Origin of the sequence: Aeromonas dhakensis, from assembly GCF_000820305.1 — a bacterium.
GTDB classification, from domain to species: Bacteria; Pseudomonadota; Gammaproteobacteria; order Enterobacterales; family Aeromonadaceae; genus Aeromonas; species Aeromonas dhakensis.
The window spans coordinates 1-216,754 of record NZ_CDBH01000069.1 but is presented as its reverse complement, the minus strand read 5'-3'; the positions used below and the strand labels follow the sequence as shown (position 1 = coordinate 216,754).

Here is a 216,754-nt window from a genome sequence, read left to right as displayed (position 1 = left end):
GGCTGTAGCCGATGCTGCCCGCCCCGTCGGCCCCGAAGGCCGGGTTGAACTGAGCCTGCACGTCGGCCGCGCTCAGGCTGGCACTGGCCACCCCGTCGCCGCCCACCCCGCCCAGGCTGACCAGGCTTTCGTCGACGGAGACAGTCCCCAGCCCTTGCGTATTGGAAGTCAGGGTGACACTGGGAACATCATCCAGAATGACAACATCCAGACTGCCATTGGCCGTGTCACCATCCGGATCGACCAGCACAACATTGAAACTCTCCACCAGTGATGCATCGTTAGCTGGCTGAGTGTGTGTCTCGCTGTCATTCAGGGTATAGCTGTAACTCACGCTCCCCGTTCCAGTTACAGGGTTGTAATTGATGCCGGTAACAGTCAACTGATTGCCCAACGGGCTGACGATGGTTTGCGGGAATGAAGTGATGGTTTGTCCATTGGTAATCAATGCAACACCACCCAGGGTCAAGCTCTGGACACCATCGGCTGCACTGAAGGTAAAAATACCGCTCTGGGTCAAGGCTGCCGCATTGGGATTACTGCCATCTGCCAAAGAGGCTTCATTGAGCGTCAGCTCTCCCCCTTCCACCTGCAAACCAGCAAGTTCGGCCGGTTCATCAACCGGCGTGATGGCGATAGTCAACGTGGATTGGACGGTAGCTACACCATCGGTGACGGTGTAGCTGACGGCGGGAACGGGACCATCATAATTGGGAGCCGGCGTGAACTGATAGCTACCATCCGCATTGATCAGCAGAGTACCGATCCCTGCCAGGCTGACAGGTGTACCCAAGGTGGCATTGGCAACCCCACCCCAGCTAAATCCAGACACGGAAGCCGCCTGCGGACCATCATTGTCGATGGTGTTGGCAAGCAGATTGCCCGATACGGCTACATCTTCCGTCACCACCACACTCTCTCCCTCATCGGCGAGATCATTGATGGGGGTGATCGTCAACTCCAAGGTGGATTGCACCGTGTCGGTGCCATCAGTCACGGTATATATCACTGGTGGAACGGCGCCATCGTAGTTGGGAGCCGGTGTGAATGTGAAACTGCCATCCGTATTGACGATGAGTGTGCCTACCCCATCGATGGTCACGCTGGTACCGGCAGCTATATTGGCATTGTCCCCCCAGGTGAAGATCAGTACTGACGCAGCCTGCGGCCCATCGGTATTCACCGTGTTATCCAGCAGATTACCACTCAGAGATCCGTCTTCAGCAACGGTCAGTTGCTCTCCCTGATCCGTCAGCTCATTGACCAGCAAGGGCTCCGCTATCTGCTGGGTATCCACCACCGGCTCAGCTTGGTAGGTAGTGTCAAACCCGGCGGCGGCGATAGTGGCATCGCCAATCCTGTCGATGGTTATAAAACCACCGTTACCGCTGGCTCCAGCAACCCCACCGATCCCACCGCCACCACCTGCAGCCGGAGCACCACCCGCAGCTGACGCTTCAAAGTTTTGCGTCGGGTCAACCCCTTGCAAAATCGACTTTTGCAAGGCGGCTATATCAGGAGAGGCCGCATTTCCGGCATCCGGAGCCGGTGGCTGGCCGGTAGCTGGCGCATCATGGGCAGGAGCATCCGGTGTGGCAGCCGCCGGTGAATCATCGTAGGGCGCCAATAACAATTTGGCATCATCTGCAATGTTGAGCTTTGCCCCGGGTTGCAGGATCTCTCCTTTTTGCAGAGGGCGGCTGCTTCCATCAGCCAGCACGATTTGCACATTGCCTTCAACTGCAGAAACCACAACGGTTTTGTCGATGATTTGGGTACGCATGTCCATTGCTCCAACGTGACGGATCTCGATGTCTACACCATAGATGTCCGTGCTTCTTGCATCCGTTGCAAAAATGTATGGGATTCGTGTCAAAACTGGGGAGAGGAAATATACGAAATCGAATGTTCTTTTTTATATCGTCAAATCAATCAGTTGCACGACACCAAATGAAGCTATCTAGTCTAATTAAACTGAGAATAAGCATGCTTATTAATTTTTCGAATAAAAAAGGGGCCCTTGTGGGCCCCTGAAATACTTGGTCATGCTCACGGCAACGGAAATGCCGGGTGTACAAAGCCTTGGTAACCATCGATATGAAGCTTTGAAAGCAACTCGACCTGGTGTTGATCTTCCACTCTGGTCGCAATGGTTGTAACGCCGGCATTGTGGGCAGCACGACATACCGCAGCCAGGAAGGAAGTATCAGCCCCAGGCTCCATAACCTGGCTGGTATAGCCGTGGTCAACCTTGACATAGGAAGGCGCAAGCTCCTCCAGATACCCCAGTGACTGGAAGTGGCGTCCATAGTGATCCACCCCCCACTGAAAGTCATGCTCTTGCAGAACATTAACCAGAGCGGTCACATGCTCCTTGTGCTTCATGATGGCGGCTTCAGGGATCTCGAACAGCAAGCGCTCTTTCAATCCGGCATTGTCGCTCAGATAACCGGTCAACCAAGTACGGAATTCATCTGAGCACAGCGAGCCAGCCGTAATATTGACCGCCAGGACCAGATCAGGTTGCTGCTGCAGTAATGGAACTGACGCATCCAGTATTGCCTGGTCAAACTCACCACCCAGCTTGAACTGCTCGATGGCAGGCAGGAACTGGCCTGCGAAATAATCGGTACCATCGCGAGAGATAGAGGCAAACAGTTCTGCATGCATACGTAGACCATTATCAAATCGGCAGGCTGGCTGCGCCTTGAAACGCCACAAATGCCGTGCAATCGCATCCTGAACCAGATCACGCCAAGCCAAGCGTCCCATCAACCCCTGATCTGTGCCCCCTTCCATGACCACGGCACCACGACGTTCATTGCGGGCCCTGCCCAGCGCATTGTCAGCCTTGGTCAGCAGTGCCGACAAATCATCGTTGCCATCTCGGCCAGCAATACCAATGACGGACAAGGCGCCCCCCTCACCCATGGGATTTACCACCAGATCGGCGATGCGACTGTTGATCACTTCAGCCAAATCCTTCAATTGGGAAAGGTCATCTGTCGGGCACAACAGGGCATATTCCGTTGCCGAGATCCGCGCCACAGCAGAGCCATCCCACCCTTTCAATTGTTCTTTCAAAGCCTGGGCTATCGATTTGACCATGTTGTCACGCGCAGCAAATCCCTCTTCGCGGTACAGCTCGTCCAGCATGTCGACGGCAACCAGCATGACCCCCCCTTGACCAGCCTCTGCAATCCAGGCGTTGACCTGACCCACGAAATAAGCCCGGTTGCCCAAGCCGGAGACGGCGTCGACGTAGACCCGCTCCCGCAGTTTTTCAGCCTCGTCGGCCTGCTCTTTGAATTGCACGGCCAACTTGCTGGAGAGGGTGTTGATGGCCTGAACCACCTGTTTCAATTCATGGGTCTTGGGTTCGGGAATGGCATGACCAAAGTGATGCAGCTCTATCTCGACGGCCTGCTCACAAATCTGCTTGAGCGGCTTAAGCAGGTAGTTGAGTGCCCGCATGAGCAAGATGGTGGTGATCAGAAAACCTATCAGGAACCAGCTGGCAAGCTCACTCATTCCGCGCCACAACTCGTAATAGGCCTGGCCGGGATGACCAACGACCTTCAATTTACCCAGTTGCAGCCAGCCCGACGTCAGGATCGACTCATTGGATACCTCGGGAAACAACCCAAGATTGATGAACCATTGGGGAACACCTTGAATGTTATTGGTATTTTCCTGCTCGATGACATCCTTGGAAGCCAGCAAGTCCAGACGGACCAGACGATAATATCCCCCGTCAAATATCGCCTGAATGACGGACTCAGCCCCCACCTTGTCACCATTTTCCAAATAAGGGGTCAGTGCCAGCCCCAGAGATGTGGCTGTATTGATGACGGTGGTTTCCTGCTGTTGGGCCAGATAGGTACGAGTCGAGTTGAATTGCACCCAATAGGTAGCTGCAAACAACAACCCGAACAGGATCAACATGGTTGCCAATAATTGTCTGTAGAGCGTCATAGGTTAATCATCCAAATTCAACACAGGCTGAGCCAATCGCCCCGACGTCATGCGATTGCGTAAATCATTCCATAATCCCAAGCGTGAGGACTGTCCAGCCAGTTCCCCTTGACCACGCGCCTTCATCAACCACAAGTGACTACCGTTAAAGCTGTATATCGGCACCAGATCCCTACGTTGACTGGCAGGCCGGATCGACCCTATCAAATTATCCAAAATGACGGGCACCGCAGACGGTGTTTCATAGTAAGCGACGACCATATGAAACTGGTTGTAATCCAATGCCTTGACATAGACCATCCGCATCTTTTCATCCGGAACACCCAGCTCCAGCAGGGTAAAGTATTTTGAAATGCTGAAGTCTTCACAATCGCCACCAGCCGCTCCCAAAAACTCCAGCGGGGTTGCCCAGTAGTCTTTTTTTCGCCACAACTTGATGTCGTCGATAAACCGCATCTGGTTGAAAAACTGGTTAACCTTCTCCAGTTTCTGACGGTCGGTCAGGCCGGCAGCGCGGTTTTGCATTACCAGTGTGCGCCAGGTGGTGACCCGTTTGCCGGCTCTGACGCCGTAGGTCTCCTGAGCCCGTTGTACCAGTTTGAGATCTTCAGGGGTAAGAGGCTGGCTGGCGGAGAGCAGTAACGGCAGAGATATCAGCAGCAGCCAAAGTGACCAGCGTAACCAGCGAGCGCGCAGCAGCTGGGTCAAACCGGAGGTTGACGCCATGCCGATACTGCTTGCTCTATCCCATCCGGTCACATGCATCTTCGACAGATCCAATGGTACTCACTGCATTGGCCAGAGATGGCCGTCAGAGACAAGGGATGGCGGCAGTCCGGCTGCAACCATCCCTTTCACTCGCATCAAACCTGATGCGCACTCCATTACTGTTTGGCTTGCCAATCGGCCGGCTGCTTCACATTGAATGCGTTGAGCAGGCTGCCAGTGGCATTGAGGATCCGATAATCCGCCAGCAGGGAGTCATACTCGGCTGTAATGTAGCTGCGGCGCGCTTCAAACAATTCGTTTTCGGTGTTCAATACGTCCAACAAGGTACGTTGACCGAGACCAAACTGCTTCTTGTACGCCTGCACAGTGTCATAGCTTGCATCCACGTGTTCTTTCAGGAAGGTCTTCTGTTTAGCCAAAGACTCTTTTGCGTTCCAGGCCAGGCGGGTTCCTTCCTCTACCTGACGGAAGGCATTCATGTGAATGTCCTTGGCCTGGGAATAGAGTGCGGAAGTGGCCTTGCTCTGGGCCAGATCGGAACCACCGCGGAACAAGTTGTAGCGCATCCGTACCATGGCGGTCAGGTCATCGTTGCGCCCCTTGACGGCATCGATATCTTCATTCCAGTTTTGATCCACTTCAAAGGTGACGTTGGGATAAAAACCGGATTTGGAACCTTCATGCTGGTATTTGGCGGCTTCGATATCCTGCAGGGAGGAGAGCAGCGTCGGGTGAACTTCGGTTGCCGTCTTCAGTGCAGCATCCAGGCTGCTAGGAATGAGCTGAGCATCCGGAACCGGCTGTACCAGATCTTTTGGCATCTCGTTGACCACCCGGATGAACTCACTTTCGGCATCGCGATAGTTGTTCTCGGCGGCAGCCTGGTTAGCGTAGGCTCTGGCTACCCGACCATCGATCTGGGTCTGGTCAGCAGTCGACCCCAACCCCGAATCGGTCCGTTTGCTGATGTCGCTGCGGATCTGCTCGTGGGTTTCCAGGTTCTGCTTGGACAGTTCCAGGATCTCCTGCTGGCGCAGCATGTTGAGGTAGACCTCGGCCACCCGCAGTGCCGTGTTCTCCGCCTCGGAGATCATGGCCAGGCGCTGGGCATTGGCTTCGGCATCGGTACGCGCCACGTTGCTGCTGACGTTGAAGCCGTCGAACAACATCTGGCGCAGGCTGATACCGGCCTCTTTACGGGTCATCGAATCGTCACTATTGGGGTTAAGACGAGTTGATGGACTATCAGTCTTCTCGTAGCCGACACCGCCACGCAGATCGATGGTGGGGTAGTAACCCCCTTTGGCCCCGTCATGCTGATACAGTCGCGCCTGATAGAGATCAAAAGCTTCCTTGATTTTGGGATGGGTAGCCAATGACTGTGCCACTGACTCCTCCAGTGTTTGTGCCTGGCTTAGGCCCGGGAACAGCACGACGCCACTTACTAACATGGCAACAATCGTCTTCTTCATGGTATCTCCAGTCATGTTGTTTTTAGATTGTTGGCTTATCGTTCTCTCAGTGCCGACTGCTTTGCCCGTAATATCGGCTTAAGCAAATAGTCTAGGACACTTTTTTTACCAGTAATAATATCTGTACTGGCTAACATACCGGGGATGATGGGAAGTGCGTTAAGCTCATCGCCCAAGTAACTCTTCTCGGTGCGTACCCGAACCAGGTAGAAGGAATTGCCATCTTCATCCTGAATTGAGTCGGCACTTATCTGCTCAACCTTGCCATGCAATCCACCATAAATGGTGAAGTCATAGGCAGTGATCTTGACCACGGCTTCCAGCCCCGGTCGCAGGAATGCGATATCTTTCGGCGACACTTTGGCTTCGACCAGCAGGGTGTCTTCCAGCGGTACTATCTCCATCAGATCCATGCCGGGCTGGACGACGCCACCCAAGGTATTGATCTTGAGCTTCTTGATGGTCCCTTTGAGCGGAGCGATGACGCTGGTGCGATCCACCCGGTCACGCAATCCTACCTGCCCCTCGGACAACTGGCTCAGTTTGCCCTGCCGCTCGTTGAGTTCGGTTTGCGAATCGGCCCGAAACTTCAGCGCAATATCGTTGCGCTTGGAAATGGTTTCCCGCAACACGGAGTCAAGCTTGGGGATCAGCAGCCTATTGCTTTCAAGCTCCCCCTGCATCTCGTTGACCTGGCGCTCCAGCTTGATCAACTCAACCTGGGGCACGATCCCCTCTTTGGCCAAGGGACGGCTGATATTGAGCTCCTGGCGCGCCAGATCCACACTGCGTGCCACCGTCCTTATCTTGGCATTGAGCTCTATGGTCTCCTGCTCTTTCTGCTCGATCTGCTGACCCAGAATATAGAGCTGGTTGCTCAGGTTGTTGAGGCGCTCATTCTGCACCGACTTTTCCCGTGTCGCATATTCGGCAAACACGTTCTCATAACCGTCCGGAAAAACGATGGGCTGCTTTTCAACCACCACCTGTTCACGCCAACCCAGATTGGGGCCGGTCTTGACCACCACGCTCTGGATCTCCGCCCGCAATCTGGCGATGTCCCCCTTGAGGGTCACCAGCTCCTGCTCCCGCTCCCGAAAGTCGGAACGGAAACGGGTATCATCGATGCGCAGCAGTGGCTGCCCTTTCTCGACGATGTCCCCTTCCTTAACGAAGATCTCCTTGACGATCCCCCCCTCCAGGTTCTGGATCACCTGCAATTGACGTGACGGGATCACCTTGCCCTGGCCGACGGTCACCTCATCGAGCTCGGCCCAGGCCGCCCAGATGATGGCACTCATGAAAAACAGGAAGCAGGCCCACAGCAGGGCACGTGCCCGCGTCGGGGTACTCAGCAGGACGGCGGCCGCTCCGTCATCCACAAACTCAAGGTGTTCCGGAGCCGGCAGCACAGTATCGGATGGCGCCTTCTTGAACAGGCCAGACTTAGCCATTGGAGGCCTCCTGTACGCGTACCTTGCCCTCTTTCAGCTGTTGCAACACCATTTCCTTGGGACCATCGGCCACCACCTGGCCCTGCTCGATCACGATGACCCGTGAGGCTACGTCAAGCATGGTGGTTTTGTGGGTGATGACGATCAGGGTCGTTTCCGGCCCAAGTCTGGCCAGCTCATGCTTGACCTGCATCTCCGACTGGTTATCCATGTTGGAGGTCGGTTCGTCCATCACCAGTATGGGGGGATCATTGAGCAAGGCCCGGGCCAGCAAGATGGCCTGACGCTGGCCACCGGAGAGCTGGCGGCCCCCTTCCCCTATCTGTCTATCCAGCCCATTGGGATCCCGGTTGGTGAAATTGGTCACACCGGCCCGCTTGGCAGCCCGCATGACCCGCACATCATCCACCAGCGGATTGCCCAGCATGATGTTATCGCGTACCGAGCCAAAAAACAGGGTCACATCCTGTGGCACACAGCCTATATTGCGGCGGATCACCGAGGCCGGCAGCTGATCGAGTTCAAAACCATCAAGCCGTACCGAGCCGTCGGTGGGCCGATAGAGGCCCATCAAAATCTTCTCGAGCGTCGTCTTGCCCGCCCCGATCCGGCCAATGATGGCCACCTTCTCACCCGGCTCGATGCGCAGGTTGATATTGTGCAGGGTGCTGGTTTCCATCCCGGGATACTTGAACGACACCTTGTCAAACTCGATCCGACCGGAGATCACGGGATGGTGTATGTACTGCTTGCCCTCCTCCTGCTCGCCCGGCGTGATCATGATCTTCTCCAGGATTTCCAATGCGGACTTGGCCTGGTTGTAGCGGGTCGAGAGAACCGACAGCTGTACCATGGGCGCGATGGCGCGGCTCGACAGCATGACGGCGGCAATCATGCCCCCCATGGTGACCAGTCCTTCCGAGATCTGGTAAACCCCGACAATCACCAGTGCCACCGTCACCACCTGCTGGATGTAGCTGGCCAGCGATGACATGGAGTTGGTGATGCGGCGGGTCTGTACGCCCCAGGTCGAAATGTGGGATACGGCCTGCTCCCAGCGGTGCTGGAACATGCTCTCGGCACCAAAGATCTTCACGGTTTCGAGGCCCGAGATGCTCTCGATCAGGTTGGCGTTCTTCTGGGAAGCCAGCCGTGAGCCCTCTTCGATGGACTGCTTGAGCGGCGCCTGGATATAGAAGCTGTAAATGATGAGGATCACCATGGCCACGATGGGCACCACCACCATGACACCGGCAAAGATCCAGATGATGAACAGGAAGAAGATGGCAAAGGGCAGATCGATGAGGGTAGATACCGTCGCGGAAGTGAAAAACTCCCGCACCGATTCAAACTCCTGCAGATGCTTGGCAAAGGCGCCGGTCGACGCAGGACGCGACTCCATCCGCATCCCCATCACCTTGGCAAAGATCTTGGCAGACAGCAGCACATCGGACTTTTTGCCAGCGATGTCGATGAAGTAGCTGCGCAACTGGCGCATCACGAAGTCAAAAGTGAATACCACCATGGCGCCGACCGCCAGCACCCAGAGCGAATCAAACGCCAGATTGGGCACTATCTTGTCGTAGACGTTCATGGTGAACAGAGGGCTTGCGACGGCAAACAGGTTGATGAGGATGGAGGCGACCAGCACATCCCGATAGATGCCGCGGGATTCGAGCAGGGTGCTCCAGAACCAGTGACCATCGCGGGTCTCCAGCACCTTGGGTGAACGCTCATCGAACTTGAACTGCTTTTTGACAAAAAATAGCCGCCCCAGATACTCATCACCCAGTTGAGATGCACTCAGCCACTGGGCCGCATCCCCCGCCTGAGGAAAGATCACCTTGCCCTGGGTTCTGTCTTCGTTCCACTCCAGCAGGATGCAGGCGCCGCCGTTGCGCATCTGCAGCACGCAGGGCAGCAACAAGGGGGAGATCTCGTCGAGAGACTGGATGACTTCCCGGGCGGACAAGCCACCCCGCTCGGCGGCACGGCCGAACAGATTGGGTGTCAGCAGACCGGATACCAGCGGCAGGCCGGTGGTGAGAGCGTCCTTGCTGTTGGGTACCCCATAAAAGCGGGTCAGAAAGACCAGGCACTCCAACAACTCGTCAATACGGTTAGTTTCTGCTTGCATAGCATCCTGTCACTACATGATTGGGCCGGCTGTCTCGCCATACCGATATTCAAGCCTCACGGGCATCGTTGGCGTAGACATGCCCGTGACATAAAGAACAGCGCTCCCCAAATAAAGGAGCTACAGCCTGATACACACTAAAAGCACAGGTACCTGACACTGGATGTCATCGACAGACCTGAACGGCATTATGCCCAAAGCGGGGACGGCAGGTCAGGCTGTTGATCGCGACACAGGGTGGCGCCATGCCCGATATATCCCGTCCAAATTGGAAATAATACAAGCTTATTGATAATGATATCTTTTTCAAGCCAAGTACTATATCAAGACAATTTTACCGAAACTATACCGCAAAGACTGAATTTCATCTAATAACCCACTGTTTTTTTAATGAAATCTGACGACCTAATCAATATTGCCCACAAGGGAAAACGGGCGCCCCAACGCCTGACCCTGAGGACCGGTGCGGGCCAGCGCACTAGCAATATCGGCCATCGCTGTCCAGCGATTCTCGCACCAGGCAGGAGCCAACAGGGTTGGCCGGCGCGCTGAAGCCGAGATGCGGTGATACACCACTTCGGGGGGGGTGTGCTGGATCATGGCGACTGCCGCCTCGACATACTGCTCCAGACTCAAGACATCGAGCCTCCCCGCCTGCCAGGCCTTGCCGAGAGTACTGCCCTCCACCACGTGCAGCGGGTGAAGCTTGATCCCCTCCACGCCGGTATCCACGATACGGTGCAGGGTATCCAGGCTGTCCATCGGCACCTCGCCGGGCAAACCTACGATGAGGTGGGCACACACCTTGATGCCCCGCTGATGGGCCCGGGTCACCGCATCCACATAGGCGGCATAGCCGTGGCCCCGGTTGATGCGCTGCAGCGTCTTGTCGTTGGCGCTCTGCAGCCCCAGTTCCAGCCACACCTCGTAACCCCGGGCCTGATAACCGGCCAGCAGGTCCAGCACCGCATCCGGCACGCAATCTGGGCGCGTCCCCACACACAAGCCCACCATGTCGCTCACCGACAACGCCTCTTCATACATGCGCTGCAGGTACTCCACTTCGGCATAGGTGCTGGTATAGGCCTGAAAATAGGCGAGATAGCGCTTGGCGCGGGTCACTTCGTCCCGACGGGCCAGCAGTTGCTGCACCACGGAGAGCTGCTGGGCCGATTCGTCGGCAAAGGAGGAGACATTGCAGAAGGTGCAGCCACCACGCCCCAGGGTGCCATCACGATTGGGGCAGGTGAAGGCGCCGTGAATGGAGAGCTTGTGGATCTTCTGGCCATGGCGCTGCTTGAGATCCTGGCCGAATGTATTGACGAGTTCGTGTAACTGCATGACACCTCCAGTAAAGGAGCGTCATTGTACGAGCTTGCCCGTACGGGGCGCTGCGCTGGATCAAGGGAGACGAGAGTCAGAAAACATATAAATATTCACCAATAACAGGATAAATATCAGTTAACCGGACATTCTCGACGCTTTCGAGACCCATCCCCCTTCTGACCAGCCTTCAGCATGGCTGCATAATTGCTAGCTAACATTCTGTTGAATAATGAAAATTTTTCTTTAGACGGGGATTTGGCAAATGCAAGACATTCACATCAGTAATGTGATCTCAACCAGCCACTCCGGCAGTGAATTGGTAAATTTACTACAAACACCCACACCCACCGAGTCAACCAACAAAACCCGACACATCAGGATTTAATCTCGCAAAAATAAAAAATTCCAGAGCAATAGCCAATTAACACCCCATTTATCCTCGCGCATCGAGATTTTGTTATGACATTGTAATAATGAAAACAGCCGGGATGTCCAATTGACCTTGCCGAAAAATCCCATTAGTTTGGAGATTCGCCACCTCAGGCGGACGGAACCACAAGAGCCAATCGCAATTTATGCAGTCTGTTAACGACAGCGCGATGCAAGGCCGAGCAAGGGAGAAATGCAATGTCACTATATGATCCAAAGCTGGAGAGGGATAACTGTGGCTTCGGCCTGTTGGCCCACATGGAAGGTGAAGCCAGCCACAAGCTTGTCCGTCTCGCGATGTCAGCATTGGCTCGCATGCAGCACCGCGGCGGTATCTCCGCCGATGGCAAGACCGGCGACGGCTGCGGTCTGTTGCTGCAGAAACCCGACAGCTTCTTTAGAGCGGTCGCCGAAGAGAAGGGATGGCACCTGGGCCGCAACTACGCGGTCGGCATGCTGTTCCTCAACCCCGATCCCATCCTGGCCCAGGCCACGCGCGACATCATCGACGAGGAGCTGGAAAAGGAGACCCTGAGTCTGGTCGGCTGGCGCAAGGTGCCCATCGATACCAACGTACTCGGCTCCATCGCCAAGGCTTCCCTGCCCAGCATCGAGCAGGTCTTTGTCAACGCCCCTCCTGGCTGGGTCGACAAGGATCTCGAGCGCCGCCTCTACATCGTGCGCCGCCGCATCGAGAAGCGCATCAGCGACGACTACTTCTATGTGGTCAGCCTCTCCAACCTGGTCACCGTCTACAAAGGGCTGTGCATGCCGGTGGACCTGCCGCGCTTCTATCTGGATCTCGCCGACATCCGCATGCAGGCGGCCATCTGCGTGTTCCACCAGCGCTTCTCCACCAACACCAGCCCGCGCTGGCCGCTGGCACAGCCGTTCCGCTATCTGGCCCACAACGGCGAGATCAACACCATCGCCGGCAACCGCCAGTGGGCCAAAGCGCGCAGCTACAAGTTCGCCACCCCGCTCATTCCGGACCTGCCAGAGGCAGCCCCCTTCGTCAACACCACGGGGTCGGACTCCTCCAGCCTCGACAACATGCTGGATCTGTTCCTGGCCGGCGGCATGGACCTGTTCCGTGCCATGCGCCTGTTGATCCCGCCTGCGTGGCAGAAGCACCCGAACATGGATGACGACCTGCGCGCTTTCTACGACTTTAACTCCATGCACATGGAGCCCTGGGATGGCCCGGCCGGCATCGTCATGACCGACGGCCGCTACGCCACCTGTGCGCTCGACAGAAACGGCCTGCGTCCGGCCCGCTATGTCATCACCAAGGACAAGTTCATCACGCTGGCCTCCGAAGTGGGCACCTGGGACTACACCCCGGACGAGGTGCTGGAGAAGGGCCGGGTCGGCCCGGGCGAGCTGTTCGTGGTGGATACCAGCAATGGCAAGATCTGGACCAGCTTCGAGATCGACGACGACCTCAAGAGCCGTCACACCTACAAGCAGTGGATGGACAAACACTGCAAGCGACTGGTGCCGTTCGAGCAGATGGATGACGCCAGCACCGGTGCCCGCGAGTTCTCCGACGATCAGCTGAAAACCTATCAGAAGCTGTTCGGCTACTCCTATGAGGAGCTGGATCAGATAATCCGGGTACTGGGTGAAAACGGCCAGGAAGCGGTGGGCTCCATGGGGGATGACACCCCGATGGCGGTGCTCTCCTCCAGCCAGCGCACCCTGTACGACTACTTCCGCCAGATGTTCGCCCAGGTCACCAACCCGCCCATCGATCCGCTGCGGGAGAACCACGTCATGTCGCTGGCCACCTGTATCGGCCGCGAGCAGAACGTGTTCAACGAGACCTTCGGCCACGCCCACCGGGTGCTGTTCCAGTCGCCGATCCTGCTCTACTCCGACTTCCACCAGCTGCTGGCCCTGGAAGGGGAGCACTATCGCCATCAGGTGATCAGCCTCAACTTCAGACCCGAAGAGGGGTTGGAAGCAGCCATCCTGCGCGTCTGTGAAGAGGCCAAGGCGGCCGCCAAGGCCGGCACCGTGCTGCTGGTGCTCTCGGATCGGGACGTCAGCGCCGACACCCTGCCCATCCCGGCCGCCATGGCGGTAGGGGCAGTGCAGCGTACCCTGGTGGACAACAACCTGCGCTGCGACGCCAACATCCTGGTGGAGACCGCGAGCGTGCGCGACCCGCACCACTTCTCGGTGCTGCTGGGCTTTGGCGCCACCGCCATCTACCCCTACCTCGCTTACGAGACCCTCGCCAAGCAGGTAGAAGAGGGTGTGCTCAAGATGAGCCTGCGCCAGGCCATGCTCAACTACCGTAACGGCATCAACAAGGGGCTCTACAAGGTGATGTCCAAGATGGGCATCAGCACGGTGGCCAGCTACCGCTGCTCCCAGCTGTTCGAAGCTGTGGGCCTCTCCAAAGCCGTGGTCGAGATGTGTTTTCGCGGCGTATCGAGCCGCATTCAGGGTGCCGATTTTGCCGACATCCAGCAGGATCAGTTCAATCTGGCCCGTCAGGCCTGGCTGGCCCGCAAGGCCCTCACTCAGGGCGGCCTGCTCAAATTCGTCCACGGCGGCGAGTACCACACCTACAACCCGGACGTGGTGCAGACCCTGCAGACCGCGGTGCGCTCCGGCAACTATGCCGATTACAAGGAGTACGCCCGTCTGGTGAACGAGCGGCCGATCGCTACCCTGCGCGATCTGCTTACTCTGAAGAAGGTCGACAATCCGGTGGCGCTGGAGCAGGTGGAGCCGGCTGACAAGCTGTTCCCTCGCTTCGACTCCGCCGCCATGTCCATCGGCGCGCTGGGCCCGGAAGCCCACGAGGCGCTGGCGGTGGCCATGAACCGCCTCGGCGGCCAGAGCAACTCGGGTGAAGGCGGTGAAGATCCCAAGCGCTTCGGTACCGAGAAGAATTCGCGCATCAAGCAGGTGGCCTCGGGGCGCTTTGGCGTCACCCCCCACTACCTGATGAACGCCGACGTGGTGCAGATCAAGGTGGCTCAGGGCGCCAAGCCCGGCGAAGGGGGCCAGCTGCCCGGTGACAAGGTGACGGCCCAGATCGCCAAGCTGCGTTACTCGGTGCCCGGCGTGACCCTGATCTCGCCGCCGCCCCACCACGACATCTACTCCATCGAGGATCTGGCCCAGCTCATCTTCGACATCAAGCAGATCAACCCGAACTGCCTGGTGTCGGTGAAACTGGTCTCCGAGCCCGGCGTCGGCACCATCGCCTGCGGCGTGGCCAAGGCCTATGCGGACTTCATCACCGTCTCCGGCTACGACGGCGGCACAGGTGCGAGCCCTCTCACCTCGGTCAAGTACGCCGGCTCCCCCTGGGAGTTGGGGCTGGCCGAAACCCAGCAGGCCCTGGTCGCCAACGGCCTGCGCCACAAGGTGCGCCTGCAGGTAGACGGCGGTCTCAAGACAGGTCTGGACATCATCAAGGCGGCCATCCTCGGCGCCGAGAGCTTCGGCTTCGGCACCGGCCCCATGGTGGCGCTCGGCTGCAAATACCTGCGCATCTGCCACCTGAACAACTGCGCCACCGGCGTCGCCACCCAGGATGAGAAGCTGCGCCGCGAGCACTTCACCGGTCTGCCGGAGATGGTGATGAACTACTTCAAGTTCATCGCCGAGGAGACCCGCGAGCTGATGGCCCAACTTGGCGTCACCCAGCTGACCGACCTCATCGGTCGCACCGACTTGTTGGAGGCCCTGCCCGGCCTCACCGCCCGTCAGGCCAAGCTGGACTTGTCCGGCATCCTGGCCCGTCCGGTAGCACCGGAAGGCTCCAGCCTGTTCAGCCAGCAGCACAACCCCACCTTCGACAAGGGGCCGCTCAACCTCAAGATGGTGGAAGACCTGCTGGAGGCCGTCGAGAACATGAGCGGCGGCGAGTTCCGCTACGACATCCGCAACACCGACCGCTCGGTGGGGGCGCGTCTGTCCGGCGAGGTCGTCAAGCGCCACGGCAACCAGGGGATGGCGGCCGATCCGGTCAAGGTACACTTCAACGGTACCGCCGGCCAAAGCTTCGGCGTCTGGAACGCGGGTGGCCTTGAGATGATCCTCACCGGGGATGCCAACGACTACGTGGGCAAGGGGATGACCGGCGGCAAGCTGGTGATCAAACCCCACGTCGGCGTGGCGTTCAAGTCCCACGAGGCGGCCATCATCGGCAACACCTGCCTCTACGGCGCCACCGGCGGCAAGCTCTATGCCGCAGGTACCGCCGGCGAGCGCTTCGCGGTGCGCAACTCAGGGGCACTGGCGGTCGTCGAGGGGATTGGTGACAACGGCTGTGAATACATGACAGGCGGCATCGTCACCGTGCTCGGCGAGACCGGCGTCAACTTCGCGGCGGGCATGACCGGCGGCTTTGCCTACGTGCTCGACGAGTGCGGCAGCTTCGCCAAGCGCACCAACCCCGAGCTGGTTGAACTGCTGGATGTGGCGGATCTTGCCATCCATCAGGAACACCTGCGCGGCATCATCACGGCGCACCTCAACGAAACCGGCAGCTCGCGCGCCGAGGAGATCCTGGCCAATTTCGACTCCTATGTGCCCAAGTTCAGGCTGATCAAACCCAAGTCCAGCGACGTCAAGTCCCTGTTGGGTCACACCAGCCGTTCCAGTGCAGAACTCAGAATCCAGGCGCAATAAGGAGGGAACCCTATGAGCCAGAACGTATTCCAGTTTATCGACGTCCAGCGGGTCGACCCGCCGAAGAAGCCGCTCAAGATCCGCAAGATCCAGTTTGTGGAGATCTACGAGTCCTTCAACCAGGCCCAGGTCGGCATGCAGGCGGATCGCTGCCTCGACTGCGGCAACCCCTATTGCGAGTGGAAGTGCCCGGTGCACAACTACATCCCCAACTGGCTGAAACTGGCCAACGAGGGGCGCATCCTAGAGGCGGTGGAGCTCTCCCACCAGACCAACAGCCTGCCGGAGGTGTGCGGCCGCGTCTGCCCGCAGGATCGTCTGTGCGAGGGTGCCTGCACCCTCAACGATCGCTTCGGCGCCGTGACCATAGGCAACATCGAAAAATACATCACCGACAAGGCGTTCGAGATGGGCTGGCGCCCTGATCTCTCCAAGGTGGTGAAGACCGGCAAGCGGGTCGCCGTCATCGGCGCCGGTCCCGCGGGCCTCGCCTGTGCCGACGTGCTGGCACGCAACGGCGTGACCCCGGTGGTGTTCGACAAGTATCCGGAGATAGGTGGCCTGCTCACCTTCGGCATCCCCTCCTTCAAGCTGGAGAAAGAGGTGATGCAGCGCCGGCGCGAGATCTTCGAGGGGATGGGCGTGGAATTCCGCCTCGAGACCGAAGTGGGCCGTGACGTCACCTTCGCCGACCTGCTGGGCGAGTTCGATGCGGTCTTCCTCGGGGTCGGTACCTACAAGTATATGAAGGGCGGTTTCGAGAACGAGTCTGCGCCGGGGGTCTACGACGCCCTGCCCTACCTCATCTCCAACGCGAACCGCTTGCTGGGCTTCGAGAAGGCGCAAGCCGATTACATCGACTTCGCCGGCAAGCAGGTGGTGGTGCTGGGCGGTGGTGACACCGCCATGGACTGCGTGCGCACCGCCATCCGCCAGGGGGCCGATCGGGTGATCTGTGCCTACCGCCGCGATGCCGAGAACATGCCGGGCTCCAAGCGGGAGGTGAAGAACGCCCAGGAGGAAGGGGTGGAATTCATGTTCAACCTCCAGCCCATCGGCGTGGAGCTGGACGCCCACGGCCGTACCTGCGGCATCAAGGTGGTGAGCACAGAGCTTGGCGCCCCCGATGCCAACGGCCGCCGCAATCCTGTCGTGATCGAAGGCTCCGAGCAGGTGCTGGCTGCCGATGCGGTGGTGATGGCGTTCGGCTTCCAGCCCAACCCCCAGCCCTGGATGGCGGAGTACGGCATCGAGCTCGACAACCGGGATCGCATCAAGGCACCGGAGCAGGCCGAGTATGCCTTCCAGACCAGCAACCCCAAGGTGTTCGCCGGTGGTGACGCGGTGCGCGGCTCGGATCTGGTGGTGACAGCCATCTACGAGGGTCGCAAGGCCGCCGAAGGGATCATGGACTATCTGGCCGTGTAAGCGGCCATCCCAAGACCAACCCAAGCAAACAGCCCCGCTTATGCGGGGCTGTTGTTTTATGTTTGTCGCAAACCGTGATGCAATACCGGGAACACCCTAGCCAGGTCATGTCCGGGAGGCGCTTGGAGATCATGAAAAAGGGGACATGAGGCAGGCGGCGGGATGGTCACGGCACATAATGAACGACTCCGCTGGCGGTAGCGCGCCAGCGGAGGGGATCAGGCGGGTTGCGGCTCCCGCGGAATGGTGGTGACCCAGTAACGACGCCAGTGCGGCGCCTCGTAGAGATCGGGCCAGAACTCGGTCTGGTGCCAGATGGCATTGCCGCGCACCGTGTGAAAGGTGATGGCACGGGCCTCCACCTCGCCATCGGTGATCAGCACTTCGGTCACCACTTCCCGCCCCTGCTCCAGCAGGCGGACGACGTCGAAATTCCAGGGGCCGGCCGCCGGATAGCGCCGGTTGATCTCGACGAAGTTGCTGCGCCCTTCTATTCGCTCCCCTGACTGGGGCCAGTCGCAGATGAAATCTTCGCACAGCCAGCGGGCAGCCTTGGCAAAATCATTGCTCTGCATGGCTTGCCAGTAGGCCTCCACCACCGCTCTTGGTTCCATGGTCTTGTTTTCCATCCCAGCCCTCCTACAGACGCACCACCAGCCACTCCCCCTTGCCCACCGGCACCAGCGAGGTCGCGAAGGCCGGATCCTGCTCCACCTCTGCCATCCACTCGGCCAGCTCCTCGCGATGGGAGACGGCATTGTCCACCACCAGCAGGCCGCGGGGGGCCAGCAGGCGCTGGATCTCGGGCCACCAGGCCTGGTAGTGGCGGCGATCGGAGTCGAGGAAGATGAGCTGATAAGCGGCCTTCGGCAGGGTGGGCAGCAGGGTGCCTGCGTCCCCTGCCAGCTGCTCAATCCAGGCGTCGAGCCCGGCGCGCTCAAAGTTGGCGGCCGCCATGGCCCGTTTGCCCTCGTCCAGCTCTATGGTGGTGACCCGCCCCCCCAGCCGTTTCGCCGCTTCAGCCAACCAGAGGGTGGAGTAGCCGTTGGAGGTGCCTATCTCCAGCACCGCCTGTGCCCCTCTCGTCTGGACCAGCACCGCCAGCAGTTCGCCGGTATCGCGGGTAATGTTGAGCATCTTGCTGCCACGGGAGTGTTGTGCGCCGTCGTGCCGCTCGCCAAACAGCTCCAGCTCCCGTTTCAGTTGTTCCAGTGCCATGTCTCCTCCTTGACGGTGTAAACGAGTCGGCCCGGTGCATGGCATGGCTGGGCCGACCCCGATGTTCATCATGTGGCTGCCTGTTCGTCATCCGGGGGCGTATCCCCCAGCAGGTAGCGAGGGCCGCTGCCAAGGGCGGCGGCCTGATCATCCGGATTGTAAAGTGCGCAGTGCTCGAGGGAGAGGCAGCCACAGCCGACACAGGCGCCGAGCTTCTCCTTGAGCTGCTGCAGGGCCGCGATGCGCCGATCGAGCAGCCCCTGCCACTGACCGGCAATCCCGACCCAGTCGCTGCGATCCGGGGTGCGCCCCTCGGGCAGGCCGGCCAGGGCCTCGCCTATCTCGCCAAGGCTCAGCCCCATGCCCTGCGCCACCCGGATGAAGGCGATGCGGCGCAGCACATCCTGCGGATAGAGCCGCTGTCCCCCGTCGCTGCGCACGCTGCGGATCAGTCCCTTCTGCTCGTAAAAGCGCAGGGCGCTGGCCTTGACGCCGGAGCGTTTGGCTATCTGGCCGATGGCCAGCCATTTGCGTTCCATCGCCACGCTTGACCTCAAGTTAGCTTTAACTTGCACAATCCTGTCTCCCCTCATGAAAGGAGTCAAATGATTATGCATTATCTTCATCAACTGCTCGATGCCAACCAGGCATTTGCCCTCAATGGTCGCGGCACCACCAACCACTGCCCGATGGCGCTGCACGCCCTGCATGAGATGAGCGCCAGCCCAGCGCGGCTGCAGCGTTTCTTTGCCCACTGGCAGGCCAACCATGCCCTGCCGGGGGGTGAACAACAACAGGGGGATGAAAAGGAGATGCAGTTTTTCCGGCTGCGTCAGCAGTTGGCAGCACGGCTGGCTGACGAGGGTTGGCTGCCCGCCTTTGGCGACCTGCTGGAGCAGGGGCTCTCTCCGGCCAGCGGCGCCTTTCATCCGCTGATCCGCCTGGCCTGCGCGCTGGAAAATGGTCACCAGGGAGAGCAGGCCGCCGCCCTGGCTGCCTGGCAATGCGACCCCTTGCGGGTGCCGGCCGGGCAGGGAGCACCGGTGCAGGATATCGACGGCCTGCTGAGAGTACTGGCGCAGCAGTGGGAAGGGTCGCACTGGCAGGGCGAGTGGATCACCGAGCGACTGCGGCAGGTGACGGATGCGCCGACCTGGGCGGCGGGATTGCCGGGCGGGCTCCCGTCATCCTCGGATCTGCTGGTGCAGCTGGCCGACGCGGCCCTCGCCCTCTACTGGCAGACCGGCAACTTTACCGTGCTGCACATGGTGACCGGCAGTCGCGCCGCCGCCATCGTCGCCCGCCACTTGCCTGCGTCATGGCAAGGGCGCTGGCAGATCCTGATGTGGCAGGCGGTGGCGGCCGCCTATGTCACGGTCGGCGCACCGTCACTGCAAAGGCCGGTCTGGCCCGATACCGGCAAGCTGGCGTGGCAACACGTGCTGGCCAGCGCGGTGGAGAGCCTCGACGATCATGTGATCAAGCTGGTGCACTGCTGCTGGCGGGAAGGGCTCGCCAGGCCTTTGCTGGCGGAGCGTTATCTGGCGATAGCTGCCCGCGCAACGGGTCTGCTGGCGCCCCTTAGCAGGCCGGATGCCATCTAAGGGCTGGGCTCCACAGGATGGGACCGCCCCTAGGAGGCGGGCAGCCGGGTGAAATGAATGACGGGGCAGCGGGGGGCCACGCCCCGGGTCAGGGTCAGCGGCTGGGCACGGTAACTCAGCCGGTAGCTGCCGGGCCGGGAGAGATCGTAGACCAGGGTCAGATCCGCGTCGGCCTGACTCTGCTGACCAGCCCCCAGCAGGAAGAAATCCTCGGCGCCCGGGTTGCCCCGCTTGGCCAGCGGGCCCTTGTAGGGCAGCGGCTGTTCATCGAGGGTGAGATCGATGGCATCGGCAAACCAGCCTTCGAACGGCGTGAACCAGCTCAGCACCTCGAGCGGCCCCTCCCCCCGGTTGGTCAGGGTCATCACCAGCGGCAGCGGCTCGTTGACCCGGCTTTGTGCCTTGACCGACAGCTCACACTGCAGGGGGGCCAGCGCCAGGGTGGTGAGCAAGAGTGTCATCATGGTCGCTCCTTCCTGTGACAAACGACATGGACAAAAAGGGGCCTTGCGGCCCCCGGTCGGCAAATCAGTTTTCGCTCGGCGTGTTCTCGGCGAAGTACTCGTGGTTGTCGGCGTTGTTGAGCGCCTTGACCGGATCCGTCTTCGCCAGGTTGCGGGCATTGGCCTGACCGTAACCCAGATCGTCGGTGCCCGCCACCACATTGAAGTGGCTCAGCTCGTGAACAATGGTGCCGGCACGGGAGTCAGTCCCGCTGACCGGTGCGGTCCAGAAGCTCTTGCACAGGTAGACCTTGTAAGGCTGATCCGGATAGACATAAGCAAAGTAGCTCTGCTTGCAACCACAGTCGAAGGTGAGCGGCTTGTTGTCGATGGCATCCTTGATCTTGCTGAAGTGGGTCTCGGCCTGATCCCAGCGCGACGCATCATAGGCGCCAAACCAGCTGCGGTAACGCTGGCCATCCGGCTTGTCCACCGCCAGGTAGCTGCTGGAGTTGTTGGTGATGCCGCTGGCGGCATCCAGCGCCGCCAGGATGTCGCTCTTCTGGGTGTTGGTGCAGCGGCCACTGAAACTGACCGAGGCGGTCACCGCCTGCGGCTCGACCAGGGGAGCCGCCTTGGCCAGCACCCGTTCGTCGCTCACCCCTTCTACCCACAGGGTCACGGCATTGGATTCGCTCGCCTGGGCCTGCTTGGCCTTGGCGGCTTTCGCCTCTTGTGGCAGCGTCGGCAGCAGGTAGCGGATGCTGTACTGGCCCTGGGCGCTCATGTCGTAGAGACCGGAGACTTCAGCCTGCACCGTCAGGCTCTGGCCGGCCTTGAGCAGCTGGAAGTCCTTGTCGGTCGGGGCAGCCCGCTTGATCAGGGCCCCCTCATAGCTGACCTGCTGGCCGTCCCGCTCCACCAGGAACAGGGGGGCATCCTCGCTGCCCGGCAGTTGCCATTTGAGCAGGCGAACCGGCTTATCCCCGGTGTTGGTCAGGGTCAGGTTGACGCGCACGTCGTCGCTGCTGCCATCCACCAAGGTGAGCTTGGCATCGAGCCCGGCGGCGCAGAGCGGAGAGGCCAGCACGCCGGCCAGCAACAGGGCAATGGGAGTCGCTTTCATCATGTTTCCTCATTCATTGAGTGTCGCCTTGTCAGGCGGTTTGCTTCCTTCAAGGCCCTCTTTGGGGCTCAACCACCCTAGAGCAGTTTTTTTCTGCGACCATCCCACCATATGGGTGACGCCCCCCAGGATAGGGGGAACGCCAGGTATCCCTCGCTGCTGCGACAACAATCGCGGCCCCTCCCCCTTGCCTCTTGTCTGCGGCGGATTACGCCCATAAAAAACCCCGGCACCGGGCCGGGGTCTCAGACAAATGGCACTCACTCTTTGCAGGGGCCCACCAGCAGGGCCAGCGCTGGCAGCGCATTGCCCGGCACCAGCCGGTAGGCCTTGTGGTGCTTGACCAGGGTGGTCTTCTTGTTGCCCTGGCTCAGCAGCAGGCCGTGGGTGAAGGCGCCTTGCGCCAGTCGGGCCTCGTCGCCGCGCACATAGAGGGTGAGCGGCTTGACCAGCTCACCCGCCTCGATATGGCCCTGATATTCGCTGGCACTGATGATGAGGCTAGGCTGACCGCCCGACTGCAGGCGCAGCTTGGCGCTCACCTCGCTGTCGGTGATCACTAACCAACCCTCGGCCGCGAGCTCGGCCAGCAGGGCCGCCAGCTTGCTCCCCAGCTGCAGCGGTTCGCATGTGGCCCGCTCATACTGGCGAATGATCCGCTCAAGCAGCCCCTTGAGATCGGCGCCGGCCCCCAGGGTGCGGCCCAGCTGCACCCACTCTTTCAAATCTTCCATCACCAGGCGGGAGAAGCGCTTCGCCTTGAGGGATTCCGCCATCCAGCTGCAGAGAAAGTGGCTCTCTTGCGCCGGGGTGCGCTTGCCAGCCTTCTGCTCGGCGGTACGGGCCAGTTCGGCCAGGCTCTGGCCGGCCATCTCGAGCAGGGCCTGATTGTAGGTGGGAGAGGTCATAAGCAATCCTTCAGTTGACCGCGACGAGTCAACACCGATGACAGAGAAGGCAAAGGCGCCAGTGGCGCCTTTGCGGTTCAATAGAGCGTGCGCCCTTATTTAGGCTGACGCGGCTTCTTGGCGGCCGCCAGGCGCTTGAGGCGCTGGCCCTGCAGCTTGGACTCCGCCATGGCCTGGGCGGCGGCGTTGTCTTCACGCTGGGGGCGCTTGCCGAAGCGGCGGCGCTCCTGCAGCTGCTTGATCAGCTCGTCGCGGCTGCTCACCTCGTAGCCCGGCACCATGATGCGGCGGATCTTCTGGCCGATCAGCGCCTCGATCTCCAGCAGGGTGCGCTCTTCTTCACGGCTGACGAAGGAGATGGCCATGCCGCTCTTGCCGGCGCGACCGGTACGGCCGATGCGGTGCACATAGTCTTCGGCGAGGAACGGCAGATCATAGTTGACCACGTATTCGAGGTTCGGGATGTCCAGCCCGCGCGCGGCCACTTCGGTGGCCACCAGCACCCGCAGCTTGCCTTCGCTGAACTCGCGCAGGGCGCGGCGACGGCTGCCCTGGGCCTTGTCGCCGTGCACCACGGCGGACTTGATGCCATCGAGGTTCAGCTCCTCCACCAGCTCGTCGCAGCTCTCGCGGGTGCTGGCGAACACCAGTACCTGCTGCCAGTTCTGCTTGCCGATGAGCTCGGAGAGCAGCTCGCGCTTGCGCTTCTGCTCCACCGGGTAGACGGTGTGGCTGACGGTGTCGGCAGTGGAGTTCTGCTTGTTGACGGCCACCACCTGCGGCTTGTCCAACATCAGGTTGGCCAGCTTCTTCACCGCCTCTGAGAAGGTGGCGGAGAACAGCAGGTTCTGACGGGTCTTGTTGACCGCCTGCAGGATCTTCTGCACATCGGCGCTAAAGCCCATGTCGAGGATGCGGTCCGCTTCGTCCAGCACCAGGGTCTCGACCCCGGAGAGGCTCAGGTTGCAGGCGGTGAGGTGTTCGAGCAGACGGCCCGGGGTCGCCACGATAATGTGAGCGCCCGCTTTCAACCGCTTGGCCTGCACGTCCTGCTTGCCGCCACCAACGATGGTGAGGGTGGTGATATCCAGATACTTGGCGAAGTCATTGATGTTGCTCGCCACCTGGGCCGCCAGCTCGCGGGTCGGGGTCAGGATCAGCACCCGGGCGTTGGAAGGCTGCACCGGCGCCGGATTGTCCACCAGTCGCTGCAGGATCGGCAGGGCGAAGGCGGCGGTCTTGCCGGTGCCGGTCTGGGCGCTGGCCAGCAGGTCACGGCCACGGCGAACGGCCGGGATGGCCTGGCTCTGCACAGGGGTCATCTCCTGATAACCGCACTCTGAGATGGCGCGCAAAATCTCGGGGGCAAAATCGAACGATTCAAATCTCATAATGGGTTCCTGTGTTCCAGCGGGACTGTGGCTGGCCTGGTTGGCTCGGCATGAGCAAGAAGTCGGCTATGACCACCGACGGCTGTGCCTGACATCAAGTCAGAGAGTGGCCGGAAAATGGCGGGCGCGAAGTGTAACAGATAGGCGGCGCAAATTCTGCCTCAAAAACGTTCCTTTTCACGGCGTCCCGGATCGCCCCCCATGGGCCGGTCCGGGCTGGCTCCAGCTTAGCCTCCCCGCCCGTTTCTGACCTGGAAATCGCGCTGGAACAGGCACATGCGGATGGCGGTGCGGTAGTGGCCATCGATGAAAAACTCCTCTTTGAGCTCCCCTTCCGGCTCGAATCCCAGCGCCTGATAGATGTGGATGGCCCGGGCGTTGTCCCGATCGACGATGAGATAGAGCTTGTGCAGGTTGAGCACATTGAAGGCGTACGTCATCGCCTTGAGGGTTGCGCTCCTGGCATACCCCTTCCCCTGATGGGCGGGGGCGATGATGATCTGGAATTCGGCACGGCGATGGATGCTGCGAATGTCCACCAGCTCCACCAGCCCCACCTGGCTGCCCGCCACCTCGAGGATGAAGCGGCGCTCATGCTGGTCGTGGATGTGCTTGTCATAGAGCTGGGCCAGCTCCATGTAAGCCTCGTAAGGCTCCTCGAACCAGTAGCGCATGATGCTGGCATTGTTGTTGAGCTGATGAACGAACTTGAGATCCTCGCGCTCGAGAGGACGAAGGGTCAGGGTGTCGGGGGATGACATAAGGTACCTGCTTGCAGATTGGAAGGGCGCCGGCCAGCCAAAGGGGGCGGCGCCATGACATGAAAAGGGGGAGAAACGGGGGCAAGGCCCCTGCCCTCTTAGCGGATGCGGTTGGTCGGTCGCTTGAGCAGACGGATGGCGATGGCCGCCATGGCGATAACGAAGAGGCCGAGCGAGGTCACCAGCAGACACTTGGTCAGCAGCTCGTGGTGCTGGGCGAACACCGGGGTCGCCATCACGAACTTGCCCACCAGGCTCAATACCAGGGCCCAGAGGAAGGCGCTGGCGAAGCTGGCGATCATCACCCGTGGCAGATGCAGGCGCGAGACCCCCATCAGCATGGGCGTCAACACCCGCACGAACGGCACGAAGCGGGAGGAGAACATGGCCCAGAAGCCGTAGTTGTGCAGCAGGCGCGAGGCCCGCGGCAGGCTGCCATCCGGTATCATCCGCTCCACGTGGCCCATGAAGGAGGTGCCGTGCAGCGCCTGGCCCTGCACGTAGGCGATGAGGCTGCCAAGCCCGGCGGCAAGCGGCATGTAGAGCAGCGTCACCTCGGGGCCGAGCACTCCCATGCCCACCAGGCCGCCGGCCAGCAGCACCAGGCTATCGCCGGGCAGGGGCAGGAACACGAAACTCGATTCGAGAAACAGGATCACCACCAGGCAGGTGACGAGCAGACCCACGGCCTGCATCTGGATCAATTGGTCAAAGTCCTGTTGCCATATGGCAAGCAGCATCTCCTGCATCTGGTGACTCCCATCAACTTCATGAGGTGGCCCGACGGCCTCCGGTGCGGCAGACCCTCCCCTGTCGCCAACCCCTCTCTTCCCTGAGGGTGGCCCGTTATACACCCGGCCAAGTGAACAAGAAATTAATACAGGTCACGGATAGACGAGATAATCGGCTGCGGGCCCTAAAAAAATGAGGCCCGCATCTGTCGTGCGGGCCCCGGCCATCCAGGTACTCAGCTGTATTTGAGCCGCTGCAGCTTGGTGAGGGTGAGCAGGGTCTGGGCCGAGAGATCGCACACCGACAGCACGAAGGCGAGCTCGTCCGGGTGCCAGACCTCCTCCAGCCTAGCCCGCTCGGCGATGATGAAACCGAGCAGCTCATCCCCGTGCTTGAGGGGCGCCATCAGGATGGTGCCGGAGAGCCCCTCCAGCCCGAGCTGGGCCAGCATGGCGCCAAAGCGGGTCAGATCGTAGGGCTCGCGCAGGATGAGGCAGGGCTCGTGCTCGGGCTTGGAGGATTCGTAGCGCCCCTGGATCAGCGCATAGGGCAGGTGAAACCCCTGCTGATGGTGGAGCTTGGGCAGGAAGAAGAGATCCTGGCAGTACATGGATTGCCTGTCTTCGGCGCTGAACCAGACGCTGGCCCGCACCGCCCCGGTGCCGGCGCAGATCGCCTCGTTGATGTGACGGGCGGCCTGGCCCGGATCCTCGCCGGTCAGCAGATCGCTCTTGGCCAGGTGAATGAGGGCGCCGTGCTGCAGCTTCTGGCGGGCTTCGCTGTCGGCCTGCTGCTGGCGCAGGCTGTCGAGATGATCGAGCATCCGGTTGCAGTCGACGGCCACCTGGGAGATCTCGTCACTGCCCTCCACCAGCAGGCGGCGCACCGCGCCGTCCTCGCCGATGAGCCGCAGATTGGCACTCAACCGCTGCAGGCGGGCGGCGATATAGCCGTTGAGGATCAGCAGCACCAGGCCGCCAAACAGCAGTACCCCCAGGCTCAGCAGCCAGAAGATGCGCCGCTCGACAGCCTTGCCCTCCAGCATCAGATCCCGCGGCAGGGTGAAGCGAAAGATCAGGGGGTCTTCCTCTCGCAGGGTATCGATCTGGGCCAGGGTGAGCAGCCGCTCCTCCTGCGGCAGGATCAGGCTGTCATTGGCCCTGAGCCTGGCCAGGGTGGTGACCCCCAGGCTGGTGGCCAGCTGCTGCGGACTGAGAAACGAGAGCGACAGATTAGTGCGCTTTTGCAGCTGATGAACCAGTCGGGTGTTGAAAGCCTTGAGCAGCAGCAGGGTGCCGCGGCTCGGCCCCTCCCCCTCGCTGGTCAGGATCTGGGTGGCGGCCAGCAGGTAGTAGCGCTCCCCGTCAAACCAGATGCCGCCATTGGGCTTGAGGCTGCCGTAGCGCACCAGATAGTCGGTGAGCGGCGCGAGCTCGTCCGGTGTCTGCGCCAGCAGCTTGCCGCCGTGATAGGCAAAGGCCACCTGCGGCTGCTTGTCGGCGTCATAAAGAGCCACCAGATCCACCGCCAGGGTCTCGAAGGTGCGGGCGTTGAGGTTGGCCGCCAGATAGGCGGGATCACGGCTCGCCATGTAGGCGTAGGTGTCATCCCACTCGGACCAGTCCTGCCCCAGTATGGTGAGCTGATCCAGTTCGGCCTGCACCACGGCCCTGACCCGCTCGCGGTTGCGCTCCACACTCAGGCGCTCCAGCTCGCCAAACTTGTTGCCTACCACATAATGAAGGCCGACATAGCCGACCCCCAGCAACAGCAGCAGCGTCAGCACTATGGTCAGCGTAATCTTGCGGCTGATCTTCATCTTTACCCACACTCCCGAACAGGTGACCCATTGAGTTTAATGGATTTTGCCTCGCCATCCGCCTTGTGTGCGAAAAACCTCGCCAGGGCGCTCAGCCCTTCGCCGCGGGGAGAAAACATCGCCTGAAAAGGTTCATTCGACTCGGTATATGAGCTGCCAAGCCAGCCAAAAATCGCTACAGTGTAACCGTGCCTCAGCGCAAGAGGCGTCACGGAGCCCGTCATGCTCATACCACTCGTTCACCCGCTGCGCAGCGCCCTGCTGCTCACCCCGCTGCTTGGCCTCGGCCAGCCGGCCATGGCCGAGGAGGAGTCGCGGGTGCAACAACGCGCCAATGCGGTGGTCTCCCTGATGACCTTTACCGTGGTGCCCGACATCACCGCCAGCAACATCAACATCGGCAGCGGCACCAATCAATCCTCGGCCCTCAACATGACCCAGGTCGGCGGCGGCGCCACCATGAGCGAGAGCGTGCCGGTTTATCTGGAAGGGACCCTGGGATTCAGCCGCTACGATCCCCAGTTCGTGATCAGCAACGGCAGCGAGAGCCGCACCCTCCCCACCAAGTGGAACAGCCTGACGGCCACCGGCGGGATCGGCTGGGACATAGGGCTGCACCGGGACAGACACGGCGGCAACCTGGTGCTGCGCCCCATCGGCAACATCACCCTTGGCACGGTGGCGAGCGATCTGCGCATCGGCAACTGGCTGCTGGGTCAGTACACCGGCAAGAACCTCGACTTTCTCGATGGCGGCCGGCTCGACGTCTATGGCCTCGGCGGCGCCATGATGCTGGACTACGAGCTCTTCTCCCCCGCTCAGGACATCGACGCCGAGCTGCGCTACTCCTATCAGCACCTGCAGAGTTTTGGTGGCACCGCCGCCAGCGTGACCGGCCAGGCCAACGCCGAAAACCTCGGCCTCTATCTGCGCCGCCGCGCCCCCATCGGCAGTCTGACGCTGCTGGGCAAACCCGTGCGCTACGTGCTGGAGGGGGCCCGCACCGAATACCTGGGCGAGCAGCGCGGCCTGCTCGGCTTCAACTCCCTCAACTCACTCGGCCTCGGGCTGGAGCTCGACAGCAGCAAGTACGATATCTTCGTCACCCGCACCCGGCTGGTGGCCCGCTATATGTTCAGCCACAACACCAGCGGCTACGGTGTCGGGCTGGCGATGAGCTTCTAGGCCAACCCTTCATTTATTTGCCTGCGCCGCTAGCTCCGCAATGGGTCCAGCCTCCACGGCGACAGCATCGGGCTGGCGATGCACCGCCAGGCCAACCCCTGCACTTATTTGCCTGCGCTGCTGACTCAGGGCGTTGTGCCGCCTTCCTCGTCAAAGGTGGCGGCCAGGGACACCAAATAGACCGTCATGCCCCGCTGGCTATCAGACACACCGCCTATCACTTTTGCCGGCCCCGGAGAGAGGAAGACCTGGTTGCTGAGCTCGCGCCGCTCGCCACTCTTGCCCAGCTGCAAGATGGTGATGTGGTAGACACCCGCGTCCTGGCTGTCGCGTGTCACCTTCACCCGCTCCCCCTCTCTTTCGAACTGCCACACGGGGCCACCCTGGGCAGGGATCTCGATGTAACGGCTTTGCGCTGACAGTGGCTGCACGGTCAATTCCGTCGCACTCGCGGCAGAGCCAGCGAGCAGCAGGCTAAAGAGTATGGCGTTTGTCATGATGACTTCCTTCCCGGTTCATATGGTATTGCCGTGGTACAAGGTAAACGGGTTGCCAGCAGGCAACCCTCACTTGCTTTACAAAAAGGTGGCAATCCTAACCAGTTTTCATCGCATAGCACAGGGGGCCTCCCTCAACGCGACTCCCTACGCCAGGCTGTCACTACCAACCGCTTGATCCCGCTCGCACTTTTTCATCATTGAGTGATTTAACATTGCCAGATGACCCTGTATAAAAAGAGAACGCCCTTGTCTGCTGCACCAACCATGGGTATCAGGGGCTTCCCAGACGGAAGAGATCGACAAGGACATCACCATGGCCAAGTTCCTCAATACCAGTGCAACCAATTACTTTCTTGAAGAACTGATCAAGGACGCCAAGGAGCGACTGATCCTGATCAGCCCCTTCCTCAAGCTCAATGCACGGAATGCAGATCTGGCGCCGGCTTGCCACAACACGGTACTGATGACCAGCAAATGGGGAGATACCAGGGACAACAGCTTCTGGGGCTGCCCCAGCTATCCCATATGCCGCAGCATCATCCCCATCGAGACACATCCTTGACCCGGGTCTGTGAAGGCTAAATCACATGGATATCACTGCTGCCACAGCCCCGCTGCTGACTCAGTTCTGGTTTCTTCTGCCACTGCTGTTGATTGCCACCCTGATCAAAACACCCTGGTTCAAGGGGAGGGTCGAGGAGTGGTTTATCAATCTCAGCCTCCGTCTCTTTCTCGACAAGCAGGAATATCACCTGCTCAAGGACGTGACCCTGCCTACCCCGCAGGGCACGACCCAGATAGACCATGTGCTGTTATCACGCTTAGGTAGTGGTTCTCATATCTATGAGAACATGCTCGATCAAGAGTAAAAAATATTTTTTCATATATATGGAGAAGGTAATAAATATGAAATGGCAAGAGCTTGAAAAAATCGTAAAGATAGTATCTGAAGCAAAATTTGGTGGTACAGCAAGAGCAGAAAACATTGCAGGTGTTAAATGTGACTGTGTTATTAACCTTAATGAAGGACGAGCGGTCATCATAGAAATAAGCAAGCAAAACAACATTAATAAACTTAGAACCGACTTGGCAAAGTTCAACACAATAAGACCGCATTTTTTTCAAAAAATATTTTCCCTGACTGCTATTTTATCACCGAGGAAGACCCTACATCAGCATTAATTGATGCAGGGAGAGCTCAATTTGTTAAAGTTTTTTCAGCAAGACAATATTTCGATAGTATATTAGGTATATTTAAATATTCTTCCGTGAGAAAAAAGGCAGCTTTTGGCTCTGCAGTAGATATATACTCCAGAGAACCTGACAACTATAAATACGTTCCAGTGACATATTACAGCGACAATGGTGATAAATACTCCATAGAGAGAATTGCATCCGAACTAGTGAAGGGTAGAACCATTGTTTTAATAGGCGATTATGGTTCAGGTAAAAGTCGATGTACTAAGGAGGTATTTGAGCAGATTATAGATTCCCATCCCCATCACTTAAAAAACCCAATCTCCATCAATCTTCGTGATAATTGGGGTTTAAACAGAGCACAAGAGATACTAACGCGTCATTTCACCGATCTAGGAATGAATGACATCATAAATGACGTCATGAAGGTTGCATATACTTCGAGCATTATATATTTATTGGATGGCTTTGACGAAATCGGTGCGCAGACATGGAGCGACGACCCAACAAAATTAGTATCAATACGCCAGCGATCTCTCGTGGGCGTAAAAGAGCTTATAGCAGATAGTAAAGGTGGAATACTTATAACTGGTAGGGAACACTATTTCAATAATGATGCAGAATTAATCACATGCTTGGGTCTAGACAAAAAAAGCCCTATATTTATTAGATGCAATCAGGAGTTATCTGGAGAGCAATTTTCAAACATGCTTGGTTCTACGTTTTCATCCATTCCTCTATGGATGCCAAAGAAGCCACTAATTGCTGCAATTATGCGAAGCATTGAACCGACAGTACTTAAACAGCTATTTTCATCCAGCCAAGGAGAATTTGACTTTTGGAATATGCTGATTGACGCATTCTGCATACGCGAGGCTAATATAAATAAAATATTAGACCAAGAAATAATAAGAAGCTTATATACAAAGATTGCTCGCTTAGCACGTCAAACAAAGACACCACTGGGACCTATATCAATAAAACAAATTAATGATGCTTTTGAGCAAACAACTGGGCGCCCTCCTACAGATGAATCTGCAATTGTCTTGCAACGACTTCCCGGTTTGAGTCGGATAGGAGCGGAAAGTTTAGACAGGCAATTTATTGATACTTACATTCTGGATGGTCTTAAAGCAGAAGATGTTATAGATATATATTCCACAGGCAACAGCAACATTATGAAAAGTACTTGGATAAACCCATTAGATGATTTTGGATATCGAATGATTTCTTCAAGAGTCGTCGATTCAAATCAAGCTGGCCTTATTCTTTCATTTATAAAGAGGCATATCAATGAAGACAATAAAATACTACTTTCAGATCTTATATCATCATTATTCCTGATTGATGAGAGCCCTATAGATTTTAATGGCTGCGTTATTGAAAGAGGAAAGTTTAGTGCTATTAACCTCTCCAACGAAAGCATAAGAAATATTATTTTCTCAGATTGTTACTTTTAATCCGTTGACATAACGGATTCATCACCAAACAATATATCAATTACTGACTCTATCATTTTAAAAATGTCGGGAATTACTGGCATTGAACACATGCCATTATGGATTAAAAAAACCCATGTTGATTCTTATCAAAATCTTAAAACTCTCTCAGCTATACGTGAAGCGGGCCTAAGCGTAGCACAAACCTTCTTGTTATCAAGTCTTAGAAAACTATTTCTTCAACCTGGAGGTGGTAGAAAAGAAAGTAGTATGTATAAAGGATATGGAGATTCATCAACAAAGAAAACATGTGAAAAGGTAATTCATTTGTTAGTAAGTGATGGATTCTGCCAAAAATATAAAGGAAACTCTGAGTTCCTCTATATTCCTGACCGAGCTTATACATCCCGAGTCAATATGATCATGAGCCAGCTAACAACTTCAGATGATGAAATTTGGAAACAAGTGTCAAGGATGAGGTAACTGAAATAAACTCTACTACTGGCTAATATCGTTATAAATTCCTTAACAAAGGCGGCCAATTGACCGCCTTTGTTACTTTTAGCAATCAGCGGATCGTCGCCATCTTCTGCACGCAGCGCTGTTCGCGTTCATCCACCCGCTTGGCAAACCAGGCGGTGGTGAGGTTGCGGGTGATCTTGGGGCTTTTCAGCTGGATGCCGGGCAGGATGGCGCGCGGCAGCCGTTTGCCCGCCTGCTTGTCGGCCAGGGTGAAGACCCTGTGGTAGAGATCACTCTGGGCAAACTCGCTGCTGTCGCCGAGTTTGAGGCTCTGGTGGATGGCCTGCTTGCTCATGCTGAGCTGGCCGGCGATGGCATGAACCGCGAGCTCGGTCTTGCCCGGCAGATCGGAGTCGTAGCGAATAAGATCCCCGTCCAGCGCCAGGTTCTTGCCACTCAGCCGGCTCACTGCGGCCTGGAAGGCGGCATTGCGGCTCGCATACCAGCCCGCATTGAAGTCGGCGAAGCGGTAGAGGGTATCGGGGTAGTCAGCCGGGTAGCCGAAGATATGTTTGGTACCAAACCAGATGCCACCGCGGCGGGTGAACACCTCGTGGCGAATGGAATCCTTGACCGGATAGGGGTAGCCGCGGGTGTTGGCCTCGGCAAAGGCGACGCTCACCTGCATGGGGCCGCCGGTACGCACCGGGTTCATGTTGCCAAAGAGCTGCTTGCCCATCGGCACCTCCCCGATCATGTCTTCAAAGATCTCGCTCATCTCCCGCTCGGTACGCAACTTGTCGATGCGCTCGGCGTAGGTTTTGCCGGTGGGGGATTTGATGGAGAGCGCGGTGCGCACCATGAATTCGGGAATGAGCAGCTTGCCGGCGCGGGCATTGATCTCCTTCCAGGCTATCTTGCCAAGACCCGGCACCACGGGGTCGGCCTGGTAGGTGGCCTCCTGCTCGGCCACCGCCAGCACGGTACAGACGTTGTGATCGCTCACCGTCAGCCCCTGACTGGTGAGCGCCGTCACCACGTCGTTGGCCCAGCCCGGCTTGTCCACCACGTTGCGCGGCAAGAAGGTGACGATGCGGCTCTTCATGTCGGCCGGCTTTTGCGGCTGCATCGCCTTGGGAATGGGGCGCCCCGCCGGGGTCCCCGAGGTCGACGGCGTGGCCGGTGCGGGCGGCTCGCTGGCACAACCGGCGAGCAGCAAGGTGACGAGCAGCGGCAACCCGCGCACGACCACAGAAGGAGAGAATAGAGACATGATCATCAAGGCATCCGGTACAGAGACTGTGCCCGACCTGTATCAGGCGAGCAAATGGTCGCTCATTGTAGAGGATTGATCCACAAGGCTAAAGCCTGATGGCCGCGGCGTTCTATTGTGCCTGACAGCCCCTGCCGTCATCCCCTCGCAAACCAGGATGACAAAGGCCCATTGATAAGCTTTTATCGAGAGTGATTTACATTTAGAATGCCGCCGCCCGGACGCTCACGGTATGGACCCCATGGACAGACTGACCCTTCTCTTTGACCCCGTGCAGCGGTGGCTGATCACGCCGCTCTGGCACTGCCTCACCGGATTGCTCGATTTCAATGGGCGCCTGGGTGTCCCCTTCTTGCTGATCTCGGGCACGATCGCCTACCTGCTCTATCGCTATCGACGCCGCCAGGGAGATCCCGGCGCCCGCAGCTTTAGCAGTTTCCTCGGGGGCCGGGCCGTCTGGCTGCACCCCTCGGCTCTGCTCGACTACCAATACTATCTGGTGCGGGCGCTGCTCCATGTGGCGCTGATCCTGCCGATCCTGGCCCTGCTCCACCCCTGGCTGCTGCAGGCTGAGGATGTCCAGTCTGCCCTGACCCGGCTGTGGGGGGAGCGTCCCCGGCTGGCCGAGGCGAGCTGGCTGATGATGCTCTACGGTCTGGGCGTCTTTCTCATCAGCGATCTGGTGCATTACTGGCTGCACCGCGCCTTCCACAGTCGCTGGCTCTGGGAGTTTCACAAGGTACACCACAGCGCGACCGTCATGGTGCCGCCGACAGCGAGCCGCATCCATCTGGTGGAGAAGCTGTGCGAGATGCTGGCCAAGGGGAGCTGTCTTGCCCTCTACGCCGGCGCCTTCCACTGGCTGTGTGGCGGCACAGTGCGCCCCTACACCCTGTTCGGGGTGAGCTACCTGGTGCTGCTGTTTAACTCCCTGGCTGCCAACCTGCGCCACACCCATGTCTGGCTCTCGTTTGGCCCGCGGCTCGAACATGTCTTCAACAGCCCGGCCCAGCACCAGATCCACCACAGCCGTGATCCCCGCCACTTCAACCACAACTTCGGCACCAACCTCTCGCTCTGGGACTGGTGGTTCGGCACCCTCTATGTGACCAACAGCCAACCCGAGCCACTCTCTTTCGGGGTCGGTCCCAGGGACAACGAGCGCTACAGCCACCTGAGCGCGCTCATCCTGCGCCCCTTCCTAGTCACCGCACTCAAGCTGTGGCGCACCCTGCCGCGCCCGCGCGGGCGTAATGCGATGGCCGATTGAGCCTGGCAGCCATAAAAAACGCCACCTTGCAGTGGCGTTTTTTATTGGCGAAGAAGCGTGCTGGCTCAGGCGCTCTGGCGCAGCGCCTCTATCTGGGCGGCGCCATTGATCACCGCCTGCAGGGAGGCGCTGACCACGTCGCGGCCGATGGCCACCCCGCAGGTGCGGGTCCCGTCCACGCTCAGCAGCACATAGGCCGCCGCGCGGGACTCGGTACCGGCGGTGAGGGCGTGCTCGGAGTAGTCGAGCACGTCGATGTGCATCCCGGTCTGGCGCTGCCAGCCGTTGACCAGCGCCGTGATGGCCCCCTCCCCCTCGCCACTGAGCTGCAGCGAGCCGGTCGGGGTCTGCAGCTCGAGGCGCAAACTCTCCTGGCTGTCGCGACCAAGCTGGAAGCGGCCGATGCGATAGCCGTGGGCAGGCTCGAGGTAGTGGCGCTCGAACAGGGTGCGGATCTGCTCCGGGCTGATTTCGCTGCTGCTGGCTTCGGCCTCGGCCTGTACCCGGCGGCTGAAGTCAATTTGCAGCCAGCGCGGCAACTGCAGGCCGAGGTCGCGCTCCAGCAGATAGGTAACCCCGCCCTTGCCGGACTGGCTGTTGATGCGGATCACCGCCTCGTAGCTGCGCCCCAAGTCTGCGGGGTCTATGGGCAGGTAAGCCACGTCCCAGTAGTGGTCCGGTTTTTCTGCCGCGAGAGACTTGCGGATGGCATCCTGGTGGCTGCCGGAAAACGCGGTGTAGACCAGCTCGCCGGCATAGGGGTGGCGCGGGTGCAGGGCAATCTGGGTGCAGGCCCCTACGGTGGCGACGATGGCATCCATGTCGGAGAGGTTGAGCTCGGGGTCGATCCCCTGGCTGTAGAGGTTCATGGCCATGGTGACGATGTCCATGTTGCCGGTGCGCTCGCCGTTGCCGAGCAGGGTGCCCTCGATGCGATCCGCCCCCGCCAGCACCGCCAGCTCGGCAGCGGCCACCCCACAGCCCCGATCGTTGTGGGTGTGAATGGAGATGCTCACCTCGGGGCGCGCCTTGAGATTTCGGCAGAACCACTCCACCTGATCCGCAAACACGTTGGGGGTGCTCACCTCCACCGTGGCCGGCAGGTTCAGGATCATGGGGCGAGCCGCCGGGCGCCACTCGTCGATGACGGCGTCACACACCTCGACGGCAAACTCCACCTCGGTGCTGCTGAAACTCTCCGGCGAGTACTGAAAGCTCCACTCGGTGCCCGGATTGCGGGCCGCATACTCGCGCACCCAGCGCGCCCCCTGCACGGCGATGGCCTTGACCCCTTCTCGCCCTGAGTTGAACACATAGTTGCGCTGGGTCGGGTTGACCGAGTTGTAGACGTGGACGATGGCCCGCTTCGCCCCTTTGAGGGCCTCGAAGGTGCGGGCGATGAGATCTTCGCGCGCCTGCACCAGCACCTGGATGGTGACATCGTCCGGAATCAGGTTGCGGTCAATAAGTTCGCGCACGAAGTCGAAATCGGGCTGAGAAGCCGCCGGGAAGCCCACCTCGATGTGCTTGAAGCCGATGTGCACCATCAGCGCCCACATCTGCAGCTTCTGGGCCACCGTCATGGGCTCGACCAGCGCCTGGTTGCCGTCGCGCAGATCCACGGCGCACCAGAGCGGCGCCCGCTCCAGCACCCGGTTGGGCCACTGGCGATCCGCCAGATTGATGACGGGGGCACGGCGGTATTTGCGATGATCGAAGCTCATATTCTGATTCCCTTGGCTGATAGACGAACGGCTGACTGGCGGCTGACAGAGGGACGAAGAGAGGGAAGCGGGGCGGCGCGGTAACGCCGGCCCTGACGAGTCGCGAGGCGGTAACCCCACGCCCGGTATCCTGCGGCCCTTCCCGGTAAGAAAGGCCGGCCGCACAACCCGATAAGGCTGCGGGCCCGATCTGTTCGCCCCTGCATCGGCAGGCGCAGACGACCTGATCCGTTGACTCCTGTGACGAGAACCCAGTATAGAGAGGCGACGCGGGTGAGAGATTGCAAAGAGCGCTGTGAAATAGATCTATTGCACAATCATTGTGATGTTTTATCTGATTATTGAGTGACTCTCTCCCTCAGGTTCCCTGACCAGGCATTTTCCCCTCTGTCCCGCAGCCTTCGGCCAATAAAAAACCCCGCCATCGCTGGCGGGGTTTTATCGGGTCACGAAGGAGGCGTTCCTCCTTCATCACACGGTCTTAGCGGCTTTTCAGCTGGCTCTCGACCTTCTGGTGCAGCTCCTGCACCGAGCTCACGTTGGCGGTAGCATCGACTGTGATGGCCATGCAGGTGGCGAACGCCGCGTGCAGCGTGGTGGTGTACGCCACCTTGTGCTGCAGGGCGCCACGGCGCAGCTGCTTGGAGTCCTCGATGGCACGGCGGCCCTCGGCGGTGTTCACGATGTAGGTGTACTCGCCATTCTTGATGCGGTCCAGAATGTGCGGACGGCCCTCGTGTACCTTGTTGACCAGGCGCGGGTTGATGCTCGCCTCACCCAGGGTCACCGCAGTGCCGTGAGTAGCGTCGAGGTCATAGCCCAGCTCCAGCAGCTTGGCGGCCAGGTTCACCACCCGCTCCTTGTCGCTGTGGCGCACGGAGAGCAGGGCGCGACCTTCGCGCGGCACCTGGTGACCGGCGCCCAGCTGCGCCTTGGCATAGGCCTCGGCAAAGCTGCTGCCCACCCCCATCACTTCACCTGTACTGCGCATCTCCGGGCCCAGCAGAGGGTCGACCCCTGGGAACTTGGCAAACGGCAGCACTACCTCTTTCACCGAGTAGTAGGGCGGGATGATCTCGCTGGTGAAGCCCTGTTCTTGCAGCGATTGGCCGGCCATGACGCGGGCGGCAATCTTGGCCAGCGGCGCGCCGGTGGCCTTGGAGACGAACGGCACGGTACGGGCGGCACGGGGGTTCACCTCGATGAGGTAGATCTCATTGTCTTTCACCGCGAACTGCACGTTCATCAGGCCCACTACGCCAAGCTCCAGCGCCAGTTTGCGCACCTGCTCGCGCATCTCGTCCTGGATGGCCTTGGACAAGGTGTAGGGCGGCAGGGAGCAGGCGGAGTCACCGGAGTGGATGCCAGCCTGTTCGATGTGCTCCATGATGCCGCCGATGACCACATCCACGCCGTCGCAGATGGCGTCCACGTCCACCTCGGTGGCGTCGTCCAGGAAGCGGTCCAGCAGCACCGGCGATTCGTTGGAGACGCTCACCGCCTCGGCGAAGTAGCGACGCAGGTCCTGCTCGTCATAGACGATCTCCATGGCACGGCCACCCAGCACGTAGGAGGGGCGAACCACCAGCGGGTAGGTGATGCGTTCGGCCAGCAGAACGGCCTGCTCCAGGGCGGTGACGGTGCCGTTTTCCGGCTGCTTGAGACCCAGACGCTCGACGGCAGACTGGAAGCGCTCGCGGTCTTCGGCGCGGTCGATAGCATCGGGGCTCGTGCCAATCACCGGCACGCCGTTGGCCTCCAGGGCACGAGCCAGTTTCAGCGGAGTCTGGCCGCCGTACTGGACGATGACGCCCTTGGGCTGCTCGACCCGCACGATTTCCAGCACGTCTTCCAGGGTGACCGGTTCGAAGTAGAGACGGTCCGAGGTATCGTAGTCGGTGGAGACGGTTTCCGGGTTGCAGTTGACCATGATGGTCTCGTAACCGTCTTCGCGCAGGGCCAGCGCCGCGTGTACGCAGCAGTAGTCAAACTCGATACCCTGGCCGATACGGTTCGGGCCGCCACCGATGACCATGATCTTGTCACGGTTGGTGGGGTTGGCCTCGCACTCCTCGTCATAGCTCGAATACATGTAGGCGGTGTTGGTGGCGAACTCGGCGGCGCAGGTATCGACCCGCTTGTAGACCGGGAAGATGTTGTGGCGGGCGCGCAATTTACGCACTTCACCTTCGGCCACGCCGAGGATCTTGGCAAGACGGGCATCGGCGAAGCCCTTGCGCTTGAGGCTGCGCAGGAAGTCGGCATCAAGGCCAGCCATGCCGCGCTCTTTCACCTGCTCTTCGAGTTTCACCAGCTCTTCAATCTGCACCAGGAACCAGGGGTCAATCTTGGTCAGGCGGAATACGCCGTCCATGGAGAGACCGGCCCGGAAGGCGTCGGCGATGTAGAAGATGCGATCGCTGCCGGCATCCTGCAGCTCGTGGCGGATGCGGGTCAGGGCGTCAGGGGCGTTGAGATCCAGCATGGGGTCGAAGCCGGTCTTGCCGGTCTCGAGGCCACGCAGGGCCTTGTGCAGGGACTCCTGGAAGTTGCGGCCGATGGCCATCACTTCGCCGACGGACTTCATCTGGGTGGTCAGACGGTCGTTGGCGCCGGCGAACTTCTCGAAGTTGAAACGCGGCACCTTGGTGACCACGTAGTCGATGGCCGGCTCGAAGGAGGCCGGAGTGCGGCCGCCGGTGATGTCGTTCATCAGCTCGTCCAGGGTGTAACCGATGGCGAGCTTGGCGGCGATCTTGGCGATGGGGAAACCGGTCGCCTTGGAGGCCAGCGCGGAGGAGCGAGACACCCGCGGGTTCATCTCGATGATGACCATGCGGCCGTCTTTGGGGTTGATGCCGAACTGGACGTTGGAGCCGCCGGTCTCGACACCGATCTCGCGCAGCACCGCCATGGAGGCGTTGCGCATGATCTGGTACTCCTTGTCGGTCAGCGTCTGGGCTGGCGCGACCGTGATGGAGTCACCGGTGTGAATGCCCATGGGGTCGAAGTTCTCGATGGCGCAGACGATGATGCAGTTGTCGTTGCGATCGCGCACCACCTCCATCTCGTACTCTTTCCAGCCGATCAGCGACTCGTCGATGAGCAGCTCCTTGGTCGGCGACAGATCCAGGCCGCGCTCGCAGATCTCGACGAACTCTTCGGTGTTGTAGGCGATGCCGCCACCGGAGCCACCCATGGTAAAGGAGGGGCGGATGATGCAGGGGAAGCCCACTTCGGCCTGCACTTTCCACGCCTCTTCCATGTTGTGGGCGATGCCGGCCCGCGGGCATTCCAGGCCGATGCTGCGCATCGCCTTGTCAAAGCGGGAGCGGTCTTCGGCCTTGTCGATGGCGTCGGCGGTGGCACCGATCATCTCGACGCCGAATTCGGCCAGCACGCCGTGCTTCTCCAGATCCAGTGCGCAGTTCAGTGCGGTCTGGCCGCCCATGGTGGGCAGGATGGCGTCCGGGCGCTCTTTCTTGATGATCTCGCGCACCACTTCCCAGGTGATGGGCTCGATGTAGGTGGCGTCGGCCATCTCCGGGTCGGTCATGATGGTGGCCGGGTTGGAGTTCACCAGGATGACGCGGTAGCCCTCCTCGCGCAGGGCCTTGCACGCCTGGGCGCCGGAGTAGTCGAATTCGCAGGCCTGGCCGATGACGATGGGGCCGGCGCCGAGGATCAGGATGCTCTGAAGGTCGTTACGTTTTGGCATGGCTCTCTTTATCCTCTTAGGCGCGATACTGCTTGATCAATTCAATAAAGTGGTCGAACAGACCGGCACAGTCGTGCGGGCCCGGGCTCGCTTCGGGGTGACCCTGGAAGCTGAAGGCCGGACGGTCGGTGCGATGGATACCCTGCAGGGAGCCATCGAACAAGGAGACGTGGGTGGCGCGCAGGCACTCCGGCAGGCTGTTCTCGTCCACCGCGAAACCGTGGTTCTGGGCGGTGATCATCACTGTGTTGTCGTCCAGGCTCTTCACCGGGTGGTTGGCACCGTGGTGGCCGAACTTCATCTTGACGGTCTTGGCGCCGGAGGCCAGACCCAGCAGCTGGTGACCCAGGCAGATGCCAAACACCGGGGTGTTGGTATCAAGGAAGGTCTTGATGGCCTCGATGGCGTAGTCGCACGGCTCGGGGTCACCTGGGCCGTTGGAGAGGAAGATGCCATCCGGGTTCAGCGCCAGTACCTCGGCGGCCGGGGTCTTGGCCGGCACAACGGTCAGGCGGCAGCCGCGGTCCACCAGCATGCGCAGGATGTTGCGCTTGACGCCAAAATCGTAGGCCACCACGTGGTATTTGAGCTGGTCGGCATCCGGGGTGACGTGCCCCTTGCCGAGCTGCCAGCTGCCCTCGGTCCAGTTGTACGCCTCGCCAACCGTCACCTCTTTGGCCAGATCCATCCCCTTCAGGCCGGGGAAGGCACGGGCCTGTTCGAGGGCATAGACTTCATCAACCTGTTTCCCGGCCAGGATGCAGCCGGCCTGGGCGCCTTTCTCGCGCAGGATGCGGGTCAGTTTGCGGGTGTCGATGTCGGCGATGCCAACGATGTTGTGGGACTTGAGGTAATCGGAGAGGGATTGCTGATTGCGGAAATTGGAGGCAAGTATAGGAAGGTCCCGGATGATCAATCCCTGAGCGTGGATTTGACTGGACTCTTCATCTTCGCTGTTGGTGCCGGTGTTGCCTATATGGGGGTAAGTGAGGGTGACTATCTGACGGGAATAAGAGGGATCGGTGAGGATTTCCTGATAGCCCGTCATCGACGTATTGAAAACCACTTCACCAACGGAACATCCCTCGGCGCCTATCGACACGCCTTTGAACACAGTTCCATCTTCCAGCACTAGCAATGCAGTGTGATTCAAGACAACCTCCAGTTATTTAGCTTTAAATTCAGCAATTTACCTGGGTGTTGCGGGCTCGGTTCCGGCCTTGGACAGGACTCGAACCCGGCAGATTTCTGGCAAATTGGGCGCATTCTACTTAAAAACGATCGCATTTCAACGTCTTTTCTCATTCGAAATGCATCTAAATTCAATAAACAAGCAACATTACCCATTATCTATGCACTTCATTGCTTTGCAACCCTCTCCCTGAAAAGAAAAGGCAAAAGTTGCCACCAATCCAGACCAAGAGACCATCATTGATACAAAAACCAATTTTTAATCCTTAAAAAACAACACAATGAAGTTTCACATAAAAAATCTCAACGTCTGCAATCAGCTTTTTTAGGGAGGATGAGTGGCCTTGAAAAATGGAAAACGTTTTTCTGAGTTTGAATTTTTAGTCTGTTTTGATGGATGTAAAAAAATGCCCTGGCAGGGGCTATTGAGGCTCATTTTCGTTACCAGCCGATGACATTCATGCAATGCAGGATCCGGTAAAACAGCAGAGAGGGGCGATTTATCTCGTTTCGTGCAAAAATCACCGTGTAAGCGGTATTTATACAAAATCACCAATAAAAAACCCCGCATGAGCGGGGTTTTGAGCAGACGACGGGCCGGGCAGCCCTTCGTGCGCACCACGGGTGCCGTGATGTCAGTGGATGTGGTTACTTGAGGCCGAGCACGTCCTGCATGTCATAGAGGCCAGCGCCCTGCCCCTTGAGCCACTTGCCGGCGCGCACCGCGCCGTTGGCGAAGGTGAGGCGGCTGGAGGCCTTGTGGCTGATCTCCACCCGCTCGCCGATGTCGGCAAACATGACGGTGTGCTCCCCCACCAGATCGCCGGCGCGAATGGTGGCAAAGCCGATGGTGTTGCGATCCCGCTCGCCGGTGATCCCCTCGCGGCCGTAGACGGCGCACTCTTTCAAGTCACGTCCCAGCGTCTTGGCCACCACCTCCCCCATGGAGAGGGCGGTGCCGGACGGGGCATCCACCTTGTGTCTGTGGTGCCCCTCGATGATCTCGATGTCAGTGTAATCCCCCATCACCCTGGCGGCCTGCTCCAGCAGCTTGAACACCAGGTTGACGCCCACCGAGTAGTTGGAAGCGAAGACGATGCCGATCTCGCCGGCGGCGGCCTGGAGTGCCGCCTTGCCCGTATCGTCAAAGCCGGTGGTGCCGATCACCATCTGCTTGTGGTGGGCCCGGGCGAAAGCCAGGTTGGCCAAGGTCACCTCGGGGCGGGTGAAGTCGATGATGAGATCAAACTCGTCCCGTACCTTGTCCAGGCTGTCGCTGATGATGACGCCGAGCCGACCCAGCCCGTTGAGTTCGCCGGCATCCAGCCCGATCACGGCGGAGCCAGGTCGCTCCAGCGCCGCCCCGACCACCACGCCCTCGGCATGGCTGATCGCCTCCAGCAGCACCTTGCCCATACGACCATTACAGCCCATCACGGCCACACGGATCGGATTGTCCATCTCCACCCTCTCATCTCTATTAAGGAAAGAGACCGTTTTACCAGCCTGCGCCCGCTTTGAAAAGCCCGCCGTGGCCGTCGTCGGACACCCGAAAAATCAACGATATATTTACCAAAATCCGAATATTTCACGGATTTAATCAATTCAACAAAATCACCAGACAAAAAGCAGTATCCATCTGGACGTCTATCTTGACCGGGCGGGCGCGACTCACTACTGTAGGCACCCCATAGCGGCAGGATGCCCGCCACGCTCACCCCACTGCGGGCTGGCTGAGACAGGGAGGTCATGTACAACCATCGAGGAACACATGATCCAGACTCAACCCAGCGCCAGAGCCCTGCTGCCTCTGCTGGTCTTTCTTGCTCTCTTTATCGGTACCGGCACCTGGCTGACCCTGCAGGGGGTCGAGTTCGCCTTCTATCAGCTGCCCGCCCCCGTCGCCGCCCTCCCCGCCGTCATGCTGGCGCTGGTGCTGGGCAAGGAGGGGTTCAACAAGAACCTCGAGACCTTCTTCAAGGGGGTTGGTGACAGCAACATCATGGCGATGTGCCTCATCTATCTGCTGGCGGGCGCCTTCGCCACCGTGGCCAAGGCCACCGGCGGGGTGGATGCCACGGTCGCGCTCGGCCTCTCCCTCATCCCCGGCTGGTTCCTGCTGCCAGGGCTGTTCCTCATCTCCGCCTTCATCGCCACCGCCATGGGCACCTCCATGGGCACCATAGGCGCCGTGGCACCGGTGGCGCTGGGTGTGGCCCAGGCCGCCGGCATCGATCCTGTGCTGATGGCGGGTACCATCCTCTCCGGCGCCATGTTTGGCGACAACCTCTCCATCATCTCCGACACCACCATTGCGGCCACCCGCAGCCAGGGCTGCGAGATGAAGGACAAGTTTCGCGAGAACTTCAAGATTGCCGCCCCGGCCGCCATCGGGGTGATCCTGCTCTATCTGACCCTGGGGTCGGTCGGGGATGCCCCCACCACCGAGGCCCATATCGAGCTGCTCAAGGTGATGCCCTACCTGCTGATCCTGGTGCTGGCCCTCTCTGGCATGAACGTCTTCATGGTGCTGGGGCTCGGCATTGTGGCCGCTGGCGGGGTCGGTCTGCTGGGGGATTACCCCCTCGGCCAGTTCAGCAAGGACATCTATCAGGGCTTCACCGGCATGCAGGAGATCTTCCTGCTCTCCATGCTGATCGGCGGCCTCGGCGCCCTGATGGAACGCCAGGGGGGACTGGCCTGGATCAGCACCCGCATCAGCGCCCTCATCGCCCGCTTCACCCGTCAGCACGACGGCGAGCAGAACGAGAAGGCGGCCGAGCTCGGCATCGCCGGGGTGGTGGGCCTCACCAACCTCTGCACCGCCAACAACACGGTGGCCATCATAGTCGCCAGCAAGGTGGCCAAGGATCTGGCGGATCACCACGGGGTCACCCCGCGCCGCGCCGCCTCCATGCTCGACATCTTCTCCTGCGTGGTGCAGGGGCTCATCCCCTGGGGCGCCCAGGCGCTGCTGCTGGGCTCCATCTTCGCCCTCTCGCCGCTGGCGGTGGTGAGCATGAGCTTCTACCCCATGGCGCTGGCGCTGGCCGCCCTGGTGGCGGTGTTCGTCAAGCACCAGATGCGCAAAGCCGCCCACGCCTGATAGTGCGGTCGCCGGGTCCCACCCGGCGGCCGAGCCGCGCTGTTCAACCCGGCGCGGCCTTGTTAAGGTGATCGCCTGCCAGCGCGATCCACGTATCGCCCCGTCGCCCGTTCATCAGAGGAGCCCCCATGCCGGATACCCAGCCTGAAAGACAATCCCTGCGCCAGCTCATCCGCCAGCGCAGAAAGAGCCTGACCCAGGCCGAGCAGCAGCAGGCAGCCCAGCAGCTGGTAGCCCAGTTCAAGCAGCATCCCGAGATCATGGCGGCCAGGCGCATCGCCCTCTATCTGGCCAACGACGGCGAGCTCAACCCCCTGCCCGCCATCCACTGGCTGTGGGCCCAGCAAAAGGAGGTCTATCTGCCGGTGTTGCACCCCTTCACCCCGGGCCACCTGCTCTTCTTGCGCTACACCGCCACCAGCCCCATGACCCGCAACCGTTACGGCATCGCCGAACCTGAGCTCGACATGCAGCAGGTGGTGCCCCACAGCACCCTCGATCTGATTTGTACCCCCCTGGTGGCGTTCGACGCGGCAGGCAACCGGCTCGGCATGGGCGGCGGCTACTATGATCGCACCCTCGCCTGCTGGCACGAGCACAGGCTCGGCCCCAAGCCGCTGGGGATTGCCCACGACTGCCAGCAGGTAGACGCAGTGCCGCAGGAGGAGTGGGACGTGCCGCTGCCCCAGATCATCACCCCCAGCCGCTGCTGGCACTTTCCCGACTGAGGCCGGAAGCGGCCTTGCCACACTGAGCGGCTCTTGCTGACACAGCCATGTGTGCAATGACATGGCGCAATAAACAGGCAAACGATTTACATCTTGCGGGTTTTTGGCCCGGAACGTGAGCTGGGTGGTCGCTCTGGAGGGGCGGCTTGGATATAATGCGGCCGCTTTTTTCCAAAGGATCGATCATGACTCAAGATGAAATGAAGAAGGCGGCCGGTTGGGCTGCGCTCAAGTATGTGGTTCCCGGCACCATCGTCGGGGTAGGCACCGGCTCTACCGTCAACCACTTCATCGATGCACTGGCGACCATGAAGGACGAGATCAAGGGGGCGGTATCCAGCTCCGTGGCCTCCACCGAACGCCTCAAGGGCTTCGGTATCCCTGTGTATGACCTCAACGAGATCGACGCCCTCTCCGTCTACGTGGACGGTGCCGACGAGATCAACGGCACCCGCGACATGATCAAGGGCGGTGGTGCGGCCCTGACCCGCGAGAAGATCGTCGCCGCCGTGGCCGACAAGTTCATCTGCATCATCGACAACACCAAGACGGTCGACGTGCTGGGCACCTTCCCGCTGCCGGTGGAAGTGATCCCCATGGCCCGCGAATACGTGGCCCGCGAGATCAAGAAGCTGGGCGGCAACCCGGTCTGGCGTGAAGGGGTGGTCACCGACAACGGCAACCACATCCTGGACGTGAAAGGCATGGCCATCACCGATGCCAAGGGGCTGGAAGTGCAGCTCAACGCCATCGTTGGCACCGTCACCAACGGTCTGTTTGCCCACCGCGGGGCAGACGTGGTGGTGATTGGTACTCCCGACGGGGTCATCACCCAATAAGGTTGTCTGCCAAAACGCAGCTCAACGGCATCATGGTCGGCACCGTCACCAACGGCCTGTTCGCCCACCGCGGGCTGACGTGGTGGTGATCGGCACCCCGGACGGCGTGATCATCAGCTGACCTTCGATGGACAGGATCAGGTCACCCATGATCCCTTCGCAATGAAAGACGGCGCCCCATGGCGCCGTTTTTATTTGTTGCTCAATGAGTTGCAAACCCTCGTTTACAACTATCGTTGAAAACTTCAAAGAATTTGACTTTCGTCACAAATATTCCCTCTCCCCAACGTTTTTGCTACTTTACGGTTTTCTTCACACACCATATCTGCACTCACTTTTGCAAACATAGAGGGATCGTCATGACCGCCAAGTTTTCACTGGACAAGGATAAAATCAAGGTGCTGCTGCTGGAGGGGGTTCACCCCAACACAGTGGAAACCTTTCGTGCCGCAGGTTACACCAGTGTGGAGTATCTGAAGACCTCTCTCTCCGAAGAAGAGCTGATCGAGCGTATTCGTGACGTGCATTTCGTAGGGCTGCGCTCGCGCACCCAGATCACCGAGAAGGTACTGGATGCCGCCAACAAGCTGGTGGCCATCGGCTGCTTCTGCATCGGCACCAACCAGGTCTCCCTGGATGCCGCCCACCTGCGCGGCATCCCGGTGTTCAACGCCCCCTTCTCCAACACCCGCTCGGTGGCCGAACTGGTGCTGGGGGAGATCCTGCTGCTGCTGCGCGGCATCCCGGAGAAGAACGCCAAGTGCCATCGCGGTGTGTGGGAGAAACTGGCCAACCGTTCGGTAGAAGCCCGTGGCAAGAAGCTCGGCATCATCGGCTACGGCCACATCGGCACCCAGCTTGGCATCATCGCCGAGAGCATCGGCATGAAGGTCTACTACTACGACATCGAGAACAAGCTCTCGCTCGGCAACGCCATCCAGGTGCCGAGCATGGTCGAGCTGCTCAACATGTCCGACGTCATCAGCCTGCACGTGCCTGAGACCGCCTCCACCAAGGATCTCATCGGTGCCGAGCAGCTGCGCATGATGAAACCGGGCGCCATCTTCATCAACGCCTCCCGCGGTACCGTGGTGGATATCGATGCCCTGGCCGACGTCATCAAAAGCGGCCACCTCGCCGGCGCCGCCATCGACGTCTTCCCGGTGGAGCCCAAGTCCAACGACGAGGAGTTCCTCACCCCGCTGCGCGGGCTGGACAACGTGATCCTGACCCCGCACATCGGCGGCTCCACCCAGGAGGCCCAGGAGAACATCGGGCTGGAAGTGGCCAACAAGCTGGTCAAATACTCCGACAACGGCTCTACCCTCTCCGCCGTCAACTTCCCGGAAGTCTCCCTGCCGGGTCACAAGGGCTCCAGCCGCCTGCTGCACATTCACCGCAACCAGCCTGGCGTGATGAACCAGATCAACCAGATCTTCGCCGACGAGGGGATCAACATCGCCGGTCAATACCTGCAGACCAGCAGCCACATCGGCTACGTGGTGATCGACGTGGAGACCGAACACAGCGAGAAGGCGCTGGCCAAGCTCAAGGAGATCGGCGGCACCATCCGTGCCCGCATCCTGCACTGATCAGCCTCACAGCCGTTCAGCAAAAAGCCCGTCGTGATGACGGGCTTTTTTATGCTGCGATGCTCAGCGCAGATCCGCATCGTTGCGCCTTTATCCCCCTCTCCCCTCACGGGAGCAGGGGTGGGGATGAGGGGGAGATGAAACCTCCCTCATCCAGCCCTCTTGCAAAGAGAGCAGGAAAATACGCGACAGAAAATGAGGCCCGGCTTACCACCAACCCAGCAGGTTGCGACCCACCAGGGCGCCCCACACCAGGGCGTTGAGGGCCAGCGCGATGAAGACGGCGGCGGAGCCCAGATCCTTGGCGCGACCGGAGAGCTCGTGATGTTCGGAGCCGATGCGATCCACCACCGCTTCGACCGCGGAGTTGAGCACCTCGACGATCACCACCAGCCAGCTGATGCAGATGAGCAGCAGGATCTGATCGAGGGTATCGCCGATCCAGAACGCCAGCGGCATCAGCAGCAGGATCAGCATCAGCTCCTGCCGGAAAGCGGCCTCGTTGATCCAGGCTGACTTGAGCCCCTTCATGCTGTAACCGGTTGCATTGATGATGCGGGTGACCCCGGTTGCCCCTGGCTTTGCCACGCTATCTACCTCATTTGGAATCGTTTTGGGGCTCACATCCTATCAGAGCCCCTCGAGGTTTCCATCAGGGGTTTTTTGCTTTATTTTATCCCTTTGCCTTTTCTGGCACTCAGTCAACGCTACTGCCCACGCCACCCATTTCGAGAATCGAGTCGTATGTCCATTCACACCGATGAATTGCGCACCCGTCGCCTGGAGTCCCTGATCACTCCCAGCGAGCTGGCGCACGCCTTCCCGTTAAGCGACACCGTAGCCCAGAACCTGCTGGATGCCCGCCGCGAAGTGGAAGCGATCCTGGCCGGTGAGGATCAGCGCCTGCTGGTCATCGTCGGTCCCTGTTCCATTCACGATCCGGCCGCCGCCCACGAGTACGCCCTGCGCCTCAATGCCCTGCGCGAGCGGTATAAAGAGAGCCTGTGCATCGTGATGCGCACCTACTTCGAGAAGCCGCGCACCATCGTCGGCTGGAAAGGCCTCATCAATGATCCGCGCCTCGATGGCAGCTTCGACGTCAACGAAGGGCTGAAACTGGCCCGCAAGCTGCTGGTGGACATCAACGCCCTCGGCATGCCCACCGCCACCGAGTTTCTCGACATGGTGACCGGCCAGTACATCAGCGACCTCATCACCTGGGGCGCCATCGGCGCGCGCACCACCGAATCTCAGGTACACCGCGAGATGGCCTCCGCCCTCTCCTGCCCGGTCGGTTTCAAGAACGGCACCGACGGCAACACCCGCATCGCCATCGATGCGGTGCGCGCCGCCCGTCACAGCCACATCTTCTACTCCCCGGACAAGGACGGCAAGATGACCATCTACCGCACCGCCGGTAACCCCTATGGCCACGTGATCCTGCGCGGCGGCCACAGACCCAACTACGACACCGCCAGCATCGACGAGGCCTGCGAAGCGCTGGCCGACGTTGGCCTGCCCGAGCGGCTGGTGGTGGATTTCAGCCACGGCAACAGCATGAAGGATCACCGTCGCCAGCTGCTGGTGGCGCAGGACATCTGCGATCAGCTGCGCCGCGGCCGCACCGGCATCGCCGGCATCATGGCCGAGAGTTTCCTGGTGGAAGGGCGGCAGGACGTGGAGAACGGCTGCGCCGCCACCTTCGGCCAGAGCATCACCGATGCCTGCCTCTCCTGGAGCGATACCGAAACCCTGCTGGCCATGCTGGCCGAGGCCGCCCAGGTGCGCCTGCACAAGCTGGGCTGAACAGCCAATAAGCAAAGGGGCCAGTATGTTCGATACTGGCCCCTTTTTCTTGGGCGGCCGACTAGGCCGCGCCCCGCTCCTACAAACTGGGCATAAACCAGACCCGGCCACCCGCCTCGATGCGCTCGGTCTTGATCTGGAATACCTGTGCCAGCAGCGCCTCGTCCACCAGCTCGACGCCCCCCTCCCGTACCACCCGCCCCTGTTGCAGACAGAGCAGGCGATCGGCCCAGTCGATGGCCAGGTTAATGTCGTGAATGGCGAGCACCACCAGCAGCCCCTGCCCGGCCAGCTGCTTGAGCAGCCGCAGCAGCGCCAGTTGATGGTGCAGATCGAGCCCGGCCAGCGGCTCGTCCAGCAGCAGTATCCGTTCGCCCGGGTTTAGGCTCGGCCACACCTGCAGCAGGGTGCGGGCGATCAGCACCCGCTGCTGCTCCCCACCAGACAACCGGCTGAAATCCCGCGCCAGCAAGGCTTCCAGCTCCAGCGCCTGGCACAGCGCCTGAATAGCCTCGTTCTGTCTGGCCGCAGGTTGAGCCTCATCGAGCCCCAGGCTCAGCACCTGAAACACCGGGATATGGAACAGCTGGGGCTGGCGCTGGGGCAGCATGGCGCGCCGCTGCGCCAGTTCCGGCCAGCTCAAGTCCGCCAGCGACTCGCCGCCGATGTGCACCTCCCCTTGCCCTGACAAGAGGCCGGCCAGGGCGCCGAGCAGGGTCGACTTGCCGCTGCCGTTGGGGCCGAGCAGGGCCACCAGCTGGCCCCCCTGCCAGGCAAGGTCGAGGGGGGCGAGCCGGTTGGCGACGGCGAGGGCGCGGGCCGCCAGCAAGGGAGGCTGACCCCCGAGGTGATCAGGTGCTGGCATGGGCATCTTGCCTCAACAACAGATAGATAAAGAGCGGAGCGCCGACCGAGGCGGTGATGACCCCGATGGGCAGCTCCCCCGCTCGCAGGGCGGAGCGGGCGATGAGATCGGCCGCCAGCAGCAGGGCGCCGCCCCCCAGCGCCGAGGCGGGCAGCAGGAAGCGCTGATCGCTGCCGCCGCACAGGCGCAGCAGATGGGGCACCACCAGCCCGACGAAGCCGATGACGCCGCACAGTGCCACCGCCATCCCGGTGAGCAAGCAGACCGCCAGCACCAGCCGCACCCGCATCTTGTCCACATCGAGCCCCATCAGGCGGGCCTGGGTCTCTCCCAGCAGCAGTTGCTGCAGCGCCTTGCCCTGCCAGCCAAGCCAGCCGAGGGCCAGGGGGAACAGCAGCCACCACCAGGCGAATTGCTGGCTGCCATAGGCGAGGCTCCCCATCATCCAGAACATGAATTCACGCAAGGAGCCGTCATCGGCAAAGTACATCAGCCAGGTCATGGCGGCGTTGCTGAGGATGCCGATGGCGACCCCGAACAGCAGCAGCCTGGCGTGACCGAGCCGGGCCCGGCGCGCCAGCCGTATCAGCAGCATGGTCACCAGCAGGGCGCCACCGAAGGCTGCCAGCGACAACCCCCAGCCCGGCAGATAGACGCCGAGGGCCTTGGCCACCGCCATCGCCACCATGGCGGCCAATCCCGCCCCGCTCGAGACGCCGAGCAGGCCGGGTTCGGCCACCGGGTTGTGCAGCATCACCTGCAGCACGGCGCCACCGCAGGCGAGCGCAGCCCCCGCCAGCAGGGCCAGCAGGGCGCGCGGCAGACGCAGCTCCAGCAGAATGCGCTGCTCGAGCTCCCCCAAGGGGTGCCAGGGCAACAGCAGGAATTCGCCCCAGATCAGGGAGAAGAGAAACAGCGCCAGGGTCAGCAGCAGCAGGCCGAGCAACCAGCGCCGCTGCCAGCGCTGCTGGCGGGCGAGCAAAGAGAGATACACAGAGGCTCCCCGAAGGTGAGAGTGACCCGTGCCCGGGCGGCGTCAGCCACCGGGCACCAGCATGAAAAAGTCATGATAACAGCGTGTTACCACCCAAGGTCAAGGCTGGTAAGGCTTGGCGAGGGTGGCGATGTCACCGCTTGCCACCAGCTCCTGCAGGGCCAGCGCCAGCGGTTGCTGCAGCGCCTGGTGGGGGGAGCGCTTGCTCATGCCCAGATAGAGCACCACGGGCTGGGATGGCTGGTAGGCTGCCTTGCGCAGCCCCGCCTCCTTGCCCCGGCTCAGGGCATAGTCCACCTGGCAGTCGGTGCCGATCATCAAGGGCAGATGGCCGCGCTGCACCATGCGCAGCAGCTGCTCCTCGGTGGGCACCCCGTGCTTGTCGAGCCGGCTGTCGGAATCGAACGGTTCGAAATAGGCCGAATTGAGCACGTAACCCACCCTGTGCCCCTGCAGATCGGCATAGCTGCGCAGGGTCGAGACCTCAGTCCCCTTGCCATAGAAGGCGGGCCGGCACTGGTAATAGGCCGGCTGCAGATAGTCGATGAAGGTCGCCCGCTCCGCCGTCATGGCCAGCCCGATCATCAGGTCCACCTGACCGGTCTGCATCTGTTTGAGCGCCCGCCCCCAGGGAACCTGCTTCACTTCGAAGCGGATGCCGCTGCGCCGCTGCAACTGCTGCAAGATATCCATGTCCAGTCCGCCCAGCCGACCGTCCGGCATTTCAATTCGAAACGGTGGCCAGACATCGGTGGCTACCGTCAGGGTCGGCGCACCGTGCACCTGGCAGGCAAACAGCAGACCAAGCACACCCCAGCTTGTCTTGCCCATCTCGTACAACCCTCTGTCTCTTCATCCTTGATGGATTAAAAATACCCTGCCGCCCCACTTATGAGAACCCATGGTTCGGCGATAAAATGCGATTGATTTTAAAGGAGAACCTAATGAACCCTATCTTTACCAGCATCGGCCTGCTGCTGTGCAGCAACGTTTTTATGACCTTCGCCTGGTACGCCCACCTCAAGAGTATGAATCACAAACCCTGGATCATCGCCGCCCTGGTGAGCTGGGGAATAGCGCTGTTCGAATACCTGCTGCAGGTACCCGCCAACCGCATCGGCCATACCGTGCTCTCCGTCGGCCAGCTCAAGATCCTGCAGGAGGTGATCACCCTCACCGTGTTCGTCCCCTTCTCCATCTTCTATCTGAAAGAGGATCTGAAATGGGATTACCTGTGGGCTGGCCTCTGCATCCTGGGCGCAGTCTTTTTTGTCTTTCGCGAGAAACTCACCGGCGCCTGACGCTGTACACTCAATAACATCCCCAGCAAGGCATCTCCTTGATAGACGAGGCAAAAACCATGGAATTGCGAGACATGCTACAGATCCTGGCCAAGCAGGACGGCTCAGACCTCTATCTGTCGACCGGCGCGCCCCCCTGTGCCAAGTTCAACGGCGGCCTGCGCCCCTTGAGCGAGACGCCGCTCGAGCCCGGCGAGGTGGCCAGCATAGCCGACGCCATCATGGACGGCGAGCAGAAGCAGCAGTTTGAAAAGGAGCTGGAGATGAACCTCGCCATCTCCCTGCCCCAGATAGGGCGCTTTCGGATCAACATCTTCAAGCAGCGCAACGAAGTCTCCCTGGTGGCGCGCAACATCAAGACCGAGATCCCTCGCTTCGAGGACTTGAAACTGCCCACCGTGCTGCTCGACACCATCATGGAGAAACGGGGGCTGGTGCTGTTCGTCGGCGGCACCGGTTCGGGCAAATCCACCTCGCTCGCAGCCCTGATCGACCATCGCAACCGCAACAGCGGCGGCCACATCATCACCATCGAGGATCCGGTGGAGTTCGTGCACCGCCACCGCAAGAGCATCATCAACCAGCGGGAGGTGGGGGTGGATACCCGCAGCTTCCACGCCGCCCTGAAAAACACCCTGCGCCAGGCGCCGGACGTGATCCTTATCGGCGAAATTCGCGATCGCGAAACCATGGAGCACGCGCTGGCCTTCTCGGAAACCGGCCACCTGGCCATCTCCACCCTGCACGCCAACAACGCCAACCAGGCGCTGGACCGCATCATCAACTTCTTCCCGGAAGAGCGCCGGCCCCAGCTGCTCAACGACCTTGGCAACAACCTCAAGGCGTTTGTCTCCCAGCGGCTGGTGAAAACCACTGATGGCGGCCGCCGGGCTGCGGTAGAGATCATGCTGGGCACCCACACCATCCGCGACATGGTCAAGCGCGGCGAGTTTGGCGGCCTCAAGGAGGTGATGGAGAAGTCCAAGGCCCTCGGCATGGTCACCTTCGACAGCGCTCTGTTCGATCTGGTGGTCGAAGGGGTGATCGAGGAAGAAGAGGCAGTGAAGAACGCCGATTCGGCCAACAACCTGCGCCTCAAGATCAAGCTGTGGAAGGAGAAGGGCCAGATCGCCAGCAGCAGCGATGCCACCGGCTGGAGCCTGGAACCCACCAAGGACGAGAAGGACGATCTGTTCTGACCCGTCTCCCCCTTGTGCCTGCAAACACCCGCCCCGGCGGGTGTTTGCATATCCCGGCTGCCTCCCCCCTCCTCGCTCGCCCGTAGCAGACAGTGACATCTGGTGAACGAACGGCCCATCTGCGACAAAATCTGTCACCAAAAATGACAAAACCATCACTTGACCGAAAAACCATGCGAGAAGTGTGAGTGAAAGCTCTTTCATACCGGCTTCAAAGGAGGCACCATCAAAGAGTTCTATCAATAAAGGGGTATTAAATGTCGTTACAACCTGCCAATACAGCACAGTCAAGACAGTTGCTGAACGAGACCATGGCCTTGGTTCTCGCAGGAGGGCGGGGCAGTCGCCTCAAACAGTTGACGGACAACAGGGCGAAACCGGCAGTACACTTCGGCGGCAAGTTCCGCATCATCGACTTCGTACTCTCCAACTGCATCAACTCCGGCATTCGCCGGGTCGGGGTGGTGACCCAGTACAAATCCCACAGCCTGCTGCGCCACCTGCAGTCCGGCTGGTCCTTTTTGCGCTACCAGATGAACGAGTTCATCGACCTGCTGCCCGCCCAGCAACGGGTGGACGAGGTTACCTGGTATCGCGGCACCGCCGATGCGGTCTACCAGAACCTGGACATCATTCGCGATCACGGCCCCAGGTATGTGGTGGTGCTGGCGGGGGATCACATCTACAAGATGGATTACGCCGCCATGCTGCTCGATCACGTCAACATGGGGGCCAGGGTGACGGTGGCCTGCATCGAGGTACCGCGCCAGGAGGCGAGCGCCTTCGGGGTGATGGCGGTGGACGGGGATCGCAAGATCAACGCCTTCGTCGAAAAACCCGCCAACCCACCCGCCATGCCGGGCAAGCCCGATACCGCGCTGGCCTCCATGGGGATCTACATCTTCGAGGCGGACTACCTCTACCAGCTGCTGGAAGAGGATCTCGCCAACCCGGCCTCCCACCACGATTTCGGCATGGACGTGATCCCGCGGGTGGTGCAAGAGGGCACCGCCTACGCCCACCCGTTCGGCATGTCCTGCGTCGGCTGCTGCCCGCAAAAGCGCCCCTACTGGCGCGACGTGGGCACGGTGGATTCGTTCTGGGAGGCCAACATGGATCTCGCCTCCGTCACCCCCGAGCTCGACATCTACGATCAGGACTGGCCCATCTGGACCAGCCAGAACATGACCCCGCCCGCCAAGTTCGTGCAGGACAGAAACGGCCAGCACGGCATGACCATCAACTCCATGTTTGCTGGCGGCACCATCGTCAGCGGCTCCTTCATCGTGAGCTCGGTGCTGTTTACCAATGTGCGGGTCGACTCCTTCTGCACTCTGGATCAGGCGGTGATCTTCCCCGGTGTCGAGATAGGCCCGGGCTGCCGGTTGCGCCGGGTGGTGATCGACAAGGGCTGCAAGCTGCCGGAAGGGCTGGTGGTGGGGGAAAACGCCAGCGAGGATGCCCGCCGCTTCTACCGCTCCGAACAGGGGATAGTGCTGGTCACCAAGGAGATGCTGGCCAGGCTGTGATGCCGCCGCTCCGGCAAGCGGGAGCCCTGTCGGCTCCCTTTTTACATTTGCTTACCGCTCGCGCCTTGTCCGGCCGCCCCCGGTGCGTGCTACTCTGCCCTCGGCCCTTGCCTTCGTCTCACCATGGAATCGCATATGAAAAAACTGGATGTTGCCCGCCTTGCCAGCCTCGCCGACGAGGCCGCCCACTCCCCGCGCCTGCGCATGAACCACAACCTGCACCAGGAGCTGGCCGACCCCATCCAGCGCCTGGCCATCGCCATGGAGCCGGGTACCTATATCCGCCCCCATCGCCACCTGCAGACCTGGGAGCTGCTCACCGCGCTGCAAGGGCGCTTCGTGGTGCTCAATTTCGATGATGAAGGGACCGTCGTTGCCCGCGCCGTGCTGGGGGAAGAGGCCTCGGTGCTGGAGACCCCCGTCGCCAGCTGGCATGCGGTGCTATCTCTGGATCCCGGCGCCGTCATCTTCGAGGTGAAACACGGTCCCTATGCTCCTTTCCGGGAAGAGGACTTCGCCCCCTGGTCACCGGCAGCGGATGACATCCAGGGCCAGCAGGCGCTGATGGCCTGGTATCGCCACGCCGAGGTGGGCCAGCGCTGGCCGGGGCGCTGATCTGCCCCCCTTCTACGCCAATCCAGCGAACAGGGCGAACACGCGCCAATAAAAAGACCCGCCAGCGGCGGGTCTTTTTTATATCTGAATGCAGGGTACTGGCGTGGGCTGGCGCGCCAGCTCACCCCTTCTGCACCAGGCCAATCTGACCCGGTTCGCACCACTCGAACATCACCTCCTGGCTCTTGCCGCAGCAGGAGCCGCCGCACACCTGAGTCTCCCGCTTGGCGACCCGCCCCTTGCGCATCCAGACGCCGAGCATGGCCTCCACCGCATCTTCCGAGGTGTGGAAGTGGCGGGCCAGCTCGCGCCGGCTCGCCTTCTGCTGCGCGGCGAGGTACTCCCCCAGCTCGCGCAGGATCATAGGGCCACCACCTTGCGGGCGACGATGTCGCCGTGGCGACGGCCCAGCCACCAGAGCAGCAGCAGGGAGAGACCGTAGCTCGCCACCCAGAACAGGCTCTGCTCGGGGTGAGCGGCGAAGGTGGCCAGCTGATAGAAGACGGTGGCACACATGAAGGCCATGTAGTTGCACCAGGCGGCGGTCAGCAGGGCCCACTGGCGGCCGGTCTCCCGCACCAGGGCGCCCATGGCGGCGGCGCAGGGCATGTAGAGCAGCACGAACAACAGGTAAGCAAACGCACCAGCCGCCCCGTCAAAGTGGCTCTGCATGTTGCCGTAGGTGGAGACGTCCACCTCCTGCGCCTCGGCGGCGGCCTGCTGGTCATCCAGATTGCCCACCGCCAGCCCCATGGGGTCGGTCGGGTCGATGTCGGCCAGATTGGTGGCCACTGCGGCGATCGCTTCCTGGAAGCTGTTCGCCAGGGAGAACTCGCTCGCCTCCTCTTCCCCGTCGCCGCTGCCGGCGTAGAGGCTGTTGAGGGTACCGACCACCGCCTCTTTGGCGAAGATGCCGGTGACGATGCCGACCGTGGCCTGCCAGTTGTCGTCGCGCACGCCGATGGGGTGCAGCACCGGGGTCACCGCCTGGCTGATTTTGCTCAGCACCGAGCTCTCCTGATCCTGGTGGCCGAAGCTGCCATCGGTGCCGAGCGAGTTGAGCACGCTCAGCACGGCGACCACCAGCACGATGGTTTTACCGGCGCCAAACACGAAGGATTTGAGCTTCTGCCAGGTTTTGATGCCGACGTTGACCGGGCGCGGCCACTCGTAGTCCGGCATCTCCATCAGCATGGAGTCGCTCTTGCCCGGCAGCAGGGTGCTGCGCAGCAACAGGCCGGTGAGCACCGCCACCAGGATGCCGATGAGGTAGAGACCGAACACCAGGTTCTGGCCGGATTCGGGGAAGAAGGCCACCGCGAACAGGGCGTAGACCGGCAGACGGGCGCCGCACGACATGAAGGGGGCCATGGCCGAGGTCATCAGCCGCTCGCGCTCGGAGTTGAGGGTGCGGGTCGCCATCACCGAGGGCACGGTGCAGCCAAACCCCATCAGCATGGGGACGAACGCCTTGCCCGGCAGGCCGAGGCGGCGCATCAGGGCATCCACCACAAATGCGGCGCGGGCCAGGTAGCCGGAGCTCTCCAGCACCGCCAGGAACAGATAGAGGCAGCCGATCACCGGGATGAAGGTGGCGACGGTCTGCAAGCCCACCCCGAAGCCGTCCGCCAGGATGGCCCCCAGCCAGTCCGGCGCATGGACGAGCCCCAGCAGGTGGTGCACCCCGTCGACAAACAGGGCGCCGCCCATGATGTCGAAGAAGTCGATGAAGGCGCTGCCCACCTTGATGGCGAACATGAACATCAGGTACATCACCAGCAGGAAGAAGGGGATGCCAAACCAGCGGTTGAGCAGCACCCGATCGAGCCGCTCGCTCTGGGCCGCGGTGAGCTTGCCCTTCTGCTGGCACGCCTGGGCGGCCCACTGGTGGATGTGGCCGTAGCGGATGTCCGCCAGCTGCAGGTCCACATCCTGCCCGTGATGAGCGCGGGCCACCACGTTGGCGGCGGCGGCCTGCTGGCCGGGCAGCAGGGTCTCCTGCATCACCGCATCCTCTTCCAGCAGGCGCAGGGCGCGGCCGCGGGCAGTGAGGTGGTGGGGGGCGAGCAAGGTCTCAAGCTCCGCCAGATCTTTTTCCAGCTCATGGCCGTAATCGAGCTGCAAGGCCACTTGCGGCTGACCGATGAACTGCTGGATCTGGTTCTTGAAGGCGGCGACCTGCTGGCGATTGTGGGCCGAGAGGGCCACCACCGGGCAGCCGAGGGCCTTGGCGAGCTTGCTCTCGTCGATGGTGATGCGCCGCTTTTGCAGGATGTCCATCTTGTTGAGCACCACCACCATGGGCAGCCCCAGCTCGCGCAGTTGCAGCGTGAGGTAGAGGGAGCGCTCCAGGTTGGCGGCGTCGATGACGTTGAGCAGCAGATCCGGCTGCTGGCCCTCCACGAAACGGCTGGCGATCTGCTCGTCCAGGCTCCCCTCCTGGTTGGCCAGGCTGTAGATGCCGGGCAGGTCCATCAGTTTGTAGTCGTGGCCCTGGGCACTGAATTCGCCCATTTTCTTGTCGACGGTGACGCCGCTCCAGTTGCCCACCTGCTGGCGGGCCCCGGTCAGGGCGTTGAACAGGGAGGTCTTGCCGCTATTGGGGTTGCCGACGGTTACCAGGGAGTAGTTCATACCGGTTCGACCTCGATTTGCTGGGCAAGGCTTTTTTGCATGGAGAGGCAGATCCCCTGACACTGGATCTGCAGCGGATCCCCGAGCGGGGCCGCGCGCAAAAAGATGACTTCAGTCTGGGGCAGCAAGCCCATCACCATCAGCTTGCGCCGCAGGGGACGGGTCAATTGATTCATGTTCTTGATGCGAGCACTCTGTCCCGGTGACAACTGCGCGAGTACCATGACTGACTCCTGAAGTTAAACAATAATAATTCTCTTTTACTTGGGGCATTATAATCCGTGTTTTCAACGCTTATTTGAGTAAAATCAAACTCCGCTTAGCTAACCCACAAATAACTGCCATGAGTCACGACAGCAACAGCCGCCTGGTCTACAGCACGGACGGCGGCATCATCAAAGAACAGAACCAGCCGCAATCCGCCTCCCCCTTCCCCACCGACGGGGTGGTGCGCATTCGCCGCGAAACCAAGGGGCGCAAGGGCGCCGGGGTCATCACCATCCACGGTGTTCCGGCCGACCAGCAAAAGAGCATCGCCACCCTGCTCAAGAAAAAGTGCGGCACCGGCGGCGGCCTCAAAGAGGGGGTAATCGAGATCCAGGGGGATAAACGGGATCTGATCAAGGCCGAGCTCGAGAAGGCCGGTTTCAGTGTCAAGCTGGTGGGTGGCTGATCCCGACGCCGCCCGGCTTGCGTCACTTTCGCTTTTTCCCTAGAATGCCCGCTCCCATCGAGGGGGAGTAGTCTCGCCAGCCGGCCCCAAACCGGTTCGCGACCCTGATCAACATACTTGGTGCCAACTCACCATGGTCAGGGTGATCCACGCCAGCCGCGGATTTGACAAGACCTTTGACGGGCCAGTGCCAATACCGGGGACGGATGGCGCAGGCTTGTCTCAGGTATAACAATTCCGTCCCCCGGTCATTTTTATGGAAGCCTTGTTAACCTCAACCCTCAGCGTGGCCATCGCCGAAATCGGCGACAAGACCCAGCTGCTGGCGCTGTTGCTCATCTGTCGTTTTCGCAAGCCCTGGCCCATCATCGCCGGCATGCTGGCGGCCACCCTGCTCAACCACGCCGGCGCCGCCTGGCTTGGCGAGTTCATCAGCCGCTGGCTCGATCCCAAGGTGATGACCTACCTGGTGGCCGGTGCCTTCATCGCCATGGCCGCCTGGATCCTGGTGCCGGACAAGATGGACGACGAGGAGAGCCCGCTCGACAAGTACGGCCCCTTCATGGCCACCTTCGTGCTGTTCTTCATCGCCGAAATCGGCGACAAGACCCAGATCGCCACCGTGCTGCTGGCAGCCAAGTACGACTCGCTGACCCAGGTCATCACCGGCACCACCCTCGGCATGATGCTGGCCAACGTGCCTGTGGTGCTGCTTGGCAAGCTGGGGGCCGATCGCCTGCCGCTCAAGGGGATCCGCATCGCCTGCGCCATCCTGTTCGTGGGCCTCGGGGTGAGCACCCTGCTGTTCGCCTGACCCGGCCGGATCAGAAGGTGGCGAGGCAAGGGTGAGCACTTGCCGACGCCGCTCCCGCGCCCATGTCGTGTCTTTGCACGCAAGCCCCGCCCTCTGGCGGGGCTTTTTGCTGCCCGCGAGCCAGGCCGGCTTGCCCGCAGACGGGGGCTGCCAACCGGCGCCATGGCCGTGGCATAATGCGGCAAACCTGATGGAGCATCCCATGCACTTCACCTCAAGACAGACGCTGCTTGACTGGGTCAGGCGCGGTCGTCTCGACCGGGCCCAGTTGCCCGCCGCCCTCACCCTGTGCGAGCTGCCCCCCGGCCCTGCCCGCTGGCAGTGGCTGTTCGATCGGCTGCTGCTCTGGCTCGGCAGCCTGTGCCTCGGCGCCGGTCTGGTGTTCTTCGTCGCCTTCAACTGGCAGGAGCTGGGCCGCCTCTCGCGCCTCGCCCTGCTGGAGCTGCCACTGCTCGCCATGCTGCTGTTGCTGTGGCGCAAGCCCCTCGCCGACAGCCAGCGCCAGGCGCTGCTGCTCGCCATCGCCCTCAACATCGGCGCTCTGCTGGCGCTGGTGGGGCAGACCTACCAGACCGGTGCCGATCCCTGGCAGCTGTTCGCCACCTGGGCGCTGATGCTGCTGCCGCTGGCGGCGCTCGGCCAGAGCCCGCTGCTGTGGACCTTGAGCTGGCTGCTCGGTCAGCTGGCGCTGGTGCTCTACTGGCGGCTCGGCCTGTTCAACTTCTTCTTCGCCTTCGACGAGGAGGCCCTCGGCTGGAGCCTGACCCTGTTCAACGCCGCCCTCTGGGGCATATTGCTGCTGGTGCCCGCCCGCTACCGGCTGATGCCCTCCTGGCTGGCGGGGCTGGCCGCCGGGCTCGGCGTCACCCTGCTGACCCTGCTGGCGCTGTTCGATGCCGCCCCCCCCTGGGTCTGGCCGGCCTGGCTAGGCTGGCTGGCGGCCGCCTACCTGCGCTGGCACCACAGATTCATCGCCGGGCTCGCCATGGGCTGTCTGAGCCTCATCGTGGTGCTGCTGACCGCGCTCGGCAAATGGATGGAGCCGGACGTCGACGGCTTCCTGCTGCTCTGCCTCATCGCCATCGGCCTGTCGGTGGCCGCCAGCCGCTGGCTGCAACAACAACGGAGGCCCCATGAGTGATCTGACCCCCTGGCAGCGACTGCAACGGGCCCGGCTGGTGGAAGGGGATGCCCCCCGTGACGACCAGCCCCACTGGTCGAGCCGCTTTCTGCTCGGCATGGTGGGCTGGATTGCCGCCCTGTTCCTGCTGTTCTTCCTGTTCATGTCGTTTTCCCAGCTCACCCGGGATGCCGACAGCGCCCTGCTGATGGGCGCCGTGCTGATGGCCATCGCCTTTTGCCTCAACCGCTTCGCCACCCGCAGCGATCTGTGGGATCAGTTCGTGCTGGCGCTGGCGCTGGCCGGCGACGCCTGGCTGCTCTATGGCCTGCTCGATCGGCTGGATCTGCACTCGGCCCCGCTCTGGCTCGGCCTCGCCCTGCTGTCGCTGGCCATCGCCGCCCTGTTCGAGCACTGGCTGATCCGGCTGTTCCATAGCTTCGCCGCCGCCATCCTGCTCACCCTTGGCCTCGCCTGCCTCGGCCTGCAACTGCTGGCCCTGCCGCTGGTGATGACGGCGGTTGCCCTCTGCTGGCTGCAGGCAGAGCGCGATCCGGTGCGCCATCAGCTCTATGAATCCCTCACCCTGGGTCTGGCACTCTCCCTGCTGGTGCTGGGGCGCCTGCACCACCCGCTGTGGGAGGGCGGCGCCAGCATGCTCGACGAGCTCGGCCACTCCCGCCTGCCGCTCTGGCTCAACCCGCTGCTCTGCGCCGCCCTGCTGCTGGGGCTGATGATCAGGCTGAAACTGCCGCTGCTGTACGGGCTGCCGCTGGTGCTGCTCAGCGCCCTCATTCCCGGCATGGGGGCCGGCGCCCTGGTACTGGTGCTCGGTTTTTATGCCGGCAGCGTCGGCCTGATGACCCTGGCCGGCCTGCTGCTGGTCGGCTTTGGCTCCCTCTATTACTACGATCTGGGGCTGACCCTGATGACCAAATCCTGGCTGCTGCTGGGCTCGGGCGCCCTGCTGCTCGGCGCCCGCCAGCTGCTCAAACGGCTGAGCCCACGGAGCCCCTCATGAGACGACTCGCCTTGCTGCTGACCGGTATCACCATCCTGGCGGCCATCAATGTCACCGTCTGGCGCTACGAGCACGCCATGAGCAGTGGCGAGGTGGTGCTGCTGCGCCTCGCCCCGGTCGACCCGCGCTCCCTGATGCAGGGGGATTACATGCGCCTCAACTACGAGCTCGCCCGCCAGCTCGGCAACCGGCGCCACGACGAGGCCCACGCCGATACCCTGGTGATCCGCCTCGACGACCGGCAGATCGCCAGCTGGGTGGAAGGGGGCAAGCCGGAACAGCTGGCCCGGGATGAACGGCGGCTGCAGGTGCGCCAAAGCGATGGTCAGTGGCGCATCGGCCCCGACGCCTACTTCTTCGAAGAGGGCACCGGCGAGCAGTTCGAGGCGGCGCGCTACGGCGAATTTCGCCTGCAAGAGAGCGGCAAGGCCCTGCTGGTGGGGCTGCGCGATGAGCAGCTAAAACCGCTGGGCAACCCCAGAGCGCGCTGGTAACTGCTGGCAATATCAGGCTTTTTTGCCCACACTTGGGCAAGATGATCGCCCGCGCTACGCCAAGGATTGCCCATGAGGAGAGGTTTTTTCGGTTGTCTGCTGCTGTTGTCATGCCTTGGCACGGCGCAGGCCGAACTCGGCAAGCTGGAGTACCTGACCGAGGAGTATCCCCCCTACAACTTCACCGATGCCACCGGCCAGCCCGGTGGCCTCGCGGTGGAGCTGCTGCAGCGCATCTGGCAAAACACCCAGACGCCCCCCCAGCCCATCCGCATCCTGCCCTGGGCGCGGGGTTACTACCTGCTCACCCAGAAACCCAACGTGGTGCTCTTCTCCACCGCCCGCACCGACACCCGCGATCCCCTGTTCAAGTGGGCCTGCCCCATCGGCCACGCCGAGTACGTGCTGCTGGCCTACAAGCGCCGCCCCATTACCCTGAGCGCCGTCGAGCAGATCAACGACTACCGCATCAGCGCCGTGCGCTCCGATGCCTCCGAGCAGTTGCTGCTCAACCGCGGCATGGACGAGAACCGCATCATCCCCGCCAACCGGCTGAGCCAGGGGCTGAAGATGCTGGTGTCGGGCCGCGCCGATCTGCTGGCGACCGGCAAGCTGGCGGGCTACGACGCCATCAAGGAGCTGCAGCTCGATACCAAAGCGTTCACGGTGGCCTTCGTACTGGATGCCGAAGAGCTCTGCTACGCCTTCAGCCGCCAGGTGGATGACGGGGTGATCAAGCAGTTTCAGCGCGCCCTCAACCAGGCGCTCGCCTCGCCGGACTATCAGGCGCTGCGGCGCCAATACATGCCGTGAGCCGTGCCACGGCTGGCGATTTGGCCGGCTTTGATAACACTTGAGAGTGACGCAACACCCCACCAGGATGGCCAAAATGAAAAAATGGACCGGATTCGCCGCACTCGTGTTTGCCACCCTGGCCCAGGCCAGTCCCGAGCTTGGCAAGCTGCACTACCTCAGCGAAGAGTACAAACCCTACAACTTCTCCAACGAGGCGGGCGCCCCCACCGGGCTCGCCGTCGAGCTGCTGCAACAGGTGTGGAAGAAGACCAACACCCCGCCGCAGACCGTCACCATCATGCCCTGGGCGCGGGGTTACTACCTGCTGACCCAGAAACCCAACGTGGTGCTCTTCTCCACCGCCCGCACCGAGGCGCGGGATCCCCTGTTCAAGTGGGCCTGCCCCATCGGCTACGCCGAGATCGTGCTGATGGGGCTGGCCAAGAACCCGGTCAAGATAGCCAGGCTGGAAGATGCCCAGCAGTACAACATAGGGGCGGTGCGGGCCGACGTGGGGGAGCAGCTGCTGCTCAACAACGGTTTCGACGAGCAGAAGATCCTGCCGGCCAACCGCCTGCCCCAGGCGCTCAAGATGCTCACCTCGGGCCGGGTCGATCTCATCTCCACCAACAAGACCACCATGCTGGATCTGATCGCCTCCCAGCAGCTGGATCCCGCCCAGTTCAAGGTATTTTGGATGTTGAGCTCGGAGCAGTTCTGCTTCGCCTTCAGCCACCCGGTGAGCGACGAGCTGGTCAAGGAGTTCCAGAGCGGCCTGACCCAGGTGCTGGCCAGCAGCGAGTTCCAGCAGATCCAGAGCAAGTACTTCCCCGCCCGCTGAGGGGCGGCATGAAGAAGGGCCCCAACGGGGCCCCTTTTGTTTGCCTGTCTCACCTGCGCATCAGCTCGGCCGGCGGCGCTGGCGCTTGACCTCGTACATGCAGGCATCGGCCAGCCTCAGCGCCTCGTCCACCGTGCTGAGGGCCGGATCGGTGGCCACCCCCCCCACGCTGGCGCCGGCATAATGGAGCGCTCCGGTGGGCAGCTCGAGCGACACCAGGCTCGCCTCGAACAGCCGGCGCTGAAAGCCCTGCACCGCCGCCTCCCGCGTCTCTTCGCCGCACTGCGGCCCCATCCCCACCGCCACGAACTCGTCGCCCCCCACCCGCGCCAGCAGATCGCCGCCGCGCAGCACGCAGGAGAGCGCCACCGCCACCCGTTGCAACAGCAGGTCACCCGCATCGTGACCGTGGGTGTCGTTGATGGCCTTGAAGCCATCGAGATCGATAAAGCCTATCAACAGCGGATGTTCGACCCGCTCTGCCAGCGAAAAGAGGCGGTTGAGCTCGTGCATCAGTGCCCGCCGGTTGGGCAGCCCGGTCAGCGGGTCGCTCAGCGCCTGGCGCGACAGCTCGTTGTTGGCCTGCTGCAGCTGCTGCAGCAGCTGTTCGCGCTCCACCTGCTCGGCGATGAGCCGGGCGAAGAAGGCAATCAGGTGATCCGAGCCCGCCAGCAGCGGCTTGTGTTCGGCGCTGGCGGCGCACAGGGTGCCATAGAGGGAGCCGGAGGGGGTGCGCACCGGGCAACTCAGATAGGTGCGAATGCCGAGGGCCTGCGCCGCCTGGGAATCCCCCCAGCAGAGCGCCACATCGTCGGTGTAGAAGCGCCCCTCGTCGAGGGCCCGCCGGCAGAGGGTATCGCCCCAGGCCACCGAAACCCCCTCGGGGATCTGCAGGTCGGCGCTGTTGCGGGCATAGCGGATATGTTGGGTGTCGTGACCAAGGTCGATTTCGGTCAGATAGGTGGATTCGAGCCCGGTGACCGTTTCGAGCATCTCCAGCAGCGGGCGGGTCAGGCTCTCCAGATCCCGCGCCCCGGTCACTTGCAGCGACAACGCCTGCAATATTCTGTCCATGCACACCTCCCTGCTTGCATGTCTATTCCTGAAACCATAGCCCCTTCACCCGCCGCCCGCCCCCATCGCGGCGCTATCTCTGCGCTTTTGCCGCCCTTTGTCGCCGAACGACCCTCGATTGTCCAGCAATGTGCTCCGTTTGCAGCCAACGCGAGATAACCCCATCTGAGGGGTAATCAGCGCCCACTGCCGAAGCAAGCGGTGCCTGTCGTGCGAAGCCATTGGCGGCGGCGGCTTGCCGGTGGCGCTCAAGCGGGCGAGCTCGGTATCGTGATGGCCCCTGTCGCTGACCACCTTTATTCGTGGCGCTCCCCTGCCATTCCCCTCACTTGGCTCGCCACTCGGTTCAGCTCTCGGCTTGCAACACATCCCCGTATCTACGCTCGGCTATCAGCTGGGCTCGGGGCTCGGGGCTCATCTTCCATCACACCCCGGCCACGGGTCAACCGCCGGGTGCTACTCTGCAGCAGAGGAGAAAAACCATTTAATTCTGATGGTTGCATCACTAATTTCATGGATTTGGATGGCCCCGCCGAGGCGGGTTCCGTAAGATGACCATCGGCCCCTGTTGGCCCCCGCATATTCATGGATGGTCAAGGGCGCAAGGTGGCGGCGACAGTCAGGGGCGGCAGCGTCTTTGGCGCAGACCAGCCGGTCTCCCGCGCCTGCGGCAAGGGCGAGGGTTGCACCCTCGACGGCAGCTCTCGTCAGCCTCCGGGGCTTTGCCCATGCCCCCATGCGGATACGACGCTTGGGGCAATTGGTAAGGTCGAATCGGGTCAAGTAGGGTCGAGTAGCAAAGCGTAATCGTCCGCGGTAACCGTCCCATCTCCCTGGCGGGTGAGCGGTAGGGTGCAATAAGCGGAGCGTAATCGTCCGCGGTAACCATCCCCTCTCCCTGGCGGGTGAGCGGTAGGGTGCAATAAGCGGAGCGCATTGCACCGGGGTAAATGATCCCCTCGCCCCTTGGGGGATAGGGCTTGGGATCAATGGATAGGGTCGAGTAGGGTCGATTAGCGGAGCGTAATCGTCCGCGGTAACCGTCCCCTCTCCCCTTGCGGGAGAGGGCTAGGGTGAGGGGTCACTAGCCTGATTGGCACGGCTTCGCCGCGCAGGACACGAGGACTCCGTCCTCGACGAGGTTTCGCCGCCGCTGCGCGGCTTGGCGAGTGACTTTGGAAAGACCCAAAGTCACCAAAGGTCTACTCCCCCACTTGTTCGCCCTCCTGCATCGGGTTCCCTCGGTACACCCGTTTGTCCCACGGCACGCGCCGGGCCATCCATGGCCCAGCGGCGCTCGCTCGGCGTCCTGCCTCGCGGCCTGGACAAACGGGCTCACCTCGGCGGACAACAGGGGGCAACACCAAACCTACAGCACCGAGGCCAATTAACAGCTCCATGTGTATTTTGGGAATAGCCTTATATTGAAACATCGATAGTGTATATTTAATTGCGATGTAACCTGATTTATCTAATGCCTAGTACGCTTCATTAATTGAACTTACGACCCGTTCTCATTAAACAATGAAAACCCAATCGCTATATTTATAGCATATTAAAACACACTAAACAGAATTTGATTATCATGCCAATAATATTTGAAAAAGAATTTATCACATTGTCAGATTTATATCTGGCATATAGAAAAGCCAAAACAGATTCATTTTTTGACAACTTTCACCCTTGCAAGCGTCGATATTCTGAATTTGAATCAAATCTACATGAAAATTTACTAAATCTTCATAAAACTCTCATTAATGATGAAAAAGACCCATGGTATAAAAATGATTTATTTTTAGGCGGATATTCATATGCCCCTAAGTCGATTGATACTAGCTCTTGGGAGGATAAAGAGTGCATCCATTTTAGGTCAATCGATCAAAATGAAGACTGGCTTAATAAATATACCGAAAATAAAAACAAAAAATTATCAGTTAGCTACCGACTAATCATTAATGCCACTGTTGAATATCAAGTTATTTCTGCACTATGGATTCTTAAGGTTGGGCATAAATTTGAGTCTTTGCTCGATAAAAATTTATCCTATGGTAATAGATTGCGTAGAAAGCACCACCCATATGAAGATTTCGGACCATATAATGGCGAACTTAACTTAGACTCTCTCGGATTATTTTCACCTTATTTCTCTGCATATAGAACATGGCGACAAAAAGGTCTTGATGCCATGCGTGATATTGTCCAGAGAAATAATAATGCAACCGCGATAACGATGGACCTTGCAAGTTTTTATCATAGAACATCACCTAACTTTATATTGAGGCCTTCATTTCTCATAAAGACTGGAATTCAACTCAGCAAAGACGAACGAAAACTCACGCAACAGCTTATCGACTCAATACATTCTTGGTACAAAAAGACTCCTGACTATATAGATCGCCCCAGCGGGGCATTACCCGTTGGCTTATCTGCGTCTAAAATAATATCTAATGTACTGTTATATGAACTAGATGAGGAAGTTAGTAAAAATATTAATCCAGAGTATTATGGACGATATGTTGATGATATTTTTTTGGTTTTTAAAACTCCGCCAGAAATATCTAGCGGGAATGATGTAATTAATTACTTGTCTGATAAGATTGATTTTTTAAAAATACATAGAACCAAAGGAGAAGCCCCGACTATATCGCTCAAGTTAAATTATGCTAGTGACTGCGAACTGAAATTCACCCCCAGCAAACAAAAAATATTTAGTCTATCACCGAAATATGGCCTTGATCTTGTAAACCAGATTTCTAGCCAAATCCGAGCTCAGTCCAGTGAATATAGAATGCTTCCTTCTGTTCCAGAAGATGCTAACTCTATGGCTGAAAAAGCACTATTAGCTTCATCAGATGCATCCTTAATTGCAGATGCATTAAGAAAAACCGATGTTGTATCTATTAGGAGGCTAGGGTTGTCTCTTTTGATAAGAGATCTGGAAAGCTACTCAAATGATTTATCAAGACTAGAGTGGGGAAATATAAGAAAAGAATTCTATGGTCTTGTCGAAAGATATATAATAACCCCAAAGGGTATTTTTGACCTATCAAGTTATTTAAGCAGAATTTTCCAAGTCATGATATCTAACTATGACTTCGCTGAAACCAGGACCTTAGTTGACAAAATAATAAACTGTTTCAATATCATTGCTGAAACCACAGAAAAAAATACACATAAAAATCTTTTGTTATGTAAAAAATATTTTTCGGAGTCTCTTATTGAAACAGCATTAAGGTCATCTACAATAGCTGGTTTTGAAAAATGGAGCGAACTCAGAAGAACCATAATGTATATTAGCAATCTACATGAACATGAATATAAAGCAATAACCAAGACAAAGCTAAAAGAAATCAGTAGAAACTTGCTTCTTTCTGATCTAGGCATCAGACCATATAAAGACTACTGGTTTTATAGTCAACATAATGATGAGTCATCTATACGAATACCAAAATCACTTAGCGTAAATAAAATACTAAACCTGCCGTTAATAAGAAAGTTTCGGAAAAGTGCATCACTAAAGTTACCCCACTGGCCAGCATTAACATTCCCAACGAGACCGTTAAGCATTCCTGAGATTGTTATGGCGTGCCCTGAAACATTAGATGATAGTCAATTACTCAAGGATTTTATCTTTGGACTTCGTGGTGCAAAAACGATAGAAGACATTAATTTTTTTAGAACCACAGATGATGCTGGCAATAATAAAATTATAATCCCCAATAAAACTCCAGACATTGTCAGCGTAGCTCTAACAAACTTTGAAACCACAGACAACCAATTTACGCAGGCTATAAATAACAAACCAGACTTGACTCTCAAACGCTACAGACGAGTCAACACTTTAATTAACAACATCCTAAAATCTGAACATAGGTCAGATTATATAGTATTTCCTGAATGCTCATTGCCGCGTAAATGGGCACTTAACATATCAATGAACCTCGCAAGGAAAAAAATATCTTTTATTGCTGGAATTGAATATCATAAACCAAATTCAAAAAATGAAGTAAGAAATGACTGTCTTTTATCTCTTGTTACAAAGTGGCCTGGTTATAACAGCAGTTTTATTTTTTTCCAACCCAAGCTAAGCCCTGCTCACACTGAAGAGAATCAACTAAAAGCAAAATCACTTAAATTATCTAAACCAGACCCACAAGAAATACTACCTATATATATACATGGAAAATATTGTATAGGCGTATTAATTTGTAGTGATTTAACTAATCCAATGAATAGGGTTAGATATCAAGGGAAAGTTGATAGCTTATTTGTTTTAGAGTGGAATCCGGATGTAAAAACATTTAGTTCACTTGTTGAAGGGTCCGCACATGATATACATACATTTATAATACAGGTAAATAATCGTGTATACGGTGACAGCCGAGTAAGGGCACCATATAGACTTGACTATAAAAGAGACCAAGTAAGGATAAAAGGAGGCCTTGTAGATTATTTTGTAATAGCAAAGATAGATTATAAATCCTTGCGTAAGTTCCAGCAAAAAGGGAAAATGACTGATTCTAGCTCCGAGTTTAAACCGACACCGATTGGTTTCACGTTCTCACCAGATAGAAAATGACTAGATAAAATATGAGTAATATATATTGTTTTAAAATGGGCCTAGCAGCTTTATTAGATGTATCTCTATGGGTAGAATGGTTGGGTATACTTGCTAATCTTGCAACTTTTTTTGGACTATTTATTGCTGGAGTAGCCGCAATTTATGCGATTCGACAGCATAAAGAGAACATTATAGAGTCTCGACGATCTGTTGCTTATGAACTTTATCAAAATTATCTTTCTTTATGTTTCGAACACCCAGAGTTTGCTAGGGGCTTTAAAAGACCAACAACCCCAAGTGACACAAAATATGAACAGTACTGTTGGTTTATATCATCTGCTCTCTTTGCATTTGAACAAATCCTCCATACAGAATCACAAAAAGACACTTGGAGCAAAACTATTAAATCTCAACTGTCATTTCATAAGGAACATTTGATTAGGTCTAGTACTATTAGAAATGAATTATGGGATGATGAACTCAAAAAAATAATTGATGAAGTCATCAACCAACCATAGTGCACTTCAAGCTTATCAATTTCATTATTGCTATAAAACCGCAGCCTTGAGCTGCGGTTTTTATTTCTATTCCCTAAACACTTTCTCACTCAAACCAAAACGCAATTTACCAATCCCCTTGCACTGCTCTCCCCTTTCAGCGGAAAAGGCGGTCAGCATGAACATTAAAGCCACGGGCGGGCACGGTATTGGTTCCCCCTGCAAACCGCCGAGTCGAGTTCAACGGGTCAGGAGCGCCATCAGGGATGTGCCGTCTGCGGCGCTCCGTCCGACCCGTTGGACGAGACGAGGGAACCCGCGAAGTGGGCGGTTTGCCGGGGGGAAGACTTTTGGTGTTATTTGCCAAAGAGAGCGGTCTTTCAAAAGTCACTCGCCCCAGCCCGAAGGGCGGGCGAAATCCCTTCGAGGGCCGTGCCCTCGCGTCCTGCATGGCGAAGCCATGCCATTAAGGCATGGGACGACATTCAGCCGAGGAATGACGTTAGCCCCCTCACCCTAACCCTCTCCCGCAAGGGGAGAGGGGATCAGAGCGCAGGCCACCGAGGCTAAACAGAGCGCAGAGGCTTAAGAGGTGTCGAGGGAAAAGGCACAAACAAAAACCGCAGCCCCAAGGCTGCGGTTTTTTTATTGGGTCAACCTGTTGGCATCAGGCACCAACAGGGCCACCGGCCTTAGGCACGGCGCCAGCTGGTCTTGCCAGCACTATCTTCCAGCACGATGCCCATCTCGGTGAGACGGTTGCGGGCGGCATCCGCCGCAGCCCAGTTCTTGTCGGCACGGGCCTGATTTCGCTGGGCGATCAGTTGCTCGATTTCGGCAACCTCTTCGTCCGCTTCATCGCCCTTCAAGAAGGCATCCGGATCCTGCTGCAGGATACCGAGCACGGCGCCCAGTTCGCGCAAACGGGCACCGAGGCCAGCGGCAACAGTGAGGTCTTCCGCTTTCTGGCGGTTGATCTCGCGCACCAGATCGAACAGAGCGGAGTAGGCTTCCGGGGTGTTGAAGTCATCGTCCATGGCTTCTTTGAAGCGAGCCACCTGCTCGTCGCCACCGGCCGCAGCGACCGCCGGCAGGTCGCGCAGGGCGGTGTACATGCGCTCCAGCGCGGCGCGGGCTTGCTTCAAGTTATCTTCCGAGTAGTTGAGCTGGCTGCGGTAGTGGCCAGACATCAGGAAGTAACGGACGGTTTCGGCGTCATAATGGGCCAGGACGTCACGGATGGTGAAGAAGTTGCCAAGGGACTTGGACATCTTCTCTTTATCCACCATCACCATGCCGCTGTGCATCCAGGTGTTGACGTAGTCGCCACCGTGGGCGCAGCAGGACTGGGCGATCTCGTTCTCGTGGTGCGGGAACTGCAGATCGGAGCCGCCGCCGTGAATATCGAAGTGGTTGCCAAGGTGCTTGGAGTTCATGGCGGAGCACTCGATGTGCCAGCCAGGACGGCCCGGGCCCCAGGGGCTGTCCCAGGTCGGCTCGCCGGGCTTGGACATCTTCCACAGCACGAAGTCCAAGGGGTTGCGCTTGGCATCCACCACGTCAACCCGGGCGCCGGCCTGCAGCTGTTCCAGATCCTGGCCGGAGAGCTTGCCGTAGTCGGCATAGGAGTCGACGATGAACATGACATCGCCGTTGTCAGCCACGTAGGCGTGCTCTTTATCCAGCAGGGATTGCACCAGCTCGATGATCTCGCCGATGTGCTGGGTGGCGCGCGGCTCGACGTCCGGGCGCACCATGCCGAGGGCGTCGAAGTCGGCGTGCATGTCGCCGATCAGGCGCTCGGTCAGATCGTCACAGGTGACGCCGGTTTCGGCGGCGCGCTTGATGATCTTGTCGTCCACGTCGGTGACGTTGCGCACGTAGTTGAGCTGATAGCCGCTGTAGCGCAGGTAACGGGCCACCACGTCGAAGGCGACGAAGGTGCGGCCGTGGCCGATATGACAGTGATCGTAGATAGTGACGCCACACACATACATGCCCACCTTGCCCGGGTGGATAGGTTTGAATTCTTCTTTTTGACGAGTGAGTGTGTTGTATATCTTCAGCATCTTATGACCACTGCCTGTGAGTAAAATGGCCTGCCATTCTACCCGCATCGCGCGTAGAAAACGAGGCAGAAAACGTGCCGGATCAGGCGCACCATCTATGCCGCAGGGCCCTGATGGGCTAGAATTGCCACCACTTTATGCCATACACCTGCGGGCACCTAGTCGCCCGCATCAAATGAAAGGACATATCATGGTCACTCTGCACACCAATCACGGCGACATCACCCTCACCCTGAACGCTGAAAAAGCCCCGGAAACCGTGGCCAACTTCCTGCAATACTGCCGTGACGGTCACTACGACAACACCATCTTCCACCGCGTCATCGACGGCTTCATGATCCAGGGCGGCGGCTATGCCCCTGGCTTCGAAGAGAAAGACACCCGCGCCCCCATCAAGAACGAAGCGGCCAACGGTCTGTCCAACAAGGTCGGCACCATCGCCATGGCCCGCACCATGGAACCGCACTCTGCCAGTGCCCAGTTCTTCATCAACGTGAACAACAACGACTTCCTCGACTTCAAATCCGCCACCACCCAGGGTTTTGGCTACTGCGTGTTCGGTGAAGTGACCGCCGGCATGGACGTGGTCAACAAGATCAAGGGCGTCAAGACCGGCAACTACGGCCGCATCCACCAGGACGTGCCGACCGAAGACGTCGTGATCACCAAGGTGACCCTTGCCGAGTGATCTCTGCTTTCTGCGAGATGAACTGACTGCGGCCCCGGCCGCAGTTTTTCCATCTGCGAAGGCCGGCCCCATCGACTGGCGCCGTCTCGACTACCTGGCCCACGGCAACCCGCGCCAACGCTCGGCCCATGCCCTGCTCACAATCGGGGTGTGGGATAAGCTGGCAGCGCAGTGCAGCGATATGGCGCTGGTGAGCACGGTCGCCATCGGGCTCGACCGCCCCGGCAGCGATCTCGACATCGTCTGCCAGCATCCGGACCCGGCCACGTTTGCCGCAGCGCTGGCCACCCAAGGCTGGCGGGTTGCGCAAAAGGGCGATGCCATCTGGCTGGCTGAGCAGAGCGTCACCGGCGCCGATGGTTACCCTTGGCCCCTTGAGCTCTACCTCACCCCGGATCCCCTCGAGCGCCTCAACGGCTGGCGCCACCTCAGCCTGATGGCCGCCCTGCTTGAGCAGTTCGGCGCGGCGTTTTATCACCAAGTGCTGCGCCTGCGCCTCGAGGAAGGGCTCAAAGGGGAGGCGGCCATCTGCCACTTGCTGGGCCTTGCCGGCGACCCGTATGCCGCGCTGCTCACTCTGGAGGGCGGCGAGCTGGCCCCACTGGCGTGGCAGCCGAAGGCGACGGGCCCCCTTTCTACCTCCACTTCCAGCCACCTCAACAGGGCCCAGCGCACTTTCTCATGAGCACCCTTTTTATCAGCGACATTCACCTGTGTGCCCAGCGGCCCGACATGACCGCCGCCCTGGTGCGCTTTCTGGCGCACGACGCCCCCGGTGCCGATGCCCTCTACGTCCTGGGCGATCTGTTTGAATTCTGGATTGGCGACGACGATCCCAATCCCCTCCACGGCGAGGTGGCCGACGCCTTTGCGGCCCTGAGCCAGCAGGGAGTGCCCCTCTACTTCATTCACGGCAACCGCGACTTCTTGCTGGGCCAGGCCTTTGCCAAGCGCGCCGGCATGACTCTGCTGGGGGATCCCTGCGTCATCGAGCTCTACGGCGAGCGGGTGGTGCTGAGCCACGGCGATCTGCTCTGCACCCTGGATGAGGGCTACCAGAAGTTTCGCCGCATCACCCAGCTCAAGTGGCTGCGCTGGCTGTTCCTGCGCCTGCCGCTCGCGCGCCGCCAGGCCATCGCCCACAAGATGCGTGGCCAGAGCCAGATGGAAAATGCCCACAAGAGCCAGACCATCATGGACGTAACGCCGGCGGCGGTGGACCAGATGCTGCGCCAGCACGACTGCCGGATGATGATCCACGGCCACACCCACAGACCGGCCATCCACGACTTCCAACTCGACGGCGCGCCTGCCCGGCGCATCGTGCTGGGGGACTGGTTCGAGCAGGGCTCGGTGCTGATCTGCCGCCCCGGCGAGCAGCGCCTCGAGCAGCGCGCGCTGATCTGAATTGGCCGACTGGCGGCAATAAAAAAGGCGGGAAGATCCCGCCTTTTGTTTGCCTGTGATTTGCCCGCTATCTACCTGCGCAGCGGCGACACAAACCAGCTACATCACCGTCATCTGCCCCGCATAGAGGATGAAGTAGCGCAGCAGCAATATCCCCACCAGGCTCAGGCTGCAGATAAGCGCTAGCCGGGCCGGTTGATGGGCCTTGGCCGGGCTGCCCACCAGCCCCAGCAGCTGGGGCAGCAGGATCCCCAGCCCGATGACCCCAAACCAGAACACCTGGGACCAGAAGCCACCGCCGATGGCCGCCCACATGGCCGCTTCCCGCTGGCCGCCACCAAAATAGAGGCCGGTGAAGAAGCAGAGCAGCAGGAACAGTTCGATGGCGACGATGGGCCGCTCGAAGCGATGCACGAAGCTCACACCGCGGCTGTGACCATCCTCCCGAAACAGGGTGACCGCCAGCAGGATGGTGGAGGCCACCCCCGAGCTGATGCCAGAGACCAGAAACAGCGCCGACAGGATCGGGTTGTTGAGCATGGGGTAGGTCTTGAGGGCTGAGAGCAGAAAGCCGGTGTAGGCACCCAGCAGCACGGCCAGCAGCAACAGCAGCGGCGCCAGCAGCCGCTCGAGGCGGGCGAGCCAGCCAATCAGGCCATCCACAAAGACGAGCCTGTCGGCCAGCAGGCGTCGGCGCAGGGCCTCGATCTCGGCCCTAAACACCACCGCCAGCCAGGCGAACAGCACCGCCATGTAGACCTGAAACAGCATGACCCCCATCGACATCACGGAGTCGAACTGGTAGTGGAACATCAGCTTCCAGAAGGTCCAGGGACGGGCCAGGTGGAAGATGAGGATAAGCAGCCCCAATACGACGCTCACCGGCGCCAGAATGGCGGTCGCCCTGATGATACCGCTCTCGCTGCCGGCCCCCTGCCGGCGCAGCAGCACCGAGAGGGTGGCCGAGCCTGCCGAGATGCCGAGCAGGAACAAGTAGATGGCGATGGGGCCATCCCACACCAGCGAGTCGAAGTGAAACGCATCATGCCACATGGTGCTTCCCTCCCGTCAGCCGGTCTGCGTCATACAGATGAGATGGGATCATGGCAGCGTCGCCGATCCTTACGCCAACGAGCGCGCCTACGAGCCGGACAACAACTTCCACCAGCTGAGCCTCTCCGGCCAGTACAACTGGGACCGGCAGAGCCTGACCGGCCGCGTGCTCACCAGCCAAGCCACCTCCAACGGCAGCCTGACCGCGTTTCGCAACGCCCCCATCAGCCAGGATGACTTCCACGGCGAGGTAAGCACCCTGCAGGCCGATGCCAAGTGGGTAGGCCGCTTTGGCCGGGATCTCACCCTGCGCGCCGGCGGCGAGTATCGGGACCGCAAGGACAAGTCCGATGAATACGCGGTGGTCGGCTAGCAGCGCGGCAAGAGCGATCGCACCCGCAGCAAGGCGGATCTGGCGGCCGACTACCGGCTAAGCCGCTCGGTCAAGCTCACCACCGGCTATCAGTACAAGGCCGATCAGCGCGAGCAGGCCGACCGGCAGGACACCGACGAGCACACCCTGTTCCTCAAGGGGCGCTACCGCCCGGCCGGGGCGCTGCAACTGGGCGGCAAGCTCGCCTGGAGCACCCGCGACGGCTCGGACTGGCGCCACGACAGCGCCGGTGGCAACGGCAGCCCGACCCTGCGCCAGTTCTATCTGGCGGACAGGGACAGGGTCGAACTCAGGGGGGATCTCGGCTATCAGTTCAGCGAGGGGCTGGATACCCGCCTCGAAGGGTGGTGGGCCAGAGATGACTACAAGGAGCCGGACATAGGTCGCAGCGAGGGCAAGGATTATGGCATCGACCTGACCCTCAACCAGCAGTTCGACGACAACCTGAGCGGTCACCTGTTCAGCAACCTGCAGTGGATCAGCTCCAGCCAGAACCATGCCTACACAGGCGCACCGGACTGGGATCCCTACAGCACGGCGGTGCGCGACGAGATCACCACCCTCGGGCTCGGGCTCACCCAGAAGAAGGCGTTTGACCGGGATCTCGAGCTCGGGCTCGATTACAGCTTCGCCTATGGCCGCGGCAAAACCGACGCCAGCAAGGGCTATGACTACCCGGATCTCACCAGCAAGCAGCACCGGCTTGAAGGCTACGCCCTCTATCAGCTCACCAAGCAGCATTCGCTGCGCTGGGATGTGCGCTACGAATACTTCCAGGACGTGGATTACCTCTACACCGGCGAAGAGCGCAACCTCGGCAACCTGAACCAGGACTACAACGGCTACTTCACCGCCGTCTCCTGGCTCTACAAGTTCTAAAGGCACGGCCGCGCGTCAGGTAAGAGCAGACAGGCTGTGTTGTCAGCCCAACAATAAAGAGGGGAGCCCAGGCTCCCCTCTTTCATATCAAGTCAAAATACACCAGATAAAAATTCTCAGATGACGTGAGAAAATCCTATGTTCAGTAACTGATAAATATTAGAACGGCATTCCACCATTGATTACTATTGAAAATGCCTGTGCATAATTTGGCGTATTATTGCCATAGTATCCACTCGCGACTAGCGATATTTGCCCCTGTGATGAATCTGAAGGTTGGCCTTCTATTACACCATATCCAGGAGAGGCGTTACCGCCTGAGTTCATACAGAACGTAGCGGTCCTCCTAGGTTCTAGCGTGAAAGGAGTGTCCAATGAAGAAATAATATATGTAGATATCAGTTTGCCTGAATAAGGCTCACCTGTTTTATCAAACATCTTAACGCTGACAACCGCACTGCTGGCTGAGACATTGGATATTTTAAAGCAAGATTGTCCACCCCCATCCCAAATATAATATGCAGGAATAATTGCTGTGCCAGCTTGGGCAGCTAATGAGAATAAGCTGCATAACAAGCCTGCGGCGATAAATGCTTTCTTCATGATTAACCCCAAGATAAAAGACGTCAGTATATCAGCATTAGATTAAGTCTCAAGCAACTCCCGTCATGAACTCCAAATGAAATCAACACATGAACACACTGAAGGACTTTGTCGCCACTTTGGCACCATTTTGCCAAAAACAAAAAGGCCGCTATTGCTAGCGGCCTTTCGTAAGTATTTGATTGCTTTATTCAATAACTGGTGCCCGAGGCCGGAATCGAACCGGCACGACGCGAACGTCGAGGGATTTTAAATCCCTTGTGTCTACCGATTTCACCACTCGGGCACCGCAATCGGTATCAAGCTCGCGTGGCGGGCTTGTCGATATGGAGGCACGTTCCGGAGTCGAACCGGACTAAACGGATTTGCAATCCGCTGCATAACCGCTTTGCTAACGCGCCATGCAAAAGAGAGAGACTCTCTATTGTCTGAATTTGGAGCGGGAAACGAGACTCGAACTCGCGACCCCGACCTTGGCAAGGTCGTGCTCTACCAACTGAGCTATTCCCGCATCGGTCTGGCTGACTGCCTGACTACGAGGACGCATTCTAGCGATGTTCCTCGCCCAGTCAACCAAAAATGTTTAATACCCTGATCGTTCGAGTGTTTTTTGCCCTTTTCCTGCCTTTTCAGCGCTCACGACCGTTTCCCAGCCCCAAGAACGGGGAAACGGTCCTTTGTGCCGGCAGGTCAGAACCGGGAGTGATAGCTGAGGTCGCCCCAGGCGGCCTTCATGTACTGGAACATGGACCAGAAAGTGAGCACGGTGGCCACGTAGAGCAGCACATAGGCCAGCCACACCATCCAGATGTCGTACTGCCAGATGAGGCCGGTGAGCGAGACCATCTGGATCATGGTTTTCCACTTGCCGATCCAGCTGACCGCCACAGAGGAGCGCTTGCCAAGTTCGGCCATCCATTCGCGCAGGGCGGAGATGATGATCTCGCGGCCAATCATGGTCATGGCGGGAATGGTCACCCAGATGGTGTTGTAGTGTTCGACGATCACCACCAGCGCCGCCGCCACCATGATCTTGTCGGCGACCGGATCGAGGAAGGCACCGAAGGCGGTGGATTGATTCAGCTTGCGGGCCAGGTAGCCGTCAAACCAGTCGGTCGCCGCCGCCAGGATGAAGACGATGGCCGCCGCCATGTAGGACCACTGGTAGGGAAGGTAGAACAGGATGACGAAGACGGGGATGAGCAAGATCCGAAAAAACGTCAGCAGATTAGGAATATTTGTCATTATTTTCAGCCACTTCTTGTATGCCGCTACATGGTAGCCCCAAGCCGATCACGGATGCAACCGGACAGGCGCCCGCCTTGGTCTATTAATCCATCAACAACCTCAGGATGCGGGCCATTATGGCATTTGCGGCCCCCCGGCGTCACGGCTCTTGTGTGTCAGGATCTCGCAGGGGATGAACCCGGGGTGAATGGTGTGACTCACCTCGCCCCTTGTCGATACCCGGGGCGACAGCCCCTGCTCGTCGTCTGGACAAACAGGGGCTGCATGGAGGGGTATTCCCCCTTCTCGGCTACCAATGGCTAGAGGGAATGCAGGGCATCGTGGATGGACTGGGCCAGCTCCTGGCTGATGCCGGGCACCTTGGCAAGCTCCTCCACCCCGGCTTTTTTCACCTCCTGCAGACCGCCCAGGTACTTGAGCAGCGCCTGCCGCCGTTTCGGCCCCACCCCCGGGATATCCTCCAGGGTACTGGTGGTGCGGGCCTTCGCCCGTCTGGCGCGGTGGCCTGTGATGGCAAAACGGTGGGATTCGTCGCGGATGTGCTGGATGAGGTGCAGGGCGGACATATCCGCCGGCAAATGCAGCTCTTCGTGGCTCTCCCCCAGGATCAGGGTCTCCAGCCCCGCCTTGCGGGTCACCCCCTTGGCAATGCCCACCAGCAGCGGATATTTGCCCCCCAGAAACTCCAGCTGACGGGCCAGGATCTCCTCGGCGCGGCGCAGCTGGCCGAGGCCGCCGTCGATAAACAGCACGTCCGGCACCTTGTCCGGCTCCTGCTGCTTGCCAAAACGGCGCTCCAGCGCCTGCTCCATGGCGGCGTAGTCATCGCCGCCGGTGATGCCGTCGATGTTGAAGCGACGATATTCCGATGAGAGCGGCCCCTCCCGGTTGAACACCACGCAGGAGGCCACGGTGCGCTCCCCCATGGTGTGGGAGATATCGAAGCACTCCATGCGTGCGATGGGGCGCTCCAGCTCCAGCAGCTCCTCCAGCTGATCGTAGCGGGCTGTGATGGTGCTCTTGTGGGCAAGGCGCGAGCGCAACGCGGTCTGGGCGTTGATGGAGGCGAGCTTGATGAAGCGGGCCCGCTCGGCGCGGGTACGGCTCACCACCCGCACCTTGTAGCCGGCGGTCTGGCTCAGGGTCTCGGCAATGACGTTCTCGTCTTCGAGCGCCACGTCGAGCAGCACCTCGCTCGGGATCTGCCGCCCCCCCTGCCCCGACAGATAGAACTGCAGCAGGAAGGATTGCACCACCTCGTCGAGCTGGGTATCGGCTGGCACTTTCGGGAAGTAGCTGCGCGAGCCCAGCACCTTGCCCTGGCGGATGAAGAGCACGTGGATGCAGGCGGTCCCCTGCTCGAAGGCCACCCCCACCACGTCGAGCTCGTCCAGTACGTTGCCGCTCACCGACTGCTGTTCGGTCACCCGGCGCAGCGCCTGGATCTGATCCCGGTAGCGGGCAGCCTCCTCGAAACGCAGATCGCCGCTGGCGGACTCCATCTTGCCCACCAGTTCCCCTATCACCTGCTGGTTCTTGCCCGCCAGAAACAGCTTGGCCAGCTCCACCTGCTGGGCATATTCGGCCTCGCTCACCAGCCCGGCCACGCAGGGGCCGGCGCAGCGTTTGAGCTGGTAGAGCAGGCACGGACGAGTGCGGTTGGCATAGACCGCATCTTCACACTGGCGCACCGGGAAGATCTTCTGCATCAGGTGCAGACTCTCGCGCACCGCGCCGCCGGAGGGGTACGGGCCGAAGTACTCCCCCTTCACCTTGCGGGCACCGCGATGGACGCCGATACGCGGGTGCTGATGGGCGGTGATGATGATCCAGGGGTAGGACTTGTCATCCCGCAACAGCACGTTGTAGCGGGGCTGGTACTGCTTGATCAGGTTGTGCTCGAGGATCAGCGCCTCGGTCTCGGTGTGGGTGACCGTCACCTGCACGTCGGCGATCTGACGCACCAGGGTGCGGGTCTTGATGCTGTCGACGTTGGCGCGAAAGTAGGAGGCGAGCCGTTTCTTCAGATCCTTGGCCTTGCCCACGTAGATGACGGTGCCGCCGCTGTCGTACATGCGATAGACACCGCTCTGATGGGTGACGGCACTGAGAAACGCCTTGCTGTCGAAGAGAGGTTCAGAGGAGGTCATGCTGGCTCCGGCAACGGGGATCGAGGTGTTGGGTCTGGGATATCGCGGCAAGCGGAAGATCGAAAGAGAGGCTCATCGGCAACTCGGCTCAACGGATGAAAGCAGAAGACGGCACAGAGCATACTGCGTCAGACCGGCAAAAAGCAAAAAGGCGGCACAGGCCGCCTTTGATGGCTACACGCCGCCCGTTACAGGGTGTCGGCATCCAGCATGCCATAGCGAATGGCCAGATGGGTCAGCTCCACATCGCCATTGATGTTGAGCTTGCTGAACAGCCGGTAGCGATAGCTGTTGACCGTCTTCGGGCTCAGGTTGAGCTGCTCGGAAATATCGGTCACCTTCTGCCCCTTGGTGATCATCATCATGATCTGCAGCTCGCGCTCGGAAAGGGACTTGAAGGGATTCTCGTCGGCCGAGGCAAACTGGCTCAGGGCCATCTGCTGGGCGATCTCCGGGGAGATGTAACGCTGACCGGAGTGGACCAGGCGAATAGCGTGGATCATCTCGTCCGGTGCGGCCCCCTTGGTGAGATAGCCGGCAGCACCCGCCTGCATCACCTTGGTCGGGAACGGATTTTCTGAATGAATGGTCAGCACTATGATGCGCACATCGGGCCGGATCCGCAGGATCTTGCGGGTTGCCTCCAGGCCGCCGATGCCCGGCATGTTCATGTCCATCAGGATCACGTCGGGATGGTTCTGACGACAGAAAGTGACTGCGGTTTCCCCGCTCTGCGCCTCGCCCACCACCTTGATCCCGCGGACATCTTCCAGAATGCGTCTTATCCCTGTACGCACCAACTCATGATCATCGACCAGGAATACATTAATCACCCAAACACCCCGTTTTTTTATCTCGTTATATGCCAGTTAGGGTTAACACGGCGTCTTGCATCATAACCAAACTCGTCGATTTGGCAAACCATGGCCGGGAAAAGTTTGAAAGTGCTCATAAATGACGTTTGTAATCAAATAATTATGTAAAGATTAAACACAAAAAACGGCGCCCGCAGGCACCGTTCTAAGTCATTTTTGCTGTTGTCGGCATCAGTTCGCCAGCAGTGCGCGCACCTTGTCCAGATCGGCCTGGGTGTCCACTCCGACCGGCGGCGCCTCGAGGGCCTGGGCCACGTGGATCTTCTCCCCGTACCAGAGCACTCGCAGCTGCTCCAGCGCCTCTACTTGCTCGAGCGCGCTCGGCGCCCAGTCCACATAACGCTGGATGAAGCCAGCGCGATAGGCATAGATGCCGATGTGGCGCTGGTAGTGATCACCAATCTGCTCGCGGCTTGCGGCAAAACGATCACGATCCCACGGAATGGAGGCGCGACTGAAGTAGAGGGCGTAGCCATCCTGGTCGGTCACCACCTTGACGGCATTCGGGTTGAACGCCTCTTCGGCGTTCCGGATTGGCACCGACAGGGTCGCCATGGGCGCGCTGGCGGCGGCCAGGTTGTCCGCTACCTGACGGATGATGACCGGCGGAATGAGCGGCTCATCCCCCTGCACGTTGACCACTATGGTGTCGGCGGCAAAACCGTAGTGACGGCACACCTCGGCCAGCCGCTCGGTACCTGACTGGTGATCCTTCGAGGTCATGCACACCTCGAATCCGGTCTGGCCGGCCAGCGCCTGCTGCACCCGCTCATCGTCGGTGGCGACGATCACCCGATCGGCGCCCGACTGCAGGGCCTTCTCCACCACGTGCTGCACCATGGGCTTGCCGTGGATGTCGGCCAGCGGCTTGCCCGGCAGCCGGGTGGAGGCGTAGCGGGCCGGGATGACGACGACGAAGCTCATGACGACAGCTCGTCGCTATTGAGCGGACGGGCGCGGTTCTCCAGCAGCACCGGGATCCCCTCCTCCAGCGGATAAGCAAGCTTGTCGAAGCGGCAGACCAGCTCATGCACGGACTTGTTATAGTGCAGCTTGCCCTTGCAAACCGGGCAGGCAATGATGTCGAGCAACTTGATGTCCAAAGCCAAAACGATACTCCTTCAACGATGTCGCGCCAGCGGCTTAATCACGCCGGCGATGGGTGTCGAACCAACCATATGTTTCATGCGGGGCATGACAAGCCCCCTTCTCTCCCGCGCTGGCGAGCGAGATCAACCTTGTGCCTTGGTTGCGCCTTTCCCCTTCCCGCTCGCGCCCAGCTTGTGCAGCAAGGTATCGAGCAGGGAGGCGGGCAACTCGGCGCTGACCGGCAGATACCACCAGTTGTCGAGGGCAAAGGCGCGGCACTTGACCGCATCCTTCTCGGTCATCAGCAGCGGCTTGCCGGCAAAGCGGCCCACCAGCTCGTCCCGATCGAAGGGGTGGTGATCCCCGTAGGCCACCCGCTGATCCAGCTGGTAACCGAGCCCCTCGAGGGTAGCGAAGAAACGGGGCGGATGACCAATGCCCGCCAGCGCGTCAACCGACCCCGACAGGGGGGAGACCAGAGGGGCCTCGTCGCGCACTCGACGCGGGGCGTCGGCGACCAGTTGCATGGGGTACTCCCCCCGCCCCGGCTCGCCGCCGTTGCAGATGATGGCGTCCACCCGCTTGAGCCGGGTGACCGGCTCGCGCAGCGGTCCCATGGGCAGCAGGCAGGCGTTGCCGAAACGGCGCGCCCCGTCCACCACCACCAGCTCGATGTCACGGGCCAGCGCATAGTGCTGCAGGCCATCGTCGGTGATGATGATATCCACCTCACCGCTCTGCTCCAGCAGCCGTACCGCATCGGCCCGTTTCGGGGCAACCACCACCGGGCAGCCGCAGCGCCGGGCAATCAGTACCGGTTCATCACCGGCCTGCGCCGTGGTGCTGGCGGCCTCGAGCCGGTACGGATAATGGGGCGCCTTGCCGCCATAGCCGCGGCTCACCACCCCGGGGCGATAGCCGCGGGCCTGCAACTGCTCCACCAGCCAGACCACTACCGGGGTCTTGCCGTTGCCACCCACCGAGATATTGCCCACTACGATGACCGGCAAGGAGGCACGATAGCCCTTGCGCCAGCCGTGCCGATAGGCGTAGCGGCGGGTACCGCTGACAACGGCAAACAGCAGGGCAAAGGGGGCCAGCAACCAGCGCCAGCCACTCTTTGCATACCAGAGCCGCTCCAGCATCAGGCGTTGCCACCTGCGGTGGCATGACCGAACTGGATGGCGCGCAGCTGGGCATAGGTGCCCTGCTGGGCCATCAGGGCCGCGTGGTTGCCGCGCTCGACGATATGGCCTTCATCGATCACCAGGATCTCGTCCGCCTTCTCGATGGTGGAGAGGCGGTGAGCGATCACCAGCGAGGTGCGCGCCTTGCACAGCTCGTCGATGGCCGCCTGGATGTGGCGCTCGGACTCGGTATCCAGCGCCGAGGTAGCCTCATCCAGCAGCAGCACGGGGGCATCGCGCAGCAGGGCGCGGGCGATGGCGATACGCTGACGCTGACCGCCGGAGAGCGACGCGCCGTTCTCGCCGACCACGGTGTCATACCCGTTGCTCATCTTGCTGACGAACTCGTCGGCGTGGGCGATGCGGGCCGCCTGCTTGATCTCGTCGAGGCTGTATTGCTCTTCCGCGGCGTAGGCGATGTTGCTCGCCACCGTGTCGTTGAACAGGTGCACGTGCTGGGAGACCAGGGCGTACTGCTTGCGCAGCTCGCTCAGGCGGTAATCACGGATATTGACGCCATCCAGCAGGATCTCCCCCTGCTCGATGTCGTAGAAGCGGGTCAGCAGGCTGGCGATGGTGCTCTTGCCAGAGCCTGAGCGCCCCACCAGGGCCACCGATTTGCCCGCCTCCACCTTGAAGCTGACGTTGTGCAGCGCCGGGGTGTCCTTGGTCGGGTAGGTGAAGGTGACGTTGCGAAACTCGATCTCGCCACGGGCGCGCTCCAGGGTACGGGTGCCGGTATCCTGCTCCGGCTCGGTATCGAGCAGGCCGAACAGGCTGTGGCAGGCGGTGATGGCGCGCTGGAACTGGTTGTTGACGTCGGTCAGGCTTTTCAGCGGCTTGAGCAGCATCATCATGGAGGTGATCATGACGGTGAAGGTACCGGCAGTCAGCTCGCTGCGCACGCTGTCGATGGTGGCCACATAGAGGAAGGCCGCCAGCGCGATGGAGGCAACCATCTGCACCACCGGACTGCCGATGGCATCGGCGGCGACCATCTTCATGGTCTGCTGGCGCATGTTGTTGCTGACCTTGAAGAAGCGTTTCTCCTCCACCTTCTGGCCACCGAACATCAGCACCTCTTTGTGCCCCTTGAGCATCTGCTCGGTGGAGGTGGTGATGTCCCCCACCGCCTGCTGGATGTGGCGGCTGATCTGACGGAAACGGCGGCTGATGAGGCCGATGATGATGCCCACCACGGGCCCCACCACCAGGAAGATCACCGACAGCTGCCAGGAGTGCCAGAACATCAGGCCGAGTAGACCGATGACCGTCGCCCCTTCCCGCACCAGGGTGACCAAGGTGGTGCTGGCGGCCGAGGAGACTTGACTCGCGTCATAGGTCACCTTGGAGAGCAGGTGGCCGGTATTCTGGCGGTCGAAGAAGCTCATCGGCATCGCCACCATGTGGTTGAATACCTGCTGCTGCAGGCGCATCACCACGTGGTTGCCGACCCAGGCCATGCAGTAGTTGGAGAGGAAGTTGGCGACGCCGCGTAGTGCCACGATACCCAGCACGAAGAAGGGCATCCACTTGAGCACGGTCGGATCGTTGCCGTTGATCCCCTTGTCGATCAGCGGCTTGATGGAATAGACGAAGGTGGTATCCACGGCGGCGTAGCCCAGCATGCCGATGATGCCGCCAATCAGGCCAAGCTTGCGGTCACGGACATAGCCGAGCAGACGCTTGAAGACAGGCCAGCTGTCTTGTGAGGTTTCTTGTTGCATGAATAGCCGTTAATAAGGGAAATGACGGGCTATTCTAGCCAAAGCGCAGGATTACACCAAGCAGTGCCCATCGCCAAGACGGCAAATGACGGTCGTTATCCCAGCCAAAGCGCAGGATTACACCAAGCATCGCCAGCGCATGCCCCTCACCAAGACGGAAAATGACGGCCGTTATCCCAGCCAAAGCGCAGGATTACACCAAGCATCGCCAGCGCATGCCCATCGCCAAGACGGTAAATGACGGTCGTTATACCAACCACAGCCGGGTTTACGCTCAGCGTTCAGGCCAAAATGCAGGACGCCACCAGTCGCCATTGCGGCGAAACCAGGGGCCCTGCTCCCGCTCGGCGCGGATCCGCAGCCCGTCCGGCGCAGGCTCGACCAGGATCTCCCCGTCCAGCCCGGTGACCCATTGCTGCGCCTCCCGGTAGCGAGCCACCACCTCGGGGCGGGGAAAGCCCCACTGGTTCATGAAGCCGGCGCTGTGTACCACATAGCGGGGGGCCACCGCCGCCACGAAGGGGGCCGTGGAGGAGGTGCGGCTGCCATGATGGGGGCTTACCAGCAGGGTGCTGGCAAGCCCGGCCCCTTCCAGCGCCAGTAAGCGCTGCTCCGCCTGCCGCTCGATGTCGGCGCTGAGCAAAATGCGGCGCGCCCCGTCGCGGATCTGCAGCACACAGCCGTCGTTGTTGTGACCGCCTCCCGGTTGCTGTGGCCAGAGCACCGCCATCTCGAGCCCCTGCCAGCGCCACTGCTGGCCACGCCGGCACAGGGTTGTGAAGCGGCCGAAGTCGAAGGAAGAGAGCTCGTGGCGTACCGGCAGAGCCTGCAGGATGGCACGCCGGTTGCCGGCGTGATCCCGGTCCTTGTGGCTGATGACCAGATAATCCAGCACCCGCACATCGAGCCGGTTGAGCAGCGGCAGGATCACGGCATCCGCCATGTTGTAGCCGCCTGGGTAGCGATCGCCGGTGTCAAACAGGATGCCGCGCTCACCCCGGGTGATCAGCACCGCCAACCCCTGTCCCACGTCCAGCACCCTCAGTTGCCAGTGAGTCGGCACCGGCCAGGCCGCCAGCAGCAGGGCCACGCCCCCCGGCAGCAGCAAGAGGCGACCGCCCGGCACATGCCAGGCGCACCAGAGCAGGCTCAGCAGGGCGGTGAGCGGCAGCACCCAGCCCGGCACCGGCCACCAGAGTTGCCACTGGCTGGCCAACCTCTCCAGCGCCCACAATATCCACTGCAGGCCGACATCGGCCAGCCAGAACATCAGATGGGCCAGCTCCCCCGAAAGCGGCGCCAGCAACACCCCGACCAGCGCCAGCGGTATGATGCCGATGCAAAAGAGCGGCAATGCCAGCAGATTGAGCAGCAGCGACAACGGCGCTATCCCCTCGAACAGCGCCAGTTGCAACGGCAGCAGCCCCAACAGCAACAAGCCCTGCAGGCGGACGAGCCCGGGCTTGGCCTCCAGCAGGCTCGCCACCAGCAGCAGGGCCACCGCCAGGAAGGAGAGCCAGAATCCGGCCGAATAGAGGGCGAAGGGATCCCAGAGCGTGAGTACCACGAAGGCCCACAACCAGACGCGATGGGCCGGCCACTCCCGCCGTCGCCAGCGCAGTAGACTCCACACCAGCACCATGATGAGGGCCCGCTCGGTGGCCACCGCAAAACCGGCCAGCCAGCTGTAGAGGGCGGCAAACAGCAGGGCAAGCAGAATCGCCCCCCGCAGCCCGAACAGCCGCCCCAGCCACCAGCCGAGCACCGCCACCAGCGCGATATGCTGCCCCGAGATGGCGATGATGTGGGTCAGCCCGCTGCCGCGAAACAGGCTCCACTGCTCATCCGTGATGCCGCCCTGCTCGCCGAAGGTAAGCGCCGCCAGCAGCGGCCCCTGGCTCAGATCCTGCCAGCTGGCAGCGGCCCGGGCCAGCCAGCGTTCGCGCAGCCCCGCCGGCACCGCTTCAATCTGGATCACCCGGCGCAAGTTGCCGGTGGCGGTGATCCCCTTGCCGAGCAGCAGGCGCCGCCCGTCCATCCCGGCCTCGTTGGCCAGGCCGTGAGCCGGCTTGAGGGAGACCTCCAGGGTCAGGCGACTGCCTGCCGTCATGGTGGGCAGCGCCTGGTAGGCATTGATGCGCACCAGGGGCGCCGGGGTGAGCGCCTGCTCATCGAGCCTGTTCACCCGCAGCACCAGCCGGACAAATTTATCGCCCTCGGGTTCTGCACTTTGCAGTTGTGCGGTTATGATGTGGCTCGTTTTTTTGCCAAGCTGATCCAGCCAGGCAAGCCGGTAGTGCAAATTCCCCTGCATCCAGAGGATACCGCCCAGCAAGAACAGCAGCCGCCAGCAGCGGCAACCGGCGAGGGGGAACGCGAGCAGCAGCATCAGGCCACCCCATTCCCATGAAGGCAACCATGGCCAAAGCAGTGAGGAGCTTGCCCCGAGGGCAAACGACAGCAGGCGCAGATCCATGGTGCAAGTATTTAGCAAGGTTTCAATATGCCCAAACGACTCATACAACGCTGGCTGCCTGATCCGGCGACACTCAAGGAACACAAGCACTTGCGGCTGTTTGGCAAGCTGCTGCTGGACGCCAACCTGTGGCACCTCAATCGCCGCTCGGCGGCCGGTGCCTTCGCGGTGGGGCTGTTCATGGCCTGGGTGCCGCTCCCCTGCCAGATGCTGCTGGCGGCCGGCGGCGCCATCGCCTGTCGGGTCAATCTGCCGCTCTCGGTAGCCCTGGTCTGGCTCTCCAATCCCATTACCATGCCGCCGCTGTTCTACGGTGCCTACCTGACCGGCTGTCAGCTGCTGGGGCAATCCTCCCAGCACATCGAGATCGAGTTCACCTGGGCCTGGCTGGTGTCGGTGTTCGAAACCGTGGCCCCGCCACTGCTGCTGGGTTCACTGGTGCTCGCCCTGCTCAGCTCCCTCATCGGCTACGCCCTCATTCGCACCTGCTGGCGTATCAGCACCGTGCGGCAGTGGCAGAAACGCAAGGTGGCACGCGCATGCTGAATCGCTGGTTTGCCCGCTTCAAGATTGACCCCGATACCCTGCGCCAGCAGAAGTGGTTCGCCCTGTTTGGCGAGCGCCTGCTTGCCCCCGCCCTCTGGCAAGGGGGGCCGCGCGCCCTGAGCGGGGCGGTGGCGGCCGGCATCTTCGCCTGCTGGTTTCCCATCCCCATGCATTCACTCATTGCGGTCGGGCTGGCGTTGGCGTTCAGCCTCAACCTGCCGCTGGCGCTGCTGGCGGTCTGGTTCAACAACCCGCTGACCCTGCCCTTCATGTACCTCTACGCCTATCGCACCGGTTGTCTGGTGCTGCACAAGACGCCGGAGCCATTTCACCTCACCTGGACCCTGCACTGGCTGGAGCACGAGGCGGCCACCCTGGTGCCTCCTTTCCTGCTCGGCAGCCTGCTGCTGGCGGTACTGACCGCTGCCACCGGCGGCCTCCTCACCCTGCTGTTGCTGCGCCTCGGCAAGCTGGTCCGCCCCCGCTGATCTCACCCGCCTCGTCAGCCTCTGGCGCGCTGACGAGGCGCTGCCTTGCCATCCCCGGCACCTGCCACCACACTCCTTGTAACCCGTTGTTTTTAGCCCCCCATTTGCCACAAGGAGCCCACCATGGCCGAACCGCTCACGCTGGCCTATGCCAGTGGTCATCCCCTCGCCCTGCTGCCGGCCATGGCCAATCGCCACGGCCTCATCACAGGGGCCACCGGCACCGGCAAGACAGTCACCCTGCAGGTGCTGGCGGAGGGATTCTCCCGCCTCGGCGTGCCGGTCTTTCTGGCCGACGTGAAGGGGGATCTGAGCGGCCTTGGCGCCGCCGGGGCTGGCTCGGCCAAGCTGGATGCCAGACTGGCCCAGCTCGGCATCCCGGCACCCGCCTTTGCCGCCAGTCCTACCCTGTTCTGGGATCTGTTTGCCGAACAGGGTCACCCGGTGCGGGCCACCGTCTCCGACATGGGCCCCCTGCTGCTCGCCCGCCTGCTCGGTCTCAACGATACCCAGAGCGGGGTGTTGGAGCTGGTGTTCAAGGTGGCGGACGACGAGGGGCTGCTGCTGCTCGACCTCAAAGACCTGCGCGCCATGGTGCAGTTTGCCGGCGACAACGCCAAGTCCCTCACCACCCGTTACGGCAACGTCTCCACCGCCTCCATCGGCGCCATCCTGCGCAACCTGCTCACCCTGGAGAGCGCGGGCGGCGATCACTTCTTCGGCGAGCCCATGCTGGACATCCAGGATCTGCTGCAGACCGATGAGGCCGGCCACGGCCATATCAATGTGCTGGCCGCCAGCAAGCTGACCCAGTCCAGCCGGCTCTATGCCTGCTTCCTGCTCTGGCTGCTCTCCGAGCTGTTCGAGCAGTTGCCGGAGGTGGGAGATCCGGACAAACCTGTGCTGGTGTTCTTCTTCGACGAGGCGCACCTGCTGTTCAACGACGCTCCCAAGGCGCTGCTGGAGAAGATTGAACTGGTGGTGCGCCTCATCCGCTCGAAAGGGGTGGGTGTCTACTTCGTAACCCAGAGCCCGGCCGACATCCCCGACAGCGTGCTGGGGCAGCTTGGCAACCGGGTGCAACACGCCCTGCGCGCCTTTACCCCGAGCGATCAGAAGGCGGTGCGGATCGCCGCCAACACCTTGCGCGCCAACCCCGCCTTCGATGCCGCTGGCGTCATCACCGAGCTCGGGGTCGGTGAGGCGCTGGTCTCTCTGCTCGACGAGAAGGGACGACCCTGCATGGTGGAGCGTGCCTTCATCGCCCCGCCGGCCAGCCGCATCGGCCCCTTGAGCGATGCCGAGCGGCAGGCGCTTATTCAGGGCTCATTGCTGCACGGCCGCTACGAGACGCCGGAGGATCGCGAGTCGGCCTTCGAGCGGCTCAACGGGGGCAAGCTGACAACCACAAGCGAACAAGCCAGTAAACCGTCATCCAACGGGGAAGGCGGCCTGCTCGATGCCCTCAATAGCATCCTGTTTGGCCACACCGGCCCCCGTGGCGGCCAGCACGACGGGGTGGTACAGACCGCCGCCAAGAGCGTGGCCCGCACCATCGGCAGCGAGGTGGGTCGCCAGCTGGTGCGCGGAGTGCTCGGCTCCCTGCTAGGGGGCGGCAAGCGCCGCCGCTAAGGCCTGAGCCGGAAAATGAAAAAGCCCGCCGGGTCTCCCCGGCGGGCTTGTTATTGAGCGGATGGCGATGACTCGCTTACAGCACCTTGGCGATGGCGTCGCACAGCGGATCTATGTTGGCACGGGTGATACCGGCCACGCTGATCCGGCCGGAGCCGACGATGTAGATGGCGAACTCGCTCTTGAGGCGCTCCACCTGATCCTTGGAGAGACCGGAGAAGGAGAACATGCCGTTCTGCTCGCGGATAAAGCTGAAGTCCTGGTTCACGCCGCGCGCGGCCAGTTTTTCCACCAGCAGCTCGCGCATTTCGCGAATGCGCACCCGCATGGCCGCCACCTCTTCCACCCACTCGGCATAGAGGGCCGGATCGCTCACCACGGCAGTGACGACGGCAGCGCCGTGTGACGGCGGGTTGGAGTAGTTGGCACGAATGACGGTCTTGACCTGGGTGAAGGCCACATCGGCGATCGCCTTGGTCGCGCTGACCAGGGTGAAGGCACCGACCCGCTCGTTGTAAAGACCGAAGTTCTTGGAGAAGGAGCTCGCCACCAGCAGCTCGTCGTGGCATTCGGCGAAGATGCGCAGACCTTCGGCATCCTCTTCGATGCCGCGGGCGAAGCCCTGATAGGCGAAGTCAAACAGCGGCAGCCAGCCGGCGGCGGCACTCTGTCTGGCCAGTGCACGCCACTGATCAGCGGTCGGGTCGATACCGGTCGGGTTGTGACAGCAACCGTGCAGCAGCACCAGATCGCCAGCCTGCGCCTCGGCCAGCGAAGCCTGCATGGCGGCAAAGTCGAGCCCCTTGGTGGCCGCGTCGTAGTACTTGTACCACTTGACGGTCAGACCCGCTGCCTGGAACACGCTGACGTGGTTGGCCCAGGTGGGATCGGAGATCCAGATGGTCTTGGCGAGGTTGTTGCGCACCACGAACTCGGCGGCGATGCGCAGGGCACCGGTACCACCCGGCGCTTGCGCCGTCTTGGCGCGGCCGCTGTTGACCAGCGCGGAATCCTGTCCGAACAGCAGTTGCTGCACGATGCGACCGTATTCGATATTGCCTTCGATGCCGAGATAGTTCTTGGTCTTCTCGTCGGTCAAGAGCTTCTGTTCGGCTTTCTTGACGCAGTGAAGAATGGGGGTGGCGCCGGTCTCATCCTTGTAGATCCCGACCCCCAGGTTGATCTTGTGGCTGCGAGAGTCGGCGCGGAAGGCTTCGGTCAGGCCCAGGATCGGATCCGCTGGGGCGGCAACAACCTTTTCAAACATGGTATTCCCTGTATTCCGTTGAGTTCGTTGGCTGGCAAAGCGTGTTGGCACACCGTCCGTGACACGCAAAACACGTGGCAAACAAAAGCGCTCACTGGCGAGCGCTTCGTCAACTCTTTATATCACCGTGCAGGATGGGGGAAAACCGCTTTTTCGGCCGGATCTGCGGCAATCTCAGCCGATGGCATGCCACTGTGGCGCCAACGCGCACACCTCGGCAGACAAGCCACCATTGGACTCAACCAAACCGCTACAAACTGCTAACAATGACTTGGGGATCCGGCTCGGCTCCCAGGGGCGGGAGTCGGCCAACGGCAAGGCATAGGCCGTCATGATGGGAGCCAGCACGGTGGGCAGCCACCAGCTGGCCGGCCGGCCCAAACGCTGGGCCAGAGTCAGCACCCGATCCACCCCGCTCGGGTCGAGGGAGGTAAGATGACTCCACTGCACCTGAGGCGGCAGCGCGGCGATCACTTGCTGCAGTGCCTGCTGCGCCGAGGCGGGAGCCCAGATCAGCAGGGTCCCTGCCGGCAGCACCAGCTCGGCAAAGGCACCGACGCTGTCGGTGGTGATCACCCGCAGCAGCTCCCCCTCCCCCCACAGGATCTTGCCAAGGCTGGCCAGGGTGCGCTCCGGCAGCGCCACCTCGCCAAGCGCCTGCAACCAGGGGGCGGCATCGAGCAGGGCGCCGCCACTGAAGAAGAGGCTGAATGGCTGGGGGGCACGCAGGCGCACCTGTTGATCCGAACAGAGCCGGATCCCCTTGTCTTCGAAGTCGATCTGCTCGTTGGGGGTAAAGCTCACCTCGCTCTTGCGATAGAGAGCGGCCAGCACCCGCTCGTTGACCTGCTCCGCCAGCTGCCAGCCCTGCCCATGGAGCCACTCCTCCGGGGTGGGCGGCGCCGTGGCGATCTCGGCCAGCGTCAGTTCACGAGTCAGGTAGCGGCGACCAGCGGGGGTGAGCTCATAGTGGTGGTTGCCCAGTGCCAGCAGCAGCTGATTGTCCTTGAGCAGGCCCAGCAGGGGTTGCCACTGACGGGCGCGGACCACCGAGGTGGGGTTGTCCAGCAGCTGGCGGGCCAGCTCCCGCCACTGCGGGTGACTAAAGTCAATCAAGCGTCATCCTTCCCTGTCTGCCGAACATCCTGCAACGAGCTGAATAATCTAGCGATTCGCTGCCCGGGAGCCAAGTACAGAAAAGAGACAACGTGAAGTGACGCAAGTCAAAGAGGGCAAGGAGAGGATCATCAACAGAGGAGAAGAGAGGCAATCAGGTGGAAAGCAGATAAAACAAAACGGCCAAGCAAGCTTGGCCGTTCATCAACTAAATCAGCGCAGAGGCTAGATTAGAAGTTGTATTGCAGGGCAACGGTCCACTCGTCGTCCATCTTGTCGATACCCTGGATCTTGTACTCGGTGTAGGCTTTCAGCTTGGAAGTGAAAGCGTACTGTACGCCCAGCAGGGTTTCGTCAACGATGTCTTTGTACTCAGCCCCAGCGGTGTTGGAAGCAGCTTTACCTTCAGTGAAGTTGTAGCCGGCCAGGAAGGTCCAAGCATCAACGTTGTAGGAAGCAGCCAGCTCGTAACCACGGCCCTTGTCCTTGTCACCACCGGTGGTGTGGTCGTAGCTCAGGTCAGCTTGAGTGTAAACACCAGCGAAGTAGAATCCGTTGATGGCGTAGTGTGCACCCAAGGCCCACTCTTTCTTGTCGCCAGAAGCGCTGGAAGTGGTGCTTTCCAGGTCGGAGTAAGAGTAACCGGCGTTCAGGCCCAGACCGAAGTCGAAGTCATAACCTGCAGCAGCGGCATAACCGTAGTTACGCTTTACATTCGGACCATAAACAGCAGTTTCTTTGATGCCCTGACCTACGTCAGTAACCTTCACGGCCTTGTCGTCGTTGGTCTGATAGGACAGTTTGCCTTTGAAGCCACCGTAGGTGTTGGAGTAGATGATCTGACCTTCTTGACGACCGTCATAGAAGTTACCTACGTCACCCCACTCGTTGAAGATATCGGTCGGTTCCAGCACGTCGTAGAACGCGGTATCGGTCTGACCGAAGATGATCTTACCGTACTGGGTGCCGTCGAAACCAACGTAGATGTGGCGGGAATCGAACTTGTTGGCGGAGTTTTCAGCAGAAACTTGCCACTCGGTCTTGGCGATACCGGACCAGGTGTTGTTCAGGGCAATCTTGCCGGACCAACCCAGACGGGAAGAACCAACCAGCTCACCATCGACATCTTGGTAGCTAGCAGCAGTGCCGGGAACGAAAACTGATTGACCAGTTTTAGTATCGAATTTATAGGCGTCGTCAGTTGCACCAACAGCCTTGTTGTGGTCACCGTAGTAGTTAGCCTGAACACGGCCGTATACGTCAAAAGTGGTACCGTCTTTGTCGTAAACCACTGCAGCGTTAGCGGCGGATGCAAACAGAGCCGGGATAGCAATAGCCAGAATTGTCTTTTTCATAGTTTCCAATGCCTACTGTAATTAAACACTAAGTCGTTGTTATTCCCTGTGTTAGCGATGTACTTTGCATCACTATGGCGCCGAGACTAGCACCGGGTTTTCCAATCCGCAATGAAAAAACTTGGAACTTTTTACGAAAAGCATAGTCACAGCGGAAAAATTGTGACCTGAATCCCACATTGTTTGCACGCCATGGGAAAACGTTTACAGCGATAACCGCTGGCAAAAATCGTCCGAATTGGTGATTTATCACACAATGACGACGACTCGCCTTATAAATAGAAGAAGAGGTCGGATCTGTGCGTTGCCACACACCTCGACCCAGGTTGCCGGTTGCAGGTATCCTGTCTTCCTTCACCCTGTGCAACGGTCATTTTCTTCATGCTGTCTACCCGTCTCAAAACCACCATTCGCAATACCTATCGGCAAATAGCCGATGGTTTACCCGGTTTTGTGCCGCGCAAGGAGCAGAATTTTCTGGTGGCCGAAATAGCCAAGACGCTGACCGGGGAGTATGACAAACAGCGTCGCATCCTGGTGGCCGAAGCCGGCACTGGTATCGGCAAGTCCCTCTCCTATGCTCAGGGGGCCATCCCGGTGGCTCGCCTTACTCAAAAGAAGCTGGTGATCTCCACCGCCACTGTGGCACTGCAGGAGCAGCTGATCCACAAAGACCTCCCCTTCTATCATCGCCACAGCGAGCTGCCGTTTCGTTTCATGCTGGTCAAGGGGCGCCAGCGCTACTGCTGCGAACACCTGCTGGAGCAGGCCGCCAGCGGCAGCGAGATGGCCAACTTCGAGTTCGACTTCGGAGCCCTCAGCAAACACAAGCCGTCAGACGCCGACAAGGAGTGCTATCAGGCGTTGTGGCAGGCCTACACGAAAGGCAAGTGGGACGGTGATCGGGACAACTGGCCCAAACCCATCAACGATAACTGCTGGGATCGCATCGCCGCCGACCGCCACACCTGCAACAAGGCGCTGACTCATCATCAGCACTGCCCCTTCCACCGCGCCCGCAACGACATGGATGCGGCCGACGTGCTGGTGGTCAACCACGCCCTGCTGCTCTCCGACCTCACCATGGGTGGCGGCATCATACTGCCGCCACCGGACGAGTGTCTCTATGTGCTGGACGAGGCCCATCACCTGCCCACCATAGCCCGGGATCACGGCGCCGCCTCGGCCAGCGTCAAGGGCTCACGCCGCTGGCTGGAGAAGCTGGCGCAGGGGGCAGGCAAGCTGGCCAGAACCCTCAACAAGGAGAGTCTGCTCGATCCCCAGCTCAAGCTGCAGGACGCGCTGGCCTCCCTGCAACCGGATCTGAAGGCGCTGGAGCAGTGGCTCGCCGCCAACGACCGCTTGTTCAATGAAGAAAAACACCATCGCTTCGCCGATGGTGTCTTGCCCGACCCCCTGCCCATGCTGGCGGAGAACCTCAAGGAGGCGAGCAAGAAGGCGCTGCGGGCGCTGGACAGAATGCAGGGGGCCATCGGCGAAGCGCTGAAGGATGGCGAGATCCGTCGCAAGGATGCCGAACCCCTGCTGGCGGAGAGCGGCTTCTATCTGCAGCGGCTGGAGGGTTTCTGCGCCCTGTGGGAGATGCTGGGGCGGCACGTGGCAGAGGGCAAGACGCCGCTGGCCCGCTGGATGGTCAAGAGCGATGACGGCGACATCTGGCTGCACGCCTCCCCCATCGAGGTGGGCTACCTGCTGGAGGAGTGGCTCTGGTCCAGGTGTCTTGGCGCCGTGCTGGTATCGGCGACCCTGACAGCCCTCTCCTCCTTCAGCTATTTCCGCCACCAGGTGGGGCTCAAAGAGCACGACGGTACCCGCTATCTGCGCCTGCGCTCCCCCTTCGATTACCAGAAGGCCGAGCTCTATTTGCCCAAAATGGAACACGAGCCCAGTGCCCCCGCCTTCACCCAGGAGCTCGTCAGCATCCTGCCCCGTCTGCTGGCCGGCAAGGAGGCGAGCCTGGTGCTGTTCTCCTCCTACCGGCAGATGAACGAGGTGGCGGTGGGTTTGCGGGCCAAGGGACTCTCCCTGCTGGTGCAAGGGGAAGCCTCCCGCAACGCCCTGCTCACCCTGCACAAACAAAAATGCGATGGCGGCCAGGCCAGCATACTGTTTGGCACCGGCAGCTTCTCGGAAGGGCTGGATCTGCCCGGTCACTACCTCACCAACCTGGTGATCACCAAGTTGCCGTTCGCGGTCCCCAACTCGCCGGTGGAAGAGGCCACCGCCGAGTGGGTCGAGAAACGGGGGGGCAATCCCTTCTTGCAACTGACGGTGCCGGAGGCGTCGCGCAAGCTCATCCAGGCCTGTGGTCGCCTCATTCGCAAAGAGGCGGATAGAGGCCGGGTCACCATTCTCGATCGCCGTCTGCTGACCAAACGCTACGGCAAGGGGCTGCTCGATGCCCTGCCGCCATTTCGACGCCGGATTGAGTAGGGCCGAGGTTGACCAAGGTAGCCAACCCCACTGGCCCGATGAGTTTGCATCGGGAAAGCACGAGCCCAGACGCGACAGGGGCGCCATAAACGCCTATTGCCGCCCTCTGGCAAACCTGCAAAAATGAGCCCCTGTTTTTCAGTGGGCACTCGCCTGACTGTTCAAGGAGATGAAATGAAACTGACTGTTCTGGTGCCAGCCCTGGCTGGTCTGTTGTGGGCAGGTAGTGCCCTGGCCGATGCCCAACTGGAAGTGAACAACCCCTATGTGGTGCAGCTGATCGATGGCCAATCCATCAATCCCAAACTGCTCGACAAGACGAGTACCTATCCTATCAAAGCCGGCAAGCACCAACTGGTCGTCGCCTTCGAAGGCAACTACTCCAGCCGCAGCGACACCAAGCTGGTCACCGCCGAGCCGCTGGTGATCAACTTCACCGCCGCCGACAACCAGAAACTGGTACTGGACTACAAGAAGCCACGCAACGAATCCGAAGCCAACCAGTTCGTCAAGGAACAGAAAGTCGCGCTGAAAGACAAGAGCAGCGGCCAGGTCGTCGCCACCGAGCAGTTCGTGCTGCCGAAGGTGGAAGGCTTCCAGCTGACCCGTGACTATCAGCAGGAGCTGATCAACATGGGCAAGGCGTTCAACCAGCCCAAGACTGTCGCTGTCTCTACCGCTGCCGTCATGGCCGCCAACAGCGCCCCGGTTCAGGTCGCCCCGAGCAAGGCCCAGAGCAATCCGGAAGCCCTGACCCAGCTGCAAAACTGGTACAACAAGGCCGATGCGGAGACCCGCAAAGCCTTCCAGATCTGGGTGATCCAGCAGCAGTAATTGCATCTGTTCGTCCCGAATTATCGGGCATGAAAAAGGGGAGCCTGGCTCCCCTTTTTCATATCTGCCCATTTGCCAAGGCCCAGCCTTCATGTCACTGCGCATCTTCCATCACCCCCTCTACTCCGCCCTGACCCTGCCAGCGCGCCATCGCTTTCCGCTGGCCAAATACCAGGCGCTGTTCGAACAGCTGGGAAACCTGGGTTATCCGCTGGCAGAGGCCGCGCCCGCCAGTCGCACCCAGATAGAGAGAGTGCACGATGCGGCCTATGTGGGCGCGGCCCTCACCGGCACCCTGGATGCAGGCGCCATTCGCCAGCTGGGGTTTCCCTGGTCCCCCGTGCTGATTGAACGCACCCTGCGCTCGGTGGGGGCCACCCTTGCCGCCAGCCGCCACGCCCTTGCGCAAGGCTGCGGCCTGCAGATCTCCGGTGGCTATCACCACGCCCACCGAGACGTTGGCAGCGGCTTTTGCCTGTTCAACGATCTGGTGATCGCCGCCCAGACCTGTCTGGACGAAGGGCGCTGCGAACAGGTATTGATCGTCGATCTCGATGTCCATCAGGGGGATGGCAGTGCCGCCCTGTGCCAGGGGCGGCGCGACATCATCACCCTCTCTCTGCACGGGGAGCACAACTTTCCCCGCCACAAACCCGCCTCCCACATGGATTTCCCCCTGCCAAGCGGCATGGAGGACGATGCCTACCTCACCACGCTGGCAGAGGCGCTCAATCTGGCGCTGCGGCTCTACGCCCCCGATCTCATCCTTTATCAGGCCGGCGTGGACGTGCATCATGCCGACGAACTCGGCTATCTCGCATTAAGTGATGAGGGGGTGCGCCAGCGCGATGCCATGGTCTTTGACTGCGCACAACGGCACGGGCTGCCCATTGCCGCCGTACCGGGCGGCGGCTACCGCCGTGACTGGCAACAGCTGATCCCGCTGCATATGTCCTTGTTCGAAGAGGCGAACAAACGCTACGGCTAACCGTTGAGCTCTGCCTGGCCACCGTTGCAGACAACAACAAGGCGGCCCCTGGGCCGCCTCTGCTTTATATGCGTGCCATCCAGCCCCCTATCGAGAAGCGAGGATGGTGTCCTGCCGCCGACCACAGTTCAGGCGTGGGCCACCGGTGTCGAGTGTTTCCCCATGGGGCGCAGCAACATCAGCAGGTAGAGCAAGGCCACACCGGCGATCATGATGAACAGCAGATTGTCCGAAAGGTGCTGCATCAGGAGCGCGGTATAGGCCGGGCCGAGCAGGCTGCCGATGGTGTAGCTCAGCAGCAGCGCCTGGTTCATGGCCACCAGCTGATGGTGCTCGACCTTCTCGCAGGCCCACGCCATGGCCACCGGATAGAGGGTAAACCCGGCGGCGCCCAGGATGAACAGCGCCGGCCCCATCGCCACGCCGCCGAGCATGGCCCCGCACCCCAGGATCACCACCAGCACCTGCACCCGCAGCACCGGCAGGCGACCGAACCTGTCCGCCAGCCGACCCACCGGCCACTGCCCCAGGATGCCGGCACTCACCATCACCGCCATCCAGTAACCAATGCCGGCATCACTCACCCCCTGATGATTCAGGTAGAGCGGCATCAGGCCGTAGAGGGAGCCCAGCACGATGCCGGAGATGATGCAGCCATCGACCCCGAGCCGTGCCTGACGCAGCCGCAACATGGACCAGACCCGGGTTGAGCCCTGCGCTTCGCTGCGCTCACTGACGATGCGGGTGAACAACAGCGGCAGGATAGCCGCCAGGATCAGCCCACTCGCCCAGGGCAGTACCTCCATCAGGCCGGTCGGCAACTTGCTGACCAAGAGCTGGCCGAGCACTGTGCCCAGGTAGTAGACCATCATGTAGGCGGCCAGCAGACGGCCCCGATTGTACGCGTTGCCGCTGCACATCAGCGCGCTCTCCACCACCACCCAGATCATGGCGCAGCCGATACCGGCGATAAATCGCCAGCCGAGCCAGCTCCAGAAATCAAGGGTAATGCCGAGCCCGACACAACCGGCGGCAAAGAGGGCGGAGGCCAGGTAATAGCTGCGGTTGAAGCCGCAACGCCTGATCAAGGTGCCCGCCAGCAGGGTGCCCAGCAGGTTGCCGCTGAAATAGGAGGAGCCGACCATGCCCACCTGCCAGGTCGGCAGCTGTTCATGGGCAAGCCAGAGCGGTACCAGGGTATTGAGCACCGCGATGGAGAGGGTCAGCAGCAACAGGCCACAGAGCAATAACAGCACTGGCCGGGTGTATATGGTCATGGGTAAAACCGTGAGGAGAGTCAAAAATGCGAGCGCATCATGCCACCGCCAATGCCATTGTCAATCGGCACTGAAAGCAGGATCGCAAGGTTTTATCGAATACTGCTGGTGCGGTGCAGCACGGCGCCGTTCGGCGCCTAGCTTATCCCCTTGATTCACCGACTCTTTGGCCATGATGACGGGCAGATGCCGGTTGCCTGTCGGCCTCTTCTCAATCCTGGGGGCCATAACGAGAAGAGGCGACCCCGGGCCGCCTCTTCTTTATATACCTGGCACAAGGCCGGTCAGCGCTGACGCTTCTTGGCGTACTTGCGGCGGGCCCGCGCCTGACGCTCCTCTTCCCGCTCCGCCTTCTCCTTGGCCTTCTGTTCGGCCTCGGCATCGGCCTCCACGATTTCGCTGCTCACCATCTGCGGGGTCTCCAGGGAGATGCGGCCCAGCAGGCCAGAGCGGAACTCGTTGACCAGGATCTCGGACGCCTTGTGCAGATCCGACAGCCCCCCCTTGCGCATGAAGCCGCGCTGACGGGCGATGAGATCCAGCAGTTCGATCTCGGTCTCGGGCAGCGCGTCAATCTGATAGCGCGCCTGGATCCGCTCCGGATAGGCCTTGAGGAAGTAGTCAGCGGCGAACATGGCGATGTCCGCGTAGTCATAGACGGTATCCTTGATGGCGGCCGTGATGGCCAGCCGATAACCGCAGGAGGGCGGGTTGAGTTTGGGCCACAAGAAGCCAGGGGTGTCGGTCAGGATGACGTTGTTGTCGAGCTTGATCCGCTGCTGGGACTTGGTCACCCCCGCCTCGTTGCCGGTACGGGCGATGATGCGCCCCGCCAGGGTGTTGATCAGGGTGGATTTACCCACGTTGGGAATACCCATGATCATGGCGCGTACGCCGCGCAGCTCCAGATTGCGCTCCGGCAGCATCTCGTGGCAGAGGGTCAGCAACTGCTTGATCTTCTCCGGCTCCTGCTGGGTCAGGGGCAGCGCCTTTATCCCCTTCTCCTGTTCCATGTGGGCCACCCACAGCGCGGTGATCTCGGGGTCGGCGAGGTCCGCCTTGTTGAGCACCTTGATCACCGGAGTATCGCCGCGCAGCTCGGGCACCAGCGGGTTTTCGCTGGAGAAGGGGATGCGGGCGTCGAGCATCTCTATGATGACATCGACCTGGGGCATGACCTCGGCAATCTCTTTGCGGGCCTTGTGCATGTGGCCGGGGAACCAGTTGATGGACATATCCGTTACTCTCATCTAGGGACTGCGGGCGCGGGCTTGCGGTGGCGCGAGCGGCGGGCGATGGCGGACGCAGGGCGTCGCAAGGGGGCGCATTTTACCTGCACCCGCCCCGATTTGACAGGCCATTCTAGCCGCCAGCCGGCAAACCGGCCAGATTTTCGCCCGCCCCCTCCCCTCGTCAGCCGGTCTGGCCAGTCTCGGCTATTGACAGATAAGTGATTGATACAACATAACATTCATGCAACACCTTCATCGGATTGTCATCCAGTTTCACTAAAAGTGTCATCTGCGACCTCTAGGCTGCGCTCAGGTTTTACAAGGAGCGAACCCCAATGAGAAAGATGGCAGGACTTGCATTGATGATCGGCGCCGCCCTGGCCGCCGGCTGCAACTCCAACAACGACAGCAGTGCGCCCGAGCCCGGTGCCAAGAACGTGATCTTCTTCCTCGGTGACGGCATGGGTCTCAACACCCTGACCGCCGCCCGCATCTACGGCGTCGGTGAAGAGGGCAGCCTCACCATCGATACCCTGTCGGAGACGGCCTTCATCAAGACCTTCTCCCACGACGCCCAGGTGACCGACTCGGCCCCCTCCATGTCCGCCTACATGACCGGGGTCAAGAGCAACAACGGTGTCATCAGCATGGACGGCGATGCCACCCAGGAGAACGACTGCAGCAAGAGCGCCGGCAAGCCGGTCACCACCTTGCTGGAGCTGGCCAAGGCCGCCGGTCGCGGTACCGGCGTGGTCACCACCACCCGGGTGACCCACGCCACCCCGGCCGCCACCTATGCCCACCTCTGCAACCGGGATCTGGAAGCGGACATCGCCGCCCAGCTGGTACCCGGCGGCGCCGGTTACAACAGCGCCCTCAAAGAGGGTGTGGACGTGGTACTCGGCGGTGGCAGCAGCTTCTTCTTGCCCAAGGCCGACAAGGGCAAGCGCGAGGATAGCCGCAACCTCATCGACGAGATGAAGGCCAAGGGCTATCAGTTTGCCGCAACCCTGGACGAGCTGAACCAGGCCGATGCGAGCAAGCCGTTGCTGGGGCTGTTTGGCTCAAGCCACATGAAATATGACCTGGACCGACCCGCCAGCGAGCCCTCCCTGACCCAGATGACCCTGGCCGCCATCAAGCAGCTCAAGGACAAGAAACAGGGCTACTTCCTGATGGTGGAAGGGGGGCGCATCGACCACGCCCTGCATGACACCAACGCCAAGCGTGCCCTGCAGGACACCCTCGCCTTCGACAACGCCATCAAGGCGACCATCGACGAGGTGAAGAAAACCGATCCCGAGCTGAAAAACACCCTGATCGTGGTCACCGCCGACCATGACCACACGCTAGTCCTGAATGGTTATGCCAAGCGCACCGGCAAGACCACCGCCGACAACCCCGGCGTCCTCGGGCTGGTGAAGAACTATGAAACCGGTGAGCCGAGCAAGGATGCCGACGGCATGCCCTACACCATCATCGGCTTTGGCAACGGCTACAACCGGGTGGATGGTCCGCGCAGCAGCGTGGCACCGCTGGACGACGCCACCGTCTCTGCCAACGACTATCACCAGGAGGTGGTGGTCAAGGTAGGCGAGATAGGCAACGAGACCCACGGTGGTACCGATGTCTTCCTCGGCGCCATCGGCCAGGGAGCGGAGAGCTTCCACGGCTCACTCGACAACACCGCCGTGTTCGGCAAGGTCAAGGCTGCGGCCGGGCTGTAAGGAGCATTCCCATGAAAAGCGCCATGAAACAAAAACTGCATAAAACCCTGATCAGCACGGCCCTGCTGGCCGCCCTCGGCGGCGCGGCCCAGGCACAGGCCAGCGACGCCAAGAACGTCATCCTGTTTATCGGTGACGGCATGGGCCCCACCGTGCTCACCGCCACCCGCCTCTACAAGGTGGGGGAAGAGGGCAATCTGGAGATAATGAAGCTGGCCCGCAGCGCCCGCATCAAGACCTTCTCCAACGATGCCCAGACCACCGATTCGGCCCCCTCCATGGCGGCCTACACAACCGGGGTCAAGATGAACAACGAGGTGATCGCCATGAGCAGCGACACCAAGGCCGTCGCGCCCGGCAAGGACCTCAACGGCAACAAGGGCATCAACAACTGCACCAGCGACAACGGCAAGCCGGTGCCCACCATTCTCGAGCTGGCCAAGGCGGCCGGCAAGTCGGTGGGAGCCGTCACCACCACCGAGCTGACCCATGCCACCCCGGCCGCCACTTACTCCCACATGTGCCACCGGGATGCCGCCTACGCCATCGCCGAGCAGGCGGTACCGGGCGGCGCCGGCTTCAACACCGCGCTGGGGGATGGAGTCGATGTGCTGATGGGGGGCGGCGCCAACCACTGGACGCCCTACAACAGCACCAGCAACAAGGGGGGCCGTGCCGACGGACGGGATCTCACCGCCGAGCTGACTGCCCAGGGCTACCGCTACGTCACCACCAAAGAGGAGCTCTCTGGCGTCAACTCGGGCAAGGTGCTTGGGCTGTTCAGCGCCAAGTCCCACCTCGACTACGAGCTGGACCGGGTCGCCAAGGGGGCGGCAAGTACCCAGCCCTCCCTCTCTGAGATGACCGCCAAGGCGATCGATCTGCTCAGCCAGAACAGTCAGGGTTACTTCCTGATGGTGGAAGGGGGTCGCATCGATCACGCCCTGCACGGCACCAATGCCAAGCGATCGCTCACCGACGCGGTGGCGCTCGACGAGGCGGTCAAGACGGCGCTCGGCAAGGTGGATCTGAAAGATACCCTGATCGTGGTCACCGCCGACCATGACCACACCATGACCATCAACGGCTACTCCGCCAAGGGCAACAAGGTGCTGGATCTGGTGAAAAACGGCGACGGCTCGACCCAGAACGACGTGGATGGCAAACCCTTCACCACGCTAGTGTTCGGCAACGGCCCCAACCGCGCCGACGTGCGCCCCACCCTCACCAGCGATCAGGTGATGGCGGACGACTACCTGCAAGAGACCGGGGTCAAGCTGGGCTCCGAAACCCACGGCGGCGGCGATGTGATGCTGTTTGCCGACGGCGCCGGCAGCAGCCGCTTCAAGGGCACCCTCGACAACACCAAGGTGTTCGGCAAGCTCAAGGAGGCGCTCGGTCTGTAAACGGCAGGGCCCGGCCAGGTGCCGGGCCCTGCTCGCTCGAGCGAGACGGCATGATGCGATATTTATTACCCTTGTGGCTGCTCACCAGCAGCCTCTCTTTTTCCCTCCTTGCCGAGGAAGTCCCCGATCTGGCCGCCCGCATCCGCTATCAGGACAGGGTGACCAGCAGCGACGGCATCAGCAAGGAGAGCCAGTGGCAGGAGAAGTGGTTGCGGGTCGGCGACCAGGTGTGGAGCCAGCGGCTCATTCCCCTCCCTCTGGCCCGCGCCTACCACGCCGCCCACGATGCCACCCCGGGCCACAAGCACTTTACCCACCAGATGGCGGCGCGCTGGGTGACCCGCAACCAGCAGGATGAGTTGCAACTGCGCTACGCCGACAACTGGCACAACCAGCTGGTGGAGGTACCGGAGGAGGAGTATGGCCAGGTGGCCTTCAAGCCCGACTGGCCCAGGATCCGCCACCTCATCAACCCGGCCCTGCTGCAGGAGATGACCCCCCTCGACGAGGCGGCCCCCGAGCAGGCCAGCTGGTATGAAAAGCGCGAGGGCAAACAGCGCACCCGCATCCTCTGGTCGAGCCGCTGGCAGCTGCCGCTGGTGGTGGAGTCGGCGAGCCTCGACGGCTATCGCAGCTACCGGATGGAGGTGACCCTTAAACCCCTGCCCAAAACCCTGCCCTGGCAGCAGCTGGGGGGCTACCAGACCCTGGATCTGCGAGATTTCTTCGACTGACGGGACGCCCCGAACAGGGTGGGCTGACTTGTGCCGACGGGGTGGTACACTCTGGGTACTCATCCCGGATCAGGTCTGCCATGCGAATTTCCGCTCTCCTGCTGCTGTTTTGCTCCCTGCTCTTTTCCGCCCTGCCGGCCCGGGCCGTGGTGGTCATCGCCGCCGAGATCCCCCCTTATGTGATCCGCTCCAATCAGGGGGCCCCGAGCGGCATGGTCATCGAGGTGCTGGAAGAGGCCGCCCGCCGGCTCAAGGAGCCGCTGACCATCGAGCTGATGCCGCTGGCCCGCGCCCTCAGCCAGGCCCGCTATCGCCGGAATGTCTTGCTGGTGCCGCCGGTGCGCAGCCCCCAGCGCGACCCTCAGTTTCTCTGGATTGTCCCCCTGATGGACGAGGCCTTCGTGCTGGTCAGCCATCGCCAATACCACCCGACCCCCCTCACCATCAATGCCCTGCCCGGCCTCACCGTCGGCGTGATGCGCGGTTCCTTTGGCCAGAGCCTGCTGCGACCCTATCCGCAGGTGAAACAGGCACTGGTGGCCGAGGAGATCCACAACGCCGACAAGCTGGCGCTGGGCCGCATCCAGGGCTGGGCGGTGGCCTGGAACAGCGCCCTCTACAACCAGCAACAAGCCGGCCTGCCGCTGGCGGATCTGGTGCGCGGCGAAACCCTGCAACACTCTCCCCTGTACCTGGCTGCCAGCCCCCATTTTCCAACCGCCGAGGCGACCCGCTGGTACCAGACCATCGCCGCCATGCGCGACGACGGCAGCCTGGCGCGCATCATCAAGCAGTACGATTACCAGGCGCCCTGACAAGCTTGTCAGGAGAATTGCCAAAGCAGTTCAGAATGGTTATGGTATCCCCATGAAAGCGCTCATGATTTTGTCAAGTCTGCTCACACCCCGTTGAGCCCCCGCCCTCGCCCCTGACAGCGAGTCGTTGGGGGCATCGCATTCCCGATCTGTTTTTTCGTATCGCACACTCTTTTTTCGGCCAGCTTGCCCGTCATCCTGGCCATCAGACCCATTGATAAGGAATATCTTATGAAACAGCCACATCTCGTGATTTCCAGCCTGGATCTCGATCGCATCGAGCAGCTGCTCGGCAACCATCCCCAGCACCTGGCCCTGCAGGAGGAGCTGGACCGCGCCGAGATCCGCGAACCGGCCGACATGCCGCCGGACGTGGTGACCATGAACAGCACGGTGCGCTTCAAGATGCAGAGCAGCGGCAACGAATTCTGCCTGACCCTGGTCTACCCGCGGGACGTACAGGGGGACGAGTCGAAGATCTCCGTGCTGGCGCCGGTCGGCAGCGCCCTGCTCGGGCTCAAGGTGGGTGACAGCATCGCCTGGCCAGGCCCGGCCGGTCGCACCATCCAGGTGGAGATCCTCGAGGTGGTCTACCAGCCGGAGCGTGCCGGCGAGCTGCACCGCTAGATCCCCCGGGCACGCGCCGGCCTGCATGACGGCGCCGGGCGTGCCCCTGCAGCTGATCCCGATCAAGCTTTGCCGCAGAAGTGGCGCCGATTCTGCCCTCCGGTCCCGCTTTCACTTGAGCCGGGACGAGGGGGCAGGTATCTTGTTGGCCGCGCCAGCACCCTGGCCGCAGATTTCAGGCTGACATCATGATTAAGATTGCCCTCATCGACGATCACCAGATCGTCCGCTCCGGTTTTGCCCAACTGCTCAATCTCGAACCCGACCTGCGGGTGGTGGCCGAATTCGGCTCCGCCGCCGAGGCGCTGGCGGGTCTGCCCGGCAGCGGGGTACAGCTGTGCGTGTGCGACATCTCCATGCCGGATCAATCCGGGCTGGATCTGCTCAAGCGCCTCCCCTCGGGGCTGGCCGTGGTGATGCTGTCGGTGCACGACAGCCCGGCCCTCATCGAGCAGGCCCTGCAGGCCGGCGCCAAGGGATTCCTCTCCAAGCGCTGCAGCCCGGACGAGCTGATCGCCGCGGTGCGCACCGCCGCCCACGGCGGCTGTTACCTCACCCCGGACATCGCCCAAAAGCTCGCCTGCAACAGCCAGGATCCCCTCACCAATCGGGAGCGGGAGGTGGCGCAGCTGCTGGCGCGGGGGCTGGAGGTGAAGGCCATCGCCGAGCAGCTCGGCCTCTCCCCCAAGACGGTGCACGTGCACCGCGCCAACCTGATGGACAAGCTCAAGGTCAGCAACAACGTGGAGCTGGCCCACCGCATGCTGGACAGCTGGTGATCGCTCGTCTGGCCAGCTATGTCGCCATCTCGCTGGCGGCCTGCTTCATCTTTGCCGCCGGCTGGTTTTGCCTGTGGAGCATTGGCCTGCATCTGGCGGGCTCCCCCATGCTGGCAGCCCTGCTGTTCCCCTTCGGCCTGCGGCTGGGGCTGCTCTTGCAAAGCCCGCTCGCCTACTGGCCACCGCTGCTGCTGTGCGAATCCCTGCTGCTCTACTGGCTCAACCAGGAGGTGGGACTGCCGCTGTGGCCGCTCATTCAGGCGGGCAGCCTGCTCACCTTGTTGCCGCTGCTCATCGCCCGCCGCCAGCCGGTGCGCAACGACTGGCAGCAACTGCTGGTGCTGCTGGCCACCGTCACGGTGGCGGCCGGGCTGCAATCCCTGCTCTGGCACCTGGCCGGCGAGGATGGCCTCACCGCCCTGCTGCTCACCCTCACCGGCGGGCTGACCCTCACCTCCACCTGCATGCTGATCTGGCACTACCTCACCCGCGCTACCTGGGTGCCGCTCGGCCCTGCACTGGTGGATCAACCGGTAGACTGGCGCTTTCGCCACCTGGTCTGGTATCTGCTGCTGTTTGTGCTGAGCCTCTGGCTGCAGCTCGGCCTGCCGGACTCGCTGGTGCGCTTCACCCCCTTTTGTCTGGCCATTCCCATCATCGCCATGGCCTGGCGCTACGGCTGGCAAGGGGCCCTGCTCGCCACCCTGATGAACACGGTGGCGCTGATGGCCGGCCAGGCCTGGCACGATCACCCGCTCGATCTGCTGCTCTCCCTGCTGGCCCAGAGCCTCACCGGCCTGCTGCTCGGCGCCGGCATCCAGCGCCAGCGCGAGCTCAACCAGGCGCTGACCCGCCAGCTCGCCCACAACCGCCAGCTCACCGAACGGCTGCTGGAGACCGAAGAGAGCATCCGCAAGGAGGTGGCGCGCGAGCTGCACGACGACATCGGCCAGACCATCACCGCCATCCGCACCCAGGCCGGCATAGCGCGCCGGTTGGCGCCTGACAACGCCGGGGTGGGCCAGAGCAGCGCCCTTATCGAGACCCTGTCGCTTGGCATCTACGACGCGGTGCGCGGCCTGCTCGGCCGGCTGCGCCCCCGCCAGCTCGACGACATGAGCCTGGAGCAGGCGGTGCGCGCCCTGCTGCGCGAGCTTGAGCTGGAGCGCCGCGGCATCGTCACCCGGCTGGAGTGGCAACTGGCGGACGCCGGCCTCTCCGATGCCCAGCGGGTCACCCTGTTTCGGGTCTGTCAGGAGGGGCTCAACAACGTGGTCAAACACGCCAACGCCAGCTCGGTCACCATCCGGGCCCAGCGTCAGGGGGAGCGTTTGACCCTGCTGCTGGAAGACGATGGCTGCGGCCTGCCCGAGCACCGCACGCCCCAGGGCTACGGCCTGCTCGGCATTCGCGAGCGGGTGCAGGCACTGGGGGGCTCGCTGCAACTCTCCTGCGTACACGGCACCCAGCTGACCGTGACCCTGCCCGATCGCAAGCGGGAGGAAAACCATGAATAAGCCAACTCGCCGACCGGGAGCGCTTCCATGCTGAGCTTTATGCGCAGTGCGCCGCCCCAGCCCCTCATCCGCGATCAGGCCGAGATCGACGCCTGTTATCGCCACTGGCGGCTGCACATACTGCTGACCATGTACCTGGGCTACGCGGTCTTCTACTTCACCCGCAAGAGCTTCAACTTCGCCATGCCGGACATGCTGGCCAGCGGCATGCTGGCCAAGGCCGACATCGGCATGCTGTGGACCCTGTTCTACATCACCTACGGCTGCTCCAAGTTCTTCTCCGGCATCATCAGCGACCGCGCCAACCCGCGCTACTTCATGGGCCTCGGGCTGATGGCGACCGGGGTCATCAATATCCTGTTCGGGCTCTCGTCGTCGCTGTGGCTGTTCGCCGCACTTTGGGTTGCCAACGCCTTCTTCCAGGGCTGGGGCTGGCCCCCCTGCTCCAAGCTGCTCACCAGCTGGTATTCGCGCAGCGAACGCGGCTTCTGGTGGTCGGCCTGGAACACGGCCCACAACGTGGGCGGGGCGCTCATCCCCCTCATCGTCAGCACCCTCGCCCTGCAGCACGGCTGGCGCTACGGCATGATAGTGCCCGGCCTTATCGCTATCGTCGCGGGGCTGTTTCTCTGCTGGCGGCTGCGGGATACCCCGAGCGCCATGGGGTTGCCCACGGTGGGCGAGTGGCGCAGCGATGCGCTGGAGCTGGCCCAGCAGACTCAGGATGCGGGGCTCTCCCATCGCCAGATCCTGCGCAAGTACGTGCTCGGCAACCCCTACATCTGGCTGCTGGCCTGCTGCTACGTGCTGGTCTACGTGGTGCGCACCGCCATCAACGACTGGGGCAATCTCTACATGACAGAACAGCGCGGCTTCAATCTGATGAGCGCCAACTCGGCCATCTCCATGTTCGAGGTGGGGGGCTTTATCGGTGCCCTGGTGGCGGGCTGGGGATCGGACAAGCTGTTCAACGGCAACCGCGGGCCCATGAACCTCATCTTCGCGGTGGGGATATTGCTCTCGGTGGGGTCGCTGTGGCTGATGCCCTTCTTCAGCTACGTGATGCAGGCGGCCTGCTTCTTCACCATCGGCTTCTTCGTGTTCGGCCCCCAGATGCTGATCGGCATGGCGGCGGCGGAGTGCTCCCACAAGAACTCGGCGGGGGCCGCCACCGGCTTCGTCGGCCTGTTCGCCTACATGGGGGCAGCGCTGTCGGGCTATCCGCTGGCCAAGGTGATGGAGATCTGGCACTGGCAGGGCTTCTTCGTGGTGATCTCGGTGGCGGCCGGCGTCTCCGCCCTGTTGCTGCTGCCCTTCCTCAAGGCGCAGGCCCCCCGCCCTCGCGAGGCGGCCTGATTCACCCCGGCAGGCCTCTTGCCCTCCCCTTTAGTTTGAGCGCGGGCACGGTCGGTCTGCGCCTGTCACCCACACCTCTCTGCCAACTCCCTTTACCACTTATGTGAAGCTGATTGTGGGCGCACGCCAGCCGGCTGAGCAGCAATTGGCACTGCTGACGGCGGGTCCCCTTGTAACAAAATGTGCTGAATACATTTTGGGCTTGAACCCGCCCCATTAGATAGATATGTTGTTTTCGTGTGATTTTATGAGTGTCGCCACGGGGAAAATGCGCCACTAACCTATTGAGTCATCTGGCACAATCGGCATTTGGTACATTTTTCACTCAGCTGGTGGCGAATAGAATCCCATATGGGGCTTTCGCCTCAATCAAGACAATAATCCTGTCTTGCCCTGTTGCCGGATGCAGCAGTCTCTTGTGCCACGGAGTCGCACGGGATCAGGTTCAAGGCTGAACACACTTTTGACAGAGACGTCACTTATGATCAAAAAACTCATTCTCTCTACCCTGCTGCTGTGCGGGCTGGCCAACGCGGCCCCCAGTTCCACCCTGGATGCCGTGCTGGAGCGCGGCGTGCTGCGGGTCGGTTTCGACGCCGGCTATCAACCCTTCGAGATGACCAACAAGCAGGGCCAGTACATCGGCTTTGACGTGGATCTGGCCAAGATGGTCGCCAAGGAGATGGGCGTGAAGGTGGAGTTCGTCAACACCGCCTGGGATGGCATCATCCCCGCGCTCTTGACCGACAAGTTCGACGTCATCATGGGCGGCATGACCGTCACTCCCCAGCGCAACCTGCGCGTCAACTTCGCCGACCCCTATATCGTGGTCGGGCAGACCATAGTCCTGCGCAAGGACAAGGCTGGCGAGATCAAGTCCTTCACCGACCTCAACGACCCCAAGTACAAGATTGCGGTCAAGCTCGGCACCACCGGCGAGCAGGCGGTCAAGCGCCTGATCCCCAAAGCCACCCTGCTGCAGTTTGAAACCCAGGATGACGCCAAGCTGGAAGTGATCAACGGCAAGGTCGACGCCTTCGTCTACGACCTGCCCTACAACGCCATCTTCGCCACCCAGAACAAGGGCGCCGTGGTGCATCTGGACAAGCCGTTCACCTTCGAACCGCTGGCCTGGGCCATCCGCAAGGGGGATCAGGACACCCTCAACTGGTTCAACAACTACCTGCGCCAGATCAAGGGCGACGGCAGCTACGACCGCCTCTACAAGAAGTGGTTCGAATCCACCGCCTGGCTTGATCAGCTCAAGTAACCTCGCAAGGGGCGGCCCGCCGCCCCTTCACGCAGATCCCCACACAATAACTACAACGAGGTTGCGACAGTGCACAACCCAACAAGACAGATGGAAAAACAACCCAATCAACTGCTCTGGCACGGCGTCTTTCTGCTGATCGTGCTGGCCGCCCTGTTCGGCATCTACAAGGCTGTGCAATCGGTGGATTACACCTGGCGCTGGGAGCGGATCCCCCAATACATCGCCTATCAGGCGGAGCAGAAAAATTACGCCGAGTTCGACGGCACCGTGGTCGCCGGCACCACCGAGGCCGACAAGGGCAAGCTGTTCCTGCAAAACGATCTCGATCCCAACCAGCGCCAGCCCATCGCCGTCAGCGGTGGTCAGGTGGCGCAGGGGGATACCGTCTTTCGCGGCGATACCCTCGACACCCAGCTGAGCTGGACCGCCGGCCCCATCGCCTGGGGCGTCTGGATGACCATCAAGCTCTCGCTGGTGGCGGGCATCTTTGCCATCCTGCTCGGCACCCTGGCGGGGCTGGCGCGGCTCTCCCCCAATCCGGCCCTGCGCAACCTGGCGGTCACCTATGTGGAGCTCATCCGCGGCACCCCGCTGCTGGTGCAGATCTTCATCGTCTACTTCTTTATCGGCACTGTACTCAATCTGGATCGCTTCACCGCCGGGGTGGCGGCACTGGCGGTCTTCACCGGCGCCTACGTGGCGGAAATCGTCCGTGCCGGCATCAGCTCCATCCACAAGGGGCAGATGGAAGCGGGCAGAAGCCTTGGCATGACCTCGGCCCAGACCATGCGCTACGTGATCCTGCCGCAGGCTTTCAAGCGGGTACTGCCGCCGCTGGCGGGCCAGTTCATCAACCTCATCAAGGACTCCTCGCTGGTGTCTGTCATCTCCATCACGGATCTCACCAAGGCGGGACGGGAGGTGGTGAGCTCCACCTTCAGCCCGTTCGAGGTGTGGTTCACCGTGGCCCTGCTCTATCTGGTGCTGACCGGCACTCTCTCCTTCCTTGTACGCCGTCTGGAGGTGAAATATGCGCGCAGCAACTGATCCGATTATCAAGGCAAGCTCAGTGGAGAAGTTCTACGGCAGCGAGGTGCACGCCCTGAAAAACGTCAGCACCCAGGTGGCCGAAGGGGAAGTGGTGGTGATCGTGGGCCCCAGCGGCTCGGGCAAATCCACCTTCCTGCGCACCCTCAACCAACTGGAGACCATCAACGATGGCCAGATCGTGGTGGATGGCATCAGCCTGACCGAGCCCGGCGACGTCAACAAGCTGCGAGAAGAGGTGGGCATGGTGTTCCAGTCTTTCAACCTCTTCCCCCATCTGAGCGTGCTGGACAACATCTGCCTCGCGCCGCAAAAGGTGCGTGGGCTGTCGCGCAAGGACGCCGAGGACAGAGCCAAGGCCCTGCTGCTCAAGGTGGGGCTCTCCAACAAGGCCAAGAGCTACCCCTCCCAGCTCTCCGGCGGCCAGCAGCAGCGGGTGGCCATCGCCCGGGCGCTCGCCATGCAGCCGCGCATCATGTTGTTTGACGAGCCCACCAGCGCACTCGACCCCGAGATGGTGGGCGAGGTGCTGGACGTGATGAAGGGGCTGGCCCGCGAGGGGATGACCATGGTGGTGGTCACCCACGAGATGGGCTTTGCCCGGGAAGTGGCGGATCGGGTGCTGTTCATGGAGAGCGGCGAGCTGCTGGTGGACGAGAAGCCAGCGGATTTCTTCGACAATCCCCCCTCCCCGCGCCTGCGCCAGTTCCTGAGCCAGGTGCTCTAAGGGATAACGCACAAAAAGAAAGAGGGAGCCCATGGCTCCCTCTTTTTCATCGCCGTAACACTAGCTTGCATGACTGAATCTGACCGGCTCCACCATCAGTTCAGCGTGGGGACTTTCCCAGGTATTGCTCCACTATGGTCCGGATCCCGTCCCGCTTCTTGAGTTCGTAGAGATGCTTGTCGAACTGCTCGACAAAGTCCTCCTTGAAGTCGAACTCCCCCTTGCGGCTGTAGCCGAGAAACCCCTCCTCCCGGCTGAGCACGGGCCCCTGCTTGAGCTGGGACATGTCGGCCACCGCCAGCTGGTTGCCCTTGATCATGCTGAGCAGCTCATAGAGCAGCGAGAGCCGGTCGTTGACGGTGCAGTCCACCCGGCCGCGCACGATCTTGAGCAGGTTCTCCCGGTTGCTCTTCACCTCCTCCAGCCCGATCTTCTGCTCTTTGATGGCCTGCCAGAAGGGGGCGCCGCCGATGGTAAAACCGGCATTCATGCCAAAGCGCAGGCCATAGTAGTCGGTCGGGAACTGCGCCTGCGGGGTATTGACGACCACCCCGGCGCCGCACATCACCACCAGCTCTTCGTCGAGCAGGGGCTGGGAGTAGGGCCACATCCAGGGGCGACCGTCTGGCTGGTAGTAGGGCGGGAAGATGGCGAAGGCGCTGCCCTGCTCCACCATGCTCAGACCCCGTCGCCAGGGCATGGCCTTGATCACCACCTCGTAGCCATCCATGGACGCCGTCACGCTGCGCACTATGTCGGCATAGATCCCCTTGACCTCCTCTCCCTCCTGCCAGGAGTAGGGGGGATAGTTGGCATCGGCCAGGATCTCGACCCGGGTCTTGGCCTGCGTCAGCAGGCAGACCCCCATCAACAAACAACACCACAGCCGCATCATCTGCCACTCCAGAGGTAGAAAGCCTCATCAAGCATAGTCACTGCACCCGCCGCTCAGGGAGTCGTCATACCAATTGATGGGCCGCCGCTGGCCACATGTCACATCCAGCTCCAGCTGAACACATCCACTGCAGCAAAATGTTAATGAAAGTTTGCATTCATCCTTTATGCTGGAGAGCAATTGCTCTGACTGGATACCCGACATGGATGTGCAACTGCTCCTGCTCTACCTCTCGCCGATCTTTGTGGCCTTTATCGGCTGGGAGATGCTCTACCTGCGCAAGCATGGCGCCGCCTATCCCACTGCCGGTTATCAGTGGAAGGATCTCTTCGCCAACACCACCCTGGCGCTGATGCATCAGGGGGGCGACGCGCTGGCGGCCATCGCCATCGCCTACCTCTACGACGCCCTCTGGGGCTGGCGGCTGCTGGACATAGAGCTGAACGTCTGGAGCCTGTTGCTGCTCTTCCTGCTGCAGGATCTCTGCTACTGGCTGTTCCACTTCGCGAGCCACCATGTGCGCTGGCTGTGGGCCTCCCACGTGGTGCACCACAGCTCGGAGCGGCTCAACCTCTCCACCGCCTTTCGCCAGAGCCTGATGTACCCGGTCTCCGGCATGTGGCTGTTCTGGATCCCCATGATCCTCATCGGTTTCCCGCCCGAGGCCGTGGTGGCCACCGTGCTCTTGAGCCTGGGCTTCCAGTTCTTCGTCCACACCCAGGTGGTGGGCAAGCTCGGCTGGATCGAAGCCATCTTCAACACCCCCTCCCACCACAGGGTGCACCACGCCAGCAACGCCAACTATATCGATCGCAACTTCGCCGGAGTGCTCATCATCTGGGACCGGCTGTTTGGTACCTTCGTGGAAGAAGACCCCGCCGAGCCGTGTCGCTTCGGCATCACCAAGCCCATCCACAGCTTCAACCCCCTCACCCTCACCTTCCACGAGTGGCGCGACATGCTGCAAGAGGCCAGGGGCCTGCCCTGGCGACAGAAGCTCGCGGTGCTGTTTGGCAAGCCGGCCGGCCCCGCCAGCCGCTGAGCACGCACTGCAAGCAATCAGCAGACAAAAAGAGAGCGCCCCCTTGGGCGCTCTCTTGCATTGCCGGTCACAACCCGGTCAAACGTGGGCAAAGGACCAGACGGCGGGAATGAGGCTCAGCAGCGTCACCCCGGCCAGCAACCGCTCGCGTCCGCTCAGGGGCTGCTCGGCCCCCAGCTGGCGCCGGCTGTAGAGGAACAGCAGCAGACCCGGCCCGTAGAGCAGCAAGGAGAGCAGCAGGTACTCCACCCCGGCGGCGTAGAGCAACCAGAGACCATAGCCGCTCGACACCAGCGCCACCGCTCGCATCAGGAGGTTCCCCTGCCCGCTGAAGGCGAGCTTGAGCAGGAACAGGCCGATCAGCAGGTAGGGCACCAGGATCATGGAGGTGGAGACGAGCAGCAGGTTGGTGTAGCCCTTGCCAAGCAGCCACACCAGCAGCAGACACCCCTGCACCGTCAGGCTGGTAAGCCAGAGCGAGGCAATGGGGGTGCCGTTGTGGTTCTGGCGCCGGAAGATGGCCGGGAAGGCGCCATGGCCCGCCGCACTGAACGGCACCTCGGCCGAGAACAGGGTCCAGCTCACGTAGGAGGCGAGCACCGAGACGATAAGGCCGGCGCTGATGAGCAGCTTGCCCCAAGAGCCGGTCATCTGGGCCATCAGCCCCGCCATGGAGGGGTTGGGCAGGGCCGCGAGCTCGGGGCGGCTCAATATCCCGAGCGCCAGCACCGAGATGAGCACATAGAGCAGCAACGCCAGCACCACCCCGAGCACGGTGGCCGTGCCCACGTCCCGCCTGTTTCTGGCCCGGGCCGACAGCACCGCCGCCCCCTCGATGCCGGTGAAGACCCAGAGGGTGATCAGCATGGTGTTGCGCACCTGCTCGGAGACCGGCACCGCCAGGGTGCTCCCCTGGGGATCCGCCGCGAAGGTGACCGGATCGAACCAGTAGCAGGCAAACAGGATGAACAGCAGCAGCGGCAGGCTCTTGGCCAGGGTCGCCACCAGATTGAACAGGGCAGCCTGCTGCACGCCGCGGGCCACCAGCAGGTGCACCGCCCAGAGGATGCAGGACTCGCCGATGAAAGCCGCCAGGGTGTTGCCCTCCCCAAACCAGACCCGCTCCGGGGTATCGACGAAGCTGCCCAACGCCGCGAAGGCGATCACCAGATAGCCCACCACGCCGATGGTGGCGCACAGCCAATAACCCCAGGCGGAGAAGAAGCCCACCAGATCCCCGAAACCGGCCCGGGCGTAGCTGTAGATGCCGCCGTCGAGATCCGGTCTGAGCCGCGATAGATAGAGGAAGCTGGCCGCCAGCGCCAGTATGCCGACCCCGGTAACGCCCCAGCCGATCAGCACGGCGCGCGCGCCGGCCACCTCGGCCATGTTCTGAGGCAGGCTGAAGATCCCCGCCCCCACCATGGAGCTGAACACCAGGGCGGTGAGGGACCAGAGCCCGATCTTGCTCTCTTTCATGGTCTCTCCTTAGCGCAGCCGGCTGGCCAGGGCCTGAATGTGCTCGGGCCCGATGCCGCAGCAACCGCCGATGAGGCTTGCCCCGGCAGTGCGCCAGCGCTCGGCCCAGCCGAGGTAGTCCAGCGGCCCCAGATCGGTGCGGATCTCGTCCAGGCCGTCGTTGGCGGTCGCCTCCTTGGGCTGGGGCGGGAAGGCGTTGGCATAGGCGCCGAGGCGAACGTCGGTGCGCCCCAGGGCCTGCAAGCCGGCCCTGGCCACCTTGAGCGCCCCTTCGATCACCTCGGGCTGGCAGCAGTTGAACAGGATGGCGTCCACCCCGGCCGACGCCTGGGCGGCGACGGCGTCGGCCACCCGCTCACCGGAGCGCAGGGTCGGTTCGCTGCCCGGCGCCTCGTCCTCCAGGGTGAAGGAGACCCAGAACGGCTTGCCATCCTCGGGCAGCAGAGCCTTGAGGGCCAGCGGCTCGGCGATGAGGCTCATGGTCTCGGCCAGCCAGAGATCCACGTGGGGGGAGAGCGCCCGAATAAGCGGGGTCGCCAGCTCGCTCACCCGGCCCGCGTCGAACAGGTCGGCGCGGTAGGATCCAAAGAGCGGCGGCAAGGAGCCGGCCACCTGCACGCTACCCGGCTGCTCGTCGGCCACCTCCCGGGCCAGCTGACCGGCCAGCGCCGCCAGCTCCTCCCCCTCTGCCGCAAAACGCGCCTCACCGATATGAAACGGCACCAGCGCATAGCTGTTGGTGGTGATGACCCGGGCCCCGCTCGCCACATAGGCCCGGTGCACCTCGCGCACCGTCTCGGGGGCCTCCATCAGGGCCAGCGCCGACCACTCCGGCTGGCGAAACGGCGCGCCCCGCCGTGCCAGCTCGCGCCCCATGCCGCCATCCAGTATCCACAATGCCTGCGTATCCATCTGTCTCGTCTCTTGTTGTGTTGTTGTCTTGTTGTCTTGTTGTCTTGTTGTCTTGTTGTCTTGTTGTGCGGGACTGTGCGCTTTATCCGTTGCGCCTGCCCCGGCGGCGCGGCAACCCGTCGCCTTCATCACCTGGGATAAAATTTAGCCATAAAAACATATGGATGTTTAGACGGCCAAAACAAGATAAAGCAAAGCCCGCCCGACGGCAACCGGCATCACCGCAAAACCACAAACGCAGAAGGCAGAAGGCAGAAAAGCAAGAGGCCACCCTAAGGTGGCCTCTTGTGGCAACAGATGAACTGGTGGCTCAACGCCCGGCCAGTACCCGCTTGGTCTGTTTGACCCAGTCGGAAACTCGACCCTGCTGGGGATACCCCTGCCAGATCTGCTCCCACTGGGCGGGGCTGAGCGGGCGCCCCAACCGGCGCTGCACCCCGGCATAGAGGTAGTCGTGGGCCGTGGTACGGGCCTGGGCAGAGGTGAGGAACTTGGCCACCGGGTCGGTCAGGCGCACGTCCCGCATGCCGAGCAGCGGATAGTCGCTGTGCACCGCCGCCAGCATGGTCTCACGCATGGCCGACTCGATGTAGCCACGGGCAAACAGGGCGGTTACCGACTCGAGCGACCCTTGATCCGGGCCGTGATACTCCTCGTCGAACACCGGGCTCGGCTCCGCCACGGCGCTTTGCACCACCGCATCGGGATCCGGCTGCGGCATGACCACGGCAGCCTTGGGAGCGGCCGGCTTGGCGACGGGAGTGGCCTTGCGCGGTGCGCTCTGGCTGCAGGCACCGAGTGCCAGGGCGAGCGCTACACAGGCCAGCGCACGGGAATAAGACTGCATCTTCATGATTGCTAACGAGCTCCTTTTACTATTCCTGAGCGGGCTTGTCGGCCGGCGTGGCCTCGACCCGGGTGACCAGCAGCTGGTCAATCTTGTAGCTGTCGATGTCCACCACTTCAAACTTGTAACCGGCGTATTTGACCGAGTCGGTTCGCTTGGGGATCTTGCGCAGCATGTACATGATGAAGCCGGCGATGGTTTCATAATTCTGGTTTTCCGGGAACTCCTCGATGTCGAAGGCACGCATCACGTCGGAGATGGGGGTCACCCCGTCCACCAGCCAGGAGTTCTCATCCCGCTGCACGATTTGCTCCTCCACCACGTGGGTGGCCCACTCGCCCATGACGGTACTCATCAGGTCGTTCATGGTGACGATACCCACCACCAGGGCGTACTCGTTCATCACCACCGCAAAGTCGCCGCGATGGTTCTTGAAGTACTCCATCGCCTCATAGAGGTTGAGGGTGTCGGGGATGATGATGACGTTCTGCACCAGGGAGCCGCTGTTGAGATCGATGCTCTGGCCACTGATGACCCGGATCAGCAGCTCCTTGGAGTCGACGAAGCCCTTGATGCTGTCGAGGTTGTGGTCGCACACCAGGAACTTGTTGTGGGGGTGCTCGGCGATCTTGGCCTTGATGCTCTCCTCCCCCTCTTGCAGGGTGAAGTAGATGAGGCTCTCGCGCGCAGTCATGGCCGAGGTAACGCCGAGGGACTGCAGCTCGAACACGTTCTCGATGAGCTGATGCTCCTCGCGCTGGATGACGCCGGCCTCGGCCCCCGCATCCATCACCGCATAGATGTCGTCCGAGGTGATCTCGTCGTTACGCACCATGGAGATGCGCAGCAACCGGAACAGGCCGTTGGCCATGCCGTTGAACAACCACACCAGCGGCATCAGCAGGGTGACGCACAGCAGCATGGGGCGCACCACCACCACGGCGATCCGCTCCGGCATGGTCATGGCGAGGCGTTTGGGCATCAGATCGGCGATGAGAATGAACATGCCGGTGACGAACACGAAGGAGGTCGCCGAGCTGATTTCACTCAGCCAGGGCCCCTGATAGAACTCGGAGACCAGCTCCTTGATGGCCGGGTTCAGGGCGGATTCGCCCAGGATACCGCCCAGGATGGCGACGGTATTGAGCCCGATCTGCACCACGGTAAAGAAGTTGCCCGGCTGGGCCTGCAGTGCCAGTACCTTTTCGGCATGGCGGTTGCCCTCATCGGCCATCACCTGCAACTTGATCTTGCGGGAGGCGGCGAGGGAGATCTCGGAGAGAGAGAAGAACACGCTGCCGGCAACCAGCAGCATCAGGAAAAATAAACTATCGGCAAAACTCATGATTAACCTATTGCTACACCCGCCTTAGCACAAGACGGCAAACTGGGTCCGGGAGACCGGACCGTGAGTCGATCCGGGACTCACACAGGGGGCATATTCTAGCAGAAAAGCGCCAGTCGGGTGGCGATATCTTGCACTGACTGAAAAGGCAACAAAAAAGGCGCTCAAAGCGCCTTTTTATTCATTTCAGACTCACCCTTTCCCCAGCAGGGTGCCCAGGTCGTCCGCCTTGGTGTGGCGCACGTCCTTGCCTTTCACGTAGTAGACGATGTATTCGCAGATGTGCTGGCAGCGATCGCCGACCCGCTCGATGGCCCGCGCCGCCCACAGAACGTTTAGTACCTGCGGTATGGTGCGCGGATCTTCCATCATGTAGGTCATCAGCTCGCGGATGATGGACTCGTACTCCCGGTCCACCTTGTCATCTTCCTTGTAGACCGCCAGCGCAGCATCGAGATCCATGCGGGCGAAGGCGTCCAGCACGTCGTGCAGCATCTTGATGGTGCGGCGGCCCATGTTCTCCAGCGACACCAGCGGCGGCTGCGGCTTGTTGGCGTTGTCGGTCAGCATGCGGGCGATCTTGTCCGCCACATCGCCAATGCGCTCAAGGTCGGTGATGGTCTTGATGATGGCCATCACCAGCCGCAGGTCGGAGGCAGTGGGCTGGCGCTTGGCGATGATGCGGGTGCACTCCTCGTCGATCGCCACTTCCATGGCGTTGACGTTATGGTCGTTGGCCACGATCTTGCGCGCCGCGTCCAGATCCTGATCGTGGATCGCCGCGATGGCGTCGGTCAGCTGCTGCTCCACCAGCCCGCCCATCACCAGCACCTGGTTGCGCACGCTCTCGAGCTCGGCATTGAACTGACCGGAGATGTGTTTGTTGAGGTTCATATTGTCCATACCAATAATCCTTGATGCTCCGAGTATGCCTTAGTCGTTGAACTGACGGGTAATCTGTTTGTTGATGCTCATCTTGCTCATCCCCATAACCCTTGTTGCACCAACACGCCCTAGTCGTTGAACTGACCGGTAATCTGTTTGTTGATGCTCATCTCCATCACCAGCATCCCTTAGCCGTAACGACCGGTGATGTAGTCTTCGGTCTTCTTCTTGGCCGGGGTGGTGAAGATGGTGTTGGTGTCCGAGTACTCGATGAGCTCGCCCATGTACATGAAAGCGGTCTGATCCGAGACCCGCGCCGCCTGCTGCATGTTGTGGGTGACAATCACCACGGTGAACTGGCTCTTGAGCTCGTTGATCAGCTCCTCGATGGTGAGGGTGGAGATGGGGTCGAGCGCCGAGGTGGGTTCATCGAGCAACAGCACTTCCGGCTCGATGGCGATGGCGCGGGCAATCACCAGCCGCTGCTGCTGACCACCGGATAGGCCGAAGGCATTGTCGTGCAGACGATCCTTCACCTCGTCCCACAGGGCCGCGCCGCGCAGGGAGCGCTCGGCCGCCTCGTCCAGGGTACGTCTGTCGTTGATGCCCTGCAGGCGCAGGCCATAGACCACGTTCTCGTAGATGGACTTGGGGAAGGGGTTTGGGCGCTGGAACACCATGCCCACCTGACGGCGCAGGGCGGAGACATCGACGCTTTTGTCGTAGATGTTGTGGCCGTGCAGCTGGATCTCGCCCTCGATGCGGCAGATCTCCACCAGGTCGTTCATCCGGTTGATGCAGCGCAGCAGGGTGGACTTGCCGCAGCCTGAAGGGCCGATAAAGGCGGTGACCTGGCCCTTGGGGATCTTCATGTTGACGTTGAACAGCGCCTGCTTGTTGCCGTAGTACAGGTTGAGATCCTTCACCTCCAGCGCGGTCTGCTCCGGGCTCAGGTTGAGCAGGTCGGTCGCGGTATGCTGGGTCGCTGCGGTCGTTACGTTGATCATCTGTTACCTCAAAATCTGTCGGTGGCGGCGGGCACTCTCATTGCCCGCGGCCGGAACGTTTGGCTGGCAGGGAACCCAGTTCCCTGCCCGTCTCTGTAGTGGCTGGTCTATCAATGTTCCAGCGACCGGAATTTTTCACGCAAATGGTTGCGGATACCGATGGCCGTCAGGTTGAGGCCGACGATCACCGTCACCAGCAGGAAGGAGGTGGCGTAGACCAGCGGGCGCGCCGCCTCGACGTTCGGGCTCTGGAAGCCGACGTCATAGATGTGGAAGCCCAGGTGCATGAACTTGCGCTCCACGTGCAGGTACGGGAAGTTGCCGTCCATCGGCAGGGTCGGCGCCAGTTTCACCACCCCCACCAGCATCAGCGGCGCCACCTCACCGGCCGCGCGGGCGATGGCCAGGATGAGGCCGGTCATGATGGCCGGGCTTGCCATGGGCAGCACGATGCGCCACAGGGTCTCGGCCTGGGTAGCCCCCAGCGCGAGGGACCCCTGACGGATGGTACTCGGGATCCGGGCCAGCCCCTCTTCGGTGGAGACGATCACCACCGGCAGGGTCAGGATGGCCAGGGTCAGCGCCGACCAGATGACGCCAGGGGAGCCGAAGGTCGGGCTCGGCAGCGCTTCCGGATAGAACAGCTGGTCCAGCGAACCACCGAGGGTGTAGACGAAGAAGCCCAGACCGAACACGCCGTACACGATGGAGGGCACGCCCGCCAGGTTGATCACCGCGATGCGAATGATCTTGGTCAGGCTGTTCTTGCCCGCGTACTCGTGCAGGTAGACCGCTGCGATGACCCCCAGCGGAGTCACGATGATCGCCATCAGGAACACCATGAAGACGGTACCGAAGATGGCCGGGAACACCCCGCCCTCGGTGTTGGCCTCGCGCGGATCGTCGGAGACGAACTTGCCGATCTGGTGGAACCAGTAACCCACCTTGGCCGGCAGGCTCATGTCGTTGGGCCACACCACGTCCAGCACCTTGGACATGGGCATGGTCACCAGTTCGCCACGCATGTCCTTGACCGTGATGTTGTCTCTGTCTGCCTGGGCACGCAGGGAGAAGAGCTCCTTCTCCAGCACCTGATAACGATCGTTGAGGGCCTGACGCTCGCTCGCCAGCTCAGCTTTAAGCTGATCGGTCAGCTTGTCGTCCAGCTCGGCCTTGCGCTCTTTGAGGCGCAGCCGCTCCAGCTGGTAGTTGATGCTGCCGATGTCCCCTTTTTGCAGATCGTCGGCTTGGCTTGAGAGGCCATTGGCCCGCGCCAGCACCCGCTGCAGGGCAGGATGCAGATCCGAGGTGAGCTCGCGGCCATCCTCTTTCACCCCCACTATGTAGCCGTAGAAGTTGCCGTTGGTGGCACGTTCCACCATGGCCAGCTCCGCCGGCAGGCTCTGGGACTTGATGTCGGTCTCCAGCACCCAGCGGAAGTCCAGGTCGACGAACTCGCGGTTGCCGGTCTTGACCAGATAGCGGGTCAGCAGCTCGCGCTCCTCCCCTGCCAGCGGCAGGCCGGCGGCCCGCAGCCGCTCGACCGGCACCAGCTCGCGGTCGTTGATTTCGCCGATCAGCACGCTCTTGTTGCCCTGGGCGTCTTCCAATTGCCACTCATAGATGGGGTGGGGCCAGAAGTAGACCAGACCACGCCAGCCGATCAGCAGCAGCAGACCCAGTACCGCTACCAGACTCAGGCTGACGGCGCCGCCGGTCATCCAGATCCAGGGGGCCCCCGATTTAAACCACTTACCCATTGTCGATTCCTCGATCCTTACAGAGCAGCCCATCACAGGGAGCTGTATTTTTCACGCAACCGCTGACGGATGAACTCGGCCAGGGTATTGAACAAGAAGGTGAACACGAACAGCACGAAGGCGGCGAGGAACAGTACCCGATAGTGAGAGCTGCCCACTTCCGATTCCGGCATCTCCACCGCGATGTTGGCGGCCAGAGTGCGCAGCCCCTGGAACATGGAGAAGTCCATGATGGGGGTATTGCCGGTGGCCATCAGCACTATCATGGTCTCGCCCACGGCGCGGCCAAGGCCCATCATCACCGCCGAGAAGATGCCCGGGCTGGCGGTGAGGATCACCACCCGGCTCAGGGTCTGCCACGGCGTAGCACCGAGGGCCAGGGAGCCCTGGGTGAGGTGCTTGGGCACCGAGAAGACAGCATCTTCGGCGATGGAGAAGATGGTGGGAATGACCGCAAAGCCCATGGCGATGCCGACCACCAGGGAGTTGCGCTGGTCAAACTTGATGCCCATGTCGTGGGTCAGCCAGATGCGCGAGTCACCGTGCATGAAGGCGTTCTCGATGAGCGGGCTCACCGCGAAGGCGCCCCAACCAATCAGCAGCAACACCGGGATCAGCAGGATGGCGTGCCACCCCTCCGGCAGCCAGGATTTGCCGCGCTCCGGCAGGTAGTTCCAGACCAGGGCGGTCAACAGCATCCCCATCGGCAGCAGGATCAGCAGCAGTACCACGCCGGGCAGCGCCCCCTCGATGATGGGAGCGAGCCACAGACCCGCCAGGAAGCCGAGGATAACGGTCGGCAGGGCCGCCATGATCTCCACCGTCGGCTTGACGTATTTGCGCAGCCCCGCCGACATGAAGTAGGCGGTGTAGATGGCGCCGGCGACACCGAGCGGCACCGCAAACACCATGGCATAGAAGGAAGCCTTGAGGGTACCGAACACCAGCGGCACCAGGCTCAGCTTGGCTTCGAAGTCGTTGCTGGCGGAGGTGGACTGCCACACGTACTGGGGCTCGGGGTAGCCTTCATACCACACCTGTTGCCAGAGCGCCGACCAGGTCACCTCGGGGTGCTCGTTCTCCACCGCAAACAGCTTGAAGGCATCCCCCTGCTGCATCAGCAGCACGTTGTGACGGGGGGAGATAGCCAGCGCCGCCAGCGGACCGCCCTCCACCTTCTCACTCAGCAACTTGGTTTCGCCGGTGGCGTGGAAGAAGCTGATGGTGCCACTCTTGTCGGCACTGATGAAGCCCTTGCGAAAATGTTCGGGGGTCAGCTGCGCCACGGCACCATCGCCCTTGAAATCGCGGATCTGGGTGAACTGGCGCTTGCCATCCCGGGCCACTTCGAACCACTGGGAGATGACGCCATTGTCGTTGCCCACCAGCAGGGAGGAGGCGCCGGAGAGCAGCTCGACCCGGGTCACGTTGGCATCGGGGGCGTTGATCTCCAGCACGTTGCGCAGGGAGATGTCGTTCAGGTTGTGGATGTCGTAGACCGAGAGGCGATTGCCCTCACGCACGAACAGGATGCGCAGGTTGGGGGTCAGCAACATCTGATCCACGTGACGCGGCAGGGACGGGATGCTGTAGTTCTGGGCGCTCCACTCGACTTCGCCGGAGAGGAAGTTCTCCTCGCCGCTCATCACCATCATGACGCCGCGACCATCAGCGGTCACGGCCGCGGTGGCCATCTTATCCTTGGTGGCTTCAAATACCATCAGCGACAGTGCCTTGCCCGCAGGGTCCACCACGACCGGCTCTTCGCCGAAGGGGTACTGCAGACTGGGCTCGATGACCCGCACGTCGTTGGGATAGGAGACCTTGAAAGCGGGCTGCACCACCTGGGCCTTGCCGTCGGCAAAACCGTAGGCCATCAGCTTCTGGCCCGGCGACGGCGGCGCGACGGCGGTGATGTCACCCTTTACCTGTGCCTGGCCGAGCGACTGGCCCACCTTGACCTTGCCATCATTCTGGACGGCAAAGAAGTTGACCTGGCCCTGGTCGCTGAAGCGATAGCCGATCTCGTTCTGCTCCTCCACCCCGAGCCAGGCGGTCTTGCCCTGAATGGGCAGGGTAAACGATGCGGTCGGCTCCATGGAGGCGCCATTGAAGATGGGTTTCACCACATAGAGCAGATAGAAGAAAATAAGCAACAGGGCGACCAGTACCAGGGCTCCGCCCGTGGTCACCCCGTACTTGGCCAACTTATCCTTGATACGGCGCTTTCTGCTCCCCGCCATAACCAGGTGCAACGATTCCGATGACATGCAAAACCTCAATGTGAGCTAGGCTTGGCGGCATTATATGGCGGTTGCATGACAGTTTTGTTACATGAAGGTCCCGTGAACCGGGCTTATTTGCAGGCAAGAAAGCGGCATCAAAGATGCCATGAAGAAGATGGCAAGCAACTGTTTTATAAAGTTAAAAATGTAGCGCAAGCGCCGCGGGAGCGCGCCGCTTGCGCCGATGCGCCTCAATCGTCGGCGGCCGGGGTTTGTTGCAATGCCAATCTGGCGGCTTTTTTCTCGGCGCGGCGACGCTTGAAGAAATCCGACAGCTGGGCCGAGCAGGCCTCTGCCAGCACGCCGCCGGTCAGCTCGACCCTGTGATTGTGACGCGGGTCCTGCAGGATCTCGAACACTGAGCCGGCCGCGCCGGTCTTCAAATCCCGCGCGCCATAGACCACCCGCTTGACCCGGCTGTGGATCAGGGCGCCGGCACACATGCAGCAGGGCTCCAGGGTCACATAAAGGGTGGTGTCGAGCAGACGGTAGTTTTGCAGCCGTTCGCCAGCAGCCCGGAGCGCCATCACCTCGGCATGGGCGCAGGCGTCGTGTTCGCTGATGGAGCGGTTCCAACCCTCTGCGACGATCTCCTCCCCCAGCACCAGCACGGCGCCCACCGGGATCTCGCCGATCCCCTCGGCCCTGGCGGCCAGCGCCATGGCATGGCGCATCCAGCGTTCATCCTGCTCGTGCTGGCTCGCCTGTGCTGCAACGTCCGATGGTTTCACGCCCTGCTCCTCTCTGACTGGTTGATGACGACAGCTCATGCTGTCGGCGAAAGACGGTATCACGGCCCCGTGCCGCCGATCTCTGTGGCAGGGGTCCCGCCATCCATGCCTGCGGCGGGGCGGCGATTATGCCAAATCCCGCTGGCGCCCCCAAGTTCCATCTGTGCTGAGCAATAAAGAAGCAGTCAGCATCTCTATGATAAAAAAGGAGTTGCGTCCAAAGGTGCGGAACATTAGACTTCCTCCCCGTCAGCACAGACTGACCTTGTCGGCGTGTAGCGCAGCCAGGTAGCGCACTGTCATGGGGTGTCAGGGGTCGGAGGTTCAAATCCTCTCACGCCGACCATCATTCCCCGAAAATAGCCCAGTCCAACGACTGGGCTATTTTTTTGCCCGTCATCCCGATCTTCACCCACCGCTCGCCGTTAGCCTCTCGTGTCACGCCCTCTCCTTCAAAGAGTCACCAGTCAGTTGCGGTACGGATTTTATTCAGAACCGCTTGAAACCTTTCGAGAGTATCGCTAGGATACGCGACTTTTCCGCCGGCATTTCGTACAGGGAGGTGGAAACCCGGGTGATGGAGTCACCAACCGGCTTGCAATCCAGTGAGGCAAGCACCCATGACGCAAGCAGTTGAAACACAACCCGAACACGCTCCCCTGCCCCAGCCGGCCACCGAAACCGGTGCCAACCAGTATGTGGCCGAGCATGGCCCCGTCGTACGGCTCGACATCGTCGATCTGGCGGCGCCGGACGATGACTACTGAACCGTCAGCCCTGGCGTCAACCCTTTCCTGTCACGGGAGATCAGGGTGCGACACTCGGGATCATCTCCCCTTGATACCTCCTTTGAGGGCCAGGATGGCCCGCTGATACAAATAACAATAATATCCTGCGTAACGAAATATCGGCAGTCATATCTGCTACCAGCGTTCCTCCCCTCACCTGCACACGCCATCCCCTGAGGTGATACAAACCTACGTTATTGCCCATCACTTTCTCACTCTACTGCCACCGGATCCCATTTGGTCCCATTGAGCGACTTAAGTTTTAAACAACCGTTCTCCAGCCAATGCCAGAAGGCACCAAGCGATTGCTGGGTTGCTCAAACGCATTTCATACACACGTTTTTTAAAAGCTTGGAGTGAGGTCGGGATTTGTTTTTGCATTTGTAATTTTATTACGTAATAAGTTACATCCCATCAACTGTTCCCCCCCCGATATGGGGCCGCCGCGAAGGGATGGAAAACAAGAGCATAACCATCTGCATAGAGTTTTTGCGCTAATCAAACAAATCCTTTTAAAACATAAAGTTAATGTCATGACCAAAACGAGTGTTTTAAAAAAGCTGTTGACGAATAGAGCAATATTTCGCACCTTATGAATCGTGTTATCCCGTTGTTACGGGAAGATTGAAAAAACAGGGATCGACTTTAGTCGTAGTTAATTAGTTCAAAATGTAATTCTCAAAGGAGTGAACACTATGTCGGCACCGGCCCAGACCCACTGTAGCGCCCGTCTGCGCATCCAGGGCGAAATGCATCCCGATTACGCGCAAATTCTGACGCCGGACGCGGTGGCCCTGGTATCCGAACTGGTGGAACGCTTTGCTCCCCAACGGGACGAATTGTTGAAACAACGTGTGGCACGCCAGGCCCGTATCGATGGCGGCGAGCTGCCGGACTTCCTGCCTGAGACTGCCCACATCCGCGCCAGCGACTGGACAGTACGCGGCATTCCTGCCGACCTGCAGGATCGCCGTGTGGAGATCACCGGCCCGGTCGAGCGCAAGATGGTGATCAACGCCCTCAACGCCAACGTCAAGGTGTTCATGGCGGACTTCGAAGATTCGCTGGCCCCCGCCTGGAACAAGGTGATCGAGGGTCAAATCAACCTGCGCGATGCGGTCAATGGCACCATTGCCTACCAGAGCCCGGAGGGGAAATCCTATACCCTCAATGCCGATCCGGCCGTGCTCATCTGCCGGGTGCGCGGTCTGCACCTGCCGGAAAAACACGTCACCTTTGATGGTGCCCCCATTCCCGGCGGCCTGTTCGACTTCGCCCTCTATTTCCTGCACAACCACAAGGCGCTGCTGGCCAAGGGATCCGGCCCCTACTTCTACGTGCCCAAGTTGCAGAGCCACCTGGAAGGGCGCTGGTGGAGCGAGGTGTTCGCCTGGACCGAAGACAAGTTCGGCCTGCCCCGCGGCACCATCAAGGCCACCGTGCTGATCGAAACCCTGCCAGCGGTGTTCGAGATGGACGAGCTGCTCTATCAGATGAAGGATCACATCGTGGCCCTCAACTGCGGTCGTTGGGACTACATCTTCAGCTACATCAAGACGCTCAAGAATCACCCGGATCGCGTCCTGCCGGACCGCCAGGTGGTGACCATGGACAAACCGTTCCTCTCCGCCTACTCGCGGCTGCTGATCAAGACCTGTCACAAGCGCGGCGCGCTGGCGATGGGGGGCATGGCCGCCTTCATTCCGGCCAAGGATGCCGCCGTCAACGAGCAGGTCTTCGCCAAGGTACATGCCGACAAACAGCGTGAAGCCGACAACGGCCACGATGGTACCTGGGTGGCCCACCCGGGCCTGGCCGACACCGCCATGGCCGTGTTCAACGCCACCATCCCGGCCGGCGCCAAGAACCAGATCGGCGTGCTGCGCGAGCAGGATGCCCCCATCACAGCCGCCGACCTGCTGGCACCCTGCGAGGGCGAGCGCACCGAGGCGGGCATGCGCACCAACATCCGGGTCGCCCTGCAGTATCTGGAGGCCTGGATCAATGGCAACGGCTGCGTGCCCATCTACGGTCTGATGGAAGATGCGGCTACCGCCGAGATCTCCCGCACCTCCATCTGGCAGTGGATCCGCCACGGCAAGAGCCTCTCCAACGGCCAGGTGGTGACTAAAGATCTGTTCCGCCAGATGCTGGCCGAGGAGCAGGAGGTGGTCAAACGCGAGGTGGGCGAAGCCCGCTGGCAGTCGGGTCGTTTCGCCGAGGCGAGCGCCCTGATGGAAGAGATCACCTGCGCCGATACCCTGATCGATTTTCTGACGCTGCCCGGTTACGAGCGGCTCTGAATCACGGGCTCCGCAAGGGGCTCGCCAATAACAAGTCAATGGAAACGTGAAATCAATGAAAGAGGGAACTGATATGGCACTGACCCGTGAGCAACAGATCCAGGCTATCGAGAAAGACTGGGCACAGAACCCCCGCTGGAAAGGGATCAAGCGCGGCTACAGCGCCGAGGACGTGGTCAACCTGCGCGGCAGCCTGCAGCCGCAGCACACCCTGGCCCAACGTGGCGCCGACAAGCTGTGGGAGCTGATCCACGGCGGCGCCAAGAAGGGCTACGTCAACTGTCTCGGCGCCCTGACCGGCGGCCAGGCGGTGCAACAGGCCAAGGCGGGGATCGAGGCGATTTACCTCTCCGGCTGGCAGGTAGCGGCAGACAACAACCTCTCCTCCACCATGTATCCGGATCAGTCCCTCTATCCGGCCAACTCGGTGCCGTCGGTGGTGGAGCGCATCAACAACTCCTTCGCCCGTGCCGACCAGATCCAGTGGGCCAACAAGGTCGGGCCGCAGGATGAGGGTTTTATAGACTACTTCCTGCCCATCGTCGCGGATGCGGAAGCCGGCTTCGGCGGCGTGCTGAACGCCTTCGAGCTGATGAAGGGGATGATTGAAGCGGGCGCCGCCGGCGTGCACTTTGAAGATCAGCTCGCTTCTGTCAAGAAGTGCGGCCATATGGGCGGCAAGGTGCTGGTTCCGACCCAGGAAGCGGTGCAGAAGCTCGTCGCGGCTCGTCTGGCGGCCGACGTGTGCGGCACCAGCACCCTGGTGATCGCCCGTACCGACGCCAACGCGGCAGACCTGCTGACCACGGATGCGGATCCTTACGATGCGGACTTCCTGACCGGTGAGCGCACCGCCGAAGGTTTCTACAAGGTGCGTGCAGGCATCGATCAGGCCATCGCCCGCGGTCTGGCCTACGCCCCCTACGCCGATATGGTGTGGTGCGAAACCGCCAAGCCGGATCTGGACGAGGCGCGCAAGTTTGCCGAAGCGATCAAGGCCCAGTTCCCGGATCGCATCCTGGCCTACAACTGCTCCCCGAGCTTCAACTGGAAGAAGAACCTGGACGATGCCACCATCGCCCGCTTCCAGCAGGAGCTGTCCGACATGGGTTACAAGTACCAGTTCATCACCCTGGCAGGGATCCACAACATGTGGTTCCACATGTACGAGCTGGCCTACCAGTACGCCCGTGGCGAAGGGATGAAGCACTACGTCGAGATGGTGCAGCAGCCCGAGTTTGCCGCCGCCGAGCGTGGCTACACCTTCGTGGCACACCAGCAGGAGGTGGGCACCGGTTACTTCGACAAAGTGACCACCGTCATCCAGGGCGGCCAATCCTCGGTGACCGCTTTAACGGGTTCCACCGAAGAAGATCAGTTCCACTGATAGCCAGAACTCTTTGAGAGAGTCCTTGAGATAGCAAAACCCCGGCCACTGGCCGGGGTTTCTTTTTATCTGCCATTCAAACGCCTGTCAGACGCCCAACCGCCCCCATCAACAGGATTAAAGTTCGAGTATCTCTTTGACAAAGGGGATGGTCAGCTTGCGCTTGGCACGAAAAGAGGCGTTGTCGAGCTGATTGAGGGTGGTGAGCAGGGTGCGCATGTCGCGCGAGAGACGGTTGAGCAGGAAGCGGCCCACGTCGATGGGCAGTTTGAAGCCCCGCAGCTCGGCACGCAGCTGCAGGGCACTGAGCTTGCCCTCATCGTCCAGCTCGTCGAGGTGGAAGCTCACTCCCCAATCGAGGCGAGAGGCGAGATCCGGCAGCTGCAGCCCCAGCTTGCGCGGCGCACTGCAACCGGTCACCACCAGGGTCCCCTCGCCCTTCTCCTTCCAACGGTTGTAGAAGTCGAACAGGGCCCGCTCCCACAGGGCATTGCCGGCGATCGCCTCCAGGCTGTCGAGGCAGACCAGCGGCAGGCTTTCGAGGGCATCGAGCATACTGGGGTCGAGCTGTTCAAACTGATCGAGGGAGAGATAAGCGGCTGCAGCGTCGCGAGCATTGACCTCGGCGCAGGTGGCGTGCAGCAGATGGGAGCGGCCCGATCCCTTGGCCCCCCAGAAATAGAGGAAAGGCGAACCCTGACCAATGGCCGCATTCTTGAGGGCGGTGATCAGATGAGCATTGTTGCCGGGATAAAAACTGACGAAGGTTTCATCATCCGGTAGTTGTACGGCTAAAGACAGTTGGGCCGGTTGCTTCACTCGTTGGGCTTTGACTGTGACATTTGCGGGCAAGTGTATCATCGCGAAGGCGGATAGAGAACCGCCCGGACGATGCCGGGCGGTGTGGATCCTCATAAAGGATCCAGGCTGCGACCATTGCTAACGGGAACGGCTACTCCTTGGCCGGCGCGCTCAAGCCCTGGCAGAAGAGCGCCCATGCCTCACGGCCGAATGGTCAGGATCCTCGGCCAGGATCAGGGCTGCGACCACTGGTAGCTCAGCCCCTCTGGGGTATCCGCCAGCTGGCGCAACCGGCTCTCCAGCTGCAACCCACGGATGAGCTCGGCCTTGTCCCCCTGCAGGCTAAGGTTGAAGGTCACCTTGTCCCCCTCCAGTTTGCCAATCTCCACCTTGGTGACGCTGGCCATCCCCTGCAGCATTTTCTGCACCGTGATCATGCCGTCGATACCGGACAACCCCTCCACCACCAGTGTCTGGCTGGAGGCCACTCCCGAGATGCGCGCCCCGTAGTTCTGCACCAGCCAGCCCGCCAGGGCATCGGCGAACGTCTGCGCCACCTCGGCCTGGGTGCCGGCGCCCTCGCCCCTAGTCAGTTCGCTCAGCTCACCACCGGCCTTGGGCCCGTAGAGACCCCAGTCGATGCTCCACTTGTCCCCCTCCGGGGTGAGCTTGCCCAGTACCACCATCTCGGCACCGTAACGCTGGCTCGCCTTGAGGATGGGGTCGGCGAAGCGGCCCCAGACATCGGTGGCGTTGACCGCCATGTTGTCGTCCAAGTCCATCAGCGGAATGCTGACCGGCAGCCCCATCGCCTGGGCCTGGGTACGCAGGGCGGCGGCCCAGCCATCGCTGGACTGATCCGGCAGAATGCGCCGCTCCCCTTCATTGATCACCAGCCAGATGGCGACCTGCGGCCGGGCTGGGCCCAGCAGGGCGAACTTGCTCTCGGCCACCAGGGCATTGACCTTGGTCACGTCGAAATCGGCCTTGAGAAACTTCACCGGCCCCACGTCCTGATAACCGTAGTGCTGTACGAACGTGCCGGGTGCCGCCAGCGCCTTGACCACCGCCGGCTGGGTCAGGATGTCGCGCTTGCCGGTCACCTTGACGAGCACCTCGCCCAGGGCCTGGGACTGGGCTGCCGCCATGTCGCCGCTGGTGGGGGCCTTGCCCTGATAGAGATCGGTCACCTGAGCGGCTGACACCATGAATGACAAGCCGCAGCAGAGGGCGGTCACAACACGTTTGAGCATGAGAAAAGTCTCGAAATGGGAGATGGTGCTTATGGTAGCGGCAAGGCGCGCATGGCAGCAAGCCGGGGGCGGGAGAAACAGTGGAGCCGGCGAGGTGCCGGCTCCGTTTGCGCGCCTGCAGGCACGCGATGAGGCGATCGAGGCTTACTTGGTGCCGAAGATCTTGTCGCCGGCGTCGCCCAGACCCGGGACAATGTAGCCCTTCTCGTTCAGGCCCTGGTCGATGGAGGCGCAGAACAGCTCCACGTCCGGGTGAGCGGCTTCCAGCGCCTTGATGCCTTCCGGCGCGGCAACCAGCACCAGCACCTTGATGGACTGGCAGCCCTTCTTCTTGAGCAGGTCGATGGTGGCGATCATGGAGCCGCCGGTGGCCAGCATGGGGTCGATGACCAGCGCCAGACGTTCTTCGATGTTGCTGACAATCTTCTCGAAGTAGGGAACCGGCTGCAGGGTCTCTTCGTCGCGGTAGATACCGACCACGCTGACGCGTGCGCTCGGCATGTGCTCCAGCACGCCATCCATCATGCCAAGACCGGCACGCAGGATGGGCACCACGGTGACCTTCTTGCCCTTGATCTGGTCAACTTCCACTGGCCCGTTCCAGCCATCGATGGTAACCTTCTCGGTTTCGAAGTCAGAGGTCGCTTCGTAGGTCAACAAACTGCCCACTTCCTTGGCCAGTTCACGGAAACGCTTGGTGCTGATATCGCCTTCACGCATCAGACCGATCTTGTGCTTGACCAGGGGGTGTTTGACTTCAACGACTTTCATTATTATCTCCTCTAACTGCCGCAAAAAAAATCGCGGAATCATACAACAAAAGCCGCCGCTTGTAGAGCATTTCCGCGCAAAAACGCGCAAACGATTTCCTTTCTGGTTTTTCACCGCCACTGTTAGAATACGCCCCGAATTTTACCCTCCACTTCTTTATATGACGGGGAATACGCGTGACTGACAAAACCTCACTGAGCTACAAGGATGCTGGCGTGGATATCGATGCCGGCAATGCACTGGTTGAACGTATCAAGGGCGTGTCAAAGCGCACTCGTCGTCCTGAAGTCCTTGGTGGTCTTGGCGGCTTTGGGGCCTTGTGTCAAATCCCTGCGGGCTACAAGGAGCCGGTGCTGGTCTCCGGCACCGACGGGGTGGGCACCAAGCTGCGCCTCGCCATCGACCTGAAGAAGCACGACACCGTGGGCATCGATCTGGTGGCCATGTGCGTCAATGACCTGATCGTGCAAGGCGCCGAGCCCCTCTTCTTCCTCGATTACTATGCCACCGGCAAGCTGGACGTGGACACCGCCGCGGCCGTGGTCACCGGCATCGGTGCCGGCTGCGAGCAGTCCGGCTGCGCCCTGGTGGGCGGCGAAACTGCCGAGATGCCGGGCATGTATGAAGGGGAAGACTACGACATCGCCGGTTTCTGCGTCGGTGTGGTGGAGAAGAGCGAGATCATCGACGGCAGCAAGGTCGGCGAAGGGGATGCCCTGATCGCCCTGGCCGCCAGCGGCCCCCACTCCAACGGCTTCTCCCTCATTCGCAAGATCCTGGAAGTCTCCAAGGCCGACGTGCAGCAGCCACTGGGTGATACCACCCTGGCCAATGCCCTGCTGGAGCCAACCCGCATCTACGTGAAACCCGTGCTCAAGCTCATCAAGGAGTGCGAGATCCACGCCCTCTCCCACATCACCGGCGGCGGTTTCTGGGAGAACATCCCGCGCGTGCTGCCTGCCAACACCCAGGCGGTGATCGACGAGCAGAGCTGGCAGTGGCCGGCGGTGTTCAGCTGGCTGCAAGAAGCTGGCAACGTCACCCGCCACGAGATGTACCGCACCTTCAACTGCGGCGTCGGCATGATCATCGCCCTGCCGGCGGATCAGCTTGAAAAAGCGCTGACCCTGCTCAAGGCGGAAGGCGAGAACGCCTGGCATATCGGCCACATCGCCAAGGCGGCCGATGGCGAGGAGCAGGTCGTCATCAAATGACCTCCCCTATGAAACGCATCCTGGTCCTTATCTCCGGCAACGGCAGCAACCTGCAGACCATTCTCGAGAGTTGCGCCGACGGCAAGATTGCCGGTCAGGTGGTCGGCGTCATCAGCAACAAGGCCGATGCCTACGGGCTGGTGCGCGCCAAAGAGGCGGGGGTGGCCACCACCATCCTCGCCCAGCAGCAGTTTTCCAGTCGGGAGGAGTATGACGCTGCCCTGCTGGTGCTGATGAACGACTATCAGCCCGACCTGGTGGTGCTGGCCGGCTTTATGCGGATCCTGAGTGCCGACCTGGTGCGGCACTTTGCCGGGCGGATGGTCAACATCCACCCCTCCCTGCTGCCCAAGTACCAAGGGCTGCATACCCATCAGCGCGCCATCGACGCCGGTGACGACGAACACGGCGCCAGCGTCCACTTCGTCACCGAAGAGCTCGACGGCGGCCCGGTGATCCTGCAGGCGCGCGTTCCCATCTTCGAAGGGGACACGGCCGAGGAGGTGGCGGCCCGGGTGCAGGTGCAGGAGCACAGCATCTACCCGCTGGTGGTGCAGTGGTTCTGTGAAGGGCGCTTGCAGATGCGAGAAGGGTCTGCCTTCCTCGATGGCAAGCAGCTTGGCCTGGCAGGCTATGCCAGCGAGTAACCGCTAGCAGCAGTAAGACACAACAAGGGAGGCTTAGGCCTCCCTTGTCATTTCCATCGACCAGCGCAATGGTTGTCATCACGTCCGATGACGCCGCTGCGCGGCTAATCGGCCCTACACCGGATTGTCGATATCGATAAAGGTGACATCCAGCCCGTGCACCGTCGCCAGCCACTCCCCCAGCGCCTTGACACCGTAACGCTCGGTGGCGTGGTGACCGGCAGCGTAGAAGTGCATCCCCATCTCGCGGGCGGTGTGGATGGTCTGCTCGGAGGCTTCGCCGGAGATGAAGGCATCGATGCCCTGCTCCGCCGCCAGATTGATGTAGCTCTGACCGCCACCGGTGCACCAGGCCACCGAGCGAATGAGCTCGGGGCCGCTGTCGCCACAATGGAGCGGTTCACGGCCGAGGCGCTCGGCAATCAGCTTGGCAAAATCGGCGCCGCTCATGGGCTCTTCCAGCTTGCCCACCATGGCGACGCTCTTGCTGTTCCAGGGCTCGAGGCCACGGCGCACCTTGATGCCCAGCAACTGGGCCAGCTGGGCGTTGTTGCCCACCTCGGGGTGCACGTCCAGCGGCAGGTGATAGGCAAACAGGTTGATGTCGTGGGTCAGCAGGCTCTTGATGCGGCGCTGTTTCATGCCGGTGATCTGGGCAGGCTCGCCGCTCCAGAAGTAACCGTGATGGACCAGGATGGCATCGGCCCCGGCAGCCACGGCCGCGTCGATCAGAGCCTGACTGGCGGTCACGCCGGTCACCACCTTGCGAATGCGCTCACGCCCCTCCACCTGCAGGCCATTGGGGCAGTAATCCTTGATGGCGTGGGGTTCGAGCAGATGGTTGAGTACGCTTTCCAGTTTTCGATGAGAGATCATAGGGGTCCCTTATAAAGGCGCCGACCCCTGTGCTGCGATACAGGCAGGAATCGGGCTCATAACGCCGAGGCCCCATGATAATCGAGGCGGGCCGGCAAGACCATGATGCCTCCCGCACTGCGGCCCCTGGTCGGGCCCGGAATGGCCTCAGGCCGGCAGGTCGATCCCCGCCTCGCGCATCTGGGCCAGCTTGTAGCGCAGGGTGCGCGGGCTGATGCCGAGCCGGTCGGCCACCGCCTTGCGGCTGCCGTTGCAATCCTGCAGGGTGTCGAGAATGATCTGGTGCTCCTGCTGCTTGAGCTCGCTGCCCAGGTGTTCGCTGCCGCTGCTGCGCTCGTTGCTGACCAGGCGGATCTCTTCTTCCTCCACCTCTTCCAGAATGAGGTGCTCGCAGCCGATGAGGCCGTCGGGGCTCAGAATGAGGGCGCGCTGCACCACGTTGTCGAGCTCGCGCACGTTGCCGGGCCAGGGGTGAGCCAGCAGCCGCTCACGGGCCGCCTCCGTCAGTTGCGGCGTCGGCAGTCCCTGCTGACCGGCATGCAGCGCCAGCAGGTGTTCCGCCAGCGGCAGTATGTCGCCGGGGCGCTCCCATAGCGCCGTCCAGCGCAGCGGGAAGACATTGAGGCGATAGTAGAGATCCTCGCGAAACAGGCCATCCTGCACCGCTTTTTTCAGATCCCGGTTGCTGGTGGCGATGACCCTCACATCGAGCGGGATCAGCTTGCGACTGCCGAGCCGCTCCACCTCTTTCTCCTGCAGCACCCGCAGCAGCTTGGCCTGCAGCCCCAGATCCATCTCGGTGATCTCGTCGAGCAGCAGGGTCCCCCCCTGGGCCTGTTCGAACTTGCCGGGGCAGCCCTGCACCGCACCGGTAAAGGCCCCCTTCTCGTAGCCGAACAGGGTTGCCTCCAGCATGTTTTCCGGAATGGCGGCGCAGTTGATGGCGACGAAGGTCTGTTCGGCGCGGCTGGAGTTGTCGTGGATGTAGCGGGCCAGCACCTCCTTGCCAGTCCCGCTCGGACCGGTCACCATCACGGTGGCCTCGCTTCTGGCCACCCGGGTCGCCAGCTGGAACAGCTCGGCAGTCTTGGGATCGCCGTAGACCACGGCCCGTTTCTCCACCTTCTGGGCCGGCACATAGCGGCTGACCTGATTGAGCAGCACCTCGGGGGAGAAGGGCTTGGCCAGGTAATCGATGGCCCCTTCGCGCATGGCCCGCACCGCGCCGTCAATATTGGCGTAGGCGGTCATCAGGAGCACCGGCACCTGGGGATATTGCTGGCGGATATTGGCCAGCAGGGTCAGGCCGTCCATCCCCCCCATCTGGATATCCGAGATCACCATGTCGAAGCTCTGGCGCGACAGGGCCAGCAGGGCCCGCTCGCCGCTGTCCACCTCGCGGCACTCATAGCCGCCGAGCAACAGGGTATCCATCAGCGCTTCGCGCAGGCCATTGTCATCTTCCACTACCAGGATCCGGGCCTGAGTCATGCTACACCTCCCACCACAGCCAGCCTGGCCGCATTGATATTGATCCCTGCCGGATGGCGCTGACGCTCAACGTGGCTCATGCGACACCTCCGAGCGGCACCGCCTGCTGATGCAGGGGGAACGACAGGGTAAAACAGGTGCCCTCGCCAGGGACCGAGGCCACGCTGACCTCCCCCTGATGGGCACGGACGACGGATTGCACCACCGCCAGCCCAAGGCCGGTGCCCTGGGATCGGGTGGTAAAGAAGGGTTCGAAGATCTGGCTCAGCAGGTGGGCGGGCATCCCTTTGCCGTTGTCGAGGATGCGCAGCTCCACCCGGGCGCCGCTGCGCACCGCGCTCACCAGCAAGGAGGTTGCCCCCGCCTGCTGGGCGTTGGCGATGAGGTTGTTGACGGCTCCCGCCAGCGCACTGTTGTTGGCCAGCAGGCAGAGATCAGGCTCCGGCGCCTCCATGTGCAGCTCGCAGCCCTGCTGGGCGCAGAAGGCTTCGGCCCCCGCCTGCACCTCGGCCAGCAGTCCCTGTACCGAGGTGGGGGTCACCACCTGGTTGTCACCGTTGCGGGCAAACAGCAGGATGTCGTTGATCTGCTTCTCGAGATCCTGCAGGCGTGCCATCAGCTTTTGCTGGAACTGGCTGCGGGATTCGGGCTTGAGGGTGCGGTTGGCCAGGTTGGCGGCATAGAGCATGGCGGCGGAGAGCGGCGTGCGGATCTGGTGGGCCAGCGAGGCAGCCATGTTGCCAAGGGCCGACAGCCGCTTCATGTGGTTGATGCGATCTTGCAGCTGGCGGGTTTCGGTCAGATCGTTGATGAACACCAGCTGGCCCGGCTGATCCGGCAGCGGCTGGGTCGACAGCTGCACCCGGCGCCCATCGCGCAGGGAGATCTCGTGGCCGTCATCCTCGCGGGGCTGAAAGCAGCGGTCGATGATCTGGCGCCAGGCCTGCCCTTCCAGCGGCTCCCCCAGCAGCGCCTTGGCGGCCGGATTGGCCCGGGTGATCCGGCCCTCGCCGTCGAGCAGCAAGACACCGGTGGGCAGCGCCGTGAAGATGGCGTAAAGCTGGCTCACCTCGTGAGACTGGAGCGGGGTTTCTTGCGGCTGGGCTGTCATAAAGCTGACCTCAAACTGGCGACTGAGTCAGCTTATTCAATTTCCATGCCACTAAAATTTACATATAAAATCAAAGCCTTGAAGCTGGGCGTCAAGGCTTTGACCCTTATGCTTCCTTGCTCATCCCGTATTTTTTCATCTTCTCCACCAAGGTGGTACGGCGCATGCCGAGCAGGTCGGCAGCGCGGGCCACCACCCCGTCCTGGGACTCCAGCGCCTGGCGGATCAGCTCCACTTCCAGGTCGGCCAGCATCTCCTTGAGGTTGACCCCCTCCTCCGGCAGCTGCATGGCGCGGGCATGGCTGGCGGGCAGATCCAGCTCGGGTGGATCCTGGAACACGGCGGCCAGTGCATCGCGCTCGTCCATCTCGGTCAGCCGCTCGTCCCGCGGCTCGCAGGGCAGCAGCCGATAGCGGCTCGGCAAGTCGGCCACATCGACGATCTGCTGCGGGTAGAGGATGAGCAGCCGCTCCAGCAGGTTGGAGAGCTCGCGCACGTTGCCCGGCCAGGGGTACTGCATCAGGGACTCCATGGCGCGCTGGGTCAGGCGGATCATCCCCTGGTGCAGCTCGGCGTGGCGATTGAGCAGCTCCTGCAGCAACAGCGGGATGTCGTCGGCCCGATCCCGCAGCGGCGGGGTCTCGATGGGGAAGACGTTGAGGCGATAGTAGAGATCTTCACGGAAGACCTGGGTGCGGATCATCGCCTCCAGATCCCGGTGGGTGGCGGCGATGATGCGCACGTCCGCCTGAATGGGCTTGCCACCGCCGACCCGATCAAACATCCGCTCCTGCAGCACCCGCAGCAGCTTGACCTGCATCGGCAGCGGCATGTCGCCGATCTCGTCGAGAAACAGGGTGCCCCCCTGGGCCAGTTCGAAGCGACCGCGCCGGGCGGCGATGGCGCCGGTGAAGGCCCCCTTCTCGTGGCCGAACAGCTCGCTCTCGAGCAGCTCGGCCGGGATGGCGCCGCAGTTGATGGGCACGAAGGGGCCCGCGCTTCGGGCCGAGAGTTCATGGATGGCGCGCGCCACCACCTCTTTGCCGGTACCCGATTCGCCGAGGATCAACACGTTGGCATCGGTCTCGGCCACCTGGCTGATGAGCCGGCGCACCTCCTGGATCCCCTTGCCCTTGCCCACCAGCAGGCGCAGCAGCGCCTGCCCCTTGTCGTGAGTCTGCTGACGGGGATGGAGGGAGACGAAGGCCTGGCAAAAATGGAGGTGGCGGGTCAGGGATTCGTAGGTGAAGGGGGACTCGGCCACCCCGATGAAGTTGCTGTTGGGGAAGTCGGCTTCCACCAGCGACAGGAAAGGCACCCGGGGAAAACCGGTCAGCAGCTCGCCCAGCGGCCGGCCATTGAGGGCACCGGTCAGTACCCCCTGCAGCGGGCCGGATGACTCGATGGCAACCTCCAGATCACCCTCGGCAACCTCCTGCCAGGGGATCCCCATGAACGAGAGAACTGTCCCCAACTGTTGGCGCCGCTGCGCATCGGCGTCAACAATCAACACTCCCATTGCCATCATATCCATCCCTCTATTCTCGACGTAACTTATTGTTTTATTGTGCTTATGTGGTCAAGCCACGCACTTTATGCAGGATGCACAAAGTGCCAAAATTCCGACGCATTGTCAAAATTTGTCGCATTTCACCTAAGTTTATCGACCCAACGGCGTCACAAGATAAATTTTGTCGACACTTTTTTTGGGTAACGCGGGCAGGCCGCAGGCAAACAAGAGGATGAGAGGAACAGGAGCGAGAGCGCCTGCTTGCGGCCCGTAGCGGGCCGCAAGCAGGCAGGATGGTCAATGGCGGGCGTGAGTGTGGGGCGCGGCGTAACGGCACTCGGGGAAGCGGCTGCAGGCCAGGAACAGGCGGCCGGCATGGGGTCCCTTCTTGGCTTCCCGCTCCACCAACGGCGCATCGCAACGGGGGCAGTGCGGCACTTGATGGGGAGCCTCGTCTTCGTCCTCTTCCACCTCGGCAAACAGATTGTCCACCAGCTCGGCGTCGGCCGCCGGCAGCGGCGCACTGCGTGGCGATACGATGGCCTTGATGGGGGCCACAGCCGGGGCTCGGCCACCATGGAGGGGCTCTTCCACCTCGACCCTGTCCAGCTGCAGAGGGCTGAAGGTGGGTTCGCGGCGCTCGCCCGGCAGCAGATCCTCTTGCGGCAGATCCGTGCTGCGGTTCAGCAGCGGCAGGATCTGTTCGCGCAGCTCCTCGACCTGATAGTGGCTGCTAGCCGGGATCTGCAGCAGCGGCAGACCGGCACTGTCAAAGGCGGCCTTGAGGAAGCTATCCCGCGCCTTGCGCTTCTGATGGCGGTGGGAGCTGTCATCGAGCTCGATGGCGCAGATGAAGGAGAGATCCGAGGGGTGGCAGAGCAGATAGTCCACGTGCTTGGCGCTGATCTTGTTGAAAGCCTGCTGCCACTTGCTCTTGCCCATCCCCGCCTCCGGCGTCAGCACATCGGCCACCCGCACCTTGGCAAAGACCCGAGCCTGGTCGCCCACCGCCAGATCCAGCACACCGAGGAAGGAGCGCTCCGCCGGGCTGAACAGGGTCTCCTGCAGCTCATAGGGCAGCGCCTTGCCCTTCTTGCCCCTGCTCCAGAAGATCGCCAGCAGAAGCAGCACCAACAACACCAATCCCGATACGACAAGGCTATTCATACGCGCACATCCCGCTCACCAGAGCCAGCTAGTTTCACAATACAAAACAGGGGCATCACTCTACCACGCAGCTGCGGGCGCAGGCAGTGCAGAAATGGCGTCAGCCCCCTCTTCGCCGCGCTTTTTCGCCATTTTTGCTGCCGGCGGGGCTTCATATGGCCTGTGACAGCAGGCACAATGCTGGAGAAACCCAATTCCAAGGAGAGCAGGATGCAAAAGCAATTGGTCGTGACCGTGATCGGCGCAGACAAGCCCGGTATCGTCGAGAGTCTGGCGGACGTCATCAGCCACCAGCAGGGCAACTGGCTGGCCAGCTCCATGAGCGAGCTGGCGGGACAGTTTGCCGGCATCCTGCACGTGAGCGTGCCTGACGAGCACTACCGCAGCCTGTGCGAGGCGCTGGCGATGCTGCCCGGCCTCACCGTCAGCTTCGCCGAAGGCCAGCTCAGCCAGGAGCCGGAGCGGCAGGTGATGGTCAGCGTCACCGGCAACGACCGGGCCGGCATCGTCCACGAGGTGGCCAGCATCTTGCGCCAGCTCAACGTCAACGTGGCCGACCTCACCACCGGCTGCGAGCCCGCCCCCCATTCCGGCGCCCCGCTCTTCTACGCCCACGCCCTGGTGGCGCTGCCGCCCCGGCTCGAACTGGGGGATCTCATCAGTGCGCTGGAGTCCCTCTCCGACGATCTGGTGGTCGACATCGACCAGGCCTTCATCGACTGAGCGGATGGTCATCAATCTGTCATATTTCCACGCCATAACTGCCGCGCAGACGCGACCTGACCACAGAGGCATCACATGAGCACCGACAAGCAGTATGAAGAGAAGGAGCTGAGTTGGCTCTCATTCAATGAACGGGTGTTGCAAGAGGCGATGGACAAGACGGTCCCGCTCATCGAGCGGGTCCGTTTTCTGGGGATCTTCTCCTCCAACCAGGACGAGTTCTTCAAGGTACGGGTGTCGGACGTCAAGCGCCGCATCCTGATCAACGAGGTGCACGGCGGCGACGACGAGGCCAAGGTGTTGCTGCGGGCCATCCAGCAGAAGGTGATGGCGCTCGGCGAGGCGTTCGACAACACCTACAAGGAGCTGCTGATCGCGCTGGCCCGCCACAACATCTTTCTGGTCAACGAGAACCAGCTCTCCGAATCCATCCAGCAGTGGCTGCGGGTCTTCTTCAAGGAGAAGGTGCTGCGCCACATCATCCCGATCCTGCTCAACAAGGAGGTCAACCCGGTCAAATTCCTGAAAGACGAGTACACCTATCTCGCCATCGAGATGAAGAAGAACGGCCAGGTGATCCAGTACGCCTTGGTGGAGGTGCCGACCGACGATCTGCCCCGCTTCTTCCAGCTGCCGCCGGAGGGCACCCGCCGCAAGAAGCAGATCATCATCCTGGACAACGTCATCCGCTTCTGTCTGGACGAGATCTTCAAGGGCTTCTTCGATTACGACGAGATTGCCGCCTACGCGGTCAAGCTGACCCGGGATGCCGAGTATGACCTCTCCGACCAGCTCGACCTCAGCCTGGTGGACAAGATGAGTGATGGCTTGAAACAGCGCCTCACCGCCATGCCGGTGCGCTTCGTCTACGAGCGGGAGATGCCGGCGGCCATGATAAGCTTCTTGAAGCTCAAGCTGCAGATCAGCTCCTACGACGCCATCATGCCGGGCGGGCGCTACCACAACTTCAAGGATTTCATCGGCTTCCCCAACGTGGGTCGGGACTATCTGGAGAACCCCAAGCTGCCGGCGCTCGATTGCCGCGACTTCGACGGTTTCGTCAACGCCTTCGACGCCATCACCAAGCAGGACATACTGCTCTACTACCCGTACCACAAGTTCCACCACTTCACCGAGCTGGTGCGCCAGGCGGCCTTCGATCCGGCGGTGAGCGCCATTCGCATCAATATCTACCGGGTGGCCAAGAAGTCGCGCATCATCCACTCCCTCATCGACGCCGCCAACAACGGCAAGAAGGTGACCGTGGTGGTGGAGCTGCGCGCCCGCTTCGACGAGGCGGCCAACATCGACTGGGCCAATATCCTGACCAATGCGGGGGTCAAGGTGGTGTTCGGGGTGCCGAGCCTCAAGATCCACTCCAAGCTCTGCCTCATCACCCGCCACGAACATGGCGAGGCGGTGCGTTACGCCCACATCGGCACCGGCAACTTCAACGAGAAGACCGCCAAGATCTACACCGACTTCTCCCTGCTGACCCGCCACCCGGACATCACCGCCGAGGTGGAGAGCGTGTTTGAATACATCGAATATCCCTACCGGCGCTACAAGTTCAACCACCTGCTGGTCTCCCCCATCAACAGCCGGCGCCAGCTCTATCGGCTCATCGACAACGAGCTCACCAACGCCAAGGCGGGGCAGCCAAGCGGCATCACCCTCAAGATCAACAACCTGGTGGACAGGGATCTCATCAACCGGCTCTATGCCGCCGGCCAGGCCGGGGTGCCCATCCAGATGATCATCCGCGGCATGTGCGCCCTGCGCCCCGGGGTGCCGGGTCTTAGCGACAACATCCGGGTCATCAGCATCATCGACCGCTTCCTCGAACATCCGCGGGTGATGGTGTTCCACAACCGGGGCAACCCCCAGCTCTATATCTCCAGCGCCGACTGGATGAGCCGCAACATTGACGGTCGCATCGAGGTGGGTACCCCCATCTACGACGAGCGTCTCAAGCAGCGCATCCTGGATATTCTCGAGCTACAACTGAGTGACACCTGCAAGGCGCGGGTCATCGATGCCGACCAGAAGAACGAATACGTGAAGCGGGGCAACCGCCGCAAAATTCGCTCCCAGGTCGCGATTTACGACTACCTCAAACGCATAGAGTCAAACAATGGACAATAGCCTGTACGCCGCCGTCGATCTCGGCTCGAACAGCTTTCACATGGTGATCGCCCATCTCAGCGAGGGGCGCTTTCGCATCGTCGATCGCATCAAGGAGCGGGTGCGGCTGGCCGAAGGGATGGATGCCCACAAGCGGATGAGCCCGGAGGCGATGGCTCGCGGCCTCGCCTGTCTGTCGATCTTTGCCGAGCGGCTCACCAACATCAATCCGGATCAGATCCGCATCGCCGGTACCTACACGTTGCGCCGCGCCAGCAATGCCCGCGAGTTTGTGAGCGAGGCGGCCAAGGTGCTCAACCACCCCATCGAGATCATCAGCGGCCAGGAGGAGGCGCGTCTCATCTATCAGGGGGTCGCCCATACCCAGCACATCGAGGGACAAGTGCTGGTGGTGGACATCGGCGGCGGCAGCACCGAGCTCATCATCGGCGAAGGGTTCGAACACAAGGCGCTCACCAGCCGCAAGATGGGCTGCGTCAGCTTTACCCAGAGCTTCTTTGCCAACGGCAAGCTCGGCGAAAAAGCCTTCAACGGCGCCGTGCTGGAGGCTCAACACCAGCTCGCCCCCATCATCAACCAGTACCGCAAGCTGGGCTGGCAGAGCTGCCTCGGCAGTTCGGGATCGATCCGCACCGTGCGCGATGTGCTGCAGGGTGAGGGCTGGACCGACGGCAGCATCACGCTCGCCGGGCTGGAGCAGCTCAAACGGGAGATGCTGGCCCACAAGCGGGTCGGTGATCTCAAGCTGGCCGGCCTCACCGAAGAGCGCCAGGAGGTGTTTGCCGCCGCGGTCGCCATCCTGATCGGGCTCTTCACCTCCCTGCCCATCGAGCGGATGGAGTACTCCGACGGCGCCCTGCGCGAAGGCTTGCTGTATGAGTTCGAGGAGCGGCTACAGCACCACGACATTCGCGAGCGCACCGCCCAGGCTCTCGGCACCCACTACCGGCTGGACCGAAAGCAGGCCGCCCGGGTGGAGCAGAGCGTGCTGACCCTGTTTGATGACCTGCAGGTGCCATGGCAACTGCCGGTAGAGCCCTATCGCGCCATCCTCGGCTGGGCGGCGCGGCTGCACGAGATTGGCCTTGCCATCAACTACAGCGGCATCCACCGCCACTCAGCCTATATCCTGCAGCACACCGATCTGCCCGGCTTCAACCAGGACGATCAGGCCCTGCTGGCGGCCCTGGTGCGCTTCCAGCGCAAGGGGCTCAAGCTCGCCGAGCTGCCCGCCCTGCCCAACCACGACGAGCAGACGGTGCTGCGCTGCATCCGCATCCTGCGCCTCGCGGTGGCCGCCCACCACAGGCGTCAGGACAACCTGCTGCCCGAGTGGAAGGTCGCGGCGCAAGGCGACCAGCTGGTGGTGACCCTGCCGCTCGACTGGTGCGAGGAGAACAAATTGCTGATGCAGAATCTGGAAAAGGAGCATCGCTATTGCCAGGAGCAGGGCTGGCCGCTGCTGTTCCAGCTCGGCTGAGCGCGGGCGACGGATGCAAAAAAGGCAGCCCATGGGCTGCCTTTTGCGTTTTCTCAGATGGCGACTTACTGCAGCTCGGGCAGCAGCAGCTTGGCGATCTCGAAGTAGATGATGAGACCGGTGCCGTCCACCAGGGTGGCGATGAAGGGGGCGGACACCACCGCCGGGTCGATGCGAAAACGACGCAGCACCATGGGGATCACCGAGGCGACGGTGGCGCTCCACAGCACGATGGCGATGATGGTCAGGGTGACAACCATGCCGATCTGGGGGCCAACCCCCAGGCTCCAGGCCCGCACCCAGGCCGCCAGGGCGATGGCGGCCGAGATGAGCAGACCGGTGGAGATCTCTTTTTTCAGCACGGTGCCGAGGTTGCGCAGGCTCACCTCCCCCACCGCCATGGCACGCACAATCGTGGTGGTGATCTGGGTGCCGCTGTTGCCGCCGGTGCCGATCAGGAGCGGGATGAAGAAGGCCAGCGCGATGGCGGCCTCCAGCTGCTCTTCAAACGCCCGCAGCACGGTACCTGTATAGGCTTCGGCCACGAACAGGATCAGCAGCCAGCCCACCCGCTTGCGCCACAGTTGCCAGGGGGTCGCCTGCAGATAGGGAGTGTCGAGCGGCGAGGAGCCACCCTGCATCTCCGCATCCTCGGTGGATTCGAGCTCCAGGATGTCGGCTGCATCGTCCACGTGGAAGATGCCCACCAGCTTGCCCTGATCCTCCACCGGCAGGGTCGAGAGGTCACGATCGATCAGCAGGCGGGCGGCCAGCTCCTGATCCGCCCGAGCGTTGATGCGCACCACCTCCCGGTCCATCAGCTCGCTCACCGGCAGTTGCGGGTCGGCAATCAGCAGGGATTTGAGCGAGATGCTGCCGAGCAGGCGTTTGTCGTTGTTGACCACATAGAGGTTCTGGAACAGCTGGGCGTTGTCCCAGGCATCGTGGATCAGCTGCTTGGCACTGCCCACCGTCTCCTGATCGCCGATGGCCAGAAACTCGTGGCGCATGTTGGCGCCCACCGATTCGGTCGGCCAGTCGAGCAGGGAGTAGAAGGTGGACTGTACCTGCTCCGGGAAGCGGGCAAGCAGCATGGTGCGATCACTGCTGCCCAAGCGGCGCAGAATGGCCAGCATGTCGCGCCGTGGCATGGCCCCCTGCAACAGGCTGACGATGCTGACATGCAGTCGCATCAGCAGCCGGCCGGCACACTCAGCCGACAGCGAGCCGAGCAATGCAGCCCCCTCGTTGATGGGCAGGGTATCGAAGATGCAGTTGAGCTCTTCCGGACGCAGGGTCAGCAGTTGATCGGCGCGCTGAACCGGATCCAGGTTGTGCTCCAGCCAGCCCTGCAGGGCGGCCAGATCGAGCAGTTGGTGACGATTGAGTAGTGTCTGTGTTTTCTTCATCACAAATGACCTCATGTGATTTCAGGCAAGCCTGAGCGCGAACGGTGATCCGTCGCCGTCTGAAAGAAAACAGCAATTTGATTGACGAGTAATAGGCAGGAAATGACGCCGTCCGGCGTGTCATCATCCCCACGTACCAGCTTTAGCACTGCATAACGTATCCGGCATGCCGGAAGCCACTTGGGTTTACACCTTAATCCGATGAAAACTGTCCTGATCTTGGGCGTCTCTGGACGTCGTGAGATCAGTGGCCTGTGTTTATACAGGAGCCTCGCCTAACGAGATGCTGCAAATAGTCGCACAACCCTCTGTTGTGCGGGCAGCATGATTATCGAACGCTCAATAGGAGTCAACCCGGGGCAAGGGGCTAAATGGCCCATGGCAACAGCTTGTTACAATTGGTTGGCAAGGGGAGTTGAATGAGGATAAAAAAACGGAAGAAAGGGGCTGGAACGGCAACCATCGCTTGCGGCCAGCCGGGGCCGCAAGCGATGAAAAAAGCTCAGCGGATGTAGTCGAACAGGGTCAACTTGCTGATCTTGCTGAAGGAGAGCTGGGTGGCGCTCAGGGCCGCATCCTCTTTCGACAGGGTGGCGATCACCTCGTAGAGATCCGCTTCGGAGACCTTGGCTCTCGCCTGCTGATTGAGGGTACTCAAGCCTTCGTTCGAACCCATCACCTGCTCCAGCCCGTTCATGCGCCCGCCGATCTCCCCCAGCCCCTGATCCACGTTCAAACGGGCATTCTTCATGTGGGCGGTGGCATCCGCCACCTTCAGCTGGAAGGTATCCGGCGTGATGTTGGGATCCCGCAGCGCCGTGATGAAATCGGACATGCCATCCAGGATGTTGTTGTTCTGGGGCGGATCCAGCACGAAGTTCTGCGCCGCGCCCCCCGCCGGCAGCGACAGGGTCAGCTCCAGTCCGTTGAAGGGGATCTTGTTGCCCGCCACATAGTCGCCGCTTTGCAGCAGGGTACCGCCACCGTCCCTGATCTCGTAGGTATCCGGCGTGCCGGCGATGGTGTTCACCGTGTACTGGTTGCTGGCGAGCGAAGGGTCATAGTTGTTGCGGTAAAAACTGTCGAAGTGGCCCTGATCGGCCACCCCGACCTGAATATTGGCGCTGGCCGCGCTGCTGGTACGGCGGGTCGGCACGATTTCGAACAGGTTGAAGCCCGAATCGTTGGCGGCAATCTGCACCGTCGGCGACACCTGGATCTTGCGCTGGCCGGTATCCCCCTGAAAGATGTAGTTGCCGCTGGCATCCTGAATGAAGGGCTGGGTCTTGCTCTGATTGCCGCCGAAGATATATTCGCCCTGGGAGTTCTTGCTGTTCATCAGGTCGAACATCTGCTTTTGCAGCCCCTCCAGCTCGCTGGCGATGGCCTGGCGATCCTCGTACCCCACCGCCGAGTCGTTCGCCTTCTGGATCAGGGTCTGGGCGCTGGTCATGGCGGTATTGAGGGCGGTCAGCACCGTCTCCTCGTGGCCCAGGCTGTTTTCCAGCAGGCTGCCGTTGACCCCGTACTGCTTGAAGAGATCGATCTCCTTGGTCAGCGCCAGCTTCTGGCTCATGCCGGAAGGGTCCTCCCCCGCCGACTTGAACTTCTCCCCCGTCATCAGTTGCTCATAGGCCGTACTCAGCCGCTCGTTGGCACTGTTCAGCGAGGAGATGTTGCGGTCATAGACCATGTTGGTAGTGATACGCATCGGGTTACCTCACTGATGACAGCAGGGTGTCGAAGATGGTCTTGGCTGTGCTGACTATCTGGGCGGAGGCGGCATAGGACTGCTGATAGCGGATCAGGTTGGCCGCCTCCTCCTCCAGACTGACGCCGGAGACACTCTCGAAAATCCCCCTGCTCTGGGTCAATTTCGTTTCATCGGCCTTGAGCTGGCTCTTGGCCTGGCTGGTGGTGTTGCCCACCCCGGTCACCAGGCTGGAGTAGGCCTCGTTGAAGGTCATCTTGTCGTTGCTGGTACCGGCGTTGCTGCTCTTGCGCACCAGATCCTTGTTCTGCAGTTCGGCCAGCGCCAGGCCGTTGGCATTGTCGGCAAAGCCGTCGGTGTTGTAGCTCAGGGTGAAGCTGTCATTGGCTTCCACCTTGCCGGTGATGCTGAACTCATAACCCGGGGTCTGGGTCGGAGTGGCATACACCTTGGGGCCACCGAGCGGATTCTCTAGGGCCGCCATCAGGTTCTGCCCCTTGCTGGCGGCGGGGGCAACCCCGATCAGGGTGGTACCGTCCGCGGCATAGACTTGGTAGTTGCCGCTGCCATCTATCTTCACCACCTGGGGTGAGGCCGGATCCAGGCTGTTGGTGCCAAAGCCGGAACCGGCGCCGGTATTGGTGATGCCAGTGAGCTTGATCTCGCCCGAACCGAAGTTGTTTTTGCCTTTATCCGCCTTGAGCGGCGATGCCAGCGCCAGATCTTCGGCCCGGGTCACCAGCTGGTCCAGCCCGGCAGCCGCCCGCTTGGTGGGTTGCAGCAGGATCCTGTCCCCTGCCGCCGGCGTGCCGGAGAGATCGAACTGGATGCCGTGCCCCGCCACCTGCACGGTGGCGGGTGGCGTGGTGCCGGTGGCCAGCGAGGTGCGGTTGCCATCCTTGTCCACCGAGAACACCTCGTAGCCGGTGGCACTGCTGAACTGCACCTCGTAGTCGAAGGTGGTCACTTCCGTCCCCTTGCCGGGCACGAAGCTCACCTTGGCGGTAGCGTTGCCGGTATTCTGGCTGTAGGGCAGGCCATCGCTCGTGCCTAGAGAGAAGAGGTCCCCCCCGAGCTCGTTGTCCAGATCCATCCCCAACCGGTTTTGCTGGTTCATGGCATCCGCCATGGCGGCCGCCAGCTGACCCAGCTCGCGCTTGGCCGGCTCCAGATCGTTGCGGGCAGAGAAGAGCCCCCCTATCCCGCCGCCTATGTCCTTGTCATTGAGGGCGACCTTGTTGGGGTCCATGACCAGCTGCAACTCGGACTCACGGGCATCGGGATTGCCCGGCACCACATTGAGCTGGGCAACGCTGCCATTGAGCACCAGGGAGTGACCGGTGCTCATGTTGACCAGCATGCTGCCGTTGTCCTGCGGCACGGTGCGGATCTCCATCTTCTCGGAGAGCTGGCGAATGGCCTCGTCACGCTGGTCGAACAGCATCAGGTTCTCTTCCGGCGTGCCCTGGGTGCGAATGATGGCCTGGTTCAGATCGTTGATGCTGTTGATCAGGCTGTTCACCCGCTTGGCTTCGTCACCGATGGTGGTGTTGATGGTGTCGGTCTGCTTGTCCAGCTGGGCCGACAGGGTATGAAAGCGGTTCACCATGCCACTCAGCCCGCTCAGGGTGGTCTTGCGGCCCGAGATGTCGGCGGGTGCTTCGTTGGCGGTATGGAACCCCTCGAAATAGGAGCTGATGGCGGCACCGACGCTGTTGCTGGTGTCCCCCAGCAGGGTGTCGGTGTTGGCGAGCTGCTGATAACGGGTGGAAGAGGCATAAAAGGCCGAAGTGTCGCGTCTGACCTCCCCCTGGGCATAGGCGTTGATGACCCGCTCGGTCAGCATGTCCCCGGTGCCGAGTCCGTTGGCATTGGTATAGATCAGGGTACGTTCACGCACATAGCCCTGGCTATTGACGTTGACGATGTTGTTACTGGTGGTCTGCAGCAGCCGCTGCTGGGCCATCACACCCGAGGTACCAATTCCAAGCAGATCGCTTGCCATGACTTACAGCTCCATTTCTGTCGTGTTGGTCGCGGAGTAGCCGGCAATGGCGTCACTGCGCAATACCTGTTTCAGTTTCCTGGCATAGTGCGGGTCGGTAGCGTATCCAGCCTGTTGCAAGGCTTCGAAATAGCGATCCGGACTGTCCACCTTGGCCAGTGCCCCCTTGTAGCGGGAGCCCGATGTCAGGAAATCGACATAGTCGTTGAAGCTCTCTTCGAACGACTCGTAAGAGCGAAACGCGGCCTTCTGGCGCGACGCCACTCCTTTCTCGTATTCCAGAGTGCTGACCACCGTCTTGGGTCCTTCCCAGCGCGGGTCGGCCTTGATGCCGAACAGGTTGTGGGTTACTTGCCCCTCCCCGTTCTTGATCACCCGTTTGCCCCAGCCGCTTTCCAGTGCGGCCTGCGCCACCAGCACCGCCGGGCTCAACCCCAGCTTGGCGGCCGCCTTCTTGGCCAGCGGCATCAGTCGATCGACAAACTCTTCAGGGGAGTCGAACACCTGCGCGGTATCATCCAGCGCCTTGTGACTGCGCATGCCGTGTGCCTCTGCCGCCGGCCCCATGGGCGGTACGGTTCGGTGGGTACGGTGCAGCGCTGTCTGAGGCTGGGTATCCCCTTGCATCTCTTTCTCAGCAAAATCTTTGCCAACTTTTGAGGCAGAGATGAGATCGTTGGCGGTGGAGGTGGGCGGCTGATAGGGTTTGTAGACCCGCTCGGTACGCTGGGGCATCTTGAGCACCCGCCCGTCATGATGGGTGAAGGTCTCCGGCGAGAGCTGCTTGGCCACCATGGCGGCCAAGCCTATCCCCCCCTTGCTCGACATGTCGGCGACCCGCTGCTCATCCAGCATCCCTTCGTAGAACTGGGTGTAGCTGCTGTTGAAGGGGCTGTCCTGGGTCAGCACCTGGTTGGCCTGGCGCATGCTCTGGAACAGGGTCTGGGTGAAAATGGACTCGAACTGGCGGGAGGCGGCCATCAGCGCATCCGCTTTCCCCTCCTTGCTCTGGCTCAACTGGCGCAGGCGATCCAGGTTCTGGATATCCTGTACCATGCCCAGATTCACGCCGCCGTTGTTATCTAACTCTGCCATTTTGCTTACCTCATTGCCGCCCGTGGCAACCCCTTGCCGCTTGTTGATTACAGTATGACCAGCTGGCCTTCGATGGCGCCAGCCTGCTGCAGCGCCTCCAGGATCGCCATCAGGTCGCCGGGTGCCACCCCGACCTGGTTCACCGCCCGCACCAGATCATCCAGGGTCGCCCCGGTATCCAGCTTGAACATGCGCCCCTGCTCCTGCTGCACATTGATGGTGGAGTTGTTCGTCACCGCCGTCTGGCCACCCGAGAGCGGATTGGGCTGGGACACCTGCTGATTCTCCGCGATGGTGACCGTCAAGCCGCCGTGGCTGATGGCCGCCGGCTTGAGCCGCACCTGGCTGCCGATGACGATGGTGCCGGTACGGGAGTTGACGATGATCTTGGCCGCCTCGGTGGCCGGATCCACCTCCAGGTTCTCGATGGTGGCGAGATAGGAGACCCGCTGGCCCGGATCCCGCGGCGCATAGACCTTGACCGAGGTGGCATCGAGTGCCTGCGCGGTGTTGGGGCCGACCAGATCATTGACCACGTCGGCCAGCCGGCGCGCCGTGGTGAAGTCGGGACGATTCAGGTTGAAGGTGATGGTATCCCCCTGGCTGAAGGAGTTCGGAACCTCCCGCTCCACGGTGGCCCCGTTGGCGATGCGGCCGACGGTGGGCGTATTGACCACCACCTTGGAGCCGTCAGCCCCCTCGGCCCCTAGCCCGCCAACTACCAAGCTGCCCTGCGCTACGGCATAGACCCGGCCATCCAGCCCTTTCAGGAAGCTTTGCAGCAGGGTGCCGCCACGCAGGCTCTTGGCCTCACCGATGGCCGATACGGTCACATCTATGGTCTGTCCCGGTTTGGAAAAAGGGGGCAGATCGGCATGGATGGCCACCGGCGCCACGTCCTTGATCTTGGGCTTGATGTTGTCCGGCACCTTGATGCCGAAGTTGTTCAGCATGGTGCGAAACGTCTGCTCGGTGAAGGCGTTGCTCTTCTCACCCGTACCGGGCAGACCCACCACCAGGCCGTAGCCGATCAGCTGGTTGCTGCGCACCCCTTCCACCGAGCTGATGTCCTTGATCCGGGAGGCATGAGCCATCCCCAGGGGCAACAGGCAGCAAAACAGGGCAACAAGACGGAGCGACTTCATAACACCTCCTAGAGCGGCCACCAGGGACCATTGAAAAAGCTGGTGAGCCACCCCTGTTCCTGGCTGTTGGCCAGATCGCCGGTACCACCGTAATGGATGCGGGCATTGGCCACCTTCTGGGAGGAGACGCTGTTGTCCGTGGTCACATCCTCGGGGCGGATCATGCCGGTGATCCGGATATATTCATTGCCGTTGTTGAGCATGATCCACTTCTCGCCGCGCACCAGCAGGTTGCCGTTGGGCAGCACCTTGGCCACGCTGACGGAGATGTTGCCCTGCAGGCTGTTGCTCTGATCCGCCTTGGCCTGCCCCTTGAAAGCGCCATTCTGGCCAAGAGAGGCCGACAGATCATAGGGGCCGGCCGTTACCGGCACACCACCCAGCATCGCCGTGTTCATCGTCAGCTTGTTGTCCTTGCCGCTCTGGGTATTGGCCTTCTTGGAGGCAGAGGTGGACTCGGCCAGCTCGATGGTGATGATGTCACCCACCTTGTGAGCCTTGATGTCCGAGTAGATGCCGTTGACCTGATCGGGCTGGAAAATCGCCCCGGTCGGTCTGACCGAGACCGGCTCCGACTCCCCGTAAACGGGGGCAAACTCGGGATCATCGGGCTTGGGGGTATTGGGGGTGCTGCTGCAGCCCCCCAATACCATCAGTCCCAGCATCCATATGGCTTTCATGGTGCGCCTCCTACTTATGTGCGCTGGATCAGGAAGGACATCATGCCGTCCACCGCCGAGAGAACCTTGGAGTTCATCTCGTACACCCGCTGGGCCTGGATCAGGTTGACCAGCTCTTCGGTCACGTTGACGTTGGAGGTCTCCAGCATCCCCTGCTTGATCACCCCAAGCCCGTCCGTGCCGGCCACCCCCTGAATCGGGGCACCGCTGGACTGGGTCTCGACGAACATGTTCTCCCCCATCGGCTGCAAGCCGGAGGCATTGACGAAGTCGCTGGTATTGATCTGGCCGATGACCTGGGAGGCGCCATCCCCCTTGAGCTGTACCGAGACCTGCCCATCTTCCCCAATGGTGACGCTCTGGGCGTTTTCGGGGATCTGGATCTCCGGCTGCAGCGGATAGCCGTTGCCCGGCGTGACTATGGTCCCTTCATCGTTGAGGGTGAACTGGCCGTTGCGGGTATAGGCGGCGCTGCCGTCCGGCAACTGGATCTCGAAGTAGCCGCGGCCGCTTATCATCAGATCCAGCGAGTTGTCGGTGGTCTGCACGTTGCCCTGGCTGTGGTTCTTCTGAGTGGCCACCACCTTGGCACCCGCCCCCAGCATCAGGCCGGAGGGGAGCTCGGTGTCGGCCGACGAACGACCGCCCGGCTGATTGATGTTTTGATAGAGCAGATCCTCGAAGATGGCCCGGGATTTTTTGTAACCCACGGTGCTGGCGTTCGCCAGGTTGTTCGAGGTAACCGAGATATTGGTCTGCTGTGCATCCAACCCGGTCTTGCTGATCCAGAGTGCAGGGTTCATGTAAAACTCCTTGGTTAGCTGATACGCAGCAGCTGGGTTTGGGCCTCGTCATTCTCTTCCGCGGTCTTCATGATTTTGACCTGGGTTTCGAACTGACGTTGCAAGCGAATAAGGTTGGTCATTTCATCGACCACGTTGACGTTGCTCCCCTCGAGGGAGCCGGCGATGAGGCCCACATTGGCCGACGCAGCTTCATTCTGGCCATCCTTGCGACGGAACAGGCCATCCTGCCCCTTCTCCACCGCATCGGCCGCCGGGTTGACCAGCTTGATACGCTGGTACTCCTCCGGCAGGTTGGGGGCGGCCCCCTCCGGCCGGCCGCTGATGGTGCCGTCCCGGTTGATTTCGATCTTCTCCATCGGCAGCGGCAGCACGATGGGCTGACCGCCGTCGTCCACCACGTTCAGGCCGGTGGAAGTCTGCAGATTGCCGGTGGCACTGAGCTGCAGGTTACCCATGCGGGTATAGGCTTCACCGCCCTTGGGATCCTGCACCGCAATCCAGCCCGGGCCGTCGACGGCAACGTCAAGATCCCGACCCGTGGTCATCAGCATGCCGTGCTGCAGGTTCTGCCCCGGCCGCTCCGCCATGGCGAACACCCGGGTGGGCAGCCCTTCGCCAAACGCCTGCATGCTGCGCGCCTGCTCGAAGTCAGACTTGAAGCCGGTGGTGTTGGCGTTGGCCAGGTTGTTGCTTCGAACAGCCAGGCTGTTCATGCTCTCCTTGGCCCCGGACATGGCGATGTATAGCAGGTGATCCATGGGATCCTCCGTCAAACTGATGACTCTGACAGAGGAACTGCAATTTGAATGCCAATCCCCATCAAGCTTGTCAGTTACCGCCGCAATCACCCCCAACAACAGGCAATAAAAAGGGGCGCCGAAGCGCCCCTTGTCGTGCATGCAACCAGACTTAACGGATCTGCAGTATGGTCTGCTGCAGGGAGCTGTTCACTTCCAGCGAACGGGAGTTGGCCTGGAAGTTGCGCTGCGCCGTGATGAGGTTGACCAGCTGGGAGGTCAAATCCACGTTGGACTGCTCCAGCGCAGAGGACTTGATGCTGCCCAGGGTACCCGAATTGGGGGTGCCCGGCAGCGCATCACCTGAGAGCAGAGACTGGCGCCAGGAGGTATCGCCGACCTGGGTCAATCCTTGCGAGTTGGCGAACTTGGCAAGTGCCACCATGGCAACCTTCAACGTGGTCGCATTGCTGTAGGTCGCCGACACAATGCCGTCCGGCGTGATCTCCACCTTGGTCAGATTACCGACAGTGGCGCCATCCTGGGTCAGCTTGGTGACGTTGAAAGGCGAGCTGTATTGCGTCACGTCACCGAGACGGATCTCCAGTGTCTGGGTGGGGTCGGCACCGTTGGTGATAATCCCGGCCGCAGTACCAAGCGTAACGGTTTTGATCGGATCTGCCGGAACGGTCAGCGCTGTATCCAGTTTGCCACCGGAGGTAAACGTCATCTGGACGCCGGTGGGGACACCTGCGGCCGGGCTGGGTGAACCACCAGCGATGTCGATGGGCTTGTCCCCCTCATACATGTACATGCTCCAGGTACCCGGGGTCAGCGGTGTTCCCGGGGCAGCCGGATCCTCGTGGCGGACAAAATACTTGGTGATCACGTGGGGGGCACCCAGCGAATCATAAATCGTCACGGAAGTTGAGTGTGCAAAGGTGGCGGAGTTGGTGTGATCAAACGCGGCGGGTGACGTCGGTTTGGTTTTCGACTCGATACTCAGGTTGAAACTGGCTTCCACCAGCTCGGTCATTTTGGGCTCGCCCGCCCGATCCGGAATTTGAATCGGCTTGGTGGCGTTGATGCTGACCGCCTTCGGTGTCCCATCCGTGTTGATTTCATAACCTTGCAGATAGTTGCCCTGATTGTTGACCATATAGCTGTTTTCATTCAGCTTGAAGGCACCAGCCCGGGTAAAGGTACGGTCCAGGTTGGTCAGACCGTCCGACGTCACGAAGAAGCCGTTGCCCTGGATGGACAAATCAAGGGCGTTGTTGGTGAATTGCAGCGCCCCCTGATGGAACTGCTGCGCCACCGCTCCCGTTGCCACACCGTTGCCGACCTGGGTCTTGGCATTGACGAAGATGGAGTTGGCGTAGACGTCCGCAAACTCGGCACGAGACTCTTTAAAGCCCGTGGTATTGACGTTGGCAATGTTGTTGGCGGTAACGTTCAGATCTTTTTGTGCCGCGTTGACACCGCTCAAGGCATTGTTAAATGACATATCCAGCTCCTTAGATCGATGCTGTTGGCGTGGTGGTTGATGGTGTTTTCACCGTACCTGCAATCTGCAAGATACTGTTCAAGCTTGTTGTACCGAGGCCTTTCAAATTGAGCTGGGTCGGATTGCTTGCCGAACCCAGGATCACGCTGTCGACCTTGCCGTAGGCAAAGATCGGCACACTCTCCGACTTACCGTCCACGGTACCGTTTGCCTTGAGGGTGTATTTGCCCTCTTTGGCCGGGTTTCCGTCCTTGTCCTTGCCATCCCATACAATCTCGACGTTGCCCTTCTGGTCACCTTCCAGCGGAAACTCCTTGATGACCTGTCCGCTCTCGTCTTCGATGGTGATCTTGACGTTCGAATACTTGTTTTCTGTGCCCACTGCGACCACACCCGGCAAAGAACCATCTTTTTCCAGGTAGCCGACGTTGCTCTGCAGCAAGACGTTTTGCCCCACCAGTGCCGATGCCTGCAGCGCCTGGCTGGAGGTCATCAAGGTATTGAGGCTGCCAATCTGGTTCGACAGGCTGCTGATCCCCTGGGACGTCGACATGGACGTCATCTGGGAAAGCATCTGGGCGTTGTCCACCGGTTTGAACGGATCCTGATAGGAGAGCTGCATGGTCAGCAGCTTCAGGAACGACTCCTGATCCAGCTCCTTCTTCGGAGTGGTGGTCGTGCCCGTGGTCTGGGTGGAGGTATAGCCAATACCGTTCACACCACTGGTTGTATCTGCCATTTATGCGTCCCCCTGTCAGGACTTGCCGAGGTTGAGCGTCTGCTGCAGCATCTTCTTGGCAGAATCGGCCACCTGCACGTTGGTTTGATAGCTGCGCGAGGCGTTGATCATGTCCGCCATCTCTTCCACCATGTTGACGTTTGGCTTGAAGATGAAGCCATCCTTGTCTGCCATGGGGTGGTTGGGGTTGTACTCCTTGAGCAGAGGGGCATCGCTCTCGACAATGCCCTTCACTTCAACCCCGGCCGACGCCTGTTTGTCCGACATGGCCTGATCCAGCTGGGCGGCAAAGATTGGCCGCCTGGCATGGTAAGTTTTTTCCACGCTGGAACTCACGCTGTCGGCGTTGGCCATGTTGCTGGCTACCGTGTTGAGTCGAACAGACTGTGCACTCATGGCCGAGCCTGCAATGTCAAAGACCTTGAACAAACTCATCACTGTTCTCCTTTCAAGGCCTTCAGCAGGCCACTGATCTTGCTGTTCATAAATTCAAGGGAGGTCTGGTATTCAAGGCTGTTGCGCAAGAACTCGCTGCGCTCCTGCTGCACGTCCACCGTGTTGCCATCACCGGTATCCGGCTGCAGGGGATTGCGGTACTGCGTCACGCCGGGCGCATCCATCTGCAGGGCAAAGTGCTTCTCGCTGGTCGTGGCAAGGCCGAAGCCCTGATGTTGCTGGGCCTCTTCCAATGCTTGCGAGAAGTTGATGTCTCTGGCCTTGAAGCCAGGGGTATCCGCGTTGGCAATGTTGCTGGACAACACCTCGGCACGCTTGGAGCGAACGCTCAGCGTGTATTGATGGATACCAAATGCCTTGTCGAATGAAATTGCCATAGCACACCTCCTGCTTGAGAAATTATTAGCAAGAGGTGTGCCAAAGAGGGATTTAAGCGGGGATCATTTAACCTTGTAGACGATGCCGGGGTTGCAGCGGATCATCTCGAACCTGTCGGTCAAACCGGCCAGCGACTCGGAAGCCCCCAACATCAGGTAGCCGCCAGGATTGAGGCTGGCTGCAAACTGGTTGAGGATCTTGGACTTCACTTCCGGGGCAAAGTAGATGAGTACGTTGCGACAGAAGATGATGTCAAACTTGCCAAGCAGGCTGTAGCTCTCCAGCAGATTCAAGGGCCGGAAGGTGGTCAATTTTCTGACACGCTCCACCACCCGCATCTTGTTGTCACCATGGGGTTCGAAGAACAGCTTCTTGCGCTCGGGCGACAACCCTCGGGCCAGTGCCAGGCTGTCGTATACCCCCTCCTTGCACTGATTGAGCATGGTGGTCGAGATGTCCGTCCCCACGATCTGGACGCCACCTGACAAGGTACCGGGCTTCTTCATCTGCTGTTCCAGTGCCGTCATGGCGATGGAATAGGGCTCCTGTCCGGAGGAAGAGGCCGCAGACCAGATCTTGATGGGCCGACCGCTCTTGCCCAGTTCGGGAAAGATCTTGTCGGTCAGCAGCTGGAAGGGATAGGTATCGCGAAACCAAAGGGTCTCGTTGGTGGTCATGGCATCAACCACTGCCATTTTCAGGTCACGCTCACGCACACTCATCGCTCGAGTAACCAGATCAGACAGACTCTCAATACCAAACTGAGTCATCAAGGGTGAAAGCCGACTCTTGACCAGATACTGTTTGTTGTCACCCAGCACGATTCCGCTCTGTACCGCCAGAAAATTGCTGAATTGTTTGTATAAGTCGTCCGAAAGTGTCTTCATGCAGTTTGTTCTTCTTGATTAGAGTGCGCCTTGTACGGCCTTGGCCAATTCATCCGGCTGGAATTTGGCAATGAAATTGTTCGCACCAACTTTCTGCACCATGGCCTGATTGAACACCCCACTGAGGGATGTGTGCAGAATAACATGTAAGTCCTTGAGATTGGGATTGTTGCGGATCTCTGCCGTGAAAGTATATCCATCCATCTCCGGCATCTCGATGTCCGAGATCACCAGGGCGATCTGATCCTTGATGGGACCGTTTTTGGACATCTCCAGCAACATGTTGAGCGCTTCGCGTCCATCCTTGGCCAGCACGCACTGTACCCCGATGGCTTCGAGGGCGCGCTGCACCTGCTTGCGGGCCACAGAAGAGTCATCGGCCACCAGCACCGGTCGGCCCAGGGTCGGGTGTTCTACGCTGGCCTCCACCAGCTCCTGGCTCACTTCGGTCGACACCGGCGAAATCTCGTTGAGGATGCGCTCCACGTCCAGGATCTCGACCAGCTCCCCATCCACCTCGGTGACGGCCGTCATGTAGTTGATGCGCCCAGCCCCTTTCGGCGGTGGCAGGATGGATTCCCAGTTCATGTTGATGATGCGCTCGACCGAGTGCACCAGAAAGCCCTGAATGGAGCGGTTGTATTCAGAAATGATGATGAAACACTTGGTCAGATCCTCGATAGGACGCTTGCCCATCGCCATGCTCAGATCTATGACGGAGATCGTCTGGCCACGAATGTGGGCCACCCCGCGAATGCAGGAGTTGAGCTTGGGCATGACGGTCAAGGGAGGACACTGCAACACTTCACGAACCTTGAATACGTTGATGCCAAATCTTTGACGTCCGTTGAGACGAAACAACAACAATTCCAGCCGGTTTTGCCCCACCAGCTGGGTACGTTGGTTGACCGAGTCCAGGATACTGGCCATAAACACTCCCTAAAAACGCTTGGCATTAATCATGCATGCGTGTTGGCTTGCGTCAGACTGTCGATGTCACTACGAACGAATTCTGAAGCAAGCATAGTTAAATATGGTGATATACGTGAACAACTTATCGGCCTGCGAGCGAAAATGATTAGTAGACTTTTCCTCACCTTACTGCTGTTTTGCGGCATTTCTCACGCCACGGCATCCGAGGTGACCAGTTACTTGCAAGAAAAGGCGCAGGAATTTGTGCTCGGCCAGCTCGATGTCCCCCTCGACGCCCAGGCACAGGTGCAGGCCGCTTCCATCGATGAACGTCTTCCCCTGAGCCGCTGCGAAGAGCATCTGTCCATCACCCTGCCCGCCAAGATGGAGATCCGCCGCAATACCACCGTCTACCTCAAATGTGAGGAGGAGAAACCTTGGGATCTCTACCTGCCGGTGCGGATCAGCATACAGAAGCCGTATGTGACCGTCTCCACGCCGGTGGCCAAGGGCGACATCCTCAGCGAGAGCGTGCTGACGCAGGCTTACCAGGATCAGACCCTGATCCGCGGCGACTATCTCAGCGATACCACGGCCCTCATCGGCGTTCGCAGCAAACGGGAACTCAAGCCGGGCCAGCCCATCCGGCTCAGCCAAGTCTGCGTCGTCTGCAAGGGTGACCAGGTGACCCTCAGCGCAGAAAATAGCAGCATGCAAATCAAAACCATGGCCCGAGCCTTGCAAGATGGCAGCTTCGGAGACATGATCAGGCTCGTCAATATCCGGTCAGGCAAAACGGTGCAGGGAAAAGTCAACGCAGTTGGCTCCGTGGTGGTCACCTTCTGAGTATTTTCGGATCACTTTTTTTCTAAAGTTATGACGGCAGCCACCGATAAACAGGTAAGCGAACAGCAAAGCAGGCGAAGGTAAACACTATGGCTATTAACAATATCAACAACTTGGCGAACAATCGGTTGCAAAATACCGGTAGCAGCCAGGGTGCCAGCACCAAACCAGCGACCTCGTCCTCCGACAACCGTGCGGCGGCCGTCAAGACCGACTCCGTCTCTCTGACCAGCGAGGCGCAGCAATTGCAACAAATGCAGAAGAACCTCAACTCATCCTCCACCGGCAATGAAAGCCGGGTCGAGAGCCTGAAGAAAGCCGTGGCCAATGGTGAATATCGGGTCGACAGCGAAGCTGTGGCCAAGAAGATGTTCAGTTTTGAATCCAACCTCGACAAGTTGCTGGGATGATGGATTTACCTTCGCTGCTGCACACCCAAGACGACTACCTCTCCCAGATGCAGGGCTTGCTGGAGGAGGAGTTCAACCTGCTCAAGCAGCACCAGGCACTGGCGCTGCCCGAGCTGGCAGAGCGCAAGCAGAAGCTGCTTGCCGATATTGAAGAGCTGGACAAGGCCATGGCCCTGCTGCCCGACCTGAAACAGCAACTGAATGCCTATCCCGAGCAGATGCGCGTACTGCGCGAGAAACTAGATGCCTGCCAGGAACAGAACGATCTGAACGGGCGCCTGCTCGAACTCAGCATCGTCTCCAACCGCCGGCTGGCCAGCTACCTGAGCAAGCTGAGGGATCGCAACTCCCTGACCTATGACGCCAAGGGCAATACCCGCTCCGGTACCCGCTCCATCGGCATCAAGGCCTGACCTCCCCCGTTACGACAGCAGGCTGCCCCGCAGCACAACCATCCTCCCTTCTCTTTTTTACAGCGCCAGCTGTAACAGCACTTCGCTGTCCGCACAGGCGTGAATGCCAAGCACTCCATCCTCGTAGCGGCCATAACTTGCCGCCAGGTTGCCGCGTGGAAAACAGATGGATCCCGGGTTCATCAACACCAGCTCCCCTTCCCGCTGCAGCACGGGCAGATGGGTGTGGCCGCTGATGAACAGGCTGCCGGCGGGCAGCGGCACCGCAGCAGGCTGATAGAGATGGCCATGACTGACGAACCAGCGCCGGCCATCCACCAGTAGCTGGTTGTAAGGGGCGGTGATGGGAAAATCCAGCAGCATCTGATCCACTTCCGAATCACAGTTGCCACGCACCGCCATGATGCGGGAGGCCAGCCCGTTGAGCCGCTCGGCCACGGCCGCGGGAGCATAGCCAGGCGGTACCGGATTGCGTGGGCCGTGATTGAGCAGATCGCCGAGCAGCAGATAGTGATCCGGCTGCCAGGGAGCGAGCTGGTCGAGTACCTGCTCCAGCGCGCTCAGGCTGCCGTGCAGGTCGGAAAGAATGGCTATTTTCATGGCAAGCTCCTTACTGCTGACTGAAGTAGAGATCCTTGGTGGCGATCGCCCCCTTCAGGTTCTGCACCGGCAGGCCGCGCAGGGTGGGATCCACCAGTCGCATCTGGTTGTAGTGATAGACGGGGATGGCCGGTATCTCGTCCATCAGCAACTGCTCTGCCTGGTGGTAGATCCCGCTCCTGGCATTGCCATCCAGGGTATCGGCCGCCTGTTGCAGCAGGCCGTCGAAGGCCGGGTTGCAGTAACCGCTCTCGTTCTGGGGATCCTGGCAGCGGAAGCTGTTGAGCATGGCAGAGGGCTCCACGTAATCCCCAAACAGGAAGGAGCGGGCCAGCATGAAATCGCCGCTGTCTTTGGCCACCTGATAGGCGTTCCACTCCATGTTGTTGAGCGTCACTTCGACCCCCAGCGGCTTCCACATGGCTGCGACGGCCAGCGCCAGCTTCTTGTGATTCTCAGAAGTGTTGTAGGTGAGCGTCAGCTTGAGAGGATGTTGACTGTCATAGCCCGCCTGGGCCAGCAGCGCCGCAGCCCTGGCCAGCCGGGTCGGCTGATCCTGCAGGGCCAGGGGGGAGCTCAGCGCCTCGTAGCCCGGCATGCCGGGCAGCAACGACCAGGCGGGTTGCTCGCCCTGCCCGCTGACCTTCTCGGTCAACAGATGACGATCGATGGTCATGGCCAGTGCCTGGCGCACCCGCACGTCCTGCAGCTCGGGACGGCGCAGGTTGAAGGTGTAGAGGTAGGTGCCCAGCAGCGGCAGGCCCCAGATCCGCTCGGGAGTCGCCTCTCTGGTTTTCTGGTAATACTCCAGCGCCACCTTGTTGGTGAGCTGGATCTCCCCCGCCTCGTAGCGCAGCCGTTCGGCATGCTGGGAGGCGAGCGGCAGATAGGTCACCCGCTGGATCCGGGTGTGGGCATCATCCCAATACTGCACGTTGCGCTCCGCCTCGATGCGCTCGTTCGGTACCCAGTTCACCAGCTTGTAGGCGCCGTTGCTGACCAGCTTGCCGGGCTGGGTCCACTGCTTGCCGAACTGGCTGATGGCCTTCTCGTTGACCGGTACGAAGGGGCGTTGGCTTATCAGTTGCAGGAAGTAGGGAACCGGCCGCTCCAGCGTCACTTTCAGGATCTGCTCGCTCTCGGCTTCCACCCCCAGGGTGTTGAGATCGAGCGCGCCGGCGTAGATGGACTGGGCATTGTTGATGCCGGTTGCCAGCAGCAGGCCGGCAGAGGGGGAAGCCTGGGCGGGATCCAGCAGACGGCGCCAGGCATAGACGAAGTCGGCGGCGGTGAGCGGCTCGCCGTTGGACCACTTGAGCTGCGGGCGCAGGAAGAAACGCCAGACCAGCCCGTCTGCACTGGTCTCCCAGCGCTGGGCCTGGGCCGGTACGATCCGGCCCTGACCATCCTCGCTCACCAGCCCTTCAAACAGGTCCACCAGCACCACTTCACCGGGGAAGCCGGAGCGGATCTGGGCCGGATCGAGGGATTCGGGCTCGGCGCCATTGCCCTTGACCAGGGTCTGGCGATCCGACAACGCGGGATCCTGGGATACCGTGGTCGCCTGCAGCGACGGGGTCAGCAGCAGCCCCAGCAGCAAGGGGGAGAGCCAGCGTGGTGCCGGCCGGCGTACTAAGCGGTAAACCATGACATAAACCTCGTTCAATGCACTTATTTCAGGAAAGGGGGAAGGCCGGCGGCGCGCCTGGATACGAATGCATGATGCCGCGCTTGTTATCCCCGAAGACGCCCCGTATTGTATCGGGCTTGCCCAAGAGATGGAGTCTCTCGGGCTATTTTTTTCAGGAGTTTTTATGGGGTATGAGTGGCTGGCGCTGGCAGCGGCCAGTTTATGGGCAGTGGCGGCCCTGATTTCCGTCAAACCGGCTCGTCATCTGGGGCCATTTGCCTACAGCCGCTGGCGGATGTGCCTGGTCAGCCTGATGCTCGGCAGCATGAGTCTCTTGACCGGCGGCTGGCATACCCTCTCGGGCAGCGCCCTCCCCCTGCTGGCCATCTCGGGCCTCATCGGCATCTTCATCGGCGATACCGCCCTCTACGCCTGCATGAACCGGCTGGGTCCCCGTCGCAGCGGTCTGCTGTTTTCTTGCCATGCGCTGTTTTCCGCGCTGCTCGGGCTCTGGCTGTTCAATGAGCAGTTGACCGGTTCCCGGCTGGCTGGCGCCATGCTGGTGTTTGTCGGCGTCATGCTGGCCATTCTGTTTGGTCGGCGCAGCAGCGGCAGCGAATGGGAGAAAATACGGGGCAGCCTGGCGGCCGGGGTCGCGCTGGGGCTGACCGCCGCCCTCTGCCAGAGCCTGGGGGCCATCATCGCCAAACCGGTGATGATGGGCGGCAACGTCGATGCGGTGAGCGCCTCCGGCGTCAGGATGGGCAGCGCCCTGCTGGCTCACTGTGCCCTGCGCATGACCGGGCTGCCACTGAGCAAGCCGCTGCATCCCATCAACCGTCGCATCTTCGGCATGATAGCCCTCAACGGATTCCTCGCCATGACACTCGGCATGACGCTGATCCTGGTGGCCCTGAAACAGGGGGATGTGGGCATGGTGGCCATCCTCTCCTCCACCACCCCCGTCATCTTGCTGCCGCTGCTGTGGTGGCACTCGGGCGAGCGGCCGTCCGCCGCCGCCTGGGCCGGCACCCTGCTGGCCACCCTGGGGACCGTGCTGGTGCTGGGCGCCAGCGGCCACTGACTCCTGGCGATCAGAAGCGGGCGATTTCGTCGGCGGTCAGCTCGCGATATTCGCCCGGCGCCAGATCGTCGTCCAGCACCAGATCACCCACCCGCTCCCGGTGCAGCCCCACCACCTTGTTGCCGATGGCGGCAAACATCCGCTTCACCTGATGGTACTTGCCCTCGTGGATGGTGAGGCGCGCCTCGCACTCCCCCAGGATCTCCAGCTGGGCCGGCCGGGTCTTCTCGGTTTCGCTGCGCAGCAGCACCCCTTCGGCAAACAGCGCAATGGCATCCGGGCTCACCGGATCGGCCAACCAGACGTGGTAGGTCTTGGCGCACTCATGACGGGGAGAGGTGATGCGATGGGACCACTGGCCGTCATCGGTCACCAGTACCAGGCCGGTGGTGTCGAGATCGAGCCGCCCCACCACGTGCAGCTTGCCCATGGCCGGCTCGTCCATCAGGAAGAACACGGTGGGGTGATCCGGATCCTCGTTGGAGCAGACATACCCTTCCGGCTTGTGCAGCATGAAGTAGCGGTTGCGCTGATCCAGAGTCAGGGTGACGCCGTCGAACTCGATCTGGCTCTGCTCGTTGATGTGGAAGGCGGGCTGCTTGACCACGATGCCGTCCACCATCACCTCTCCCTGCCGGATCAGTTTGCCCGCCAGCGAGCGGGTCAAGTCGGAACAATCGCAAAGAAATTTATCGAGCCGCATGCACAACCTCAGAGTCCATCAAGAAAGGGGCGTCATTATATCGGCCGGGGCCGACAACTCCAGCACTAAGCGCCAAGGCCGGCCAGCATGTCGCCATGACGAACCCGGGCGCCGGTGTTAGACTGCCAACAGAGGGCCTAACGTCACGCATAATAATAATGTCAGGAAGCCGTATGAAGTCGCACACTCCTCATCCCGTTATCCCCGTCAACCAGCTGCAACCCGGCATGTACGTGATCGCCATTACCAGCCAGACCGGCGGCATGGAGATTGCCCAGATGGGGCTGGTGACCACCCGTCAGCAGATCAACGATCTGGTCAGGCGCGGCGTACTCACGGTGCGGGTCGATCTCGCCCGCAGCAAGCTGCCCGGCATCGAGCAGGTCATCTCCCCCCAGCCCGCCGTCTCTGCGACCAGCTCACAGCGTCCCTCCGGCAGTGGCAACGGCGAGGGGCGTGAGCTCAAGATCCGCCGGCTTTATCAGGAGGCTCGCGAGCTGCAAGGCAAGTTCATCCGCCACCTCAAGGCGGGGGAGCCCATCGACATCACGCCGCTGGCGGCAGTGGCCGAGGAGATGGTGGACACCATGTTCACCCACGGCGACGCCATGCTCTGTCTGGCCCGCATTCGCGCCAAGGATGCCTACCTGATGGAGCACTCCATGAACGTCGCCATCCTGCTGGCGAACTTCGGCCGCTATCTGGACCTGGATCGCAGCGTGCTCAAGGAGCTGACCCTGGGCGGCCTGCTGCACGACGTGGGCAAGATCATGACCCCGGACGAGGTGCTCAACAAGCCGGGCAAGCTCACCGACGAGGAGTTTGTGGTCATGCGCCAGCACGTGGTGCACAGCTACGAGATCCTGAGCAACACCCCCGGTATCACCGCCACCATGCTGGAGGTGGCCGCCAACCATCACGAACGGCTCGACGGCACCGGTTATCCGCAGCGGCTCAAGGGCGAGCAGCTCTCGCTCTATACCCGCATGAGCGGCATCGTCGATGTCTATGACGCCGTCACCGCGGATCGGGTTTACAAGCAGGGGATGCAGCCGACCCAGGCCTTTCGCATTCTGCTCAAGGGGATCAACCACCACTTCGATGCCGAGCTGGTCACCAAGTTCATCAAGTGCATGGGGGTCTATCCGGTGGGTACCCTGGTGCAGCTCTCCAACCAGCGGCTGGCCATCGTCATGCAGCGCAATCCCCATGAGCCGCTCAAACCGGTGGTGAAGGTGATCTATCACGGGACCCAACGCCACTACCTCGAGGTGCAGTGGCTGGATCTGGCCAAGAACGGGGTGCAGGAGACCATCGAGAGTACGGTTGATCCCAAGGAGTTCGGCATCAACCTCGCCAACTTCGTCTAGTTGGCGCCCCCTTCCCGCGACCGCTCGACGCAGTGCTGGATGAGGAACTCCTCATCCAGCGGAGACAGATCGAAGCGGATGCAGGCCTCTTCGATGGCACGGATGTCGTGTTGATGGTGCTCGCTGAGCCAGCGCACGGCGCGGCGCAGATCTTCACCGTGGGGCAGCAGGGTATGGTCGCTCATGGGGCACCTCCGATCAGCCATCGATAGCGGCCCGTCACAGTGGGCCCTCTCTTCTAGCTTAGCCCGCCTGCAGCCCCTTCATCATCCGGCCTTCAAACAGGCTCAGGCAAACGCCCGCTGCCAATCCTGATCAAACTTCGCCAGCGCCGCGTCCACCGCCGGCACCCGCAGCAGCTGTTCGGCCACGTCGAGCGGCAATGTGATGGACTGGCAACCCGCCAGCAGGCAGTCAAGCGCCTGGCGCGGAGTGCGGAACGATGCCGCCAGCACCTTGCTCTTCGGCGCGTGCAGCGCCAGCAGCTGTTGCAGCTCCTGCACGGTGGCGATGCCATCGCCCCCCTGGGCATCCAGCCGGTTGACGTAGGGCGCCACGTACTCGGCCCCCGCCACCGCCGCCAGCCAGCCCTGCAGCGGGGTATAGACCGCCGTGCCCAGGGTCGGCACCCCGTTGGCCGTCAGGGTCTTGATGGCCGCCAGCCCCTCTTCACATACCGGGATCTTGATCACCAGGTCCCGGTCCAGCTCACGCAGGGCAAATGCCTCGCGCACCATCTCGGTCTCGGTTTTGGCCATCACCTGGGCAAACAGCCGCGCCTTGGGCCCAAGCGCCTCCCGCAGGGCAGGCAGCAGCTCGGCCAGCGGCATGCCACCGGCAGCGGTAATGGACGGGTTGGTGGTGACGCCGGCCAGCGGCAGGATCCGTGACCAGCGGCGCACCGCAGCCACATCGGCAGTATCGAGATAAAGCTCCATCTCTGACTCCTTAAGGGGATGTGCAATCTGTCGCCATTCTAGCGAGATAACATCCGCAATTTAGTTGATCAAAATCAAATCAACTTTCGAACGAAAGAAAATAGAATGCAAAAACAAAAGGAGGCGGTATGATTTTCGACCTGCAACGCTATTCAACTCACGATGGCCCCGGCATTCGCACCCTAGTGTTTCTCAAGGGGTGCTCGCTGGCCTGTCGCTGGTGTCAAAACCCGGAAAGCCGCTCTCCCAAGCCGGACATACTACTCGACCGGCGCCAATGCATCGAGGGATGCCGGCTCTGCAGCGACGCCTGCCCGGCAATCTTGCGTGACAGCCAGGGTGTCCAGCTCACCCGCTCATCCCTCGGCAATCAGGATGTGGAACGGCTGCGCGGCCTCTGCCCGAGCGAAGCGCTGCAGGTGTGCGGCCGGGAGGAGAGCCTGGACACCCTGATGGCCACCATCCTGCGGGATCGCCCCTTCTTCGAGCGCAGCGGCGGCGGGGTTACCCTCTCCGGCGGCGAGCCCTTCATGCAGCCTGAATTTGCCGCCAACCTGCTGGCCCGCTGCAAGGCCGAGGGGCTGCATACCGCGGTGGAAAGTTGCCTGCACGTGCCCTGGCACCAGATTGAACCCAGCCTCCCCCACCTCGACCTGCTGCTGGCAGATCTCAAGCAGGTGGATGAGAAGCGCTTCTTCGACTGGACCCGCGGCAAGGCCGCCCTGCCCCTGGCCAACCTCAAGCGGCTGGCAGAGCGCGGCGTGGCCATGCAGATCCGGGTGCCGCTCATCCCCGGCTTCAATGCCGACCACGCCTCCATCGAGGCCATCACCCAGGTCGCCGCCAGCCTCGGTACGGTGCAGGAGATCCACTTTCTCCCCTACCACACCCTGGGCGCGGGCAAATACGCCCTGCTCGACCAACCCTACCAGGCCCCCCTGCAGCCACTCGATGACCCGGCACTGCTCGCCTTTGCCCATGAGTGTGCCCGTGCGCAGGGGCTGACCCCGCTCACCCGGGGCTAGCAACACCCCATGGCATCAGCCACTCACTGCCCTATGACCAGAGGATAAGACCATGACCCAGCTCGACCTCACCACCCTGCCCCCGCGGATCCGTGCCCACAAGGAGAGCCTGATCCACATCGTCCAGCCGCCGGTCTGCACCGAGCGGGCCCGCCACTATACAGAGGCCTATCAGGCCCACCTGGCAAGACCACTGCCGGTGCGCCGTGCTCTCGCGCTGGCCCATCACCTCAAGGAGCGCACCATCTGGATCAAGCACGACGAGCTCATCGTCGGCAACCAGGCGAGTCAGGTGCGGGCAGCGCCGCTCTTTCCCGAATACACGGTGGGCTGGATCGAGAAGGAGATCGACGAGCTGGCGGATCGCCCCGGCGCCGGCTTTGCGGTGAGCGAGGCGGACAAGTTGGCCATCCACGCCCTCACCCCCTTCTGGCGCGGCCAGACGGTGCAGGATCGCTGTTACGGCCTCTTTACCGACGAGCAGAAGGGGCTGCTGGAGAGCGGCATCATCAAGGCCGAGGGCAACATGACCTCGGGGGATGCCCACCTCGCGGTCAACTACGAGCAGCTGCTTGCCCTCGGTCTCGACGGCCTCAAGGCCAGGGTGGCAGAGCGGCGCGGTCGGCTCGATCTGGCAGACTGGGCCGATCTGCAGCGCGAGCAGTTTCTGCAGGCCGTCGCCATCACCTTCGATGCCGTCAGCCAGCACATCGAGCGTTACGCCGCACTGGCCCGCGAACTGGCGCTGCAGGAGCCGCGCCCAGAGCGCCGCTGCGAGCTTGAGACCATCGCCCTCAACTGCGCCCACATCGCCCACCAGCCCCCCGAGACCTTCTGGCAGGCACTGCAGCTGTGCTACTTCATCCAGCTCATCCTGCAGATCGAGTCCAACGGCCACTCGGTGTCGTTTGGCCGGATGGACCAGTACCTCTACCCCTGGTATCGCCGCGAGGTGGAATTGTCGGAATCCCTGCCGCGTACCCGCGCCATCGAGCTGCTACAAGGGTGCTGGCTCAAGCTGCTGGAGGTGAACAAGATCCGCTCCGGCACCCACTCCAAGGCCTCCGCCGGCAGCCCGCTCTATCAAAACGTCACCATCGGCGGCCAAAATTGGCGCAATGGCAAGGCCCATGACGCGGTCAACGGCCTCTCCTACGCGATTCTGGAGTCCTGCGGCCAGCTGCGCTCCACCCAGCCCAACCTCTCGGTGCGCTACCACGCCGGCATGAGCGAGGATTTCCTCGACGCCTGCATCCAGGTGATCCGCTGCGGCTTCGGCATGCCCGCCTTCAACAACGACGAGGTGGTGATCCCCGAGTTCATCAAGCTCGGGGTGAGCGAGGAGGATGCCCACCACTACGCCGCCATCGGCTGCATCGAAACCGCGGTGCCCGGCAAGTGGGGCTATCGCTGCACCGGCATGAGCTTTATCAACTTCGCCCGCATCCTGCTGGCGGCGCTCGATGGCGGCCGTGACGCCACCACCGGCAAGGTCTTCTTGCCCCAGCCCCAATCGCTGCGGGACGGCACCTTCGGCCACTTCGATGAGGTGATGGCCCGCTGGGACGAGCAGGTGCGCTACTTCACCCGCAAGTCCATCGAGATCGACTGCGTGGTCGACAGCGTGCTGGAGGCCCAGGCCCACGACATCCTCTGCAGCGCCCTGGTGAATGACTGCATCGAGCGCGGCAAGACCATCAAGCAGGGGGGCGCCGTCTATGACTGGGTCTCCGGCCTGCAGGTGGGGATCGCCAACCTGGGCAACAGCCTGGCGGCGCTGAAGAAACTGGTGTTCGAGCAGGGGGTGGTGGATCAGTGCGAGCTGGCCGAGGCGCTCGAGCAGGATTTTGCCGGGCTTGAGGGCGAGCAGCTGCGCCAGCGCCTCACCAATGCAGCTCCCAAATATGGCAACGATCTGGACGAGGTCGACCTGCTGCTGGTGCAGGCCTACCAGAGCTACATCGACGAGCTCAAGGGGCTGCACAACACCCGTTTCGGCCGCGGCCCCATCGGCGGCACCTACTATGCGGGTACCTCCTCCATCTCGGCCAACGTGCCGTTCGGTGCGGCCACCATGGCCACCCCGGATGGCCGCCACGCCCGCACCCCGCTGGCGGAAGGGGCCAGCCCAGCGTCGGGCTCGGATCGCCTCGGCCCCACGGCGGTGTTCAACTCCCTCGGCAAGCTGCCCACCCCGGCCATCCTCGGCGGCGTGCTGCTCAACCAGAAGCTGAGCCCGGCCAGCCTCGAGAGCGAGCGGGACAAGGCCAAGCTGATGAGCCTGCTGCGCACCTTCTTCGAGGTACACAAGGGGTGGCACGTGCAGTACAACATCGTCTCGCGGGAAACCCTGCTGGCCGCCAAGGCCCATCCCGACCAGTATCGGGATCTGGTGGTGCGGGTGGCGGGCTATTCGGCCTTCTTCACCGCCTTATCCCCCGATGCGCAAGATGATATCATCGCCCGCACCGAGCACAGTCTCTGACGGGCCCCACCAGGGGCAGCTGTGCCCCATTATGACCGGCAAGCCACCCGCGAGGTGGCTTGCAGCTATCCACTGCCAGCCAGCGAGGTCCCATGAACCCACGCCACCAACTGATCCTCACCCTGGTCCATCAGGCCCGCAAGATGAGCGTGAGCGAGCTCTCCCAACGTACCGAGGTCTCGGAGGTGACGGTGCGCAACGACCTGACCGCCCTCGAAAAACAGGGGCTGCTCAAGCGGGTGCACGGCTCGGCCATGGCGCTGGAGAGCGACGACCCCGACGCCCGGATGAACATCAACTACCTGCTCAAGGAGCGCCTCGCCGAGCGCGCCGCCCAGCTGGTGGAGGATGGCGAGACGGTCTTTATCGAGGGGGGCAGCGCCAACGCCCTGCTGGCCCGTCATCTGGCCCTGCACAAACGGGTCACCATCATCACCATCAGCAGCTACATCGCCCATCTGCTGCGCGACACCCAGGCCCAGGTGGTGCTGCTCGGCGGTCTGTTCCAGCATCAGAGCGAGAGCGTGGTGGGGCCGCTGACCCGGCTGTGCATCGAGCAGGTGCACTTCTCCAAGGCCTTCATCGGGGTGGACGGCTTTCACCCCGAGGTGGGCTTCACCGGCCGCGACATGATGCGGGCGGATGTGGTCAACAGCGTGCTGGCCAAGGGGGTGACCAATGTGGTCATCACCGACAGCAGCAAGTTTGGCGCCATCCATCCGAGCCCGCTCGGCACGCCGGACCAGATCGGCGTGCTGGTCACCGACGACGCCGTGCCCGTCACCATGCGATCCACCCTGACTGCGCGCGGCATCACAGTGCACTGCGTCACCGCCTGAATCGCACCTTGCCCCCCGTTGCCGGGTTGCTCCCCCGCCTGGCCGCTTGACGGCGCCCACCGAGGCTGGGGTATGCTCGTCCTCTTTTGGCCACCGCCTGGCAAGGGCCACTCTTTCAAGGACGTGACATGCACACCAAGGACAAGTTTCTGGCCGCTCTGGTCATCCTCTGCTGGGGGCTCAACTTCGTCGCCATCAAGTGGGGGCTGGAGGGGATCCCGCCACTGCTGCTGGGGGCGCTGCGCTTCGTCGGGGTGGTCTTTCCCGCCATCCTGCTGGTCCCCAGACCCGCCATGCCCTGGCGCTGGCTGCTGGCCTACGGCGGTGCCATCAGCCTCGGTCAGTTCTCCTTTCTGTTCTGCGCCATGAAGTTCGGCATGCCGGCCGGCATGGCCTCGTTGGTGCTGCAATCCCAGGTGGTGTTCACCCTGCTGTTCGCCATGATCTGGCTGGGGGAGCGCTGGCAACCCCACCACTGGGTGGCCCTGCCGCTGGCGGGGGCCGGGCTCTACCTCATCGCCACCCATGGCGAGGGCAATCTCACCCTGCTCGGCTTCGTGCTGACCCTCTGCGCAGCCGCCTGCTGGGGCCTTGGCAATGTCATCAATCGCCAGATCGGCCTGCGTTACAAGACCTCTCTGCCAAGCCTGGTCGCCTGGGGCGGGCTGGTGCCCATCCTCCCCTTCTTCGCCCTCTCCTGGCTGTTCGAGGGGCCTGAGCTGATGGCCAGCAGCCTGCTCAACATCAGCTGGCAGGGGATCCTGTGCGTGCTCTATCTCTCCTTTGTCGCCACCTGGCTTGGCTACGGCCTGTGGGGGCGGCTGCTGATGCGCTACCCGGTGGCGCAGGTGGCCCCCCTCTCCCTGCTGGTGCCCTGCGTCGGCATGGTGGCGGCGGCCCTGTTGCTGGACGAGCACCCCACCCCCTTGCAGTGGCTGGGCTCGGCCCTGGTGTTGCTGGGGTTCGTGGTGCATCTGCTGGGCGGGCGGCTGCGCTGGTTCAAATCGCAGACCGCCGCCTGACGCTTATTTATCCGTCGCCATTGACCGGGGCGGAGAAACTTTTCATGATGAGCCAGCCCCTAACGGGGCTCGCGTCATCAACACATGGCCTGCAGGACGCAGCCATCAGGAGAGCAAGGACATGCCATCGACAGTCACCGCCGGCCCCCGGATCATCCCGCGCCTTCTGCGCACCAGTGCCATCACCCTGACCCTCTGCCTGAGCCACTACGGCTGGAGCGCCACCCTGCCGGCTGACCTCAAGTGGGAGAGCAACAACGCGGATCCGGTGTTCGCGGATCCGGCCGCCAAGCGGGGCGGCACCTTTCGCGGCTTCATGACCAGTTTTCCGCTGACCCTGCGGGTGTACGGTCCGGACTCCAACGGCGGCTTCGCCGGCTATGTGCGGGAGACCAACCTGCCGCTCTTGAGCACCCATCCCGTCACCGGCAATCCCATGCCTATGCTGGCCAACGAATGGGCCTTCGGAGCCGACCACAAGACCCTCTATCTGCGCATCAATCCCAAGGCGCGCTGGTCAGACGGCCAACCGGTCACCGCCGATGACTGGCTGTTCACCCTCAAGCTGCTGCGCAGCAAGGAGATCAACGACCCCTGGTACAACAATTACTACAGCACCCAGATAAGCGACGTCACCAAGTTTGATGACCACACCCTGGCCATCTCCAGCGGCAGTGCCAAGAGTCGCCAGGATCTGCTGGAATCCCTCCCCTTCACCCCGGCCCCCAGCCACGCCATCAAGATCACCGCCGATTGGGTCAAGGAGTACAACTGGAAGGTGCTGCCAGTGACCGGCCCCTACCAGCTTGGCGAGGTGAAGAAGGGCAAGTCGGTCACCTTCGAGCGGGTCAAGGATTGGTGGGGCAATGACGAGCGCTACTTCCAGCACCGTTTCAACCCGGACCGGATCGAGCTCAAGGTGCTCAGGGATCAGAACATCGCCTGGCAACACTTCCTGCGCGGCGAGCTGGATACCTTCCCGCTGGTCATGCCCAACTGGTGGCACGACAAGACCAGGACGCCTGAGTTCGAGCAGGGTTATATCGAGCGACTCTGGTTCTACAACCAGACCCCCCAGTCCCCCATGGGGCTCTATCTCAACACCGCCGATCCGCTGCTGCGCGACCTCAATGTGCGGCTCGGCATCCAGCATGCCCTCAACCTCGACAAGATGCTCACCACCCTGCTGCGGGGGGACTACCAACGCCTCAACAGCTACGGCTCAGGCCAGGGGGAGTTCACCAACACGGCGCTCAAGGCCCGCCCGTTTGACCCCGAGCTGGCGCGCCAGTACTTCGCCAAGGCCGGTTTCACCAAGCCCGGCCCCGACGGCACCCTGCAAAACGACAAGGGCCAGCCGCTGACCCTGAGCATCACCTATACCACGGCGGAGCACGCCCAGCGCCTCACCCTGCTGCGCGAAGAGGCCAAGAAGGCGGGGCTCAACCTCGAGCTCAACCTGATGGATGCCTCGGCCGGCTTCAAGTCGATGCTGGAGAAGAAACACCAGAGCGCCTGGATGGGCTGGAGCACCAGCCGCTATCCCGCCTACTGGGAATATTTCCACAAGGTCAACGCCAACAAGCCGCAGACCAACAACATCATGAACATAAATGACGACGCCATCACAGCCCTGGTGGAGCAGTACGACAAGGAGTTCGACTTCGCCAAAAAGGCGGCGCTGTCGCGCCAGATCCAGCAGCGACTCTATGAACTGGCCAGTTTCGTGCCCGCCTATCAGGTGCCCTACACCCGGGAAGGGGCCTGGCGCTGGATAAAACTGCCCAAGTTGCCGGCGACGCCCAAGAGCGAACTGCTCTACTGGCCGCTGGACGGCAGCAACAGTGGCTACAGTTACGGCGGTCTGTTCTGGATTGATGAAGAGACCAAGGAGCAGACCCGGGCCGCCATCAAGGCAGGCCAGCCCTTCCCGCCCGTCACCCTGGTTGACACCACCTATCAGCAAAAATAGGGCAACCCGCTTCTCTGCCAGGGTGTACCAAGGCCATCAACAAAAAGACCCCGCACAGTGGCGGGGTCTTTTTTGCAACCTGGGTTGCTCGCTGAGGCAGGAGGCGCTTAGCCGCGCTTGGCCTGCTTCTGGGCGATGGCGTCGGCCACGTCGGCCGGCTCCAGCACGATACCTTCCTGATCCGGCGTCGGGAAGACGGCCACGCACAGCTCATCCTGCTCCATGCCGTCAATCCAGCGCTCCAGCCACACCTTGAGGGTGATGGACTGCGGCTTGCAGTCGGCCCACTCCCCTTCGGCCCACGCCTTGGCGTACTCCGGGTGCGGCCATACCGGGATGCAGTCTTCATCGTCGGTGGTCAGCATCATGACGCCGTGCTCGTCGGTCAGAACGAACAGCTCTTCGTGCTCGACCAGCTTGCTGATGAAGTGATCAAAGCGGTAGTCCGCGTTCAGTTGCAGCGCTGCATTGCGCTCGGTGTCGCTCAGTTCATAGCTCATCGGTCAAGTCTCTTGTGCAATAAAGGGCGCCATGTTCACATCTTGCCGGCGCCTTGTCCAGTATGAGAGATCGGTCACCGATTTTTGAGCCGGTTCACCCGAGCTCAGGAGTCACCAGGTCGATCTCCGCCATCTCGCCAAGGCGCTGGCGCAGCCAGTAGGCCGCCTCCACTTCGACGAAGCAGAGCTGATCCCGACCGGCCTTCGCCCCCGCCAGGATCTGTGCAAGACGAGCCTGCTGCGCGCTGTCCCAGGCATCGGCCAGCTTGCCGCCATGAGCCTCTTCCACCACCTCGCGGCGCAGCTCGAACAGGTTGTCGGTGATCGGGCTGTTGATCTTGGCCGGGCTGTGCCAGTACATCTGCAGGTTGTCCATCATCTCGCTGTCGTAGTTGGCCAGCGCGTCCAGCTCAGGCGTCGCCCCCTCTTCACCGGTCGCGAAGTCGCACCAGGCTGCCGTCAGCGGCGCCAGACTCTGCGCGGTTGCGCCCTTGCCATGCTGACGTAGGGCGGCGACATCAGCCCCCTTGCAGGCGGGTAGCCAGAGATCCCCTTCATGTTGTTCGAGCAGCGGCAACAGCAGGGAGGCCGGGTAGACGGAAAAACGGGAACCCAGGGTGTGCAGCAGGGATACCAGTGTGATCTTGACCATGGAATGCGCCTTGAACCGGGGGCCGACAGACAATATCGGCCAGATAGACAAAGGAAGCCCTATCCTATCATGTTTGGCGCCGCAAAGCCGGACTCAAACAATTCTCAATTGATTCACCAGATGACGACCAAAAAAGCAGCGTTTGAGCACGCCAGGGAGAGAGAAAGCCCAATAGTTTGAGCCAGCGCCCACTAAAGTGGATCCGGGAGTGCTAGTTTGCATACATCTTTAGCGTAAGGAGTGCATTCATGATCGGGATCGACCAGGTTTCCAGCGAGTTTGTAAACGATTTGAAAATACTGGCATGCTTTGATCCGGCCAACATGAGCCTGGGGATCAAGTTACGCAGCGACATGTCCGACGAACTCTGCCAGGCGGCAGTTCGCCTGCACCAGCAGGGACTCATCAGCGCGGAAGATGGCGGCTATCTGACGCCCTTTGGCATGACCATGGTGGAACACCTGCAGCACCTGCTGGTGGCACTCAAACCGCTTTGACCGCCTTGGGAGCCCACAGCGAAAAGTTGAGCAGCTCCCAGCGTTTCCCTTGACGCAGCAGACAGGCAAACAGCAAAGGACCTTCGGGTCCTTTTATCTTGCCATCGACCATCCACTCCCCCGCCCGTTGCGGCAACGGCTGCGCCCTGATCTCGTCCGGGAGCCTGCCAGCGCCCACCCGCACCTGCACAAACTGCTGGCACACGGTCATGGCCTCTTTCTCAACGAGGTTCGGCCCCTGTTTATCGGTGGAGGCTATCAGAGTGGTGGCGAGCAGAAGGGATGGCAGCATAGTCGGCACAACATGCAGAAGTAGAAGGTCACGCCTCACACCGACGGACGGTGAAAAACGCCCATAAACAAAAAGCCGTGGAACCCAAAGGAACCACGGCTTTCTTAAATTCTGTAAGAATTACAGAGCAGTTACGTTCTCAGCCTGCGGGCCTTTTTGACCTTGGGTCACGGAGAACTGTACGCGCTGACCTTCAGCCAGGGTACGGAAGCCGTTACCTTGGATGGCGCTGAAGTGAACGAAAACGTCCGGGCCGTTTTCTTGCTGGATGAAGCCAAAACCTTTGGTTTCGTTGAAAAACTTAACGGTACCGGTGATCATGTTAGACATATCTTTAAACCTGTATTCAAAATAATTACTTATGCTTTTCAGCGGATAAAGCTCAAAAAACGGGATTAACTTATGAACAACAGGAAAAGATGTAAAACATCATATTCATTGACATAACTATCGCCCTTTCAAGCTGGTTGAGATTATACGTGGCTTTGGGGATTACGCAAACAATTTGTGCCCTGCCACGGCAGGGCACAAACGTTACAGCGTAGCCGCTTCCAGTGCCTGAACCAGGGCTTTGAGGAAGCGTGCCGCCTCGCCGCCGGTACAGGCTCTGTGGTCGAATGTCATCGACAGTGGCAGCGCTCTGACCGGGCGCGCCTCCCCATGGATAAACACCACCTTCTCAAACAGCTTGCCCGCGCCAATGATGGCCACCTGGGGCGGCGTCACGATCGGGCTGGCATAGCGGCCCGCGATGGCACCGAAGTTGGTGAGGGTGATGGTCGCCCCCTGCAGCATCTCGCGCGGTACGGCGCGCGCCTTCACGTCGGCGATCATGCGATCCAGCCCCTGGCGCAGATCGGCCCCTTCCCGCTCGGCCACGTTCTCCATTACCGGCACGTAGAGCCCATGTTTGGAATCCACCGCAATGGCCACGTTGACCTCTCTGAACAGCCGTCTTGACAGGGTGTCGCCGTCGAACCAGGCATTCATGGAGGGCTCGGCCCGACAAGCCACCCCGATGGCCTTGATGAGGCGCACTGTCACATCTTCATCGGGACGCCAGTGGCGCAAGTCCACCTCGTCGGTGATGCTGACCGGCACCACCGTCTGGTGCGAGAGCTCCATCGCCTTGGCCATGGCCCGGCGCGAGCCCTTGAGGAACTCGTTGCCGCTGCTCTGCTGTGCCTCGAACGCCTGCTGCACGTCCTGCTCGGTCACCATGCCGGCACTGCCGCTGCCCTTGATCCGCTCGATGTCGAGCCCCAGTTTCTGGGCCAGCAGGCGCACCGCCGGCATGGCCTGCACCAGGGCGCCGCCGGGGGCGATGGCGCCCACCACGAAGTGATCCTCGATATGCTGCTGATGGGCGTTGACCTTGCCGACCACGGTGCCGTCATCCTCGCCGCCTTCGAACTCCACCAGCGGCGCACCTATGTGCAGGATGTCCCCCTCCTGTCCGCACAGCCTGGCGATAACCCCCGCTACTGGCGAAGGAACATCCACCAGCGCCTTGGCCGTCTCTACCGACAGCAACACTTGGTCGACACTCACGGTATCGCCGGCGCTGACCTTCCATTCGACGATCTCGGCTTCGGCCAAGCCTTCACCCAGATCCGGTAATTTGAAAAATTTCATAGCCACTGGTTCTCCATCAGCTGATGAGCCGCATCGGCAATGTCCTGCTCGGTGATGAGGTAATACTCTTCGTTGCGGTAGTAGGGGACGGCGGCGTCCACCCCGGTAAGCCGTCTGGGCGGTGCCTTGAGGGAGGTGAGCGCCTCCTCGGTGACCCGTGCCACGATTTCGGCACCGACCCCGAAGCTGCCGCACGCCTCGTGCACCACCAACAGGCGACCGGTCTTGCGCACTGATGCCAGTATGCTCTCCATGTCCAACGGCTTGATGGTGGCCAGATCCAGCACCTCGCACTGGATATCCTGCTCCGCCAGCAGGTTCGCTGCCCGCATCACCTCCTGGATGCAGGCCCCCCAGGCGACGACCGTGAGGTCGCGGCCGGGACGCAGGGTGAAGCAGACATCCAGCGGCAGGCCGATGCCGTCATCCACCACGTCGGATTTCATGGAGCGATAGATGCGATCGGGCTCGAAGAACATCACGGGATCCGGGTCACGGATAGCCGACAACAGCAGGCCATATGCCCGTTTCGGGCTGGAAGGGATCACCACCCGCAGCCCGGGAATATGGGCGAACAGGGCTTCCACACTCTCGCTGTGGTGTTCGGGGGAGTGAATACCGGCGCCATAGGGGGAGCGGTAGACGATGGGACAGGTGATGCGGCCCCGGGTGCGGTTACGCATCCGCGCCGCCTGGCAGATGATCTGCTCCATGCCCGGGAAGATGAACCCCTGAAACTGGAATTCGGCCACGGGTTTGAGCCCCTGAGTGGCCATGCCGACCGCCACCCCGGCGATCAGCCCCTCGGCCAGCGGCGTGTCGATCACCCGCTTGAAGCCGAACTTGTCGCGCAGGCCCACGGTGGCGCGAAACACCCCGCCGTTGACCCCCACATCCTCGCCGAGCACCACCACATCCGGGTCCCGTTCCATCTCGTGATGCAACGCCAGATTGACGGCCTCGAGCAACGTCATATCACTCATGCTTCCTCCCCGCTGTGCTGCTGCATGCCTTTGGCGATGATGCGCTGGCGCTGCGTGCGGTAATCCTTCGGCAACTCGGCAAACTGATAGTCGAGCAGGGTTTCCGGGGCCTGCGCCGCGGTTCCTTCATAGACGGCCACGGCGCGCTCGACCTCGCGGGCCGCCTCGGCCAGCAGTGCCTGCTCCTGCTGCTCGTCCCACCAGCCTTGTTCAAACATGAACTGACGCAGCCGCTTGACCGGCTCCTTGGCCCAGGCGGCTTCCACCTCGGCCGCCTCCCGATAGCGGGTCGCATCGTCGGCCGTGGTGTGATCCCCCAGCCGGTAACTGACCGCTTCGATCAGGGTCGGCCCCTTGCCGCTGCGGGCGCGTTCGACGGCGCTGCGGGTGGCCTCATAAACGGCGACCACGTCGTTGCCGTCCACCTGGATGCTGCGCACGCCGGCCCCTATCCCCTTCTGGGCCAAGGTGGGGGCGCTCGACTGCAGCTTGCGCGGCACCGAGATGGCCCACTGGTTGTTGTTGATGATCATCACCATGGGCAGGTGCCATACGCCGGCACAGTTGAGCCCCTCCAGGAAGTCCCCCTTGGAGGTGCCACCATCGCCGATGGTCACCACGGCGACCTTGGGTTGATTGCGCAGTTTGAAGGCCGCGGCGATGCCGGCGGCATGGGTGATCTGGGTGGCGATGGGCACGCAGATGGGCAGATCCTCGGAGAGTTCACCGTCGACCTTGTAAAAGACGCTGCCGCGCTCGTCCCCCCCCCAGTACTGCAGGTTTTTCTCCATGGGCACGCCTCGCACATAGAGGGTGGGCATGTCCCGGTAGTAGGGCACGTAGACATCCTGCGGCTGCATGGCGAGCCCGACTCCTATTCCGACCGCTTCGGCCCCCAAATGGGAGGGAAACGTGCCGAGCTTGCCGGTTCGCTGCAGCGCGATCGCTTTCTTGTCATAACTGCGCACCATCACCATGTTTCGGTAGAAGGTGTGCAGCATCGCCTTGTCCAGCCAGGTCGGTAGTGTGGCGACCGGGCGCCCTTCCTCATCGAGGTAACGAAGGAAAGGGATGTCGACATGGGTCATAACTGGCTCCTTGCCGTTGTCAACGTCACCACCATGAGGTGACCCTTTGAATGTAAATAGATTGTTAACCAAAGGGCAATGAGATTTAGCCAGGTAAGACCAGTAGAAACTTCTTTAATTTCAGAAAGAAGCTGGATTTTTCGGCTGAAAGAAAACAAAACAGGGAGCCATGTCGGGCTCCCTGTCAGGGCGGGACGGGAGCACCAGGGGCTCCCGCACCGAGCTGCACGGCCGGCAAGGCCGGCGGCAGCCTGAGATTGTCATCCGGGGTAGCGCCGGGTTACTCCCACAGCCGGGTCGGCACCACCAGCAACACGGTGCGCTGGCCGATGGCCACGTTGGCGTTGGGGAACACCACCGCCTCCCGCGGTTTCTCTACCGTGTAGCGCAGTTCGCCATCCTCGGCCAGCACGAAACCCTGGGGAAATTCGGTGAAATTGTCCACATCGCTGGCAAACAGGAAACGAAACTGCTCCGAGCGTTTGTTGATCACCCGATCGATGGCAAAGATGGTGAAGTCATCCGCTCGCCAGGGCTCCAGCTCCACCTCATCCCGGGTCACCAGATCCTGCAGCGCCTGCCGGGTTTCGATGAAACGGGTCATGTCGTTCTCGCCAAACGGGCGCACCTTGCCCAGCTCCACCGTGAAGGCGTGAGCGCCATGGCGATGGGAGCTGTAATAGCTGAAGGTGGTGGTGGGGCCGCTGGAGAGCAGAATGGTGCGCACGCCGCAGGCACCGAGAAACTGTACCTGCTCCTTGCAGTGAGGCCGCTCGTGGGGGAAGGGGTAGACGGCAAACTTCTCGTGGCGCGAGCCGCGAATGGCGGTGTGCAGATCGTAGTGGTAGCGAGGCCTCCCCTCGTCGGCAAAGAAGCGGCTCACATACTGCTCGAGGCGCATGGCGCGGATCCGCTCCTGGTTGCACAGCCCCTCCCCCTTGCTGTGGGCGCCGGAGAAGAGCCGGTTCATGTTCTCCTCCACTTCCCGCACACCCAGGTTCATGGCTGCCGGGTTGCCGAACAGGAACAGTACCCGATGGCGAGCCTTGAGCTCACCGCAGAGCAGGCGGGTCAGCAGCTGGTTGCAGATCTCGATGGGCGCGGTTTCGTTGCCGTGGACGCCGCAGGAGAGCACGATATCCTTGCGCCCACCGGGTTGATCACCGGCCCCGGAGGCGGGCTCGAGGCAGAGCACGCCGGTATCCCAGACACTCACCCTGTCGCCATTGGCCAACGCATAGGAAAAGGGCTCAAGCTGCCACTCGTGGCGGCGGGTCAGGGCCAAAAAGTCATGCTGGGGAATCATCCATCTCACCCTTTTGTCAGGAACGCTATGGGCGGATTATACGCAAGGCGCTTCGGCTTAAAATCAATTTTTAAACAAATTCAAACAGTAATGTTACAAGTTTGAGCGGGAGCAGGATCGGGGCGTGGGGAACAGAGAGAAATTGGCACAGAGCCGCGAGGAAAGAAATGGGGTAAAGCGATCAGCGTGAAGCAGCTGATGAACAGGGCAATCCATCAACCCGTGACGGTGGCGGTTTGCGACCGTGGATCAGCAAAAAAACGAGGCATCCTTGCCCGGCAGATCAACCACGCCAGAACGGCTTGGTGGTCTCTTGATAACGATCGGCTTCGTTCAGACCGATGTCCTTGAGCAGGTATTCGGGCAGCTCGGAGAGCTGGCGACGGCTGCGGCTGCGTTCCAGCCAGGTCAGTACGGTCATTTTGACGCGAGCAACCAGATTCAGTTGGCTGGAATGCTGGTAACCGGCGGCGGTATAAGTCATGTTGGCCATGATATGGCTCCTCTGTAGGGTGTCTGCGCGGGTGCAAATTTGTTGCGCAAAGCTTAGTCAGGGGGTATGGCCGACTCAATTGACGAATTTTGATAGCAGACATTAGTAAAACTAATGGTTGATGTCCGCGGCGAGACAATCATAAGATACTGATTATAAAAGACTAACAAACCTTTTCTGGGCCTGATGAAAGGCTGCAGCATATTCTCCTGCATGGCTCCCTTCTAACTATGCAGTTTCCTCTGCTGGCTATGCACTCCCGTCCTTGGCAAAAAGCAGGGTCAACCGGCTGTTTACATTCAGTTGTTAATGAAGAGATCTTTCATTGATCTTCAATTAACACACTGATACACCACAGTTACCTTCCAGTGACCCATCGCCTTGCCCGCCTCTTGCTCCCACTTGGCACGCATACACAGGGCTGATATGGTTATTTATACAGTACCTTTACCGCCTTGCCGTTTCCCACCCCATAGGCCGGCAAGGGCGACACAGGATATGCCGATGGAGACATTCACCCCCACCGCCGCCTTGCGCCAACAGATGGAGCGGCTCGAAGAGGCGCTGGCCAGGCTGGCGGATCAATTGACGCAGCTGGAGCTGCTGGAAGCCCACGTCTATCCCCTGCCCGCCGTCGCGCAGGGAGAGGAGCACGAGCCCATCGACACCATCACGGTGGGCTACCTCGATGGTGAAGAGGCGCTGGCCGCCACCCTGGCCGCCTATCGGGATCACAGTGCCCGCGCCGGCTGCTCCACCAAGGCCACCCATCGCCTGCCGGGCTGGCTGCGCCTGCCCGCCGCCAGCGCCCCGCTGCTGCGACCGCTGATCGACGAGATCAATGAGTGCAAGCTCACCTTCAAGGCCCAGGTACAGCAGGCGGGCAGCCGGGACGAGAAGTTCGAGCTGGTGCACAGGGCGCTGCCCGGGGTCATCACCCTGCAGGTCTATCGCAAGCTGACCCTGCTGGAGGGTGACCTGCATTCGCTGGGCTTTACCTGGGCCGACAAGCAGAGCATCAACCGCCTCAGCCGCGAGCAGGTGCTGGAGATGCTGGAGCGCAGCCGCCGCTATGTCCCGGCGCTGTCGGACAACGAGGAGTGGAGCAAGATGGTGGATCAGGAAGTTTACGATATCCGCCGCCTGCCGGCGGATGCAGAGCTTCGGATCCGCCGCCCGGTCAAGACCCACCCCATGATCAACCTGCTCTGGCTGGATCGGGAGCCCCGCAAGCAGCAGATCAAGGCAAGCCTGCCTCTGTTGCTCTGCGCGGACAGCCAGCCGGCCGTCACCCATCTGGGACACTACCCGCCCAAGCTGCGCCAGGCCAGGCGGGATCGCAAGATTGGCGGCGAGCCCGTCATAGAGCGACTCCACCTCTACCTTTATCAGGGGTAAAGGGGCCTTGCCCACCAGGCACAACCCACTCAGCTCACCGCCCGTATCACCCAACAACAAGGGGGAGCATCACAGGATGCTCCCCCTTGTTTCTTGCGCCGTGTCAGCCCCTCGTCAGCTCATCAGCAGGGCCCGCAGGCTCTCCACATCCAGCCCGCGCACTTCCGACTGGCCGCTCAGCAGGCCATCGGCCAGCGCCCGCTTCTCGTCGTGCAGGGCGACAATCTTCTCCTCCACCGTCTGCTCGCACACCAGGCGATAGACGGTGACCGGCTGGGTCTGCCCCATGCGGTGGGCCCGGTCACTCGCCTGATCCTCCACCGCCGGGTTCCACCAGGGGTCGAGGTGCAGCACGGTATCGGCCTGGGTGAGGTTGAGCCCAGTGCCCCCCGCCTTGAGGCTGATGAGAAACAGCGGCACCGCTTCGTGGCGAAAGCGCAGGATGGAATCCTGCCGCGCCTTGGCCGAGCAGCCACCATCCAGATAGCAATAATCCCACTGCCGCTGCTCGATGCGGGTGCGCAGCAGGCTCAGCAGATCGACGAACTGGCTGAACACCAGCACCCGATGACCGCCGTCGATGGCCTCCTCCAGCAGCGCCATCGCCTCGTCCAGCTTGCTGCTGGCCTCGGCCCACTCCGGCATCACCAGCTGGGGCGAGCAGCAGAGCCGGCGCAGCCGGGTCAGGCCGCTCAGCACGTGCATCAGGGCGCGACCATCGGCACTTTGCACCTGCTGCACCACTTCGCGCCGGGTCGCTTCGTAGAGCTGGCGCTCCGCCGGGGAGAGGCTGATGTGGTGGATGATCTCGGTCTTGTCCGGCAGCTCGGTCAGCACCTGGTGCTTGAGCCGACGCAGGATGAAGGGGCTGATCACCGCCCGCAGCAGCGCCATGTGCTGGGGATCCTTGACCGCTTTGCCAAAGCGGCGCTTGAACTCGCCGAGGCTGCCGAGCAGCCCCGGATTGATGAAGGTGAAGAGACTCCACAGCTCCCCCAGATGGTTCTCGATGGGGGTGCCGGAGAGGGCGAGCCGAAAATCACCGTCGAGCTGGAACAGCAGCTTGGCCCGCTGGGTACCGGCGTTCTTGATCTGCTGCGCCTCATCCAGCACCATGCTGGACCAGCGGCGCGACTTGAGCGCCTCCGCCAAGCTGCCGAGCATGCCGTAGTTGAGCAGGATGATCTGCCCCGCCTTGGCCTCGCGCACCATCCCCTCCCGCTCGGCGGGGTTGTCGAACACCACCACCTCCAGCTCGGGGGCGAAGCGGGCCACTTCCTCCTGCCAGTTGGTGACCACTGACTTGGGTACCACCACCAGGGCCGGCCCCAGATGCTGGCGCATGCGCAGCACGATGAGGGCCTGCAATGTCTTGCCCAGCCCCATGTCATCGGCCAGACAGGCACCGAAACCGTGATGGGCCAGGGTCGCCAGCCAGCGCACCCCCTCCTTCTGATAGTCCCGCAGCGGCCCCATCAACTCGTCCGGGCACGCCACCTCCTGTTGCCACTCCTGCTGAAGGTTCTGCCAGGCGGCATCCCCCTCGGTGGTGATGACGGAGAGCAGACGGGTGAGCGGATAGGCCAGCTTGTTGTTGATGCGTTGCTCGTCATCCAGCATGGCCCCCAGCATGGTGAGCCGCTCCACCAGCTTGTCGCTCAGCATCAGGCTGGTCTTCTCGTCGAGCTGGACGGTGCGCTGGCCCGGCGTCAGCTGGCGCAGGATCAAGCGCAAATCGAGGATCTGGTGCTCATCGAGGGAGAGGGCCCCCTCCACCTGGAACCAGTCCTGACGCCGCTCGATGCGCAGGCTCAGCGCCGCCTCATCGAGGCTCTTCAAACGCGCGCTGTCCTGATGCCAGTGAATGACCACGCCGGCATCCACCAGCTCCGGCAAGGCGTTGACCAGCGCCAGTGCCTGCTCCCCTTCGAGCCGCCATTCGCTGCCCGGCAGCTCGATGGGCAACTGGTTGCGCAGCAGCTGGGCCTCGCCCCGCTCGGCCGCCAGATCCCGCTGCCAGTAGTGATCATCCTTGATCCCCTGGCGCACGATGGCCTCTCCCTTGCCAAGGGGCAGCGGCGGCAGCTCCTCGAACCGGGTTACCAACCTGACCGCCAGCTGGCCATCCTGCCAGTCGAGCTGCACCGAGGCCACACCGGGCCAGGGCGTCAGCTCGGCGTTGCCATGCAGCCCCGCCACCTGGCTGTGCCAAGGCAGATCCGGGATGGCATCCAGGGTGCGTTGCAGCTCCGCCAGCCCCTCGGCCGGCAGGTCGGGAATGGCCTCCAGCGCCGACAGGCGATCCTGCAGGGCCTGGGGGGTGAGGATGAGCTGCCACAGATCCTGCGCAAGCGGTAGTATATGCGCCCCTCGCGCGGCCGCGGCCGGGCTCAATACGGCCCCCATGCCCTGCTCGGTGGCCACGATCTGCAGCAGTGGCGCCGTGATGGCGAGCTGCAGCTTCTGCCCTCTGGCATTGAACAAACGGGAGTGATTGGCCAGCGGCGCCCACACCTCGCGCGGCAGCCGCCCCATGTTGCGCGGCAGAGTGCGCACCAGCGTCCAATCCTCTTCGTCGAGCAGGGCGGCGTACTGGGTGGAGAGCAGGGCGGGATCGACCCGGCGACCGGCGGTCCACTCCCCCTTGGTGCTCTGTTTCTGGATCTTGCACTCGAGCTCGGGCCCTTCGGCGTGAAGCAGCCAGACCAGCCGCTCCTGCGGTTTGCGCACGCCGCTGGAGCGGCCCAGTCCCTGCAGCCAGTTGAGCCAGCTGGCCGAGGCGGGAGCCTTCTCCTCATCTTCAGGCGCACTCCCCTGCTCATCCTGCCCGGCGGCCCGCAGCTGCTGCAGCGGGGCGCGTTCTGCCCCCTGCCCCAGCAGCAGGCGCAGCAGATCCTGGCAGAAGGCCATCAAGCGGTGGCGGGGCGCGGCCTCCAGCACGTGGGAGAGATCCCACTTGTACAGGATGGCCACCTGGGGACTCTGCTCGCCGTGCCGGGCCAGCGCACAGAGATCGAGCCAGAGGTAACCCCAATGGAGCTCCTCCAGCGGCAGTTGCAGGGTGTCGAACAGCCCGACCGCCTGGCCGTGGCGCTCCCCTGCCCACTGTCCCAGCAGATCGGCCAGCAGGGGGAACTGATTGGCCAAAGTGCGCAGCCACTTCTTGCGCTGCTCGCTGGCCAGCACGGGATCCGCCTGCTGCAGCCAGCCCAGCCAGAGCAGGGCACTGAAGGTGGCAGGCCACTGACCCGCGCCCGTCGCGCCCGCTGACGCCTGCCAGGCCCCCAGCGCAGCCAGCAGGCGCTCTGCCAGCGGCTGCTCGTCTTCCTGCTCCGCCAACTGTTGCAGGGCGGGCCAGTGAGTGGTCGCTTCCCCGCTCGGCTCGCCGCAGAGCCATTGCCACTCGGCGGCAAAGCCCTCGGTCAGACCGGCCAGCTCGGGCGCACAGTACTGGGCAAGCGGGGTGAGCGGCCACTGCGGTTGGGGCTCGGCATCGAGCAGGGTCTGCAGGGCGAAGTGCTGCATCAGCAACCGCTGCCACTGCGGGCTCGAGCCAGCCAGCAGCAGCTGGGCGTCGGGCAGATCGAGCAGACTCAGCAGGTCGGCCGCCAGATAGTAAGCGGGCACTTGCCCGGCCTCCCCCAGACAGAGCTCGCGCACCAGCGCCTGGGCCATCTCCTGACCGGTGACCGACGGCACCCGTGCCCAGTTCGGCATGGGGCAGTCGCCGCGGCGCACCGCCAGGATCAACGCCAGGGTTCCCTCTGCCGTCAGGCTCCACTGCTGCTCCCCGCGCTGGCGAACCAGCCCCTGCTGCTGCAACTGACCGAGCCGATCCGGCAGGGTCTGTCCAGATGGCAGTTGTTCTTGCAAATAGCGGGTACTGGCGGTGCGCTGCAACTGCAGCTCGCCAAGCAGGGCATAACAATCTGAAGAGAGAGTGGACGCAGACATCGAGACTCACGGGCCGGTGCAAAAGCGGAATTTTAACGGGAAAGCGACTGCGGCTCGACCCTTAAGCGCGAAATAACGCAAAAAAGCTGGCGCCTGCTGGTCGGGCCGACCATGACGACGGGACGCAGACAACCCGTCATTGCCGCCCCCGCGGCCCTGACGGGGAAACGCGGCCATAAAAAAGGCGCCGTAGCGCCTCTTGGAAAAGATCCTGTTCTGACGTCAGCCTTCTAGCCGGGCCAGACGCTCGGCCAGCGCCTGCAGCTGCGCCTTGAGGCTCTCGACCTCCTCTTCCAGCGCGCTCAACCGGTCCGCCGCCGGCGATGCATAGTTGCCGGCGGGGGCCGCCTCGGCCAGCGCCTGCAGATCCACCTCGCCGCTGAACAGGTGGGCGTAACGGGACTCCCGCTTGCCCGGCTCGCGCGGCAGCTTGACCACATAGGGGCCACGCTCGATGAGGGTCGCCAGCACCGCATCCACCTCGGTCACGTCATCGAAGCTGCACAGCCGGTTGGTGCGTGAGCGCAGTTCACCCGGTGTCTGCGGGCCGCGCAGCAGCAGCTCGCAGATAATGCCGAGCTCCTGGGCGGTGAACTTCAGCTCGCCAAATTCGGTGTTGCAGAAGCGGTGTTGGTAACGAGGCACCCGGGCGTTGAAACCGGCGGTATTGACCACCAGCCGCTTGCGGATCAGCTCATCCACCACGGCCCGGATGTCGAGCTCTGACAGCTCCAGCACCGGCTCGCGGTTGCTCTTCTGGTTGCAGGCGTTGACCAGCGCATTGAGAGAGAGGGGGTATTGATCCGGGGTGCAGATCTCTTTTTCGATCAGACAGCCGATCACGCGGGCCTCCAACGGGCCAAGCACTAACTCCATTTCATACTCCCTACTAAGCAAGACGTTGAGGCCACTATCTTAGCCATGGCGCCTCTGCCGTCCAGCAGTGGCCACCATTTTTGCGAGGCGATGGGGCAGTTGATGAAACATCGCGCAATCGCCCCGCCACCGTCAGGAGGATGGCTTGCGCTCCAGCGCCGTGGCCACGGATTTGGCGGCAGTGCCGGTCAGCAAGGGATCTGCCGGATAGAGTGCCAGCGCTTCGCTGCGCAGGGCCCGCGCCTCCTCTTTGCGTCCCAGCGCATCCAGCGCGATCACCATGTTGGCGTAGATATTTGCCCTCGGCGTGTGGCGCACGAAGGCTTGCCCCCAGTCGAGATAGGCCTCCAGCTCCGCCTTGTTGTTGCTCTGCAGACCCACCGCCAGCCGCACCGAGTTGACGTCAAACTCCACCCGGGTCAACCAGGCCATGGGATTGATGACATCGAGCAGCAGGGTCGGCTCCTTGTAGCCGCCGCGCTCGTACTTGGTCACCACCCAGGCGGTGTGCAGCGCCGTCAACATGAAAGGCACCACCAACAGGGGGATGGCAATGGCGGTAAAACGCAACAACAGCCAGGGGCGGTAGACATGCTCGCGCCAGCTGGCGTGCCCCGCCTCCAGTAGCCCCTCCTCCACTTCCGCGTCCAGCACATACACCAGCATCAGCAGGGCCCACCAGAGCGCGATGGCGTGATAGAGCGGGTATTCGGTCTGGGTATGCAGCAGGATGGGGGTCATCAGCGCCAGCAGGGCTGTGCCCTTGCGCCAGCCGGCCCGGCTCGCCCGCCACAGCAGGGCAGCGCCCATCAGCAGCATGCCCAGCATGGGGGCTATCCCCCCCTCCACCGCCCAGTAGAGAAACTCGTTGTGGGGGTGATCGAGGTTGTATTCGATCTGCACCATGGCCGGGTTCAACGCCTTGTCGGCCATGTAGTGGTGCAAAAAGGTGGTTTCAAAGCTGCCATAGCCCCAGCCCACCCAGGGAGACTGGGCAATCAGCTTGGCGGCATAGGGCCAGTAGATGGAGCGCATGCCGCCGGATTGATAGGCCTCCAGTCCACGTTTGACACCGCTAATCCCGTACTGGGAGGCGATCCCCAGCCCGACACCGAGAGCAACCAGTCCCAGTACCTGCACCAACAGACGATGCCGACGCAGCTCGGGCACCAGCAGGAGCAGCGCCAGCAAGCCCCCCAACTGCCCCACCCGGGATTGCAGCACCACCAACAGCAGGCTGGTCGTCAGGATCACCCCGTAGCGCAACCCACGCAGCCAGACATGGGGATTGCCGCGCAGCTCCAGCCAGCTGGCCAGCGCAAGTCCGGTCGCCATGAAACTGGCCATCACATTGGGTTGTTGAAAGATGCCGTAGGGGCGGTTGGCGTGGGTGTCATAGCCGATCCAGTTGCCCGGCACCAGAAGGTAGTACTGCACTAGGCCGAGCAGCGCCTCGATGGCCACCGCCCCCAGCAGCAGATAGAGCAGCCGGTCACGGGATGCCCGCGCCAGTTGCCACTGATAGAGACAAAACAAAAACAGCAGACCGGCGAACAGCCCCAGCAAACGGGGAATGGCATAGTCTTTCAGTTCAAAGCCGGGATACGCCATGGGCAGCAGCAGCAACAATCCCCCGAGCCAGAGCCAGCCCTGCAACGAGGAGAATACCAGCCGCTGCTGCAGCGTCACCCGCCACAGTCCCAACCCGATGACCAGGCTGGCGAAGATCCAGCCCCAGGCATTGAACGGCAGATAGAGCCCGGCCCCACCGGGGTTGTGCATGAAAAAATGCATGCCCAATAACAGGTAGAAAAAGCAAATGCCCCAGAAGCTGAATGAGACTTTTGTCATGTCGTATGCTCCTGATATGTAAGATTGCAGTAAGCATCCCAAGATAAAAATAAAGGAGGACTATGCCTCCTTTATCTCAGACCCCTCGCTGGCGATATCTGAATGAATGTCTGAACAACACCACCCCTGCACCCAAAATACCACCTAAAAATGTAGATAGAATGATGATGAGAGGCCTGCGTGGCTTATCTCTTGAAATGGGCTCATCAGGAGATGAAAGATATGAAAATGATTGAAACGATACATTTTTAATATCAAGAGACTTCAAGCTATTAATCTGTAACCGCAACGAGCCCAACTCTGGATTCATGATCTCAGGATCCTTCATTGAACGCAGCACTTCCAGTTTTTCCGCCAACGCCTTGGAGCCTAGTTCAATATAAAATACATCACGATTATTCAAGTTCTCAACAGGTTTATCTAAGCCTGCAGCATTACTGATCCTCAGGCTATATCCAGTCCTGATGATTTCATCTTTCTGTCTCTGTAATGTATCAGTAACCACGCTGTCATATTGAGCATCCAGTGTCTTTATTCTGTTCTGCCAGATGCTATACAGCTCGTTGTTCTTTGCCTCCACCTGTTTGGCTTGAATAAATGCAATATATTTTTCAAGCCAACGTTTGGCCTCGCCTGATGTATCACCAGAGAACGAGAGTGTGACTTCATCACTTAGCTTATCCAGCGCTCTGGCATCAATAGTTTTAATAAGCTTTTTCAACTGTGCTTTCTGATTTTGAGCTGAATCATTTTTTTGTGGGTTTGGAGACGTATCAACAATACCCTCAGCAATTAAGAAATTCACTTTATTATCAGCGCTATTAAAACCCTTGATAAAATCCTTGAATATAACTTCCTTTTCAAAGGAGGCAAGGGCTTTAGGTTCAATGTTATTATTTACCAGCTTATTTACTACAAGTCGTAGATGATTAATCTCTCTTGAGGTCGGCTGATCAATCAAGGCTTGACTAGTCCATACCTGTGCAGCTGTATATGCGTATATACTTCCTAATACACATGATACCACAGCGGTCAGAATCAAAATTATTTTATTTTTCCACAGGATAAAAATAATCGCATTCAAGTCCAGTGAGACAGAGTCATTCGAAGGCTCTCGCTCAGGATGTGAGACTGAAGTCATAAATTATTCTCTCATATTCTATTTTAATGAACCTATCTCATGTAACATTATGTTTATACACATGCATGAGCATTGGTGGATAATTATCGAGCGCCAAAGCCAGTCAAAATAGTTCGTATTGTTTTAAACACAATCAGAACATCCAACCATAATGAAAAGTGTTTGATATAATAAAAGTCATGTTCAATCTTAATTCTTGTATCATCTGCATCAGCAGCATACCCATGTACTACCTGAGCCCACCCACTGATGCCAGGCCGTACTATATGTCGATACATATAAAATGGTATCTCACGATCAAATTGATCTACAAAGGTTCTCTGCTCTGGTCTGGGACCAATTAGACTCATATCACCCTTTAATACGTTGAAAAACTGTGGTAGTTCATCAATTCTTAACTTTCTAATCACTTTCCCTACACGGGTGACGCGCATGTCATCACTTTGTGCAAACTGGGCACCATCTTTCTCCGAATCACGACACATGCTTCTGAATTTATAAATACAAAAGTCTTTATTTCCCATTCCAACACGATTCTGTAAAAATAAAACTGGCCCGGGACTTTCCAATTTTATTAGAATTGCTGTTATCAGCATTACAGGAGAGAGAACTGGGATTGCTATAAGTGCAATAATAATATCCAAGCAACGCTTTATTGGAGTATACATGGGAGAAGGTAACAGAGAACCCAGTTGATTCTCATGCATATGATCTATCTTCACACGACCAGTCAGACTCTCACCAATCTGCTTGATGTGATAGACAGGAATGTGCGCCAGTGCGCAACGCGCCAGAAAACGCTCCCAATCACCAGCCAGATTATTATCATGAAGATCTGCCACAACAGCATCATACCGGATCGCCCCCAAGTCCGGATGCTCTAGAATTCGCCATTCTGCGGCATTGTTTTTTAGCAATGAATGATAATCACCAAATGGCAACAATGCATATTTTGGGATTCTGTATCTGCGACCTATAAAATAGACAGCCCAACAGCACAGTAGAGCTAAAATATATGATTCAAATAAAACTTGCCGGCTATATTCCAAACGAATAAAAAACAGTATACCGACGAGAACGCCATAGACTCCAGTGACAGTTGGAATCATATATGAAACAGGGCTTGCGCCAGGATAACGAAGTATTCTGTGCAGAATAATCCCTGTCAATATGAAAGCCAAAAATGCACCAACAAGTGTATTTATTCGTACAGGATCAAGATTCTCCCAAAAGCCCCATCCCCAACGCTCAAGTCCGGGAATCAACACAGAGAAGAAAGCCCCCATCAAAAAGAGGACAGGAGAGCTGAAAAAAAATCTTTCATACCAACGGGAGTGGCGTCTTTGATAACTTATAATAGTCACATTAGTCCCCAGTTCTCTAAAATTTAACTATTTTCTTAACAGAACACGATATACTTTTTTTCTAAACTCGCCAGGTAGCAATCTAATTGGAAGCCTAATTAATAAGTTTCTTATAAATTCGAAACATGATATGAAGCCTATATCATAAAAACGCTTCTGCACAGATATCTCTGAAAGTGCATACTTCACCCCACCTCTACGCACCTCCATTCCATTTCCTGTTCTCGCATAAACAAGAATCTCAGGGATATTCAACACAAGAAAATTTTTAATTATCATTCTAACCCATAGAGCATAGTCTTCATATAAATAATCATCTTGATAACCACCTGCAGCCATGACAGCCGATTTTCTAAAAGCAACCGACATATGATTCATTGGATTACGATACTTTGCATAACTTCTGATCTCATCATATAGACAAGGTACAGTCTTTATTGCATGGTATTCTTCAGTGCGTTCATCAAACTCGGCAACATATGCTCCCAACAGTTTTATATCTTGGTTTTCTTTAAAATGTGAAATTTGAATTTCAAACCTATTAGGAGTACAGATATCATCTGTATCCATTCTAAAGACGATGTCATTATTACATACTTCAAGGCCTTTATTTAGTGCTTGACCAAGGCCAATATTTTTATCTAATGGTAAAATAGTAATTGGTAATTTACTCTTCCATCGAGTAACAACCATCCCTAACTCATCAGGTATCGGACCATCATAAACAAGAATAATTTCATTTGCTTGGAGAGTTTGATTGAACAAACTCTCCAAGCACTGTTCCAAAAAATATGGATTTTCTTTAAAGTATAGAGACATCAAAACACTAAAAGACATGATAGAGCCTAATGGAAATTAATTAATGTTTAGCATTTTTTTGCTGAAATTTAAGGCACACCTACTTGAAAAAATCACGAATGCCTTTAAGAAAGAACTGTCTTCGTTTCTTGCTCTCTTGATAAAAAAAGGAAAAAATTATAAATCTAAGTGGAAACAAGCAACATTGAGAGATTTTCCATCGAATTGGCACATAATTCAATGTTAGCATTCTTAATAGGTTTCTAGTCTGAAAGTAGTGTCGTATTGGCGATGGTATCCCCAACTTTAATAGCTTTAGGTCTAACACCCCCTCCCCAAGATGGTGGGTAAATTTAACTGAAGAATCAATGACGATGGAATAACCCATCCCACGAGCACGCCAGCCCCATTCATAGTCTACATAATCAATAAACAGATCTGCATCAAAAACCCCCACATCAGCGAATGTTTTTACCGCTGTCACTGAGCAGGAGCTCATTAGGTTTTCTGCAAAGAAAAATCTATTTTGACCAGGAATAGTCTTCTTTAAATCCAACCCACCAGCTTGATCAGGCATTGCACACACTGCCGATATCTTGTACCCAAGGCCATTCAAATATTCATAATCAGCTAGCAATTCTTTTATCTTAAAAAACGAAATTGTACTATCGTCATCTATAAATATGACATACTCATATTCATTGGTTTTAGCGAATTTGATGGCTACGTTCTGGGCTGCAGCTATCCCTATATTACCACCATTATGCCAATAAAAAATGTTATCTATTTTCCCATCATCAAATAACAGCTTCTCGGCACTATTATCAGAAATGAATACATCTATACTTTCCGATATTTTAATAACATTTTCAAACACTAGATGCCAATCTGGTTCATAGGTTACGACAATAGCCAGAATTTGCTTCCTTGAATGAATCATATGTTATCCTGCTTAATGTTGGTCATATAAGGATGCAAAATAAATTTTATGCATTTTTCAAACTGAAGAGCAAACAATGGAAATATCATAAATACAATAAATCCTAATAAAAATCTTCCGTATAGCAAGTCTGAAATATTGTTGGCCAGAGGTAATGTTTGGGTCATTACAAAAATTGCTGGATAAAAAATTGCTTTGTTCACCCTCATTAGCCAAGTACTAATAATACAGAGCAATATTATATTAGCTGTCACGGTTAAAATAACAACGCCCATAGAATAATCACCAAATATTGCCTTGGCTTCTCCAATCAAGAACGATGTTGCATTAACCCATGAAGCATTAGCATCAGGGAATACATGTTTTATGATGTCACTCAATGGGTCTACTTGTTGAATATCTAGTACACTTGCAAAGGGTATCCCCCAATATAAATAAATATCACTTTGTTTTGAAAAATTATATACCCAGAACATACCATCAGCTTGAGCGACGAAAAGACGATTCAATATCGAATCAACAAAGTATGATGCATCACCACCAAAATCGAATGAAATGTAAAAAAGAAAACTGATTATAATAAGTGTGAACGCTCCGCCAACAATAATACTTGTTATTTTCCCATAGCGAGCCCAGTATAACCAAAATGAGCCAATTACCATCATCACAATAGGACCTTTTTGCAAATCATATAGAATACATAATGAGGTAATTAAAAATGATAATAATACGATTTTTTTAGTACAAGTTTTGTTCAAGAATGCAATCAGACAGCTATAATATACGTACAATGGAAAATACTTAATAAAAAAATTTATTATTGGAAATGATATCCCATCATCACCACGTAATATACTTGCCTTTTGTGCTTCAGCTTCAACGACATTACCTGTGATAGCTGTTAGAAGCGGTATGTTTTTGGTAAAAAAAATCTTTGCCACTAGAATAATAAATACCAAAAAAATACCAGAAACTAAATATAATCCACGGTCATTTGAAATAGGTGCAAACTCATAGCGGCGCCCACCTATTAGAAAAGAAATAGATATGGATATGAATAAAGCAATGATGACTATGAAATAATCTATGAATACTTTATTCTTTACACTTTCGGATACAAGACTACACGTGACAGACCCAAGGCAATTTTCACCGTAGCTTATGATAAATACCCCAGGAAGAGTAAGAACTAAAATTTGAAATGCTATGACAAATCCTATCGGATGAGCTGAATATCCAAAAATAGGCCATGTTTTATAATGGCTTAAACATGCAAATATTAACGCTATAAAAAAAACCATGTATTCCATGATGATCGCTCTGCTCGCTCTACGTTAATAATTACATGACATATTATTTTTTAATTGTTTTTCTAATAAGAAAAACAAACACACTCTTTACAAAAATATACGGATGCGTTTTAATCATAATAGTAATTAATTTCAAATCTTTTAAAGCCAGAGAAAACATTTCACAGGGAAATATTTTTAAATCCTTTTTCTCTAAGAAGTGTTCATTGCCAGTCCACCCCTTATATGATTCGAGAAGATTGCCAGAACATGTCATATGATGAATCACATTCAGAAAACGCTCTCTCACCTTGTTAAAAGAATGAACCGCTTCTATTCTCTCCATTATTATATCGAGGTTATTAATGCTGAACCCAGACTGCCCGGCTTTACGCTTGTTTTCCTCTAAGGGAGTATAACCCTGGAGCGGGCTTTCGATACCAGTACAATAAACCCCATTTAAACACTGCTCAACAAATGCAGTACCACCAGGCATTGGGTGACTATCTATATATAAGTCACAATCTTTCGTCAAAGATAAATACTCAGTGTATGGCAATGTTTTTATTAATTTTAAGCGACTTAAATGTTTAAGCTTAACGGGCCACCACCAGTAGTCAGTGTAGAAATTCACACCGATTATATAGATGATCGCATTTGGATAATCAGCCAACATCTCCGATATAGCAGGAAAAATAGAGACCCCTTTGATCGGCTTAAATTTTGCCCCTGAAGCAGCAGAAATTATTTTATTCACATCATCTTTTGACTTTGGATATTTTATATTTTCACTAAAAAACTCAGAATTTTTATCTAATGGGATACCTAAGAATGAAGTAGGACAGCAAACCCCTCTCAACTTATCTATTTTTCGGCCAAAATTGCTGATCTCAAACCATATATCAGCAACAGTTACACCTACATTGAAAACATGGTCTGCATGATTTATAAAGAAACACTTAAGATCCGGATTTTTCTTTTTAGCTAATCCACATGACAATACTGATATTATATCATCCGGATGAATATTTAAAATTAGCTTATTATACTTCGCATATATATCCGATATATGAATTATTTTATTTAAAATTGATAATGAATTGGGCACTGTAATAACACTGGCAAAAAAAGATGACATTCTATTTTTTTCTTGATCCCCAGAATGTCTAGAAATCAACAAGTCCACATCTTCAACCAGCATTTCGGAGAGTCGCTCCATCAGTCTGGTATGTCCGCCAGCAAGATATGGCTCACTAATAACAAATAAAATTTCGCCATCTTCATTGCGAACATTCTCTGACGAACCAATGGAATCTATTACCTTAACTTGCAGATATGTCTCTATGTCAGGAAAACTATAAACCCCAACATTATTTGACCACAGCAACTTGGCCAACACCTCCGCTAAGGAAATTGCATATTCAATATCATCAGTAGAAGTAATTTTATTTTTCAACTCTAAAATTATTTTGCTGCATGAAGAGCTCATCCAACTGCCTTATTTAGCTATTTTATCAAAGTTTACGACAAAAAATGAAAAATATAATGCATAGTTTAAGGCATATGCGATGTTTACGCCGTCAACTCCAATGTGGATAATAAACAACCAAGATAGAATAACAAATGATAGTGAAAATATTATTTCTGTACTAACAAACCATTTCACTGCACCACGAGATAGCATAGGATACGCAACAAGCCAGCTCGCTATTTTTATTACATCGCCAACGAGTTGAATAGAAAAAAGCTCACGGGCAGGTGAAAAAGTTGATGTAAATAGAAGAGATATAGCTATGTCTCTACATAAATAAACTCCACCAGCACTGATAGCAACTAGTGGCATAATAATTTTAGCTGTACCAATAATTTCAGCCTTGATGGCCGTCACGTTATTTAATGATGACAATCGAGGTAAATAGTAAGTGCCAAGAGCCATTGTAATTACAGCTAAATATGCTTCCGATATCTTCCACACGGCCTGCCAATAACCAGCAACCTCCCAACCAACATTGGCCACCAGAATATTTCTAATTAAAATCAACGCCACAGGAGCAGTCAGAGCAGAAGTCACTGCCATCAGCACATAGCCACCTATTGCCTTACGGTGTATATGCTCAGTTTTCCCCCACCAATAACGCATTTTAAACCAAGGCTGCCGCAGAGATATAATTAGCATAACCAAGCCTGAAATACTGCTATTTATAGCTGCAGCTATTAACGCTCCATGTAAATTTGACTTAATTACCAGTCCAATCATGACAACAGTTGTCACACATACCGAGATCATACCAGCTATGACGTAGCGCCGATACTGCTGCTGACCATTTATAACTGATGCGATTAACGTATTCGCGGCAGAAAAGGGAAGTGCACAACAAGATATAATAACCAACCAAATATAATCAGGATTACCGAAAAGCCAAATAGATAGTGGCTTAGCCAACAAAAATCCTAATGGAATTACTACACCTAATAATATACCAATCCACTGAATAGCAGCCTTCCACCAAGGTGCACATGCCTCATAACCATTAGCCTGATGTTCTGCAGTAAACCGCACAACACCATTTCCGGCAGGAGCTGTAACCAGGCCATTTAACATGCCCACCATGCTTTGAACTTGTCCCAACATAGCCATGCCGGTGGGGCCGGTATATACGGCCACCACCTTGGCAATAATAAATCCAGCAACCATTCTCAGCAGGGTCAATAATGCTGTAAATGCTGTTACTGTTAACAAGCGTCTCATTCAATAAATCCATTCACCGCCGCAATGACTCGAGTTACAGCCTCTTCAGACATTGTGGGATCCATGGGAAGAGATAAAACTTGCCGATGCAACCGTTCTGTAACCGGTAACGTCATGTGGTTAAATATTTTATATGCATCTTGCTTATGAGGTGGTATAGGATAATGGATAAGGGTTTGGATATCACAAGACTGCAAATGTGATTGCAGTGCCTCACGAGTAGCACTTTGGATGACAAAAAGATGCCACACATGACTCTCTGGATTATAAAATGTAGGTAGTTTAACTGCTGGATTAGTAATTTCAGTACAGTAACGTGCTGCTATTTCTTGGCGACGAGTGGTATCACTCTCCAGATAAGCAAGCTTTACCCTGAGCATAGCAGCCTGAATTTCATCCAAACGACTATTTACTCCCTGATATAGATTCTCATACTTTTTATGAGAACCATAGTTGCGCAATGCACATACAACTTCAGCTAAAGAATCATCATTGGTGGCAATAGCGCCAGCATCCCCCAAGGCACCTAAGTTTTTACCCGGATAGAAACTGAATGCTGCCGCATCACCCCAGTTGCCGGCCTTACACCCATCAATCATGGCTCCATGGGCTTGGGCACAATCTTCAAGTACCAGCAGATTATGCTCTTCCGCAATATTCATTATCTCACGCATTGGAGAAAGCTGGCCATAAAGATGTACCGGTAAAATGGCTTTGGTTTTTTTCGTAATAGCTGCACGAACTATTTCTGGGCATAGATTGTAAGTATTTGGATCGGGTTCAACCAATACTGGAACAAGATCATTTTGAGTGATAGCAAGAACAGACGCAATATAGGTATTTGCCTGAACAATGACTTCATCACCAGCTTTCAGCTTACCCTGCTCTTTCCAAGCATCCAGAACCAGAATAAGTGCATCCAAGCCATTCGCAACGCCCAAAACATGCTTTACGCCACAGTAGTTTGAAAACTCATGTTCAAACTGAGATAGTTCATTACCCATAATATACCAACCTGAATCGATGACACGAGCGCATGCATCCTTCAATTCTTGTTGATAACGGGAATTCACATTTTTAAGATCGAGGAAGTTAATCATTTTTCTCACTCTGGAATATAAATTTCTGCAATGCCAGTGATTACTTTTGATTTGCCTACCTTACAATAGGTATCAAAAAATACTCTACGCTTATCTATATCAATGGACGTGACTTCTACTGTAGCAGTAACAGTATCGCCAATATATACAGGTTTTCTGAATTTCAAGCTTTGTGCAACGTATACACATCCCTGTCCTGGTAATTTAGTACCAAATAATGCAGAGAAGAAGCTAGAGCTTAACATTCCATGGGCAATCCGCTTGCCAAATCTAGATTCATTTGCATATACCTCATCCATATGAACAGGGTTTTTGTCCCCAGATATCCCCGAAAAGTCTTTTACATCGGCATCAGTAATCGTTTGAGAGTATGATTCACTCATACCTATTTTAATATCTTCTAATTTATACATCTTGTGAAAACTCCTTCACCCACTGTTGAACTACATCCTCAGGATAACCACGAGTAAAATGTGCTCTCCATGGGTAAGCCGGTTTTCTGGAGCCATCTTTTAACTTCAGCTTGGATGTAGCACCAACGGCTTTTGCCGGAGCTCCTGCATAAATAGTATCAGCTTCCGTTATCCCAGACAGAGATGAATGAGCACCGATCAAACACCCTTCTGCAATATAAGCACCAGGCAAGATAACTGACATTGTTGCAATAACTGCATAGTCACTAACTGTCACACCTTGCATTACATTACTTGGTGGATGAGGATCATTAGTGAGTACAACGTATGGAAATATCCATACAAAATTACCAATTTTACTATGCTGACCTATATGTACATTACTGTGTGTTCTAACATAGTCACCGATCTGACAATGACCTTGAATATCAGACAAAGTACCTATTTGCAGGTTTTTTCCAGCAATGGTTTTCTCGCGAACAGTCACCCTATGACCAGTTACTAATGATGCACCAAAAACAGACCCTTCATAGAATACACTATGAGAACGGATGTGTGATTTTCTACCTATATGTAATCGCTCACCACCAGAGAGACTATTACTAACTCCGATTTCACAAAATGCTTCAATAATAGTGTCATCCTCAATAGAAACATTATCATAAATGATAGTGTATGCGCCTATTGAAACATTTTTACCGATCACAGCTTTATCAGAAACAATAGATGTTGGGTGAATCATTTCTTTGATGCCTCTCTAAACACCTGATAATCTCGTACGTAATCATTTTCATCATATAGTTGGTCCGCCAAGACCATCAACACACAGTCATCAGAGAAATCATACATTTCACGCCACATAAATGATTCAATAAGCAGACCCTGAGCTGGATTATCCAGCAAGATTTCAACTCGCTCATGACCATCATCAAGCAAAAAACGACAAGAACCGCGGACTGCTATTGCAACCTGTTTCAACGTCCGATGAGCGTGAAAGCCACGTCTAACCCCTTGGTTTGTCTTGAACATGTAATAAACACGCTTGATTTCAAAAGGTATATTCCTTCCTTCTTCCAGCGCGACGAGTGAACCACGTTCATCACCATGTGTTTGTAACGGGATTAATTTCACTTGCATAAATTCATAGCCTCAACATAGCTTGATAGTGGCAGTGCTACCTGATCTTTCTGCGACAGTGTTATATTTGATGTTGGCCATATAATATTTAAATCTGAGTCATTCCAGATGATGGCACCCTCACTTTCAGGATGATAATAATCTGTTGTCTTATACAAAAATTCTGCTGTTTCGCTTAGGGTTACAAAACCATGAGCAAATCCAGCGGGTATCCAAAGTTGTCTTTTATTTTCGGCAGATAAATGCACACCAACCCAACGCCCAAAATATGGGGAGTCAGGACGGATATCTACTGCAACGTCATATACTTCACCGGAAATACAGCGCACTAATTTACCTTGAGCATGAGGAGCTGCTTGATAATGCAATCCACGCAAAACACCTTGGCTTGATTTGGAGTGATTATCTTGTACAAATGTGACCGCATACCCTACAGCCTTTTCAAACTGCAGATGGTTGAAACTTTCAAAGAAAAAGCCACGCTCATCGCCAAAAACCTTAGGTTCAAAGAGCAAAACCTCAGGAATTTCAGTTTGAATACATTTCATTCAGATTATTTCCCTTTGATCATCTTAAGCAAGTACTGACCATATTCATTTTTGGCAAGCGGTGCAGCCAAATTCCGAACCTGTTCTGTGTCTATGAATCCTTTCCGATAGGCAATTTCCTCTGGGCAGGAAACTTTTAATCCTTGTCTAGTTTCAATCGTCTGAATAAAATTGCTCGCCTCAATCAGGCTTTCATGAGTGCCGGTATCAAGCCAGGCATAACCACGGCCCATCATGGCCACCGACAGATTGCCTTGCTCCAGGTAGATACGGTTCACATCGGTGATTTCCAGCTCACCACGCGGCGACGGCTTCAGGCTCTTGGCGATTTCCACCACGCTCTTGTCGTAGAAATAGAGGCCGGTCACTGCATAGTTGCTCTTGGGCTCCAACGGCTTCTCTTCCAGTGAAATAGCGGTACCTTGCTTATCAAATTCCACCACCCCATAACGCTCAGGGTCATGCACATGGTAAGCAAAGACGGTGGCGCCACTCTCTTTGGCTGCTGCCGTCTCCAGCTGTTTCTGCAGGTCGTGGCCGTAGAAGATGTTATCGCCCAGTACCAATGCACAGGGGTCTGACCCGATAAACTCTTCACCCAGAATAAAGGCCTGGGCCAACCCGTCCGGGCTTGGCTGTACCTTGTATTGCAGGTTCAGACCCCACTGGCTGCCATCACCCAGCAATTGTTCGAAACGAGGGGTGTCTTGCGGGGTGCTGATGATCAAAATATCGCGAATGCCCGCCAGCATCAGGGTGCTGAGCGGGTAGTAGATCATCGGTTTGTCATAAATGGGCAACAGCTGCTTGCTCACAGCCATGGTGACTGGATAGAGACGGGTGCCGGAGCCACCAGCTAGAATAATGCCTTTACGTTTGGTCATAATGCTTGTTTCTTATTTTAAATTTCAAAAGAGAGAATGGCTTGAGGCCACACCTTTCTGTTTTATCCCTGCCAGCCAGAGTGGCATTCAATACATCCCTGGCCAGTGATTTACTTCCCCAGGATCTCGGTCAACATTCGCTCCACGCCGACCTTCCAGTCCGGCAGCACCAGATCGAAGGTGCGCTGGAATTTGCTGGTATCCAGGCGGGAGTTATGGGGGCGTTTGGCCGGGGTTGGGAAGGCGCTAGTCGGCACGGCATTGAGTTGCGTGACCGCCAGTTCAACACCGGCCTCTCTGGCGTTGGCAAACACCAGCTGGGCATAGTCAAACCAGGTGGTAGTGCCGGAGGCAATCAGATGATATAGCCCGGCGACCTCGGGCTTACTCTGCGCTGCACGGATCGCATGAGCGGTGCAATCGGCCAGCAATTCGGCACCGGTCGGGGCGCCAAACTGGTCATTGATGACCGACATCTCGCTGCGCTCCTTGCCAAAACGCAGCATGGTCTTGGCAAAGTTGGCGCCACGGGCAGCGTAGACCCAGCTGGTACGGAAGGTCAGGTGGCGCGAGCACAGGGCCGCAGCCTGCTCACCCGCCAGCTTGGTCTCGCCGTAGACGTTGAGTGGAGCGGTCGCATCGGTTTCAAGCCAAGGGCGCTCACCACTGCCATCGAACACATAGTCCGTGGAGTAGTGCACCAACCAGGATCCCAATGACTCCGCTTCTTTGGCGATAGCGGCCACGCTGGTCGCGTTGAGCAGCTCGGCAAACTCCCGTTCACTTTCCGCCTTGTCGACTGCCGTGTGGGCTGCCGCGTTCACAATGACGTCAGGTTTGACCAAGCGTACCGTTTCGGCCACACCAGCCGGATTGCTGAAGTCGCCACAGTAGTCGGTCGAGTCAAAATCGACGGCAGTGACCCGGCCCAATGGAGCGAGCGAGCGCTGCAGTTCCCAGCCAACCTGACCATTCTTGCCAAACAGCAGAATATGCATCAGGCACGCTCCCCGTAGTTTTGCTCGATCCAGGATTGATAGGACCCGCTCTTCACGTTGTTGACCCACTGCTGGTTATCCAGATACCACTGCACGGTTTTGCGAATGCCGGATTCAAAGGTCTCTTGCGGTTGCCAGGAGAGTTCGGCGCTCATCTTGCTGGCATCGATAGCATAGCGGCGATCGTGACCGGGGCGATCCGCCACATAGGTGATTTGATCGCGATAGGAGCCGGCCTTGGGCACCATTTCATCCAGCAGATCACAGATGGTATGAACGACTTCCAGATTCTGTTTCTCGTTGTGGCCGCCGATGTTGTAGGTCTCGCCGATGACACCTGTGGTGACCACGGTATAAAGCGCGCGGGCGTGATCCTCCACATAGAGCCAGTCACGGATCTGGTCGCCCTTGCCGTACACCGGCAGCGGCTTGCCATCCAGCGCATTGAGGATGACCAGCGGGATCAGCTTCTCGGGGAAGTGGAACGGGCCGTAGTTGTTGGAACAGTTGGTAACTATGGTCGGCAGGCCGTAAGTACGGCGCCAGGCTCGCACCAGATGATCACTGGAGGCCTTGGAGGCAGAATAGGGACTGCTGGGGGCATAGGGAGTGGTTTCGGTAAAGAGCGGCAGTGACACACCGGGGGCGACTTCATCCGGATGGGGCAGGTCGCCATACACCTCGTCGGTGGAGATGTGGTGGAAGCGGAAGGCCGTCTTGCGTACCTCGTCCAGACCGCTCCAGTAGGAGCGAGCCGCTTCCAGCAGCATGTAGGTACCGACAATATTGGTCTCGATGAAGTCGGCAGGGCCTGTGATGGAGCGATCGACGTGGCTCTCGGCCGCCAGGTGCATCACGGCATCCGGTTGATGCTGGGCAAACACCCGATCCAGTTCGGCGCGGTTGCAGATATCCACCTGTTCAAAGGCATAACGTTCACTGTTTGCGACACTGGCCAAGGATTCCAGGTTGCCCGCATAGGTGAGTTTATCGAGGTTGATAACTGAATCGTTGGTATCCCGGATGATATGACGAACAACCGCCGAGCCGATAAAGCCTGCGCCACCAGTGACAAGAATCTTCATAGTTATGCTCTTGAAAAGTAATAGAAATTTGGTTCTTTTTGAACCTGTTACCATTGTTCATGGTGGTGAAAATGCTCGCTCAAATTGAGCGAATTTCTGGCACCGGCCATGAAAAAGACAATAGCTACCGCCCCTGGGTTACAGCCCCCAGATTGCTGCTTTTGACCGGATTGTGTGTGCTGTTGGCCATATGCCCTCCAGCTTGGGAAAATTCTGTCACCGCTCCCTGATGACAAAAGTGCGATTTATCTTGCACATTCAACGTGCCGGTTCACAAAAATACCGCCGTCAATTGTTGCCATGCCCCAAGGGCAAAACCCGAATTTTAACGCCTTTCCTGGCCGCTTGAACAGCCAAAACAACCATTCATAGAGTAAGTGACTTGCCCCCTATCCAGCAGCGTGGCTCTGTTTAGCAAGCAAAAAAAATGATAATTCAATGCAACAAAGGAGCATTTTGAATGCCAACCTAGAACATTGCCCGCTGGACTCAAAAGTAAAAGGTGCATCAGCGTGGAGCGCGTTCACAAGACCACCATTTCTTGCCAATCCGGATGGAGACACGTAACACTTTCTTACAATCACCCCCGCCACACACGCAAAAATGCAGCTCTTCCACCAGAGTCTGATACCGATCACAACGCTGTCTGCACGACGTATTATGTCACTTGGGCTTCATATGTATATGTTTTTACAGCAAACAAACAGGGCGAACCTGATGGTTCGCCCTGGGACGGTAAGATAACGCAAGGAGGGAAGTGTGGCTACTGTCAGCTTTTTCCTTTGCTACCCTCGCTATCGGCAGCTTGCCAGCCACCGCCGACGGCCTTGTAGAGCGCGACCTGGTTGCTGAGCTGCGCCAGACGGGTAGTGATCAGCCCTTGTTTGGCACTGAACAGCGAACGCTGGGCATCAAGCCGGGTGAGATAACTGTCCACCCCCTTCTCGTAGCGTACCTCTGCCAGCTTGAAGTAGGTCTGACTCGCCTTCACCAGCGCCTGCTGGGCCTGCAGTTGCTGCTGATAGTCAGCCTGGGCGCCGAGCGTATCCGCCACTTCCTTGAAAGCGGTCTGGATGCTCTTCTCGTAGCTCGCCACCGCCTGCTTGGTGCTCACCTCGGCTACATCCAGATCCGCGATGCGCTTGCCACCGTCAAAGATCGGCAGATTGATCTGCGGCATAAAGGTCCAGGTACCAGTGCCACCGTCAAACAGCCCACTCAACTGGTTGCTGGCGGTGCCCGCCGTCGCGGTCAGCGAGATAGTCGGGAAGAAGGCCGCACGGGCGGCGCCGATATTGGCATTGGCCGCTTTCAGGCTGTGCTCGGCCGCCAGGATGTCCGGGCGCTGTTGCAGCAGGCTGGAGGGGGCACCCACCGGGATGGCCGCCAGCTGCACCTCGGCCAGGGTCGCCGGCTCGGTCATCAGTACAGGGACGCCTGTCCCGAGCAGCAGCGCCAGGCCATTTCTGTCCTGTTTCACCTGCCGTTGATACTGGGCCAGGCTCACCTTGGCGCTCTCTAGCGCGGTACGGCCCTGAGCCAGCTCCATCTCGGAGGCGGCCCCCAGCCGGTACTTGTGCTCGGTCAGACTATAGCTCTCCTGCTCGGTGGCCAGGGTCGCCTCGCTCAGCGCCAGCAACTCCTGATCCGCCAGCAGGGTGAGATAGGCGTTGGCCACCGAGGCCACCAAGGCTATCTGGGTGCTGCGCTGGGTCTCGATTTGCGCCAGATAGGTCTCCAGCGCCTGATCTTTGAGGCTCTGGATCCGGCCGAACAGGTCCAGCTCGTAGGCGGTGATGCCGATGTTGGCGCCGTACTGGCTGCTGATGGTGCCCTGCCCCGTGCTGCTGAGATCGTCCGATCCCTGCTGGCGGGTACCCGAGCCATTGGCAGCCAGGGTCGGCAGCTGTGCCGCCCGCTGGATCCGGTATCTGGCCTCGTAGGCCTCCACGTTGAGGGCCGCGATACGCAGATCCCGGTTGTTCTCGAGGGCCGTGGCGATCAACTGCTGCAGGGCGGGATCGAGGAACTGCTGGCGCCAGGAGGAGACGGCCGCCTCCCCCGTCTGGTTGCTCTGCCAGGTGGCGCCTTGCGGCAGCTCGGGGCGCTGGTAATCGGGGGCCATGGAACAGCCCCCCAACAGCAGAGTCACGCTCAAGGCGATCAGAGTCTTAGTCATGTTTGATCTCCTCGGCATGGGCCAGACGCGCTTGCTTGGTACTGTGCTTGGTGAAATAGCGCATCACCAGCACGAAGAACAGCGGCACGAAGAAGATGGCCAGCACGGTGGCACTGATCATCCCCCCCATCACGCCGGTACCGATGGCGTTGCGGCTGCTGGCGCCGGCGCCGGTACTGATCACCAGCGGCAATACGCCGAGGATGAAGGCGAGCGAGGTCATCAGGATCGGACGCAGGCGCAGGCGCGCCGCCTCCACCACGGCTTCACTCAGCCCCATACCCCTGTCATAGAGCTCCTTGGCGAACTCGACGATGAGGATCGCGTTCTTGGCCGACAGCCCTATGGTGGTGAGCAGGCCCACCTGGAAGTAGACGTCGTTCTCCAGCCCCCGCAGGGTAGCAGCCACAATGGCCCCCAACACCCCGAGCGGCACCACCAACATCACCGAGAACGGAATGCTCCAGCTCTCGTAGAGGGCGGCCAGACAGAGGAACACCACCAGCAGGGAGATGGCGTAGAGGGCCGGCGCCTGGGAGCCCGCCTGCCGCTCCTGATAGGAGAGACCGGTCCACTCGATGCCGATGCCTTCCGGCAGCTGCTTCACCATCTGCTCGATGGCGGCCATGGCGTCACCGGTACTCTTGCCCGGTGCCGCTTCCCCGACGATCTCCATCGCCGGCACGCCGTTGTAACGCTCCAGTCGTGGCGAGCCGAAGCTCCAGTCGGTGCTGGCAAAGGCGGAGAAAGGCACCATCTGACCGGCGCTGTTGCGCACGTACCAGAGCTTGAGATCTTCCGGGTTCATCCGGAAGGGGGCATCCGCCTGCAGATACACCTTCTTGACCCGACCTCTGTCGACGAAGTCGTTCACATAGGCAGAGCCCCAGGCACTGGAGAGCGTGCTGTTGATGTCGCTGATGGAGAGCCCCTGCGCCAGCGCCTTCTCGTAGTCGATCTTGATGTCGAGCTGGGGAGTATCTTCCATCCCGTTCGGGCGCACCCGCACCAGGTTGGGATCCTGCGCCGCCATGCCGAGCAGCTGGTTGCGCGCCGCCATCAGCTTGTCGTGGCCCACACCGGCCCGATCCTGCAGATAGAAGTCAAAGCCGGTGGCCGTCCCGAGCTCCGGGATGGGGGGCAGGTTGAAGGCGAACACCTGGGCTTCCTTGATGCTGAACAGGTAGCCCATGGCGCGGCCGATGATGGCATTGGCGCTGCGATCCGGCGTGTTGCGCTCCTTCCAGTCTTTCAGCTTGATGAAGGCCATGCCGCTGTTCTGACCGCTACCGGCGAAGCTGAAGCCCGCCACCGTCAGCACGGAGTCGACGTTCTCCTTCTCGTTCTTCATGAAGTAGTCGCGCATGTCGGCCAGCACCACCTCGGTGCGCTGCTTGGTGGCACCGACCGGCAGCTGCACCATGGACATGATGACCCCCTGATCCTCTTCCGGCAGGAAGGAGGTGGGCATGCGCATGAACAGGATGGCCAGTACCGCCAGCATGGCGGCATAGATGATGCCGTAGCGCACCCCTTGCTTGACCACCTTGCGCACGCCGCTCTGGTAGCGGTTGGCGCTGGCGTCGAAGGCCCGGTTGAACCAGCCGAAGAAACCGCGCTTGGCACCGAACTCGCCATGCTTGATGGGCTTGAGCAGGGTGGCGCACAGGGCCGGGGTCAGGATCAGCGCCACCAGCACCGACAGCACCATGGCCGAGACGATGGTGAGGGAGAACTGGCGATAGATAGCACCGGTGGAGCCACCGAAGAAGGCCATCGGCACGAACACCGCCGAGAGCACCAGGGCGATCCCCACCAGGGCGCCGGTGATCTGGGTCATCGACTTGCGGGTCGCTTCGAGCGGAGAGAGATCCTCCTCGCTCATCAGGCGCTCCACGTTCTCCACCACCACGATGGCGTCATCCACCAGGAGGCCGATGGCCAGCACCAGACCGAACATGGTCAGGGTGTTGATGGAGAAGCCGAACGCCGCCATGACGCCGAAGGTCCCCAGCAGCACCACGGGCACCGCTATGGTCGGGATCAGGGTGGCGCGGAAGTTCTGCAGGAACAGATACATCACGCAGAACACCAGGAAGATCGCCTCCACCAGGGTCTGCACCACCTCCTCGATGGAGATCTTCACGAACGGCGTGGTGTCGTAGGGGTAAACGATCTCCATGTTGGCCGGGAAGTAGGCGGAGAGCTCGCCCAGCTTGCTGCGCACCTTCTCGGCGGTATCCAGCGCGTTGGCACCGGTCGCCAGCTTGATGGCCACCGCCGCGGTGGGTTGCCCGTTGTAGAGCGCCTCGGCATCGTAGCTTTCACCGGCCAGCTCAACCCGGGCCACGTCTTTGAGCCGCACCTTGGAGCCGTCCTGGTTCACCCGCAGCAGGATGTCGTTGAACTGCGCCACGGTGGAGAGCCGGGTCTGCCCCATGATGGTGGCGGTGAACTGCTGATCGGTCACCGCCGGGGTGCCCCCCAGCTTGCCAAAGGCCACCTGGGTGTTTTGCGCCTTGATGGCGGTCTGCACGTCACCCGGGGTCATCTGCACCCGGTTGAGCTTGTTGGGATCGAGCCAGACCCGCATGGAATACTGGCTGCCGAACAAGGTGATGTCCCCTACCCCGTCCAGACGACTGAGCGGCTCCTTGATGTTGGCCACCACATAGTCGGCCAGGTCATCGTTGGTCATGGCGCCATCTTTGGAGATGAAGGCGGCCACCATCAGGAAGCTGCTGGAGGTCTTCTGGACCCGGATCCCCTGCTGCTGCACCTCTTGCGGCAACAGCGACATGGCTTGCTGCAGCTTGTTCTGTACCTGCACCTGAGCGATGTCGGGGTCGGTTCCCGGTTGGAAGGTGAGGGTCACCGACACCCGGCCGGAGGAGTCCGACTGGGAGGACATGTAGAGCAGGTGATCCAGACCGGTCATGTTCTGCTCGATGATCTGGGTCACCGAGTCTTCCACCGTCTTGGCGGAGGCCCCTGGGTAGCTGGCGGAGATGCCCACCGCCGGCGGCGCAATGCTCGGATACTGGGCAACCGGCAGGCCTATGATGGCCAGGCTGCCCGCCAGCATGATCACCAGGGCGATCACCCAGGCGAAAATGGGTCTGTCTATGAAAAATCGTGCCATGAGGCGACTACTCCATCCTACTTGTTGACCGGGGCATTGGCCGGCGCCTGGGCAGACGGCGCAGCGGCGCCCTGTTCAGCCGGCGCCACGACAACCCCGGGTTTTACCTTTTGCAGGCCGGCGACGATAACCCGCTCACCCGCCTTGAGACCGGATTCCACCACCCAGTCGCTGCCGACGATGCGGCCCAGCTGCACTTCACGCAGCTCCACCTTGTTGTCCGCCGTCACCACCATCACGGTAGCGCCGCCTTTCGGGGTACGGGTCACCGCGGTCTGCGGCACCAACAGCCCTTCGGCGCGCTCGCCCTCCTGCAGGGTGGCACGCATGAACATGCCGGGCAGCAGCAGCTGATGAGGGTTGGGGACGATCACCCGCAGGGTCACCATGCCGGTGGTCTCATCCACGGTCACATCGGAGAACTGCAGTGAGCCCTCTTCCCCATAGGTGGAGCCATCTTCCAGCTGGAAGCTCACCCGGGCGCCTTTCTGCTCGTCCTGGGTCAGCTTGCCGGCCGCCACCTGGCGCTTGAGGCGCAGCAGATCGGCGGTGGACTGGCGCACGTCCACATACATGGGATCGAGCTGCTGGATGGAGGTGAGGCTGTCGGCCTGCTGGGCCGTCACCAGCGCCCCCTCGGTCACCGCAGACTTGCCGATGCGGCCGCTGATGGGGGCCGTGATGCGGGTGTAGGCCAGGTTGATGTTGGCGCTCTGCAGCGCAGCCTTGGCGGCACCGATTTCGGCCAGCTGCTGCTTCCAGGCCGCGTCGGCGTCGTCATACTCCTGGCTGCTGATGGCCTTCACCTTTACCAGCTCGGCATAGCGCTTGGCCTTGAGGCGGGCGCTCTGCTCGTTGGCCTGCGCCTTGGCCAGGTTGGCCTTGGCACTGGCCACCGCAGCCTGATAGACGGCGGGGTCGATCTGGTAGAGCAGCTGACCGGCCTTGACGTCGCTGCCCTCGGTAAAGAGGCGCTTGAGAATGATGCCGCTCACCTGGGGGCGCACCTCGGCGACCCGCAGCGGGGCGCTGCGGCCGGTCAGCTCGGTGGTGAGCTGCAACGGCGCCGTGTGCAGGGTGACGACATCCACCGCGGCCGGCGGCATCGCACCGGGTCCTTGCTGGGCGGGGCCCTGTTCGCCGCAAGCGGTCAGCAGACCGCTCGCCAGCAGCGCAAGGCCGACTGAACGTGCGAGAATATGTTTATGCATGAAAAACCTGAGCCTCTGTCTATCAATGAAAAACCACAGGGTTTATAGGACCCGGTTGGTAAAATAGGAAAGATGAGGCAATATACATACATTCATAAATGTATGTAAGTGACTTTTTTTACTTTTACAAGGTGCGCAGAGAGATGGCCAGAAGAACCAAAGAAGAGGCGCAGCAGACCCGCTGCCACATCATGAGTACGGCCCTGGATCTGTTCTGCTCACAAGGCCTGGCCAAGACCAGCCTGACCGACATCGCCAGGGCCGCCGAGCTGACCCGGGGCGCCATTTACTGGCATTTCAAGAACAAGGAAGAGCTGTTCGTCTCCCTCTGGGAGGAGCTCTGCCAGCCCCTTTCCCACCAGCTCGATGCCTGCGTCTCCGAGCAGGAGCCCGACCCCCTCGGCAAGCTGCGCAGCTTCCTCAAGGGGGTGATCATCAAGATAAGCACCGAACCCGCCCATCAGCAGATGTTCACCATACTGTTCAACCTGGAGTCGCTGGAGGGAGAGGCCATCTCACTGCGCGAGCACATGCGCAGCCAGTCCAACAACTTCTTCCGGGATCTGGAGATCACCCTGGGCAATGCGGTGCGCCTCGGCCAGCTGCCGCGGGAGCTGGATCTGCAGCGGGCCGCCACCCTGCTGCACTGCACCCTGGATGGCTACATCATCAACTGGCTGCACTTCCCGGATCGCATCGACTTGCGCCAGGAGGCCGACTTTGTGCTGGACAACCTGTTCGCCCTGATCGCCCAGTCCGGCGGCCCGGCCACCCGCCGCACCTGACTCACAGCCGCTCAGCACGGGTCCATTGGCCGGCGCAAACACTCCCCAGTTCCCCCCCTTCCTTTGGCGCCCCGGCGCCAAATTGGCTCAAATTTGCTATAGTCACGCCCCCGAAACAGAGTAGCGTCCCCGAAAAAGTGCCCGCCATGTCCCGTTCGTCTCCCCATTGCCCGCCGATGTCCCTTGCCACCCCCTCAGCCGACCCACAATCAGTCGCGCGTCAGCAGTTTCTGGCCTTGCTCCATTGTGGAGCCCATCTGCTGGAGGCGGGCTGCGGCAAAGGCGACGATCTCTGTTTCTTTCGCCAGCAGGGGCTGGTGGTGACAGCCTTCGATGCCCGCCTGGCGCAGGCCAGAGTAGCGTCGCGGCGCAGCGGTCAGCCGGTGCGGGTCTGCCGCATCGATCAGCTGCGCAGCGTGGTGCCCTATGACGGCATCTGGGCGCGCGGGGCATTGCCACTGCTCGCGGCCAGCGAGCTCAGCAACGCGCTGGCGCACCTGGCTGGCCTGCTCAAGCCTGCCGGGCCGCTCTACTGCGCCTTTCCCCACCCCAGTGGCCAGCCGGCCTCCAGCGACGGCACGCCTGAAGCCGCCTCTCCCTTAGCCGAAGATCGCCTCTCCCGACTCGATGAGGAGGGGCTGCGCCGGCTCATCGCCCCGCTGCCGCTGCAACTGCAGCAGTGCTGGGAGAGCGAGCAGACGGATGGCCGCTGGCTGCACGCCCTGCTGCTTCGCAGCTGAAGGGCCGCACCAAATTAATCACCCGCAGCACTTCGCGATCGCCTGGCCAGTGGCTATCACCACCACGATCATATTTAACAATATTTAACTCGACATTAACGCACCTACGACAGACATGATGCGGATTTTGTGTTAAAAAGCGGCATTAAAATCAAAATTAAATAACAAATCAGACACTAACACCTGGATTTACTTATGAAACTTGTCCTCAAACTGGTTGCCGGCATCCTCGCCGGTCTCTTGCTCGGTCTCTACGCCCCTGAATGGGTCGCACGCGTGCTGTTTACGGCCAAGACAGTCATAGGTCAGCTGATCACCTTCACCATTCCGCTCATCATCCTCTTCTTCATCATGAGCGGCATCGCCAGCCTGCCGAAGAACTCCGGCAAGCTGCTGGGCAAGACGGTCGCCCTCTCCTACTGCTCCACCATACTGGCCGGCCTGTTCGCCTTTACCGTGGCCAGCAACCTGATCCCGCGTCTGACCAGCGCCGCCGAGTCCACCGCCGAGAGCGCTATCAAGCTCACCTCCTACATCAATCTGGAGATCCCGCCGCTGTTCGGGGTGATGTCGGCACTGGCCGCCGCCTTCGTATTCGGCATCGGCATCAGCGCCACCCAGGCCACCGATCTGCGCCGGGTCGCCGATCAGGGCCGCGACATCATCGACCGCCTGCTGGCCAAGGTGATCATCCCGCTGCTGCCGTTTTACATCGCCGGCGTCTTCGTCGAGATGACGGTGGAAGGCACCGTGTTTGCCACCCTGAAGACCTTCGGCGTAGTGCTGGTGATGGCCATCATCATGCACTGGCTCTGGCTCTCCGTACTGTTCGTCGGCACCGGTCTGGCCCTGGGCCGCTCCCCGACACAGCTCATCAAGAACATGCTGCCGGCCTACTTCACCGCCCTTGGCACCATGTCCAGCGCCGCCACCATCCCGGTCGCCCTGCAGGCCAGCAAGAACAACGGCGTGAGCGCCGGCATCGCCAACTTCACCGTGCCGCTGTGCGCCACCATTCACCTGTGTGGCTCCACCATCACGCTGGTGACCTGTGCCACCGCCGTGATGTTCCTCTCCGAGCATCTGGCCATTCCGGGCATCGGCACCATGCTGCCCTTCATCATGATGCTGGGTGTCATCATGATTGCCGCCCCGGGTGCCCCGGGTGGTGGCGTCATGTCCGCATTGGGACTGCTCACCTCCATGCTGGGGTTCGGTGAGGCCTCCATCGCCCTGATGATCGCCCTCTACCTGGCCCAGGACAGCTTCGGCACCGCCTGCAACGTCACCGGCGACGGCGTGATTGCCCTGTGGGCCGATCGTTTCGCCCAGAGCGGCGAGACAGCCCTCAGCGCCGAGCAAGACGCGGCCTGATAGCGCAAGCCCATAAAAAAACGGGAGCCATCGGCTCCCGTTTTTTGTTGACGCTCAGCGCTAATCAACCGCGGCGGCGGATCACCCCCTCCTGGGCCGTGCTGGCCACCAGCACCCCATCGCGGGTGAAGAACTGGCCGCGCACCAGGCCACGACCGGCGCTGGCGCTCGGGCTGTCCACCACGTAGAGCAGCCAGTCGTCCAGCCGGAAGTCCCGGTGGAACCACATGGAGTGGTCTATGGTGGCCACCTGCATGTCCGGCTCCCAGTACGACACGCCGTGGGGCTGCAGGGCGGTGAACAGGAAGTGGAAGTCGGAGGCATAGGCCAGCAGGTATTTGTGCACCCGCTGATCGTCCGGCATCTGGCCATTGGCCTTGAACCAGACGTGGCGCACAGGCTCGTGCACGTCGGGGCGGATCGGGTCGACCAGGGTCACCGGGCGAATTTCGATGGGCTTCTCGCACATGATCTTGTCGCGCAGGGCGGGCGGGATCTGCTGCTCGTAGGGGCGCACCAGCTCCAGTTCGCTCTTGAGCTGCTCGGGGGGCGTGATCCCCGCCGGCATGGCGATCTGATGTTCAAACCCCTCGGCCTCGACCTGGAAGGAGGCGTTGAGATAGAAGATGGGCTTGCCGCTCTGAATGGCTTTGACCCGGCGGGTGGAGACGGTCTGACCGTCGCGGATGTTCTCCACGTCGTAGACGATGGGACGGTTGGCATCGCCGGGGCGCAGGAAGTAGGAGTGGAAGCTGTGCACCTGGCGATCGCTGGCCACCGTCTGCTTGGCGGCTGACAAGGCCTGCCCCATTACCTGTCCACCAAACACGGCCCGCAGACCGAGATCCTGGCTCTGGCCCCGAAACAGGCCCTCCTCGATTTTTTCGAGCGCCAGCAACGCCAGCAGCTCATCAAGTACCTTGCTCATTATTATCTCCTGTGTCAGTGCCGGAAGGCTAACAAGCCCGCCCCCGCCGGGCAACCAC

Annotated in this window: 187 protein-coding genes, 4 tRNA genes, 2 pseudogenes and 1 riboswitch; of the genes and pseudogenes, 74 read left to right on the top strand and 119 right to left on the bottom strand. The window is 60.0% G+C overall.

Features of this window, described 5'->3' with window-relative positions:
* The 7 genes from BN1143_RS20955 to mnmL all read right to left on the bottom strand — a co-directional run.
* Positions 1-1,783: retention module-containing protein (locus BN1143_RS20955; RefSeq protein WP_231570715.1), on the bottom strand; the 1,783-nt coding region annotated here is incomplete at its 3' end.
* Between the two features lie 266 nt (positions 1,784-2,049).
* The gene (locus tag BN1143_RS20950; protein WP_017766670.1) at positions 2,050-3,975 is read right to left on the bottom strand and encodes a bifunctional diguanylate cyclase/phosphodiesterase; all 1,926 of its coding nucleotides are present in this window, start codon (positions 3,973-3,975) and stop codon (positions 2,050-2,052) included.
* Positions 3,976-3,978: 3 nt separating this feature from the next.
* Positions 3,979-4,701: a transglutaminase-like cysteine peptidase gene (locus tag BN1143_RS20945; RefSeq protein ID WP_017766671.1), complete on the bottom strand. Its 723-nt coding sequence runs from the start codon at positions 4,699-4,701 to the stop codon at positions 3,979-3,981.
* A 158-nt stretch (positions 4,702-4,859) separates the two neighbouring features.
* Positions 4,860-6,176: a TolC family outer membrane protein gene (locus BN1143_RS20940; RefSeq protein WP_042052070.1), complete on the bottom strand. Its 1,317-nt coding sequence runs from the start codon at positions 6,174-6,176 to the stop codon at positions 4,860-4,862.
* A 35-nt stretch (positions 6,177-6,211) separates the two neighbouring features.
* The gene (locus BN1143_RS20935) at positions 6,212-7,630 is read right to left on the bottom strand and encodes an HlyD family type I secretion periplasmic adaptor subunit (RefSeq protein ID WP_042052069.1); all 1,419 of its coding nucleotides are present in this window, start codon (positions 7,628-7,630) and stop codon (positions 6,212-6,214) included.
* Complete coding sequence (locus BN1143_RS20930; RefSeq protein WP_010633572.1) at positions 7,623-9,767, bottom strand: type I secretion system permease/ATPase; 2,145 nt, start codon at positions 9,765-9,767, stop codon at positions 7,623-7,625. Before BN1143_RS20930 ends, BN1143_RS20935 begins: the two co-directional genes overlap by 8 nt.
* A 405-nt stretch (positions 9,768-10,172) precedes the next feature.
* A complete protein-coding gene (gene mnmL / locus BN1143_RS20925; RefSeq protein ID WP_024943443.1) occupies positions 10,173-11,108 on the bottom strand; it encodes a tRNA modification radical SAM protein MnmL/YtqA in 936 nt (311 codons plus the stop codon).
* A 612-nt stretch (positions 11,109-11,720) separates the two neighbouring features.
* On the opposite strand from mnmL, the gene gltB reads away from it, so the two are divergent.
* Together gltB and BN1143_RS20915 are read left to right on the top strand one after the other, a co-directional pair.
* Entirely contained in the window at positions 11,721-16,178 is a 4,458-nt protein-coding gene (gltB, locus tag BN1143_RS20920) for a glutamate synthase large subunit (RefSeq protein ID WP_042052068.1), read from the top strand.
* A gap of 12 nt (positions 16,179-16,190) precedes the next feature.
* Complete coding sequence (locus BN1143_RS20915) at positions 16,191-17,606, top strand: FAD-dependent oxidoreductase (RefSeq protein WP_042052067.1); 1,416 nt, start codon at positions 16,191-16,193, stop codon at positions 17,604-17,606.
* A gap of 218 nt (positions 17,607-17,824) precedes the next feature.
* Here the strand turns inward: BN1143_RS20915 and BN1143_RS20910 are convergent, their stop codons facing one another.
* The 3 genes from BN1143_RS20910 to soxR all read right to left on the bottom strand — a co-directional run bounded on the left by BN1143_RS20910 (position 17,825) and on the right by soxR (position 19,363).
* Positions 17,825-18,235: a nuclear transport factor 2 family protein gene (locus tag BN1143_RS20910; protein WP_042052066.1), complete on the bottom strand. Its 411-nt coding sequence runs from the start codon at positions 18,233-18,235 to the stop codon at positions 17,825-17,827.
* A gap of 10 nt (positions 18,236-18,245) precedes the next feature.
* Positions 18,246-18,824 (bottom strand): O-methyltransferase, encoded by a 579-nt coding sequence (locus BN1143_RS20905; RefSeq protein WP_042052065.1) that lies wholly within the window; start codon positions 18,822-18,824, stop codon positions 18,246-18,248.
* Positions 18,825-18,892: 68 nt separating this feature from the next.
* The gene (soxR, locus tag BN1143_RS20900) at positions 18,893-19,363 is read right to left on the bottom strand and encodes a redox-sensitive transcriptional activator SoxR (RefSeq protein WP_005302563.1); all 471 of its coding nucleotides are present in this window, start codon (positions 19,361-19,363) and stop codon (positions 18,893-18,895) included.
* Positions 19,364-19,429: 66 nt separating this feature from the next.
* Here soxR and BN1143_RS20895 point away from each other — a divergent pair, with 66 nt between their 5' ends.
* Complete coding sequence (locus BN1143_RS20895) at positions 19,430-20,428, top strand: questin oxidase family protein (protein WP_042052063.1); 999 nt, start codon at positions 19,430-19,432, stop codon at positions 20,426-20,428.
* A 29-nt stretch (positions 20,429-20,457) separates the two neighbouring features.
* Here BN1143_RS20895 and BN1143_RS20890 read toward each other — a convergent pair whose 3' ends face one another.
* The 7 genes from BN1143_RS20890 to BN1143_RS20860 all read right to left on the bottom strand — a co-directional run bounded on the left by BN1143_RS20890 (position 20,458) and on the right by BN1143_RS20860 (position 27,608).
* Positions 20,458-20,892, bottom strand: coding sequence for a hypothetical protein (locus BN1143_RS20890; protein WP_005302566.1), 435 nt, complete (start codon positions 20,890-20,892; stop codon positions 20,458-20,460).
* Positions 20,893-20,956: 64 nt separating this feature from the next.
* Positions 20,957-22,000, bottom strand: coding sequence for a M35 family metalloendopeptidase (locus tag BN1143_RS20885; protein ID WP_019840285.1), 1,044 nt, complete (start codon positions 21,998-22,000; stop codon positions 20,957-20,959).
* A 257-nt stretch (positions 22,001-22,257) separates the two neighbouring features.
* Entirely contained in the window at positions 22,258-22,905 is a 648-nt protein-coding gene (locus BN1143_RS20880; RefSeq protein ID WP_042052061.1) for a DUF2913 family protein, read from the bottom strand.
* Between the two features lie 95 nt (positions 22,906-23,000).
* Entirely contained in the window at positions 23,001-24,296 is a 1,296-nt protein-coding gene (locus BN1143_RS20875; protein WP_005302574.1) for a DEAD/DEAH box helicase, read from the bottom strand.
* Positions 24,297-24,523: 227 nt separating this feature from the next.
* Positions 24,524-25,057 (bottom strand): spermidine N1-acetyltransferase, encoded by a 534-nt coding sequence (gene speG / locus BN1143_RS20870; RefSeq protein WP_017783097.1) that lies wholly within the window; start codon positions 25,055-25,057, stop codon positions 24,524-24,526.
* Positions 25,058-25,155: 98 nt separating this feature from the next.
* Entirely contained in the window at positions 25,156-25,806 is a 651-nt protein-coding gene (locus BN1143_RS20865) for a DedA family protein (protein ID WP_010633561.1), read from the bottom strand.
* 218 nt (positions 25,807-26,024) lie between these two features.
* Positions 26,025-27,608: a CHASE4 domain-containing protein gene (locus BN1143_RS20860; RefSeq protein WP_017785940.1), complete on the bottom strand. Its 1,584-nt coding sequence runs from the start codon at positions 27,606-27,608 to the stop codon at positions 26,025-26,027.
* A gap of 222 nt (positions 27,609-27,830) precedes the next feature.
* Here BN1143_RS20860 and BN1143_RS20850 point away from each other — a divergent pair, with 222 nt between their 5' ends.
* Positions 27,831-28,793, top strand: a complete 963-nt coding sequence (locus BN1143_RS20850) for a hypothetical protein (RefSeq protein ID WP_042052058.1) — start codon at positions 27,831-27,833, stop codon at positions 28,791-28,793.
* 125 nt (positions 28,794-28,918) lie between these two features.
* On the opposite strand, the gene BN1143_RS20845 is transcribed toward BN1143_RS20850, so the two are convergent.
* On the bottom strand, positions 28,919-29,290 hold the full coding sequence (locus tag BN1143_RS20845; protein WP_017780757.1) for a hypothetical protein: 372 nt from the start codon (positions 29,288-29,290) through the stop codon (positions 28,919-28,921).
* A 316-nt stretch (positions 29,291-29,606) separates the two neighbouring features.
* Here BN1143_RS20845 and BN1143_RS20840 point away from each other — a divergent pair, with 316 nt between their 5' ends.
* The 5 genes and pseudogenes from BN1143_RS20840 to BN1143_RS22530 all read left to right on the top strand — a co-directional run bounded on the left by BN1143_RS20840 (position 29,607) and on the right by BN1143_RS22530 (position 32,412).
* Positions 29,607-29,855 (top strand): phospholipase D-like domain-containing protein, encoded by a 249-nt coding sequence (locus tag BN1143_RS20840; protein ID WP_042052057.1) that lies wholly within the window; start codon positions 29,607-29,609, stop codon positions 29,853-29,855.
* A gap of 25 nt (positions 29,856-29,880) precedes the next feature.
* A pseudogene (locus tag BN1143_RS20835) lies at positions 29,881-30,120 on the top strand (nuclease-related domain-containing protein); the annotation flags it as partial.
* A gap of 79 nt (positions 30,121-30,199) precedes the next feature.
* A complete protein-coding gene (locus BN1143_RS22540; RefSeq protein ID WP_156141332.1) occupies positions 30,200-30,475 on the top strand; it encodes a hypothetical protein in 276 nt (91 codons plus the stop codon).
* Positions 30,476-30,561: 86 nt separating this feature from the next.
* Positions 30,562-31,950 carry a hypothetical protein gene (locus BN1143_RS22535; RefSeq protein WP_156141331.1) on the top strand — a complete coding sequence of 463 codons (1,389 nt, stop codon included), beginning with the start codon at positions 30,562-30,564 and terminating at the stop codon, positions 31,948-31,950.
* Positions 31,951-32,040: 90 nt separating this feature from the next.
* The gene (locus tag BN1143_RS22530; RefSeq protein ID WP_156141330.1) at positions 32,041-32,412 is read left to right on the top strand and encodes a hypothetical protein; all 372 of its coding nucleotides are present in this window, start codon (positions 32,041-32,043) and stop codon (positions 32,410-32,412) included.
* An 85-nt stretch (positions 32,413-32,497) separates the two neighbouring features.
* On the opposite strand, the gene BN1143_RS20830 is transcribed toward BN1143_RS22530, so the two are convergent.
* Positions 32,498-33,670, bottom strand: coding sequence for a DUF1615 domain-containing protein (locus tag BN1143_RS20830; RefSeq protein WP_042052052.1), 1,173 nt, complete (start codon positions 33,668-33,670; stop codon positions 32,498-32,500).
* A gap of 235 nt (positions 33,671-33,905) precedes the next feature.
* On the opposite strand from BN1143_RS20830, the gene BN1143_RS20825 reads away from it, so the two are divergent.
* On the top strand, positions 33,906-34,934 hold the full coding sequence (locus tag BN1143_RS20825) for a sterol desaturase family protein (protein WP_010633551.1): 1,029 nt from the start codon (positions 33,906-33,908) through the stop codon (positions 34,932-34,934).
* A 65-nt stretch (positions 34,935-34,999) separates the two neighbouring features.
* Here BN1143_RS20825 and leuA read toward each other — a convergent pair whose 3' ends face one another.
* The 4 genes from leuA to dapB all read right to left on the bottom strand — a co-directional run bounded on the left by leuA (position 35,000) and on the right by dapB (position 43,028).
* Positions 35,000-36,658, bottom strand: a complete 1,659-nt coding sequence (gene leuA / locus BN1143_RS20820) for a 2-isopropylmalate synthase (protein ID WP_042052051.1) — start codon at positions 36,656-36,658, stop codon at positions 35,000-35,002.
* 481 nt (positions 36,659-37,139) lie between these two features.
* On the bottom strand, positions 37,140-40,376 hold the full coding sequence (gene carB / locus BN1143_RS20815; RefSeq protein WP_042052050.1) for a carbamoyl-phosphate synthase large subunit: 3,237 nt from the start codon (positions 40,374-40,376) through the stop codon (positions 37,140-37,142).
* Positions 40,377-40,392: 16 nt separating this feature from the next.
* Positions 40,393-41,529, bottom strand: a complete 1,137-nt coding sequence (gene carA / locus BN1143_RS20810) for a glutamine-hydrolyzing carbamoyl-phosphate synthase small subunit (RefSeq protein ID WP_017785950.1) — start codon at positions 41,527-41,529, stop codon at positions 40,393-40,395.
* 686 nt (positions 41,530-42,215) lie between these two features.
* Positions 42,216-43,028, bottom strand: a complete 813-nt coding sequence (gene dapB / locus BN1143_RS20805) for a 4-hydroxy-tetrahydrodipicolinate reductase (protein ID WP_042052049.1) — start codon at positions 43,026-43,028, stop codon at positions 42,216-42,218.
* A 310-nt stretch (positions 43,029-43,338) separates the two neighbouring features.
* Between dapB and BN1143_RS20800 the strand changes: the two genes are divergently transcribed.
* From BN1143_RS20800 to rpiA, 3 genes are all read left to right on the top strand, one after another.
* Positions 43,339-44,673, top strand: coding sequence for a Na+/H+ antiporter NhaC family protein (locus BN1143_RS20800; protein ID WP_042052047.1), 1,335 nt, complete (start codon positions 43,339-43,341; stop codon positions 44,671-44,673).
* Between the two features lie 128 nt (positions 44,674-44,801).
* The gene (locus BN1143_RS20795) at positions 44,802-45,401 is read left to right on the top strand and encodes a 5-formyltetrahydrofolate cyclo-ligase (protein ID WP_017780749.1); all 600 of its coding nucleotides are present in this window, start codon (positions 44,802-44,804) and stop codon (positions 45,399-45,401) included.
* Between the two features lie 185 nt (positions 45,402-45,586).
* Positions 45,587-46,240 (top strand): ribose-5-phosphate isomerase RpiA, encoded by a 654-nt coding sequence (gene rpiA, locus BN1143_RS20790; protein ID WP_017766696.1) that lies wholly within the window; start codon positions 45,587-45,589, stop codon positions 46,238-46,240.
* A gap of 45 nt (positions 46,241-46,285) precedes the next feature.
* Here rpiA and BN1143_RS22695 read toward each other — a convergent pair whose 3' ends face one another.
* On the bottom strand, positions 46,286-46,456 hold the full coding sequence (locus tag BN1143_RS22695) for a hypothetical protein (protein ID WP_164673755.1): 171 nt from the start codon (positions 46,454-46,456) through the stop codon (positions 46,286-46,288).
* A gap of 143 nt (positions 46,457-46,599) precedes the next feature.
* Between BN1143_RS22695 and serA the strand changes: the two genes are divergently transcribed.
* A complete protein-coding gene (gene serA / locus BN1143_RS20780; RefSeq protein ID WP_005302616.1) occupies positions 46,600-47,832 on the top strand; it encodes a phosphoglycerate dehydrogenase in 1,233 nt (410 codons plus the stop codon).
* Between the two features lie 207 nt (positions 47,833-48,039).
* Here the strand turns inward: serA and BN1143_RS20775 are convergent, their stop codons facing one another.
* A complete protein-coding gene (locus BN1143_RS20775; protein WP_005302618.1) occupies positions 48,040-48,420 on the bottom strand; it encodes a diacylglycerol kinase in 381 nt (126 codons plus the stop codon).
* A 156-nt stretch (positions 48,421-48,576) separates the two neighbouring features.
* Between BN1143_RS20775 and BN1143_RS20770 the strand changes: the two genes are divergently transcribed.
* Entirely contained in the window at positions 48,577-49,638 is a 1,062-nt protein-coding gene (locus BN1143_RS20770; RefSeq protein ID WP_010633543.1) for a 3-deoxy-7-phosphoheptulonate synthase, read from the top strand.
* 79 nt (positions 49,639-49,717) lie between these two features.
* Here the strand turns inward: BN1143_RS20770 and BN1143_RS20765 are convergent, their stop codons facing one another.
* From BN1143_RS20765 to BN1143_RS20755, 3 genes are all read right to left on the bottom strand, one after another.
* Positions 49,718-50,503, bottom strand: a complete 786-nt coding sequence (locus BN1143_RS20765; RefSeq protein WP_042052045.1) for an ATP-binding cassette domain-containing protein — start codon at positions 50,501-50,503, stop codon at positions 49,718-49,720.
* On the bottom strand, positions 50,490-51,497 hold the full coding sequence (btuC, locus tag BN1143_RS20760) for a vitamin B12 ABC transporter permease BtuC (RefSeq protein WP_042052043.1): 1,008 nt from the start codon (positions 51,495-51,497) through the stop codon (positions 50,490-50,492). Before btuC ends, BN1143_RS20765 begins: the two co-directional genes overlap by 14 nt.
* A gap of 99 nt (positions 51,498-51,596) precedes the next feature.
* Positions 51,597-52,328, bottom strand: a complete 732-nt coding sequence (locus BN1143_RS20755; protein WP_024942579.1) for a substrate-binding periplasmic protein — start codon at positions 52,326-52,328, stop codon at positions 51,597-51,599.
* A gap of 113 nt (positions 52,329-52,441) precedes the next feature.
* Between BN1143_RS20755 and BN1143_RS20750 the strand changes: the two genes are divergently transcribed.
* The 4 genes from BN1143_RS20750 to BN1143_RS20735 all read left to right on the top strand — a co-directional run bounded on the left by BN1143_RS20750 (position 52,442) and on the right by BN1143_RS20735 (position 56,141).
* On the top strand, positions 52,442-52,798 hold the full coding sequence (locus BN1143_RS20750) for a DMT family protein (RefSeq protein WP_005302630.1): 357 nt from the start codon (positions 52,442-52,444) through the stop codon (positions 52,796-52,798).
* A gap of 59 nt (positions 52,799-52,857) precedes the next feature.
* Entirely contained in the window at positions 52,858-53,997 is a 1,140-nt protein-coding gene (gene tapW, locus BN1143_RS20745) for a type IVa pilus ATPase TapW (protein WP_026141098.1), read from the top strand.
* A gap of 257 nt (positions 53,998-54,254) precedes the next feature.
* Entirely contained in the window at positions 54,255-55,526 is a 1,272-nt protein-coding gene (glgC, locus tag BN1143_RS20740) for a glucose-1-phosphate adenylyltransferase (RefSeq protein ID WP_042052042.1), read from the top strand.
* Positions 55,527-55,661: 135 nt separating this feature from the next.
* On the top strand, positions 55,662-56,141 hold the full coding sequence (locus BN1143_RS20735) for a WbuC family cupin fold metalloprotein (protein ID WP_042052041.1): 480 nt from the start codon (positions 55,662-55,664) through the stop codon (positions 56,139-56,141).
* A 121-nt stretch (positions 56,142-56,262) separates the two neighbouring features.
* Here BN1143_RS20735 and BN1143_RS20730 read toward each other — a convergent pair whose 3' ends face one another.
* Genes BN1143_RS20730 through BN1143_RS20720 form a run of 3 tightly spaced genes read right to left on the bottom strand, consistent with a single transcriptional unit; the run spans position 56,263 to position 58,999 of the window.
* Positions 56,263-56,505: a FeoC-like transcriptional regulator gene (locus tag BN1143_RS20730; RefSeq protein ID WP_005302637.1), complete on the bottom strand. Its 243-nt coding sequence runs from the start codon at positions 56,503-56,505 to the stop codon at positions 56,263-56,265.
* On the bottom strand, positions 56,502-58,775 hold the full coding sequence (gene feoB, locus BN1143_RS20725) for a Fe(2+) transporter permease subunit FeoB (RefSeq protein WP_042052039.1): 2,274 nt from the start codon (positions 58,773-58,775) through the stop codon (positions 56,502-56,504). The genes BN1143_RS20730 and feoB overlap by 4 nt, the downstream gene beginning before the upstream one ends.
* Complete coding sequence (locus BN1143_RS20720) at positions 58,772-58,999, bottom strand: FeoA family protein (RefSeq protein WP_019840265.1); 228 nt, start codon at positions 58,997-58,999, stop codon at positions 58,772-58,774. Before BN1143_RS20720 ends, feoB begins: the two co-directional genes overlap by 4 nt.
* A 119-nt stretch (positions 59,000-59,118) precedes the next feature.
* Between BN1143_RS20720 and BN1143_RS20715 the strand changes: the two genes are divergently transcribed.
* From BN1143_RS20715 to BN1143_RS20685, 7 genes are all read left to right on the top strand, one after another.
* On the top strand, positions 59,119-59,448 hold the full coding sequence (locus BN1143_RS20715) for a translation initiation factor (RefSeq protein ID WP_042052038.1): 330 nt from the start codon (positions 59,119-59,121) through the stop codon (positions 59,446-59,448).
* A 256-nt stretch (positions 59,449-59,704) separates the two neighbouring features.
* Positions 59,705-60,262, top strand: coding sequence for a TMEM165/GDT1 family protein (locus tag BN1143_RS20710; RefSeq protein WP_010633534.1), 558 nt, complete (start codon positions 59,705-59,707; stop codon positions 60,260-60,262).
* 202 nt (positions 60,263-60,464) lie between these two features.
* A complete protein-coding gene (locus tag BN1143_RS20705) occupies positions 60,465-61,403 on the top strand; it encodes a DUF2157 domain-containing protein (protein WP_042052037.1) in 939 nt (312 codons plus the stop codon).
* Complete coding sequence (locus tag BN1143_RS20700) at positions 61,396-62,403, top strand: DUF4401 domain-containing protein (RefSeq protein WP_042052036.1); 1,008 nt, start codon at positions 61,396-61,398, stop codon at positions 62,401-62,403. Before BN1143_RS20705 ends, BN1143_RS20700 begins: the two co-directional genes overlap by 8 nt.
* Positions 62,400-62,897 (top strand): GDYXXLXY domain-containing protein, encoded by a 498-nt coding sequence (locus tag BN1143_RS20695; protein WP_042052035.1) that lies wholly within the window; start codon positions 62,400-62,402, stop codon positions 62,895-62,897. Before BN1143_RS20700 ends, BN1143_RS20695 begins: the two co-directional genes overlap by 4 nt.
* Positions 62,898-62,969: 72 nt before the next feature.
* Positions 62,970-63,710: a substrate-binding periplasmic protein gene (locus BN1143_RS20690; RefSeq protein ID WP_042052034.1), complete on the top strand. Its 741-nt coding sequence runs from the start codon at positions 62,970-62,972 to the stop codon at positions 63,708-63,710.
* Positions 63,711-63,786: 76 nt separating this feature from the next.
* Positions 63,787-64,533, top strand: a complete 747-nt coding sequence (locus BN1143_RS20685; RefSeq protein WP_005302657.1) for a substrate-binding periplasmic protein — start codon at positions 63,787-63,789, stop codon at positions 64,531-64,533.
* Positions 64,534-64,593: 60 nt separating this feature from the next.
* Here BN1143_RS20685 and BN1143_RS20680 read toward each other — a convergent pair whose 3' ends face one another.
* The gene (locus tag BN1143_RS20680; protein WP_042052033.1) at positions 64,594-65,607 is read right to left on the bottom strand and encodes a GGDEF domain-containing protein; all 1,014 of its coding nucleotides are present in this window, start codon (positions 65,605-65,607) and stop codon (positions 64,594-64,596) included.
* Between the two features lie 1,585 nt (positions 65,608-67,192).
* On the opposite strand from BN1143_RS20680, the gene BN1143_RS20670 reads away from it, so the two are divergent.
* Positions 67,193-70,186 (top strand): RNA-directed DNA polymerase, encoded by a 2,994-nt coding sequence (locus tag BN1143_RS20670; protein WP_041204722.1) that lies wholly within the window; start codon positions 67,193-67,195, stop codon positions 70,184-70,186.
* A gap of 11 nt (positions 70,187-70,197) precedes the next feature.
* Positions 70,198-70,686 (top strand): hypothetical protein, encoded by a 489-nt coding sequence (locus BN1143_RS22525; RefSeq protein ID WP_042052031.1) that lies wholly within the window; start codon positions 70,198-70,200, stop codon positions 70,684-70,686.
* Between the two features lie 671 nt (positions 70,687-71,357).
* Here the strand turns inward: BN1143_RS22525 and cysS are convergent.
* Positions 71,358-72,734 carry a cysteine--tRNA ligase gene (cysS, locus tag BN1143_RS20660; RefSeq protein ID WP_042052030.1) on the bottom strand — a complete coding sequence of 459 codons (1,377 nt, stop codon included), beginning with the start codon at positions 72,732-72,734 and terminating at the stop codon, positions 71,358-71,360.
* 190 nt (positions 72,735-72,924) lie between these two features.
* Between cysS and BN1143_RS20655 the strand changes: the two genes are divergently transcribed.
* From BN1143_RS20655 to lpxH, 3 genes are read left to right on the top strand one after another with little or no spacing between them, the layout of a single operon-like run.
* Positions 72,925-73,422, top strand: coding sequence for a peptidylprolyl isomerase (locus BN1143_RS20655; protein WP_005302674.1), 498 nt, complete (start codon positions 72,925-72,927; stop codon positions 73,420-73,422).
* Positions 73,412-74,107 carry a DUF4269 domain-containing protein gene (locus tag BN1143_RS20650; RefSeq protein WP_042052029.1) on the top strand — a complete coding sequence of 232 codons (696 nt, stop codon included), beginning with the start codon at positions 73,412-73,414 and terminating at the stop codon, positions 74,105-74,107. Before BN1143_RS20655 ends, BN1143_RS20650 begins: the two co-directional genes overlap by 11 nt.
* Complete coding sequence (gene lpxH / locus BN1143_RS20645; RefSeq protein WP_042052026.1) at positions 74,104-74,829, top strand: UDP-2,3-diacylglucosamine diphosphatase; 726 nt, start codon at positions 74,104-74,106, stop codon at positions 74,827-74,829. The genes BN1143_RS20650 and lpxH overlap by 4 nt, the downstream gene beginning before the upstream one ends.
* A gap of 99 nt (positions 74,830-74,928) precedes the next feature.
* On the opposite strand, the gene netD is transcribed toward lpxH, so the two are convergent.
* Positions 74,929-75,882 carry an Nrf-like electron transfer protein NetD gene (netD, locus tag BN1143_RS20640; protein WP_042052025.1) on the bottom strand — a complete coding sequence of 318 codons (954 nt, stop codon included), beginning with the start codon at positions 75,880-75,882 and terminating at the stop codon, positions 74,929-74,931.
* 49 nt (positions 75,883-75,931) lie between these two features.
* On the opposite strand from netD, the pseudogene BN1143_RS20635 reads away from it, so the two are divergent.
* A pseudogene (locus BN1143_RS20635) lies at positions 75,932-77,155 on the top strand (MtrB/PioB family decaheme-associated outer membrane protein); the annotation flags it as partial.
* A gap of 159 nt (positions 77,156-77,314) precedes the next feature.
* Here BN1143_RS20635 and BN1143_RS22520 read toward each other — a convergent pair.
* From BN1143_RS22520 to BN1143_RS20580, 12 genes are all read right to left on the bottom strand, one after another.
* Positions 77,315-77,758 carry a hypothetical protein gene (locus tag BN1143_RS22520; RefSeq protein WP_139397983.1) on the bottom strand — a complete coding sequence of 148 codons (444 nt, stop codon included), beginning with the start codon at positions 77,756-77,758 and terminating at the stop codon, positions 77,315-77,317.
* Between the two features lie 199 nt (positions 77,759-77,957).
* Positions 77,958-78,044: transfer RNA gene (locus tag BN1143_RS20630), tRNA-Leu, on the bottom strand.
* A 41-nt stretch (positions 78,045-78,085) separates the two neighbouring features.
* Positions 78,086-78,159 (bottom strand) — tRNA-Cys (locus BN1143_RS20625).
* A 34-nt stretch (positions 78,160-78,193) separates the two neighbouring features.
* Positions 78,194-78,269 (bottom strand) — tRNA-Gly (locus BN1143_RS20620).
* Positions 78,270-78,448: 179 nt separating this feature from the next.
* Positions 78,449-79,003, bottom strand: a complete 555-nt coding sequence (gene pgsA / locus BN1143_RS20615; RefSeq protein WP_005302692.1) for a CDP-diacylglycerol--glycerol-3-phosphate 3-phosphatidyltransferase — start codon at positions 79,001-79,003, stop codon at positions 78,449-78,451.
* A 302-nt stretch (positions 79,004-79,305) separates the two neighbouring features.
* Positions 79,306-81,156, bottom strand: coding sequence for an excinuclease ABC subunit UvrC (uvrC, locus tag BN1143_RS20610; RefSeq protein WP_042052024.1), 1,851 nt, complete (start codon positions 81,154-81,156; stop codon positions 79,306-79,308).
* 188 nt (positions 81,157-81,344) lie between these two features.
* Positions 81,345-81,989, bottom strand: coding sequence for a UvrY/SirA/GacA family response regulator transcription factor (gene uvrY / locus BN1143_RS20605; RefSeq protein ID WP_005302696.1), 645 nt, complete (start codon positions 81,987-81,989; stop codon positions 81,345-81,347).
* Between the two features lie 213 nt (positions 81,990-82,202).
* Positions 82,203-82,955: a 3-deoxy-manno-octulosonate cytidylyltransferase gene (kdsB, locus tag BN1143_RS20600; protein WP_017778702.1), complete on the bottom strand. Its 753-nt coding sequence runs from the start codon at positions 82,953-82,955 to the stop codon at positions 82,203-82,205.
* Positions 82,952-83,140 carry a Trm112 family protein gene (locus BN1143_RS20595; protein WP_005302702.1) on the bottom strand — a complete coding sequence of 63 codons (189 nt, stop codon included), beginning with the start codon at positions 83,138-83,140 and terminating at the stop codon, positions 82,952-82,954. Before BN1143_RS20595 ends, kdsB begins: the two co-directional genes overlap by 4 nt.
* A 123-nt stretch (positions 83,141-83,263) precedes the next feature.
* A complete protein-coding gene (gene lpxK / locus BN1143_RS20590) occupies positions 83,264-84,265 on the bottom strand; it encodes a tetraacyldisaccharide 4'-kinase (protein WP_042052023.1) in 1,002 nt (333 codons plus the stop codon).
* Positions 84,265-86,034, bottom strand: a complete 1,770-nt coding sequence (msbA, locus tag BN1143_RS20585; protein WP_005302704.1) for a lipid A ABC transporter ATP-binding protein/permease MsbA — start codon at positions 86,032-86,034, stop codon at positions 84,265-84,267. The genes lpxK and msbA overlap by 1 nt, the downstream gene beginning before the upstream one ends.
* 274 nt (positions 86,035-86,308) lie before the next feature.
* The gene (locus BN1143_RS20580; RefSeq protein ID WP_197069891.1) at positions 86,309-88,600 is read right to left on the bottom strand and encodes a DNA internalization-related competence protein ComEC/Rec2; all 2,292 of its coding nucleotides are present in this window, start codon (positions 88,598-88,600) and stop codon (positions 86,309-86,311) included.
* Between BN1143_RS20580 and BN1143_RS20575 the strand changes: the two genes are divergently transcribed.
* The 3 genes from BN1143_RS20575 to BN1143_RS20565 all read left to right on the top strand — a co-directional run bounded on the left by BN1143_RS20575 (position 88,538) and on the right by BN1143_RS20565 (position 91,176).
* Positions 88,538-89,056: a DUF2062 domain-containing protein gene (locus BN1143_RS20575; protein WP_005302706.1), complete on the top strand. Its 519-nt coding sequence runs from the start codon at positions 88,538-88,540 to the stop codon at positions 89,054-89,056. The genes BN1143_RS20580 and BN1143_RS20575 overlap by 63 nt on opposite strands.
* Positions 89,050-89,544, top strand: a complete 495-nt coding sequence (locus tag BN1143_RS20570) for a DUF2062 domain-containing protein (protein WP_005302707.1) — start codon at positions 89,050-89,052, stop codon at positions 89,542-89,544. The genes BN1143_RS20575 and BN1143_RS20570 overlap by 7 nt, the downstream gene beginning before the upstream one ends.
* Before the next feature lie 123 nt (positions 89,545-89,667).
* Positions 89,668-91,176 (top strand): helicase HerA-like domain-containing protein, encoded by a 1,509-nt coding sequence (locus BN1143_RS20565; RefSeq protein ID WP_042052019.1) that lies wholly within the window; start codon positions 89,668-89,670, stop codon positions 91,174-91,176.
* A gap of 76 nt (positions 91,177-91,252) precedes the next feature.
* Here BN1143_RS20565 and BN1143_RS20560 read toward each other — a convergent pair whose 3' ends face one another.
* The 3 genes from BN1143_RS20560 to BN1143_RS20550 form a co-directional block, all read right to left on the bottom strand.
* Positions 91,253-92,443 (bottom strand): amino acid aminotransferase, encoded by a 1,191-nt coding sequence (locus BN1143_RS20560; RefSeq protein ID WP_010633507.1) that lies wholly within the window; start codon positions 92,441-92,443, stop codon positions 91,253-91,255.
* 174 nt (positions 92,444-92,617) lie between these two features.
* Positions 92,618-93,559 (bottom strand): hypothetical protein, encoded by a 942-nt coding sequence (locus tag BN1143_RS20555; protein ID WP_025201444.1) that lies wholly within the window; start codon positions 93,557-93,559, stop codon positions 92,618-92,620.
* A gap of 230 nt (positions 93,560-93,789) precedes the next feature.
* Positions 93,790-94,914, bottom strand: coding sequence for a porin (locus BN1143_RS20550; protein WP_017785743.1), 1,125 nt, complete (start codon positions 94,912-94,914; stop codon positions 93,790-93,792).
* Between the two features lie 381 nt (positions 94,915-95,295).
* On the opposite strand from BN1143_RS20550, the gene dinG reads away from it, so the two are divergent.
* From dinG to BN1143_RS20535, 3 genes are all read left to right on the top strand, one after another.
* Entirely contained in the window at positions 95,296-97,368 is a 2,073-nt protein-coding gene (gene dinG, locus BN1143_RS20545) for an ATP-dependent DNA helicase DinG (protein WP_042052018.1), read from the top strand.
* A 174-nt stretch (positions 97,369-97,542) separates the two neighbouring features.
* Positions 97,543-98,202 carry a YccT family protein gene (locus BN1143_RS20540; RefSeq protein WP_017765589.1) on the top strand — a complete coding sequence of 220 codons (660 nt, stop codon included), beginning with the start codon at positions 97,543-97,545 and terminating at the stop codon, positions 98,200-98,202.
* Positions 98,203-98,293: 91 nt separating this feature from the next.
* The gene (locus BN1143_RS20535) at positions 98,294-99,190 is read left to right on the top strand and encodes a histone deacetylase family protein (RefSeq protein ID WP_042052016.1); all 897 of its coding nucleotides are present in this window, start codon (positions 98,294-98,296) and stop codon (positions 99,188-99,190) included.
* Between the two features lie 128 nt (positions 99,191-99,318).
* Here the strand turns inward: BN1143_RS20535 and BN1143_RS20530 are convergent, their stop codons facing one another.
* Together BN1143_RS20530 and ylqF are read right to left on the bottom strand one after the other, a co-directional pair.
* Entirely contained in the window at positions 99,319-100,467 is a 1,149-nt protein-coding gene (locus BN1143_RS20530; RefSeq protein WP_042052015.1) for an MFS transporter, read from the bottom strand.
* Positions 100,468-100,751: 284 nt separating this feature from the next.
* Positions 100,752-101,702: a ribosome biogenesis GTPase YlqF gene (gene ylqF, locus BN1143_RS20525; RefSeq protein WP_010633500.1), complete on the bottom strand. Its 951-nt coding sequence runs from the start codon at positions 101,700-101,702 to the stop codon at positions 100,752-100,754.
* 332 nt (positions 101,703-102,034) lie between these two features.
* On the opposite strand from ylqF, the gene BN1143_RS20520 reads away from it, so the two are divergent.
* The 11 genes from BN1143_RS20520 (at position 102,035) to BN1143_RS20465 (ending at position 113,707) form a co-directional block, all read left to right on the top strand.
* Positions 102,035-103,426, top strand: coding sequence for an alkaline phosphatase (locus BN1143_RS20520; protein WP_042052014.1), 1,392 nt, complete (start codon positions 102,035-102,037; stop codon positions 103,424-103,426).
* Between the two features lie 11 nt (positions 103,427-103,437).
* The gene (locus BN1143_RS20515) at positions 103,438-104,832 is read left to right on the top strand and encodes an alkaline phosphatase (RefSeq protein ID WP_042052011.1); all 1,395 of its coding nucleotides are present in this window, start codon (positions 103,438-103,440) and stop codon (positions 104,830-104,832) included.
* 50 nt (positions 104,833-104,882) lie between these two features.
* The gene (locus BN1143_RS20510; protein WP_042052009.1) at positions 104,883-105,566 is read left to right on the top strand and encodes a hypothetical protein; all 684 of its coding nucleotides are present in this window, start codon (positions 104,883-104,885) and stop codon (positions 105,564-105,566) included.
* A gap of 80 nt (positions 105,567-105,646) precedes the next feature.
* Positions 105,647-106,381: a substrate-binding periplasmic protein gene (locus BN1143_RS20505; RefSeq protein WP_042052007.1), complete on the top strand. Its 735-nt coding sequence runs from the start codon at positions 105,647-105,649 to the stop codon at positions 106,379-106,381.
* A 231-nt stretch (positions 106,382-106,612) separates the two neighbouring features.
* Positions 106,613-107,008, top strand: a complete 396-nt coding sequence (gene rnk, locus BN1143_RS20495; protein WP_005302721.1) for a nucleoside diphosphate kinase regulator — start codon at positions 106,613-106,615, stop codon at positions 107,006-107,008.
* Between the two features lie 188 nt (positions 107,009-107,196).
* Positions 107,197-107,787, top strand: coding sequence for a response regulator transcription factor UhpA (gene uhpA, locus BN1143_RS20490; protein ID WP_005302722.1), 591 nt, complete (start codon positions 107,197-107,199; stop codon positions 107,785-107,787).
* The gene (uhpB, locus tag BN1143_RS20485; protein WP_017786239.1) at positions 107,784-109,304 is read left to right on the top strand and encodes a signal transduction histidine-protein kinase/phosphatase UhpB; all 1,521 of its coding nucleotides are present in this window, start codon (positions 107,784-107,786) and stop codon (positions 109,302-109,304) included. The genes uhpA and uhpB overlap by 4 nt, the downstream gene beginning before the upstream one ends.
* Before the next feature lie 27 nt (positions 109,305-109,331).
* Positions 109,332-110,660 (top strand): MFS transporter, encoded by a 1,329-nt coding sequence (gene uhpC, locus BN1143_RS20480; RefSeq protein ID WP_017778541.1) that lies wholly within the window; start codon positions 109,332-109,334, stop codon positions 110,658-110,660.
* A 481-nt stretch (positions 110,661-111,141) separates the two neighbouring features.
* Positions 111,142-111,930 carry a transporter substrate-binding domain-containing protein gene (locus BN1143_RS20475; RefSeq protein ID WP_019838861.1) on the top strand — a complete coding sequence of 263 codons (789 nt, stop codon included), beginning with the start codon at positions 111,142-111,144 and terminating at the stop codon, positions 111,928-111,930.
* Between the two features lie 90 nt (positions 111,931-112,020).
* Positions 112,021-112,980, top strand: coding sequence for an amino acid ABC transporter permease (locus BN1143_RS20470; RefSeq protein WP_029305783.1), 960 nt, complete (start codon positions 112,021-112,023; stop codon positions 112,978-112,980).
* Positions 112,964-113,707, top strand: coding sequence for an amino acid ABC transporter ATP-binding protein (locus tag BN1143_RS20465; protein WP_042052006.1), 744 nt, complete (start codon positions 112,964-112,966; stop codon positions 113,705-113,707). The genes BN1143_RS20470 and BN1143_RS20465 overlap by 17 nt, the downstream gene beginning before the upstream one ends.
* Before the next feature lie 100 nt (positions 113,708-113,807).
* Here the strand turns inward: BN1143_RS20465 and BN1143_RS20460 are convergent, their stop codons facing one another.
* Complete coding sequence (locus BN1143_RS20460) at positions 113,808-114,575, bottom strand: substrate-binding periplasmic protein (protein ID WP_042052005.1); 768 nt, start codon at positions 114,573-114,575, stop codon at positions 113,808-113,810.
* A 229-nt stretch (positions 114,576-114,804) separates the two neighbouring features.
* Between BN1143_RS20460 and BN1143_RS20455 the strand changes: the two genes are divergently transcribed.
* A complete protein-coding gene (locus BN1143_RS20455; RefSeq protein WP_042052073.1) occupies positions 114,805-115,644 on the top strand; it encodes a sterol desaturase family protein in 840 nt (279 codons plus the stop codon).
* 78 nt (positions 115,645-115,722) lie between these two features.
* Here BN1143_RS20455 and BN1143_RS20450 read toward each other — a convergent pair whose 3' ends face one another.
* From BN1143_RS20450 to tadA, 9 genes are all read right to left on the bottom strand, one after another.
* The gene (locus BN1143_RS20450; RefSeq protein WP_042052004.1) at positions 115,723-117,123 is read right to left on the bottom strand and encodes a basic amino acid/polyamine antiporter; all 1,401 of its coding nucleotides are present in this window, start codon (positions 117,121-117,123) and stop codon (positions 115,723-115,725) included.
* 9 nt (positions 117,124-117,132) lie between these two features.
* Positions 117,133-118,035 (bottom strand): homocysteine S-methyltransferase family protein, encoded by a 903-nt coding sequence (locus BN1143_RS20445; protein WP_042052003.1) that lies wholly within the window; start codon positions 118,033-118,035, stop codon positions 117,133-117,135.
* A gap of 310 nt (positions 118,036-118,345) precedes the next feature.
* A complete protein-coding gene (locus BN1143_RS20440; RefSeq protein WP_042052001.1) occupies positions 118,346-118,888 on the bottom strand; it encodes a hypothetical protein in 543 nt (180 codons plus the stop codon).
* Between the two features lie 22 nt (positions 118,889-118,910).
* On the bottom strand, positions 118,911-120,227 hold the full coding sequence (paeA, locus tag BN1143_RS20435; protein WP_017786247.1) for a polyamine export protein PaeA: 1,317 nt from the start codon (positions 120,225-120,227) through the stop codon (positions 118,911-118,913).
* 192 nt (positions 120,228-120,419) lie between these two features.
* Positions 120,420-121,130 carry a phosphate signaling complex protein PhoU gene (phoU, locus tag BN1143_RS20430; protein ID WP_005302735.1) on the bottom strand — a complete coding sequence of 237 codons (711 nt, stop codon included), beginning with the start codon at positions 121,128-121,130 and terminating at the stop codon, positions 120,420-120,422.
* A gap of 170 nt (positions 121,131-121,300) precedes the next feature.
* Positions 121,301-122,119 carry a phosphate ABC transporter ATP-binding protein PstB gene (pstB, locus tag BN1143_RS20425; protein ID WP_005302736.1) on the bottom strand — a complete coding sequence of 273 codons (819 nt, stop codon included), beginning with the start codon at positions 122,117-122,119 and terminating at the stop codon, positions 121,301-121,303.
* A 110-nt stretch (positions 122,120-122,229) separates the two neighbouring features.
* On the bottom strand, positions 122,230-123,879 hold the full coding sequence (gene pstA, locus BN1143_RS20420) for a phosphate ABC transporter permease PstA (RefSeq protein WP_042051999.1): 1,650 nt from the start codon (positions 123,877-123,879) through the stop codon (positions 122,230-122,232).
* Positions 123,880-123,911: 32 nt separating this feature from the next.
* Positions 123,912-126,149, bottom strand: a complete 2,238-nt coding sequence (locus BN1143_RS20415; protein ID WP_042051998.1) for an ABC transporter permease subunit — start codon at positions 126,147-126,149, stop codon at positions 123,912-123,914.
* A gap of 206 nt (positions 126,150-126,355) precedes the next feature.
* A complete protein-coding gene (tadA, locus tag BN1143_RS20410; protein ID WP_082038660.1) occupies positions 126,356-126,895 on the bottom strand; it encodes a tRNA adenosine(34) deaminase TadA in 540 nt (179 codons plus the stop codon).
* A gap of 269 nt (positions 126,896-127,164) precedes the next feature.
* Between tadA and BN1143_RS20405 the strand changes: the two genes are divergently transcribed.
* From BN1143_RS20405 to aceA, 4 genes are all read left to right on the top strand, one after another.
* Positions 127,165-127,241 (top strand) — tRNA-Pro (locus tag BN1143_RS20405).
* 274 nt (positions 127,242-127,515) lie between these two features.
* Positions 127,516-127,662, top strand: coding sequence for a hypothetical protein (locus BN1143_RS22690; protein WP_192897116.1), 147 nt, complete (start codon positions 127,516-127,518; stop codon positions 127,660-127,662).
* A 716-nt stretch (positions 127,663-128,378) separates the two neighbouring features.
* Entirely contained in the window at positions 128,379-129,986 is a 1,608-nt protein-coding gene (gene aceB, locus BN1143_RS20400; RefSeq protein ID WP_042051994.1) for a malate synthase A, read from the top strand.
* A gap of 73 nt (positions 129,987-130,059) precedes the next feature.
* Positions 130,060-131,373 carry an isocitrate lyase gene (gene aceA, locus BN1143_RS20395; protein WP_005302742.1) on the top strand — a complete coding sequence of 438 codons (1,314 nt, stop codon included), beginning with the start codon at positions 130,060-130,062 and terminating at the stop codon, positions 131,371-131,373.
* A 117-nt stretch (positions 131,374-131,490) separates the two neighbouring features.
* Here aceA and hda read toward each other — a convergent pair whose 3' ends face one another.
* The 3 genes from hda to upp form a co-directional block, all read right to left on the bottom strand.
* Complete coding sequence (gene hda / locus BN1143_RS20390; protein WP_010633474.1) at positions 131,491-132,192, bottom strand: DnaA inactivator Hda; 702 nt, start codon at positions 132,190-132,192, stop codon at positions 131,491-131,493.
* 215 nt (positions 132,193-132,407) lie between these two features.
* Entirely contained in the window at positions 132,408-133,427 is a 1,020-nt protein-coding gene (locus BN1143_RS20385) for a DUF2066 domain-containing protein (protein WP_017782333.1), read from the bottom strand.
* Positions 133,428-133,571: 144 nt separating this feature from the next.
* Positions 133,572-134,198 (bottom strand): uracil phosphoribosyltransferase, encoded by a 627-nt coding sequence (gene upp / locus BN1143_RS20380; protein ID WP_005302745.1) that lies wholly within the window; start codon positions 134,196-134,198, stop codon positions 133,572-133,574.
* A 176-nt stretch (positions 134,199-134,374) separates the two neighbouring features.
* Between upp and purM the strand changes: the two genes are divergently transcribed.
* Positions 134,375-135,412 carry a phosphoribosylformylglycinamidine cyclo-ligase gene (purM, locus tag BN1143_RS20375; protein ID WP_042051992.1) on the top strand — a complete coding sequence of 346 codons (1,038 nt, stop codon included), beginning with the start codon at positions 134,375-134,377 and terminating at the stop codon, positions 135,410-135,412.
* Positions 135,413-135,420: 8 nt separating this feature from the next.
* The gene (gene purN / locus BN1143_RS20370) at positions 135,421-136,059 is read left to right on the top strand and encodes a phosphoribosylglycinamide formyltransferase (RefSeq protein WP_042051991.1); all 639 of its coding nucleotides are present in this window, start codon (positions 135,421-135,423) and stop codon (positions 136,057-136,059) included.
* A gap of 114 nt (positions 136,060-136,173) precedes the next feature.
* Here the strand turns inward: purN and BN1143_RS20365 are convergent, their stop codons facing one another.
* The 5 genes from BN1143_RS20365 to BN1143_RS20345 all read right to left on the bottom strand — a co-directional run bounded on the left by BN1143_RS20365 (position 136,174) and on the right by BN1143_RS20345 (position 142,214).
* Positions 136,174-136,935 carry a Nif3-like dinuclear metal center hexameric protein gene (locus tag BN1143_RS20365; RefSeq protein ID WP_042051989.1) on the bottom strand — a complete coding sequence of 254 codons (762 nt, stop codon included), beginning with the start codon at positions 136,933-136,935 and terminating at the stop codon, positions 136,174-136,176.
* 147 nt (positions 136,936-137,082) lie between these two features.
* A complete protein-coding gene (locus tag BN1143_RS20360; protein ID WP_042051986.1) occupies positions 137,083-138,426 on the bottom strand; it encodes a sigma-54-dependent transcriptional regulator in 1,344 nt (447 codons plus the stop codon).
* A 76-nt stretch (positions 138,427-138,502) separates the two neighbouring features.
* Entirely contained in the window at positions 138,503-139,537 is a 1,035-nt protein-coding gene (locus BN1143_RS20355; RefSeq protein ID WP_017782332.1) for a sensor histidine kinase, read from the bottom strand.
* Positions 139,538-139,643: 106 nt separating this feature from the next.
* Positions 139,644-141,065: a sigma-54 dependent transcriptional regulator gene (locus BN1143_RS20350; protein ID WP_005302751.1), complete on the bottom strand. Its 1,422-nt coding sequence runs from the start codon at positions 141,063-141,065 to the stop codon at positions 139,644-139,646.
* 279 nt (positions 141,066-141,344) lie between these two features.
* A complete protein-coding gene (locus BN1143_RS20345; RefSeq protein ID WP_042051984.1) occupies positions 141,345-142,214 on the bottom strand; it encodes a DUF2726 domain-containing protein in 870 nt (289 codons plus the stop codon).
* Between the two features lie 210 nt (positions 142,215-142,424).
* Between BN1143_RS20345 and BN1143_RS20340 the strand changes: the two genes are divergently transcribed.
* The 3 genes from BN1143_RS20340 to ppx all read left to right on the top strand — a co-directional run bounded on the left by BN1143_RS20340 (position 142,425) and on the right by ppx (position 146,562).
* The gene (locus BN1143_RS20340) at positions 142,425-142,937 is read left to right on the top strand and encodes a glycine cleavage system transcriptional repressor (protein ID WP_005302753.1); all 513 of its coding nucleotides are present in this window, start codon (positions 142,425-142,427) and stop codon (positions 142,935-142,937) included.
* Positions 142,938-143,012: 75 nt separating this feature from the next.
* Complete coding sequence (ppk1, locus tag BN1143_RS20335) at positions 143,013-145,082, top strand: polyphosphate kinase 1 (RefSeq protein ID WP_005302754.1); 2,070 nt, start codon at positions 143,013-143,015, stop codon at positions 145,080-145,082.
* Positions 145,072-146,562, top strand: a complete 1,491-nt coding sequence (ppx, locus tag BN1143_RS20330) for an exopolyphosphatase (protein WP_042051983.1) — start codon at positions 145,072-145,074, stop codon at positions 146,560-146,562. The genes ppk1 and ppx overlap by 11 nt, the downstream gene beginning before the upstream one ends.
* A gap of 65 nt (positions 146,563-146,627) precedes the next feature.
* Here ppx and mgtE read toward each other — a convergent pair whose 3' ends face one another.
* From mgtE to BN1143_RS20260, 14 genes are all read right to left on the bottom strand, one after another.
* Positions 146,628-147,971 carry a magnesium transporter gene (mgtE, locus tag BN1143_RS20325; protein WP_005302756.1) on the bottom strand — a complete coding sequence of 448 codons (1,344 nt, stop codon included), beginning with the start codon at positions 147,969-147,971 and terminating at the stop codon, positions 146,628-146,630.
* A gap of 120 nt (positions 147,972-148,091) precedes the next feature.
* Positions 148,092-148,261: riboswitch (M-box (ykoK) riboswitch) on the bottom strand.
* Between the two features lie 212 nt (positions 148,262-148,473).
* Positions 148,474-149,682, bottom strand: a complete 1,209-nt coding sequence (gene flgL, locus BN1143_RS20320; RefSeq protein WP_042051981.1) for a flagellar hook-associated protein FlgL — start codon at positions 149,680-149,682, stop codon at positions 148,474-148,476.
* Positions 149,683-149,686: 4 nt separating this feature from the next.
* On the bottom strand, positions 149,687-151,687 hold the full coding sequence (locus BN1143_RS20315; protein WP_042051980.1) for a FlgK family flagellar hook-associated protein: 2,001 nt from the start codon (positions 151,685-151,687) through the stop codon (positions 149,687-149,689).
* A gap of 3 nt (positions 151,688-151,690) precedes the next feature.
* Positions 151,691-152,782, bottom strand: a complete 1,092-nt coding sequence (gene flgJ, locus BN1143_RS20310; RefSeq protein WP_017782327.1) for a flagellar assembly peptidoglycan hydrolase FlgJ — start codon at positions 152,780-152,782, stop codon at positions 151,691-151,693.
* A gap of 47 nt (positions 152,783-152,829) precedes the next feature.
* On the bottom strand, positions 152,830-153,927 hold the full coding sequence (locus BN1143_RS20305; protein WP_010633466.1) for a flagellar basal body P-ring protein FlgI: 1,098 nt from the start codon (positions 153,925-153,927) through the stop codon (positions 152,830-152,832).
* 8 nt (positions 153,928-153,935) lie between these two features.
* Positions 153,936-154,607 (bottom strand): flagellar basal body L-ring protein FlgH, encoded by a 672-nt coding sequence (gene flgH, locus BN1143_RS20300; RefSeq protein WP_005302761.1) that lies wholly within the window; start codon positions 154,605-154,607, stop codon positions 153,936-153,938.
* A gap of 14 nt (positions 154,608-154,621) precedes the next feature.
* Positions 154,622-155,410 carry a flagellar basal-body rod protein FlgG gene (flgG, locus tag BN1143_RS20295; RefSeq protein ID WP_005302762.1) on the bottom strand — a complete coding sequence of 263 codons (789 nt, stop codon included), beginning with the start codon at positions 155,408-155,410 and terminating at the stop codon, positions 154,622-154,624.
* 14 nt (positions 155,411-155,424) lie between these two features.
* Positions 155,425-156,171, bottom strand: coding sequence for a flagellar basal-body rod protein FlgF (flgF, locus tag BN1143_RS20290; protein ID WP_005302763.1), 747 nt, complete (start codon positions 156,169-156,171; stop codon positions 155,425-155,427).
* Positions 156,172-156,322: 151 nt separating this feature from the next.
* Entirely contained in the window at positions 156,323-157,657 is a 1,335-nt protein-coding gene (gene flgE / locus BN1143_RS20285) for a flagellar hook protein FlgE (RefSeq protein ID WP_005302764.1), read from the bottom strand.
* 10 nt (positions 157,658-157,667) lie between these two features.
* Positions 157,668-158,396, bottom strand: coding sequence for a flagellar hook assembly protein FlgD (locus BN1143_RS20280; protein ID WP_017765626.1), 729 nt, complete (start codon positions 158,394-158,396; stop codon positions 157,668-157,670).
* Between the two features lie 15 nt (positions 158,397-158,411).
* Positions 158,412-158,831, bottom strand: coding sequence for a flagellar basal body rod protein FlgC (gene flgC, locus BN1143_RS20275; RefSeq protein WP_005302766.1), 420 nt, complete (start codon positions 158,829-158,831; stop codon positions 158,412-158,414).
* Positions 158,831-159,229 carry a flagellar basal body rod protein FlgB gene (gene flgB / locus BN1143_RS20270; protein WP_005302767.1) on the bottom strand — a complete coding sequence of 133 codons (399 nt, stop codon included), beginning with the start codon at positions 159,227-159,229 and terminating at the stop codon, positions 158,831-158,833. Before flgB ends, flgC begins: the two co-directional genes overlap by 1 nt.
* 63 nt (positions 159,230-159,292) lie before the next feature.
* On the bottom strand, positions 159,293-160,117 hold the full coding sequence (locus BN1143_RS20265) for a CheR family methyltransferase (protein ID WP_042051978.1): 825 nt from the start codon (positions 160,115-160,117) through the stop codon (positions 159,293-159,295).
* 18 nt (positions 160,118-160,135) lie between these two features.
* Positions 160,136-161,047 carry a chemotaxis protein CheV gene (locus BN1143_RS20260; RefSeq protein ID WP_005302769.1) on the bottom strand — a complete coding sequence of 304 codons (912 nt, stop codon included), beginning with the start codon at positions 161,045-161,047 and terminating at the stop codon, positions 160,136-160,138.
* Between the two features lie 222 nt (positions 161,048-161,269).
* Between BN1143_RS20260 and flgA the strand changes: the two genes are divergently transcribed.
* The 3 genes from flgA to BN1143_RS20245 all read left to right on the top strand — a co-directional run bounded on the left by flgA (position 161,270) and on the right by BN1143_RS20245 (position 162,698).
* Positions 161,270-161,875, top strand: coding sequence for a flagellar basal body P-ring formation chaperone FlgA (flgA, locus tag BN1143_RS20255; protein ID WP_010633464.1), 606 nt, complete (start codon positions 161,270-161,272; stop codon positions 161,873-161,875).
* An 89-nt stretch (positions 161,876-161,964) separates the two neighbouring features.
* Positions 161,965-162,285: a flagellar biosynthesis anti-sigma factor FlgM gene (flgM, locus tag BN1143_RS20250; RefSeq protein WP_042051976.1), complete on the top strand. Its 321-nt coding sequence runs from the start codon at positions 161,965-161,967 to the stop codon at positions 162,283-162,285.
* Complete coding sequence (locus BN1143_RS20245) at positions 162,282-162,698, top strand: flagella synthesis protein FlgN (RefSeq protein ID WP_010633463.1); 417 nt, start codon at positions 162,282-162,284, stop codon at positions 162,696-162,698. Before flgM ends, BN1143_RS20245 begins: the two co-directional genes overlap by 4 nt.
* A 57-nt stretch (positions 162,699-162,755) precedes the next feature.
* On the opposite strand, the gene yfcE is transcribed toward BN1143_RS20245, so the two are convergent.
* Both yfcE and BN1143_RS20235 read right to left on the bottom strand, forming a co-directional pair.
* Complete coding sequence (yfcE, locus tag BN1143_RS20240; protein WP_017765628.1) at positions 162,756-163,298, bottom strand: phosphodiesterase; 543 nt, start codon at positions 163,296-163,298, stop codon at positions 162,756-162,758.
* A gap of 10 nt (positions 163,299-163,308) precedes the next feature.
* Positions 163,309-164,946: a peptide ABC transporter substrate-binding protein gene (locus BN1143_RS20235; protein ID WP_026139196.1), complete on the bottom strand. Its 1,638-nt coding sequence runs from the start codon at positions 164,944-164,946 to the stop codon at positions 163,309-163,311.
* Between the two features lie 166 nt (positions 164,947-165,112).
* On the opposite strand from BN1143_RS20235, the gene BN1143_RS20230 reads away from it, so the two are divergent.
* Positions 165,113-166,012: a DMT family transporter gene (locus BN1143_RS20230; RefSeq protein WP_042051974.1), complete on the top strand. Its 900-nt coding sequence runs from the start codon at positions 165,113-165,115 to the stop codon at positions 166,010-166,012.
* A 10-nt stretch (positions 166,013-166,022) separates the two neighbouring features.
* Here the strand turns inward: BN1143_RS20230 and rsuA are convergent, their stop codons facing one another.
* Positions 166,023-166,715: a 16S rRNA pseudouridine(516) synthase RsuA gene (gene rsuA / locus BN1143_RS20225; protein ID WP_017765630.1), complete on the bottom strand. Its 693-nt coding sequence runs from the start codon at positions 166,713-166,715 to the stop codon at positions 166,023-166,025.
* A 173-nt stretch (positions 166,716-166,888) separates the two neighbouring features.
* On the opposite strand from rsuA, the gene BN1143_RS20220 reads away from it, so the two are divergent.
* Entirely contained in the window at positions 166,889-168,085 is a 1,197-nt protein-coding gene (locus BN1143_RS20220; RefSeq protein ID WP_005302778.1) for a cyclic di-GMP phosphodiesterase, read from the top strand.
* On the opposite strand, the gene BN1143_RS20215 is transcribed toward BN1143_RS20220, so the two are convergent.
* A complete protein-coding gene (locus BN1143_RS20215) occupies positions 168,082-168,270 on the bottom strand; it encodes a hypothetical protein (RefSeq protein ID WP_010633458.1) in 189 nt (62 codons plus the stop codon). The two genes, BN1143_RS20220 and BN1143_RS20215, sit on opposite strands and share 4 nt — an antisense overlap.
* A 102-nt stretch (positions 168,271-168,372) precedes the next feature.
* On the bottom strand, positions 168,373-169,023 hold the full coding sequence (fsa, locus tag BN1143_RS20210; protein ID WP_042051972.1) for a fructose-6-phosphate aldolase: 651 nt from the start codon (positions 169,021-169,023) through the stop codon (positions 168,373-168,375).
* Positions 169,024-169,151: 128 nt separating this feature from the next.
* On the opposite strand from fsa, the gene BN1143_RS20205 reads away from it, so the two are divergent.
* From BN1143_RS20205 to BN1143_RS20185, 5 genes are all read left to right on the top strand, one after another.
* Entirely contained in the window at positions 169,152-170,048 is an 897-nt protein-coding gene (locus BN1143_RS20205; RefSeq protein ID WP_042051970.1) for a glycyl-radical enzyme activating protein, read from the top strand.
* Positions 170,049-170,100: 52 nt separating this feature from the next.
* Positions 170,101-172,533, top strand: coding sequence for a formate C-acetyltransferase/glycerol dehydratase family glycyl radical enzyme (locus BN1143_RS20200; protein ID WP_042051968.1), 2,433 nt, complete (start codon positions 170,101-170,103; stop codon positions 172,531-172,533).
* A gap of 92 nt (positions 172,534-172,625) precedes the next feature.
* Complete coding sequence (locus tag BN1143_RS20195) at positions 172,626-173,372, top strand: DeoR/GlpR family DNA-binding transcription regulator (RefSeq protein WP_042051965.1); 747 nt, start codon at positions 172,626-172,628, stop codon at positions 173,370-173,372.
* 128 nt (positions 173,373-173,500) lie between these two features.
* Positions 173,501-174,394 (top strand): EamA family transporter, encoded by an 894-nt coding sequence (locus tag BN1143_RS20190; protein ID WP_005302790.1) that lies wholly within the window; start codon positions 173,501-173,503, stop codon positions 174,392-174,394.
* Positions 174,395-174,515: 121 nt separating this feature from the next.
* On the top strand, positions 174,516-176,366 hold the full coding sequence (locus BN1143_RS20185) for an extracellular solute-binding protein (protein ID WP_042051964.1): 1,851 nt from the start codon (positions 174,516-174,518) through the stop codon (positions 176,364-176,366).
* Between the two features lie 107 nt (positions 176,367-176,473).
* Here the strand turns inward: BN1143_RS20185 and BN1143_RS20180 are convergent, their stop codons facing one another.
* Positions 176,474-176,866, bottom strand: a complete 393-nt coding sequence (locus tag BN1143_RS20180) for a DUF2750 domain-containing protein (protein WP_005302792.1) — start codon at positions 176,864-176,866, stop codon at positions 176,474-176,476.
* Between the two features lie 94 nt (positions 176,867-176,960).
* Positions 176,961-177,518: a hypothetical protein gene (locus BN1143_RS20175; RefSeq protein ID WP_042051962.1), complete on the bottom strand. Its 558-nt coding sequence runs from the start codon at positions 177,516-177,518 to the stop codon at positions 176,961-176,963.
* A 248-nt stretch (positions 177,519-177,766) separates the two neighbouring features.
* On the opposite strand from BN1143_RS20175, the gene BN1143_RS20170 reads away from it, so the two are divergent.
* Positions 177,767-178,015: a TIGR02647 family protein gene (locus BN1143_RS20170; protein ID WP_005302794.1), complete on the top strand. Its 249-nt coding sequence runs from the start codon at positions 177,767-177,769 to the stop codon at positions 178,013-178,015.
* On the opposite strand, the gene BN1143_RS20165 is transcribed toward BN1143_RS20170, so the two are convergent.
* From BN1143_RS20165 to BN1143_RS20135, 7 genes are all read right to left on the bottom strand, one after another.
* Positions 178,002-178,307 carry a hypothetical protein gene (locus BN1143_RS20165; protein WP_042051961.1) on the bottom strand — a complete coding sequence of 102 codons (306 nt, stop codon included), beginning with the start codon at positions 178,305-178,307 and terminating at the stop codon, positions 178,002-178,004. The two genes, BN1143_RS20170 and BN1143_RS20165, sit on opposite strands and share 14 nt — an antisense overlap.
* A gap of 120 nt (positions 178,308-178,427) precedes the next feature.
* Positions 178,428-178,637, bottom strand: a complete 210-nt coding sequence (locus BN1143_RS20160; protein ID WP_005302803.1) for a cold-shock protein — start codon at positions 178,635-178,637, stop codon at positions 178,428-178,430.
* Positions 178,638-178,841: 204 nt separating this feature from the next.
* Positions 178,842-179,942 carry a dihydrolipoamide acetyltransferase family protein gene (locus BN1143_RS20155; protein ID WP_024942458.1) on the bottom strand — a complete coding sequence of 367 codons (1,101 nt, stop codon included), beginning with the start codon at positions 179,940-179,942 and terminating at the stop codon, positions 178,842-178,844.
* On the bottom strand, positions 179,939-180,925 hold the full coding sequence (locus tag BN1143_RS20150; RefSeq protein ID WP_005302805.1) for an alpha-ketoacid dehydrogenase subunit beta: 987 nt from the start codon (positions 180,923-180,925) through the stop codon (positions 179,939-179,941). Before BN1143_RS20150 ends, BN1143_RS20155 begins: the two co-directional genes overlap by 4 nt.
* Entirely contained in the window at positions 180,922-182,013 is a 1,092-nt protein-coding gene (gene pdhA, locus BN1143_RS20145; RefSeq protein WP_042051960.1) for a pyruvate dehydrogenase (acetyl-transferring) E1 component subunit alpha, read from the bottom strand. Before pdhA ends, BN1143_RS20150 begins: the two co-directional genes overlap by 4 nt.
* Before the next feature lie 280 nt (positions 182,014-182,293).
* Positions 182,294-183,319 carry a succinylglutamate desuccinylase gene (gene astE / locus BN1143_RS20140; RefSeq protein WP_017778581.1) on the bottom strand — a complete coding sequence of 342 codons (1,026 nt, stop codon included), beginning with the start codon at positions 183,317-183,319 and terminating at the stop codon, positions 182,294-182,296.
* Positions 183,320-183,602: 283 nt separating this feature from the next.
* Complete coding sequence (locus BN1143_RS20135) at positions 183,603-183,812, bottom strand: DUF1127 domain-containing protein (protein WP_005302810.1); 210 nt, start codon at positions 183,810-183,812, stop codon at positions 183,603-183,605.
* Between the two features lie 504 nt (positions 183,813-184,316).
* Between BN1143_RS20135 and BN1143_RS20130 the strand changes: the two genes are divergently transcribed.
* Positions 184,317-185,210 (top strand): DNA replication terminus site-binding protein, encoded by an 894-nt coding sequence (locus BN1143_RS20130; protein ID WP_042051958.1) that lies wholly within the window; start codon positions 184,317-184,319, stop codon positions 185,208-185,210.
* Positions 185,211-185,324: 114 nt separating this feature from the next.
* Here BN1143_RS20130 and BN1143_RS20125 read toward each other — a convergent pair whose 3' ends face one another.
* From BN1143_RS20125 to BN1143_RS20035, 21 genes are all read right to left on the bottom strand, one after another.
* On the bottom strand, positions 185,325-189,164 hold the full coding sequence (locus BN1143_RS20125) for a DEAD/DEAH box helicase (RefSeq protein ID WP_042051957.1): 3,840 nt from the start codon (positions 189,162-189,164) through the stop codon (positions 185,325-185,327).
* A 222-nt stretch (positions 189,165-189,386) separates the two neighbouring features.
* Positions 189,387-190,040, bottom strand: coding sequence for a YceH family protein (locus BN1143_RS20120; protein WP_042051956.1), 654 nt, complete (start codon positions 190,038-190,040; stop codon positions 189,387-189,389).
* A gap of 132 nt (positions 190,041-190,172) precedes the next feature.
* Entirely contained in the window at positions 190,173-191,822 is a 1,650-nt protein-coding gene (locus BN1143_RS20115) for a PglL family O-oligosaccharyltransferase (protein WP_231570709.1), read from the bottom strand.
* Positions 191,823-191,967: 145 nt separating this feature from the next.
* Positions 191,968-193,032 carry an LPS O-antigen chain length determinant protein WzzB gene (locus BN1143_RS20110; protein WP_082038657.1) on the bottom strand — a complete coding sequence of 355 codons (1,065 nt, stop codon included), beginning with the start codon at positions 193,030-193,032 and terminating at the stop codon, positions 191,968-191,970.
* 83 nt (positions 193,033-193,115) lie between these two features.
* Entirely contained in the window at positions 193,116-194,396 is a 1,281-nt protein-coding gene (locus tag BN1143_RS22240; protein ID WP_231570708.1) for a sugar transferase, read from the bottom strand.
* A gap of 27 nt (positions 194,397-194,423) precedes the next feature.
* Positions 194,424-195,233, bottom strand: a complete 810-nt coding sequence (locus BN1143_RS22235; RefSeq protein WP_082038656.1) for a glycosyltransferase — start codon at positions 195,231-195,233, stop codon at positions 194,424-194,426.
* 61 nt (positions 195,234-195,294) lie between these two features.
* The gene (locus BN1143_RS20100) at positions 195,295-196,134 is read right to left on the bottom strand and encodes a glycosyltransferase (RefSeq protein ID WP_042051953.1); all 840 of its coding nucleotides are present in this window, start codon (positions 196,132-196,134) and stop codon (positions 195,295-195,297) included.
* Complete coding sequence (locus tag BN1143_RS20095; RefSeq protein WP_231570706.1) at positions 196,131-197,444, bottom strand: hypothetical protein; 1,314 nt, start codon at positions 197,442-197,444, stop codon at positions 196,131-196,133. Before BN1143_RS20095 ends, BN1143_RS20100 begins: the two co-directional genes overlap by 4 nt.
* Before the next feature lie 43 nt (positions 197,445-197,487).
* Positions 197,488-198,912, bottom strand: coding sequence for a hypothetical protein (locus tag BN1143_RS22515; protein WP_156141329.1), 1,425 nt, complete (start codon positions 198,910-198,912; stop codon positions 197,488-197,490).
* 9 nt (positions 198,913-198,921) lie between these two features.
* Entirely contained in the window at positions 198,922-200,172 is a 1,251-nt protein-coding gene (locus BN1143_RS20090) for an O-antigen translocase (RefSeq protein ID WP_042051951.1), read from the bottom strand.
* Entirely contained in the window at positions 200,169-201,272 is a 1,104-nt protein-coding gene (locus BN1143_RS20085; protein WP_042051950.1) for a DegT/DnrJ/EryC1/StrS family aminotransferase, read from the bottom strand. Before BN1143_RS20085 ends, BN1143_RS20090 begins: the two co-directional genes overlap by 4 nt.
* Before the next feature lie 5 nt (positions 201,273-201,277).
* Entirely contained in the window at positions 201,278-201,685 is a 408-nt protein-coding gene (locus BN1143_RS20080; protein WP_042051949.1) for a MaoC family dehydratase, read from the bottom strand.
* Entirely contained in the window at positions 201,678-202,427 is a 750-nt protein-coding gene (locus BN1143_RS20075) for an acyltransferase (protein ID WP_042051948.1), read from the bottom strand. The genes BN1143_RS20080 and BN1143_RS20075 overlap by 8 nt, the downstream gene beginning before the upstream one ends.
* Entirely contained in the window at positions 202,424-202,822 is a 399-nt protein-coding gene (locus tag BN1143_RS20070; RefSeq protein ID WP_042051946.1) for a sugar 3,4-ketoisomerase, read from the bottom strand. The genes BN1143_RS20075 and BN1143_RS20070 overlap by 4 nt, the downstream gene beginning before the upstream one ends.
* Positions 202,813-203,370, bottom strand: coding sequence for a dTDP-4-dehydrorhamnose 3,5-epimerase (gene rfbC / locus BN1143_RS22230; protein WP_082038655.1), 558 nt, complete (start codon positions 203,368-203,370; stop codon positions 202,813-202,815). The genes BN1143_RS20070 and rfbC overlap by 10 nt, the downstream gene beginning before the upstream one ends.
* A 5-nt stretch (positions 203,371-203,375) precedes the next feature.
* A complete protein-coding gene (rfbA, locus tag BN1143_RS20060) occupies positions 203,376-204,254 on the bottom strand; it encodes a glucose-1-phosphate thymidylyltransferase RfbA (protein ID WP_042051943.1) in 879 nt (292 codons plus the stop codon).
* Between the two features lie 110 nt (positions 204,255-204,364).
* A complete protein-coding gene (gene rfbD / locus BN1143_RS20055) occupies positions 204,365-205,252 on the bottom strand; it encodes a dTDP-4-dehydrorhamnose reductase (RefSeq protein ID WP_042051941.1) in 888 nt (295 codons plus the stop codon).
* A complete protein-coding gene (rfbB, locus tag BN1143_RS20050) occupies positions 205,252-206,337 on the bottom strand; it encodes a dTDP-glucose 4,6-dehydratase (protein WP_042051939.1) in 1,086 nt (361 codons plus the stop codon). Before rfbB ends, rfbD begins: the two co-directional genes overlap by 1 nt.
* Positions 206,338-207,106: 769 nt before the next feature.
* The gene (locus BN1143_RS20045) at positions 207,107-208,516 is read right to left on the bottom strand and encodes an efflux transporter outer membrane subunit (protein ID WP_042051938.1); all 1,410 of its coding nucleotides are present in this window, start codon (positions 208,514-208,516) and stop codon (positions 207,107-207,109) included.
* A complete protein-coding gene (locus tag BN1143_RS20040; protein ID WP_042051937.1) occupies positions 208,509-211,658 on the bottom strand; it encodes an efflux RND transporter permease subunit in 3,150 nt (1,049 codons plus the stop codon). The genes BN1143_RS20045 and BN1143_RS20040 overlap by 8 nt, the downstream gene beginning before the upstream one ends.
* Positions 211,659-211,675: 17 nt before the next feature.
* Positions 211,676-212,869, bottom strand: a complete 1,194-nt coding sequence (locus BN1143_RS20035; RefSeq protein WP_017782277.1) for an efflux RND transporter periplasmic adaptor subunit — start codon at positions 212,867-212,869, stop codon at positions 211,676-211,678.
* 143 nt (positions 212,870-213,012) lie between these two features.
* Between BN1143_RS20035 and BN1143_RS20030 the strand changes: the two genes are divergently transcribed.
* The 3 genes from BN1143_RS20030 to BN1143_RS20020 all read left to right on the top strand — a co-directional run bounded on the left by BN1143_RS20030 (position 213,013) and on the right by BN1143_RS20020 (position 215,768).
* The gene (locus BN1143_RS20030; protein WP_041203640.1) at positions 213,013-213,654 is read left to right on the top strand and encodes a TetR family transcriptional regulator; all 642 of its coding nucleotides are present in this window, start codon (positions 213,013-213,015) and stop codon (positions 213,652-213,654) included.
* Between the two features lie 236 nt (positions 213,655-213,890).
* On the top strand, positions 213,891-214,394 hold the full coding sequence (locus tag BN1143_RS20025) for a class I SAM-dependent methyltransferase (protein WP_197069890.1): 504 nt from the start codon (positions 213,891-213,893) through the stop codon (positions 214,392-214,394).
* 195 nt (positions 214,395-214,589) lie between these two features.
* Positions 214,590-215,768: a dicarboxylate/amino acid:cation symporter gene (locus tag BN1143_RS20020; RefSeq protein ID WP_042051935.1), complete on the top strand. Its 1,179-nt coding sequence runs from the start codon at positions 214,590-214,592 to the stop codon at positions 215,766-215,768.
* A 64-nt stretch (positions 215,769-215,832) separates the two neighbouring features.
* Here the strand turns inward: BN1143_RS20020 and tesB are convergent, their stop codons facing one another.
* A complete protein-coding gene (gene tesB, locus BN1143_RS20015; RefSeq protein WP_042051933.1) occupies positions 215,833-216,696 on the bottom strand; it encodes an acyl-CoA thioesterase II in 864 nt (287 codons plus the stop codon).
* Between the last annotated feature and the right edge of the window lie 58 nt (positions 216,697-216,754).

Coding starts and splice junctions, on each gene's coding strand:
- BN1143_RS20440 (WP_042052001.1), bottom strand. CDS start 118,888: ATGAAGATGCAGTCTTATTCCCGTGCGCTGGCCTGTGTAGCGCTCGCC.
- BN1143_RS20535 (WP_042052016.1), top strand. CDS start 98,294: ATGTCACTGCGCATCTTCCATCACCCCCTCTACTCCGCCCTGACCCTG.
- flgG (WP_005302762.1), bottom strand. CDS start 155,410: ATGAACCCTGCACTCTGGATCAGCAAGACCGGGTTGGATGCACAGCAG.
- BN1143_RS20345 (WP_042051984.1), bottom strand. CDS start 142,214: ATGAATAGCCTTGTCGTATCGGGATTGGTGTTGTTGGTGCTGCTTCTG.
- BN1143_RS22530 (WP_156141330.1), top strand. CDS start 32,041: ATGCCATTATGGATTAAAAAAACCCATGTTGATTCTTATCAAAATCTT.
- pgsA (WP_005302692.1), bottom strand. CDS start 79,003: ATGACAAATATTCCTAATCTGCTGACGTTTTTTCGGATCTTGCTCATC.
- BN1143_RS20450 (WP_042052004.1), bottom strand. CDS start 117,123: ATGAAAGAGAGCAAGATCGGGCTCTGGTCCCTCACCGCCCTGGTGTTC.
- BN1143_RS20515 (WP_042052011.1), top strand. CDS start 103,438: ATGAAAAGCGCCATGAAACAAAAACTGCATAAAACCCTGATCAGCACG.
- flgB (WP_005302767.1), bottom strand. CDS start 159,229: ATGGCAATTTCATTCGACAAGGCATTTGGTATCCATCAATACACGCTG.
- BN1143_RS20930 (WP_010633572.1), bottom strand. CDS start 9,767: ATGCAAGCAGAAACTAACCGTATTGACGAGTTGTTGGAGTGCCTGGTC.
- BN1143_RS20710 (WP_010633534.1), top strand. CDS start 59,705: ATGGAAGCCTTGTTAACCTCAACCCTCAGCGTGGCCATCGCCGAAATC.
- feoB (WP_042052039.1), bottom strand. CDS start 58,775: ATGAACTACTCCCTGGTAACCGTCGGCAACCCCAATAGCGGCAAGACC.
- BN1143_RS20100 (WP_042051953.1), bottom strand. CDS start 196,134: ATGATTCATTCAAGGAAGCAAATTCTGGCTATTGTCGTAACCTATGAA.
- BN1143_RS20190 (WP_005302790.1), top strand. CDS start 173,501: ATGCACACCAAGGACAAGTTTCTGGCCGCTCTGGTCATCCTCTGCTGG.
- serA (WP_005302616.1), top strand. CDS start 46,600: ATGACCGCCAAGTTTTCACTGGACAAGGATAAAATCAAGGTGCTGCTG.
- BN1143_RS20090 (WP_042051951.1), bottom strand. CDS start 200,172: ATGAGACGCTTGTTAACAGTAACAGCATTTACAGCATTATTGACCCTG.
- yfcE (WP_017765628.1), bottom strand. CDS start 163,298: ATGAAAATAGCCATTCTTTCCGACCTGCACGGCAGCCTGAGCGCGCTG.
- BN1143_RS20095 (WP_231570706.1), bottom strand. CDS start 197,444: ATGGAATACATGGTTTTTTTTATAGCGTTAATATTTGCATGTTTAAGC.
- BN1143_RS20885 (WP_019840285.1), bottom strand. CDS start 22,000: ATGATGAAAGCGACTCCCATTGCCCTGTTGCTGGCCGGCGTGCTGGCC.
- flgC (WP_005302766.1), bottom strand. CDS start 158,831: ATGAGTTTGTTCAAGGTCTTTGACATTGCAGGCTCGGCCATGAGTGCA.
- BN1143_RS20670 (WP_041204722.1), top strand. CDS start 67,193: ATGCCAATAATATTTGAAAAAGAATTTATCACATTGTCAGATTTATAT.
- BN1143_RS20720 (WP_019840265.1), bottom strand. CDS start 58,999: ATGGTACTCGCGCAGTTGTCACCGGGACAGAGTGCTCGCATCAAGAAC.
- BN1143_RS20845 (WP_017780757.1), bottom strand. CDS start 29,290: ATGACAAACGCCATACTCTTTAGCCTGCTGCTCGCTGGCTCTGCCGCG.
- rpiA (WP_017766696.1), top strand. CDS start 45,587: ATGACTCAAGATGAAATGAAGAAGGCGGCCGGTTGGGCTGCGCTCAAG.
- BN1143_RS20795 (WP_017780749.1), top strand. CDS start 44,802: ATGCCGGATACCCAGCCTGAAAGACAATCCCTGCGCCAGCTCATCCGC.
- flgF (WP_005302763.1), bottom strand. CDS start 156,171: ATGGATCACCTGCTATACATCGCCATGTCCGGGGCCAAGGAGAGCATG.
- BN1143_RS20280 (WP_017765626.1), bottom strand. CDS start 158,396: ATGGCAGATACAACCAGTGGTGTGAACGGTATTGGCTATACCTCCACC.
- aceA (WP_005302742.1), top strand. CDS start 130,060: ATGGCACTGACCCGTGAGCAACAGATCCAGGCTATCGAGAAAGACTGG.
- BN1143_RS20165 (WP_042051961.1), bottom strand. CDS start 178,307: ATGCTGCCATCCCTTCTGCTCGCCACCACTCTGATAGCCTCCACCGAT.
- flgM (WP_042051976.1), top strand. CDS start 161,965: ATGGCTATTAACAATATCAACAACTTGGCGAACAATCGGTTGCAAAAT.
- BN1143_RS20695 (WP_042052035.1), top strand. CDS start 62,400: ATGAGACGACTCGCCTTGCTGCTGACCGGTATCACCATCCTGGCGGCC.
- BN1143_RS20475 (WP_019838861.1), top strand. CDS start 111,142: ATGATCAAAAAACTCATTCTCTCTACCCTGCTGCTGTGCGGGCTGGCC.
- BN1143_RS20680 (WP_042052033.1), bottom strand. CDS start 65,607: ATGGACAGAATATTGCAGGCGTTGTCGCTGCAAGTGACCGGGGCGCGG.
- BN1143_RS20195 (WP_042051965.1), top strand. CDS start 172,626: ATGAACCCACGCCACCAACTGATCCTCACCCTGGTCCATCAGGCCCGC.
- carB (WP_042052050.1), bottom strand. CDS start 40,376: ATGCCAAAACGTAACGACCTTCAGAGCATCCTGATCCTCGGCGCCGGC.
- BN1143_RS20800 (WP_042052047.1), top strand. CDS start 43,339: ATGATCCAGACTCAACCCAGCGCCAGAGCCCTGCTGCCTCTGCTGGTC.
- BN1143_RS20910 (WP_042052066.1), bottom strand. CDS start 18,235: ATGGAAAACAAGACCATGGAACCAAGAGCGGTGGTGGAGGCCTACTGG.
- BN1143_RS20505 (WP_042052007.1), top strand. CDS start 105,647: ATGCGAATTTCCGCTCTCCTGCTGCTGTTTTGCTCCCTGCTCTTTTCC.
- BN1143_RS20040 (WP_042051937.1), bottom strand. CDS start 211,658: ATGGCACGATTTTTCATAGACAGACCCATTTTCGCCTGGGTGATCGCC.
- BN1143_RS20880 (WP_042052061.1), bottom strand. CDS start 22,905: ATGACCTCTCCCACCTACAATCAGGCCCTGCTCGAGATGGCCGGCCAG.
- gltB (WP_042052068.1), top strand. CDS start 11,721: ATGTCACTATATGATCCAAAGCTGGAGAGGGATAACTGTGGCTTCGGC.
- BN1143_RS20655 (WP_005302674.1), top strand. CDS start 72,925: ATGGTCACTCTGCACACCAATCACGGCGACATCACCCTCACCCTGAAC.
- BN1143_RS20765 (WP_042052045.1), bottom strand. CDS start 50,503: ATGCCAGCACCTGATCACCTCGGGGGTCAGCCTCCCTTGCTGGCGGCC.
- BN1143_RS20730 (WP_005302637.1), bottom strand. CDS start 56,505: ATGATCCTGCGCGAGCTGGGGGAGTACCTCGCCGCGCAGCAGAAGGCG.
- ylqF (WP_010633500.1), bottom strand. CDS start 101,702: ATGTCCATCAACTGGTTCCCCGGCCACATGCACAAGGCCCGCAAAGAG.
- BN1143_RS20830 (WP_042052052.1), bottom strand. CDS start 33,670: ATGATCATGTCTCTATTCTCTCCTTCTGTGGTCGTGCGCGGGTTGCCG.
- paeA (WP_017786247.1), bottom strand. CDS start 120,227: ATGAGTTTTGCCGATAGTTTATTTTTCCTGATGCTGCTGGTTGCCGGC.
- BN1143_RS20385 (WP_017782333.1), bottom strand. CDS start 133,427: ATGCTCAAACGTGTTGTGACCGCCCTCTGCTGCGGCTTGTCATTCATG.
- BN1143_RS20840 (WP_042052057.1), top strand. CDS start 29,607: ATGGCCAAGTTCCTCAATACCAGTGCAACCAATTACTTTCTTGAAGAA.
- BN1143_RS20245 (WP_010633463.1), top strand. CDS start 162,282: ATGATGGATTTACCTTCGCTGCTGCACACCCAAGACGACTACCTCTCC.
- BN1143_RS20235 (WP_026139196.1), bottom strand. CDS start 164,946: ATGGTTTACCGCTTAGTACGCCGGCCGGCACCACGCTGGCTCTCCCCC.
- BN1143_RS20135 (WP_005302810.1), bottom strand. CDS start 183,812: ATGGCCAACATGACTTATACCGCCGCCGGTTACCAGCATTCCAGCCAA.
- BN1143_RS20085 (WP_042051950.1), bottom strand. CDS start 201,272: ATGATTAACTTCCTCGATCTTAAAAATGTGAATTCCCGTTATCAACAA.
- BN1143_RS20875 (WP_005302574.1), bottom strand. CDS start 24,296: ATGAGATTTGAATCGTTCGATTTTGCCCCCGAGATTTTGCGCGCCATC.
- rfbA (WP_042051943.1), bottom strand. CDS start 204,254: ATGACCAAACGTAAAGGCATTATTCTAGCTGGTGGCTCCGGCACCCGT.
- flgE (WP_005302764.1), bottom strand. CDS start 157,657: ATGTCATTTAACAATGCCTTGAGCGGTGTCAACGCGGCACAAAAAGAT.
- BN1143_RS20020 (WP_042051935.1), top strand. CDS start 214,590: ATGAAACTTGTCCTCAAACTGGTTGCCGGCATCCTCGCCGGTCTCTTG.
- BN1143_RS20455 (WP_042052073.1), top strand. CDS start 114,805: ATGGATGTGCAACTGCTCCTGCTCTACCTCTCGCCGATCTTTGTGGCC.
- BN1143_RS20890 (WP_005302566.1), bottom strand. CDS start 20,892: ATGATGACACTCTTGCTCACCACCCTGGCGCTGGCCCCCCTGCAGTGT.
- BN1143_RS20115 (WP_231570709.1), bottom strand. CDS start 191,822: ATGCACAACCCCGGTGGGGCCGGGCTCTATCTGCCGTTCAATGCCTGG.
- BN1143_RS20750 (WP_005302630.1), top strand. CDS start 52,442: ATGAACCCTATCTTTACCAGCATCGGCCTGCTGCTGTGCAGCAACGTT.
- BN1143_RS20700 (WP_042052036.1), top strand. CDS start 61,396: ATGAGTGATCTGACCCCCTGGCAGCGACTGCAACGGGCCCGGCTGGTG.
- BN1143_RS20770 (WP_010633543.1), top strand. CDS start 48,577: ATGTCCATTCACACCGATGAATTGCGCACCCGTCGCCTGGAGTCCCTG.
- BN1143_RS20825 (WP_010633551.1), top strand. CDS start 33,906: ATGGACAGACTGACCCTTCTCTTTGACCCCGTGCAGCGGTGGCTGATC.
- BN1143_RS20220 (WP_005302778.1), top strand. CDS start 166,889: ATGAAGTCGCACACTCCTCATCCCGTTATCCCCGTCAACCAGCTGCAA.
- BN1143_RS20260 (WP_005302769.1), bottom strand. CDS start 161,047: ATGGCCAGTATCCTGGACTCGGTCAACCAACGTACCCAGCTGGTGGGG.
- BN1143_RS22520 (WP_139397983.1), bottom strand. CDS start 77,758: ATGAAGAAAGCATTTATCGCCGCAGGCTTGTTATGCAGCTTATTCTCA.
- BN1143_RS20935 (WP_042052069.1), bottom strand. CDS start 7,630: ATGGCTAAGTCTGGCCTGTTCAAGAAGGCGCCATCCGATACTGTGCTG.
- flgL (WP_042051981.1), bottom strand. CDS start 149,682: ATGCGTATCACTACCAACATGGTCTATGACCGCAACATCTCCTCGCTG.
- mgtE (WP_005302756.1), bottom strand. CDS start 147,971: ATGAAGAAAACACAGACACTACTCAATCGTCACCAACTGCTCGATCTG.
- BN1143_RS20560 (WP_010633507.1), bottom strand. CDS start 92,443: ATGTTTGAAAAGGTTGTTGCCGCCCCAGCGGATCCGATCCTGGGCCTG.
- BN1143_RS20155 (WP_024942458.1), bottom strand. CDS start 179,942: ATGAAATTTTTCAAATTACCGGATCTGGGTGAAGGCTTGGCCGAAGCC.
- flgJ (WP_017782327.1), bottom strand. CDS start 152,782: ATGGCAGAGTTAGATAACAACGGCGGCGTGAATCTGGGCATGGTACAG.
- BN1143_RS20905 (WP_042052065.1), bottom strand. CDS start 18,824: ATGGCACTGGAACAACTGAAACGGGAGCTGGAGCTGTTTGGCGAGCGG.
- rsuA (WP_017765630.1), bottom strand. CDS start 166,715: ATGCGGCTCGATAAATTTCTTTGCGATTGTTCCGACTTGACCCGCTCG.
- BN1143_RS20940 (WP_042052070.1), bottom strand. CDS start 6,176: ATGAAGAAGACGATTGTTGCCATGTTAGTAAGTGGCGTCGTGCTGTTC.
- rnk (WP_005302721.1), top strand. CDS start 106,613: ATGAAACAGCCACATCTCGTGATTTCCAGCCTGGATCTCGATCGCATC.
- msbA (WP_005302704.1), bottom strand. CDS start 86,034: ATGCAACAAGAAACCTCACAAGACAGCTGGCCTGTCTTCAAGCGTCTG.
- mnmL (WP_024943443.1), bottom strand. CDS start 11,108: ATGCAGTTACACGAACTCGTCAATACATTCGGCCAGGATCTCAAGCAG.
- BN1143_RS20305 (WP_010633466.1), bottom strand. CDS start 153,927: ATGAAGTCGCTCCGTCTTGTTGCCCTGTTTTGCTGCCTGTTGCCCCTG.
- speG (WP_017783097.1), bottom strand. CDS start 25,057: ATGTCATCCCCCGACACCCTGACCCTTCGTCCTCTCGAGCGCGAGGAT.
- BN1143_RS20570 (WP_005302707.1), top strand. CDS start 89,050: ATGCTGAATCGCTGGTTTGCCCGCTTCAAGATTGACCCCGATACCCTG.
- BN1143_RS20755 (WP_024942579.1), bottom strand. CDS start 52,328: ATGGGCAAGACAAGCTGGGGTGTGCTTGGTCTGCTGTTTGCCTGCCAG.
- BN1143_RS20510 (WP_042052009.1), top strand. CDS start 104,883: ATGATGCGATATTTATTACCCTTGTGGCTGCTCACCAGCAGCCTCTCT.
- BN1143_RS20205 (WP_042051970.1), top strand. CDS start 169,152: ATGATTTTCGACCTGCAACGCTATTCAACTCACGATGGCCCCGGCATT.
- pdhA (WP_042051960.1), bottom strand. CDS start 182,013: ATGACCCATGTCGACATCCCTTTCCTTCGTTACCTCGATGAGGAAGGG.
- BN1143_RS20465 (WP_042052006.1), top strand. CDS start 112,964: ATGCGCGCAGCAACTGATCCGATTATCAAGGCAAGCTCAGTGGAGAAG.
- kdsB (WP_017778702.1), bottom strand. CDS start 82,955: ATGAGCTTCGTCGTCGTCATCCCGGCCCGCTACGCCTCCACCCGGCTG.
- BN1143_RS20360 (WP_042051986.1), bottom strand. CDS start 138,426: ATGACTCAGGCCCGGATCCTGGTAGTGGAAGATGACAATGGCCTGCGC.
- BN1143_RS20945 (WP_017766671.1), bottom strand. CDS start 4,701: ATGGCGTCAACCTCCGGTTTGACCCAGCTGCTGCGCGCTCGCTGGTTA.
- soxR (WP_005302563.1), bottom strand. CDS start 19,363: ATGGAACGCAAATGGCTGGCCATCGGCCAGATAGCCAAACGCTCCGGC.
- BN1143_RS20045 (WP_042051938.1), bottom strand. CDS start 208,516: ATGACTAAGACTCTGATCGCCTTGAGCGTGACTCTGCTGTTGGGGGGC.
- BN1143_RS20735 (WP_042052041.1), top strand. CDS start 55,662: ATGAAAAAACTGGATGTTGCCCGCCTTGCCAGCCTCGCCGACGAGGCC.
- BN1143_RS22540 (WP_156141332.1), top strand. CDS start 30,200: ATGAAATGGCAAGAGCTTGAAAAAATCGTAAAGATAGTATCTGAAGCA.
- BN1143_RS22690 (WP_192897116.1), top strand. CDS start 127,516: ATGACGCAAGCAGTTGAAACACAACCCGAACACGCTCCCCTGCCCCAG.
- BN1143_RS20705 (WP_042052037.1), top strand. CDS start 60,465: ATGCACTTCACCTCAAGACAGACGCTGCTTGACTGGGTCAGGCGCGGT.
- BN1143_RS20175 (WP_042051962.1), bottom strand. CDS start 177,518: ATGGTCAAGATCACACTGGTATCCCTGCTGCACACCCTGGGTTCCCGT.
- BN1143_RS20445 (WP_042052003.1), bottom strand. CDS start 118,035: ATGGATACGCAGGCATTGTGGATACTGGATGGCGGCATGGGGCGCGAG.
- BN1143_RS20110 (WP_082038657.1), bottom strand. CDS start 193,032: ATGACTTCAGTCTCACATCCTGAGCGAGAGCCTTCGAATGACTCTGTC.
- BN1143_RS20520 (WP_042052014.1), top strand. CDS start 102,035: ATGAGAAAGATGGCAGGACTTGCATTGATGATCGGCGCCGCCCTGGCC.
- uvrC (WP_042052024.1), bottom strand. CDS start 81,156: ATGACCTCCTCTGAACCTCTCTTCGACAGCAAGGCGTTTCTCAGTGCC.
- BN1143_RS20685 (WP_005302657.1), top strand. CDS start 63,787: ATGAAAAAATGGACCGGATTCGCCGCACTCGTGTTTGCCACCCTGGCC.
- leuA (WP_042052051.1), bottom strand. CDS start 36,658: ATGAGCTTCGATCATCGCAAATACCGCCGTGCCCCCGTCATCAATCTG.
- BN1143_RS20150 (WP_005302805.1), bottom strand. CDS start 180,925: ATGAGTGATATGACGTTGCTCGAGGCCGTCAATCTGGCGTTGCATCAC.
- uhpA (WP_005302722.1), top strand. CDS start 107,197: ATGATTAAGATTGCCCTCATCGACGATCACCAGATCGTCCGCTCCGGT.
- phoU (WP_005302735.1), bottom strand. CDS start 121,130: ATGGACAATATGAACCTCAACAAACACATCTCCGGTCAGTTCAATGCC.
- BN1143_RS20075 (WP_042051948.1), bottom strand. CDS start 202,427: ATGATTCACCCAACATCTATTGTTTCTGATAAAGCTGTGATCGGTAAA.
- BN1143_RS20080 (WP_042051949.1), bottom strand. CDS start 201,685: ATGTATAAATTAGAAGATATTAAAATAGGTATGAGTGAATCATACTCT.
- BN1143_RS20715 (WP_042052038.1), top strand. CDS start 59,119: ATGAGTCACGACAGCAACAGCCGCCTGGTCTACAGCACGGACGGCGGC.
- rfbD (WP_042051941.1), bottom strand. CDS start 205,252: ATGCATATTCTGCTGTTTGGCAAGAATGGTCAGGTTGGCTGGGAACTG.
- BN1143_RS22515 (WP_156141329.1), bottom strand. CDS start 198,912: ATGAGCTCTTCATGCAGCAAAATAATTTTAGAGTTGAAAAATAAAATT.
- BN1143_RS20865 (WP_010633561.1), bottom strand. CDS start 25,806: ATGCAGGAGATGCTGCTTGCCATATGGCAACAGGACTTTGACCAATTG.
- dinG (WP_042052018.1), top strand. CDS start 95,296: ATGCTGTCTACCCGTCTCAAAACCACCATTCGCAATACCTATCGGCAA.
- BN1143_RS20860 (WP_017785940.1), bottom strand. CDS start 27,608: ATGAAGATCAGCCGCAAGATTACGCTGACCATAGTGCTGACGCTGCTG.
- BN1143_RS22525 (WP_042052031.1), top strand. CDS start 70,198: ATGAGTAATATATATTGTTTTAAAATGGGCCTAGCAGCTTTATTAGAT.
- uhpC (WP_017778541.1), top strand. CDS start 109,332: ATGCTGAGCTTTATGCGCAGTGCGCCGCCCCAGCCCCTCATCCGCGAT.
- BN1143_RS20415 (WP_042051998.1), bottom strand. CDS start 126,149: ATGTCATCGGAATCGTTGCACCTGGTTATGGCGGGGAGCAGAAAGCGC.
- BN1143_RS20915 (WP_042052067.1), top strand. CDS start 16,191: ATGAGCCAGAACGTATTCCAGTTTATCGACGTCCAGCGGGTCGACCCG.
- BN1143_RS20340 (WP_005302753.1), top strand. CDS start 142,425: ATGCAAAAGCAATTGGTCGTGACCGTGATCGGCGCAGACAAGCCCGGT.
- BN1143_RS20180 (WP_005302792.1), bottom strand. CDS start 176,866: ATGAGCTATGAACTGAGCGACACCGAGCGCAATGCAGCGCTGCAACTG.
- BN1143_RS20265 (WP_042051978.1), bottom strand. CDS start 160,117: ATGAAGACACTTTCGGACGACTTATACAAACAATTCAGCAATTTTCTG.
- glgC (WP_042052042.1), top strand. CDS start 54,255: ATGTCGTTACAACCTGCCAATACAGCACAGTCAAGACAGTTGCTGAAC.
- BN1143_RS20850 (WP_042052058.1), top strand. CDS start 27,831: ATGCTCATACCACTCGTTCACCCGCTGCGCAGCGCCCTGCTGCTCACC.
- pstA (WP_042051999.1), bottom strand. CDS start 123,879: ATGGGTAAGTGGTTTAAATCGGGGGCCCCCTGGATCTGGATGACCGGC.
- BN1143_RS20160 (WP_005302803.1), bottom strand. CDS start 178,637: ATGTCTAACATGATCACCGGTACCGTTAAGTTTTTCAACGAAACCAAA.
- BN1143_RS22235 (WP_082038656.1), bottom strand. CDS start 195,233: ATGTCTTTTAGTGTTTTGATGTCTCTATACTTTAAAGAAAATCCATAT.
- BN1143_RS20355 (WP_017782332.1), bottom strand. CDS start 139,537: ATGACAGCCCAGCCGCAAGAAACCCCGCTCCAGTCTCACGAGGTGAGC.
- BN1143_RS20120 (WP_042051956.1), bottom strand. CDS start 190,040: ATGGAGTTAGTGCTTGGCCCGTTGGAGGCCCGCGTGATCGGCTGTCTG.
- BN1143_RS20460 (WP_042052005.1), bottom strand. CDS start 114,575: ATGGGGGTCTGCCTGCTGACGCAGGCCAAGACCCGGGTCGAGATCCTG.
- BN1143_RS20565 (WP_042052019.1), top strand. CDS start 89,668: ATGGCCGAACCGCTCACGCTGGCCTATGCCAGTGGTCATCCCCTCGCC.
- BN1143_RS20690 (WP_042052034.1), top strand. CDS start 62,970: ATGAGGAGAGGTTTTTTCGGTTGTCTGCTGCTGTTGTCATGCCTTGGC.
- BN1143_RS20575 (WP_005302706.1), top strand. CDS start 88,538: ATGCCCAAACGACTCATACAACGCTGGCTGCCTGATCCGGCGACACTC.
- upp (WP_005302745.1), bottom strand. CDS start 134,198: ATGAAAGTCGTTGAAGTCAAACACCCCCTGGTCAAGCACAAGATCGGT.
- rfbC (WP_082038655.1), bottom strand. CDS start 203,370: ATGAAATGTATTCAAACTGAAATTCCTGAGGTTTTGCTCTTTGAACCT.
- BN1143_RS20030 (WP_041203640.1), top strand. CDS start 213,013: ATGGCCAGAAGAACCAAAGAAGAGGCGCAGCAGACCCGCTGCCACATC.
- BN1143_RS20070 (WP_042051946.1), bottom strand. CDS start 202,822: ATGCAAGTGAAATTAATCCCGTTACAAACACATGGTGATGAACGTGGT.
- BN1143_RS20895 (WP_042052063.1), top strand. CDS start 19,430: ATGATTATGCATTATCTTCATCAACTGCTCGATGCCAACCAGGCATTT.
- BN1143_RS20185 (WP_042051964.1), top strand. CDS start 174,516: ATGCCATCGACAGTCACCGCCGGCCCCCGGATCATCCCGCGCCTTCTG.
- lpxH (WP_042052026.1), top strand. CDS start 74,104: ATGAGCACCCTTTTTATCAGCGACATTCACCTGTGTGCCCAGCGGCCC.
- ppx (WP_042051983.1), top strand. CDS start 145,072: ATGGACAATAGCCTGTACGCCGCCGTCGATCTCGGCTCGAACAGCTTT.
- BN1143_RS20950 (WP_017766670.1), bottom strand. CDS start 3,975: ATGACGCTCTACAGACAATTATTGGCAACCATGTTGATCCTGTTCGGG.
- tesB (WP_042051933.1), bottom strand. CDS start 216,696: ATGAGCAAGGTACTTGATGAGCTGCTGGCGTTGCTGGCGCTCGAAAAA.
- BN1143_RS20035 (WP_017782277.1), bottom strand. CDS start 212,869: ATGCATAAACATATTCTCGCACGTTCAGTCGGCCTTGCGCTGCTGGCG.
- BN1143_RS20315 (WP_042051980.1), bottom strand. CDS start 151,687: ATGGCAAGCGATCTGCTTGGAATTGGTACCTCGGGTGTGATGGCCCAG.
- BN1143_RS20170 (WP_005302794.1), top strand. CDS start 177,767: ATGATCGGGATCGACCAGGTTTCCAGCGAGTTTGTAAACGATTTGAAA.
- dapB (WP_042052049.1), bottom strand. CDS start 43,028: ATGGACAATCCGATCCGTGTGGCCGTGATGGGCTGTAATGGTCGTATG.
- fsa (WP_042051972.1), bottom strand. CDS start 169,023: ATGGAGCTTTATCTCGATACTGCCGATGTGGCTGCGGTGCGCCGCTGG.
- BN1143_RS20350 (WP_005302751.1), bottom strand. CDS start 141,065: ATGATGGCAATGGGAGTGTTGATTGTTGACGCCGATGCGCAGCGGCGC.
- BN1143_RS20550 (WP_017785743.1), bottom strand. CDS start 94,914: ATGAAAAAGACAATTCTGGCTATTGCTATCCCGGCTCTGTTTGCATCC.
- lpxK (WP_042052023.1), bottom strand. CDS start 84,265: ATGCTGGAGCGGCTCTGGTATGCAAAGAGTGGCTGGCGCTGGTTGCTG.
- ppk1 (WP_005302754.1), top strand. CDS start 143,013: ATGAGCACCGACAAGCAGTATGAAGAGAAGGAGCTGAGTTGGCTCTCA.
- purN (WP_042051991.1), top strand. CDS start 135,421: ATGAAACGCATCCTGGTCCTTATCTCCGGCAACGGCAGCAACCTGCAG.
- BN1143_RS20125 (WP_042051957.1), bottom strand. CDS start 189,164: ATGTCTGCGTCCACTCTCTCTTCAGATTGTTATGCCCTGCTTGGCGAG.
- flgH (WP_005302761.1), bottom strand. CDS start 154,607: ATGAAAGCCATATGGATGCTGGGACTGATGGTATTGGGGGGCTGCAGC.
- BN1143_RS20215 (WP_010633458.1), bottom strand. CDS start 168,270: ATGAGCGACCATACCCTGCTGCCCCACGGTGAAGATCTGCGCCGCGCC.
- rfbB (WP_042051939.1), bottom strand. CDS start 206,337: ATGAAGATTCTTGTCACTGGTGGCGCAGGCTTTATCGGCTCGGCGGTT.
- BN1143_RS20530 (WP_042052015.1), bottom strand. CDS start 100,467: ATGACCATATACACCCGGCCAGTGCTGTTATTGCTCTGTGGCCTGTTG.
- BN1143_RS20365 (WP_042051989.1), bottom strand. CDS start 136,935: ATGATCTCTCATCGAAAACTGGAAAGCGTACTCAACCATCTGCTCGAA.
- tapW (WP_026141098.1), top strand. CDS start 52,858: ATGGAATTGCGAGACATGCTACAGATCCTGGCCAAGCAGGACGGCTCA.
- cysS (WP_042052030.1), bottom strand. CDS start 72,734: ATGCTGAAGATATACAACACACTCACTCGTCAAAAAGAAGAATTCAAA.
- BN1143_RS20130 (WP_042051958.1), top strand. CDS start 184,317: ATGGAGACATTCACCCCCACCGCCGCCTTGCGCCAACAGATGGAGCGG.
- BN1143_RS20540 (WP_017765589.1), top strand. CDS start 97,543: ATGAAACTGACTGTTCTGGTGCCAGCCCTGGCTGGTCTGTTGTGGGCA.
- BN1143_RS20200 (WP_042051968.1), top strand. CDS start 170,101: ATGACCCAGCTCGACCTCACCACCCTGCCCCCGCGGATCCGTGCCCAC.
- BN1143_RS20230 (WP_042051974.1), top strand. CDS start 165,113: ATGGGGTATGAGTGGCTGGCGCTGGCAGCGGCCAGTTTATGGGCAGTG.
- aceB (WP_042051994.1), top strand. CDS start 128,379: ATGTCGGCACCGGCCCAGACCCACTGTAGCGCCCGTCTGCGCATCCAG.
- BN1143_RS20470 (WP_029305783.1), top strand. CDS start 112,021: ATGGAAAAACAACCCAATCAACTGCTCTGGCACGGCGTCTTTCTGCTG.
- pstB (WP_005302736.1), bottom strand. CDS start 122,119: ATGATCAACGTAACGACCGCAGCGACCCAGCATACCGCGACCGACCTG.
- netD (WP_042052025.1), bottom strand. CDS start 75,882: ATGTGGCATGATGCGTTTCACTTCGACTCGCTGGTGTGGGATGGCCCC.
- astE (WP_017778581.1), bottom strand. CDS start 183,319: ATGATTCCCCAGCATGACTTTTTGGCCCTGACCCGCCGCCACGAGTGG.